The organism is Roseateles sp. GW821-FHT03B02, assembly GCF_059421025.1.
This window is the reverse complement of record NZ_JBWKUV010000002.1, coordinates 147,031-371,167: the sequence shown is the minus strand read 5'-3', so window position 1 is coordinate 371,167 and position 224,137 is coordinate 147,031. Positions and strand designations below refer to the sequence as shown.

Below are 224,137 nucleotides of genomic sequence, written 5' to 3'. Positions count from 1 at the left end.
GCGTCTACGAGCGTACGACGCGCGGCAGCCGCATCTATCTGGCCACGCCGCGGCTGCGCGGGCTGCTGGCGTTGAACCTGGCCATCGCGTCGGCGAGCGCCATGGTCATCGTCAACACCGTCGTGCTCGTGCAAAGCCAGCTGCAGCTCAGCCAGCGCTTCACGGCCGGCGCGCTGGCAGCTTTTGGCGCAGGGTCCATGCTGGTGGCCCTGGGGCTGCCCAAGCTGCTGGAGCGGCTGCCGGATCGAAGGGTCATGCTGTTCGGTGCCGGGTTGCTGGCAACCGGTCTCTTCCTCGGGCCACTGGCGGTCGGGCGATTCGAGATGCTGGTGGCGCTGTGGCTGTTGCTCGGCATCGGCTATTCGCTGGCACAGACACCGTCGGGCCGGCTGCTGCGGCGCTCCGCCAACGAAGAAGACCGACCTGCCCTCTTCGCCGCGCAGTTCGCCTTGTCGCATGCCTGCTGGCTCATCACTTACCCAATGGCCGGCTGGATGGGCGCGCGGGTAGGGCTCAATGCCAGCTTCCTCGCCCTCGGCACGCTGGCCGCGCTGACGACGATCATGGGCATGTGGCTGTGGCCCAGCGACGACCCGGCCGAAGTGCCACACACCCACCCTGACATGCCGGCAGAACATGCCCATCTCCACGCCCCGGCGGTCGATGACCAGGGGCGGCATAGCCACGCCTACGTCATCGATGACGAGCACCAGCGCTGGCCGAGAGACTGACCATGAGTGTCAAGACACGCTGCTAAGACTCCGTACGTCGTGGCAACCGCGTGGCGGTTCGCGTCGACGGTCGGCGCGGCTTGGACGCAATTCCTGATTCGGTTGTCTGAATCTGGTTGCGACCCGGATCGCACGGGCTGCCGTTGGACTGGCAGGGCCGTAGTGACGCAGGACGCTGCTCTTGGGGCCGGCGAACAGCGGTTTCTGGAGATCAACGGCTCGCCAATGATCCGCGCCACGTGCTACTGCTGGCCGGCCGGCGAAGTTGGCGGCGCGAAGCGACGCGCGATCCAGTCGAAGCTGAGTGCCGACATACCTGTCCGCCTCCTGAGGCGATATCGCGAGGCTTTGCTTGGCCTGAACAGCTTGGTCTGAAAGCCGGTCACCGTCTCCTCGACTGTTACCGTTTGCTTGCCACGGTTCTGCCAGTACCAGCCGTGGCTGCCATCGAAGGGCGCCGTGAACGACCCTGTTTCTTAGCGCTGGGCACCGTCCACGCAGTAGCTCGTGTCCTCCTCGTCGGCGTCGGGCCACTCGCCGTTCATGTCAACGAGTACTTCCGCACTGGCCGTCCACCGGAAGACTGTGGACGGCCCTCGGTCAACGCAGCCTTCACTTCAGCGCCCTTGCCGGGTGCAAAGGTCAGCGTCTCGGTCTTGGGCCACTCGTTGCTGGCCGTGAAGGCCCGAGCGTCAAAGCTGTGGCCGGGCTGCCGGCCCGCGACGGCCTCGGCCTCGGCGGGGAGAGCGATGTCAGCTGGGTTTTCAGCTTCGGTAGCCCGAGCCAGCGTCTGAGCTACGGAGAGGCTGAGCGCGAGCACGGGTGCGTTCGTCTGCGTCCGGAAGTCTCTTGACTTCACTCAGGGGGTTGTGTGCGCATGAATGTCGACAAGGCAATCGCTGTCGGCACCTCTGCCGTCCTCCCTCTTGATATGTCCCTCGCCGTGCGCTGCTTCGTACGGCGACATAGCCACGCAGTCGACGACGTACCGGAGTTCACAACTGCCATTCTTTTCTCCCTGGAGCTCGACGCTCTGTCTCGCCGTGCCCGCCGACTGCAACTTGGCGGGGGGGGCTGAAGTACGCCGAGACCGGCCGATTCAGCCCCCCCGAACGCAAATCCAACCCAAAAAACTCGTTTGGTGCTTTCGGGAGGGGGAGGTTTCGCCATCCGAATGAAGTTCGCCCCCTGAAACTTGCTGTCAGGCCAGGTTGAGGGGGCTGTTTAGGCTGAAACCAACCAAGGCCCACATGCCAGGTCCATCGACGATCCTTGCCTCAACTTCGGCCATCCGGCGAACCGTATTCACAACTCAAGTCAAAGAGGAGATCCCATGCTTGCTCAGTTCACCAAGATCATCAATGCATTCAGAGGGTTGCTCGAGAGCGCTGACCAGCACCGGGTAGGAGCATGCTTCATGCTCGCTACCGGCCTACTGATCGTTGCCGCGATCTACCTTATCCGTCATTGAGGGAGCTCGCCTACATGGGAAAGCGGCCCAGCGGCAAGTGCGCGGCGAGTTCCGCTGCTACCTTGGACATCCACTCGTCCCAATGGAGACCGCGATGACCAACTCCTCTGCCGGCCCAGCGCCCGCGCCTGGTGACCATCAGAAATCCCCCGTCCAGTTGCCGACCGAGCCGGACAAGCCGGTCGACGCGCCCATCACGCCGCAGCCGGAAGACAGCCCTGGACACGCCAATGCCAAGGCTCAGCCCGATCGGGTCGCGCAAAGCATTGAGGACGCCCATGCCGACGGGAGCGATCGGTCGAGCGAGACCGAATCGCCCCGAGGCTCAGGACCTTGAGTACACCGATCTCAGGCTTTCATCCGCCGCGGAGCACCATGTAGACGGTCGTGCCGCTGATCGCGGCGCCCAGAAGCGCGCCCACAACGGCTCCGATGATCACAGGTAGCCACCAGTTTTGCTTGAGGCGGTCCGCCTCGAGATTGACAGCAGACACAGCTGAGTTGGTTTCAGTCGTCAAGTTGGTCAGTGCCGTCTTGGCCTTGCCTTCCGCCTTGGTCAACTGCTGCCCGATGCGATCAGCTGCATCATCAACAGTGGTGTTGAACTTGCCTGCCACGACTTTTTCGATGTCGGCAGCCATCTGCTGTTGATTGGCGACCAACGTCTTCACGGTGCCAGCGACGAGCGCTGCGGCCGTGTTAACGCGCTGCACGGCGTCGCCTGCTGCTCCTTGCAGCGTCTGAGCGTGTTCGATGACGTCGGCAACGATGGGGACCAGCTCTTCGAGCGTCTCTGGTCGCTTCTTATCGGGATTGGATGACATGTGAGGTAGGTGATGAGGGCCTGCGGATGCTTGCAAATCTCCGCCCTGCGGTTGAAATGAGGTCAGAGGGATGGACCATGATCAAGCGTTTGCTGCTTCGGCTCGACTCCGTGTGCCAGCTCGCCAGACACCTCTCGGCGCTGCAGTTCCTGTCGCACAGCAGATGAAAACGCGCCGCGCGCGGCCTGACTTCGCGTGAACTCTTCCTCCCTGGCGCGCAGCCGGGCACGAAGCACACGAGAAGTCGCCTTCAGGTCTGTGATGTTCTCAAGCGGCAGGTATGACAAACCGCCATTGCTGCCGACGCCCACGAGTAGCCCAGAAGTTTCGTAACCGTCGAGGCAGCCGAAAAGCTTGATCAAGCGGAGGTACAGGTCCAGCTCTGCCTTATTCGGTGGGTCTTTGTGCGCATCCTCGGCAACCTGCTCGGCAAAGGCCTCAAGTGAGATCCCTCCGTGCTCCTCGAGCTCCAGGTAGGGCCGCACGTTCATTTGAAACGTCGAGTTGTCAAACTCGTCAATGATGTGCTGCCCGGTCTCGACAAACCAGTGAGCTCGCAAAGACGCTTTGCGAAGATCAACGTCTCGGCGCGTGGCGCCTCGGTACGTCGCCAGCTTGACGCGCTCCTTCTTCAGGTTGGCGCCAACGCGCTTGAACTCGATCAGCCGCCAAGCTCCAGGGAACTGCAGCATGACGTCACCCAGGACCTTGTCCAGTGGCGTCTGCTGCAGCAGATTCACGCATGAATCGATCTGCCTCGGGTTCTTGCCCATCACGAGCCCAAGCCCGTAGATGAAGTTCCCGATGATGACGTTCTCGTAAGGCGAAAGCATTCGTTCCTCCCCTGCCCTCTGGCTACGGGCCTCCTTGTTGATCCGGGGCTACCGCGGTCACGGCCGTACCGTGCCATCGCCGCACGACGCGCTGGAAGAACAGGCTGTTGGGCAGTTGCAGCGTTGTGCCGTTCTGCTGATCGCCGCTTTCGAGAAGCGTGGTGTAGACCGGATTGATTTCGACCACGCGTCCCTTCATCCCCGGCTTGTCACCCGCTTCTAGCAGTTCGACCGTGTCGCCAATCCGAAAGGACTTGGTGATGTAGATGAGCAGCGTGCAGAACAAGTTCGACAGCACGCTCCATGCTGCGAAGAACGCGACCGCGCCGACGGTTGCAAACCCCGTGAACGCCGTCCAGAGCACTGCGCCCGAGACACCCATGCGCTCCAACGCCCAGAGCAGCGCGCCGAGGTAGACCAGGGCGCCGACCACGCGAAGAAACAACGATGCCATGTTGACCGGCAGGCCGTACTTGGTCGTGACTCGGTCGATCAGCTTGTGGGCCAGCCGCATCAGCAGCCAGGCGCCCAAGACGATCATCACAACCTCCACCGCAGGAATGAGGATGTCGAGCCAGTCCGCTGCCCAGACGGGCAACTGGTCGTGTAGCGCTTGGATGAGCTTTCTCATGGAGGGAATGTCGTCGTCAGAAGTTTGAACGGATGTTCGCAGGCAGGAGTTTTACCTGCGCCGCCGCTTCGCGCCGGCAGTGTCGAGCTTGCGCTCAACAAGCTGTCTGCGAACCCTCCGCCGCCCCGCCCGGAAGCGCCATCGCCTCGTCCAGTTCGGCCTTCGCCATGCGCGCCCAGCGTCCCCCTCCACGAAGGACATCCAGTTCGTTAGAGCACGCCCTGGCAAAGAACATCGATTCGGCCAGACCATGAGCCTGTAGGACCTGCTTCAACCTCACCATGCGATGACGAAGATCGAAGTCCTGGAACTCTGCACCCCGTACGCCGCCGCCAGCGACTTGCGCCACGACGCGTCGCAGGTTGTGCTGGACTGACTCCGAGATGGCCGGCACCGCGCGCGGCGCGGAAAGCTTGGCATGGCGGATGAACGGATTGCGCCCCACGACGAGCCCCCACGGGCGCTGGCTGCCCACGAGGTCCACGGTCATCGCCTCGAGCTTGGTCAGCCCGAAATCCCTGGCCACCTGAAGCCGAAGTGCGAGCCCAGGACTGGACTGCTCAATCTCCTCCAGCGCGCGGGCTGCATCGACGTCACGGCTGTCCACGGGAAGAACGAAGGTGCACAGCAACCGGTGGGCGGCCTCATCGCCCGCTTGTGCCGCTTGGTACAGCCAGTGCATGCCTTGCTCGACATCGCGCAGCGAGCCTGATGCCCGCAGGATGGTTGCACCCAGCCGCCGCTGGGCAATCACTGCGCCGCTGGCCGCCGCCTTCTCCAGGCAGAACCGCGCCATAGGCGGGTTGGCAACCGATCCGTTGTGGTTCGAGTGAATCTCGTACAGCCGGCTCCATGCCTCGCCGTGGCCACCGTCAGCGGCGCGCATCAGGAGCGCTGAGGCCTTTCGGAAGTTTTGGCTCGTCACCAGCGATTCCCACGCCAGGGCACCGACATCCTGGCCGCTCAAGGCCAGTCCCAACATCAACGCCGCGCCGGTGTTGCCTCGTGCAACGCAGTCGTCGAGAAGGGCCTCAATCGCCCGACGATCAACAGCGGTATCCACGGGCTGCACCTTGCTGGCATAGCTGAGGGCTTCGAACACCTTGTCCGCCAAGCCAGCCTCAGGTGATCCATCCAACTCCAAGCTCACCGCCAGCGCCCGGAACAGGATCTGCGGCTCTTGACGCATCAACGCCCTGTCCATCGCAAACGTCAGCAAAGCGGCCCAGCCGATGCCCGGCACAGCCTTGAGGGAGCGAAGCCGCGCCACGACGCGTTCTTCGGACAAATCGTCCGGGGTATAGGCGGTCAGCACCTTCCTGGCAGCTGTCTCACCACCCGCCGCAGCGCTTCGGAACCAGCGCATCGCCTCTTCGGGATCGACGGCCGTCAATGAAAGCCAGATTGCCAGCTTCATCTGCGCGGCCGCTCTGCCGGCCTGCGCTGCTCGCTGCAGCGTGGCGACTCGCCCATGCGCAGCGATCTCGTAGAGGTCCAGCGACTCGACGATGAGCTGCAGCGTGTCGTCGGCTCGGGCGCGCTCAGCCTGCTGCAAGTACTCGAGCCCGAGCGTCACGTGGCGCGGGAATCCGCTCGTGCCTTGCAGGTATTTGCGGCCGGCCTCCAGGCAGGCCGCGATGTCTCCTCGTCGCGCCCTCGATATCAGTTGAGCATCGGGTCTTCTCATCCGCGCCTTCTTTGCAGTGGCCCTTGCCAAGCCGCCTGCGTCCGTAACGGCGTCGTGGACGCCAGTGCCAACGGGCAAGCGTAAGAAGGCGGCCATGACCGCTGCCCGTCCGGCGGATTACGGTTTTGTCAGGTTGGCGCGCCGATTCACGGGTTTGTCCAGCTATGACAAGGGTGTGAATCGAAATCGCTCATTTCGCGCAAGTGCCCCCTGTCGATTCGAAGGCACAGCAACCCTGCCTTTGCGGCACCGCGCACCAGCACGCGCCCACCCAAACGGTCGAGATCATGGATTTCCCTAGGCAGCTTCCCTAGCCTGCGTAGCGCTGGGGGCGATCCAGATCCCCCGGTACCTACTGAATAGGAGAAGTACATGAAGAAGCCAGTCCTCTTGGCCTTGGCATGCAGCGCGATGGCGAGCACCGCTTTCGCGCAAACCTCGTCGGTCACGCTGTTCGGTGTCGCCGATGCGGCCGTCCGCCAGGTGAAGAACGGCAGCGCAGGCACGGTCAAGGGCGTCACTTCGGGCGCCAACACGACCAGCCGCCTGGGCGTTCGTGGCGTTGAACAACTTGGCGGCGGCCTGTCTGCCGGCTTCCATCTGGAATCGGGTGTCGAGCTCGACACCGGCGCGGCCAACGCCAGCAAGTTCTGGAACCGCCGCTCCACCGTCAGCCTGATGGGCGAGTTTGGTGAGATCCGCCTCGGCCGCGATACCACCCCGACGTACAACAACGCGCTCAACGACGAGTTCGGCATCGTCGGCGTGGGTTCGCGCGGTGTTTTCGTCTACGGCTCCAGCGCAGTGCTGGGCAGCGGTGCGACCACCGCCCAACGAACCGACAACGGCGTCAGCTACTTCCTGCCCAAGAACCTGGGCGGCTGGTTTGGTCAGGTGCATGTCGCCGCCGGCGAAGGCGTCGTGGGCAACAAGTACACAGGCGGCCGTCTCGGCTTCGAGAACAACACGTTCCTGGTCGGCGGTGCCATTGGCCAGACCGACGTTGGCAGCACCCAGCCGAAGTTCAAGAACTACAACCTGCTCTTCAACTACAAGTCGCCCTGGGGCACGTTGCACACCCTCGTCGACGTGAAGAAGTGGGGCCCGCGCAAGGCTCAGGAACTGTCGATTGGCGCCACCGTCCCGGTGACCCAAGCAGGTTCGTTCCGGGTCGGCTACACCACCGTCAATCGCTCCGGTGGCCCGGTCGGCTCTGGCTATGCCGACGCCGACGACAGCACCCGCGTGGCGCTGGGCTACGTGCACGAGATGTCCAAGCGGACGGCGCTCTACGGCACCTACGCCAACATCAGCAACAAGGGTGCGGCGCGCAGCTCGGTTCTGTACACGACGCCGACCGGCATGCGCGGTGGCGAGAGCTCGTCCGGCTTGGAAGTCGGCATGCGCCACAGCTTCTGATCACCAAGGCAACTGCGAGGGGATGCGCTTCGGCGCTCCCCTTTTTCTCCGGTGGAGGTGTCCATGTCTAACGCACTCCGTCCCACGCCCAGCACAGGCACGCCTTCGGCGGCGCCGGATGACGACTGGAAGGCCACGGCTCTGGTCTTCAGGGGTCAGCGTCAGGCGCTGATCGCCAGCAACATCGCCAACGCGGATACGCCGCACTACCAGGCACGCGACATCAGCTTCTCGGCGGCGCTTGAAGAAGCCAGTCGACCCAAACCTGCGGCGCCGATGGCAACCTCATCGCCCGGCCACATCGCGCCCGACCTGGTGGCGCCCCGCAGCACCCTGCAGTTCGCGGAGCACGCCCTGCCGTCCCAGACCAACCTCGACGGCAACACGGTGGACATGGACAGGGAACGAGCGTCCTTCCTGCAGAACTCCATCCTCCACCAACTCGCCGTGGCCTCGCTGGATGACGAGCTGAAGGAGTTCAAGATGGCGGTCTCCGATCCGCGCCGCTGACCCCGGCGTCCGGGCTAGCCCCCAGGCGCGAGCGCGCCGGCGTCCACGAGAATCGTCTGCCAGCGATGCTCTCCATCCATGCCGCAGAACTCAGGCAAAACCCGTACACCGCGAACGAACCAACTGGTCGCCAAGGGCGGCGTTATCCAGCCGTCGGCACAAGTCATCCTGCTGAATCCCGATCAGTGGGAAGAGTTCATCCTGGCCGCCACGCGCCAGCGGCTGCTGCCCAGTGGTTCACCCTACGCGAACGTCAAGCGCCTCGGCGGCGCAGGCGACGGGGGCCGCGACATCGAAGCCCGGTATGGCCAGGCCCTCGTGCGCGACGGTTGGGATCTGTACCAGGGCAAGCACTACGCCTCCGGACTGAAGCCCAGCGAGGCCTTCCCCGAGATGGCCAAGTTCTTCAAGCAACTGGCCTTGAAGACCTACCCCCGCCCGAAGCACTACTACTTCTGCTGCCCGCACGCGGTCGGCAACCTGCTGCACAACATGATGGCCGCCGGTGCGGCTACCTTCAAGGCCAACTTCCTGGCCGCCTGGAAGGGCGAAAACACGGGCATGCAAGGCATGGCCGCCGAGCTGACCCAAGACGTCCAGGCCGCGATCGACGACTTCGATTTCGACGATTTCATCGAATGTCCGGTGCATGACCTGCTGGCCTGGCACGCGCTCGACCGGACGGCCCACCACGAGATGTTCGGCATCGTGCCGAAGCGCGGCGATGATGCGCCGATGCCCGCCCAACCGGCCAAGCACGAGACCGTCTACGTCGACCAGCTGCTTCGCGTGTATTCCGAAGACAAGACGTCTCCTGTCACCCTCGCCGATCTGGCCGGCAGCGAGTACGAAGAGCACTTCGATTCGCATCGCCAGCTCTTCTACTGTGCTGAGGGCCTGCAGCGGTTCAGCCGCGACATCTACCCCACTGAGCATGAGTTCGAGCGGCTGCTCGACATGGTTCATGCAGGCGTCCGGCCGACGGTGGCCCAGATCCGGCACAAAACGGGCATGGCGCGCGTCGACGCGGCCGTGGAGAAGGCATCCACCCTGCAGGTTTCGGAAAGCTGCCTGTCACCCCAGCTCCGGCCGGGTGACCTGCCCGGCACCTGCCATCACCTCGCCAATGGCGGTAGGCTCAAGTGGGTCAAATGACGAAACCCAAGCCCATCGCCGCCTTCAATTCGCCGTTCGAGCTGGGCGTGCGGATGGTGTATCTGCTGAATTCCCTGCAGCCGGCCGGTGCCGACCTCCAGAAGCTCGTCCTGCTCGACTACGCCGTCGTCTACTCGGACGATCTGGGGGGGCCTCCCAGCCTTCACACGCCGGTGCCGTACCGTGGCAGCGAATACCTCAGCCGCCGCGATCTCATTGCCCAAGGCCTGTACCTCATGAGCACCCGCGGCCTGGTCGCCGTTTCCATGGACGAATGCGGTATCACCTACTTCGCTGGCGACAGCGCACGGAGCATGGTTGGCGCGCTGACGTCGCCCTACCTGCGTGAGCTGGAAAACCGGTGCCGGTGGGCAGCCGCCACCTTCGCAGCGCTCAGCTCGCGCGACTTGACCGATAGATTCGCTCAGGAAGGGCGGCTGTGGGGCGCCGAGTTCGAAGGCGCCAACGCGCGGGGGCATCAATGGCAATAACGCTGAAGCGCCTGTCCGTCCACGGCCCTGGCTTGCTGCCGGCCGTGGTCGCGTTCGACGACCGTCGCACCCTCATCCGCGGCCCCAGCGACACCGGCAAGTCGCACATCTGGGACTGCATGTGGTTCCTGCTCGGCGGCACGGCGCAACCTGAGCAATTCCCAAAGTCGGCGGGCTATGACTCCCTCGAGCTCGCCTTTCTCCATGGCGAGCACGAGTACCTGGTGCGCAAAGCCGTGTCGGGCGGAGGCGCACGCGTCTTCGTGCGAATGGATGACCTGTGGGTCGAGGACGGCGCGCCGAACCCGCTCGAAGAGGTTGCACAGGAACTCGGCGATCTGCTCGTCAAGCTGTCCGGTGCTGAGGGGAAAAAAGTGCTCCATGCACGCAGCAAGAAGGGCGCCGTCACCGGCGACGACCTGCGGCATTGGGCGTTGCTGGCGCAGCCCAGCATGATTGCCAAGGATCCGACCAAAGGCAAGGGCCATGGGTCGGACAAGCGCGTCTCTTCCTATGCGCTGTTCCTGAGCGGCCTCGACGACTCCGCGGTCGAGCTGTACAAAAGTAGCGCGGTGAAGGACCAGGCCAAAGGCAAGCTGGCGGTAGCCCAAGCTGAGCTGGCGCGCGTGCAGAAGCTGATTCCGGCCGATACGGACCGTGCAGCTGCCGTCAAGGCTCTCGCCCGAGTCGACGAGCGACTGGACATGTTCTCCTCGCAACTTCAGGCGCGATCCTCCGTGCTCAAAGATGTCCGCCAGCAGATCGCTGCGGAAGGAGCGGCTCTTGCCGAGGCGTCAACTGAACTCGCCGGCGCCACATCGATGCGCGAGCGATTCGCGTTGCTCGACCTGAAATATTCCAGCGATCTTGCCCGGCTGGGAGCGACGGACGAGGGCATTGCCTTCTTCCAGGCCTTGCCCGAGACGCCCTGCCCGCTCTGCGGCACGCCGGTGGAACAGCACGCCGATCCCGACAGCCTGAAGCCCCGTGCGCCTTCGAAATATCGCCGCGCCATTGCCGCCGAGGCGGAGAAGATTCGCGACCTGCGCCGTGGATTGCAGCCGTCCCTTGCCCACCAGCAGGCACGCCTGGCGACGGCTGCCGCGGATGTGAGCCGTCTGACGGTGTCGTTGAAGACTCTTGAGGAGCAGGAAGCTCTCCTCCTGCGAACCGCCGGCGAGGAGTTCGATACCGACCCTCGCGAACTGGCTGCGTCCCATACCCGCTTTTCGTCCCTGATCGATGCCTTCGACGAGGCTAGCCGATTGCAGGGTGACATCGCGCGCCTCGAGCAGGAAACGAAGCAGAAGAGGACCGCGCTCGTGCGCAACATCGGGCAACACGGCGCCGAGGTCGGTGAGGTTGCTCGCCAGATGCTCAACGATTGGGGCTTCACCGGCATCAAGTCGGTCTACGTTGACGCTGCGGCGTGCGATCTGATGATCGATGGGCGCCGTCGCCTGAGCTATGGCGCCGGCAAGCGGGGCATCTTCCTGTCTGCGATGTTCATCGCGCTGATGCAGCACGCATTGAAGGAAGGTCACCCCCACTTGGGCACCGTAGTGCTGGATTCGCCGCTGAAGGCTTATGCACAGAAGCAGTCGACGGACACTGACCGCGACGTCGCGATTGCGACGGTGAACGACCGCTTCTATAGCTGGTTGTCGCGTTTCGAGGGCCCTGGCCAAGTGATCGTCCTGGAAAACGAGGAAGTGGATGCCGCCATGGCCGCCGCCTTGAATGCCATCGAGTTCACCGACGATTACGCGCAAGGGCGCCAGGGGTTCTACCCTCCCCGGCCCACGATCGCGGCAGCCCCGCCCCCTCCTGCGCCGCTCGACGATCTCGCTTAGCTTCTGGCAGCCCGCCGTGCATGCGGAAGTGGCTACCTCGAACTGCCCCGACGCTCCTTCATTCGGCGCAGGCTACGGTCGTCAGATCAGACCATCATCTCGATCATCAGGAGCGCCAGGAACCCGACGAAGAACATGGACGTCAGAACGGGTGTTTCGTCGACCTCATGAGCCTCCGTCAACAACTCCTCCGTGACTAGATAGAGCAGCGCAGCCACACCAAAAGACAGCACGCCGTCCAGCACGATAGGACTGGCGCTGGCCAGGAAGTAAGCCCCAATGCCTGCGCCGGCCATGAGCAGCACAGCAAAGGTGATGGTCGTGGCCAACACCAACCGACGCGCGTTTAGCCCTCGAACTGCAGCTGCGGTTGCCACGCCGAGGAATAGCACCTCGAGCGTCATCGCGATCGTGATCAGCAAGCCCTGCCGCTCCCCGGCAGCAAAGCTCACGCCAATCAACAGCCCATCCAGGGCGATATCGAGCGCTGAGGCCAGCAACAGGCTCGTGGGTAGCGCGGAAGGCGCGGTCTTCTCCTCGCGCTCCTCGAGCCGGCGCGCCAGCGCCTTGAGGAGGAGCATGGCAATCACACCCAGCGCGAAGCCACCCAGAGTCACCCACGGCAACCGACGGTGAACGACGTCGGGAAGAAGCTCAGTTGCCAACGCTGCGAAAAGCACGCCGGCGGCAACGTGCTGAACGGCGCTCTGCACCTTCGGGCCTGGCGTGCGCACTGCCGCCACGACACCGCCCACGATCACTGCCGCCGCAGGCACTGCGGCAAACATCATCACGCCGGCAAGCGATATCGGCTGGGCGCTCATGCGGACTGCTTTCGGTTCCAGGTCAGCGGCACCAGCAACCACATCAGGCCGATGAGCGTTCCGATGACGGCCGCTGCGACGTTGCCAACGGTGTGCCCCAGCACCTCAGACAGCACGAACTGCGTCGCCAGGACCAACGCGATCGCTAAAAGTGCTGCGCCGACCAGCATCTGCCTGCTCGCCCTCGCCTTGAAATCCGCCCGCCTTCGCAAGGGCCGCATCAGCCGGTGCTGGACAGCCGGCGCCGTGAACAGCACCAGGGCCGCCACCGAGAGCATGAACGTGGCCAGGAAGACGTTCTTCTCAGCCTGGACGATGCTCTTGAATCCCGGTGCGAACGGAACGGCGATCAGGAAGGCGGACAGCAGCTGGGCGGTGGGTAGCAGTACCCGCAGCTCTCCCAACATGTCTGTCAGGTCGCCGTCGTCATCGTCCATGGCCTGAACCGTCGGTGTCGGACGATTCTGTTGATCCTCGGGTCTCATGGCAGCCTCAGCCCTTCGCCTCGGCGGGCTTCCCAGCGTCAGCCGCCTTCGCGCTCTTGTCGAAGGGCTTGTAGGCCAGCAACCGCAATGCGTTGAACACCACGAGCAGCGTCGACCCCTCGTGGAAGATCACGGCGGTTCCGATGCTCAGGCCGAGGATGGTCGAAGGAATCAGCACCGCAACGACGCCCAGGCTCACCCACAGGTTCTGCTTGATCACGCGACTCGTGCTGCGAGACAGGCCTACCGCGAATGGAAGCTGCGCCAGGTCGTCTGCCATCAGCGCAACGTCGGCCGTTTCCAGCGCAACGTCGGAGCCGGCTGCACCCATGGCGATGCCCACGGTCGCGTTGGCCATGGCCGGTGCATCGTTGACGCCGTCTCCCACCATCGCGACCTTCCCGTGCTCGGTCCGGAGCTTCTTGATCTCCTCAACCTTCTGCTCTGGCATCAGGTCGCCCCGAGCCTCGGTCAGACCGACCGTCTGGGCTACTGCTTCGGCCACCTTCTGGTTGTCACCAGAGATCATGATCAAGCGCTCGATGCCCAGCTTGCGCAGCTCGGCCATGACCTCTCCCGCCACGGGCCGCGGCGTGTCCATCACTCCGATCACGCCCAGGAACTGGCTGCCCTTGCGAACGATCATGGTGGTCCGCCCGTCGGCCACGAGCTTCTTGTTCGCCTCGTCGACATCCGTGGGTACGTTGGAGTCGGGCAGCTCGGTGAACAACACCGGCTTACCGATGTGCACGGTCTCGCCGCTGAGCTGCGCCTGCACACCCCGTCCCGTGATGCTCTTGACCTCAGACGCCTGCAGCAAGTTGGCCTTGTCTCCCAGACGCTCCTTGGCACCCGTCACGATGGCGGCCGCGAGCGGGTGGTCGCTGTGCTCTTCCACCGCAAGCGCCACTGCCAGCAATTCCTCCTCAGGCACCCCCTGCGCAGGCACGACGTCGGTCAGCTTCGGCTTGCCCTCGGTCAGGGTGCCGGTCTTGTCGAAGGCGATGGACGTCAGCGTGCCCAGGTTCTCCAGCGGGCCGCCACCCTTGACCAGCACACCGCCGCGTGCCGCGCGCGCCACGCCGCTCAAAACGGCGCTGGGCACGGAGATCGCCAAAGCGCAGGGGCTTGCAGCCACCAGCACGGCCATTGCCCGATAGAACGTCTGCGAGAACGGCTCGTCGATGACGAAGCCTGCGCAGAGCAACAGGCCAACCAGCAACAGCACTGATGGCACAAAGATCCGCTCGAACTTCTCGGTGAACTGCTGAGTCGGTGACCGCTGTGCCTCCGCCTCTGTCACCATCTTGATGACGCGCGCCATCGTCGATTGGTCGGACTTGCGCGCCACCATCACGTCCATTGCGCCAGCGCCATTGATCGTGCCGGCGAAGACTCGGTTCTCCGCGGCGACTCGCTCGAAGTTGCCGATGGCCGTCTTGCCGTCTTCCACAGGTCGCTTGTCGACCGGCACGCTTTCACCGGTGACCGGCGCCTGGTTGACGCTCGAAGTTCCCACCACGACCACGCCGTCCGCGGGGAGGCGCTCGTTAGGCTTCACGACGACGACATCACCCACCTGCAGCTTGTCCAGAGCTACCACTTCGGTTCCGGAGTCGCGTCGGACTGTGGCCGTTTCCGGCGCGAGCTTGGCCAACGCCTCGATCGCGCGCCGCGCCCGTCCCATGGCGTAATGCTCCAACGAGTGACCCATGCTGAACAGGAACAGCAGCAGAGCGCCTTCAGCCCACGAACCCAGGGCGGCGGCGCCGGCCGCGGCGACAAGCATGAGGGTGTCGATCTCGAATCGCTTGGCGCGCAGGTTCTCGATCGCTTCCTTGACCGTGTAATACCCGCCGAAGAAATACGCGAGTACGTAGCACGCCGTCGGTAGCCAATCGGGTCCCGTGCCTGCGCGGCCGATCAGCCAGCCGGCCAAGAGGGCCATGCCCGACAAACTGGCAAAGATCAGCTCTGTCTTTTCACCGAACAGCCCGCCGTGTTCATGGCTGTGCTCGCCGCCCTCCCCCTCCTTGTCGTGGGAATGGCCGGCATGCCCTTTCTCATCGTGCTTGTGCGCAACCTTGCCCTTTTCCTCGCCGGCATGGTCATGGCTGGCCTTCGGGTCGTGGTCACGGTCGCTGTGGTCGTGTCCCGCGTGCTCATCGTTGGCAGCCTTGTCCGCAGATTCGCCCGGTTCTGGCGCGGCAGCGACGGGTTGGCTGGTCGTTTTGCGAACCGGGGCTTTCGATGCGCCTTTGTCGCCGTCGATCGTGATGTCAAGCGAAGTCAGACGCTGGTTCAGTTTGGCCTCGTCGATGCGCGTCCGATCAAACTCAATGCGCACCACGCCGCCGGGCGAAACGTCCGCCTCGATGACACCCTCCAAAGCCCGGAGCTGTTCAGCGAGCCGCTGGGCAAATCGCGCGTGCATGGGCAGGTTGACCCGTCCCAGAATATGCGCGAACCGATCCGTGAGTTCGAGCCCTTCAGACTCGACCAGCTCGCGAACGCGGCCTAGCGAGATCACGTTGGGGTCGTAGTGCACGCATAACTGGGGCTTGCCCTCGGCAACGCCAGTGACGTGGGCGGCATCGATGCCAGGTCGACCGGCCAGCTTGTCCTGCAGGCGCTTCACGCAGGGATCGTCGGTGCCGTGGATGTCCGGCAGCACCAACGGGAGATCCAGCCGCAGCTTCTGGTTCTTGCTCATGAACGGCGTCGCTTTCTTGGAAGGCGGCGGCCAGCAGTTGGGGTGAGGTTGTGCTGGCTGCCTGCTGATCGGACTCGCTTTGGCCAGCGGCCATGGAGTCCATCGGTATCGCCGGCTGAACGTTTCCGGCGGCCTACCCGTCGCTTGCGCGCCGGGCTCAGATCAAGTCAGCGATGCCCATTTGGGCCGGTCAATGGTGGGTACCAACAACCTGGAGTGCGCTCCCCGAACGGTCGTGACCGGCTGAGCGATCTGGTCGACCCTGGGAAGAGTCTGAGCGTCCGACATCACAGTGCCGCCACTCATGTGGCAAGCAATGCAGTCGGCGTCATCGGCGCCGCCCTGCTGGCTCTTGTCGGCCGAGGCGTCGGAGGTCTTGGCAAACTTGCCTGCGTGCTTGTGCGCGTGGTGTCCAAAATGGCTCACCTCCGTGCCCTGCTCGTGCTGACAGTATCCAGCGGCCGCCCCCCAGACGAACTGGAAAGGCAGCACTGCGAGCAAGAAGGTCAGGAGAGCTTTGCGCACCGAATGATCCTAGCAGTGGCCTGTGTAGGAGGTCACCGCTTTTGGCGTGCCCGACGGCGCTTGTCACGACGCTCCTCGCGCCGCTGTTCCTTCTTGGCGCGGTCCTGGCGAAGGAAGTAGATCAGCAGCAGCAAGGAAATGACGATGACCGCAACGGAGGTGCCGAAGATGTAGGTCGCCAACCCCGGATGCCGCTCACGCAAGTGCTCAAACAAGTTCAACATGGCGGCCTCCTTTCCAAGGTGTGTTTAAGGTCATGACGGCCTCCCCGACGCGGCAGGGGCCGCCACCGCCTTCGCGTCAGACGCACCAGGGTCCTCCAGCGTGAAGCGGATGTACGTACCTTGATCCGTTGACTCCGCGATGGCGGTCCCACCGTGCATGCGTGCAATGGCTGCGACGATGGACAGTCCCAAACCGTGGTTTCGGTCGGCATTTGTTCGTGACGGATCGACGCGGTAGAACCGGTCGAACAGACGCGGCAGATGCTCGGCCGGGATGACCGGCCCCTGGTTGTGCACCCCGATCGAAACGTGCCGAGGATCGACTCGCGCAATGCGCACCTCGATCAGGGAGCCACGGGTGGCATAGCGCGACGCATTGCTCAGCAGGTTGGACATCGCCCGCCGAACCAGGCCGGCGTCTACCGCTGCGCGTGCATCTCCACGCACCTCCACGCGCAGTTCGGCCTCTTCCAGGACGAACTCGTGAAAGTCCGCGACTTCCGCTGCGAGGTCGGCAATGCTCATTGGAAAGGATCGGCGCGCAGGTGTTCCGCGTTCAGCGCTCGATAGAAAGAGCATGTCCGCCACGATGGTCGCGATCCGTCGCAGCTCCTCAAGGTTGGAGGAGAGCGTGTCATGCAGTTCAGCCGCAGATCGAGGCCGCCTGAGGGCCACTTCGCAGCTGCCGATCAGGATTGAAAGCGGATTGTTCAGTTCGTGCGCGACGTCGGCATTGAATGCCCCCATCTGCTGGTACGCGACTTGTAGTCGGTCCAACAGCGCATTGAACTGCAGGAGCAGCGACTGGACTTCCTCAGGCTGGCCCGCCGCATCCAGCCGCTGATCAAGGCGGCTCGCATCGAGCTCGGAGGTCCGACGCGCCAACGCATTCAGTGGCGCCAGCCCTCTCTTCACCAGTACGAAGCCTGTCGCCGAGACCGCAAAAGTCCCCAGGATGGAGGCGGTCAGCAGCGTCCACCACAGGCGGCTCAGCAGTGATTCATCCTTACTGACGTCGTAGATGAGTTCCGCCTGCCCTGCCCCGCCCAGCTCCGTCGGTAGCTGAACCGGGAAGCTCAGCCGCTTGCTCATCGAATCAGGGCGCTTGGGATCGTCCTTCTCGAAGACAGCGGCACGGTTCTCCTGCCGAACCACCAGTGACAGATCGTCATGACCGGCCAGGAAATCACTCATCAGGTGCTTGATGCCCGGGATGTCATGGACTTCCTGCCCCTCCTTGAGAAGTCGCTGGACCGCGATCCGCTTCTTGACCAGGGTGTCGTCCTGGCGAGCGGACAGCGTGAGCGAGATCACCAGGTAGACCGCGCCGCAGACCAGGCTCAGGCCGACCATGGTTTGCAGGGCAAACTGGCGCGACAACCGCGCTCGAAGGCTCGGTGCTTGGATGCTCGACACATTCATGGCCGTTCCTCCAGCACGTACCCCACGCCGCGCACGGTGTGGAGCAGCGGTTTCTCGAAGGGCTGGTCCAACTTCGCCCGCAAGCGACGGATTGCCACCTCGACGACGTTGGTCTCGCTGTCGAAGTTCATGTCCCAGACCTGGGCCGCAATTTCCGTACGCGAGAGCACATGGGTCTTGCGCCGCAGCAGCAAGATCAGCAGGCTGAACTCCTTGGGTGTGAGCTCCAGGCGCTGACCTGCCCGGGTCGCCTTGCGGCGCACCGTGTCGACCTCGAGATCGGCCACCTTCATGACCAGCGTTTCCGTGTCATTCCGGTGCACGCTTCCCCGACGCAGGAGCACCTGGACGCGCGCGACCAGCTCCGAGAAGGCAAATGGCTTGATCAGGTAGTCGTCCGCCCCACTCTGCAGGCCGCGCACCCGATCCTCGATCTGGCCGCGCGCGGTCAGCATGAGGACCGGAACCGACCGCGTATGACGCAAAGCCGAGAGGACCGCCAGCCCATCGATGCCCGGAAGCATCCAATCCAGGATGACAAGGTCGTACTCGTTCACGGACGCCATGTGGAGTCCGTCGACGCCGGTGTGAGCTACCTCGACTTGGTAGCCCTCCTCGGTCAGTCCTTTGCGCAGGTAAGCGGCCGCCTTGACTTCGTCTTCGACGACCAGGATTTTCATGAGGCCCTGCGGCCTTGCGGCCGCCCTCCATGCCAGAGGCTCAGGTCCGCGAAACACCGGCCTTGCGGCCGGTGCGCCGCGCAATGCGGCAGTGCGTTCATGCAAGCACCTCCTGATCCGGCTTGGCGCGCGGCGCAGGCGCGTCTTCCTCGTCATCCTTGCGGTGGGCGATGCGATACAGCACCGGCAGCACCAACAAGGTCAGTGCCGTCGAAGACAAGATGCCGCCGATCACGACCGTGGCCAACGGACGCTGCACCTCGGCGCCCGTGCCGGTAGCGATCGCCATGGGCACGAAGCCCAGCGATGCGACCAGCGCGGTCATCAAGACCGGTCGCAACCGGGTGATGGCGCCTTCGAAGATGGCCTCGTCCAGGCTACGACCCGACTCCCGCAGGTTGCGGATGAAGGAGATCATCACCAGGCCGTTCAGCACCGCCACGCCGGATAGCGCGATGAAGCCGACTGCCGCGGAGATGGACATCGGAATGTCCCGCAACCACAGAGCCACGATGCCGCCCGTCAGCGCGAACGGGATGCCGGTGAACACCAGCAAGCCGTCCTTGGCATTGCCGAACATCACGAACAGCAGCGTGAAGACCAGCAGCAGGGACACCGGCACGACGATCTTCAGGCGATTCGTCGCCGACTGCAGGTTCTCGAACTGGCCGCCCCAGGTCATCCAGTAGCCCGTGGGCAGCTTGACCTGTTGCTGGATGGCCTGCTCGGCCTCAGCGACGAAGGTGCCGATGTCGCGGCCGCGCACGTTGGCGCTGACCACCACGCGGCGCTTGCCGTTCTCGCGGCTCACCTGGTTGGGACCAGGTGACAGCGACAGATCGGCCACCTCGCTCAGCGGGATGAACTTCCGGGCGCTGCTGGTGCCGCTCGCAGGCAGAGGCACCGGCAGGCGCTTGATGGCCTCCAGGTCCGAGCGCACGTTCTCGGGCACGCGAACGATGATGTCGAAGCGACGGTCACCCTCGAACATCGTGCCGCCTTCCTTGCCGCCGACGGCGGTGGCCAGCGTGTCCTGCACGTCCTGGACGTTCAGGCCATAGCGCGCCGTCTTCTCCCGGTCGATCTGCACGCTCAGCATCGGCAGGCCAGTGGTCTGCTCGATGTTGACCTCGGTCGCGCCGGAAATGCCCTTCAGCACCGCAGCGATACGGCCAGCGGCGTTGTTCATGACGTCCATGTCGTCACCGAACACCTTGACGGCCACGTCGGAGCGCACGCCGGAGATCAGCTCGTTGAACCGCAGCTGGATGGGCTGCGAGAACTCGTAGTTCTGGCCCGGCATCTTCTCTACCTCGGCCTTGACCAGAGCGGCCAGTTCGTCACGCGTCTTGCGCGGCTCCGGCCATTCGGACACGGGCTTCAGCATCACGTAGGCATCCGAGATGTTGGGCGGCATGGGGTCGGACGCGATTTCCGCGGTACCGGTACGGGCGAACACACGCTCGATTTCCGGGAACTTGGTCTTCAGCGTCGATTCCAGTTGCTGCTGCATCGCAACCGACTGCGACAGGCTGGTGCCCGGGATCCGCAAAGTCTGAATGGAGAAGTCGCCTTCATTCAAGCTCGGCACGAACTCGCTGCCCATGCGGGTTGCAAGCAGGCCGGACAGGAACACCGTGACCAGCGCGAAGGTGATGACCAGCGGCTTGGCGTTCATGACACGCTTCAGCGCCGGCTCATAGGCGCGGCGCGCCCAGCCCATCAGGAAGTTTTCCTTCTCGGCGACCTTCTCGCCGATGAACAGCGCGACGGCTGCCGGCACGAAGGTCATCGACAGGATCATGGCGCCCACCAGCGCGATCACGACCGTGAACGCCATCGGGTGGAACATCTTCCCTTCGACGCCAGCCAGCGCAAAGATCGGCAGGTAGACGATCATGATGATCAGCTGCCCGAACAGCAGCGGACGCCGGGCCTCCTGCGACGCCAGGAACACCTCGTGGAAGCGTTCTGAGCGCGTCAGCGACCTCCCCTTGTGCTCCTGTGCATGCGCCAGGCGGCGTACGCAGTTCTCGACGATCACGACCGCGCCGTCGATGATGATCCCGAAGTCCAAGGCTCCGAGGCTCATCAGGTTCGCACTGACCTTTTGGTTCACCATGCCCGTGAACGTGAAGAGCATGGACAGCGGGATCACCATCGCGGTCAGCAGCGCCGCACGGATGTTGCCGAGGAACAGGAAGAGGATGACGATCACCAGGATCGCGCCCTCCATCAGGTTCTTCTTGACCGTGCCGATGGCTTTGTCGACCAGGGTCGTGCGGTCGTAGACCGTGACGGCGTGGATGCCGGCCGGGAGGTTCTTGTTGATCTCAGCCATCTTCTTGTCGACGGCCTGGGAAACGGTGCGGCTGTTCTCGCCGATCAGCATGAAGACGGTGCCCAGCACCACTTCTTTGCCGTTGTCGGTCGCCGCACCCGTGCGCAGTTCGCGGCCGAGCTCGACGCTGGCCACATCCTTGATGCGGACCGGCACGCTGCCCTCGTTGCGCAGGACCACGTTGCCGATGTCGGCGATGGAGCGGACCTGGCCCGGGGCGCGGATCAGGTACTGCTCGCCGCGGCGCTCGATGTAGCCGGCGCCCACGTTGGCGTTGTTGCGTTCCAGCGCGTTGACGACGTCCGCCAGCGTGATGCCATAGGAAGCCAGACGGCTCGGATCGGGAGCAACGTGGTACTCCTTGGCATAGCCACCGATGGTGTTGATCTCGGTGACACCGGTCACGTTGCGCAACTGGGGCTTGATGACCCAGTCCTGGATCTCGCGCAGGTCGGTGGCCGTGTAAGGCTCGCCGTTGGGCTTCTTTGCCCCCGGCTGCGACTCGACCGTCCACAGGTAGATCTCACCGAGGCCGGTGGAGATGGGACCGATGTTCGGCTCCACACCGGCCGGCATCTGACCGCGAGCGCTTTGGATGCGCTCATTGACCAGCTGGCGGGCGAAGTAGATGTCGGTGCCTTCCTTGAAGATCACCGTGACCTGGGACAGGCCGTAGCGCGACAGCGAGCGGGTCTGTTCAAGGCCGGGCAAGCCCGCCATGACCGTTTCGATCGGGTAGGTCACGCGCTGCTCGGTTTCGAGCGGCGAGTAGCCGGGCGCCTTGGTATTGATCTGGACCTGGACGTTGGTGATGTCGGGGACCGCGTCGATGGGCAGCTTCTGGTAGCTGAAGACGCCCAGCGCGGCCATGCCGAGCACAGCCAACATGACGAGCCATCGATGCTCGATGGCAAAACGAATGATGCGTTCAAACATGTGGACGCCTCTTTCAGTGCTCGTGGCTGGCCGAGGCCTTGCCGGCTTCAGACTTGATGACGAAGCTACCCGACGTCGCGTACTGCGCGCCTGCCTTCAGGCCGGACGTCACCTCGGTGCGCTTGCCGTCGCTTCGACCCAGCTCGACCGGTACCGGCGCAAAGCCGCTCGGCGTACGGACGAACACGATGGACTTGCCCTCCATGGTCTGGATGGCGTCAGCAGTCACCGAGACCGGGACGCTGGATTCGCCAGCCGAGACCTCGACGTTCACGAACAGGCCGGGACGCCATGCGGTGTTGGGGTTGTCGACAACGACGCGCGCCTGGGCCGTGCGGGTTTGCTCGCCAATCAAGGCGCCGACATAGGCCACCTTGCCGACGGCCTTCTGCTCGAAGGCGGTGGACTTGATGACCACGTTCTCGCCGATGCGCACCTGCGGCAGGTCGCGCGCGGGCACATTGATCTGAGCCCAGACGGACTTCAGATCAGAGATGGTGAAGACGTTGGTGTCCTCACGCACCTGTTCACCCAGCGCGATGTGCTTCTCAACGATGATCCCGTTGAAGGGCGCGCGCAGCTCGAACCGGTTCAGGGCCGACGAGTCCGCCGACGCGCCAATTGCCTGCAACTTCTGGCGTGCGTTGGCGACGGCGATCTCGGCTTCGCGCATGGCCTGCTCAGCCTGCTGAACGTCCTGCTGGGGCGAGATTCGCTGTTCGAAGAGCTGCTTCTCACGTTCGTAGGTCGTGCGAGCCAGTTGGAGGCGCTTCTGGGAGTTCTGAAACTCGGCTCGCTGGTCGGAGACGCTGGAGCTGCTGATGACAGCCAGGACCTGGCCCTTCACGACCTGTTGACCCAGGGACACGGCGACCGATTCCACAACGCCACCAACACGCGGCACGACGTGAGCGGTCCGGTCTTCGTTGAAGGCGATCTCGCCGGGCAATTGGAGCGCCGAACGGATGGTTGAAGGCGCGGAGGTATCCAGCGAGATGCCCGCTGCCTTGATCTGGTCTGCGGTCATGGTGACGGCACCCTCATCCTTGACAAAGGGGAACTGGGCGACGCCACCGCCGGTCTGAACCTCAACGGTGCCCTTGAACAGGTGCGGCTCGCTGATGATCTGGGCGCTGACCAGGGCACCGCCTTCGAGTGCGAACGCGATCTTTTCGGGGTTCTGCCCGGGACGCTCCAGCGTCACAGCCACTTGCTGCTGGCTGAGCTGCAGCGGCTTGCCGCCCTTGGTCAGCCACAGCTTGATGCGAGGAGATCCGCCCTGGTCGGCCAGGAGAAGCTCAACGCTGACTTCCTTCTGCGTGCCGATGACGTCACCACCGTTGGCGCCCTTCTTGGCTTCTTCGTGGTGCTCGCCGTCACCGTGACCTTCGGCGTCCTTGTGACCCTTTTCGCCCTTGGCCTCGCCATGGTGCTCACCGTCGGCGTGCCCCTTTGCTTCATCGTGGCCGTGACCATGCTCTTCCTCGGCGGCAGGTGCACTGCCGCCCATGCGAAGGATGGACACCGTACCGACGGCGCCCAGCGCCAGCACGGCGGCAATGGCGATCAGTTGCTTCTTGCCCAGGCTGCCACGCAGGCGGTCGAGCGTGCTTTGCTTGTCGTTCATCGTGAATTTCATGTTGGGTGTGCCTCAGGGGCGATCAGTCGTGGTGCCGAGCTGGCGGTCGATCTCTGCAGCAGTGCGGTGAACTTGGGCCACCGCGGTGTAGTACTGGCTGCGGACCTGAAGCCAGGTGCGCTGGGCATCGAGGGCGTCCAGGAAGCTGAACTTGCCGAGCTCGAAGCCGGTCTTGGCCGCCTCGTAAGCACTCTGCGCACCAGGCAGCACCTCGCGGCGCAGCGCTTCGACCTCGTCCTTGCGCGCCTGCAGGAGGTCTGCCATCTGCAGCACTTCAGAGCGCAGGCGCAGCTCCTCGGCCTGGGCGTTGGCTTGCGCGGCGTCCCGGCGACGCAGAGCCTCCAACTGGGCGCCTTGGTTCCGGTCAAAGAACGGAAGCGGCACCGACACGCTGAACACAGCCTGCGTCCGACCCAGTTCCTGGGCGCGGCGGGCACCAACGCCCACAGTCACGTCCGGCACGCCTTTGGCACGAGCAAGGGTGTAGCCCGCATCGGCGCGCTGGACCTCAAGCAAAGCGCGGCGCACGGCCGGCGCATCGGGCAGCCGCGCCATGATGTCGGGCGCTGACGGGGCTACCGGCAACACGTCGACGCTGCCGTCCAGGCGCTGGATGGTGCCCTCAGGCACGCCCATAACGGCGGTCAGCGCACGCAGCGCGGCCGAACTCTCGGCTTGCGCTTGGCGCAGATCGATTCGAGCGGTTGAAGCAGCGACTCGAGCGCGCGTCTCCTCCGTGGGCGACACCTTCCCGGCGGTCACCCGACGTGCGGCGGCATCAACGCCACTGCCGGCGATCCGCAGCGATTCTTCAGCGACCTTGACGCGCTCTTGGGCCGTCAGTGCGTCAAAGAAGGCCTGGACGGCCGTGGCACGGATGTCAGCGCGGCGAGCGATCAGATCCAGCGCTGCAATGTCCTTGCCGCGCTGTGCCAGCTCAACCCGCGCCGCTCGCTTGCCGCCGGTCTCCAGCGTCTGGCTGAGTTGCATCGTCGTGACGCGGGTGCCGGACTTGAGGTCCTCTTGGTCCACGCCAAGCACCGGATTCGGGATGAGGCCGGCCTGGCGGACAGTGCCGTCATTGGCATCGAGCTCGGCTGCGGCGGCACGAAGCTGGGGGTTCTGTGCCAGCGCCGTGTCGACCGCCGTCCTCAAGGACAACGGCGTGGTTTGCGGGGCGACCGTCGGGGTGGCTGGTACTGTCGCCTGAGCGATCTGAACGTCAGCGGAAGCGGGAGGGATCCCAGACGACTGCGCCTGGGCAAGGGAGGAAATGAGTGCCGCGCATGCAAGCGGCACGAAGGTTCTGCGCATCGAAAACTCCAGGGTTGTAGGGACAACGCGAGGGTTTCGGCGAGTGCAGTGCTGCGGCTAGGGCCGCATCAAACGAGAGGGGTTGGAACGAAACTGCGCTCGCCGAATCAGGCGACGCGCCAGTTGGGGCGTTCGAGGAGGTCAGGCCCGCGCGAACGGAAGGCCTGGTTGGACGCAGGGTCCAGAGTGAATGCGACGTTGTTGTCGAATTGCAGCGCGACGGGCACCAGCGGCTTCGCGAAGCTCAATTGGCAATAGCCACAGTCGTTGTCCCCGAGCAGCTTGCCGCCCTTGGAAGGCGACTTGTCGTCGAGATGCTTGCCGGACACCTTGGATCCGGCATCACCGGGTACCCCATGCTCATGGGCATGGTGACCGATGTGCGCCTTGGCAGGGATCTGCTCGTGCTGGCAATAGGCTGCCGCTGCCGACCAGGCGAACTGGACGGGCAGGATGAACAGCAAAAGGATGGTCAGCCAGCGACGCATGGACCGGATTGTGTCTTGAAACGGTTAAACGAGGGTGAATTGGCCTTGGCTGTTCCAGTGAAATCGTTCGCAAAGCAGCGGTGCTTCGCCTTACTGGAAGCTGTTCGCCCAGACCCGCGGTTCGTTTCCGACCGCGGATCGCAGGGCTCGGAGGGTCATGCGCCTTCGCTATCGGCGCGGGACACGTAGACCATCAACTTCTTGTCGGTGAAGCCTTGGGGCGCGATGTCGCGGACGTCGAGTGCGCGATGGCTGGCGGAACTGAATTTCCACGTGAAGCTCTTGCCCGCGCTCTGGAACGTCACCACGTCGCCGCAGTTCACGTTGATGGCCTTGCCAGCATCGACCTTGACCACACGCGCGCCTTGGGTGGCGGTGACGGCCTCGCCGTGGACCGACTTGCCGTTGAACATGCGGTCGTTCCCAGCGGCAGTACCTGCCTGGGCAGCGCCCACGGCGAACACAAGGCTGGCGATCAGGGCGGAGGCGGAAATGGTGCGGTTCATGAGAGTTCCTACTTCGGCGGACGGGTGACTCGGGAGAGCCACCTGAGGCGTTCACCATGGAAGGAACTTTAGAAATCCGTCCCCAACGGGAAGCGTGGCCTTCGCATTACAAATCCGTCATGTTGGCGCCAGCGTGACCCGCGGCTACTGTCCTTTGCATTTGCCGCTGGCCACCGTGTGCAGGTAGATCGCGAGCTGGACCAGGTCTGCCTTCAGGTCCTTGCGCGGCCCCAGGCAATCGCGCTTCTCGGTCCGAGTGATTGCAAGCGCGATGCGTTCGTCCTTCGACAGCCCGCCGAGCTGGAGTGCGACGCCAGCGCTATCGGCCATCCTGCGGAACTCCGGGCGCGCGCCGGCCATGGCCACGCCAAGATCAAGACGGATCGGCGGTGGCACGGTGCCGGGTTCAAGCTGTTCTGGCTCACCTGGCTGCTTGTCGGCATTTACATCCTGACCAGCCATTGGAGCCGTGCCCGACGGCTGCGCGTTGCTCGCGGCGCCCCTATTCCATCCCGTCCGTGAGCTTGCCGCTTGAGGCCTTCTAGCAGGGACGGCCGCGACGACCTCAGGTGCCGCGCGGCGCAGGGGTACAAGTCTGACGCTGATCGATGGGCCAGGGGCAGCTCCAACTTGAGGAATCCAACGCAAGTGGCTGGCGCTGAGCACGTGGATAAACAGACCACAGATCAACACTGATGCGGCGGCCGCGGTGGCTCGAACACGCCAGCCGGGTCTCGCCACCGCGTTCCAGTTCTCGGTAGGCCTACCGGAACCAGTCGTCATCCAGCACGTCCTTGCCCAACGCAATTTCCCGCTCAGCCTCGAGCATCACCCGGGAGATCTCTGAGTCAGGCAGCGTGACACGCACAAGGTGGGAACTTGAGACCGTCACAACGGCGTCCGGATGCGCCTCATGAACGCGGGGTTCGGCCAGGATCCGGGTTGTCTCCTTGTCCAAAGGGCTGTACGGCTTCATTTCCTCCACAGCCTCCCGGAATTTCATGAGCTGGTATTCGAGTTGGCGGCGAAGGTCGAGATCGATGTCGGCCTGGCGCTCAGCAAGCATCTCCGCGAAGGCGCTCGACTCGCGACCGACCTGATCGGCCAGCTTCTTCTCCGCCGCTTCGGCGTCTCGCAGCGCCCTCACTGCCGTCGAGATGCCTACATACAGGGATGCATACATCTGCGTGACTGGCATGTTGTAGTCAGGGGTCCCAATGCCCTGACGAGGCTTCACTTGTGAGCTCGACACCTGGTGATAGAACGTACCTGCGCCATAGGCATCCCTTGCCCATTCAAACCGCTGTCGGACGGCATCCAGTATCTGTGGATAGACCGTGCTCCAGACCCCACTGACGGCAGGCCCGCGGTCTTCCGTGAAAAGCCTGTTGACGGGGAGAACCGTGCACCGCCCCTGATCCGCCATCGCCTTGATCTCCCGCTGGTACCGCTGCGCCACCTCCGCGCCCCGGGCGTCGACGATCAGAATGAAGTGGCACTTGTCGAGTCCAACCTCTTCGAAGGCCCTGAAGATTTCGCAGATAGCACGCCCTGATACGACCGTGTCCACGAAGATGAAGTTCTCGGTTGGGAGCTTGCTGGGCAGCGCTGCCAGCCAGTTCCTCTTGGCCAGGTTTTCGACCAGTACCTTGTAGAACGTGAGGTAGGGATCAGTCCCGTCACGTCGCACGATCCCAGCAAGAACGCGGCTCCAGTAGCGCCTGATCGCCGCCGTAGTCTGCGTTGCGTCCTGCGGGTCGGCGGAGAACGGCAGGATGAGCTTCTGATGGAACGGGGAGTAGGTCAGCTCACTCATTTCCTTCAAGCGCTCGTCATAGGTCGGCAGCGATCGGATATCGAGACGCCAGGCAGCCGCGGCAGCGCTGATGAACGGTACTGCGCCTCGGCTAGGCACGACCAAGTGCCGGTAGCCCTCCTTGACCAGCACGCGGATGTACTCCGACAAATCCTTCGACGCGCGTGCGTAGTCGATCAGGTTGTCGGCGTTGAACTCGTTCTGCCAAAGCGCCGTCAAAGGCAGCGCTGATTCATTCGTCACTTGGCACGTCCTCCTTGTCGGCACGTCCTTCGGGTCGATCAATCCCTTCTGCCAGCACGACGCGAACCTCGTCCGTTTCCGGCTTCCCGAGCTGAACCAGCCACGCAGAAATCGGATTGGCCGCCCCACGCGGCTCGTCATCCTTAGGATCGAACTCCAGACCAACCTTGGCATGCGTCCATAGCACGCTGGTCAGGTACAGAACGTCCTTGTAAAGCTGTTTCCTCGACGAGGTCACCAGTTGCTGGTGTTGTTCCAGAGAGACCTCGCCGAAGGGGTTGGGCACGTGAAGGTGCTCGCCGGCGCGCTCATAAATCTCGACGAAGCGCTCAAGGGTCTGCTTTTCCTTCCCCTCATTGAAGTGCCACAGGCCGTCGCCCATCACCTGGACGCTGCCAATAGGGATCGGCAGGAAGTGCGGCGTGATCTTCGAGAGTCGCTTCAGGATGTCTCCGACCTTCCAGTCACGGGTGTAGTCCGGGTTGTCCTTGGCCTCCATGCGCAATGCGGCATAGCGCGCCTCGTCCGATGAAATTCCCGCGAAGGCCACCAGTTCAATGACCTTGCGCACCTGGAGCCAGGAGAACTCGTTGTCCGTGTCCAGAGTGAGCGTGCGGGACTTCTTGGCGCCCAGGATGCGGTTGACGGCGCGCAGGCGGCGTTTCACTTCCACCATAGCAACGTGGTAACGCTCGTGGGCTTTTGCTCGGCCGTCGGTCATCGCAGTTCTCCTCCAACGCGATCGGTTCAGCTTCAGGGTGCAAGCAAGCAGCTCAGCAGGGAGGCGTTCCGGTACGCGACCATCAAGGCATTGCGAGTAATTCCGTCAGCGCGTCCGCCCACGACCTGCACGTTGGCAGTCTCGATCACCTGCTTGAGCTTGCGCGCTGAGTCATGAATTTCGGTCAGGTCATGCTCGAGAGAAATCGCCAGGCGCAGGATCTCAACGTGACGATCCGCGTCCTGGAGATGCATTCTCAGCTGGCGCTGCCAGGGCTTGGTCGGTGGCGTCCGCTCGAGGAGCCCTCGCACGATCACGTCAATGTCGCCGATGGCTTTGCCGATTGCCTCGAAGTGCGCCGCCGCTGATTCAGGAGGAAGGTCGGGAGCCATTTCCTCTTTCTCAATGTCCTGTCGCCTCTTGTCCATCATTCACTTCCAGCCACCTTAACGTCGGCCACCAGGCGACTCTTGATCGCCCTATCCCGGATAGAGGCATCAGCCATTTCCAGGCGGTACCACTCGTTCCAGAACCAAAGGCTGCCGATCAGCTCCACGAAGAGCACTTGGCCGGCGTCTCCACGAAGTTCAAGGTCGCCCTTGCCCTTCTTCCACTCATAGCCCAGCCGATGAGAACCCGGCGTCAGGATCAACCTGACGAATGACGCCGGCGTGGTTGCCACCAGAGCCCCGCCATCGACCCCGACGTTAACCACGTTCACCACATCACCCCACCGCCGGCGCACGAGGTAGACGACGAGGCTGCCTGGAACGGGCTCGAACTTCTTCGCCTGTGCGTCTGCCGCCAGATCTGGCACTGCTGCAGGCGTGCACGTCGGCTTCGATCCTGTCTTGGTCTTCACCCGGAAACAGTATCTGTCGTCGGGTGGTTTCAGAGGCCGCTCCGCGCAGCCAGACAAAAGCGGTCCCGCGATAGTCGCAAGGCACGCAATCACAGTACGTCGATTCATAGCTACTACGGCGCCGGCCTGCCACACTGGTTGCAGAACCGTGCGCCCGGGGCGAACGGCGTCCCACAGCCCTGGCAGGCGGCAGCCACCAGTTGGCCGCCGCAGCCGCTGCAAAACCGTGCACCGGACGCTCCTGGAGTGCCGCACTTGGCACAGATCAAGCCGCTGGACGCGGCCGTAGCTGGTTGGGGCGGTACGTTCTGCGCAGGCGGGTAGTAGCCGTCCCCGTGACCGCCATGGCTGCCGTGACCTCCATGTCCGCCCTCGCGCGAGCGTCCCCCTCCGTGGTACCCGCCGCCCCCGTGACCGCCCAGTCCGCTCTTCAGCAGTCGATCCAAAAATCCCATGTGTTGCTCCTTCGTAGGGCGCGGAGTTCCCGCGCCGGTTCAATGAATTTCGTGCGCGGCGTCGATCGTCGTGACGTAGACCCAGCCAGCCGTGCGCTGGCCCGTGCGCGCCGATCGTCGGATCGCCTTGACGATCTCATCGACGCAGTCGTCGTCGCAATGCAGCTCGAGCCGCACTTCGTTGACCACCGCGAGGCCGAGGTTGACGGAGAAGTGCTGTTCGGCGTCGTCGATCGGCGGAAGGGTTCCCTGCGAAGGCGTGGCGCTCAGGTGGTAGTGATGCGGGTCGCCGTCCAGGATCTCCCAGGCCTTCGTGGACTTGATGGCCTCGATGACGTCTGCTGCGCGATGGCTATGGATGTAGGCCTTGATCTGCTTCATGTCGACTCCTCGGGTGGTTCTGGGTGGTGCACGCCAATCTCGTTGGCGGCGTGCGACGCGGCCGGCTCCCTAGCGGCCTGACGTGCTGCCGCGCGGGACTCGGACCATTCGTAGATGAGCGGCAGCAGCAGCAGGGTGAGCGCCGTCGACGTGAAAAGGCCGCCGACCACCACCGTGGCAAGGGGCCTCTGCGTTTCCGCTCCGACTCCAGTCGAGATCAGCATCGGGATGAGACCCAGGATGGCCACCGAAGCCGTCATCAGCACCGGTCGCAGGCGCAGCGCTGCCCCGTGGCGCACCGCCTCGCGAATCGGCAAGCCTTGGCGCCTCAGGTCGTTCAGGAACGAGACCATCACGATACCGTTCAGCATGGCCACGCCGAATACCGCGATGAAGCCGATGGCTGACGGCACGGACAGGTACTGGCCACTGATGAAGAGCCCGACGATGCCGCCGATGATGGCGAAGGGCACGTTGGCGATGATGAGCGTCGCGTGCCGGACCGAGTTGAATGCCGTGTACAGCAGGATGAAGATCAAGCCGATGGTCAGCGGCACGATCACCGCCAGGCGCGCCATGGCGCGCTGTTGGTTCTCGAACGCCCCGCCCCACTCGACCCAGTAGCCGGGCGGCAACTTCACGTTAGCTGTCAGGCGAGTGCCGGCCTCCTTGACGAAACTGTCCACGTCCCGGCCTTTGACGTCCATCTGCAGGACGGAGTAGCGCTGCAACGATTCCCGGCGCACAAACGAGTAGCCCTCGGCCATCTCGATCTTGGCCACCTGCGAGAACGGCACGAGCGCACCCTCCCCTGTGCGGATCGGAATGGCCGCGATCGAAGCTGGGTCGGCGCGGAACTCGTCAGCGAGGCGTACCGCGATATCGAAACGTTTGGTTCCGTCGATCAGCGTGCTGACCGTGGCCCCGCCGATACCGGCCTGAACCACCTCCAGGATCTCGTCGGCATTGATCCCATACCGTGCTGCGGACTCCCGATCGACCTTGATGACCAATTGCGGCTTGCCCTTGTTGGCTTCGGCAGATAGGTCGGCCACGCCCGGCACCTTGTTCAGCACGTTTTTGATCTCACCAGTGAGTCGGTCCAGCGTGTTCAGATCCTCGCCATACAACTTCAGAGCCAACGTGGCGCGCACGCCAGAGATCAGTTCCTCCACCCGCATCTGAATCGGCTGCGTCGCGCCGAAGACGGCCGTCGGCACCTGCTTCTCCAGCGACTCTTGCATCTGGGACGCCAGGCCACCGTAGGAGATCTTGTCCGGCCACTCGGACTGCGGCTTGAGCTCCAGCAGCACCTCCATGTAGTTCACGTCCGCCGTCTCGCCCCGTTCGGCGCGCCCGATGGTTGCCAGCACGGTCTTCACCTGCGGAAAGTTCTTTCGCAGGTTGGCGTCCACCTCGTTCGAAACCCGAATCGATTCATCCAGCGATGTGGACGGGATCCCGGTGATCCGGAACATGATGGAACCTTCCTGCAGTTGGGGCATGAACTCCTTGCCCAGGAAGGGGAACAGGGCCAAAGAGCCGATCAGCAGCACGACCGCGATGCCTACGACCAGGCGCTTTCTGTCCAGCGCCCAGTCCAGCAGCGGCAGGTACACGCGCTTGGCGCGCGCCACGATGAAGGTGTCCTTCTCCTCTTTAGGCTTGAGAATCAAAGCGGCAAGCACCGGTACCAAGGTCAGCGATAGGAGCAGTGAGCCGGCCATCGCGAAGGTGATGGTCAGGGCCATCGGCTTGAACAGCTTCCCCTCCAAACCGCTGAGCGAAAACAGCGGCATGAAGACCACGATGATGATGAGGATGGCAAACGCGATCGGGTTGGCCACCTCGCGCGCAGCCTCGAGGATCAAGTGCGTCTTGTCGATCGGCCCGCCCGACTCCTTCGCGTGGGCCAGAAGCCGGAAGGCGTTCTCAACCATGACGACAGCCCCGTCGACCATCATTCCGGTCCCGATCGCCAACCCGGCCAGTGACATCAGGTTGGCGGAAAGACCAAACTGGTTCATCAGCAGGAAGGCGATGAGCATGGCCAGCGGGAGGGTCACGATGACCACCACGGCCGAGCGCACCTCGCCCAGGAACAGGAACAGGACGATCGCGACCAGCACCGAGCCTTCGACCAGGGCGCTCTCGGCCGTCTTCAACGCCTTGGCGACGATCTCCGTGCGGTCGTAGATCGCCTTGAGTTCTACACCCTTAGGCAACGCCGCCTGGGCGGTCGAGATCTTGGCCTTCACCGCGTCGACGACGCTTTTGGCGTTCTCGTTGACGCGCGCCAGGGCCATGCCCAGCACGGTCTCCTTGCCGTTGCGGGTCACGGCACCGAAGCGCAACGCCGGCGCTTCTTTCACCTCGGCTATGTCGCGAACGTAGATGGGCGCTCCATTGCGCTCCTCGACGACGATGGTTCCGATGTCAGCTGTGCCTGTGACGAGCCCAAGGCCTCGCACGAGGTACTGCTCCGCGCCGAGGTTGATGTACTGGCCGCCGACCTGCTTGTTGTTGGCTGCCAGGCGCTCCATCACCTGTTTAAAGCTCAGGCCGTACTTAATGAGCTTGCGCGGATCGATCTGGACCTGGAACTGTTTCTCGTGACCGCCCCAAGAGATGACATCGTCCACACCCGGTGCCGTGCGCAGGATGAGCCGAACTGTCCAGTCATGCAGCGTGCGCAGATCCATCGCGGTCAGCTTGCTGTCCGCCGACTCGATCGTGTACCAGAACACCTGCCCAAGGCCGGAGCTGTTCGGTCCGAGCACTGGCTCCCCGTAGCCTTGCGGCAGGCGCTCCTTGGCCTCCTGCAGCTTCTCGCCAACCAGGCGGCGCGCGAAGTAGATGTCGACGTTGTCCTTGAAGTAGACGCCAACATAGGACAGGCCAAAGAGGGAGACCGAACGCACCTCCTCCACGCCCGGCAGGCCAGCCATGGCGCCTTCGATGGGTGTGGTCAGCAGCTTCTCCACATCCTCCGCAGCGAGGCCAGGGGATTCGGTATAGATGTTCACCTGTATGGGCGTCACGTCCGGAAACGCGTCTACAGGCACTTCCCGGAAAGCCTGTACCCCCAGCCCCACCAGCACGGTGAAGGCGACGATGACAAGGACCTTGTAGCGCAGGGAGGCGTCGACGATGGCATTGAGCATGGTTGACTCCTGCTCAGTGTTCGTCGCCGATTTGCGACTTCAGCACGCGCGCCTTGAGCGCATAGGTGCCTGCGATCACGACCTGCTCGCCGACCACCAACCCCGACTTGACAACAGTACGTCCGGAGAGCTTGTCGCCGAGCTCAACGGCGCGCTGCTCGTACCCGCCCTTGGCGAACAAGAAGACGGTCGGCTGCCCCTGCATGAGGACGATGGCAGCATCTGGCACGCTGATGGCCGTAGACGTCGGTGCGTCGCCGCCCGTATCGATGATCGCTTTGGCGAACATCTCAGGCTTGAGTCTGCCGTCCCTGTTGGCCACCTCGATTCGTGCGGGAATGGTGCGGGTCTCCTTGTCCAGCAAACTCGCCACGTAGGTGACCTTCCCCTGAAAGGTCTGGTCTGGATAGGCCGCCACCACCACACCCGCCGCGACGCCGGGCCTCACCTTGCCCAGCTGGTTTTCGGTGAGATTGGCTTCCACCCAGACGGTCGACAAGTCAGCAACGGTGAAAAGCGGGTCACTGGGCGTTCCCAATTCGCCAACGGTGGCCTTCTTCTGCACCACGGTGCCAGTCAGCGGCGCCGTCAACGGGAACGTGGATTCGACGCGGCTCAGCCGCTTGGGATCCACGCCCAGCAACTTCAGCCGGTCCTCGGCGGCACGCAGGGCGACAGCGGCGCGCTCGCGCTCGGCCTTGAGCCTGAGGAAGTCCTTCTGCGCAATGATCTCCTCAGCGTTCAGCGCGGATGCGCGCTTGAAGTCCGCCTCAGCCGCACGATCGGTGGACTGCGCCTGAAGCAAGGCCACCGAAGCTTCACCGATGGCAAGGCTGTCCAGTGTGGCCAATGGTTGCCCCGCCTTCACCTGGTCTCCCAGATTGGCCGACACCCCGACGATGCGTCCTTCGACCCGCGGCGCGACGCGCGCGATACGGTCCTGGTTCACGCGGATGGTGGCCGTGACGCTGATGACGTCCGGTACCGGCTTGTTTTGCACGGTCTCGTACTGGATGCCGGCACGCTGTGCCTCGTCGGGCGCTAACTTGAGTCCTTCAGGACCACTGGCCTTTCCCGAGGGAGCCTCGGCAGACTTGGCGGGATCAGGCTTGTCGGACTTGCCGCATCCACTGAAAGCCAAGACAACGGCCATCGCTGCGACCGATGCCAAGATGGCGACTGGGCGGTTCTTCATGGTTGGGTTCCTTGATCCTCGGCGGGAACCCGCCCTGCGGCGTGTTCCAAGGCAATGCGGGTGGTCTGGAAATCGACCAGTGCGTCGATGAGGTCACGTCGCGCGTCCAGCGTCTGCCGGTTCACGACGATGAGTTCCAGGAGACCAATCTCTCCCGCGCGCTGCGACTTCAAAGACAACTGCTCGTTGTCCGCCAGCGTGGGCAGCACGGAGCCTTTAAGGCGCTGCACCCTCTGCTTGAGGCTCTGTAGGCGATACCAGAGCACCCGGACCTGGCTGTCGAGATCCCGCCGGGCCGCCTCGCGTTCGATCTGTGCCTGCGTCAGGTCCGTGGACGCTTGGCCGATGGCCGCGTCGTTGCGACGGAAGACCGGCAGGGGCAGGGACACCGACAGCGTGGTGAGGCGCTCACGCGCGTCCATGCTGCCTTCCCGACCGACGTTGACGCCAACTGTGACGTCCGGGTACCGCCCTGCCCGCTCGAGTCCAAGCTTGGAACGCGCGCTGTCGACGCGCGCCGTCAGCGACCGCAGTCGCGGCTGCGAGGACGCTGTCGCGAGCAGGTCGTCCACGTTCGGCAGACCTGCATCCAGACCTCGCTCCAGGTCCCCGGTAACCTTAGGCAGGATGCGGCTGGCAGCCTGCATCGCGACACCTAGCTCAGCCGCGGCGTCATCGCGCTGCTCTTGCAGCATGGCAAGTTGGTTATGCGCTCGCTCCGACTCGACGGCGGCTAAGTTGGCGTCGAGCTTGGTGTCCTCGCCGGCAGCCCTGCGCTTTTGAACGGCGTTGGCAGTCCCTTCAAACAGGCGCACCGCCTGTTCTTCGACGGTGATTCGCTGCTGCAGCCCGAGCACGCGGAAGAACTTCTGCGCCACCTCGGCGCGAACATCCCGCCGGGTGGCCTCGATGTCTTCTTGTACGGCCGTGAGTGACGCGCCGGCGATGTCACGGCGCAGGCCCTGCTGTCCGGCGATTTCCAAAGCCTGCGTGATGCCCGCACCCCACTCCCACCGGCGGTCAGTGGGCAAGCCTGCCTGCGGCACATCCCGCCGCGTGCGGTCGATCGACACCTGCGGGTTGTTGTAGAGCGGCGAACGAGCCTCCCGGCGCGCGCCGTGAGCGGCGTCAAGCTGAGCCTGCGTGGCCCGCAAGGTGGCGTTGTTGGACTCCGCGATCTGCAGAGCCAAAGCCAGGGTCAGGTCCGGCTCTTTACCGGCCGGCGCAGACGCCGGCTGTGCTGAAACCTCCACCCAACACATGGCGGCGGACATGAGCACAGCGCTGGCAAGTACCAGCGAACGTTTTCGCATCGAATTCTCCTAGTGGCATGAACCAACGGGGAATCCGACGAGACGTCGTCGAGGTCAGAGAGGGGATAGCGCGCGTCTCGCCGGATCAGGCGATGCGCAATCTGTCAGGTCGTTCTGGCAGCCCAGGGATATGGGACGCGTGCTCTAGCGGCTCCGCAAAGACATCCTGGTTGGGGGGTGAGTCGGCGGTGATCAGCACATCCACGCTCGGAACGCTGAAGCCGAAATGGCACATCTCGCAATCAGCATGCGACAGGCTGGCCGCCTTGGTTTCCTTGGTCTGCGCCTGGCCGGAATGCTTGTGCTCGTGATGGCCGAAGTGCTTCGCGGCAATGCCGCTTTCGTGGCCGCAAAACCCGGATGCCGCTGCCCAGGTGAACTGCACCGGCAGGACGATCATCAACAGGATGACGAAAAGGCGTCTCACGCGGTGCAGTGTATCCACGGCCAAGAGAATTGCCAGCGTCGACGTGAAGGACTGACGAGCACGCCCCCAAATTCGTCATCCGAGAGCGCTTCGAGAAGCGCTTCAATCTATCTGTCTAGACGACCAAGTACGTCCCGCTGCAGCTTTGACTCGAGCGCCAGGCACAGCTGAGGCGCCTGACTATCGTGGCGTCGGCACGATGACCCGCATGCCTTCCTGTTCATACGCAAGCTTTCGCTCGTCGACAAAGGCCCATTCCCGGTTCCAGTCGCGCGACGCGCAGATCCGGCGAATCGTCCGGAGCTCGCCATCGTCGAGGGCCTTGCGGGCGCCCTCGCTTGCTTCTTGGGTCTCTCTATTCAGCTCCCCACCCATGCCGTACAGCCTGAGTGCCCGCCCCTCATCTTGGCAGGCGGCGGCGAGCCGGTTCGCAATTCGGAACCCGCCGGCGTCGATGTCACACCAGTGCCTGACTTCAGCTGCATCAGGTAGCGCCTTCAGCATCAGACGGTAGATCCGCAGCCATGAGGGGCTGGGCATGCCCGCTGTGTAGATCAACGCGCAACCCCGGTCCGCCAAAGGAAGGCGTGCCAACTCATGGAAGGTGGATAGGTTCTCGACGGTCAGCAATGTGTCGACCTCGCCCATCGGCTCAACCCCGTCGATATGCGTGGGCGACAGGCCTAGATACGGCCGACAGACATCCAGGGCGTGCCCGTTATACATCACTCGGACGCTCACACTCAATGGTGAAGCTGTTCTCGGGATCCCTCCAGCCGCTCCAAGCCCGCCACGCCTCAAATCGCCGCCAGCCATAGACCCGGATCACATCCGTCGCACCTCTATGCCACTGCCAGTCTGACGACTTCGACAAACGGACCTTCGAAGCACCGTTCTCCTATCCGCCACGCGCTTACGGCAGCAACAACCAGCAGCGTATTCCCAGGAATATGCGCTCCCTCCTTTGGAGTGACGCGGCCGGTCCAGGTCATGTTGACGCGCTCGCACACCGGTACCTCCTCGGCCACCAGTGAGTCATCGATGCAGATGTTGAAACGGTCCTCCATGTACGCCCCGCCGATCGACGCAAGGACGTCAGGGTCTGCAAGCATCTGTTGTCCGACCATGCGCTTCAACGCCTCTTCGAAGATCTTGAAGTCGGTGTGCACTTCAGCCCATTTGCTTCGAGTAGAGAAAGCCACCGAAAGCAGTTCCTGCAGAGAGCCGGCCAGCGCGCTGTGCCCAAGTGCCAGCGCTCGGCACCGCGCCAAATCCAGATCGATGACCACGTGCCGCGCCTTATGGAAGTTCCTGAGCTCAGACCCCACTGCTTGGGCTGTCTGCAAAGCAGACAGCGAGGTGTAGCCCAGGCAAGCCGCGACCAGTTCCAGAGCATGGCCGAGCTTGATTGAAATGTCGTCTGCAGCGGCTTGCTTGCTCACGGCCCTCGCAATTGCAGAGATATCAATGGTCATAATTAGTTACTTTGGTTTTGGCGTGGTCGGCTGCCGGCGGCCGTCAACGCCAGATGCCACCCCTGGACGAAGATGGGCGACGCAGGGGCAACCTCTAGACACGGCGCTGGGATCTACAGGCCGGAATCCGGCCCAGGCCACGGTTGCTTATGGCTGTGACACCGCACCGAGCGGCGGGTCGCCAGGCAAAGACAGGGATGGCTTTCCCGCGGTCGTCGAGGTCACCAGACCCAGCGTCGAGGCGTCCTCTGGTGCTTCGATCAGCCAGTGCCTCCGGTAGCGCGAAGCCAGGCGATCCACCGTGTTCAAGTCCACATGGGTCCGAACTTCGAACTCGAGTCCGCCCGGCTCGGCTGTCGGGCGCAAGCGCCAGGGCAGCAGGAAAAGCGCCTGATCGGGCAACTCGGACCACGCCACCTGAACGCCGTACCGCAGCTTGCTCATCCGGATGAGGCTGCGAACGAACAATGCTTGCACCTGACGGGCAACCAGGAGACGCATCGCGCCCGTGTGCGATGGCAGCCAAGACCAAAAGGGTTGAGCCTTAGCTGCGGGTGGCGGCAATTCACCCAGAACGAAACGCTGCACTTCGAAGGCTGCTGCCGTTTGCCAAAACGCTGCAGCCACCGTCGACACACGCAAGTCCACGCGTGCCGCGCTATGCATCGCGTTCTCCACGCCTGGCGGCATCTCTTTCAATCTCACGTGCTTGGCGAGCCGCGTGGCCAACTCCTCAAAGGCCCCGATCACGGCACCACGGACCAACGCGAAGAACTTGGGGCGGTTCAGAGGGCCATCTTCTGCAGCGAGCATGAATGACTCCGTCCGGATTTTGAGGAGCCCGAGACCCATCGACGGATCTCCCCACAGGGCGTGTGCGTGGTGCAGTCGCACCAGCACTGGACTCGCGGCAACCTCCGCCAGCCTGTCGCACCGAAGCTCGCTGCGCGATTCGCCCGGCGCCGGCGGATCGGTCACCAACCGCCGTAGGGCGGCGAAACGCTCAACGGATGGATGGCCAACCGCGCAACCGACCGATGCCCGGCGACGCTCGCTTGCCATGTTGTGATCGCAGGCGCCGCAGTAGAAATGGTTGCGCGCCAGCGCCAGCGCGTTGGTCGGTATGGCGCGGCCGCAATGCGGGCAGCCCATCCGAAGCGGCTCCAGGTGGATCGGGCACAGAACCAGTTGAGGCAACTGGAACAGCGGGGAATGGTTGCCCACCTGCAAGCACGACCGGCAGTAACGCAAGTCACCGAGCAAGACGCGCCTGGGCGGGCGCCCCGCCAGCAAGTCCGCTCCGCGCGCCTGGGCCCACATCGCCGGATCGATCGCCATCGCCTCTGCCAGGTCCAGGGCGACTTCCTCTCCCAGATGAAAGATGGACGGCTTCATCTGCCACTTCTGCTTGGACAGCGTGGCGGCCTCACTGACGTCCAGCACCATGTCCGACGAAAATTCGACGAAGGCGATGAAGGCCGACTTCTCCAGTTTGAGGTCAAGGTACTGCTTGCCGTGACGGTTCCAGATGCGTGAGCTGTCTGTCATTGCGTCGCCTCCTGATGGTCGACCGCTGGCGCCTTGCCCTTGCAATAGGACAGCATGACCTTCTTGAAGCCGTTTCGGTCGAACGCATCGAGCACCGTGTGGTGAGTGACCTCCTTCTGATCGTTGTCCGGGTCGATCAGGAAGAAGAACAGATAGTTCAAGGTCTGCCTGAGGTAGGCCATCGGGAAGAACAGCTCCATGTTCATCTTGTCGACGTCGTGAACGGACCGGATTGCTTGCTCAATCGCTGGCACCAACCTGACGATCGACCAACCGCCCTGAGCGCGCTTTGGAAAATGCTTCCAAGTGAAGTGGTGATCCGCGCCATCCAGCGCCTGCAGGAACTCGGCGATCTGGTCGAACGACAAGCCACGAAACTCGCGCAGTTCCTGGAACTGCCGGCCCATGATGTGCAGGTTCTTGTCGACGTTGGCAATCGTGGACTGAAGTTCAGGCTGGCCAATGCATATGAGGCAAGGGATGTACTTCTTTTCTGAGATCGCCGCCTCCATCAAAGCGAATTCACCGTACAGGTCCGGTGCAACGTTCTGCAGTTCGTCGCCGATCACAACGACACGCCGCGTCTGTGGTGTGCATTTCAACCAGATTTCGTCCATCAACCGAATGCGCAACGATTCACGCTCGCGGGCTGTTGAGCGAACTCCCAAGTTGGTCAGGGCCCGCTTGAGCAGTTGCTCGGGCTTCTTGAACTGTTCTCCGCCGAACTGCAACCGGACGACGACGACCGTGCCACCGAACATCTCCAGGGCCACTTTCTCGAAGTACTTGGCAAACTCGGATTTCCCAACCCGTGGCAGTCCCCAGAAAGCGGCGCCGCATTGGTCGCAGTTGATCCACAGCGCCGCGGCCTGTGCGGCATCTTCGATCTGTGGCGTCCAGCTGATGCCTTCGAAGAAATAGAGCGATTCGACATTGCTCGGCAGAGGTCCTGCATCTTCCGGCGGTTCATTGACGCTATCGCTCATCGCATCCCCCTCGGCACATTGAAGCGGCGACCAGGCAGTCGGGGCGCCACGCTCGAGCGCGCCGGCGCGGGCATCGCTGGCCCTGTCGATGGGTCACGAGTGGCGGGCGCCCTCATCGGGGTCGGCGGCACGTAGCCATCGTTGTAGACCAGGGGCGCCTCTTCGCTGCCGTATTCGATCTGTGCTGCAGCCAACTCCTCCGGCGTCACCATGCGCTTCAGGTAGCTCATGAAATAGCAGAAATCCTGCCCGATGGACCAGTCGGTCTTGGCATCGTCGGCCAGGAACTGCAGCATCTGATAGACCGATATCTCCTTGGCTTGGGTCTTGAAGCGAGCAGCCTGCTTTCGTCTGCTGATGATCTGCTGGATGCGATGGTCGAAGGGCACGCGGCCCCAGTCCCCTTCGCACCTCAAGGTATCGACGTAGGCCATGTCGTCGTTGCAGATGATGGCTGTGCGCAAGTCGTCGTAATCCTGCAAGATCCAGTACTCTCGGACGCCATCGGGCGGATTGGCCTTCAGCCATTTGCTCGAATAGCGGCGATCCACGGGGCTGATCAGAATGAACGGAAGCCGCCCGCTGGTGGTGATCTCGCACTTCACCGGAAGCCGCTTGGGCGCACAGAAGTGGTAGCCCTCTCGCTGGTGCTCGGGCAAGTAGTTGGGCTCGAAAGTTCCGCGGGCCAACAGTTCCTTCATCCGCGTGAAGGAGTCAAGGTAGCCTGCTGACGCCGAGTCCGATACGTTCTCGTTGGCCAGCTGACAGTAGAGACCCTGCTCATAGTGGTTGAAGTGCACGAGCTTCTCGGTCGGACAATCGGCGATCTGGCGAAGCGGATCCTTCGGACCGCTGCCTAGTGCCCCGGGCAGTTGAAGGTCAAAGCACTTTCGGGTGCGATGGATGTTGGACTCGACTTCGGGTCGGCCTAAGGGCGTGCCTGGAGGGCCCAACACCACGCGCCCCCCGAACAGCCGCATGACCACCTCTTGCAGGTCGTTGAACAAGTGGGCTAGGGCGTTGTCCAGATAGATCACCACCGGCACAACGAACTTGAGCTTCTCGAAGATGTCCTGCGGGAAGCCTGCCCCTTCAACCGGCTTCATATTCGGATCCACCATCGGTGGAACCGGCTGGCCGAGCACTGCATTCTTGAGGAGCTTGATGACGTCCGCGCCCTTGGCCTGGCGCGTGAAGCAGACTTGGAAGGCGATGTTCATCGCGTAGTCGCCGAGGCTACGCAGGCGAAGGACAGGAAACCGGCGCACGCGGACGATGTCCCCACCCCAGCGCACGCTTGGGATGATCACCTTCGCTTCCAGGTTGGAATCGCACTCGTCGATCACCCAAGCCAGGTAGTCACAGAACGGCGTCCTGGCTTCGCCATCACCCGACAACGACGCGGCCGTCACGGCTGCGGCCTTGCCGCTGTTCTTCTTGATGTGTGCAAGCAGGTATTGAGGGATGTATTTCGTCTTGAACCAACGCAGCAGCGGTCTGAACCCCTTGGTCGCGCACCGAAGGGGATAGTCTTCGTCAGTCAGCCCCTCTTCCTTGCAGATCGCTTGAAACTTGGTGTGCAGCGTCTTGTCGCCGATCTTGTTCGGCCTTTGTTTACCGTTCAGGAACTCGACGAGCTTGGTTTCTATGGCGGGGCGGTCGGTAAAGAGCTTGCCAAACAGGCCACTGAAACCGGCGGTTGGAGCGTCCTGCGGATCCGACGGCTGGAGATCGGCAGTGCGCACGCGGTTGCTCTGCACTTTGAAGCGGACAAAGGCTCGCGTCCCCGTGATGCCGTTGCCTTCCTTCCAAGGCTCGATTGCCTTCTCGATGTAGTCCAAGACCCTGAAGGGCCGCATGCCGGCAGCCTTGGCAAGGTCGGCAACGCACTGCTTTTTGGTGAACAGCTCCGCCGCCTTGCACAGGCCGTCGTAGCGATCCAGTTCATCCTCCGGGATCGCTGACCTTGCCTCTCGTGGCCACGACTTGAATTCTTGAAAGTCCTTGGGCAGCTTGAGCAGCAGCGCCTTTCGACGCATCTCCGATTTCCGGGCGCTCATTCAGGCCACCTCTTGGGTTGAGGCCGAACCGAAGGTTGCGACAACCCTTCAGCCCACCGCGAGCGCGCCTGACGGCCAAGGCTCCTGGTGTTGAGCGGATAGTCGTCAGCTCCCAGGCCTTCGCACTTGCACGCCTGGACCAGCACTTGGTGCAGCTCGCGCAGCGTTAGCGAAACCGGCCGCGGCTTTTTGTTCAGATAGGCTGTGAGGGCCTGTGAGATACGCGGGTGCTGGGAAAGCAGTCGCCGAAAGGCTCCCCGGGGCACGCGATCCGCGCGCGAGCCGTCACCGGCCGGAACGCTCCGCCGGCCGTTTCTTGAAGAGGTGTCCATTCAATGGCCCTCCTCATCGGCGCTGACATTGCTCAGGTTCTGATTCGACTCGTTGGAGCAACGCGCGAACGGCATGCTCTGCGGCCCGGCTACGACGCTCCTGACCTCCGAGGAGGAGGACGTCGCGCGCAGCAAATCACATAGCTGCGCTAGCACCCGACGGGTGTGGCCTGCCTTGGCAATCGCCGTCAGATGGAGAAGCGATACGCCCTGACGAGATGGTGCGAGGATTGAAGTCATTGCATGCCTCCTGCAACCGCGGAGGTGTGCAACTCGCCGTCTTGACGATGGACAACTAGGTGACCGGCCACATGAAGCCGGGCCAGGCGTGCCCTGATCAGGTCACGTGGCGCGTCGATCTGCGAGCAGAGCTCGGCCAGCGTCCTGTTGCCAGTGGCCACCAACGCCACCAGCGCGTCGTCGTATTCGCTGCCCTTTCGTACCCACAGCACGGCCACTTGGCGGAGCTTTTCCCACCACCAGAACTCGTCAGCGCGAGTGCGGATTTCGGCGCGTGTACGGACAATGACTTGCGCGCCGTTGGCGGCCGCGATCTTGCCAAGGGCCCGCATCGCTGGGGTGGACGCATCGGTCTTGGCCACGAAGACATAGTCAACCGAGTCATCTCGCCGCGTCACGACAAAGGTAGCTTGGGCGCTGCGATCAGTGCCCGCGATGACGGCCTTCACGTCCGTTGGTTTGCGCGTCAACGACTTGGTCGTCGGCGAGAAGCGCTCCAGCACCCAGGCCTCGTAATGGAGGTCGGAGCCGAATTGCAGGGGTTGGACGCCGAAAGGGTCGTGAGCCCGGTTCTGGGTCCGCTTGAACTCGCGATAGCGTTCCTGACGGCCGCCCCAATGGGTCACGACCGAGTGGTGGTCTTGTTCTTTCATGAGAAGTGTCCAGGCATGAGCCACCATCCGGTCGGGGCACAGCCCGACCGCCAAGGCTCGATGGGATGGGTCCAAGTGCGGCTCGAAGGCCGCCCATGGCTGCGCTGGGACGGGCTGTCCTGGCCCGTCGTCTTTTCGCCGCTGGGCGCGGTGACCGAAAAGCTCAGCAGGCGCTTGACGCCTGCCCAAATCCGCCGGACACTTCCTATGTAGGTGTTAGGAAAAAGTCCCGACGCGTCAGTGGATCCCCATCCCTGACGCGTTTGGCGTTTTTGGGTCCCAGATTTCGGACGACTTGGTCCTTGCGTCTGGCACCACCTCCTGTTTTTTGCCTAGGTCCTAGGCGGATTCGAAATCGTCGACCGGCACTGATTTCATGCCCAGCGCGACGGCAATCTGAAAACTGCTTCCTCGGACAGCCTTGCGGGTCCCGGCGAGCACCTGGTAGACCAAAGCTGGGCTGAACCGCCGCTCAAGTGCCCACTCAGTGATCGTGATGCCGCGGTCGGCGAACCACTGCGCGGCTTCTTCCTTCGTCTTCAGCTTGACGGCCCTGCCTCGTCCGGTAGAAGCGGGGCCGTCAAGCTGACTTTCCTCAGCGGGCGCAATAGGCTGCATGTGTTCCACTTGCTGCGAAGCATTTCAAACTAAATAAATACTTTTGTACTTGTTTTGTTTGAAGCGCGAGTCTGCGCGCGGCGCGCCGGGTGTGTCAATCGCTGAAAATGGCCGGAAGACCTAGAAAAAACCCTGAGTTCCCTCTCCCTCCACCCGAAACCGCGGGCGAGCGGTTGGCTGCCGAACGTCGCCGCCTGGGACTTACGCAGGAGGAACTGGCAGGCATCTTGGACGTTGCTCACTCGGCTGTCCAAAAATGGGAGCAGGGCCGCAACTCCATTAAGACGCCTGTTCTTCATGCGATGCGCGAGGCGAAGATCGACGTCAATTTCGTCGTCTATGGGAAGGATCGCGAAGCACTTGAACCCCTCGATGCAGCCCTCTGGGAACGCGTGAAAGCCTGGGATGCCACCAATCCCAACGATGTCGACGGCAAGCCGCTGAATGAATACGCTCGATACCAGCGCATCACTCTCTTCTATCGATGGCTCAGGGACGGTCCGCGCAACGAAGCCGAAGTCGAAGAACGGTTGAGCCAGCTGTCGGGACGGAAGGCTGCATGAGCAGGCCGCGGCTGACCGCCGAGGGCATCACCCAGCGATCTCTGGAGCTGGCGATGGTGTTTTCGCAAAGGACTGTTGGCGGTGCCGACGTTCAGTGGCAGCAGATCGCCCAGGCAATCAACTGGCACCGCCTTTCATGCCGATCTCTTCGGATAGCCCTGCGCTGGTACCAGGCGCTGCTCAGCCGCCGGTTAACCAAGTGCTTTGCGCTAATTGCGGAGCAAAGGGCCATGCTGGAACTGGCTGCGGACGATAGCTCGAGCGATGAGGCACTCCTAGATGCACTGATCGCGCTTTCCAGGTCTCAGGTCGATTACGAGCTGGGGCCGAGCGCGACTCCGAAGCAACTTTTGGGTCTCGAGGTCTGCGAGATCCCTGAAGTCCGAGCCCGATACGCCCACCTGGTGCGAAACGGCGAGATTTCGAGCACCGCTGAAGGCCTGACGCTGACAAGAGCGAAGCGCCGAAGAATCGCCGGCTATTCACTCTTCGCCATGTTCGTGGCCTGGCTGGCATTCGTATTCGTGTGGATGGCCATCGATGGCAAGCTGAACATGACCCAGTTGATCGGCTATTTGGTCGGAAGCGTCGTAATGTCCGCTGTCTTGACTCGCGGCTTGTTTACCGAACTGACCTCCGATGAGCGCACCGTCCGAGACTTGAATCAGCGTCTGCGGCCGCGGCCGGTCGACGGAAAACCAACGGTCAAGTGATCGAACATCCTCTGGCTGTATTACCCAACGATGGTGACCAACTGGCTGCATTACCCAACGATCGCCTACAGTGGCTAGGTCGCCCAACGTTGGCGTCCACTTTCCGAGAGGTAAACGCTGGGCGTTCGAATCTGGAAGTCGTTCAAGATCAAGAACTTACTTGCAAACGCCCTGCCCAGCGTTCACGTCGTACGGCCACAGTGCACCTGAACGCCATGCGTCGCCGCTCTAAATCTTGCCCAGCGAAGGCATCTACACACGTTAGATCAACTCGACATGAGGCGGCGCACGCAAGATCGTTGACACATGACCAGCGCGCCGAGCGCGACGCCTGGGCGCATGGCGGCCAGACAACGTGATCTTCGTCCAGTGCACGTTGATGAGCTCCTCCGCATGCAGATGCATGACGAGGTCCCTCATCCGAGGAGCGAAGAACACATTCGCGTCAATCAAAACGACGCGAGGCGGCTGAGCCGCCCCGCCACTAGGCGTTTGCCGACGTTTGGCCATGCTCAGCGACCAGCGCGACGAGGAACGCCGGCGAGTTCATCGTCGTACAACCCCAGCTTCTGGCTGGCTTCCATCATTGCGTCTAGCCCCTTGGCTTGCCGCTCTTTGCTGCGAGCCTTGTAGTCGAGCAATGCAGTCCTAGAAATCCGGCGGTGATTGCCCGCTGTCCTGCGTATTTCCCCAAGAGCGCCCGAGTCTGCCAACGTGTTGAGATGGCTTCGGGAAACATGCAACAGCTTCGCTGCCGCCTCGCTGGTCAGCTCATCGTCCTCCAACGCCTCGCGAGCTCCAGCGGATGCGGCGCTATCCCGAGGGAGCGCCTTTCCCGTAAGGCCAAGGGATTGGATTTGAACAGTTGATAGCAAGTGGAGCAACACCGCACGTTGTTCCGCGGCCGCCTTGCTTACCAACAGGCCCGTGACAAACGCCTCTTCGAGCAATCCAGGAACCTTTTCGGCGACAACTTTCTCGACTGCCTTCGGAGAGGTCTTCTTGGCCGTCAGTTGAGCGTTAACCAAAGACGACAACTTGGCCGCAAGGCCTGCAGTGATGTCCGCGAGCACAAAGCTAAGCTCCTTCCGCCCTTGAGGGTCGAGGGAAGGCGCGGAGGCGGTACGTGCGAGTGTGGTCATGGCGAACTCCAGTTGACTGGTAGTGTAGCTAAAACCGTCAAAATCGTCAAAATCGGTGGCCGAGGACTCCTTGCCGTGTGGGCATGGAAGCGTGGCTTCCGGCCCGCCCTCAAGCTCCCACGGCCTCCCCCAACCCAAAGTTGCCCAGCAAGACGGTCGCAAGGCGGTCCTGCGCCGCCGGCTCCATGAGGCCGAGGCAGCCATTCGTTGCTACCAGATGGCCGCGGCGCTCGTCGGCAGTCCACAGCGATGACTCGTCGTCGATAGCAATCCATGCGGCGGGCCGCAGCCATTCGATGTGTCGACGCACGATGTCGCAGGTGATGTCCCAGCGCGTCGTGTAAGTCCACAGCCAGGACAGGCTGGGATGCGCGGGGTTACTCAGCGTGCCACTGCGGACAACCGAGTCGGGACAGTATCACTGAGGGTCTGCAGCCCCTCGAGCTGCATGTAGCGCCGGTTCAGACTCCACTCGTCGTTCTGCTCCAGCATCATGGCGCCGACCAGCCGAGTGATCGAGTTGTCGTTGGGGAAGATGCCCACGACATTGGTCCTGCGCTTGATCTCCGCGTTGAGCCGTTCCAGCGGGTTGGTGCTGTAGATCTGGGGCCAGTGCGCCCTGGGGAAGCCCATGAAGGCCAGCACGTCGTGCTCGGCGTCGTCCATCATGGCGCTGAGCTTGGGCAGCTTCTCGCGGAACTGGTCCGCCACGCCGCGCCACTGCGTCCTGGCCGCCTCGGCCGTCTGCCGCGATCGCTGTGGAAGATCAGCCCGGCCTTCCGTTCCAGCTCCGGCACAGCTTCACCGCGCCAGGCTAGCCGGAAGCACTGACAACCAGGGTGGAACGGCGGGAGGTGCCACTCATCAGGAACCACCGCTCTCATCGGCCCACTTCGCGCGCTCCCAGGCCATCTCGCGCTGAATGTGCTGCGCATGGACCCGCACCTCGTCGGGGACGACCTCGTACCTATGGCGGTACTCCATCAAGACCTTCCGGCTGGCAGTGGCGACCCGAGAGAGATTCAGGAGCCGATTGACCGCCTCGCCAACCACGGCCCGCACGTACACGGGTCGCTCCCAAGCGGCGACCTGCTCGGCGATGCGTCGTGCGACAACCTGAAAGTATTGGGGGTTCGGCCCCGGCGCGCTCTCTTCGCAAAAGCCCGTGGCCGCCGGCCAGCTCTTCGAGCGGCGGTTCTTGTTGCGCCTCAGCGCGTTGCCCGATGGGCTGATGGCTGGTTCTCGAGGCATGGCGGCAGCCCGGGCGAGGGAACAGCCATTGAAGGCCGCGTTCGCCGGCGCCGCCAGCTCCGGCCCCGTTGCCGAAACGACTCCCGGATGCACGCGGAGTGGGTTGCAGACGGGTCTGGACAGCTCTCCAGGGACTAAGACCCCGTGCCTAGACTGGAAAAACGCGCCACCCATTCCTGTGCAGATGCAGGGCGGCTCCGAACAAACGTTCGGGCTCTCAACGGGTTAGCGCTCTGTCTTCAACCATCCCGGTAGCGTCGTCGAACATTTGACCGTCCTCAAGGCACTGCCGCTTCCCGCTCCTTACGCTGCGACACCAGCAAGGAGCTTGCGTCATGCCCCACATGAAAGCCGCCGTCGTCCGGGCCTACGGCGAACCCCTCAGCCTTGAGGAATGGCCTGTCCCCGAGGCGCCGCCGGGCCAGATCCTCGTCAAGGTGGCGGCCTGCGGCGTCTGCCATACGGACCTGCATGCTGCCGATGGAGACTGGCCGGTCAAGCCGCCGCTGCCGTTCATCCCCGGCCACGAGGGCGTCGGCCATGTGGCGGCTGTCGGCGCGGGCGTCAAGGGCATACGCGAGGGTGACCGCGTGGGCGTGCCTTGGCTGCACACGGCCTGCGGCCACTGCGAACACTGCCTGACGGGCTGGGAGACGCTGTGCGATCACCAGCAGATGACCGGCTACACCGTCAATGGCGGTTTCGCGGAATACGTGCTGGCCGACCCGGCGTACGTGGGCCACCTCCCCGCCGGCCTGTCCTTTGAATCCCTCGCGCCCATCCTCTGCGCAGGGGTGACCGTCTATAAGGGGCTGAAGGTGCTCGACGCCCGCCCCGGCCAGTGGGTGGCCGTCGTCGGCGTGGGCGGGCTGGGACACCTGGCCGTGCAGTACGCGCGCGCCATGGGTTATCACGTCGTGGCCGTCGACATCGACAGCGCGCGCCTGCAGATGGCGCAGCGCCTGGGCGCCGAGCTCTGCGTGAACTCCGCCGAGCAGAACCCCGTGGACGTGTTGCAAAAGGAACTTGGAGGTGCCCACGGTGCTCTCGTCACCGCCGTGTCGCGCGAGTCCTTCGGCCAGGCGCTGGGCATGCTGCACAAGCGCGGCACCATGTCCATGGTGGGCCTGCCGCCGGGCGACTTCGCGCTGCCCATCTTCGACGTCGTCCTCAACGCCAAGACCGTGCGCGGCTCCATCGTCGGCTCGCGGCAGGATTTGAACGAGGCCCTGCAGTTCGCGGCCGATGGCGTCGTGCATGCCTGCACCACCACCCACCGCCTGGACGACATCAATCGCATCTTCGACAGCCTGCGCAACGGCCGCATCGACGGCCGCGCCGTGCTCAGCTTCAACTGAACCCCACCTCAAGTTCTTAAAGAGACCACTCGCCATGACATTCCGCAGCATCCTTGTCGCCCTCGACGCGACCCCTGCCAACTCGGCCCGCACCAGCATCGCCATTGCGCTGTCCCGGGCCTTCGACGCCCACCTCATGGGCCTGGCACCCGTCACCGGCACCGAAGTGCAGTCTTTCCAGACGGCCGCCGCCCTCGGCGGCTACGTGGCCGGTGCCAGCGCCGTCATCCTGGGCCGCGCGGAAGACCTCGCGCAGGAGTTCCATCACCGCTGCCAGACCGCCGCCCTCGCATCGTTCGAGGCACTGGCCGACAGGGAGCCCACGCCCGGCTCGCTGGCCCAGCATGCCCAGTGCGCCGACCTGCTCATCATGAGTCAGCCCGACCCGTCGCTGCCCGACTACCGCCAAAGCCTGGCCGATCTGGAGGAACTGCTGCTGGCCTCGGCGCGCCCGGTGCTGCTCGTCCCCTACACCCACCCCGACCCGGTGCATGTGCGCCGCGTGCTCGTCACCTGGGACGGCAGCCGCGAATGCGTGCGAGCGATGACCGACGCCCTGCCCCTGCTTCGCACCGCCGAAACCGTGACGCTGATGCACTGGCGCGCCGAGGCCGACGACGCCGGCCCTCAGGCACGCCTGGCCAGCCTGCGTCAATGGCTGGCCTTCCAGGGCGTCGAGGCCGAGGCGCGCGCCGAAGTGACGGCGCTGGCCATCGGCGACGCGCTGCTGAACGCGGCCTCCGACCTGGGAGCGGATCTGATCGTCATGGGGGCTTACGGCCACGCACGCTGGGCCGAGCGGCTGTTCGGCGGCGTGTCGAGGACGCTGCTGCAGTCCATGACCGTGCCAGTGTTCATGTCGCACTGAAAGCCGGCTTGCGCGCCGGTTGCGGCGCAGGCGCTTGACCACCATCAAGAGGCCCGGCCCGCCGAGGCGCTAGGGTATGGGCCATGCCCAAGCACTGCGTCGCCCGTGTCTCTGCCCTGCTCCTCGCCTGCCTGCTGGCCGCCCTCGGGCCGGCGGCGGCCTCTGCATCGGCCGAGATCCAGGCAGCGGCCAGATCCGCCCCCGCCAGTTTCGCGGACGCCTTCCAGCGCGGCTCGGCCTGGAGCGTGGGCATCTACATCTTCGTGCCCGGCGAGGACGAGCCGCGCGTCGGCGCGGGCTTCTTCGTCGACAGCCAGGGCGGCATCGCCACGGCCGCCCACCTGCTGGCCGAGGCGCAGAAGATCATCGTCGCCCTGCCCGACAAGCGCCTACTCGCCGCCGAACTGGAAGGGCGCGACGAGAGTTCCGACATCGCGCTGCTGCGCGTCGCCACGCCGCCACGCGTGCGGCCCGTGTTCGCACCGGCGGGCAGCCTGCGCGTGGGCGACTGGGTCATTGCCGTCGGGGAACCTTTCGGGCTGGAACGCTCGGTGTCGGCCGGCATCGTCAGTGGCAAGGACCGCCACTTCGGCGACGACGGTGAGCTGACGTTCATCCAGAGCGACGTGGCCCTGAATCCGGGCAACTCCGGCGGTCCGTTGCTGGACGCCAGCGGTGCCATCGTGGGCATGAATGCCCGCACCATCGTCGGGCCGGTGGGCACGCCAGGCGCGAGTCTGGCCATCCCCATCGACATCGTCACGCTCATCGTCAGCGAACTGCGCGCCCAGGAGCAACGCCCGCCGGCCCGGCCGCGCCTGGGCGCCCTGTTCGACGACGTGCCCCCGCTGACCGCCTGGGCCGCCGGGCGCAGCGAGACCACCGGCGCCCTGATGCTGTCCGTGCCACGCGGCAGCCTGGCCGAGAAGCTGCAACTGCGCGCCGGAGACGTCGTCACCTCGATGAACGGCCATGCCATCGGCGGCAGCGCCGACCTCGTCGGCGCCCTGCTGGCCTGGCGCTCGACGGGCGGCACGCGCTTCGTCGTGCTGCGCGCCGGCAAGGAACTGACGCTGACGCTGGACTGAGCTCAGCGCACCAGCAGCACCGGCACCTTGGTGTGCGACAGCAGCCGCCCGGCCACCGAGCCCAGCAGCGCACTGGTGAAGCTACCGTGCCCGTGCGAGCCCATCACGAGCAGGTCCGGCTTCTCCGCCTCGACGATCTGCGCCAGCGTTTCGCCCACCGGGCCGACGGCATGGCGCTCGCGCCAGCTCCAGCCCTGCATCTGCGCAAACTCCCGCACCGGTTTGAGCACCTTCTCGCCCTCGTCGGCGTAGTAGGCCTGCAGCGTGTCGTGCGGCAGATGACGCGCGGCATGCGGGGGCACCTCGGCCGTCACATGCACCGCGATGAACCCGTTGTCTCGCGCCACAAGTTCGTCATGCGCGGCGATGTAGCTCAGCATGCGCTTGGTGTAGGCACTGCCGTCCACCGCCAGAACGATCTTCATGGGTCTCTCCTTGCGCCCGCGGCGCGCAGCATCCGCATGCTGCTCCCGCCCGCCCTCGCCTGGCTTGCGCTGGGTCAAGCCAATCGCCCCGCCGGGCTCGATTGATATCGCGCAAGACAGCTGTCACCGCGCCCGGCGACGATGTCAGCCATGACCCAGCGCCATCTCGACCGTCTGCTCAGCCCCCAGTCCGTGGCCGTCTTCGGCGCCTCCGACAAGCCGGCCCGTGTTGGCACCACCGTCTGGCGCAACCTGCTGACCGGGGGCTTCAAGGGGCTGCTGGCGCCCGTCAACCCGCGGCTGCAGCTGCTGGACGGGCTGCCTTGCGTCGCCAGCGTCGACGCCCTCCCCTTCGCGCCCGACCTGGCCGTGCTGTGCACCCCGCCCAGCAGCATCGCCCCCCTCGTGGCCCAGTTGGGCGCCCGCGGCACGCGGGCCGTCATCATCGTGACCGCCGGCCTCACGCCCGAGCAGAAGCAGGCGGCGCTGGACGCCGCGCGCCCCCACACGCTGCGCCTGCTGGGCCCCAACTGCATCGGCCTGCTCAGCCCCCGCCTGGGGTTGAACGCCAGCTTCACCCAGGCCAACGCCCTGCCTGGCGGGCTGGCGCTGGTGTCGCAGTCCGGCGCGCTGCTGACGGCACTGCTGGACTGGGCCAATGGCGAACGCATCGGCTTCTCGCACCTCATTTCCCTCGGCGAGCACGTGGACGTGGACTTCGGCGATCTGCTGGACCACCTCGTCATGGACCGCCACACACGCGCCATCCTGCTCTACATCGAGTCCATCAGCTCGCCGCGCAAGTTCATGTCGGCCGCGCGCGCGGCAGCCCGTGTGAAGCCCGTCATCGTCGTCAAGGCCGGGCGGGCTGCGGCCGGCATGAAGGCGGCCGCCTCTCACACCGGCGCCCTGGCGGGCGAGGACATCGTCTTCGACGCCGCCATCCGCCGCGCCGGCATGCTGCGCGTGGACACGCTGAAGGAACTCTTCATCGCCGCACAGACGCTGGCGCGCTTCCGCGACAACGCGGCTGCCGAGCTGATGGTGATGACCAACGGCGGCGGTGCCGGCGTCATGGTGGCAGACGCCGCTTCCGCCCTGGGCGTGATCCTGGCCCAGCCGGGCGAGAGGCTGATGCAGCGTCTGGACGCCGTGCTGCCGGCCAACTGGTCCCACGGCAACCCCATCGATATCATCGGCGACGCGCCGCCGCAGCGCTACGTCGACACGCTCAAGGCCTTGTTCGACGCGCCCGAGGCCGGCGCGGTGCTGTTCGCGCATGCCCCCACAGCCATCGCGCCCAGCCTGGCCATCGCCGAGGCCTGTGCGCCGCTGATCGCCGCCAACCGCGGCCGCGTGCTGAGCTGCTGGATGGGCGGCGAAACGGTGGCGCCCGCGCGCAACGCCTTCGAGGCAGCGGGCATCGCCGGCTACGACACGCCGGAGGAAGCCGTTCGAGCCTTCTCGCTGATGCAGACCTACCGCCGCAACCAGGTGGCGCTGCGCGAGACGCCCACGGCCAGCGCCAATGCCGCGCCCGACCGCGCGCTGGCCCGCCGGATCGTCGACGCGGCGCTGGCCGCCGGCCACGAATGGCTGGACGAGATCACCGCCAAGGACCTGCTGGCCGCCTACGGCATCCCCGTCGTGGCCAGCTACCGCGTGGCACCCACACCCGAGGCCGCCGCCGAGGCCGCGCGCCGCATCGCCGGGCCGGTGGTGCTGAAGATCGTGTCGCCCGACATCCTGCATAAGTCGGATGCCGGCGGCGTGCGCCTGGGGCTGGACGGCGGCGAAGCCGTGCTCGCAGCTGCCCGGGACATGCTGGGCCGACTCGCGCAGGAACTCCCAGACGCCCGGCTGGAGGGCTTCAGCGTGCAAGCCCAGGTGCAGCGCCCGCACGCGCAAGAACTCATCGTCGGCGCCCATGTCGACCCCATCTTCGGCCCCGTGCTGATGTTCGGCCAGGGCGGCATCGCCGTCGAGGTGCTGGGCGACCGCGCCGTCGCACTGCCGCCGCTGAACCGCGCGCTGGCGCGCGACCTGATCGAGCGGACCCGCGTGTCGCGCCTGCTGGCAGGCTTCCGAGGCCGGCCGCCGGCGCAGATCGACGCCGTCTGCGACGTGCTCATCGCCGTCGCGCAGATGCTGGCCGACCTGCCCGAGCTGGCCGAACTCGACATCAATCCACTGTGGGCCGACGAGGCGGGCGTCATGGCGCTGGACGGCCGCGTGCGGCTGTCGGCCAGGCGGCCTGCCGGCGTGGCCAACTTCGCCGTGCGGCCCTACCCCGAGGAGCTGGTGCGCATGCTGGACTGGCAGGGCCGCCGCCTGCTGCTGCGGCCGATCCGGCCGGAGGACGAGGTCCAGCACCGCGCCTTCCTCGAAGCCGTCCACCCCGACGACCTGCGCATGCGCTTCTTCCAGGCGCCGCACCGCATGTCCCACGACGAGCTGGCCCGCCTCACGCAGATCGACTATGAACGCGAGATGGCCTTCATCGCCGTCGACGAGCAGGCACCCGGCGGTCCGCGCACGTTGGGCGTGGCGCGACTGGTGCGCGACCCCGACAACGTCGATGCCGAGTTCGCCATCATGGTGGGCAGCGACCTCAAGCGCCAGGGCCTGGGCCGGCTGCTGATGCAGGCCCTGCTGGATTACGCTGCCTCGCGTGGCACGCAGCGCGTCGTCGGCTATGTGCTGCGCGAGAACCACGCCATGCTGGCACTGATCAAGTCCATGGGCTTCGACGCCCGGCCCGACGCGCACGAGGCGGCCACGGTCGTGCGCGTGAGCCGCGCCGTTCAGCCGGCGGCCTGACCGGGCACGACCCCGTCCACCACCTCGATGGTGCGGTCGCAGCGCCCGGCCAGCGCCGGGTTGTGCGTGACGAAGAGCACCGCCGTTCCGTGCTTGCGGTTCACGTCGCGCAGCAGGCCGAACACGACCTCGGCGGACTTGGTGTCCAGGTTGCCGGTGGGCTCGTCGGCAAGCAGCACCACCGGCTGCATGGCCAGCGCGCGCGCGACGGCCACGCGCTGCTGCTCGCCACCGCTGAGGTGGGTCGCCAGGTTGTCGCAGCGGTGCGCCAGGCCCACGCTGCTCAGCAGCTCGCGAGCCCGCTCCTGCATCGCCCGGTTGGGAAAGCCAGCATCCCCCAGCATGGGCATCATGACGTTCTCTAGCGCAGTAAAGGCACCGATCAGGTGGTGGTACTGGAAGACGAAACCGATGCTGCGCCCGCGCAGACGCGTCAGCGCCGCGTCGTCCAGCGTCGTCGTCTCCTGGCCGCAGACGGCCAGTTGGCCCGAGGTGGGGCGGTCCAGCAGGCCGATGATGTTCAGCAGCGTGCTCTTGCCGGAGCCCGACGGGCCCACTACGGCACAGAACTCGCCGCGATGCAGTTGCAGGTCGATGCCGTGCAGCACCTCCACCTCGGCCGGCTGGCCTGCGTTGAAGGCCTTGCGCACGCCCACCAGGCGCACGACGACGTCGGTGGTGTCGGGTTCAACCACGGATGGCCACCACCGGATCGAGTCGAGCCGCACGCAGGGCCGGCGCCATCGCGGCCAGCACACCCGTCACGGTGGCCAGCAGCAGCGCAATCACGAACAAAGGCGCCTCCAGCGTCACCGGCACCAGCGGCAGGCCGTCTGCCCCGCGGGCCAGGTCGCGCCACAGCACCAGGGCCGCGGCGCCCACCGCCGAGCCCACCGCCGAGCCGGCCAGCCCCAGCAGCCCACCCTGCAGCAGGAACAGGCGCAGGATGCGCTGCCGCGTGACACCCATGGCGCGCAGGATTCCGATCTCGCGCGAACGCTGCACCACCGACACGAACAGCACGCTGGCGATGCCGAAAGCCACCGACAGCCCGACGAAGAAGCGGATCGCCCGGTTGGCGCTGACCTGGGCCTGCACGGCACTGAAGAACTGGGCGTTGGTCTTGATCCAGCTGTCCGCCTGCACGCCGGTGCGGGCGGTGATGCGCTGGGCCACGGTCTCGGCGGCGTAGATGTCGTTCACCGTCACGTCCAGGCTGGACACCCCGCCCTGCAGGCCCAGCAGGCTCTGTGCCGTGTGCAGCGCCACGTAGGTGGTGCGCTGGTTGGCGCCCTTGCTGCCGAGGTCGAAGATGCCGCTGATGGTGAACACCGTGTCGGCGCCCGAGCCGGCGGTGACGCGCAGCTTGTCGCCCACGGCCAGGCCCAGGTCGCCGGCCAGCTCGGTGCCGATGAGGATGTCGCCCGCGTTCAGCCGCGTGCCGCCCTGCACGATCTTGTCGGCCAGCGCGACGATGCGGAAATACAGCGCCGGCTCGATACCCACCAGCGAGATCGCGCGGCTGGCATCGCCGCGCACGACGAGGGCCGAGCCCGTCGCCGCCGGCGAGACGGTGACGACGTCCGGCATCTCGCGGATCTGTGCGGCGATGGCCTGCCACTGGTCGATGGACTTGAGCCGCTGCAGCGGTGCTTGCACGGTGGCGTCAACCACGACGCCCGGCGTGCCGGCGCGCAGCGGGCGCACGGTCTCCTTCGGCGGCAGCAGCTGGATATGGGCCTGGGCCGTCAGTACGCGGCGGATGAAATTAGCCTGCAGCCCGCTGAGCAGGGCCGACATGAAGACGATGACGGCCACGCCGATGGCCACGCCGCCGATGATGAAGGCCGTCTGCCAGCGCCCTTCACCCAGCAGCCGTGCCGCAACGATCCACTCGAAGGGCTGCCAGCTTTTCATGACCGGGCGCGGGCCGCCTTCACCAGCGCACCCTCATGCACCAGGCCCGGCAGTAGTTGGTCGCCCGCCTTCAATCCATCGACGATTTCCACGAGGCCGGCACCGCGCAGGCCCAGCTTCACGGGCTGCCGGCGGGCGCGCCCGTCCTCCAGCCGCATCACCCACGGGCTGCCGGTGTCGACGTCGTGCAGCAACTCCAGCGGCACGGCCAGCGTGCGGTCGCGGCGGGCCACCTCAACATCGACGGACACCGTCATGTTCTGGCGCAGATAGGCCGGCGGCGACGGCACTCGCAGCTTCACCTCGACCGAGCCGCGCTGCAGATCCACGCCCGGGCTGATGTAGACCACCTCGGCCGCGAAACGCAGGTCGGCGAAGGCATCGGCCGATGCCAGCGCCTTCTGCCCCACGGCCAGCAGGCCGAGGTTCTTCTCGTCGAACTGCACGACCAACTGGGTCTCGCCGGCCGGCGACAACACCATCAGCGTCTTGCCGGGCTGCACGACGTCGCCGCGCTCCACGTCGCGGCTGATGAGCACGCCGTCCACCGGCGCGGTGATGGTCGCGTGGCTCAGGCGCGCGCGCGCAGTCTGGGCATTGGCGCGAGCCTGGGCCAGTGCGGCTGCTGCGATGGCGTCGTCGCTGCCGCCGGCCAGCGTCGTGTCGAGCTGGCGGCGCGCCGTGCCCAGTTGGGCATCGGCCAGCTCCACGCTCTTGCGGGCATCGTCCAGTGCCGCCTGGCCTACGTAGCCCTGGCGGAACAAATCCTCCTGGCGCCTGAACTGTGCACGCGCGTTGTCCAGCGTCGCCTGGGCCTGGCGCAAGGCCTGGCCGGCCACGGGGCGCTGCACCTCCTGCAATTGCCGCACGTGCGCCTGGGCCTGCAGCACGGCCACGTCGGCCTCGCGCACGGCGGCACTCAGCTCGGCATCGTTCAGCTCGACGATAGGCTGCCCGGCCTTCACCGTCTGGCCTTCCGCGACGGGCACCTGGGCCACCGTGCCGACCATCTGCGAGCCGAGATCCACGCGATGCGGCGCCTCGACGCGGCCGGTGGCGACGACGCTGCGCACGAGGTCGCGCTGCGTGACCGTCACACTCTGGACACTGGACCCGATGAAGCGCGGCGCGGCCAGCAGGCCGGCCACCACCAGAACCGCCAGCCCCGCGCCGGCATGGGCCATGCGCACGCGTCAGCCTCCGCGCACGAGCAGCACGGGCACGGTGGCCGTGCGCAGGATCTGCTCGGCATCGCTGCCCACCAGCAGGCGCTGCACGCCGCGGCGGCCATGGGTGCCGATGACGATGAGCTCGGCCTGCCAGGCAGCGGCTTCCTCCTGCACGACGTCGCAGACCCGGCCCGCCACCACCTCGCGCAGCGTGGCGTCAACGCCCACGCCGGCCGCCGCGACGAGGCGGCGTGCCCGCTCCAGGATCTGCTGGCCGCCCTCGCGCAGCTGCGGCAACAGCTCGGCGGAGTAGGCGGCAAAGCCATCGGCGATGGCCGCCACCGCGAGCGCATCGACGATATGCAGCAGGCGGATGCTGCCGCCGCTGAGCCTGGCCAGGGCGATGGCCTCCGTCAGCGCCTTGTCTGACGTGGCGCTGCCGTCGGTGGGAACGAGGATGCGCTGATACATGGTCTTGCCTTGCCGTGAATGCCGCGAGCGGCGCTGGCGCCACCATAGGGCCGTGCAGACCCGAGGCTGTTGATCGCAGTCAAGCGGGGCTCAGTCCGCCCGCGCGCCGGCCTTGCGCATGCGGGCGAGCCACTTCGCCACGCCGGCTTCGTCCAGCGCCTCCACCATGCCGATCAGGGTTTCATACACGGGGGCGAAGCCGACGAAGCCGAGGATGTTGCGCTCCAGAGACTTGACGCTGTGGGCGCGGAAATACCAGCGATAGACCAGCGCCGGCATGCCCATGGTGACGACGACCCGGGCCGAACGGCCCTTGAGCAGCTTGGCCGTCAGCGGATTGCCATGGTCGGCGCCAATGGCAAAGCCCGGCCGGGCAACCTGTTCCAGGAAGGCCTTGAGCAGCGCCGGCATGTCGCCAAGCCACAACGGGAAGAACAGCACGACATGACCGGCCCACGCCAGGTCCTGCTGCACTGGCGCCAGGGCGGCGGGCACAGTTCCCTGCTCCCAGTCCTGCTTGCTGCGCAGCACGGGGAAGTCGAGTGTGGCGATGTCGACGAGGCGGACCTCATGGCCGCCCTCGCGGGCGCCATCGGCGTAGGCGTCGGCAAGCGCATGGCAGAGGTGGCGGCATGAGCCGTCGGGGTGGCCGATGACGAGCAGGACTTTCATGCGCGCAGCCTAGGCAGGCAGGACCGTGGCGCACTTGCGCTGGATCAATCCAGCCGCGCAGGCGGGCATGGCCCACAACCACTACGATGCCGGCCCTGTACTGAGTCGGGGGGGCGGCCATGCCGTGGATGGATTTCGCTGAGGTGAGCGCGTGGGCGTGAAGCTGCTGGTCGGCATCGTCTGGCTGCTGAGCTGGCTGCCTTTTCGCGCTCTCTCGGCCCTGGGCTGGCTGGTGGGCAGCCTGATCTACGCGCTGCCGACCTCGCGCCGCCACATCGGTGAGGTCAACCTGCGCCTGTGCCTGCCGGAACTCAGCGAGGCCGAGCGGCGCCGCCTGCTGCGCCGGCATTTCGTGGCCATGGTGCAGATGCTGCTGGAGTACGGCTACGGCTGGTTCGCCTCGAAGGAGAGGCTCAAGCGGTTGATGCGCATCGAGGGGCTGGAGCACCTGCGCGCGCTGGACGGGCGCAATGTCATCCTGATGATGCCCCACTTCACCGGCCTGGACCTGGCGGGTCTGCGCGTGTCGCTGGAGACGCCGCTGGTCAGCATCTACTCGGTGCAGAAAGACCCTTGGCTGGACGCCTTCTTCCGCGCCAAGCGGCTGCGCTTCGGTACCGGCATCATCTTCGCGCGCCAGCAGGGCACGCGGCCGACGCTTCGCGCGCTGAAGGAGGGCTACCGTCTCTACTACCTGCCCGACCAGGACTTCGGTCACCGCGACTCGGTCTTCGTGCCCTTCTTCGGCGTGCCGGCGGCCACCATCGGCGGGCTGTCGCGCATGGCGGCCGTCACCAAGGCCGCGGTGCTGCCCTGCTACCCCAGACGCGAGGCCAACGGCTACACCCTGGTCATCGAGCCGGCGCTGGAGAATTTCCCTTCCGACGACGTCGTCACCGACGCCACCCGCATGAACGCCGTCATCGAGGCCCAGGCGCGCCGACAATTGCACCAGTACTTCTGGCTGCACAAGCGCTTCAAGTCGCGGCCGCCCGGCGAGCCGGACTTCTACGCCAAATGAACGACATCCCCTACATCAAGCTCAGCATCGTCGCGATCTTCATCGCGAGCACGGTCTACGTTCACTTCCGTGGCCGGGTGCGGCTGCGCTTCTTCCGCCAGCTGATGGATCACTCGACCTTCATGGCGCCCATCAACTGTCTGATGTACCTGTTCTCGAAGCTGCCGGCGAAACCCTATCTGCCGGTGGCCGGCTTTCCGGAGCTGAAGCTGCTGCAGGACCACTGGCAGGACATCCGCGCCGAGGCCTTCAAGCTCGCCGACGCGGGCGAGATCAAGAAGAGCGACAAGTACAACGACGCCGGCTTCAACAGCTTCTTCAAGACCGGCTGGACGCGTTTTCACCTGAAGTGGTACGACGACGCCCATGCCTCGGCCAAGGACCTCTGCCCGGTGACGACCGGCCTGCTGCAGCGCATCCCGAGCGTGAAGGCGGCCATGTTCGCCGCCCTGCCGCCGGGCGGCCGGCTGGTGACGCACCGCGACCCCTTCGCCGGCTCGGTGCGCTACCACCTGGGGCTGGTCACGCCCAACGACGACCGCTGCTTCATCTCGGTGGACGGCGAGCGCTACAGCTGGCGCGACGGCGAGGGCGTCATATTCGACGAGACCTATCTGCACTACGCCGAGAACCAGTCGGACCAGATGCGCATCATCCTGTTCTGCGACGTCGAGCGGCCGCTGAACAACCCGGTGGCGCGATGGTTCAACCACTTCATCAGCAACACGCTGATCCGTGCGGCCTCGGCGCCCAACTCCGACACCGACCGCACCGGCGGCATCAACCGGCTGTTCGCCTACGTGCAGCAGGTGCGCTTGTTCGGCAAGCGCATCAAGGCGAAGAGCCGGTTCGCCTACTACGCCATCCAGTGGGTCGTCTTTGGCGGCCTGATCGTCTGGTGGCTCTGGCCCTGAGGCCGCGGCAGCGCCTCGGGCAAACCCGGGCGTGACGAACGGGCGGGTCGGCCGCCCTGGCTAGCATCGATGGTTTTGGTCAATCCCCAATACCGTCCATGCCCCGTCTGAACGCCGCCCCCGCCCTGCTGCTGGCCGCAGCCCTGGCCGCGAACGCCCAGGAAGCGCCCAAGCCAGCCGCCTGGAACGTCAACGCGCCGCCCGGCGTGGCCAGGACGATCAACATCGACGTCAAGACCGGCACCTGGATGAGCGTGGACGTCAGCCCCGACGGCAAGACCATCGTGTTCGACGTGCTGGGCGACCTCTACACCCTCCCCATCGCCGGCGGAGAGGCCAAGCCCCTGACCCACTCCATCGCCTGGGAGCAGCAGGCGCGCTTCTCGCCGGACGGCAAGCAGATCGCCTTCCTCAGCGATGCCGGCGGCGGCGACAACCTGTGGGTGATGAACGCCGACGGCAGCGGCGCCAAGGCCGTTACCAAGGAAGACTTCCGGCTGCTGAACAACCCGGTTTGGCACCCCAACGGCAAATACCTGCTGGCCCGCAAGCACTACACCGGGACGCGCAGCGCCGGCTCCGGCGAAATCTGGTTGTTCTCTACCGATGCCGAAGCGTCCAAGAACAAGGGCGTGCAGCTCAACGAGAAGCCCACCTGGCAGAAGGACCTGGGCGAGCCGGCTGTGTCTCCAGACGGTAAGTACCTCTACTACAGCCAGGACACCACGCCCGGCCGCGTCTTCGAATACAACAAGGACGGCACCGCCGGCATCTACACCATCTTCCGCCAGGACCTGGGCGACGGCTCGGTGGAGCCCTTTGTGCAAGGCCCCGGCGGCGCGGTGCGCCCCACGCCCTCGCCGGACGGCAAATACCTGGCCTTCGTGCGCCGCATCCGCAACCAGAGCACGCTGTTCCTGAAGGACCTGGCCACGGGCCGCGAGTTCGCCGCCTGGGGCGGCCTGTCGCGCGACCTGCAGGAGATCTGGGCCATGTGGGGCGTCTACCCCAGCTTCGCCTGGATGCCGGGCAGCAAGGAGCTGGTGGTGTGGGCCGAAGGCAGGATCTGGCGCGTGGACCCGTTCAAGGGCAGCGCGGCCGAGATCCCCTTCCACGTGAAGGACAGCCGCGAGCTGCGCGAGCCCATGCGCTACGCGCAGACGGTGGCGCCGGACAAGTTCGACGTGCACCAGCTGCGCGGCGTGCAGGCGTCGCCGGACGGCAAGCGCGTCGTCTACTCGGCGCTGGGCGCGCTCTACATCAAGGACCTGCCCGCCGGTGCTCCGAAGCGCCTGACCACGCAGACGGAGGCCTTCGAGTTCGCGCCGAGCTGGGCGCGCGACGGCAAGAGCCTGGTCTTCGCCACCTGGCGCGACGACACCCAGGGCAGCATCCGCCGCCTGGACCTCGCCACCGGCAAGGAGACGGTGCTCGTCAAGGAGCCCGGCAAGTACCTGGAGCCACGCCTGTCGCCGGACGGCAAGCAGCTGGTCTACCGCAAGGTCAAGGGCGGCGCGCTGACCAGCCCCTGGCACAGCCTAGACACCGGCCTTTACCTCGCCGCGGCCGACGGCTCGGGCAAGGCCGAACGCCTCAGCAAGGACGGCAGCGGCGCCCAGTTCGGCGCCCGTTCGGACGAGCTGTTCTTCACCCGCGTCAGCAGCACCAGCGAGGTCGAGCAGCGCTACGCGCTGTTCCGCGTCAACCTGCACGACCGCAGCGAAACGGAGGTGGCGCGCAGCGACTCGGCCAGCGAATACAGCGTGTCGCCCGACGGCCAGTGGCTTGGCTTCGTCGAGCGCTTCCATGCCTATGTGACGCCGCTGCCCAACGTGCAGGGCCAGTCCGGCAAGGCGCTGGCGGTGGGCAGCAAGATGGACGCCCTGCCCGTGCGCCAGCTGGACGTGAACGCCGGCCACGACCTGCACTGGAGCGGCGACAGCCAGCAGCTGCGCTTCTCGCTAGGCGACGAGCTGTTCACGGCCGCCGCCATCGGCAAGGACAAGGCCACGGCGCAGAAGATCGGCTTCCAGCAGGCCAGCGACAAGCCCGCCGGCAAGATCGCGCTGACCGGTGCCCGCATCGTGACGATGAAGGGCGACGAGGTGATCGAAGGCGGCACGGTGCTGGTGGACGGCAACCGCATCGCGGCCGTGGGCAAGGATGTGGCCATCCCGGCCGACGCCAAGCGCGTGGACGCCAGCGGCAAGACCATCGTGCCGGGCTTCATCGACGCCCACTGGCACGGCGCCATGGCCGACGGCGGGCTGATCCCGCAGCAGAGCTGGGTCAACCTGGCCTCGCTGGCCTTCGGCGTGACCACGCTGCACGACCCCAGCAACCAGAACTGGGCCATCTTCACGCAGGCCGAGATGCAGCGTGCTGGCGTCGTGGTGGGCCCGCGCATCTACTCCACCGGCAGCATCCTGTATGGCGCGCGCACGCCGTTCTCGTCCTACGTCAACAATCTGGACGACGCGCTCACCCACCTGAACCGCCAGAAGGCCGAGGGCGCAATCAGCGTCAAGAGCTACCAGCAGCCGCGCCGCGACCAGCGCCAGCAGGTGCTGGAGGCCGCACGCCAGACCGGCATGATGGTGGTGCCCGAGGGCGGCGCGCTGTTCCAGAACAACATGACCATGGTGGTGGACGGCCACACCACGGTGGAGCACGCCCTGCCCATCGCCGAGGTGTGGGACGACGTCAAGCAGCTCTGGGGCCAGAACGCCGTGGGCTACACGCCGACGCTGAACGTGGGCTACGGCGGCCTGGACGGCGAGCACTACTGGTACGCCCGCACCGACGTCTGGAAGCACCCGCTGCTGAGCCGCTATGTCCCGAAGGCCGTGCTGGAGCCGCGTTCCATCCGCCGCCTGACCGCGCCGGAGGAGGACTTCAACATCCTGCGCGTGGCCCGCACCGCCACCGAGCTGCAGCGTGCCGGTGTCAACACCATGATCGGCGCCCACGGCCAGCGCGAGGGCCTGGGTGCGCACTGGGAGATGTGGATGTTCGTCAAGGGCGGCATGACGCCGATGGAGGCGCTGCGCACCGCCACCATCAACCCTGCACGCAACTTCGGCATGGACCGCGACCTGGGCTCGCTGGAGCCAGGCAAGCTGGCCGACCTGGTGGTCATCGACGGCAACCCGCTGGCCGACATCCGCCAGAGCGACCGCATCGCCCAGGTGATGCAGAACGGCCGCCTGTTCGATGCCGCCACGATGAACCAGCTGGCGCCCGTGGCCAAGCCCCGCAAGCCGCTGTTCTTCGAGGGCGCCGGTGCCACCGGCATGCCCATCGACACCGAGGCGCTGGAAGCCGCGCACGGTCATGGCAATGGCGACTGAGTAGCCCCAACCCCGCCGGCTGCTCGGCCGGCGGGCGCGGCATGGCTAGAATGCCGCCCGTCAGGAGAGCGCCCCGTTGCCGTTGGGGGCCGCCGAAGGCGCAGGGTCACGCGATCCGAACGCTCAGGCAAAAGGACTGACAAAACGCCACCGGTGGCAGACACTGGCGGCGTTCCTCACTGGAGAGAGGCCGGCCCCTGAGTCGGCCCACTGAAGGGGCAAGCCCGGCGACGGGTCAATCTCTCAAGTACCAGGGACAGCGAGGACATCCAAACCCGAATTCCGTCGGAGCTCTTGATGTCCTCTTTGCTGAAAACTCCCCTTCACGCCCTGCACGTCGAACTCGGCGCCAAGATGGTGCCCTTCGCCGGCTACGACATGCCGGTGCAATACCCGACCGGCGTGATGGCCGAGCACAAGCACACGCGGGCTGCCGCTGGCCTGTTCGACGTGTCGCACATGGGCCAGGTGCGCCTGGTCGGCACCGATGCCGCCACTGGGCTGGAAACGCTGGTGCCCGTCGACATCGTCGATCTCGGCGTCTTCAAGCAGCGATACGCACTGTTCACGAACGAGCAAGGCGGCCTGCTGGACGATCTGATGGTTTGCAAGCGGCCCGACGACCTCTTCGTCGTCGTGAACGCCGGCTGCAAGGACCAGGACATTGCGCATATGCAAAAGCACCTGGCTGGCCGCTGCGAGGTGATCCCCGTGCCCGAGCGCGCGCTGCTGGCCTTGCAAGGCCCCGAGGCCGTGACGGTGCTGAGCCGCCTGAACCCCGAGGTCGCCAAGCTCACCTTCATGACCGGCGGCTTCTTTACCCTTGACGGTATCGACACCTTCCTGACCCGCTCGGGCTACACCGGCGAAGACGGCTACGAGATCTCCGTCCACGAGAACGACGCCGTCGCCCTGGCGCGCAAGCTGCTGGCCCATGCCGAAGTCAAGCCCATCGGCCTTGGGGCGCGAGACTCCCTGCGCCTGGAGGCCGGCCTGTGCCTGTACGGCCACGACATCAACGAAACGACCACGCCGGTCGAAGCCGCCATCACCTGGGCCATCCAGAAGGTGCGCCGCACTGGCGGCGCTCGTGCCGGTGGTTATCCCGGCGCCGCCGTCATCGACGAGCAACTCGCCAACGGTGCCGCCCGCAAACGCGTCGGTCTGGTCGGCAAGGAGCGCATGCCCGTGCGTGAAGGCGCCAAGATCGTGTCGGCCGACGGCACCGAGATCGGCACCGTCACCAGCGGCACGCTGGGTCCTACGGTCAACCAGCCGGTGGCCCTGGCCTATCTGGACAAGGCCCACACCGCCGTCGGCACCGAAGTCTTCGCCATCGTGCGCGACAAGCGCACCCCCATGGTCGTTTCCGCAACCCCCTTCACTCCCAACCGCTACTACCGAGGTTAAGCATGTCCATCAAGTACACCCCCGACCACGAATGGCTGGAAATCCACGGTGACGGCACCGCGACGGTCGGCATCACCGTGCACGCGCAGGACGCACTGGGCGACGTGGTCTTCGTGGACCTGCCCGAAGTGGGCAAGGCCTACGCCGAGAAGGAAGTCGCCGGCGTCGTCGAATCCGTCAAGGCCGCGGCCGATGTCTACATGCCCGTCGACGGCGAGATCACCGAAGTCAACGAAGCCCTGCGCGACGACCCCGCCCTGGCCAACTCTGATCCGCTCAAGGCCGGCTGGTTCTTCAAGGTCAAGCTGAGCAACCCCGCCCAGCTCGACGCGCTGATGGACTCGACCGCCTACGACGCCCTGCTGAAGACGCTCTGATCCTCACCCTGCAATTCTCCGAAGTGCCCGCCATGCCGACGCCGCTCTCCATCCTCGAAGACGCCACCGAATTCCATGCCCGCCACATCGGGCCGGATGCCGTCGATGAATCCCTGATGTGCGCCGCCGTCGGCGTGGCCAGCCGCGATGCGCTGATCAATGCGGTCGTGCCCGCGTCCATCCGCCGCTCCGCCGGCATGCAGCTACCCGCACCCATCACCGAGGCCGGCGCGCTGGCCGAGCTGAAGGCCATCGCCGGCAAGAACAAGGTCTACAAGAGCTTCATCGGCCAGGGCTACCACGGCACGCACACGCCGGGCGTCATCCTGCGCAACATCCTCGAGAACCCCGCCTGGTACACGGCCTACACGCCCTACCAGGCCGAGATCTCTCAGGGCCGCATGGAAGCGCTGGTGAACTTCCAGACCATGGTGACCGACCTCACCGGCATGGACATTGCCAACGGTTCCATGCTGGACGAAGCCACCTCAGCCGCCGAGGCCGTCACGCTGGCCAAGCGCTCGGTCAAGAGCAAGAGCAATACGCTCATCGTCGCCGGCGACGTGCATCCGCAGACCATCGAGGTCATCCAGACGCGCTGCAAGCCGCTGGGGATCGAAGTGCTGGTGGGCATGGCGCCCACGCTGATGAACGAGCATGACTACTTCGCCGTCGTCTGCCAGTACCCCAGCACAGCCGGCCTCATCCACGACCTGAAGGCATTCACCGAGCAAGCCCATGCCAAGCAGGCCGCCTTCATCGTCTGCGCTGACCTGCTGGCGCTGACGCTGCTGGTCTCGCCCGGCGAGTTCGGCGCCGACATCGTCGTGGGCAACACCCAGCGCTTCGGCATGCCCATGGGCGCCGGCGGCCCCCATGCTGCCTTCCTAGCCTGCAAGGACGCCTTCAAGCGCTCCATGCCCGGCCGCCTCGTCGGCGTCAGCAAGGACGCGCAAGGCCACCCCGCCTACCGCCTGGCCCTGCAGACCCGCGAACAGCACATCCGCCGCGAAAAGGCCACATCCAACATCTGCACGGCCCAGGTGCTGCCGGCCGTCGTGGCCAGCATGTACGCCGTCTACCACGGCCCGCAAGGCCTCAAGCGCATCGCCGAGCGCGTGGCCAGCTACACGGCCATCCTGCACGCCGGCCTGACGCGCATGGGCATCAAGGTCGTCACGCCGCATGTGTTCGACACGCTGCTGGTCGAGTGCGACGCCGCGGCCGTGATGGCCAAGGCCGTGGCGGCCCAGGCCAACCTGCGCAAGCTGAGCGACAAGCACGTCGGCATCGCGCTGGACGAGACGACGTCGCGCGCCGACGTCGAAGCAATCTGGGACTGGTTCGCCCCGGCCGGCGCAACCATTCCGACGATTGCGGAGTTCGCCGCCGGTGTGGAGATCCTCATCCCCGCGCACCTGCGCCGCACAAGCGCCTACCTGACCCACCCGGTCTTCAACACCCATCACAGCGAAACCGAGATGCTGCGCTACATCCGCAGCCTGTCGGACAAGGACCTGGCGCTGGACCGCAGCATGATCCCGCTGGGGTCCTGCACCATGAAGCTCAACGCCACGGCCGAGATGATCCCCATCACCTGGTCGGAGTTCGCAGGCGTGCACCCCTTCGCGCCGCAGGACCAGCTGGCCGGCTACGCCGAGCTGGACACGCTGCTGCAGCAGTGGCTGTGCCAGGCCACCGGCTATGCCGGCATCAGCCTGCAGCCCAACGCCGGCTCGCAAGGCGAGTACGCCGGCCTGCTGGCCATCAAGGCCTGGCACGAGTCGCGCGGCGACCACCAGCGCACCGTCTGCCTGATCCCCGAGAGCGCCCACGGCACCAACCCGGCCTCGGCCCAGATGTGCGGCATGAGCGTCGTCGTGACCAAGTGCGACAAGGAAGGCAACATCGACCTGGCCGACCTGAAGGCCAAGTGCGAGCAGCACGCCGACAAGCTGGCCGCCATCATGATCACCTACCCCTCCACGTACGGCGTGTTCGACACGCACGTGAAGGAGATCTGCGCGATGGTGAAGGCCCACGGCGGCCGCGTCTACGTGGACGGCGCCAACATGAACGCACTGGTGGGCGTGGCCGCGCCGGGCGAATTCGGTGGCGACGTGTCCCACCTGAACCTGCACAAGACCTTCTGCATCCCGCACGGCGGTGGCGGCCCGGGCGTCGGCCCCGTCTGCGTGGTCGAAGACCTCGTGCCCTTCCTGCCGGCGCACCGCACGGCCGGCCTGGGCCAGGCTACCAACATCGGCGCCGTGAGTGCCGCGCCGTTGGGCAATGCAGCCGTGCTGCCCATCTCGTGGATGTACATCCGCATGATGGGCGCCGAGGGGCTGAAGAAGGCCACCGAGGTGGCCATCCTGTCGGCCAACTACGTGGCGGCCCGGCTGTCGGACCACTACGACATCCACTTCAGCGGCGGCATCGCGGGCGTCAAGGGCGGAGGCGTGGCCCACGAGTGCATCCTGGACCTGCGCCCGCTGAAGGACAGCTCCGGCATCAGCGCCGAAGACGTCGCCAAGCGCCTCATCGACTACGGCTTCCACGCACCGACGCTGAGCTTCCCCGTGGCCGGCACGCTGATGGTCGAGCCGACCGAGAGCGAGTCGCGCGCCGAGCTGGACCGCTTCATCGACGCGATGATCCAGATCCGCCACGAGATCGCCGACGTCGAGGCCGGCAAGGTCAGCCGCGAGGACAACCCGCTGGTCAACGCGCCGCACACGGCCATGGTCGTCAGCGCCACCGAGTGGCCCCATGGCTACTCCCGCGAGGCCGCTGCCTTCCCGCTGCCCAGCCTGCGCCGCCAGAAGTACTGGTCGCCGGTGGGCCGCGTGGACAACGTCTATGGCGACCGGAACCTGTTCTGCTCCTGCGTGCCACTGAGCGAATACGAGGAGGCCTGATCCATGGCAGTGTCGGTCTTCGACCTCTTCAAGATCGGCATCGGCCCGAGCAGCTCGCACACGGTCGGCCCGATGCGGGCGGCGCGGCTGTTCGGCCTGCGCCTGCAGCACGATGGACTGCTCGACAAGGTCACTCGCGTGCAGGTCGTCCTGTACGGCAGCCTGGGCGCCACCGGCAAGGGCCACGGCAGCGACAAGGCGGTGCTGCTGGGGCTGGCCGGGCATGAGCCGGACACGGTGGACGTCGAGGCCATCCCGGCGCTGCTCGACGGCATCCGCGCCGGCGACCTGAACCTGGTCGGGCAGCACCGCATCGCCTTCGACGAGTCCAAGGACCTCGTCTTCAAGCGCCGCGAGACCTTGCCTTTCCACGCCAACGGCATGCGCTGCATCGCCTTTGACGCCGAGGGTCAAGAAACAGCCAACCGCGTCTACTACTCGGTCGGCGGCGGCTTCATCGTCAGCGACGAGGTGGCGGCGGACGGCAGCAAACAGAAGGTCATCGCACCCGACGTGACGGTGCTGCCCTACCCCTTCAAGACCGGCGACGAACTGCTGGCGCAGGCGAAGAAGTACGGCCTGTCGATCGCCGAAGTCATGCGCCGCAACGAGGGCCACTGGCGGCCCGACGCCGAGACCCGCGCCGGCCTGCTGAAGATCTGGGGCGTCATGCAGGCCTGCGTGCAGCGCGGCTGCAGGACCGAAGGCATCCTGCCTGGCGGCTTCAAGGTCAAGCGCCGCGCGCCCAGCCTGTTCAACAGCCTGATCTCCAACCCCGAGCAGGCCCTGCGCGACCCGCTGCAGGTGATGGACTGGGTCAACCTCTACGCGCTGGCCGTCAACGAGGAGAACGCCGCCGGCGGCCGCGTCGTCACGGCGCCCACCAACGGCGCGGCCGGCATCATCCCGGCCGTCCTGCACTACTACCACCGCTTCGTGCACGGCTCGAACGACGACGGCGTCATCGACTTCCTGCTGACCGCCGCCGCCATCGGCATCCTCTACAAGGAAAACGCCTCCATCAGCGGGGCCGAGGTGGGCTGCCAGGGAGAGGTCGGCGTGGCCTGCTCGATGGCCGCCGGCGCGCTCTGCGCCGTCATGGGAGGCACGCCGGAGCAGGTCGAGAACGCGGCCGAGATCGGCATGGAGCACCACCTGGGCCTGACCTGCGACCCAGTGGGCGGTCTGGTGCAGATACCCTGCATCGAGCGCAACGCCATCGCCTCAGTCAAGGCCATCAACGCCGCGCGCATGGCCCTGCGCGGGGACGGCACGCACTTCGTCAGCCTGGACAAGGTCATCAAGACCATGCGCGACACCGGCGCCGACATGATGACCAAGTACAAGGAAACGGCCCGCGGCGGCCTGGCGGTGAACATCGTCGAGTGCTGAACTCGCCCGCGAGAACGACTAGCATCCGCGCGACCTCTTCTCGGAGCCCCCATGAAACTCGTTCCCATGGCCTCGCTTTTCCTGCTGCTCACACTGGTTTCCGGACGAGAACTCCGCGTCGACAGCGGATCGTGGCTGCTGCTGTCCACCTTCGCGATGTCCTGCAGCGGGCTGGGTGTGCTGATGGGGCGGTTGGCGGAAAAACGGCGCCCCTCGGCCTGAGGCCGCACCTGAGGTAGTGCAGCTGGAAGGGCCCGCAGGCCTGCTGTTCCCTGAAATGCCCGGCCTATGTGCCTCGCCGCCTTCGCGCTCGACGCCCACCCCAACTTCCCGCTCGTCATCGCGGCCAACCGCGACGAGTTCTTCGCCAGGCCTGCCGCGCCCATGGCCTGGTGGCAGGCCGGCCAGGTCGAGCTGCTCGCCGGCCGGGACCTTGGCGCCGGCGGCACCTGGTTCGGTCTGACGCGTGCCGGCCGCCTGGCCTTGCTGACCAATGTGCGCGAGCCAGGCCGGCAGGTCGCAACGGCGCCCTCGCGCGGTGCACTGGTGGTGGACTGGCTGGCCAGCGCGCTGGATGGCCCCGCCTTCGCCGCGACGCTGGCGTCCGGCTACAACGGCTTCAACCTCGTCACGGCGGATCTGGCCCGGGACCGCTGGCACTGGATCAGCAACCGCACCGATGCGCCTCAGGCGCTCGCGCCCGGCATCCACGCACTGTCCAACGCGGCGCTGGACACGCCCTGGCCCAAGACGACCGGCCTGAAGACTGCCATCGCCGACGCGCTGGCACGGGCCAGGACGGCCGAGCAATTGGCCGAAGACCTCTTCGCTGCGCTGGCAGACACCACGCCCGCCGACGACGATGCCCTGCCCGACACCGGCGTCGGCCTGGCGCGCGAACGCCTGCTGTCGCCACGCTTCGTGCGCATGCCCGACCCGGCGCGGCCCGGCCTGGCTGCCTACGGCACGCGCTGTTCCACCGTGCTGATCCGCCAGGCCGACGGCCGCACGCGTGTCATCGAGCGCAGCGTCCGGTCCGAAGGCAGCTGGCTGGGGCCTGTCCTGCACACGCTGCCGGCCTGGCCCTGAGCCCCGGCCAGCCACAATCGCGGCGGTGAAAATGACGCCCCGCCTGCTCTGTGCCGCCGCCCTCGCCCTGGGCTTGGGCGCGCCCCTCGCCCAGCCATCGGTGCCGCCTGCACCGGCCTCCGCCGACAGCGCGGCAGTGGCGCATGCCGAGCACTCCCACCACCGCGCCATCGACATCCGCGCCGCCCGCGCCCGCGGTCTGGCGGAGCAGATGAACCAGCCGGCCGAGGCCGTCAGGCAGCGCTGCCGCTTCGAGTCCGACATCGCCACGCCACCGCCGCCCGGCGTCGTCAGCCTCAGCTTCGACGACGGCCCCGAGCCCGGCGCCACGGAGGCCATCCTGGCGCTGCTGGACAAGCACAAGATACCGGCCAGCTTCTTCCTCATCGCCGCCAAGGCCCAGCGCCACGCCGAGCTGGCGGCGCTCGTGAAGGCCCACCCGCTGGCGCTGGTGGGCAACCATTCCTGGTCTCATCCCAATTTCCACGACATCGCGCCGGACCGGCAGGCCAGCGAGCTGACGCGCAGCGACGCGGCGCTGGCCGCGTTGGAGGCGCCCAAGCTCTTCCGCTACCCCTACGGCAATGCCAGCTGCGAAGCCAACGCCCAGCTGCAGCAGTTGGGCTACCGCATCGTCGGCTGGCATGTGGACAGCTGCGACTGGGCCTTCGACAAGACCGGCAGCATCGACGCCCACGAGGCCAAGATCTGCGGCGTGGCCAAGTCCGACCGCGAGCACTTCGTGGACCATGTCGTCAGCGCCGTCAAGGCGCGCAACGGCGGCATCGTGCTGATGCACGAGATCCACCCCAACACGCTGGCCCAGCTGGACGCACTGATCCAGCGCCTGCGGGCCGAAGGCTTCGGCTTCGCGCCGCTGACCGACGCGGCGTTCCAGCCCTCGCTGCGTTGAGTGGGTGCCGGCCGCGCCGCGACACAATTCGCCCGCCGTGTCCGCCGCCCTCACCCTCCCCCGCCGACCGCCCCCCGACCCGCGCCAGCTGCAGCGCTGCCTGCTGTTGGCCGTGCTGCTGCATGTCTGGCTGGTGCTGGTCTTCGGCAATGCCACCGGCACGGCGGCGCCGGGCCAGGGCGTGTGGGGCAGCCTGACGGTGAAGCTGCTGGGTCGCAGCGGCGGCGAGCCCGGCGCGCCGCCGGGCGATCCGGCCGAGGCGTGGCGCGACAACGGGGCCCCCGGCAGCGGCGCCCGGCCACGCCAGGGCGGGCAGGTTCGCCCGGCCGACGCCGCGCCGCCAGCCACCGATCCCGGCGCTGCGGCACTCGGCCGCTGGAACCCGCGCGAGGTCGCACCCGAGGCATCCCGCACCGATGAGGTGTCGGCGGCGCCGCCCAGCACGGCAACGCTGGACTTGCCCGAGGGCTTCAAGCCCATCGAGCGGGAGCAGCTGACGACACCGATGCCGCGCAGCACGCCGCTGCCCACGCCGACCGCCGAGTTGCCCGCGCCTGTCGGCCGCCTGGAGGCGCGGCCCGAGGCGGCCGTCGCGGCCCTGCCGCCAGCCGCCAGCCTGCGCACAGCGGCCCGGCCTGCCGAGCTGCCGACGCTGCCCGCCGAACTGCCATCCGCCGTCAGCCGCCTGGACGCCGCGCCAGCGCCCGCCCGCGCGGCCACCCTGCCCCGCCCGGCGGAACTGCGCTCCGCCCCGGCGCCAGCTCCAGTGCCCACGCCCAGCACCGAGCTGCCGGCTGCGGTGCGGCGCCTCGAAAGCCCGGCCGAGACGGGCATCGCCACGGCCCTTCCGCGCCCGGCCGAGCTGCGTCCGGCGCCAGGCGCCGTCAGCAGCCAGCCCCTGCCCAGCAGCACGCCGCTGCCCGCCGCCGTGCAGCGGCTGGAAGCCACCACCGGCGCCGCTGCCGTCACGCCGCTGAGCCGGGCCGGCGAGCTGCGCACGCCGGCCACCACGGCCGCCACGACGAGCACGCCGCTGACGAACAGCCAGGACCTGCCCGCGCCGGTGCGCCGGCTGGAGTCGACCGACGGCGCCGACGGCGTCGCGCCCCTGCAACCGGCGTTGAACCCGCGCGCGGCCGCCCCATCGGCGGGCACGTCGACCCTGCCCGAGCTGTCCAACGCGCTGCCGGGCCAGGTCGGCGCGCCGGCCGGCCCCGCCAGGGGCGACCCGGGCGCCGATCCCTTTGCCGCGCCCAAGGCGTCGGCCGGCTCGCCGGACGCCGGCTCGCGCCTCGGTCCCGATCTGGCCGTGCCTCCTTCCGCCGCCGCCAGCGCACCGCGCGCGCCGTTGAACCTCTCCCTGCCGCGCGGCGGCGACATCGCCGCGCGCCGAGGCCCCGGCCTCATCGACATGCTGCCCCAGCCGCCCGAGCGCAAGTCCAGGCTGGAGCAGTCCATCGAAGACGCCGCCAACAAGGACTGCCGCAAGGCCTACAGCAATGCCGGCATCCTGGCCGCCGTGCCGCTGGCCATCGACGCAGCCCGTGGCAAGGGCTGCAAGTGGTGACCCGCAGCCTCAGAAGCCGCCGCTGAGCACCAGCTTGCCGCGCATGCGGCCTGACTCCACCAGCGCATGCGCGTGCCGCAGATTGGCCGCGTTGATGGGGCTCAGGCGCTCGCTGACCGTGCTGCGCAGCCGCCCCTGGTCCACCAGGGCCGCCATGCGCGCCAGCAGCCGGCCCTGCTCGGTGATGTCTGCCGTGCCGAACATCGAGCGGGTGAACATCATTTCCCAGTGCAGCGACAGCGCCTTGCGCTTGAGCAGCGTCACGTCCAGCGGCGTGGCGGGGTCGTCGATGAGGCCGATGCGGCCTTGCGGCGCGGCCGCATCGATCAGGGCTTCCCAATGCTGGTCGGTGTGCGTCAGGCTGGCCACGTATTCGACCTCCGCCACGCCGGCCACCACCAGTTGCGGGCGCAGCGGCTGGCCGTGGTCGATGACGGCGTGGGCGCCCAGATCCTTCACCCAGGCCTGGGTCTCGGGCCGGCTGGCCGTGCCGATGATGCGCAGCTGGGTCAGTTCGCGGGCCAGCTGCACGAGGACGGAGCCCACGCCGCCGGCGGCGCCGGTGACGAGCAGGCTCCGGCCCGCGCCGCCTCCCTCGGCCACGCCCAGGCGGTCGAACAGCAGCTCCCAGGCCGTGATGGCCGTCAGCGGCAGGGCCGCGGCCTCGGCGTCGCCCAGGGTGCGCGGCGCCAGCGCGGCGATGCGGTGGTCCACCAGTTGCAGCTCGGCATTCGAACCCGGGCGGTTGATGGCGCCGGCGTACCAGACGCGGTCCCCGACGGCAAAGCCCGCCACCGCCGGCCCCAGGGCTTCGACGGTGCCGACGGCGTCCCAGCCCAGCACTTCGGGGTGGTCAGGCTGCGGCGCGCGGCTGCGGCGCACCTTGGTGTCGACCGGGTTGACCGACACGGCCGACACGCGCACCAGCAGGTCGCGCGGGCCCTGCTCGGGGGCGGCCAGCGTCAGATCGACGAGCGATTCCGGGTGGTGGATGGGCAAGGATTGGCGATAGCCGACGGCTTTCATGGCGGGCGTCCTTTCGGGAGGCGTTCAACGATGGCCGTCATGGTGGCGCCCGGCATTCAATCCACAAAGACTAGGATTGGCGAATCAGTTTCATTGCAAACGTGAAGATGGATCGACTTGCGCCGCTGCAGCTCTTCGTCGCCGCCGCCGAGGCCGGCAGCTTCTCGGCCGCTGCGCGCCGGCTGGACCTCGGCCCGGTGCAGGCCAGCGCCACCGTCGCCCGGCTGGAACGCGAGCTGGGCGTGCGCCTGTTCGAACGCTCGACGCGCCGGCTGCGCCTGACCGACGCCGGCGAGCAATGGCTGCCCCATGCCCGCCAGCTGCTGGCGGCCTGGGAGGACGGCCAGGCCGCGCTGCTGGCCGCGGCCGGCGAGGCACGGCCGCTGAGCGGCCGGCTGCGCATCAGCCTGCCCAGCGACATCGGCCGCCAGCACCTGTGGCGCTGGATCGAGGACTTCGCGGCCGCCGAGGCCGATGCGGGGCTGCAGTTGGAACTGCGCATCAGCGACCGACTGACCGACCTCGTGCAGCAACCCGTGGACTACGCGGTGCGCTACGGCGAGCCGCCGGACTCCAGCCTCGTCGCGCTGCCGCTGGCACCGGCCAACCGGCGCGTGCTGTGCGCCAGCCCGGCCTACATCGCCCGGCACGGCCGCCCGCTGGCGCCGGCTGATCTGCGTGGCCACGACTGCCTGCGCTATGTGCTCGGCGACGCCTTGCATGGCCGCTGGCGTTTCTCCTCGGCGGGGGGCGAGACCCAGGCCGTCGAAGTGACGGGCCGGCGTATCGCCGACGACGGTGGCCTGGTGCGCGAATGGGCCTTGGCCGGGCTGGGCATCGCCTACAAGAGCGGGCTGGATATCGCCGCCGACCTCGCTGCCGGACGGCTGGTTCCCCTGCTGCCAGGCTGGCTGGGCGAAGCGGCGCCGCTGCACTGGATGGCCGTCGGCCGGCACCGGCTGACGCCTGCACTGCGGCGGCTGGCCGCCCAACTGCGCGAGCGCTGCGAGGCGCTGGCCTAAAGGCTGGGCTGGGGCCAGCCGGCGTCACCGGCCCTGGGCATGGCGGCCCCGTGGTGCCAGGCGTCCAACCAGTCGGACACCGACGTTTCGCCGCCCGGCGCCAGCCCCCGAACGACACAGCCGGCGCTGGCGCCGCTGGCCGCGATGCGGGCCAGTTGCCAGGTCTCCAGCACGCCGCCGATGCCGACGACCGGGGCCGGTGCCATTGCGGCCCACCAAGCCAGGTTGCCCAGGCCCTGTGGCCGCCAGGGCATGGCCTTGGTGAGCGTCGGCCAGACGGGTCCGCAGGCGATGTAGTCGGGCGCCCAGGCCGCGGCGCGGGCCAGTTCCCACAGGCTGTGCGAACTCAGGCCCAGGCGCAGGCCAGCATCGCGGGCGTCGGCGAGGTCTCGGCGGTCCGCGGGCGACAGCGCGAGCAGGTCCTCCTGGCCCAGATGGACGGCGTCGACGCCGAGCGCCAGCGCCTCGCGCCAATGGTCGTTGACAACGAGGGTGGCGCCCGCTGGGCGGCGGGCCGCCGCGATCTCGGTGCGCAGCCGCGCCTGCCAGGCCATGTCGTCCTCGGCCGCCGCGCGCTTGACGCGCAGTTGCACCGTCTGCAGGCCGGCTCCGAAAAGCCGGGCCGCGTGCGAGCCGCTGTCGGTGATGCCGTAGACGCCTTCGACCTGCGCCGGCCCGCGGCGAGGCGTGGGCCAGGCGGGCGGCGGCGTCCCGTCGTCGAACAGCGCGGGCAGCAGGCCGGGCTCGGCGATGAAGCCGGGCCGCGGGCGCACAGGCCCGGCACCGCCCCCGGGTGAGGGGTGCGGGTCGCCGAGGCCCGAGGTCGTCAGCATCTTGGCGATGACCGCCGCGTCCGCCGCGACGAAGCCATGCGCCAGCGCGCTGGCCAGGGCGGTCGCGAAGCAGCAGCCCGTGCCGTGGTTGTTCTGCGCCTCACGGCGCGGCAGGGCCAGCCAACCCCGGGCGTGCCCGGTGGCCAGCCAGTCCAGGGCCAGCGGCCCGGCGTCATCACCACCGGTAATGCAGGCGCCGGCCGCCCCCAGGGCCTGCAATGCGCGCGCCTGATCCGGCGCCGGCCCCACGCCCACCAGGCGCTCGGCCTCGCGGCGGTTGGGGGTCACGACAGTGGCGCGCGGCAGCAGCTCCTCCCGGTAGGCGCGCACGAGCGCCTCATCGGCCAGGCTGGCACCCGTGGAGGCCCGCAGCACGGGGTCGACGACCAGGGCCACCGGCGTCCGCTCGCGCAGGCGATCGACCCAGCGCGTGACGACGCGCAGCTGCTCGACGCCGCCGAGCAGGCCGGTCTTGACGGCCAGCGGCGGCAGATCGTCGGCTAGCGCCGCGAGCTGGGCGTCGAGCTGCCCGGCGGCCACCGGGAAGACGGCCTGCACGGCGACGCTGCTCTGCGCCGTCAGCGCCGCGGCGATGGGGCAGAGGTGCACGCCCGCGGCGTCGGCCGCGCGCTGGTCGGCCGACAGGCCGGCACCGCCGCCGCTGTCCAGGCCGGCGATGCTCCAGATGATGGGGGGCTTGCCGGAGTTCATGCGATGAGGAAGGGGCGTCCGCCCACCGGCGTGCTGGCCACGGCCATGTCTTGCCGGGCCATGACGCCGGCCTCGAAGCCGAGGCGCCCGGCCGTGACGGTCTGGCCGAAGGCGGCAGCCATGCGGATGGGATCGCCGGCATGGGCGACGGCGGAGTTCAGCAGCACGCCATCGAAGCCCAGCTCCATGGCCTGCGCCGCATGCGAGGGCGCGCCGATGCCGGCGTCCACGATCAGCGGCACGCCGGGCAGGCGCTCGCGCAGTGTGCGCAGCGCGAAGGGGTTCAGCAGGCCCTGGCCCGAGCCAATGGGTGCGCCCCAGGGCATCAGCAGCTCGCAGCCCGCGTCCAGCAGACGGCGGCAGGTGACGAGGTCGTCGGTGCAGTAGGGGAAGACCTGGAAGCCGTCCTTCACCAGCTGCTCGGCGGCCGCGACCAGCTCCCAGGGATCGGGCTGCAGCGTGTACTCGTCGCCGACGACTTCGAGCTTGACCCAGGGCGTGTCGTACAGCTCGCGGGCCATGTGCGCCAGCGTGATGGCCTCCTGCGCGGTGCGGCAGCCGGCGGTGTTGGGGAGCAGGTGGCCGCCGCCGAGCTTCAAGGTCTCGCGGATGGCGGCGACGAAGCCGTTGTCGCCAGCCGCCGCCAGCGTGCGCTTCAGGCCGACGGTCAGCACCTGGGCGCCGCTGGCGCGGGTGGCCTGGCGCAGCACCTCGGGTGAGGGATAGCCGGCGGTGCCGAGCAGGAAGCGGCTCGTGAGCGTTCGGCCGTAGAGGGTCCAGGTCATTCAGCCTCCTGTGATCGGTTGGATGAGCGTCAGTTCGTCGCCCGGCTGGATCAGCGTCGCCTCGCGCCGAGCGCGCGGTACGAAGACGCCGTTGAGGGCCGTGGCGACGTCATGCGGTGCCCGGCCCTGTTCGGCCAGCAGCAGGGCCACGCTCAGGCCCTCGCGCCAGGGCCGGGGTTGGTGGTTCAGCGTGAACTCAGACATGTCGAAGTGCCTTCTCTGCCAGCGCCGGCGCCAGCAGCCAGCCGTGGCGGAACAGCCCGTTGATGCGCAGCAGGCCGGGTTCGTGATGGACGCACGGCCGGTGGTCCGGCAGCGCCGGGCGCAGGTTGGTTTCCATGTGGACGATGCGCGCCTCGGCCAGACCGGGCAGCACGCTGTGAGCGGCGGCCATCAGCTCGACGGCGCTGCGCAGGCTGACGGGCGAGCGGTCCTCGCTCTCCACCTCCGACGCACCGACGACGATGACATCGCCCGGCCGCGGCACGAGGTAGACGCGGTGGCGCGGGTGCATCAGCCGCACCGGCCGGCCCAGCCCCACACCGGGCGCGTGCAGCCACAGGATCTCGCCGCGCACGCCGCGCAGCGCGGGCAGGTCGGGCTTGGCGCCGAGGCCACGGGTGTCGATGACGAGATCGGCGTCCAGCCACTGGCCGTCGTCCAGCGCCAGCCGGCACGGCTGCACGGCGACGGCGCTGCGGCCCCAGAACCAGTCGACGCCGGACGCGCTCTCGGCCAGCGCTGCCAGCAGTTCGCGCGGCAGCAGCTGGCCCTCGCCGGGCAGCAGCCAGGCCTTGAGGTCGGGGGCCAGATCGGGTTCCAGGGCCGCCAGCGCGGCGCGGTCCAGCGGCTGCGGGCCATCGGGCATGCGGGCCAGCACGCGCTGCGCAGCGCCCAGGTCGCTGCCGTGGGCCAGCAGCAGGCTGCCACACGTGCGCACGAGGTCGGGCCGGCCCAGCGCCTCGGCGATGGCGGGCCACAAGGCCAGTGACCGCCAGCCCAGGTCGGCGATCTCCGGCTCCGCATGCTCGCGCTCGGCCAGCGGGCTCAGCATGCCCGCCGCCGAGAAGCCGGCCGCGGCGGACTCGCGCGGCCCGGCGGCCGGGTCGGCCACCGTGACGCGATGCCCGGCCCGCGCCAGCTGCCAGGCCAGCAGCCGGCCCATGACGCCGGCGCCTGCAATGGCGATGTCCATCAGGCTTGAGGCTTGATGGGGATGTAGAACTCGCCGCCCGCGGCCTTGAACTCGGCAGACTTCTGCGCCATGCCGTCGGCCACGACATCGGCCGCCTCCAGGCCTTGCGAAGCCGCGTAGTCGCGCACGTCCTGCGTAATCTTCATGGAGCAGAACTTCGGGCCGCACATGGAGCAGAAGTGGGCCTCCTTGGACGAGTCCTTGGGCAGCGTCTCGTCGTGATAGTCGCGCGCGGTGTCGGGATCCAGACCGAGGGCGAACTGGTCGTTCCAGCGGAATTCGAAGCGCGCCTTGCTCATCGCGTCGTCGCGGGCACGCGCGCCGGGATGGCCCTTGGCGATGTCGGCCGCATGCGCCGCGATCTTGTAGGCGATCAGGCCCTGCTTCACGTCGTCGCGGTCGGGCAGGCCCAGGTGCTCCTTGGGCGTCACATAGCAGAGCATGGCCGTGCCCATCCAGCCGATCATGGCCGCGCCTATTGCAGAGGCGATGTGGTCGTAGCCGGGGGCGATGTCGATGGTCAGCGGCCCCAGCGTGTAGAACGGCGCCTCGTGGCAGTGCTTCAACTGCTCGGCCATATTGGCCTGGATCAAATGCATGGGCACGTGGCCCGGGCCTTCGATCATGGTCTGCACGTCGTGCTTCCACGCCACCTTGGTCAACTCGCCCAGGGTGCGCAGCTCGGCGAACTGGGCCTCGTCGTTGGCATCGGCGCCGCTCCCGGGGCGCAGGCCGTCGCCCAGCGAGAAGGTCACGTCGTAGGCCCTCATGATTTCGCAGATCTCTTCGAAGTGCGTGTACAGGAAGTTCTCGCGGTGGTGGGTGATACACCACTTGGCCAGGATCGAGCCGCCGCGCGACACGATGCCGGTGCGGCGCTTGGTGGTCAGGTGGATGAAGGGCAGGCGCAGGCCGGCGTGGATGGTGAAGTAGTCGATGCCCTGCTCGGCCTGCTCGATCAGCGTGTCGCGGAAGATGGCCCAGCTCAGGTCCTCGGCCACGCCACCGACTTTTTCGAGTGCCTGGTAGATAGGTACGGTGCCGATGGGCACGGGCGAGTTGCGCACGATCCAGTCGCGCGTGGTGTGGATGTTGCGGCCGGTGGAAAGGTCCATCACCGTGTCCGCGCCCCAGCGGATGGACCAGACCAGCTTCTCGACTTCCTCTTCGATGCTGGACGTGACGGCCGAGTTGCCGATGTTGGCGTTGACCTTAACGAGGAAGTTGCGGCCGATGATGGTCGGCTCCAGCTCCGTGTGGTTGATGTTGGCGGGGATGACCGCGCGGCCACGGGCGATCTCGTCGCGCACGAACTCTGGTGTGATGACATCGGGAATGGCGGCACCCAGAGAATCGCCGCGCAGGCGCTGCTCGCGCTCGGCGTCACCCAGGTAGTTGCGCATCCACTCGCGCTTGCCGTTCTCGCGCAGCGCAACGAACTCCATCTCCGGCGTGACGATGCCGCGGCGGGCGTAGTGCAGCTGGCTGACATTGGCACCATGCACTGCGCGGCGCGGTTGGCGCTGCAGGGCTGCGGCCTCGGCGCGGAGCTGGGCGATGCGCTCGTTGTCCTCCTTGCCGCCATCGTCCAGCGCGACGCGCGTGCGGCCGACATAGGCCTCGGTATCGGCGCGGTCTGTGACCCAGCCGGCGCGAATGGGCGGCAGGCCGCGGCGCACGTCGATCTGGGCGCCGGGGTCGGTGTAGGGGCCGGAGGTGTCGTGCACGACGACAGTTTCGCCATTCGTCAGCGCGATCTCGCGCATCGGCACGCGCACATCCGGCCGGCTGCCGGTGATGTAGGCCTTGGTCGACGCGGGAAAGGTTTCGCGCGTCAGCGACAGGCGCTCGTCGAGCGAGAAGTGTTTTTCGGGGGCGTTCAAGGCGGTCTCCTGGAGCAGTGGGTCGGTTGCTCCGTGGCCGCCTGTGTGGACGCAGGCGAGGGTGGCCCCTCGCCTGCATGCCTGAGGCATGCGCTCTCCTTACGCCGGTATTAGCCGGTTCAAGTTCACGGGTTCGGTCCTCTCTGACCGTCTCAGCGTCTGGGCTCGGCTTTTCAGCCAAGCCCGGGCACCCCGGAGCGGGGGCGATTGTGCGGGTCAACGCGCACGCTTGGCAAGCCCGATGGCGCAAGAAAGCAGAGCTGTCGCAATGGCGAAGCTCAGCCGCAGACCACCCGCGGTGAAGACGGCGGCCATCGCTGACGCGCCGCTGATGAGGCCGAGGTTGCGCGACAGCGTCAGCAGGCCGGACACGACGCCACGCTGCTCGGCCGCCACGCCCGCCATGACGGCCGTGTTGTTGGCGGCCTGGAAGAGCGCATAGCCGGGCGTGACGATGACCAGCGGCCCCACGTAAGCAATGGCGCCGAGCGATGCGGGCAACAGCGCGATCAGCCCGCAGCCGGCCACCATCGCCGCGAGGCCCAGCAAGGCCATGCGCCGCGGGCCGAAGCGGTCCACCAGCCGGCCCGCGGGCACGCCGCTGAAGGCCGACACGACGGGGCCGATGGACATCAGCGCGCCCACTGCCGCCGCGCCCAGGCCCAGCGCACCGCTGAGGTGGAAGGGGCCGACAACGAGGGTGGCCATCATGACGGCTGAGACGGCGGCGTTCATAGCCAGGGCGCCGCTCAGGGCCGGGTCGCGCAGGCGCTCCAGCCTCACCAGGGGCGATGCGGCCCGGGCTTCGGTGCGAAGGAATATCAGCAGCCCGACGGCGGCGGCAGCGAGCAGGCCGAGGTGGCGCGTCATCGCCAGGGCAAAGGCCGCCAGCGTCAGCGCGAGCCACAGCGTGCCGGGCAGATCGAAGCCCGCCGCCCTTCCCTGCCCCGGGTCGGCGGGCAGACGCCGCCAGGCCAGCGCGAGGGCGAGCAGGCCCAGCGGCAGGTTGACCGCAAAGACAGCCTGCCAACCCAGGGCGCCGATCAGCACGCCGCCCAACGACGGCCCCAGCGCCGTGCCAACCGCCGACATCGTGCCCAGCAGCCCCATCGCGCTGCCGGTGCGCGCCTTGGGCAGGGCCGCGCCCACCATGGCCATCGCCAGCGCCATCATGGCCGCCGCGCCCACGCCCTGCAGCACGCGGGCGGCGATCAGCCAGGGCAGCGTGGGCGCCAGCGCGCAGAGCGCCGACGCGACGGTGAACAGCGCGACGCCGGCCAGCAGCACCCGTCGCCTGCCGGCCAGATCGCCCAGCCGGCCCGCGCCGACGATGAGGGTGGTCGTCGCGAGCAGATAGGCCAGCACCACCCACTGCACCTCGGCGAAGCCGGCGCCGAAGGCGGCAGCCAGCGTCGGCAGGGCGATGTTGGCGCTGCTGACGGCCAGGGACGGCAGCAGCGTGCACAGGGCCAGGCTGGCGAGTGCGCCGAAAACCGGCGCGGCGGGGGATGGAGCAAGGGTCGTGGCCGTCATGCCGCAACCTTAGGCATTGGCCGGACATAGCGGAAGACGCATCATCTGCACTTCATCAATGCACCAAACGCCATGCCAGACCCCGACCTCAACCTGCTGCTGACGCTGGACGCCCTGCTCACCGAGGGCAGCGTGGCCGGCGCCGCCCGACGGCAGGGGCTGAGCCCGTCGGCGATGAGCCGGTCCCTGGCCCGCCTGCGCGAGACCACGGGCGACCCGCTGCTGGTGCGCGCCGGGCGAGGGTTGGTGCCCTCGCCGCGTGCGCTGGAACTGCGCGAGCGCATCGGCGCGCTGGTGCAGGAGGCAAGGGCCGCGCTGCGGCCGGCAGCGGCATTGCAGTTGGACCGGCTGGATCGCGAGTTCACGCTGCGCACGCGGGAAGGCTTTGTCGAGAACTTCGGTGCGGCGCTGCTGGCACGCGTAAACGCCGAGGCGCCCGGCGTGCGCCTGCGCTTCCTGTCCAAGCCGGACCGCGACAGCACGCCGCTGCGAGACGGCCGCGTGGATCTGGAGACCGGTGTCGTCGGCAGCACGACGGGGCCGGAGCTGCGCGCCCAGACGCTATTCCGCGAACGCTTCGTCGCCGTCGTGCGCCCCGGCCACTCCCTGGCCCGAGGCAAGCCCACGGCCGCGCGCTACGTGGCCGGCCGCCACATCGCCATCTCCCGAGGCACCACGGCGCCGGGCCCGGTCGAAACCGCGTTGGCGACCCTGGGCTTGAGCCGCGACATCGTCGTCACCGTGGCCGGCTTCGCCGAGGCGCTGGCTTTGGCGCGCGCCTCCGACCTGGTCGCCACCGTGCCCGAGCGCCACACCGCGCATCTGCGTGAGGGCATGCCGGCCCTGGACCTGCCGCTTGGTCTGCAGCCCTTCGCCGTCTCGTTGATCTGGCATCCGCGCCTGGACGGCGACGCCGCTCATCGCTGGCTGCGCGGCTGTGTGCGCGAGGTCTGCGCCGCCAGCTAAAAAAGGCCGGCCACTTGCGCGGCCGGCCCAGGGCGCTGGAGCGCGCTCGAGGGAGAACCTATTCCTTGTCAGCCGGCATCGCACCGGGCATGCCATGCAGCGGCAGCGCACTGGCGCCGCCCTGCTCTGCCACCTTCCTGGCGGGCCTCTTTTCCCGAGTGAGGTAGCTGTAGAGCACCGGCACCACCACCAGCGTCAGCAGCGTGGAGGTGATGACGCCGCCGATGATGGCGCGGCCCATCGGCGCCTGGATTTCGCCACCATCGTTCAGCGCGATGGCCATGGGCAGCATGCCGAAGACCATGGCGGCCGTCGTCATGATGATGGGGCGCATACGGATGAGACCCGCCTGCAGCAGCGCGTCGGCAATCGTCGCGCCGGCCTTGCGGGCGTGGTTGGCGAAGTCCACCAGAAGAATCGCATTCTTGGTCACCAGGCCCATCAGCATGACCAGGCCAATCATCGAGAAGACGTTCAGCGTCGACCTCCACAGCAGCAGGGCCAGCATCACGCCAATCAGCGCCAGCGGCAGCGAGGCCATGATGGCGATGGGCTGCAGGAAGCTGCCGAACTGGCTGGCCAGCACGATGTAGATGAAGATCACCGCCAGGCCCATGGCCGCGAGCAGGCCGTTGAAGGCCTCGGCCTGCTGCTTGCCGGCGCCGTCCACCTTGAAGCTGACACCAGGAGGCAGCTGGGTGCTCTTGATGAGTTTTTGCACGTCGGCGTTCACGTCGCCGCCCGGGCGGCCCTGGACGCCGGCGAACACGGCCTCGCGGCGTTGCAGGTTCTCACGGCGGATGACCTCGGGGTTGAACACGGGCTCGATGGTGGCGACCTGGTCCAGCGTGATGGGCGCACCGTCCTTGGAGAAGGCCACCGGCAGCTTGCTCATCTGCTCGATGCGCTCGCGCTGCTCGCGCGGCAGGCGCAGCAGCACCTCGACCTGGTTGCCGTCGGGCGTGGTCCAGTAGGTGGCGACCTCGCCGTTGACGTAGGCGCGCAAGCTGGATGCGATCTGCGGCGCGGTCAGACCCAGCTCGCGGATGGCCGAGTCCTTCAGGCGCACGGCGAAGGCCGGCAGGCCGGGCTTGACGGTGGTGTCCACGTCGACGGCGCCGGGGATCTTCTTGATCTTCTCGACCAGGTCCTTGGCGGTCTGCGTCAGCACCTCGGGATCGGTGCCCAGGATGGTGATCCAGATCGGGCGGTCGAAGCCCACGCTGACCTCGATGCCGGGGATCTTGGCGATGTCGGCGCGGATCGCATCCTCGACCTCCTTCTGCGAACGCTTGCGCTCGCTGCGGTCGGTCAGAGAGATGTTCAGCGCGGCCTGGTTGCGGCCCGTGGACAGGCCTTCGCCGGTGCTGCCGACCACGGTCGAAACGGTCTTGATCTCGGGGTAAGCCTTGAGGATCTCCTCGATCTGCGCGACCTTGGCGCTGCCACGCTCGACGCTGGAGGCCACCGGCATGCGCAGGTTGACCTGCGTGAAGCCGTTGTCGGTCTGCGGCACGAACTCGCTGCCCACCAGCGGCGCCAGCATCAGCGCGGCAACGAAGCTGGCGACGGCACCCCACATGACCAGCCCGCGTGGCGTCAGCGTCGCGAAGCGCAGCACGCGGCTGGCACTCTTGTCGCGCCTGCCATTGGCGTCGAACGGATGGCCGTAGGCCGGGATGGGCGGCACGAAGACGCGGTAACGGCGGCCGGAGAAGGCCCAGCGGATGAGTCGCTCGTAGACGTTGTGCAGGTGCTCCATGGCCCAGTCGGTCGCGCGGATGGCATGGCCGAGCACCGGCCAATGCTTGATGCGGTTGTTGACCGGGTCGTGCCAGACCGAGGACAGCATCGGGTCCAGCGTGAAGCTGACGAAGAGACTGACCAGCACGGCCACCGCGACGGTGATGCCGAAGGGGTAGAAGAACTTGCCGATGATGCCGCCCATGAAGGCGACGGGCACGAACACCGCACAGATGGCGAAGGTGGTGGCCATCACGGCCAGGCCGATCTCGTTGGTGCCATCGGCGGCCGCGGTGTGGTGGTCCTTGCCCATAGCCACGTGGCGCACGATGTTCTCGCGCACGACGATGGCGTCGTCGATCAGCAGGCCGATGCACAGGGAGAGCGCCATCATCGTCATGAAGTTCAGCGTGAAGCCGAAGGCCTGCACGGCGATGAAGCTGGAGATCACGGCGATGGGCAGCGTCAGGCCCGTAATGATGGTGGAGCGCCAGCTGTGCAGGAACAGGAAGACGATGGCCACCGTCAGCAGTGCGCCCTCGATCAGCGTGTGCTTGAGGCCGGTCAGCGAACCCTTCACGAAGTCGGAGTTGGCATAGATCAGGCGCAGCTCGACGTCCTTGGGCAGCACCTTGCGCAGCTCCTCCATCGCGTCCTTGATGGCGTCGCCGGTGGCGACGATGTTGGCGTCCTGCTGCTTGAAGACGTTGAAGCTCACGGCCGGCTGGCCGTTGATGCGGGCGATGCTGTCGATCTCGCGCTCGCGCTCGACCAGGGTGCCCAGGTCGTTCAGCGTCAGCGCCAGGTTGCCGCGGCGGGCGACCACCATCTGGCCGAACTGCTTGGGGTCCTTCACGCGGCCTTCGACGCGCAGGATGGCATCGGAGGTGGAGTCGGACAGCAGGCCCACGGGCTGGTCGCTGTTGGCCTCGGCCAGGGCCTTGGCGATCTCGGCCGGCGTCACGCCGTAGGCGCGCAGGCGCAGCGGGTCGAGGTCGATGCGCACCTCGCGGCTGACCATGCCACCCACGTCCACCTTGGCCACGCCTTCGACTCGGCCCAGGCGCTTGGAGACGATGAGGTCGGCCATCATGGACAGCTCGCGGGCGCCGCGGGTCTGACTCAGCAGCGCCATGACGACGACGGGCTGGGCGTTGTCGGCCTGAAAGCGCGACACCGTCGGCGGCTTCACGTCCTTGGGGAAGGCGGCTTGCGCTGCGGCGACGCGGTCGCGCAGATCCTGCATCGCGCGGCCCATGTCGGTGTTCAGGCCGAACTCGACGCTGGCCTGCACGCGGCCCTCGAAGCTGCGCGACTGGATACGGTCGACACCGGCGATGCTGTTGATGGCTTCTTCCAGCGGCTTGGCGATCTCACGCTCCACGGCCTCGGGCGAGGCGCCGGGGTAGCGGATGTCGATCCAGGCACCGGGCAGCGAGATGTCGGGCATCTGCTCGACGCCCAGCTTGGAGTAGGAGAACAGGCCCAGCACACACAGGGCCACCATCACCATGGTCGCGAAGACCGGGTTCTGGATGGAAACGCGGGTCATCCACATGGCGCGCTCCTTACTGCTGCACAGGCGCCGAAGCGGCGCTGGCCACCTTGGCCGACTTGGCGGCCACGATGCTGGCCTTGTCGCCCTCACGCAGGTTGTCGAAGCGCGCGGCCAGCACCTGCGCCTCGGGCTTGAGGCCGTTCAGGATCTCGACGCGGCCTTCGCGGGCGTCGCTCCGGCCGGTGGTCACGATGCGGCGCACCAGTGCGCCGCCCTCGATCATCCAGACCTGCTCCTGACCGGAGTTGCGGCTGATGGCGGCCATGGGCACGGTCAGGCGCTGGGTGTCGTCGGCCAGCACCACCTTGGCCACGGCGTACTGGCCTGCGCGGTAGAGCTCCCTGGGGTTGTCCAGCACCAGCGTCACACCGATGGAACGCGTGCCCGGCTCGGCGGACGGCGCGATGCGGGCGATCTTGGCCTCGACCGGCTGGTCCACGCCCTCGACCTTCACCTGCACGGCCATGCCCGGCTGCAGGCGGCTCACCTCGTGGGTACCGACGAGGCCGGCCAGCTCCAGCCTGGCCAGGTCGACGATGGTCAGGATCTGCTGTTCGGCGGCCAGCTTCTCGCCCGGCAGCGCATGGCGCTTGGCCACGACGCCATTGATGGGCGACACGAGGCCGGCCTGGCGCATAGTGACCTGGCTGGTGTCGAGCTGGGCCTTGGCGGCATTCCAGTTGGCGCGGGCCGACTCGTAGGCGGCGCGCGAGTTGTCCAGCGCAGTCTGGGCAATGAAGTTCTTCGCCGCCAATCCCTCGTTGGCCTTGTAGCTGCGCTCGGCCTGCTCCATCTGGGCCCGCATGGCCTCCACGCTGGCGCCGCGCTCGGCGATGCGGTAGCGCAGCTCTTCGAGGTCGACCTGACCCAGCGCCTGGCCTGCCTTCACACGACTGCCCTCGCCGACGGCAAGACTGAGCAGGGTGCCGTTGGACTTGGCGCGCACGACCACCGTGCCCGGCGCCACCAGCGGGCCGCTGAATTCGATCAGGGCCGGCATGGCCGCCAGCGTCGGCTTGACGACCTCGCTGGCAACGAACTCCAGCGCCGGCTTGGCCTTCTCGTCACCCGGCTTCTTGGGGCCGTCGCCCTTGCTGGCCATGACGGCCACGCCAGCGCCACCAATCAACAGCACCACAGCGGCAATGCCGCCCAGCTTCACAGACTTGCGCATGACTCCCCCAGACACCTTCAGTTTCGAGACCTTTGCAGTCTAGAAATCAAGGTCTGACGGCGCAGCGGGCTTGTGACGAAACGCGGTTTGCGGGGGCTGAGCTGCACCGGCTGGCGATCAGCCCGGCGCAGGTGGCGACGAACTGCCGCTCAGAGCGGACGAGCTGCAGCGATGGGGTCGGTGGGCAGGGCCACGTCGCCGCACTGCGCCCTATGACGAAGGGCATGGTCCATCAGCACCAGGGCCAGCATGGCCTCGGCGATGGGCGTGGCGCGGATGCCCACGCAGGGGTCGTGGCGGCCGAAGGTTTCCACCACCGACGGGTTGCCGGCACGGTCGATGCTGGCCTTGGGACTGCGGATGGAGCTGGTGGGCTTGATGGCGATGCTGGCCACTATGTCCTGGCCGGTGGAGATGCCACCCAGCATGCCGCCCGAGTTGTTGCTGGCGAAGCCCAGCGGCGTCAACTCGTCGCCATGCTCGGTGCCCTTCTGAGCGACGACGCCGAAACCGGCGCCGATCTCCACGCCCTTGACGGCGTTGATGCCCATCAGCGCGTAGGCGATGTCGGCATCGAGCTTGTCGAACAGCGGCTCGCCCAGACCCACCGGCACGCCGGTCGCCTCGACGCGGATGCGCGCACCGACCGAGTCACCGGCCTTGCGCAGCGCGTCCATGTAGTCCTCCAGCGCCGCGATCTTGCTGGCGTTGGCCGCAAAGAAGGGGTTCTGGCCGACATGCTCCCAGCCTTCGAACGGAATCTCGACCTCGCCAAGCTGGGTCATGCAGCCGCGGAACTCGGTGCCGAACTTCTCGCGCAGCCATTTGCGGGCCACCGCGCCGGCGCCGACCATGGGCGCCGTCAGTCGCGCCGACGAGCGGCCGCCGCCGCGCGGGTCGCGCACGCCGTACTTGCGCCAGTAGGTGTAGTCGGCGTGGCCGGGGCGGAAAGTGTCGAGGATGTTGCCGTAGTCCTTGCTGCGCTGGTCGGTGTTCTCGATCAGCAGGCAGATGGGCGTGCCGGTCGTGACGCCCTCGTAGACGCCGGACAGGATCCTGACCTGGTCCGGCTCGTTGCGCTGGGTCACATGCCGACTGGTGCCAGGGCGGCGGCGGTCCAGCTCGGGCTGGATGTCGGCCTCGCTGAGCTGCAGGCCCGGCGGGCAGCCGTCGATGACACAGCCGATGGCCGGGCCATGGCTTTCGCCGAAGTTGGTGACGCGGAAGAGTTCGCCGAAGGTGCTGCCTGACATATGGGCTGAATTTTAGGCGGCCATCAAAAGCAAAAGCGGCCTCGCAAGGCCGCCTTGTCGGGTTGCGAATCTCAGAGCTTCGGCTCGGCCTCGGCGGGGTTTTCCTCGACCGGCCAGTCGCGGATGTAGGCCTTGAGCATGCGGTTCTCGAAGTCCTGACTGTCGACGACGGCCTTGGCGACGTCGTAGAAGGAGATGACGCCCATCAGCGTGCGGCCGTTCATGACCGGCATGTAGCGCGCATGCCGCCCCAGCATCATGCGGCGCACCTCGTCGATCTCGGTCTCGGGCGTGCAGGTCAGCGGCGCGTCGTCCATGACGGTGCGCACGATGGTCGCGCCCACGGCGCCGCTGTTCTTGACGACGGCCTGGATGACCTCGCGGAAGGTCAGCATGCCGACCAGGTCGCCATGGTCCATGACCACCAGAGAGCCGATGTCGCGCTCGGCCATCACGTCGATGGCGTCCTTCAGCGGCTGGTCCGGCGACACGGTGAACAAGGTGCCGCCTTTGACACGCAGGATATCGACGACTTTCATGGGGACCTCCATGGGAAAACTGCCAGCCAACATAGCACACAATCCCCGCGACTCCACACCATGAAAAACACCATGCCGGGCTTCGACACCCTAGCTTTGCATGCCGGCGCCACGCCCGATCCGGGCACCGGCGCGCGGGCGACACCGCTGCATCTCAGCACCTCCTTCGTCTTCGAGAACTCGGAGCACGCGGCTTCGCTGTTCAACATGGAGCGCTCCGGCCATGTCTACAGCCGCCTGTCCAACCCGACGACGGCCGTCTTCGAGGAACGCATGGCGGCGCTTGACGCCGGCGTCGGTGCGATTGCCACGGCCAGCGGCCAGGCAGCCCTGCACCTGGCCATCTGCACGCTGATGGGCGCGGGCGGTCATGTCGTCGCCAGCACGGCGCTGTACGGCGGCAGCCACAACCTGTTGCACTACACGTTGAAGCGTTTCGGCATCGAGACGACATTCGTGAATCCGCGTGATCTGGATGCCTGGCGCGCGGCCATCCGACCCGAGACGCGGCTGCTGTTCGGCGAGTCGCTGGGCAATCCGGGGCTTGACGTGCTGGACATCCCGTCCGTCAGCTCGATCGCCCATGAGGCTGGCCTGCCGTTGCTGGTGGACGCCACCTTCACGACGCCCTATCTGCAGCGCCCGGCCGAGCTGGGTGCCGATCTGGTCTACCACTCGGCCACCAAGTTCCTCTGCGGCCACGGCACTGTCGTCGGCGGCGTGCTGGTGGACGCCGGCAGCTTCGACTGGGACGCGGCGCACGCCCAGAGCGGCCGCTTTGCGACCCTGTGCGAACCCTATGACGGCTTCCACGGCATGGTGTTCAGCGAGGAGAGCACCATTGGCGCCTTCCTGTTGCGCGCGCGCCGCGAGGGCTTGCGCGACTTCGGCGCCTGCATGAGCCCTCACACCGCCTGGCTGATGCTGCAGGGGCTGGAGACGCTGCCGCTGCGAATGCAAAGGCATGTCGCCAACGCCCAGGCCGTCGCCGAGTTCCTGGCAGCGCAGCCGCTGGTCCAGAAGGTCGGCTATCCCGGCCTCGCCACCCACCCCGACCACGCCCTCGCCCAGCAGTTGCTTCCCCGCGGCGCCGGTGCCGTGTTCTCCTTCGACCTCCAGGGCAGCCGCGAACAGGGCCGCACCTTCATTGAGTCGCTCAAGCTCTTCTCGCACCTGGCCAACGTCGGCGATGCCAAGTCCCTCGTCATCCACCCGGCCAGCACGACCCACTTCCGCATGGATGACGCGGCGCTGCGCCAAGCCGGCATCGGCCCCGGCACCATCCGCCTGTCCATCGGCCTGGAAGACCCGGCCGACCTCATCGAAGACCTCAAGCGCGCCTTGAAGACTGCGACGAAGTTGGGGGCTGGGGCATGAAGCTCATCGTCAACGGCCACGAGGCCTATGCCTACACCGGCGGCAAGCCCTTCGACGCCGCCCTGCCCTGCGTCGTCTTCATCCACGGCGCGCTGAACGACCACAGCGTCTGGACCCTGCTGGCGCGCTGGTGCGCCCACCACGGCTACAGCGTGCTGGCCGTGGATCTGCCCGGCCATGGCCGCAGCGGCGGCCTGCCGCTGGCCAGCGTCGAGGCCCTGGGCCAGTGGCTGCACCGGCTGCTGGACGCCGCCGGCGTGACCAAGGCCGCGCTGGTGGGCCACAGCATGGGATCGCTGATCGCGCTGGAAGCGGCCGAGCGCGCCACGACCCTCGTCATGGTCGGCACGGCCTACCCGATGAAGGTGTCCGACGCGCTGCTGACGACGGCGCGCGAGCGGCCGCAGCAGGCCATCGAGATGGTCACGGCCTTTTCGCATTCGCTGCCCAGCGCCAAGCCCAGCTACCCCGGCCCGGGCGCCTGGCTGCGCGGCGGCGCGACGGCGCTGAAGCGCCGCATCCAGGCGCGGCAGCCGGCGCTGAACCTCTTCGAGCACGACTTCAAGCTCTGCGACGCCTATGCCAACGCCGAGGCCGCCGCGGCCCGCGTGGCATGCCCGGTCACGCTTGTCCTCGGCGCGATGGACCAGATGACCTCGCCCAAGCAGACAGCGCTGCTGCAAGCCTGGCTGAAGCCACGCGTGCATCGCCTGCCGGCCGGCCACGAGATCATGGCCGAGGCGCCGGACGCGATGCTGGCCGCGCTGCGCAGCGCGTTTCAGCCCAGCTCGTAGGCCTCTGCATCGGGGGCGCTCACGGCCCGCTGGTACTCCGCCGTCATGCCCGGCCAGATCGCAAAGATGCGGCCGCGCTCGTCGCGATACCAGGAGCTGCAGTGGCTCCACACCGAGCCTGCCAGGCGCTTCTGCACGGCCGCATCCTGCGCAGCGGCGGCGTCGGCCCGCACGCCGATCCAGCGCCGCCCCTCGCGCCGCACGCGCCGCATGCAGGCCAGCACATGCGCCACCTGCGGCTCGATGAAGAGCAGCGTCGAGGTATGCCCCGTGCCGGTGTTGGGGCCTAGCGTCAGGAAGAAGTTGGGAAAGCCCGGCACCGTCAGGCCGAAATAGGCGCTCGGTCCGGCGCGCCAGGCCTCGTCCAGCGTCTGCTCGCCCAGGCCGGTGATGCGCAGGCCGGCCAAAGGTCTCGCGGTATCGAAGCCGGTCGCGCAGACCAGCGTGTCGAGCGCGTGCTCGCGCCCGTCCTCGGTCAGCACACCGGCGGCCGTAACGGTGCGGATGGGCACTGTCACCAGTTCGGACTGCGGCAGCGCCAGCGCGCGGAAGTAGTCGTTGGAATAGATGATGCGCTTGCAGCCCAGCGGATAGCCCGGCGTCAGCCGCGCACGCAGCGCCGGATCGGCCACCTGACGGCGCAGATGGCCGGTGGCGGCGCTCGTCATCAGGCGCCGGGCCAGCGTGCCGTCGTCAAACCCGCGTCGGCCCATTTCCAGCACCTGCGTCCAGGCGCGGCGGGTCAGCGCCGCGTAGCCCGGCAGCCGCATCAGCCAACGGTCGAGGGCGCCGTAGCGCCTGTCGATGCGCGGCAGGACCCAGTTTGGCGTGCGCTGGAACAGCGTCAGACGCGCCGCCACGGGCGCCATGGCGGGCACCAGTTGCGACGCGGTTGAACCCGTGCCGATGACGCCGATGCGCTGGCCGGCCAGATCGGCACCTGCAGGCCAGCGCGCCGTGTGCAGCAACTGGCCGCTGAAGTTCGCCAGGCCCGGGATGTCGGGCCAGCGCGGCCGGCTCAGCGGCCCCATGCTGCAGACGAAGAAGCGCGCACCGATGACGCTGCCGTCGTCCAGCGTCAGCCGCCAGCGGCCGGCCTCCGCGTCGAAGCTGGCATCGACGACGGCGTGGCCGAGCCGGATGCGCGGCGGCAGGCCGTGCTGCGCCACCAGGCGCTGCTGGTAGGCATGGATCTCGGGCGCGTCGGCGAAGCGGTGCGTCCAGTGCGGGTTGGGCGCGAAGCTGAAGCTGTAGGCCGGTGCCGGTACGTCCACCTGGGCGCCGGGGTAGCGGTTGTCCCACCAGGTGCCACCGATGCCGGCGGACTTCTCGACGATGACGAAATCCTGGACGCCGGCGCGCTGCAGCTGGATGGCCATGCACAGGCCGGACATGCCGGCGCCAAGGATGGCGACCTCGAATTCGGCGGCGGCAGCAGCGCTCATCGGTTCATTGTTGCCAGGGCAAGCCCGCTTGCCGCTCGGGCCCAACCCGCGCTTGAATCGGCGCATGAGCACCGACCGTTTTTCCAGCTTCGCCGACTTCTACCCCTTCTACCTCGGCGAGCACAGCAACACCGTCTGCCGCCGCCTGCACTTTGTCGGCTCGACGCTGGTGCTGGTCTGCCTGTGGCAGCTGTTCACAACGGGTGCGCTGGCGTGGCTGCTGTACGGTCTGCTGTGCGGCTACGGCTTCGCCTGGGTCGGGCACTTCTTCTTCGAAAAGAACCGGCCGGCCACCTTCAAGTACCCGCTTTACAGCTTCATCGGCGACTGGGTGATGTACGCCGACATCTGGCGCGGACGGGTCAAGCTCTAGTTGCGCCAGGCGATGCCGAAGTTGGCGTAGGTTCCGTTGCGCTGCTGCGTGAGCGGGCTGTCCGCGGCCGGACCGAGCAGCCGGCTGGCGCCGGCACCGCCGAAGGCGAACCAGTGCTTGGACAGCGGCCGCGTGAAGCTCACGCCGGCATGCATGTCACGCAGGCCCGCGCCCGGCTCGTAGGCTGGCTTGCCACTCGTGGCGACGGCTGATTCCGGCACCCCGAAGTAGCTGCGCAGGTTGGTGGCATTGCCCGCCGAGACGCCGACCCCGCTGGCCCATTCCAGCGTCGGGCTGCGGTAGAAGCGCCAGCCGAGATCGACCCCGGCCGTGAACCCGCCCTTGCGGCCGAGCAGGTCTTGCGAAAGGCTCGCGCCGAGGTTCCAGTCGGCGGCCAGGCTGTAGTTGGCATAAAGCCGCGCGCGCAGCGTGCGCTTAACGTCGGGCAGGCCCTGGGTGGTGGTGGAGTCGCCGCTGCTGCGGCCACTGTCCACACGCAGCGCCACGCCCAGGTGCAGCTTGTTGGTATCGATCAGCAAGGTGCTGGCGCCGGCGCCGCCGGCATCGCGGCCGAAGCCGAGGATGGCGCTGCCGCCAGAGGTGCTGATGCGCCAGCGCCCCCACTGGAAGGCCCAAAGCGGCTTGAGCTTGGTCTGGCGCGTGCTGGCGCCGTCGTACTCGGGCCGGCTGGCCACCGACACCCCGAGCAGGTAGCGCGCAGCCTGGCTTTCGGGCTCCGGCTCGATGGGCTGGGCGAACACGGGCAGGGCCAGGGCCCCGGCGGCGACAACTGCAACGACAGACTTCATGCCGCCAGCCTAGCAGCCCCGGCTGTCCGTCGACTTTCAGGCCGGCTTCAGCTCGCGGGTCAGATTCGACAGCATATCGTCGACCATGGCGTCCAGGTCGTACTGCAGCCGCCAACCCCAGTCGGCCTGGGCGTGGCTGTCGTCGATGCGTTGCGGCCAACTGGCGGCGATGGCCTGGCGGAAGTCGGGCACGCAGTCCATCGTGAAGCCGGGCAGGCGGCGGCGAATGGAAGCGGCAATGCACTGCGGCGTGAAGCTGACGCCGGCGAGGTTGTAGCTACCACGCTGCTTGACTACCTTGGCCGGCGCGTTCATCAGCTCGATGGTGGCGCGCAGCGCATCGGGCATGTACATCATCGGCAGGGCCTGGTCTTCCTGCAGGAAACAGGTGTAGCGGCCCTCCTTGATGGCGGCATGGAAGATCTCCACGGCGTAGTCCGTCGTGCCGCCCCCCGGCGGCGTCTTCCAGCTGATGAGGCCGGGGTAGCGCAGGCTGCGCACGTCCACGCCGTGCTTGGCGTGGTACCAGTCGCACCAGCGCTCGCCGGCGAGCTTGGAGATGCCGTAGACCGTCGTCGGGTCCATCACGGTCGTCTGCGGCGTGTCGACGGCCGGCGTGTTGGGGCCGAAGGCGGCAATCGAGCTGGGCCAGAAGATCTTGTCCAGCTTCTCGTGCCGGGCCAGCTCCAGCACGTTCAGCAGGCCCTTCATGTTCAGGTCCCAGGCCCACATCGGGTGCTTCTCGCCGTTGGCCGACAGCGCCGCGGCGAGGTGGTAGACCTGCGTGATCTTGTGGCGCTTGACGACCGTAGCCAGTGCGCCGGCATCGGTCACATCCAGGGCCTCGTGCTGAAGCGCGGGCACCCGGCCCTTGGGGGCGAGGTCGCTGGTGATGACGGCGTCGTTGCCATGCAGCCTGGCCAGCTCCGTCGCCAGCTCGGTGCCGATCTGGCCATTGGCGCCAATGATGAGGATCTTCATTTGACGATCCCCAGCTCGCGGCCGGCCTGGGCGAAGGCGGCGACGGCCTTCTCCAGATGGTCGCGCTCGTGCACGGCCGAGATCTGCACGCGGATGCGCGCCTGGCCCTTGGGCACGACAGGGAAGAAGAAGCCGACGGCGTAGATGCCCAGCTCCAGGATTCGCGCGCTGAGCTTCTGCGCCATCACCGCGTCGTAGACCATGATGGGCACGATGGGATGGGTACCGGGCTTGATCTCGAAGCCGGCGGCCTGGATGGCCGCGCGGAAATACGCAGTGTTGGCTTCGAGCTTGTCGCGCAGGGCCGTCGAGCCTTCCAGCAGGTCCAGCACGGCGAGCGACGCGCCGGCAATGGCCGGGGCCAGGGTGTTGCTGAACAGGTAGGGGCGCGAGCGCTGGCGCAGCAGTTCGACAACCTCCTTGCGCGCGGCTGTGAAGCCGCCCGACGCGCCGCCCAGGGCCTTGCCGAAAGTGCCGGTGATGATGTCGATCTTGCCGAACACGCCGCGGTACTCGGCGGTGCCGCGGCCGGTCTTGCCCATGAAGCCGCTGGCATGGCATTCGTCGATGCCCAGCAGCGCGTCGTAGCGGTCGCACAGAGCACGGATCTTGTCGAGCTGGGCGATGGTGCCGTCCATGCTGAACACGCCGTCGGTGAACACCAGAGTGAAGCGGGCCCCCTTGTCCTTGGCTTCCTTGAGGCAACGCTCGAGGTCGTCGAGGTTGTTGTGCTCGTAGCGCCAGCGCTGGGCCTTGCACAGGCGGATGCCGTCGATGATGGACGCGTGGTTGAGCGCGTCGCTGACGATGGCGTCCTGCTCGCCCAGCAGCGGCTCGAACAGGCCGCCGTTGGCATCGAAGGCCGCGGCGTAGAGGATGGCGTCCTCACAGCCGACGAAGCGGGCGATGCGCTGCTCCAGCTCCTTGTGCAGGTCCTGCGTGCCGCAGATGAAGCGCACCGACGACAGGCCGAAGCCATGCGTGCGCAGCGCCTCGTGGGCGGCCTCGATGACCTTGGGGTGCGACGACAGGCCCAGGTAGTTGTTGGCGCAAAGGTTGATGACCTCGCGGCCATCGGCCGTCTTGACGACGGCGCCCTGGGGGCTCGTGATGATGCGCTCGGACTTGAACAGGCCGGCGGCACGGATGCCGTCGAGTTCAGCTTGCAGATGTTGGTAGAAGGCTTGGCTCATGGCGCCGCTCCTGGTGCACAATTCGGTAAATTGAACCTGTTCGATATATCGAACTTTCGTGCAGTATCTGAAAAACGTCTATCCACGTCAAGCATGAGCATGGACACCGAACCGCCCCGCGTGGGCGCTGCCCTGCAGGCCCTGCGCAGCAGCCGGGGTCTGTCGCTGGATGATCTCTCCAAGCGCGCCGGCGTGAGCAAGTCGATGTTGTCGCAGATCGAGCGCAACCAGGCCAATCCCACTGTGGCCGTGGTCTGGCGGCTGGCGAATGCACTGGGTGTGGAGATGGGCGAGTTGCTGGGCGGCGAACGTGCCGCGACGCCGGCCATCGAGACGGTGCCCGCCCACGCCACGCCGGGGCTGACCAGCCCTGACGGACTGTGCAAGCTGCGCATCCTGGGGCCCATCGAGCTGGCCGGGCAGTTCGAGTGGTACGAGCTCAGCGTGCAGCCCGGCGGCGTACTGGATTCGCAAGCCCACGAGCCCGGCTCCCGCGAGCACCTGAGCGTGCTGACGGGCAGCCTGGAGGTCACCGCTCAAGGGCTGACGAGCAAGCTCAAGGCCGGCGAGACGGCGCGGTACGCGGTGGACGGGCCGCATGCCATCCGCAATGGCACGAAGTCGGCAGCGACGGCGCTGCTGGTGGTTCTTCATCCGTAGACTGCAGCCTCCGCTCAAGGAGGCATGCATGCAGATCAACCGTCGCGCGACCCTGGCCACGCTGGCCGCCCTGCCACTGTTCCCCCACGCCGCGCAGGCCCAGGACAAGCCCATCCGCCTGCTCGTCGGCTTCCCTGCCGGTGGCGGCACGGACGCGATTGCGCGGCTGCTGGGCGAGGCGCTTCAGGCCTCCCTCGGCACGACGGTCCTCGTCGAGAACAAGCCCGGCGCCGGCGGTCAGATCGCGGCCCAGGCGCTGAAGACGGCGACACCCGACGGGACGACCTTTTTCGTCAGCCACGACCACACCATCTCCATCCTGCCGCTGGTGCTGAAGAACCCCGGCTTCGACCCGGCCCGAGACTTCGTGCCGGTGGCGGGCTTCGCGACCTTTGCCAACGCCCTGGCTTTGTCCGGAGGTACACCCGCGGGCAGCCTGCCGGAGTACATGACCTGGATGAAGAAGCAGGGCGGCCAGGGCAATGTCGGCGTGCCGGCGCCGGCCTCGGTGCCGGAGTTCCTCGTCAAGCTGCTGGGCGAGAAGAATGGCCTGAACCTGCTGGCCGTGCCCTACCGCGGCAGCGCGCCCATGATGGCCGACATGCTGGGCAACCAGATCAGCGCGGGCGTGGGCTCGGTGCCTGACCTCATCGCCAATCACCAGCAGAAGAAGCTGAAGATCGTCGCCGTCATGGGCCAGCAGCGCCAGGCCGTGCTGCCCGAGGTGCCGACCTTCGCGGAACTGGGCATCGCGGGCTTCGAGGAACTGCCCTACTACGGCGTCTTCGCGCCGGCCGGCACGCCGCCCGCCGTCGTCGAGCGCTTCTCGAACGCGCTGGCCGGTGTCATCGGCCAGCCCGGCGTGAAGGCGCGGTTGGCGGAGCTGGGCCTGTCGGTGGGCATGATGAGCTCGGCCCAGCTGGCCGCGCGCGAGCGGGCCTACTCGGCCGTCTGGGCCCGCCTCATCAAGGCCGGGGGCTTCCAGCCTCAGTGAGAAGCAGCCGGTCCAGCGTCAGCTGGGCCCAGTCGCCCTGCACCCACAGATTGGCCAGCAAGCCCTGGCGCTGGGCCAGGAAGGCGGCGAGCAGCGGCTCGGCCTGTGCACGCTCGGGCGCGCACAGCAACACCAGGCGCTGGGCGCCATCCTCTTCCAGCAGGCCGATCCAGTCCATGGCCTGCAGCTTGTCGATGACCGGCGCCAGCTGCAGCGGATCGACGCGCAGCACGCGGGCCAGGGCCAGATGCGGCAGGCCGCGCTGCCCGGCCTCGCGCACCCGCCAGAGCTCGCGCAGCACCTCCAGCGCCAGCGCCATGGGCTGGCCGGGCACGTCCGGCCGCAGATGTAGCCGGCCCGTCAGTGCAGGCGTGTTGGCCGCCAGGATGGCGCCCAGCAGCACGATGACCCAGCCCAGGTAGACCCAGATCAGAAAGACCGGAACGGTCGCGAAGGCACCGTACAGCGTCGAATAGGTCGGTACCTGCTTGACGTACCAGGCCAGCAGCGACTTCGCCAGGCTGAAGCCGATGGAGACGAAGGTACCGCCCAGCAGCGCATGGCGCCAGCGCACATGGGTGTTGGGCACGTAGTGAAAGAGGCCCGAGATCGCCAGGCCCAGCAGTACGACGTCGGCGCTGCCCAGGGCCGTGGACATGCTGGCCGGCATGGCCGTCAGATAGCCCTGGCCGACGCTGATCGCGTAGCTCGTCAACGTCAGGCTGCCACCCAGCAGCAGCGGCCCCAGTGTCAGCGCGGCCCAGTAGACGAGCACGCGCTGGGCCATGGGCCGCGGACGCTGCACGCGCCAGATGGCGTTGAGCGTGCGATCGATGGTCAGCATCAGCGCCAGCGCCGTGATGCCGAGGAAGACCAGGCCCACCACGCCCAGCTTGTTGGCCTTGGCCGCGAACTGCGTCAGCGCGCCCAGCACCGGCTTGGCGATGTTGGCCGGGATGAGGCTCTTCAGGAAGTACTGCTCCAGCGAGGCCTGAAAGCTGGAGAACATCGGGAAGGCCGTGAAGATGGCCAGCATCACCGTCAGCAGCGGCACCAGCGAGATCAGCGTCGTGAAGGTCAGGCTGCCGGCGGTGAGGCCCAGCTTCTCCTCGCGGAAGCGCTGGCGGAAGGTGTGCAGCGTCTGCAGCCAGGGCCAGGCCAGCAGCTCGGTGACGAAGTCGCTCGCAAAGGCGATGGGGTTGCGGGCGAGCGGCGCGTCGGGGTTGTCGGGCGTGGGCGGCGTTAGGGACATGGCTTCTATGATGCCGCAGCTATGCCCACCGCCCCCGAAAGAACCGAACCGCGCGCCAACGAGCGCCTGTCACGCAACCTGGCGCTGGCCAGTGTCGTCGCGCTGATCCTGCTGTGCCTCGCGTGGGAGCTGTGGCTGGCGCCGACCGGGCGCGGCACGCTGGCGCTGAAGGTGCTGCCGCTGCTGCCGGCGCCGCTCGGGCTGTGGCGCTACCGGATGTACACCTACCGCTGGGTGGCGCTGGCCATCTGGCTCTATGTGCTGGAGGGCCTGGTGCGTTCGACCAGCGAGGGTGGCCTCGGGCAATGGCTGGCGTTGGGAGAAGTCATGTTGAGCTTGGTCGCCTTCACGGCCTGCACGGCGCAGATCCGGCTGCGGCTGGCGGCGGCTAAGGCGGCATGAACGTCTTCCTCGACGCCCTGCACGAACGGCTCGGTGACGCCGGGCTGCTGATCGGCGGCGGCCTCGCAGCCTACGAGAACGACTGGCGCAAGCGCTATCCGGGCAAGGCGCTTGCGGTCGCACGGCCGGCGTCGACCGACGAAGTGGCGGCGGTGCTGCGCCTCTGTCATGAACACCGCGTGGCCGTCGTGCCCCAGGGCGGCAACACCGGCCTCGTCGGCGGCTCCACGCCCGATGACAGCGGCGGCCAGCTGGTGCTGAGCCTGTCGCGCATGAAGCGCATCCGCGCCATCGACGTGGCCAATGCCAGTCTGACTGCCGAAGCCGGCTGCGTGCTGGCCGAGGTGCAGGCAGCCGCGGCCGGTGCGGGCCTGCTGTTCCCGCTAAGTCTCGCGGCCGAGGGCTCCTGCACGCTGGGCGGCAACCTGGCAACGAATGCCGGCGGCACCCAGGTGCTGCGCTACGGCAATGCGCGCGAGCTGTGCCTGGGGCTGGAGGTCGTGACTGCCAGCGGCGAGGTCTGGCAGGGCCTCTGCGGCCTGCGCAAGGACAACACCGGCTACGACCTGCGCGACCTCTTCATCGGCAGCGAGGGCACGCTGGGGGTCATCACCGCGGCGACGATGAAGCTCTATCCGCAGCCCAAGGACAGGCTGACCGCCCTCGCCGCCTGCGCCTCAATGGAGGACGCCGTCTCCTTGCTCGGCCTGGCGCGCGAGCGAGCCGGCGATGCACTGACGGGTTTCGAGGTCATGAACCAGGCCTCGCTGGCCCTCGTCGCGCGCGAACTGCCTCAACTCGCCCAGCCCCTGCCCGGCGCACCGTGGACGGTGCTGCTGGAACTCTCGGATGCCGAGAGCGCCGAGCATGCGCACGGTGTCTTCGAGGGCCTGCTGGAGGCCGCCGTCGAGCGCGGCTGCGTGCTGGACGCAGCCATTGCGCAGAACATCCAGCAGGCCAAGGCCTTCTGGCATCTGCGCGAATCCATCCCGCTGGCGCAGGCCCAGGCGGGGCTGAACATCAAGCACGACATCTCGCTGCCGGTGTCGGCTATTCCCGCCTTTGTCGCGCAGACGGACGCCCTGCTTTCAAGCTACTTGCCCGGCGTCGAGGTCATCGACTTCGGGCATCTTGGCGACGGCAATCTGCACTACAACGTGCAGGCGCCGGCCGGCGTGGCGCCGGCTGAGTTCCTGGCCGCGCACGAGACGGCGATCAACGAGAAGGTCTACGACGCCGTGCAACGCCTCGGCGGCTCGATCTCGGCCGAGCACGGCATCGGCCGGCTCAAGCGCGAGGAACTCGCTGAGCGCAAGGACCCCACGGCGCTTGCGCTGATGCGGGCGATCAAGCGGGCGCTGGACCCGCTCGACCTGCTCAACCCCGGGCGGGTGCTTTGAAGGCGAAACCCAGCGTCAGCCACTGAAGCAGCGTGGCCGGACGACGCACCACGCGCATCAGCATCCGGAACACGAAACGAACCATCACCAGCGCCAGCACGGCCTCGATCAGCGTCAGCACGAAGGCGCCGACCATCGTGAAGCGCGGTGTGCGGCGATGGAACTTGGCCAGCGCGTGGTCGCGCGCGATCTCGATGCTGTCGTAGAAGGTCGGCACGATCAGCAGCGTCAGCAGCGTCGACGTGATGGTGCCTCCGATGATGGCCACGGCCATCGGGCGGTAGAACTCGCCGCCCTCGCCCACTCCGATGGCCACCGGCATCATGCCGGCGATCAACGCCAGGGTCGTCATCAGGATGGGACGGAAGCGCTTGCGGCCAGCATGCATCAGCGCCTCCTCGCGGTCCACGCCGGCCGCCTCCTCCTGGCGCGTCGCGTCCAGCAGCAGAATGGCGTTCTTGGCCACCAGGCCCATCAGCATGATGACGCCGATCAGGCTCATCAGATTCAGCGTGCCCCCGGTGATGATGAGGGCCAGCACGACGCCGATCAGCGACAGCGGCAGCGACATCATCACGCCCAGCGGCGCGGTGAAGCTGTTGAACTGGATGACCAGCACGAAGTACATCAGCGCGATGCCGGACAGCAGCGCGGTGATCATGGCGGTGAACACCACCTGCTGGTCGCGCGCCGCGCCGGCCAGCTCGATGCCGAAGCCGGGCGGGAACTCGATCTTCTCGGCCAGCTTCTTGGCCTCGGACGTGATCTCGCCGGGCGAGCGGCCCTGGGCGTTGGCGCTGACCGTGATGGTGCGCTTGCCGTCGCCGTGCTGGATCTGGCCCGGGCCCTTGCCCATGGTGACGGTGGCGATCTGGTCCAGCGGCACCATGCGGTTGGTGCCCGCCACGGCGATGGGCAGGCGCTCGATGTTGGCGGCGTCCACGCGGTCGCTGGGGTGCAGGCGGATGGACACGTCGCGCGTCTCGCCGGTCGGGTCGACCCAGTCGCCGGCCTCGACGCCGGCAAAGGCCACGCGCAGCGCCTGGGCGGCATCGTTCACCGAGATGCCCATCTGGTTGGCCAGGCCCCGGTCCAGCTCGATCTGCAGTTCGTTCTGCGGGTCCTGCTCGGAGTAGCCGATGTCGACCGCGCCCTTGATGCCCGCCATGGTCTTCTGGAAGTCCTGCGTGATCTGCTGCAGCTTGCGCGTGTCGGTGCCGTAGAAGCGGATCTGAACGGGCTTTTGCGCGCCGTTGTTCAGGTCGTCGAGCACAACGTACTCGGCGCCGACGAGGCGGGACACCTTCTCGCGCAGTTCCTTGGCGATCTGGGCGGCGGACCGCTGGCGCTCGGTGCTCTTGCCGATGTCCACATAGATGCGGCCGCCGCTGGCGTTCGGGTAGGCCGTGGTGGCCTTGGTTTCCTTCATCGTCGAGGCCAGGGCCGCGGCGGCGTCGAGCTTGAGCTTGGAGTAGTCCAGGCTGCTGGACGCCGGACTGCGCACCTCGATGGCCAGGAAGCCGGCGTCGGCCTGCGGCAGGAAGCTGGAGCCCCCCACCGTGGCCTGCAGCGTGATGGCGCCGACGAAGCTCAGCACCGCGAAGGCGGCCATCCAGCGGCGATGGTGCAGCGCCCAGGCGATCACGTGGCCATAGCCGTTGGCGACGCCGTCGAACCAGTGGTTGAAGCGTTCCAGCAGCTTGGAAAAGCCCTTCTTGGGTTGCTCGTGGTAGCCCGGAGGATCACCCCAGTAGGCCGACAGCATCGGGTCCAACGTGAAGCTGATGATGAGGGACACGATGACCGAGGCCACGACCGTCAGCGCAAAGGGCTTGAACCACTGGCCGGGGCCATTGCCCATGAAGGCCACGGGCACGAAGACCGCCACGATGGCGAAGGTGGTCGCGGCGACGGCCAGGCCGATCTCGGCCGTGCCCTCGCGCGCCGCCGTCACGCGGTCGCTGCCGCGCTCCATGTGGCGCACGATGTTCTCTCGCACGACGATGGCGTCGTCGATGAGCACGCCGATCGCCAGGCTCAAACCCAGCAGGCTCATGAAATTCAGCGAGAAGCCCATCAGCCAGACGGCAATGAAGGCGGCCAGCACCGAGGTCGGCAGCGACAGCGCTGTGATCAGCGTCGAGCGCCAGCTGTTCAGGAAGGCGTAGACAACGAAGATGGTCAGCGCCGCGCCGAAGACCAGCGCATCGGTGACGTTGTGTAGGCTGTTCTCGGCGTCCTTGCCGCCGTCCTGCGTGATCTCCAGCGTCGTACCCTTGGGCAGTTCCTTCTCGATCTCCTTGACGAGCTTGCGCGAGTCGTTGGCGACGCTGACGGTGGACGCGTCGCGCGAGCGCGTGATGGAGATGCCGACGTTGGGCCGGCCGTTGCGCAGGCTGTAGCCGGTCATCTCGGCAAAGCCGTCCTGCACCTCGGCCACCTGGCCCAGGCGGATGACCTGGCCGGCGTTGCGCTTGATGATCATCTGCTCGAATTCGCTCGGCGACTCCAGCCGACCGAGCAGCCGGATGCTCTGGTCTTCCAGCGTGCCCCGCACCTTGCCGACCGGGGCCGTCGTATTCTGCGCGCGCACGGCGTTCAGCACCTCGGTGACGGACACACCGAACTCGCGCAGCTTCTCGGCTCGCAGCAGGATGGACAGCTCGCGCTTGAGCGCGCCGTTGACGCTGACGGTGGACACGCCGGCAATGCCGCGGAAGCGCTCGGCCAGCTTGTCTTCGGCCAGGCGGCTGAGCTGGGCATGGGTCAGCGTCGTGCTGGACAGCGACAGCTGCAGGATGGGCTGGGCGCCCGGATCTGCCCTCGTGATGATGGGCTCACGCATTTCGATGGGCAGCTTGTAGCGAACCGTGGCGATGGCATTGCGCACCTCATCGGCGGCCTCGATCATGTTCTTCGAAAAGTCGAAGACCAGCACGATGGTGGCGCCGCCCTCGCGCGACGTGGAGTTGGAGCGGTCCACGCCCGAGATGCTCTGCAGCGCCTTCTCGATGCGGTTGACGACCTCGCGCTCGGCCGTCTCGGGCGAGGCGCCGGGGTAGGTGATGTTGACGACGAGCACCGGTGGCTCGACCTCGGGAAACTGGTTGACCTTGAGCTTGGACAGCGCCAACAGGCCCACCAGCATCAGCCCGATGACCATGACGACGGTCGCGACGGGCCGGCTGATGCTGAAGTTGGACAGGAACATCGGGGACCTCCTGCTTATTTGCTGGCGGTGGGCGTGGGTGCCGCCGCGGCGACGGCAGACGCAGCGCCAGCCCCGGCTGCCACCCGCTGCACGGATGCGCCGTCGGTGAGGTTGCCGGTGGGGGCGCGCAGCACCTGGTCACCCAGGGCCAGTCCGGAGACGACGACGACCTCGCCGCGACGGTCGTCGCGCTCGCCCAGCGTCACGGCCACCTTCTTCAGCTGGTTGCCGGTGACCTTCCAGACGAAGGCGGCGTCGCCCTGACGCTGCACCGAGCCCTCGGCCAGCACCAGCGCCTTGCGATCAGTGCTTTCGACGCGGCCTTCGGCGTAGAGGCCGGCCACTTGCGGCGCCTTGGCGCGGTCGTTGAACTCGGCGATGACCTCGACCTGGCGCGTCGTCGCGTTGGCGGAGGCATCGACGCGCGCCAGCTTGCCGCGGAACTCGGCATCGCCGAAGCCGTTGATGCGAAAGGCCACCGGCTGGCCGAGCTTGAGCTCACCCAGGCGGTCGGCTGAGATCTGGCCCTCGAAGCGCATCGAAGCCGGGTCGATGACCTTGACCAGTTCGCGGCCGATCTGGACGGTGTCGCCGACGGAGGTCTTGCGCTCGCTGACCACGCCGTCGAACGGTGCCCTCACCTCGGTGCGCGAGACCTGCTGGCGGGCGGTCACGGCGCGCGCCTTGGCAGCAGCCAGCTCGCTCTGGGCGGCGTTGCGGCGCACCTCGGCGTCTTCAAGACCCTGCATGGAAATCATGCCCTGCTGGTTCAACGTGCGCTGGCGGGCCAGCACGCGCTCGGTCTGCTCAAAGCTCTGCTGGGCGGCGCGCAGCGCCTCCTCGGCGGAGGTCAGGCTGTCGCGGATGGCGGTGGGGTCCAAGCGGATGATGAGGTCGCCCGTGCGCACGCGCTCGCCATTGTCCTTGGCCACCTGCAGCACGACGGCCGCCACCTCGGCGCGCAGGTCGGCACGGCGCGCCGGCTGGATGGCGCCGGTGATGACGGGCGCGCCGATCAGGCCGCTCTGGCCGACCTCACGCAGGTCCTCGGGCGCCAGCAGCAGGGGAGCGGCCGTCTTTGCAGCGGCCTTGGCCTCGTCGGGCTTGCCGCCCTTGTTGCAGCCGGTGAGGATCAGGGCCAGCGTCAGGGCGGCGAGGAGGGGCGTTGCACGCGTCATGGCGAGGTTTTCTCTGGAGGACAGGGACGGGCGGATCAAACGGCCAAGCTTAACGGCGTGGCAATGCTTTGCCAGAGGTCATGCACGGGATGAAACACGGATGAAACCCGCCCCACCGGGGGCGCCCGCCGGGCTCAGGCGGGCTGCCAGTCCAGCGGCCAGCCGCCCTGCTGCCAGCGCTGCAGCCACAGCAGGCCGATGAGGGTCTTGGCGTCGGTGAGTTCGCCGCAGGCGGCGAGCTGGTCAAGCTCGGCGGCGCTGTGCGTGACGAGTTCGAGGAACTCGCCCGCGTCCAGCTTCTGCACGCCTTTCGAGAGGCCGCGAGCGAAGTAGATGTGGATGCCTTCGTCCGAATAGGCGATGGCGTTGTGCAGCACGCCGGCATAGGCCCACTCGGCGGCGCGGTAGCCGGTCTCCTCGGTCAGCTCGCGCTGGCCGCAGACGAGCGGGTCCTCGCCGGCGTCGAGCTTGCCGGCCGGGAACTCCAGCATCACCCGGCCCATGGGGTAACGGTACTGGCGCTCCATTAGCAGGCGGCCGTCGTCCAGCAGCGGAACGACCATGACGGCGCCGGGATGGCGGATGAATTCGCGGCTGGCGGTGCTGCCGTCGGGCAGCGTCACGCGGTCGCGGCGGACGTCCAGGAAATGGCCGCGGTAGACCTGGCTGGACTCGAGCTGGCGCTCGACGAGATGCTCGTCAGTCTCTGCCACGACGCAGATACCGCCAGACGAAGCCGGGGAAGCCCAGCGTGATGAAGAGGCAGGCTGCGGCGGCGTAGAACTCCCAGCCCTGCGGATGGCGCTGGCCGATGCGCGCCTCCAGCAGCGAGCCCAGGCCGAAGGTCAGCGCCGCCATCAGCACCAGCTCCAGCAGCCGCCACCACGCCGGCTTGGGCGAACGGCGCGGGCCGACGAGCAGGAGGCGCTCGTTGAAATAAGGCAGGTTGGCCGCCACCACGGCCGCGACGAGGACCAGCCAGACCGCTGCAGACTGGTCCATCGGCCGGATCAGGTCGCGAGGGCCTTGACGATGGCCTGGGCGCACAGGGCCATCAGGCCACCGGGCAACAGGCCGAACACCAGCATGGCGGCACCGTTGAGCGACATGACGAAGCGCACGTCGGCAGGCGCGGCGATGGGCGCGGTGTCGGTCGGCTCGTCGAAGAACATGACCTTGACGACACGCAGGTAGTAGAACGCGCCGATCAGCGACACGACGACCGCGAAGATGGCCAGGTAGAGGTAGGCATCCACATGCGTGGACACCAGCGCCTGCAGCACGGCCAGCTTGGCGTAGAAGCCGACGGTCGGCGGCACGCCGGCCAGCGAGAACATGAACAGCGTCATGACGAGCGCGAACCAGGGGCTGCGCTTGGCCAGGCCGGCCAGGTCCTTGATCTCTTCCGCTTCATGGCCCTGGCGCGACAGCAGGATGACCATGCCGAAAGTGCCTAGCGTCGTCAGCACGTAGGTGACGGCGTAGAACATGGCCGAGCTGTAGGCGTTGGCGGCCGACAGCGTGTTGTTGTTGACCACGCCCGCCGTCATGGCCAGCAGCATGAAGCCCATGTTGGCGATGGTGGAGTAGGCCAGCATGCGCTTGAGGTTGGTCTGTGCGATGGCGGCGAGGTTACCGACCAGCAGCGACATGACGGACAGCACGACCAGCATCTGCTGCCAGTCCACCGCCAGGCCGATCATGCCTTCCACCAACAGGCGGATGGTAATGGCGAAGGCGGCCAACTTGGGCGCGCCGCCGATCAGCAGCGTGACGGCGGTCGGTGCGCCCTGGTAGACGTCCGGCACCCACATGTGGAAGGGCGCGGCACCCAGCTTGAAGGCCAGGCCGGCCACGACGAAGACGACGCCGAACACGAGCACGGCGCGGTTGGGCGCGCCCTTGGAGATGACGTCGAAGACTTCGGGGATGCTCAGCGAGCCGGTGGCGCCGTACATCATCGACAGGCCGTACAGCAGGAAGCCGCTGGCCAGGGCGCCGAGGACGAAGTACTTCATCGCGGCTTCCGTCGACACGGCGTGGTCACGGCGCAGGGCCACCAGCGCGTAGAGCGACAGGCTCATCAGTTCCAGGCCGAGGTAGATGACCAGGAAGTTGTTGGCCGACAGCATGACGCTGATGCCCAGCAGCGAGAACAGGCTGAGAATGAATAGCTCGCCCTTGAGCATGTCGCGCGAGGCAGCATAGGGGCGTGCGTAGACCAGCGTGATCAGCGTGGCGACGCAGGCGAAGCCGGCGAGCAGATGCCCCATGGGATCGGCGACGACCATGCCCTGCATGGCGTAGGTGGTCAGGCCGGCATCGAAATAGCTGAAGTGCAGACCGGCCACTACGGCCAGCGTCAGCTGGGTCAGCCAGTAGGTCGGGCGGCGCTGTTCGTCGGTGACCCAGAGGTCCACCAGGGCGACGACGCAGCCCATCGCCAGCAGCAGGATTTCGGGATAGATCGCGAGCCAGTTCATGTCGTTCATTGTTTTGCCTCGGCTCCGGATCAGCCCGGGATCTTGCTGACCGCCACATGCTGCAGCAGCTCGGTGACCGAGTTGTGCATCACGTCGGTGAAGGGCTTGGGATAGAGGCCCATGTACAGCGTTGCCACGGCCAGCAGGGCCAGCATGATGAATTCGCGCTTGTTGATATCGGTCAGCGCACGGACATCGTCGTTGGCGATGTCGCCGAAGTAGACCCGCTTGATCATCCACAGCGTGTAGGCCGCACCGAACACCAGAGCCGTCGCGGCGATGCCGCCCAGCCAGAAGTTGGCCTTCACGGTGCCGAGGATGACCATCCACTCGCCGACGAAGCCGGCCGTGGCGGGCAGGCCGCAGTTGGCCATGCCGAAGAAGACGGCGAAGGCTGCGAACTTGGGCATGGTGTTGACGACACCGCCGTAGGACGCGATCTCACGCGAGTGCACGCGGTCGTAGAGCACGCCGATGCACAGGAACATGGCGCCCGACACGAAGCCGTGCGAGATCATCTGCACGATGGCGCCGGACACGCCCAGCTCGTTGAAGATGAAGAAGCCCAGCGTCACGAAACCCATGTGGGCGATGGACGAGTAGGCCACCAGCTTCTTCATGTCCTTCTGCACCAGCGCGACGAGGCCGATGTAGACGACGGCGATCAGCGACATCGCGATGATGAGCCAGGACCATTCACGGGCGGCGTCGGGCGCGATGGGCAGCGAGAAGCGCAGGAAGCCGTAGCAGCCCAGCTTCAGCATGATGGCGGCCAGCACGACGGAGCCACCGGTGGGCGCCTCGACGTGGGCGTCGGGCAGCCAGGTGTGCACCGGCCACATCGGCACCTTGACCGAGAACGCAGCCAGGAAGGCGAAGAACAACCAGGTCTGCGCGCCCCCCGCCAGCGGCAGCTTGTGCCAGGTCTGGATGTCGAAGCTGCCGGCCGACTGGTAGTACAGGTAGAGCAGCGCGACCAGCATCAGCAGCGAGCCTGCCAGCGTGTAGAGGAAGAACTTGAAGGCCGCGTAGACACGGTTCGGGCCACCCCAGACGCCGATGATGATGTACATCGGGATCAGTGTCGCCTCGAAGAACACGTAGAACAGCATGCCGTCCAGCGCGCTGAACACACCCACCATCAGGCCCGACAGGATCAGGAAGGCGCCCATGTACTGGTTCACGCGCGTCTCGATCACTTCCCAAGCCGAAATCACGACGATGACAGTGATGAAGGCCGTCAGCGGCACGAACCACATCGAGATGCCGTCCACGCCCAGGTGGTAGTGGATGTTGAAACGCTCGATCCAGGCCTGGTTTTCGACGAACTGCATCGCAGCGGTCGTCGTGTCAAAGCCGGTGATCAGCGGAATCGTGACGAGGAAGCTCGCCACCGCCGCTGCCAGCGCCATCCAGCGCGTGGCGTTCGCCTGTTCGTCGCGGCCGAGCGCCAGCAGCAAGGCGCCGCAGACGATGGGCAGAAAAATCGCAAGACTCAGCAACATTCTTGTTCTCCGCCTCTCGCTCAGAACCCGAACAGGGCGTTGAACTGGGGCTTGATATAGGGCCAGAGCTGCCAGGTCATCAGCCCCGTGACGCCAAGGATCATCACGAGGGCGTACCAGTACAGGTAACCCGTCTGCAGGCGGCGCACCAGGCCGGCGATGCCGCCCACGACCTTGGCCGAGCCGTTGATGATGAGGCCGTCGATGAGGCCGGCATCACCGCCCTTCCAGAGGCCGACGCCGATGGCACGAGCCAGCCGAGCCAGCACGTTCTCGTTGAACCAGTCCATGAAGTACTTGTTCTCGAGGATGACGATGACGGGGCGCAGCACCTTGGCCAGCGTCGCCGGGATGCTCGGCGCGACCATGTAGAAAACATAGGCCGTGACGACACCGGACAGGGCGAGCCAGAACGGCAGCGCCGTCAGGCCGTGCAGGGCCATTGCAGCGGCACCATGGAATTCTTCGGCCAGTTCCTCCATCGCCGGATGGGCGTGCAGGTTGACGAGGATCGCGTCCTTGAAGAAGTCGCCGAACAGCATCGGCTGGATGGTCATGAAGCCGATGACGACCGACGGGATGGCCAGCAGCACCAGCGGCACGGTGACGACCCAGGGCGACTCGTGCGGCGTATGCGCGTGGCCATGATCGCCATGGTCATCGTCGTGGTGGTCGTGCTCGCCCGGGAAGGGCTTGTGGTGGAAGTGCTCCTTGCCATGGAAGACCAGGAAGTACATCCGGAAGGAGTAGAAGGCGGTCACGAACACGCCGACGATGACGGCGAAGTACGCGAACTGTGCGCCTGGCAGATGGCTGGCGTGCACGGCCTCGATGATCGAGTCCTTCGAGTAGAAGCCCGAGAACAGCGGCGTGCCGATCAGGGCCAGCGAACCCAGCAGCGACGTGATCCAGGTGATGGGCATGTACTTGCGCAGACCGCCCATGTTGCGGATGTCCTGGTCATGGTGCATGCCCATGATGACGGAGCCAGCGCCGAGGAACAGCAAGGCCTTGAAGAACGCGTGCGTCATCAGGTGGAAGACCGCGACCGAGTAGGCCGAGGCCCCAAGGGCGACGGTCATGTAGCCCAACTGCGACAGCGTGGAGTACGCGACGACACGCTTGATGTCGTTCTGGATGATGCCGAGGAAGCCCATGAACAGGGCCGTGATGGCCCCGATGACCAGCACGAAGTTCAGCGCCGTGTCGCTCAGCTCGAACAGCGGCGACATGCGCGCCACCATGAAGATGCCGGCCGTCACCATCGTCGCGGCGTGGATCAGCGCGGAGATGGGCGTCGGGCCTTCCATGGAGTCAGGCAGCCAGACGTGCAGCGGGAACTGCGCCGACTTGCCCATGGCGCCGATGAACAGGCAGATGCAGGCGACGGTCAGCAGCGCCCAGTCCGTGCCCGGGAACAGCATCTGCGCCAGCAGGTCCTTCTTGGCGAAGGTCTCGGCGTAGCTCAGCGAGCCTCCATAGGCCACCAGCAGGCCGATGCCGAGGATGAAGCCGAAGTCGCCGACCCGGTTGACCAGGAAGGCCTTCATGTTGGCGAAGATGGCCGTCGGCTTCTTGTACCAGAAGCCGATCAGCAGATAGGACACCAGGCCCACCGCTTCCCAACCGAAGAACAGCTGCAGCATGTTGTTGCTCATGACGAGCATCAGCATGCTGAACGTGAACAGCGAGATGTAGGAGAAGAAGCGCTGGTAGCCGTCGTCCTCTTCCATGTAGCCGATGGTGTAGATGTGCACCATCAGCGACACGAAGGTCACCACCACCATCATCATGGCCGTCAGGCCATCGATGAGGAAGCCGACTTCCATCTTCAGGTCGCCGAGCGTCATCCACTCGTAGACCGTCTCGTTGAAGCGGGCACCGTCGACGGCGACGCTGTACAGCGTCATCGCCGAGATGATGAAGGCCACGAGCACACCGAGGATGGTGGCCATGTGCGAGCCACGGCGGCCGATGGTCTTGCCGAAGAAGCCGGCCAGGATGGCGCCCGCCAGCGGCGCCAGCGGCACCGTCAGCAGCAGGTTCTGGGAGAGTTGTGCAGACATCTTTTTCTCAACCCTTCAGCGCGTCGAGTTCCTCGACGTTGATGCTGGCCCGGTTGCGGAACAGCACGACCAGGATGGCCAGGCCGATGGCCGACTCGGCCGCCGCAACGGTCAGGATGAAGAACACGAAGACCTGGCCACCCATGTCGCCCAGGTAGTGCGAGAAGGCGACAAAGTTCAGGTTGACCGCCAGAAGCATCAGCTCGATGGCCATCAACAGCACGATCAGGTTCTTGCGGTTCAGGAAGATGCCGATCACCGACAGCGCGAACAGCATCGCGCCCAGCGTCAGGAAGTGGCCCAGGGTCAGTCCAGCGGCGCCGATCATGCCTGGCCTCCTTCGGTGGGTGCGGCGGGGGCGGCAGCCACGGTGGGCGCCATCTTCACGATCTTCAGGCGGTCGGCCTTGGTGACCTTGACCTGCTCGGACGGGTCCATGGCGCGCGAGTCCTTGCGGCGGCGCAGCGTGAGCGCGATGGCGGCGACGATGGCCACCAGCAGGAGCACGGCGGCGATCTGCAGCGGGTAGAGGTAGCTCGTGTAGATCTCGATGCCCAGCAGCTTGGTGTTGCCTTGGCTGATCTGGGCGGCGGTAGCCACCGGCGCGTCGGACAGCTGGAAGCCGCCCATCAGCACGATGCCCATCTCGAAGGCGATCAGCGCACCGATGACGGCCGCGACGGGCAGGTGTTTCCAGAAACCCTCACGCATGCTGTCCGTGTTCAGGTCCAGCATCATGACGACGAACAGGAACAGCACCATGACGGCGCCGATGTAGACGAGCACCAGCGCAATGGCCAGGAACTCGGCCTTCAGCAGCATCCAGATGCAGGACGCCGTGAAGAAGGAAAGGATCAGGAAGAGCGCCGCGTGCACGGTGCTGCGCGCCGTGATGACACGGAACGAACTCACCAGCAGGATGCCGGAGAAGACGTAGAAGAGGATGGTCGTGATGTCCATACGTATCCAGGCCAGCTGAGCTGGACCGCTGCGGCCGGTGGCCAGTCAGCGATCAGCGGTACTTGGCGTCCGCCTCCTTTTGCGCAGCAATTTGCGGCTCGTACTTGTCGCCAACGGCCAGCAGCATGTCTTTGGTGAAGTACAGGTCACCGCGCTTCTCGCCGTGGTATTCGAAGATGCTCGTCTCGACGATGGAGTCCACCGGGCAGCTCTCTTCACAGAAGCCACAGAAGATGCACTTGGTCAGGTCGATGTCGTAGCGAGTCGTGCGGCGACTGCCGTCGGCGCGCACGTCGCTCTCGATGGTGATGGCCATCGCGGGGCAGACGGCCTCGCAGAGCTTGCAGGCGATGCAGCGCTCTTCACCGTTCTCGTAGCGGCGCAGCGCGTGCAGGCCGCGGAAGCGCGGGCTCAGCGGCGTCTTCTCTTCCGGGAACTGGATCGTGATGTTGCGCGACAGGAAGTGCCGGCCGGTGAGCTTCATCCCCTTGAGCAGTTCCCAGAGGAAGAAGGTCTTCGCGAAATTCGTGATTGCAGTCATGGGCGCCGCCTCACTTCCAGATGTTGAACGGCGTCTGCATCCAGGCACCGACAACGACCAGCCAGATCAGCGTGATGGGAATGAAGATCTTCCAGCCCAGACGCATGATCTGGTCGTAGCGGAAGCGCGGGAACGTGGCGCGCACCCACAGGAACATCGTGACGACGAAGAAGGTCTTGCCGAACAGCCAGGCCCAGTTCCAGAACGCCATCGTGTGCTGGATGAAGTCCGGCGTCTGCATGCCGAACAGGCTCCAGGAGATCGGTGCGCTCCAGCCGCCCAGGAACATGACGACGGCCAGGGCCGACACCAGGATCATGTTGGCGTACTCGGCCAGGAAGAACATCGCGAACGACATGCCCGAGTACTCGATCATGTGGCCGGCGACGATTTCCGATTCGCCTTCGACGACGTCGAACGGGTGGCGGTTGGTTTCAGCCAGGCCCGAGATGAAGTAGACGATGAAGATGGGGAACAGCGGCAGCCAGTTCCAGGAGAGGATGTTCAGGCCCATGCTGGCAAAGTAGCCCTTCTCCTGCACCTGCACGACGGTGGTCATGTTCAGGCTGCCCGTTACCATCAGCACGACGACGAGGGCGAAGCCCATGGCGATCTCGTAGGAGACCATTTGGGCCGAGGCGCGCAGCGCCCCCAGGAAGGCGTACTTCGAGTTGGACGCCCAGCCGGCGATGATGACGCCGTAGACCTCCAGCGAGGTGATGGCCATCAGGAACAGCAGGCCGGCGTTGACGTTGGCCACGGCAGCATCCGGACCGAAGGGCACGACGGCCCAGGCGGCCAGGGCCGGCATGATGGTCATGACGGGACCGAGGAAGAACAGGCCCTTGCTGGCGGCGGCGGGCTTGATGATCTCCTTGAAGATCAGCTTGACCGCATCGGCGATGGGGGTCAGCAGGCCGTAGGGGCCGACGCGGTTCGGACCCGGACGGATTTGCGACCAGCCGATGGCCTTGCGTTCCCACAGCGTGAGGTAGGCGACGCAGATCATCAGCGGCGCGACGACCGCGATGATCTTCAGCAGGCTCCAGACCAGGGGCCACAGGCCACCCAGCAACGAGGCACCTTGTTGGTAGAGGGTGTCGATCATTCTTGTCTGCTCCCTCAGACCTTGCTGATGCTAAGCGTGCCGAAGGCGGCGCCCAGAGCGGCGGTTTGTGCGAGACCGGACGGCACGCGGGCCACGCCCGCAGGCAGGCCGGCTTCAAGGCGCGCCGGCAACTGGGCGGCGCCGCCGTCCTGCACGACGCGAACCTGGTCACCCTCGGCCAGGCCGAGCTGCGTCCACAGGCTGCTAGGCAGACCGACCGTAGCGGCTTCGCGGCCGTCAGTGGTCAGTTGCAGCGACGTGGAATTGCGCACCAGTGCGTCGGTCGCGTAGATGGGCAGGTTGGCGAAGCGCTCGACGCCCTCGCCCTTCGCAGCGACTTGCGCGGCGGCCGAGGCGGTGTTGGACAGACGGGCGGTGAAGTCGCCCCCCAGAGCCTGTTCACGCACCTGCTCGGAGCTGTCCTGGTCAAAGCCTGGCAGGCCCAGCAGATTGCCCAGCACGCGCAGCACCTTCCAGGCCGGACGTGTTTCGGCCAGCGGACGCACCACGCCGACGAAGCTCTGCAGTCGGCCCTCGGCGTTGACGAAGCTACCCGAGGTTTCGGTGAACGGTGCGATGGGCAGCAGCACATCGGCGTATTCGAGGCCGCTCTTGAACGGGCTCAGCACGACGACCATCTCGGCGGCGTCCAGCGCCTTGGCGGCGGCGGCGGCGTTGGCGGAGTCCAGCACCGGGTCGGTATTCAGCAGCACCACGGCCTTCAGCGAAGTGCCGTTGAGCATCTGGCCAGCGTTCAGGCCATCGACTTGCGGCTGGGCCTTCACCAGCTGGGCGCCAACCGTGTTGGCGGCGGCAGTCAGGTAGCCGACGCTGGCGCCGGTCTGCTGGCCGATCCACTGCGCCAACGCCAGCAGGCTGGTGGCCTGCGGGTGTTCAGCCGCTGCGTTGCCCAGCAGGATGGCCTTGCGCTGGCCCGACTGCAGGTTGGCGGCGACGGCCTTGGCTTCGTCGGTGGCCGTGCCGGCCAGCGGTGCCCCGCTGCCGATGGCGGCAGCGACGTCGGCCAGGGCTTGCACCCAGCTCGACGGGGCGACGGAGGTCGAGCCGGCGAGCGGCATCAGCCAGTCATCGTTGCTGACTCCGACACGATGCACGGCGGCACCGCGGCGCGCGGCGTGGCGCAGGCGGGCGGCGAACAGCGGGTGGTCCTTGCGCAGGTTGGAGCCTACGACGAGGGCGCGGTCCAGCTCGGACAGGCTGGCGATGCTGGTGCCCAGCCAACGAGCTTGACCAGCGGCTGCGACGTTGCCGAAGTCGCTGTGGCGCAGGCGATGGTCAATGTTGTCGCTGCCCAGGCCGCGCACGATCTGCGTGAGCAGGTGCAGCTCTTCGACCGTGCTGTGGGCCGAGCCCAGCGCGCCGATGGATTTGGCGCCGTGGTCGCCCTTGATGGTCTTCAGGCCGTTGGCGATGTATTCCAGCGCCACCGTCCAGTCGACCTGCTTCCAGGCGCCGCCCTGCTTGATCATGGGCGCCGTCAGACGCGCATCGCTGTTCAGCGCCTCATAGCTGAAGCGATCGCGGTCGGCGATCCAGCACTCGTTCACGTCCTCGTTCTCCAAAGGAACGACGCGCAGAACCTGGTGGTTCTTGACCTGGACGATCAGGTTGGCACCGGTTGAATCGTGGGGGCTGACGCTCTTGCGGCGCGACAGCTCCCAGGTCCGGGCGCTGTAGCGGAAGGGCTTGCTGGTCAGCGCGCCGACCGGGCAGATGTCGATCATGTTGCCCGACAGCTCCGAGTCCACCGTGCGGCCAACGAAGGTCTGGATCTCGCTGTGCTCGCCACGGTGAGCCATGCCCAGTTCCATCTGGCCGGCGATTTCCTGGCCGAAGCGCACGCAGCGGGTGCAGTGGATGCAGCGGCTCATCTCCTCCATGGAGATCAGCGGGCCGACGTTCTTGTGGAAGACGACGCGCTTCTCTTCGGAGTAGCGGCTTTTTCCCGCGCCGTAGCCCACGGCCAGGTCCTGCAGCTGGCACTCGCCGCCCTGGTCGCAAATGGGGCAGTCCAGCGGGTGGTTGATCAGCAGGAATTCCATGACGCCCTGCTGGGCCTTGATCGCCTTGTCACTCTTGGTGCGGACGATCATGCCCTGCGTGACCGGGGTCGCACAGGCGGGCATGGGCTTGGGCGCCTTTTCCACGTCCACCAGGCACATGCGGCAGTTGGCCGCGATGCTCAGCTTCTTGTGATAGCAGAAGTGCGGGATGTAGGTGCCGGCCTTCTCGGCGGCATGCATGACCATGCTGCCTTCCTGGACCGAGACCTTCTGACCGTCGAGTTCGATTTCAACCATGATGGGTGTTCCCTAGGCGCTCAGGTCGGAGCCACCAGGGGCTTCTTGTGTTCAATCAGGTGCACGAACTCGTGCTTGAAGTGCTTGATCATGGCGCGCACGGGCATCGCCGCGGCGTCGCCCAACGCGCAGATCGTGCGGCCCTGGATGTTGTCGGCCACCGAGTTCAGCAGGTCGATATCCTCTGCCCTGCCCTCGCCGTGGTAGATGCGCTCCAGCACGCGGTGCATCCAGCCCGTGCCTTCGCGGCAGGGCGTGCACTGGCCGCAGGACTCGTGGGCGTAGAAGTAGGACAGACGCAGCAGGCTCTGCACCGCGCAGCGCGAGTCGTCCATGACGATGACGGCGCCCGAGCCCAGCATCGAGCCGGCCTTGGCGATGGAGTCATAGTCCATCGTGCACTGCATCATCACTTCGGCCGGCAGCACCGGGGCGGACGAACCGCCGGGGATGACGGCCTTGAGCTTGCGGCCCTTGCGCACGCCACCGGCCATCTCGAGCAGCACCGAGAACGGCGTGCCCAGCGGAATCTCGAAGTTGCCGGGCTTCTCGACGTCGCCCGACACCGAGAACAGCTTGGTGCCGCCGTTGTTGGGCTTGCCGATCTCGAGGTAGGCCTGGCCGCCGTTGCGGATGATCCAGGGCACCGCCGCGAAGGTCTCGGTGTTGTTGATGGTGGTGGGCTTGCCGTACAGGCCGAAACTGGCCGGGAACGGCGGCTTGAAGCGCGGCTGGCCCTTCTTGCCTTCCAGCGATTCCAGCAGGGCCGTTTCCTCGCCGCAGATGTAGGCGCCGAAGCCGTGGTGGGCATGCAGCTGGAAGCTGTAGCTGCTGCCCATGATGTTGTCGCCGAGATAGCCCGCGGCACGGGCTTCTTCCAGCGCCGCCTCGAAGCGCTCGTAGACCTCGAAGATCTCGCCGTGGATGTAGTTGTAGCCAACCGTGATGCCCATCGCGTAGGCGGCGATGGCCATGCCCTCGATGACCTGATGCGGGTTGAACATCAGCAGGTCGCGGTCCTTGCAGGTGCCCGGCTCGCCTTCGTCCGAGTTGCAGACGAGGTACTTCTGGCCCGGGAACTGGCGGGGCATGAAGCTCCACTTCAGGCCCGTGGGGAAGCCGGCACCGCCGCGTCCCCGCAGCGCCGAGGTCTTGACTTCGGCGATGACCTGGTCAGGCGTCAGGCCTTCGCCGCCGTCCTTGCCCAGGATCTTGCGCAAGGCCGCATAGCCGCCACGGGCTTCGTAGTCCTTGATCGACCAGTTCTTGCCGTTCAGGTCCGCATAGATCTGCGGGCTGATGTGGCGGCCGTGGAAGCAGGTCTCTGCGCCGGTGCTTTGGAATTTGGTGAGGTCCAGCATCGTCTTCCTCAGGCCTTCGAGCTTTCAGCGCGCAGCACGTCGACGAGCTCGTCGAGACGCTCGATCGTCATGAAGCTGCACATCTGGCGGTCGTTGACCAGCATCACCGGCGAGTCGGCGCAGGCGCCCAGGCACTCGCTCTTCTGCACGGTGAACAGGCCGTCGGCCGTCGTGCCGCCCTGCTCGATGCCAAGCTTGCTGCACAGGTGGTCCAGCGCCTTCTGGCCGTCGCGCAGCTGGCAAGGCAGGTTGGCGCAAACGTTCAGCTTGAACTTGCCGACCGGCTTCTGGTTGTACATGTTGTAGAAGGTCGTCACCTCGTACACGGCGATGGGCGCCATGCCGAGGTGAGCCGCGATCGCGTCTTCCGCGGCGCGGGAGACATAGCCCTCTTCCTGCTGCACGATGGCCAGGCAGGCCATGACGGCCGACTGGCGCAGTTCGTAGGGGTACTTGGCGACCTCGCGGTCGAAGCGAGCGCGGGTGGCGTCGGAGAGTTGGTAGCTGCTCATCGGTCGATCTCACCGAAAACAATGTCCATCGTGCCGATGATGGCCACGGCATCGGCGATCATGTGGCCGCGACCCATCTCGTCCAGCGCTGCCAAGTGGGCGAAGCCTGGGGCACGGATCTTCAGGCGGTAGGGCTTGTTGGCGCCATCGCTGACCATGTAGATGCCGAACTCGCCCTTGGGGTGTTCAACAGCTGCATAGGCCTCGCCTTCCGGCACGTGGAAGCCTTCGGTGAAGAGCTTGAAGTGGTGGATCAGCTCTTCCATGTTGGACTTCATGTCCACGCGGGCTGGCGGCGCCACCTTGTGGTTGTCGGTGATGACCGGGCCGGGGTTGGCACGCAGCCATGCTGAACACTGTTGGATGATGCGGTTGGACTGGCGCATCTCTTCCACACGCACGACGTAGCGGTCGTAGGTGTCGCCATTGGTGCCGATGGGAATGTCGAAGTCCAGCTTGTCGTAGACGTCGTAGGGCTGGGTCTTGCGCAGGTCCCAGGCGATGCCCGAGCCGCGCAGCATGGCGCCGGTAAAGCCGAGGTTGAGCGCCCGCTCGGGCGACACAACGCCGATACCGACCGTGCGCTGCTTCCAGATGCGGTTGTCGGTCAGCAGCGTCTCGTAGTCGTCGACGTTCTTCGGGAAGCGCGCACAGAAGTCGTCGATGAAGTCCAGCATCGAGCCCTGGCGGTTCTCGTTGAGCTGGGCGATCGCCTTGGCATTGCGGATCTTGCTGACCTTGTACTGCGGCATCGTGTCCGGCAGGTCGCGGTACACGCCGCCCGGACGGAAGTAGGCGGCGTGCATGCGCGCACCCGACACCGCTTCGTACAGGTCGAACAGGTCCTCACGCTCGCGGAAGCAGTAGATGAGGATGTTCATCGCACCACAGTCCAGGCCGTGGCAACCCAGCCAGAGCAGGTGGTTCAGCAGGCGGGTGATTTCGGCGAACATCACGCGGATGTATTGCGCGCGGATCGGCACCTCGATGCCCAGCATCTTCTCGATGGCAAGGCAGTAGGCATGCTCGTTGGCCATCATCGACACGTAGTCGAGGCGGTCCATGTAGGGCAGCGACTGGATGTAGGTCTTCTGCTCGGCGAGCTTCTCGGTGGCGCGGTGCAGCAGGCCGATGTGGGGGTCTGCGCGCTGGATGACTTCGCCGTCCAGCTCCAGCACCAGGCGCAGCACGCCGTGAGCGGCCGGGTGCTGGGGACCGAAGTTCAGCGTGTAGTTCTTGATTTCGGCCATGGTTCAGAGCCCGCCGTACTTGTCTTCACGAATGATGCGCGGCGTGATTTCGCGCGGCTCGATCGTGACCGGTTGGTAGATCACGCGCTTCTGCTCGGCGTCGTAGCGCATCTCGACATGACCCGACACCGGGAAGTCCTTGCGCATCGGATGGCCGATGAAGCCGTAGTCCGTCAGGATGCGGCGCAGGTCGTTGTGGCCGTCGAAGATGACGCCGTACATGTCGAATGCCTCGCGCTCGAACCAGTTGGCCGAACTCCACACCTCGGTGACCGAAGCCACGCAGGGAAAGTCGTCATCGGTCGCGAAGACCTTCAGGCGCAGGCGCCAGTTCTTGCTGACCGACAGCAGATGGCTGACGACAGCGTAGCGTGGACCTTCCCAGGCACCGTCGCCGAAGCTGCTGTAGTCGACACCGCAAAGGTCGATCAACTGCTCAAGCTTGAGTTCAGGATGATCGCGAAGCGTCGTCGCAACGTCGAAATAGTCGGCCGCGCGCACGGTCAGCGTCAGTTCGCCCAAGGCGTTCTTCAACTCCACGACGCGCTCGCCGAGGACGGCCCCAATCTGCTGGGCCAGGGTTTCGAGATTCAGGCTCATACCTAGGCGCTCAGCGGGCAATGGTGTTTTCGCGGCGGATCTTGGCCTGCAACTGCAGGATGCCGTAGAGCAGCGCCTCGGCCGTCGGCGGGCAACCGGGCACGTAGACGTCCACCGGCACGATGCGGTCGCAGCCGCGCACGACGGAGTAGCTGTAGTGGTAATAGCCGCCGCCATTGGCGCAGGAGCCCATGGAGAGCACCCAGCGCGGCTCGGCCATCTGGTCGTAGACCTTGCGCAGGGCCGGCGCCATCTTGTTGCATAGCGTGCCGGCAACGATCATCAGGTCGGACTGGCGCGGGCTCGGACGGAACAGCATGCCGAAGCGGTCGATGTCGTAGCGGGCGGCGCCCGCATGCATCATCTCGACGGCACAGCAGGCCAAGCCGAAGGTCATCGGCCAGAGTGAGCCGGTCTTGGACCAGTTGATGAGCTTGTCGACCGACGTGGTGACAAAGCCCTCTTTCAAGACGCCTTCAATACCCATTTGGAATTCCCAGCTTGTGTCGGCGAACGCTTATTCCCAGTCCAGGGCGCCCTTTTTCCATTCGTAGGCGAAGCCGACGACCAGAATGCCGAGGAAGATCATCATCGCCCAGAAGCCTGTCGCACCGATTTCCTTGAGCGCAACAGCCCAAGGGAACAGGAAAGCAATTTCCAGGTCGAACAGAATGAACAGGATGGCAACGAGGTAGTAGCGCACATCGAATTTCATGCGCGCGTCTTCAAAGGCCTCGAAGCCGCATTCGTAGGGGGAGTTCTTGGCCTGATCCGGCCGATTCGGGCCCAGCAGCGCGCCGAGCACCTGGGGTGCGATCCCGACCACTGCGCCGACCAAGATGAAAAGGATGACGGGCAGGTATTGATCGAGATTCATTTGCGCCTTCTCTGGTCGACTGAAACGTCTTCGTCAACGCAGTCGCTCTACAAGCCGACCACAAAAGCAAACAGGCGCGCCACCAGCGAATCGAAAGATATCGCTCGCGGATCGCGCCCGCCTTGAACCTTGCATCAGCCACCCCAGATTCGTTCCGGGAGACCTAGCGACAGGCCGCTTTGGCCGACCTTCCGAATCAACGGAAGACCTGCCGATTGTCTGGTGCCGTCGGCGAGACTCGAACTCGCACAGCTTTCGCCACTACCCCCTCAAGATAGCGTGTCTACCAATTTCACCACGACGGCTGGTACTGAAATCTGCCCGGCAACTGGGGAGGGTTTTGCTTGCCAGACAGCCTCGCATTCTATACCGGAAATGACTGGCCTCCGATGAAGAGGCGAGGCTTTTAGTCAGGCTTCAGTTCGCAGCGGCCGAAGCTGCCGCGGAGGCCGGCGCAGCGGGCGCAACGATGGCGCCAGGGATGGCGGCAGCACCGGAGGCGGCAGGCGCCGGCGCAACGACGGCGGCGCGGTCCAGCACGTTGTCCGCGCCCGGCGCAGCGGTGCGCCCGTTGGACAGGAAGGCCAGACCCAGCGTGCAGCCGAAGAACAGCGTCGCCGCCACGGCAGTGCTGCGCGACAGGAAATTGGCGCTGCCGGTGGCACCGAACAGGCTGCCGGAAGCACCGCTGCCAAAGGACGCGCCCATGTCGGCGCCCTTGCCGTGCTGCACCAGCACCAGACCGATGATCGCCAGGGCCGACAGCAGCTGAACGATCAACACCAGATTTGCAAAGAACTGCATTCCAAACACTCCATCAAAACTCGGAGGCGCCCACGCCGGACGCCGGGAAAACTCAGTGGGCCGCGGCCCGGCAAATGGCGGCGAAGTCAGCCACCTTCAACGAGGCGCCACCGATCAGGCCGCCGTCGATGTCGGCCTGCGAGAACAGCTCGGCCGCGTTGTCGGCCTTGACGCTGCCGCCATAGAGGATGCGCATGGCGGCCGAACGGTCGGTCGCGGCATGCAGCTGGGCGCGCAGCACAGCATGCACGGCCTGCGCTTCGGCGGGCGTGGCCGTCAGGCCGGTACCGATGGCCCAGACAGGCTCATAGGCCACGACCATCTCGCCGCAGCAGTGGCCCAGCGTGTGGATGACGGCGGCGAGCTGGCGCTTGACGACAGCTTCAGTCTGGCCGGCTTCGCGCTCGGCGCGGGTTTCACCCACGCAAACGATGGGCGTCACGCCATGGGCCAACGCAGCCTTGGCCTTGTCGGCGACGAGCTGGTCGCTCTCCGCGTGGTAGGCGCGGCGCTCCGAGTGGCCGACGATGGCGTAGCGGCAGCCGACGTCGTGCAGCATGGCCGACGACACCTCGCCGGTGTAGGCGCCCTGCTCGTGCGAGGAGCAATCCTGGGCGCCATAGGCGATGGCCGTGCCGGTCAGAGCCAGAGCCGTCTCGGCAATGTAGAGGAACGGCACGCAGACGGCGACGTCGGCGTTCCAGGGGCCGGCTTCCTTGAGGCCGGCGAGCAGCTGGGCATTGGCAGCTCGGCTGCCATGCATCTTCCAGTTGCCCACGACAAGTTTCTTTCTCATGTCAGCTCCTCACCAGGTCAGCACGATCTTGCCGATGTGCTGGTTGGATTCCATCAATGCATGAGCCTCGGCCGCCCGCGCGGCGGGCAGCTCGCGGTACACCACGGGCTTGATGTGGCCCGCCTCGATCAGCGGCCAGACCCTGTCGCGCAAGGAGCGCGCGAGCTGGGCCTTGAAGGCCGCAGAACGCGGGCGCAGCGTCGAGCCGGTGATCGTCAGGCGCTTGCGCAGCACGAGTCCGGCATCGATCTCCGACTTCACGCCACCCTGCACGGCGATCAGCGCGAGGCGGCCGTCCTCGGCCAGCGCCTGCACGCCGCGGCCGATGTAGTCGCCCGCCACCATGTCCAGGATCACGTCGACGCCACGACCACCGGTGGCGGCCTTGGCTTCGGCAACGAAGTTCTGTTCACGGTAGTTGATTGCGACGTCGGCACCCAGGGCCTTGCAGGCCTCGGCCTTGTCGGCACTACCCACCGTCACCAGCACGCGGGCGCCGAGCGCCTTGGCCATCTGGATGGCCGTCACGCCTATGCCGCTGGAGCCGCCATGGATCAGCAGCGTCTCGCCGGCTTGCAGGCCGACGCGGTCGAACACATTGGCCCAGACAGTGAAGCAGGTTTCCGGAAGCGTGGCCGCTTCGGCCAGCGTCCATCCCTTGGGCACAGGCAAGCATTGGCCCACCGGCACCGCGCACAACTCAGCATAGCCGCCACCATTGACCAGAGCGCAGACCTTGTCGCCCAGCTTGAAGCCATGCGCAGCCAGAGCTGACGCGTCGCCGGCGACGATGTCGCCAGCAATCTCCAACCCAGGCAACTCGCTCGCACCCGGCGGCGGCGGATAGGCGCCCTTGCGCTGCAGCACGTCCGGGCGGTTGATACCCGAAGCTGCAACACGGATCAGGCACTCACCCAGGCCCGCGACAGGATCCGGCCGTTCGGCCAGTTCAAGCACCTCGGGCCCGCCGGGGCGGGTGATCGCGATGGCCCTCATCGCAGCCCTGATTACTCCGCTGCGGGCGACGTCGGCTCAGCGGCCGGCGCAGCTTCACGCTCCGGGCGGTCGATCAGCGCCTTCATGGACAGCTTGATGCGGCCCTTCTCGTCGGTCTCGAGCACCTTGACCTTGACGACTTGGCCTTCCTGCAGGAAGTCGGTCACCTTTTCGACGCGCTGGTGGGCGATCTGGCTGATGTGCAGCAGGCCGTCCTTGCCGGGCAGCAGGTTCACGAGGGCGCCGAAGTCCAGAATCTTGACGATCGGGCCTTCGTAGACCTTGCCCACTTCGACTTCGGCCGTGATCTCGGCGATGCGCTTCTTGGCCATCTCGGCCTTCTCGGCGTCCGTCGACGCGATCGTGATGGTGCCGTCTTCGCCGATGTCGATCGTCGTGCCGGTCTCTTCGGTCAGTGCACGGATGGTGGCGCCGCCCTTGCCGATAACGTCACGGATCTTCTCCGGGTTGATCTTCATCGTGTACAGGCGCGGGGCGAACTGCGACACCTCGGTGTTGGCGCTGCCCATGGCCTCGACCATCTTGCCCAGGATGTGCAGGCGGGCTTCCTTGGCCTGAGCCAGGGCGACCTGCATGATCTCCTTGGTGATGCCCTGGATCTTGATGTCCATCTGCAGGGCGGTGATGCCGGTCGTCGTGCCGGCCACCTTGAAGTCCATGTCACCCAGGTGATCTTCGTCACCCAGGATGTCGGTCAGCACGGCGAAGCGGTTGGCGTCCTTGATCAGACCCATGGCGATGCCGGCCACATGGGACTTCATCGGCACGCCGGCGTCCATCAGCGCCAGGCAGCCGCCGCAGACGGAGGCCATCGACGAGGAGCCGTTGGACTCGGTGATTTCCGAGACCACGCGCAGCGAATACGGGAAGTCTTCCTTGCTCGGCAGCGCGGCGATCAGCGCGCGCTTGGCCAGACGGCCGTGGCCGATTTCGCGGCGCTTCGGCGAGCCCACACGACCCGTCTCGCCGGTAGCGAAGGGGGGCATGTTGTAGTGCATCATGAAGCGGTCTTCGAACTCGCCGTCCAGCGCGTCGATGCGCTGGGCATCACGGTCCGTGCCCAGCGTGGCGACCACGAGAGCCTGCGTCTCTCCGCGCGTGAACAGCGCCGAGCCGTGGGTGCGCGGCAGGATGCCGTTGCTGATCTCGATGGGGCGCACGGTGCGGGTGTCGCGGCCGTCGATGCGCGGCTCACCCGCCAGGATCTGGCTGCGCACGATGCGGGCTTCGATCTCGAACAGCAGGCCTTCGACCTCGACCTTGTCGAACGACACGCCTTCGGCCGACAGCGCGGCGAACACGTTGGCCGTGGCGGCGCGGCAGGCTTGCGTGCGGGCCTGCTTGGAGCGGATCTGGTAGGCCTCGCGCAGCGGGCCTTCGGCCAGGGCGTTGACCTTGGCGATGAAGGCTTCGTCCTTGGCGGGCGCGGTCCAGTTCCAGGCCGGCTTGCCGGCTTCCTTGACCAGTTCGTTGATCGCGGCGATGGCGACATTGCCCTGCTCGTGGCCGAACACCACTGCGCCCAGCATGACTTCTTCCGACAGCCCGGAGGCCTCGGACTCGACCATCAGCACGGCGGCTTGCGTGCCGGCGACGACCAGGTCCATCTGGCTGTTCACCAGTTCAGACTTGCTCGGGTTCAGCGTGTACTCGCCGTTCACATAACCCACGCGGGCGGCGCCGATCGGGCCATTGAACGGGATGCCGGACACGGCCAGGGCGGCGGACGTGCCGATCATGGCGGCGATGTCGGCCTGCACTTCGGGGTTCAGGCTCACCACATGGATGACGACCTGGACTTCATTGAAGAAGCCTTCGGGGAACAGCGGGCGGATCGGGCGGTCGATCAGGCGGCTGGTCAGCGTCTCGTGCTCGGAGGGACGGCCCTCGCGCTTGAAGAAGCTGCCGGGGATCTTGCCGGCGGCATACGTCTTCTCGAGGTAGTCGACGGTCAGCGGGAAGAAGTCCTGGCCGGCCTTGGCCTCGGTCTTGGCGACCACGGTGGCCAACACGACGGTGCCTTCGATGTTGACGAGGACGGCGCCGGTGGACTGGCGGGCGATCTCGCCCGTTTCCAGAACGACTTGGTGGCGGCCCCACTGGAAGGACTTGGTGACCTTGTTGAACATGGACATGCTCATTGCTCCTGGTTGCGTTGGGCGCAAGTCATCGAACTTGGGCGCCCGGTGAACACCGGAAACGAGACTGGGTTTGGTCCAGATGCCATTCCAGGGCGGCTCGCGCGAAAGCCGTCTTGGAATGATCCGTGACCACGTCAGCTTGGTTCCGGCAGATGGACAAAGAGCCTGTGCTGGGCTTGATGGACCAGACAGGCTCCTTGCGGATTCGGGTGACTTACTTGCGCAGGCCCAGCTTGGCGATCAGCGCGGTGTAGCGGCTGGAATCGATGCGCTTCAGGTAGGCCAGCAGGCTCTTGCGGGTGTTGACCATCTTCAGCAGGCCGCGGCGGCCGTGGTGGTCCTTGGCGTGCAGCTTGAAGTGGGGCGTCAGCTCGTTGATGCGGGCGGTCAGCAGGGCGACTTGGACTTCGGGGCTGCCGGTGTCGTTGGCGCTGCGGGCGTTGGCCTTGACGATTTCGGCCTTGTTCAGATCGGCGACGGACATTTTGTTTTCCAAAAGGTTTCGGAAGTCCGGCCGGGCAGGCACATCACATGGCGCTGCCGCAGACGGTTTCCGGGGTTGACTTGCGGACACGGGGGAAACCACCCCGAGCCGTGCTGGCGCGCTCGACTTGCGACGAGCTTCTTGTTCTGCACCGGGAAGCGCAAAACCTTCGGATTCTAGCCCAAAGCCTGAAACAGCCCAAACAGCGGCAGACCAAGCAGTCGGACTTAGGGGCGCCCCAAGCCGGTTTCAAGAGCAAGGAATGCCCTGCCCCATGAATGCGTGACTTATCTGCTTCGGCGCGGGAACCACTCTTGAAGCGCTTCAGCACCGCCCTATCTCCGGGTCATCGGGTGCTGCTCCCGACTGGCTCAGCAGCGCAAACCAACGGAGTCGAATCGCCATGTTCTACCTCACCCAACCCCGCTACGTCGCCCGTGCCGTGCGTCCGTTCGATGCCGACACCATCCGCACGCCCGCCCTGGACGTCAGCGAGGACGACAAGGCCTACAGCGTCACCGTCGACATGCCCGGCGTCGCGAAGGAAGCCGTCAGGGTCCGGATTGAAGGTCGCCGCGTGCACATCGAGACCGCCACGGCGGAAGCCGCTGCATCGACCGACGGCTCCCGCGTGCTCTACCGCGAGCGTCGCGCAGCCAGCTATGCCCGCAGCTTCTCGCTGCCCGTCGAGATCGATCAAGCGCAATCGCAGGCCCGCTTCGAGAACGGCGTGCTGACCTTGAACCTGGTCAAGCGCATCGCCGAGAACGGCGGCCAGCTGACGATCAACTAAACGGCCGACAGATCCCAGCGCGGGCGGACTTCGAAGCCGCCGTCCCGTCTGGGCTGGGCCATGCCCCGCTGCACGCGCAGCGCAGCGGCCATCGCGATCATGGCGCCGTTGTCGGTGCAGAGCTGCAGTTCGGGGTAGTGCACGCGCACACCCCGCTTCGCGCAGACAGCATTCAGCTGCTCGCGCAGCTTGGCATTGGCACCCACGCCGCCAGCGACGACAAGGCGCTTCAACCCCGTTTCCTTCAGCGCCAGCAGCGACTTCTTCACCAGCACGTCGACGATGGCGGCCTGCGTCGATGCGGCCAAGTCGGCCTTGGTCTGCTCGCAGGGCACGGATCCGTCCAAGCCGATCTTCTTCACCTGCGTCAGCACCGCCGTCTTCAGGCCGGCGAAGCTGAAATCCGGCTTGCCGCTGTGCAGCAGCGGGCGCGGCAGGGCGAAGGCCTCCGGATTGCCGAACTCGGCCATGCGCGCCAGGTGCGGGCCGCCCGGGTAGGGCAGGCCCAGCAGCTTGGCACTCTTGTCGAAAGCCTCGCCAGCAGCGTCGTCGATGGTTTCGCCGAGCATCTCGTACGCCCCCACTTCGTCCACACGCATCAACTGCGTGTGGCCGCCGCTAACCAGCAGAGCGACGAAGGGGAACTCCGGCGGATCGGCCGACAGGAAGGGCGACAGCAGATGCCCTTCCAGGTGATGCACAGGCAGTGCCGGCACATCCAGGGCGGCGGCCAACGACACAGCGACGCCCGCGCCCACGAGCAAGGCGCCCGCAAGGCCGGGGCCTTGGGTGTAGGCCACCAGGCTCACGTCATGCAGCGCCAGTCCAGCCTGCGACAGCACCTCGCGCGTCAACGGCAGCACGCGCCGCACATGGTCGCGTGAGGCCAGTTCGGGCACGACGCCGCCGTAGGCCTGGTGCATCGAGATCTGGCTGTGCAGCGCCTGGGCCAGCAGCCGTGGCGGCCTGTCGCCCTCCACCTCGACGAGCGCAACCCCGGTCTCGTCGCAGGACGACTCGAAACCCAGGATGCGCTTCACCCCACTCACTTGCCTTCCTTGGCGTGGTTGACGGAGTACTTGGGGATCTCGACCGTGATGTCCTGCTGGCGCAGCAGCGCCTGGCAGGACAGGCGCGAATCAGGCTCCAGCCCCCAGGCGCGGTCCAGCATGTCCTCCTCGTCTTCTTCCATCTCGGAGAGGGACCGGCCGCCCTCGCGCACGATGACGTGGCAGGTCGTGCAGGCGCAGACCTGGTCGCAGGCATGCTCGATGTGGATGTCGTTGTCCAGCAGGGCTTCGCAGATCGACGTACCGGGGGCTGCCGTGATGCTGGCACCGTCGGGGCAGTACTCGGCGTGAGGGAGGATCTTGATGACGGGCATGGTGTGCTTTCAGAGAGCCGAGACGTTGCGGCCGGTCAGCGCGCGGGCGATGGAGCGGTTCATGCGCTCGGCGGCAAAACCCTCGGTCGCCTCGGCCAGCGCCTTCACGGCGGCATCGATGGCATCGGCATCGCCGTCCATGCGCGCCAGCTCCGCCAGCCTGGCCTCGAGCGCTTCACGCTCGGCCTGAGGCAGCAGATCGCCATCGACGGCCAGCGCGCTGCGCGTCGCGAGGATCATGCGTTCGGCTTCGACCCGGGCCTCGCGCAGCTTGCGTGCGGCCATGTCGCCCTCGGCACTGGCGAAGCCGTCCTTCAGCATGTTGGCGATCTCGTCGTCGCCGAGGCCGTAGCTGGGCTTGACGGTGATGGCGGCCTGCACGCCCGAGGTCAACTCCTCGGCAGAGACACTGAGCAGGCCGTCCGCATCAACCTGGAAGCTGACGCGGATGCGCGCCGCGCCGGCCACCATCGGCGGGATGCCGCGCAGCTCGAAACGAGCGAGCGACCGGCATTCGCTGACCAGTTCGCGCTCGCCCTGCACCACGTGGATGGCCATGGCCGTCTGGCCGTCCTTGAAGGTCGTGAAGTCCTGGGCCTTGGCCACGGGGATGGTCGAGTTGCGCTCGATGACGCGCTCGACGAGGCCGCCCATCGTTTCCAGGCCGAGAGACAGCGGGATCACATCCAGCAGCAGGATCTCGCCATCGGCGGCATTGCCGGCGAGCTGGTTGGCCTGGATGGCGGCGCCCAGGGCCACGACCTCGTCGGGGTTGAGGTTGGTCAACACCTCGCGGCCGAACAGCTCGCCAACAGCGCGGCGCACGACGGGCATGCGCGTGGAGCCGCCCACCATGACCGTGCCCTGCACGTCGACTGCCTTGACCTTGGCGTCGCGCAGCACGCGCTTCACGGACGACAGCGTCTTGGCGATCAGCGGCTGGACCAGATCTTCAAACTGCTGGCGCGTGACACTCGCGCGCAGTTCGCCAGTGTCCAGCGTCGCGACCAGTTCGGCCGACTCCGCTCCGGACAGGGCCTCCTTGGCCGCACGCGCTGCGACGAGGACCGCACGCTTGTCGTGCGCCGATTCGACAACACGACCGGCGAGCGCCCAATCGGCCAGCGCCCGATCGAAATCGTCACCGCCAAGGGCCGCATCGCCGCCCGTCGCAACGACCTCGAAAACGCCGCGCATCAGGCGCAGCAGCGAGATGTCGAAGGTGCCGCCACCGAGGTCGTAGACGGCATAAAGGCCTTCGCTGGCGTTGTCCAGGCCGTAGGCGATGGCCGCCGCCGTGGGTTCGTTGATGAGGCGCAGCACCTTGAGGCCAGCCAGCTCGGCGGCGTCCTTGGTGGCCTGGCGCTGGGCATCGTCGAAGTAGGCCGGCACCGTGATGACGGCGCCGAACAGGTCATCGAGGAAGCTGTCTTCGGCGCGGAAGCGCAGCGTGGCGAGGATCTCGGCGGACACCTCGACGGGGCTCTTCACGCCGTCGCGCGTGGCAATGGCCAGCATGCCGGGGCGATCCTCGAATTGGTAGGGCAGCTGCTCGCGATTGGCGATGTCGGCCACGGCCCGGCCCATGAAGCGCTTGACCGAGACGATGGTGTTCTCGGGGTCCTCGGCCTGGGCTGCGAGCGCGTCGGCGCCGATCTGGCGGCGGCCTTCGGGCAGATAGCGCACGGCCGACGGCAGGATGACGCGGCCCTGCTCGTCGGGCAGGCATTCGGCCACGCCGTGGCGCACGGCGGCGACGAGGGAATGGGTCGTACCCAGGTCGATGCCGACGGCGATGCGGCGCTGGTGCGGGTCCGGCGAGGCGCCGGGTTCGGAGATTTGAAGAAGGGCCATGAGTCAGGCATCCAACGCCGCGAGGCGCTGGTCGATGTCGGCGCGGAAACGCTGGATGAACATCAGCGCCCTCACCTGCGCGGCTGCCGCCGGCGCGTCGTTGTTGTCGTCGAGAAGCCTCTGCGCCTGGGCCAACGAGGCGGCTTCGGCTTGAGCCGCATCGTCATCGAGGGCTTCGAGGGCGGACTCGCTCCCCGCCTCATCCAGCGCCTCGCGCCACTCCATCTGCTGCATCAGGAAGGCGGCCGGCATCTGCGTGTTGTTCTCCGCCCCAACCGACGCACCGCGCAGCTCGCACAGGTAGGCCGCGCGCTTGAGCGGATCCTTCAGACGCTGGTAGGCCTCGTTCACGCGCATGGCCCATTGCATGGCCACGCGCTGGGCGGCAGCACCCTCAGACGCGAAACGGTCGGGGTGCACCTCGGCCTGCAACGCCTTCCAGCGCGCGTCGATGTCGGCGCGCGCCTGAGCCTGCGTCTCGGGCAGGCCGAAGAGCTGGAAGTCGTTGTCGGTCAGGCGCATGGTGCGGCGGTGAAAAAGCAAAAAGCGCGGCCGGTGCCGCGCTCAGCAAGAACTCGGGGCCGGTCAGACACGGAACGATTCGCCGCAGCCGCAGCGGTCCTTCTCGCGCGGGTTGCGGAACTTGAAGCCTTCGTTCAGGCCTTCGCGGACGAAGTCCAGCTCGGTGCCGTCCAGATAGGGCAGGCTCTTGGGGTCGATGAGGATCTTGACCTCATGCCCTTCGAAGATCACGTCTTCCGGCGCCACCTCGTCGGCGTATTCCAGCTTGTAGGCCAGGCCTGAGCAACCAGTGGTCTTCACGCCCAGGCGCACGCCCACGCCCTTGCCGCGCTTGGCGATGTAGCGCTTGACGTGGCGGGCCGCGGCTTCGGTCAGCGTGACGGACATATCAGCTGCTGTGCTTGGCGCGGTAGTCGTCCACGGCGGCCTTGATGGCGTCTTCGGCCAGGATAGAGCAGTGGATCTTGACCGGCGGCAGAGCCAGCTCTTCGGCGATCTGGGTGTTCTTGATCGTCAGCGCCTCGTCCAGGCTCTTGCCCTTGACCCATTCGGTCACGAGGGAGCTGGAGGCGATGGCCGAGCCGCAGCCGTAGGTCTTGAACTTCGCGTCCTCGATGAGGCCGGTTTGCGGATTGACCTTGATCTGCAGCTTCATCACGTCGCCGCAGGCGGGCGCGCCGACCATGCCGGTGCCGACGTCCTCGTCGCCGTTGTCGAACTTGCCGACGTTGCGGGGGTTCTCGTAGTGGTCAACGACCTTTTCGCTGTAAGCCATGTTGTTCTCCTCAGTGGGCGGCCCACTGGATGGTGCTCAGATCGACACCGTCCTTGTACATGTCCCAGAGCGGGGACAGTTCGCGCAGTTTCGCGACGCGGTCCGTCAACACGCTGACGGCGTAGTCGATCTCTTCCTCGGTCGTGAAGCGGCCGATGGTCATGCGCAGGGAGGAATGCGCCAGTTCATCGCTGCGGCCCAGCGCGCGCAGCACATAGCTGGGCTCCAGGCTGGCCGAGGTGCAGGCTGAGCCGGACGACACCGCCAGGCCCTTCACGCCCATGATCAGCGACTCGCCCTCGACGTAGTTGAAAGAGATGTTCAGGTTGTGAGGAACGCGCTTTTCCAGATCGCCATTGATGAAGGTCTGCTCGATGTCCGAGAGCCCCTTCACCAGACGCTCGTGAAGCGCGCGGATGCGATCACTCTCGATGCCCATCTCCTCGCGGGCGATGCGGAAGGCCTCGCCCATGCCGACGATCTGGTGCACCGGCAGCGTGCCCGAGCGCATGCCGCGCTCGTGGCCGCCACCATGCATCTGGGCCTCCAGACGCACGCGCGGCTTGCGGCGCACGTAGAGCGCACCGATGCCCTTGGGGCCGTAGGTCTTGTGCGAGGCCAGGCTCATCAGGTCGATAGGCAGCTTGGCCATGTCGATCTCGACCTTGCCGGTGGCCTGGGCTGCATCGACGTGGAAGATGATGCCGCGCTCGCGGCAGAGGTTGCCCAGCGCGACGACGTCCTGGATGACGCCGATCTCGTTGTTCACGTACATGACCGAGGCCAGGATGGTGTCCGGGCGCAGCGCGGCCTTGAAGGCTTCCAGGTCGACGAGGCCGTTCTCCAGCACGTCGAGATAGGTCACGTCGAAGCCCTGGCGCTCCAGCTCACGCATGGTGTCGAGCACGGCCTTGTGCTCGGTCTTCACGGTGATCAGGTGCTTGCCGCGGGTCTTGTAGAACTGCGCTGCACCCTTCAGCGCCAGGTTGTTGGACTCGGTCGCCCCCGAGGTCCAGACGATCTCGCGCGGGTCGGCGCCGATCAGCTCGGCCACCTGCACGCGGGCCTTCTCGACGGCCTCTTCAGCTTCCCAGCCCCAGGCGTGGCTGCGCGACGCCGGGTTGCCGAAATGCTCGCGCAACCAGGGAATCATCGCGTCCACCACGCGGGGGTCGCACGGCGTCGTGGCGCCGTAGTCGAGGTAGATCGGGAAGTGCGGGGTCATGTCCATGGAACGACTTCTTTTCGAGTTCTTCTGACTTACTTGCTGAACGCGCCGCCCAGGGCGAAGACGGAGTTCGGCGCCGTCACGCGGATGGGCTTGAGCACCGGCTGGCTGGAGATGGCGCGTTTGACCGGCGCCGCCTCGACCTCGAAGCCCTTGGCCAGTTGCTCGTCGGCGAGCTTGCGCAGGGAAACGGAATCGAGGTACTCGATCATCTTGGCGTTCAGATTGGTCCAGAGTTCATGGGTGATGCAGCGGCCGCTGTCTTCGCCCATGCAGTTTTCCTTGCCGCCGCAGCCGGTGGCGTCCAACGCCTCGTCCACGGCGACGATGATGTCGGCGACGGTGATGTCCTCGGCCTTGCGGCCCAGCGAATACCCGCCGCCCGGGCCACGCGTGCTTTCCACCAGTTCATGGCGGCGCAGCTTGCCGAAGAGCTGCTCCAGGTAGGACAGCGAAATCTGCTGCCGTTGGCTGATCGCCGCCAGAGCCACGGGGCCCGTATTCTCGCGCAGCGCCAAGTCCAACATCGCGGTGACTGCAAACCGGCCTTTGGTAGTGAGACGCATAAAAACTCCTTTGCGAGATGGCACGACCAGGATTTGTCCTGGACAAATGATTTCGGGTTAACCCGTGACGCCCGGGACAATAGCCGAGCGAATCATTTCCGATGATTTTACTCGACTAATCGGCCGCATCCCAGGGTTACTGGGTAGCCCTAGGATTCGACGGGTTTTTTGCTGCAACGCAGCAGTTCAACGTGGCAAGCCGGTCTTGCGAGCGCTGTCCAGCGGCACGATGTTGTCGTGCACGAGTGCGCCGAAGGCCTGCTCACGCAGTTGCGCAAGTTGGTCGCGCAGGCGGGCGGCCAGCTCGAACTCCAGGTTGCGGGCGTGCTCCAGCATCTGCTTTTCGAGCTGGGCCATGCGCTTGGCCAGGTCCTTCTCGGACAGGTCCTCCACCTTGGCGACCGCCAACAGCTTGGCCTCGTCGCGGCCGGCCTCTTCGGAGTAGACGCCGTCGATCAGGTCCTTGATGCGCTTTTGCACGCTGCGCGGCGTGATGCCGTGCTCCTCGTTGAAGGCGATCTGCTTGGCGCGACGGCGCTCTGTTTCGCCGATGGCCTTCTTCATGGACTCGGTGATGCGGTCCGCATAAAGAATGGCCTTGCCGTTGAGGTTGCGCGCCGCGCGGCCGATGGTCTGGATCAGGCTGCGCTCGGCGCGCAGGAAGCCTTCCTTGTCGGCATCCAGGATGGCCACGAGCGACACCTCGGGGATGTCCAGCCCCTCGCGCAGCAGGTTGATGCCCACCAGCACGTCGAAGGCGCCCAGCCGCAGGTCGCGCAGGATTTCCACGCGCTCCACCGTGTCCACGTCAGAGTGCAGATAGCGCACCTTGACGCCGTTGTCGCTGAGGTAGTCGGTCAGCTGCTCGGCCATGCGTTTGGTCAGCGTCGTGATCAGCACGCGCTCGTTGACCTCCACGCGCAGGCGGATTTCCTGCAGCACGTCGTCCACCTGATGCGTGGCCGGCCGCACCTCGACGATGGGGTCCACGAGGCCCGTCGGCCGCACGACCTGCTCGACCACCTGGCCCGCGTTGTCCTGCTCGTACTGCGCCGGCGTGGCCGACACGAAGATGGCCTGGCGCATCTTGCGCTCGAACTCGGCGAACTTCAGCGGTCGGTTGTCCAGGGCCGACGGCAGGCGAAAGCCATACTCGACCAGCGTCGTCTTGCGCGCCCGGTCGCCGTTGTACATGCCGCCGAACTGGCCGATCAGCACATGGCTTTCGTCGAGGAACATCAGCGCGTCGGGCGGCAGGTAGTCCACCAGCGTCGGCGGCGGGTCGCCGGGCTGGGCGCCGGACAGGTGCCGCGTGTAGTTCTCGATGCCCTTGCAGTGGCCCACCTCCTGCAGCATCTCCAGGTCGAAGCGCGTGCGCTGCTCGATGCGCTGGGCCTCGACCAGCTTGCCCTCCTTGACGAAGAAGCCGACGCGCTCGCGCAGTTCCTCCTTGATGGCGTCTGCCGCCGCCAGCACGCGCTCGCGCGGCGTCACGTAGTGGCTGCTGGGGTAGACGGTGAAGCGCGGGATCTTCTGGCGGATCTGTCCCGTCAGCGGATCGAACAGCGACAGGGCCTCGATCTCGTCGTCGAACAGCTCGATGCGGATGGCCAGCTCCGAATGCTCGGCCGGGAAGACGTCGATGGTGTCCCCGCGCACGCGGAAGTGGCCGCGCTGGAACTCCATCTCGTTGCGCGTGTACTGCATGCGGATCAGGTGGGCGATGACGTCACGCTGGCCCAGCTTGTCGCCCACCCGCAGCGTCATGACCATCTGGTGGTAATCAGCGGGCGAGCCGATGCCGTAGATGGCCGACACGGAGGCCACGATGATCACGTCGCGCCGCTCCAGCAGGCTCTTGGTGCACGACAGCCGCATCTGCTCGATGTGCTCGTTGATGGCGCTGTCCTTCTCGATGAAGAGATCGCGCTGCGGCACATAGGCCTCGGGCTGGTAGTAGTCGTAGTAGCTGACGAAGTACTCGACCGCGTTCTTCGGAAAGAAGTCCTTGAACTCGCTGTAGAGCTGGGCTGCCAGCGTCTTGTTGGGTGCGAAGACGATGGCCGGCCGGCCCAGCCGGGCGATGACGTTGGCCATCGTGAAGGTCTTGCCCGAGCCGGTCACGCCCAGCAGGGTCTGGTAGCTGAGGCCATCGTTGATCCCCTCCACCAACTGGGCGATGGCCGTCGGCTGATCCCCCGCCGGAGGGAAAGGCTGGAACAGCTGGAACGGGGAGCCTTCGAAGCTGACGAATTCGCCCTTGCGTTCCTCCGAGTCACTTTCGGGGCCGGGTTGGACGTTCAAAGCTTCTTGCATGGGGAATTCCCTGAATCACGGGGCAAAATTGGTTCGCTGCGAAACCGGGCAGGTTAGCGCAGACCCTGATCTTTCAACCCTCCCCTGCTGCCAACGTCCTTTCAGGAAACCCGTCATGTCCCTCTTCGCCGACGTCGCCCTTGCCCCCCGTGATCCCATCCTCGGCCTGAACGAGCAGTTCAACGCCGACACCCGCGCCGGCAAGGTCAACCTCGGCGTGGGCGTCTACTACGACGAAGCCGGCAAGCTGCCGCTGCTGAAGTGCGTCCGTGAAGCCGAGGCTGCCATGGCCGCCGCCCCCAAGCCGCGCGGCTACCTCCCTATCGACGGCATCGCCGCCTACGACAAGGCCGTGCAGAAGCTGGTCTTCGGCAGCGAGCTGAAAAACATCGCCACCGTGCAGGCCCTGGGCGGCACCGGCGCGCTGAAGATCGGCGCCGACTTCCTCAAGCAGCTCAACCCCGGCGCCAAGGTGCTGATTTCCGACCCGAGCTGGGAGAACCACCGCGCCCTGTTCACCCAGGCCGGCTTCACGGTCGAGACCTACCCCTACTACGACGCCGCCAGGAAGGGCATCAACTTCGACGGCATGCTGGCCGCATTGAACGCCGCGCCAGCGGGCACGGTCGTCGTGCTGCACGCCTGCTGCCACAACCCGACGGGTTACGACATCACGGCTGCCCAGTGGGCCGAGGTGGTCGCCGTCGTCAAGGCCAAGAGCCTGACGCCTTTCCTGGACATGGCCTACCAGGGCTTCGGTTTCGGCCTCAAGGAAGATGGCGAGGCGGTGCGCCAGTTCCAGGCCGCCGGTGTGGGCTTCTTCGTGTCCACCAGCTTCTCCAAGAGCTTCTCGCTGTACGGCGAGCGCGTCGGCGCGCTGAGCGTCGTCTGCAACAGCGACGAAGAGGCCGTGCGCGTGCTGTCGCAGTTGAAGATCATGATCCGCACCAACTACTCCAACCCGCCGACGCACGGCGCCCAGGTGGTGGCCGCCGTGCTGTCCGACGACAAGCTGCGCGGCCTGTGGGAAGAGGAACTGGGCGGCATGCGCGTGCGCATCAAGGCCATGCGCTCAGCGCTGGTCGCAGCGCTGAAGGCCGCCGGTGTCACGCAGGATCTGTCCTTCGTCACCGAGCAGCTGGGCATGTTCAGCTACTCCGGCCTCAACGCCGCCCAGATGCAGCGCCTGCGCAATGAGTTCGGCGTCTACGGTGTGGACTCCGGCCGCATCTGCGTGGCCGCGCTGAACGAAGGCAACCTGCCGACCGTCGCCGCGGCCATGGCCGCCGTGCTGAAGGGCTGAACGCACCGTTGAAGTGCGCAGGATTGGCGGTTTGACCGTCAATCCGATGTTGCAGCGCACAAAGCCGAAAGCGTTTTCTGGCACCATCGGGCCATTCCACGGCCCCTAGTTCAAGGTTTGCCATGCTGTATCAGCTCTTCGAAACCCAGCGCGCCCTGCTCAGCCCCTTCTCGGAGTTCGCCGCCGCATCGGCCAAGCTCTACAGCCACCCGCTGTCGCCGTTCGCGCACACGCCGATGGCTCAGCGCCTGTCGGCAGGCCTCGACCTGGCGCATCGTCTGGCCAAGGACTACGAGAAGCCCGAGTTCGACATCAAGACCGTCGAGGTCGATGGCGTCGAGGTCGCCGTGCAGGAGCTGGTGCCGCTGGAGAAGCCCTTCTGCCGGCTGCTGCGCTTCAAGCGCTACACGGACGACCCCAAGGTACTGGCCAAGATGAAGGACCAGCCCACGGTGCTGGTCGTGGCGCCGCTGTCCGGCCACCACAGCACGCTGCTGCGCGAAACCGTCAAGCAACTGCTGAAGGACCACAAGGTCTATATCACCGACTGGACCGACGCCCGCATGGTGCCGCTGGAAGTAGGCCCCTTCCACCTGGACGACTACATCCGCTACGTGCAGGAGTTCATCCGCCACGTCGGCGGCGCGGACTGCCATGTGATGTCCGTCTGCCAGCCCACGGTGCCCGTGCTGGCCGCCATCTCGCTGATGGCCAGCGCCGGTGAGCCCACGCCGCGCAGCATGACCATGATGGGCGGCCCCATCGACGCCCGCAAGAGCCCGACGGCCGTCAACAACCTGGCCATGAACCGCAGCTTCAGCTGGTTCGAGACCAACGTCATCTACCGCGTGCCCACCAACTTCCCCGGCGCCGGCCGCGAGGTCTACCCGGGCTTTCTGCAGCACACCGGCTTCGTTGCGATGAACCCGGACCGGCATCTGACCTCCCACTACGACTACTTCCTGGACCTGGTGCGCGGCGACGACGAGGGCGCAGAGGCCCACCGCCGCTTCTACGACGAGTACAACGCCGTGCTGGACATGCCGGCCGAGTACTACCTGGACACCATCAAGACCGTCTTCCAGGATTTCGCGCTGGTCAACGGGACCTGGCAGGTGGACGGCGCCTTCGTGCGCCCGCAGGACATCACGACGACGGCCCTGCTGACGGTCGAAGGCGAACTGGACGACATCTCCGGCGCCGGCCAGACCAAGGCCGCCCACGAGATCTGCTCCGGCGTGTCCAAGCAGCACCAATACCACTACGACGCCATCGGCGCCGGCCACTACGGCATCTTCTCGGGCCGCCGCTGGCGCGACAACGTCTATCCCGAAGTGCGCGAGTTCATCGCCAAGTACGAAGCTGCGCCGCTGAAGAAGACCGCCAAGGCGACCCCCGTCAAGGCCACGGCCAAGCCGGCACCGGCCCGCAGGCGAAAGGCTTGAATCCAGCGTGAGCCTCGCGTCCCTGATCGACGCCGCACTGCCGCAGACCCAATGCACCCGCTGCGGCTACCCGGACTGCCGCCGCTACGCCGACGCCGTCGCCGCGGGTGAGGCCGAGATCAATCAGTGCCCGCCCGGCGGCGCGGAAGGCGTGGCGAGGCTCTCAGTCATCACCGGCCGCCCTGCCCTGGCGCTGAATCCCGCCAACGGCATCGAAGCCACACGAGGCGTGGCCGTCATTGACGAGGCCTGGTGCATCGGCTGCACGCTGTGCATCAAGGCCTGCCCGGCCGACTGCATCGTCGGCGCGCCCAAGGCCATGCACGTCGTCGTCGCGGCCCAGTGCACAGGCTGTGAGCTCTGCGTGCCGGCCTGCCCGGTGGACTGCATCTCCATACCCGAAGTGACCACCACCACCGGCTGGGCCGCATGGAGCCAGCACCAGGCCGACGAGGCGCGCGAGCGCTACGCCTTCCGCCAGTTCCGCCGCCACCGCGAGGCCGAGGAGAACGAGGTGCGGCTCATGGCCAAGGCCGAGGCGAAGCTGGCCGACGTGGCGGCGGCATCGGTCATCACCGACCCGGCGCAGCTGGACCGCAAGCGCGCCGTCATCGAGGCAGCGCTTGCCCGCGCACGAGCCAAACGGGGCTGACAATCGCGGCATGAATGTCGCTCAGATCGAACGCTTCTTCGCCACGCTGCAACGCGCAAACCCTGCGCCGCAGACCGAGCTGGAATTCGCCAGCGTCTTCGAACTGCTCACGGCCGTGCTGCTGTCGGCCCAGGCCACCGACGTCGGCGTGAACAAGGCGACGAAACGCCTGTTTGCCGTCGCCAACACGCCGGCCCAGATCCTGGCGCTGGGCACCGAAGGACTGGAAAGCCACATCAAGACCATCGGCCTGTACCGCAGCAAGGCCAGGCACCTGCTGCAGACCTGCCGCATCCTGCTTGACCAGCATGGCGGCGAGGTGCCGCGCAGCCGCGAAGCGCTGGAGGCACTGCCCGGCGTGGGCCGCAAGACGGCCAACGTCGTGCTCAACGTGGCCTTCGGCGAGCCGACGATGGCCGTGGACACCCACATCTTCCGCGTCAGCAACCGCACTGGACTCGCACCGGGCAAGACGCCGCTGGCCGTCGAGCTCGGCCTGCTCAAGCGCGTGCCACCGGCCTACGGCGTGGATGCCCACCACTGGCTCATCCTGCACGGCCGCTACGTCTGCCAGGCGCGCAAGCCGCTGTGCAACGCCTGCGCCGTTGTCAACGAGTGCGACTTCGGACGGCAACTAAAATCGGCCGCCGCCTGACCCGAGCCCATCCATGGCCAGCCTGACCGACTTGACCGATCGCGTGGAGCGCCTGCTCCTTCGCCACGACGAAATCCTGCGCACCAACCTGCTGCTGCAGGTGCAGCTGACCGCCATCACGCAGGAGCGCGACAGCCTGCGCTCGCGCCTGAACGCGGCACGCGCCCGCGTGGACGCGCTGCTGGAGCGCCTGCCCGTCGAGGCCCCCAAGGAAGAGCAACAGCCATGAAGCAGATGGAAGTCACCATCATGGGCCAGAGCTATCTGCTCGGCTGCCCCGAGGGCGGCGAGGCCGCGCTGACCGCCGCCGTGGCCCAGGTGGACCGCGAGATGAGCGCCATCCGCGACGCCGGCAAGGTCAAGGCGCGCGAACGCATCGCCGTGCTGGCCGCGCTGAACCTGGCCTACCAGCTGGCCGAAACGCCCCGCGCCGCAGCCCCAGTGGCCCTGCCGGCTGCGAGCGTGTCAGCGCCGGAGCTGGATGCCCTCGTCAAGCGCCTGGACGAAGCGCTGGAACACGACGGGCAGCTCCTGTAGCGCCGTAGAATCCATCCCGTCCATCGCAGTCCCCGGGGCTTTTATTTCCTTCATCCGATGCTCTATGAGCAAGGGCTTGGAACATTCCGGACGGGCGTGATCGTCTCGCGTCAGATGAACCCGAAGTCCGGCTGACCTCGCCCACCTGTATACCCCAGGGTGTTCAGGATCTCGGCCCCCAGGATTCGCGGTGGACACCCTCATTCACAAGCCCACCCCCTACCGGCTTCGCCGGCCCCCTCAAGGGGGAGGACTCAGCGGCCTCGCAAAGCCGGTTCCGCGAGTTCCACGGGGCAAGGCACTACGTCTTGTCACTGCCGAGGTGCCATGCGCTACTGGCTGATGAAGTCCGAGCCCGACGAGGCCTCCATCCTCGACCTGCAACGGGCCGGCACCCTGCCCTGGACCGGCGTGCGCAACTATCAGGCGCGCAACTTCATGCGCGACGACATGCGGCTGGGCGATGGCGTGCTCTTCTATCACTCGTCCTGCCCCGAGCCCGGCATCGCGGGCCTGGCCGAGGTCGGCAGCGCGGCCTACCCGGACGCGACACAGTTCGACCCTTCCAGTCATTACTTCGACTCCAAGTCCAAGCTCGAGGCCCCACGCTGGGTGCATGTGGACGTGCGCTGGCGCGAGACGACGCGGCTGCTGAGCCTGAAGGAGATGCGCGAGGCGCCGGAGCTGGCCTCGATGCGCGTGCTCGAAAAAGGCAGCCGCCTGTCCATCACGCCGGTCACGCCGGCCGAGTGGGCGGCGGTGGTCAAGCGGTTGCACAGCGCATGACGGCGTCCCTAGTCATCGAACTGCTGGCACTGGGCCTGGCAGCGGGATTTCTCGCCGGGTTGCTGGGCATCGGCGGCGGCATGCTGATGGTGCCCTTCCTGACCTTCATCCTCGGCCAGCGCGGCGTCGAGGCGGGCCCGGCAGTCAAGATGGCCATCGCCACCTCGATGGCCACCATCATGTTCACGTCGCTGTCCAGCGTGCGTGCTCACCACAAGCGCGGCGCGGTGCGCTGGGATCTCGTCAAGGGTCTGGCGCCGGGCATCCTCGTCGGCGGCCTGCTGGCTGGTGCCGGCCTGTTCGCGCTGATCAAGGGTGCCTGGCTGGCGCTGGTGTTCGCGGCCTTCGTCAGTTTCTCGGGCTGGCAGATGCTGCGCAACAAGCGCCCCGCGCCCAGCCGGCAGATGCCCGGCACGGCTGGCCAGCTCGGCGCCGGCGCCGGCATCGGCCTGCTGTCGGGCCTGGTGGGCGCGGGCGGCGGCTTTGTCAGCGTGCCCTTCATGGTCTGGTGCAACGTGCCGGTGCACCTTGCAGTGGCCACCAGCGCGGCCCTCGGCTTCCCCATCGCCGTCGCCAACACGCTGGGCTATGTCATCGGCGGCTGGGGGCTTACGCCCGCGCTGCCGGGCGCCGTGGGCTACCTCTACCTGCCGGCGCTCGCGCTGATCGCCGCAGCCAGCGTGACGATGGCGCCGCTGGGCGCCCGCGCAGCCCATGCCATGGACGTGGCTCAGTTGAAGAAAGTGTTCGCGAGCCTGCTGTTCGTACTGGCGGCCTACATGCTGTGGAAGGGCCTGGCTGAGTTCTAGCGGCCACCGGCGGCGCTAAGCTCCGCGCCCATGAAACACAACGCCTCCGCCCTGGCCACGCTGGCCCTGGCCTGTCTGCTTTCCTCCGCCATGGCCGCGCCGCGCAGGGCACCGGCGCCCGTCAAGAAGCACTCCGCGCAGGAGATCCTCGCTGCGTCGCCCGGCAGCGACTGGCGCGCGCTGGACCCCGACAACACGCTGCTGATGGAGCTGGCCTCGGGCCAGGTCATCATCGAGCTGGCACCGCGCTTTGCGCCCGCCCACGCCGCCAACATCCGCGCGCTGGCCCATGGCGGCTATTGGGACGGCCTGGCCATCCTGCGCGTGCAGGACAACTTCGTCACCCAGTGGGGCGACCCCGACGGAGAGGACGCCACCAAGGCCAAGCCGCTTCCGGCCGGCGTGGCGCCGAAACTGCCCGCCGAGTTCTCGGTGCCGCTGGACCGCATCGGCAAGACCGCCGGCTTCGCCAGGCTGGCCGACGTGGACGGCTGGGCACCGCGCACCGGCTTTGCCCAGGGTTTCCCAGTCGCGGCCGACCCCAGGGCCGGCAAGGCCTGGCTGGCCCACTGCTACGGCATGGTCGGCGCGGGCCGTGGCGATGCCATCGATTCGAGCAACGGCACCGAGCTCTACGTCGTCATCGGCCAGGCCCCGCGCGGGCTGGACCTGAACATCACCGTCGTCGGTCGCGTACTCAAGGGCATGGAGCTGCTGTCTGCCCTCCCCCGCGGCACGGCGGCGATGGGCTTCTACGACAGGCCCGAGCAGCGCACCGGCATCCAGCGCATCCGGCTGCTGGCAGACGTGCCCGCCGAGGAGCGCCCCGCCTTGCAGGTGCTGAAGACCGAGTCCGCTACCTGGACCCAGCTGCTCGACGCGCGCCGCTACCGCAGCGGCTGGTTCGTGCACAGCCCGGGCCACATCGACATCTGCAGCGCCGGCGTGCCGACGCGGCCGACGCCCCAGTGAACGCTCAGCCCGCGCCTAGCGCCAGCGCCACGCGGTAGGTGATGAACGAAGCCAGGTAGGCCAGCCCGAACAGATAGCCCGTCATGATCAGCGGCAACTTGTAGCCGCCGGTCTCGCGCTTCACGGCGGCCAGCGTCGCGATGCACTGCGGCGCGAACACATACCAGGCCAGCAGCGACAGCGCCGTCGCCAGGCTCCAGCTCTGCGCGATCAGCGGCGCCAGGGCCTGCGCGGCGTCGTCGCCGGTGGCGGACAGCGCGTAGACCGTGCCCAGCGCACTGATGGCCACCTCGCGCGCGGCCAGCCCCGGCACCAGGGCCAGGCTGATCTGCCAGTTGAAACCGATGGGCGCGAAGACCTTGGCCAGGCCCGCGCCCAGCCAGCCGGCCACGCTGTACTGGATGGGTGCCCCGGTGGCGCCCTCCGGCGGCGCCGGGAAGCTGGCAAGCAGCCACAGCGCGATGGTCAGCACCATGATGATGCCGCCCACGCGCTTGACGAAGATCACCGCCCGCTGCCACAACCCGATGGCGATGGAGCGCGGGTGCGGCCAGTGATAGCTGGGCAGCTCCATCATCAGCGGGCGCACGAGACGGCCCGCGTTGGTGAAGCGCTTGAGCACCCAGGCCACAGCCAGCGCCCCGAGGATGCCGGCGAAGTACAGCCCGAACAGCACCAGCCCCTGCAACTCCAGGCCGGCCACTTCGCGCTGCGGCACGAACGCGCCGATCAGCAGCGCATAGACCGGCAGGCGCGCCGAGCAGGTCATCAGCGGTGCGATGAGGATGGTGACGAGGCGATCGCGCGGGTTGGAGATGGAGCGCGTGGCCATGATGCCGGGTATGGCGCAGGCAAAGCTCGACAGCAGCGGGATGAAGCTGCGCCCGGACAGGCCCACGCTGCCCATCAGGCGGTCCAGCAAGAGTGCTGCGCGCGGCAGATAACCCGACTCCTCCAGCACGAGGATGAAGAAGAACAGGATCAGGATCTGCGGCAGGAAGGCCAGCACGCCGCCGGCCCCAGCGATGACGCCATCGACGATGAGGCTGTGCAGCCAGCCATCCGGCAGCCAGTGGCCCACCTGGGCGCCGATCCAGGCCATGCCGGCCTCGATGGCGTCCTTGGGCGGCTCGGCCCAGGAGAACACTGCCTGGAACAGCAGGAAGAGCAGCACGGCCAGGATGACTGAGCCGGCCACCGGGTGCAGCAGCACGCGGTCGACACGGTCGCTGGGCAGCGTGGGCAACTCCTGGTCGAGCTGCAGCGCGCGCAGCATGGTCTTGACGGTCACATGGTCGTCGACCTGCTGCCCGGCCGCCGCCGCGATGGCAGAGCCCTCCCAGACCTCGGGCTTGTCGATCAGGGCACGCAACTCGTCCAGGCCTTCCTTGTGGATGGCGACGGTGCGCACGACGGGCAGGCCCAGCTGGGCGCCCAGTGCCGCAGCGTCGATCTTCAGGCCGCGGCGCGCCGCCAGATCGGCCATGTTCAGCGCGACGACGACGGGCAGACCCAGCCTGCGCACCGCCAGCAGCAGGCGCAGGTTGCGGCGCAGGTTGGTGGCATCAAGCACGCACACGACGAGGTCGGGCCGCTTCTCGCCCTTGGCGCGGCCGGCCAGCACGTCGCAGGTCACGCGCTCGTCGGGCGAGCGCGGGTGCAAGCTGTAGGTGCCGGGCAGGTCCAGCAGGCGCAGCGCCTTGCCGGCTGCCGTGACGAGGCGGCCTTCCTTGCGCTCCACCGTGACACCGGCGTAGTTGGCCACCTTCTGGTGGCTGCCGGTCAGACCGTTGAAGAGGGCCGTCTTGCCGCAGTTCGGATTGCCGACCAGCGCAACCAGCTTGCCGCCACGGTGAACATGGACGACGGCATCAGCCATGACGTGGCGTCACGGCGATGCATTCGGCTTCGGCGTGGCGCAGCGCAAACGTCGACTGCCCGACCCGCACCACCAGGTTGCCCGTGCGCTGGGCGCCGCGGCGCAGCACACGCACGGCCTCGCCCGGCAGGAAGCCCAGATCGGCCAGCCAGGCGGCCCACTCGGGCGAATGCTGGGGCGCGCTGACCTGATCGACGGTCAGCGCCTGCCCGGCAGGGGCGGCGGCGAGGCTGGAGGGCAGCAGCTCGGACATGGTCAGGTCGACAGGCGGTCGCTTCGATGAGAATGATTCTCATTGTACGCAAACCAGCGGCTGCCGGACGGCGGAAACGGCTTTTGCGCGACAGGAATTTCACGGCGCCGGTCAGCGCGGATTGAGCCGGTCCAGCAACAGGTCGCAGGCCTTCAGGGCCTTGGCAAAATCCAGCCGTGCCACGGCCGTCGACAGCTGGGTCATCTCGGCGCCCAGCGCCTCGCCATGGGCGGCACCGAGCTGCTCGCAGGCGGCCACCGAGCGCATGTTGCGCTCCACCAGCAGCAGGCGCAGCCGGCGCAGCCCGTCCAGCGGATCCCCCTCAGCCGTCGCGGCCGGCGGAACCACAGTGGGCCCGGGCGGCGACACCTGCACCGCCAATGCGGCCAGGCTGCTGTCGAGCAGGGCCTGCAGGGCGGCGACGTCGACCGCGTCCGTCGCACCGCCGTCGCGCAGCCCCGCCTCCTGCCGGGCTGCCGCGGCAGCCAGCGCGCTGGCCCCGACGGCACCGGCCAGGCCGCGCAGCGTGTGCAGGGCGCGCATAGCATCGGCCCGGCCGGGCTGCTGGAGATGGCGCCGCAAGGCCGCCATCTCCGCCGGCGCATCCTGGGCAAAAGACCTCACCAGCCGCTCATAGAGGGCTTGGCGTCCGCCCAGGCGCTGCAGGGCGGCCTTGGATTCGAGCAGCGGCAATTCGGCAGGTGCCGGCGCTGCACCCGCCGGCCGGGCCGCGACGGGCCCGACGCAGCGCAGCAGGCAGGCCACGAGCTGTTCGAGATCGATGGGCTTGGCCACATGCTCGCGCATGCCCGCGGCCAGGCAGGCCTGCCGGTCGGCCTCCATCGCATTGGCGGTCATCGCGATGATGAGGCTGTCGGGCCGGCGCGCCAGGATGCGCTGCGTGGCCTCGAAGCCATCGATGTCGGGCATCTGCAGGTCCATCAGGATGGCGTCGTAGGCGGGCTCGGCGACCAGCGCCAGATGAGCCCCCTCCACACCGCCGCCCACCAGGGTCACGCTGGCGCCTTCGTCCTCCAGCAGTTCCTGCGCCACCTGCTGGTTGAAGCCGTTGTCCTCGACGACGAGCAGCCGCATGCCGGTCAGCCGCGGCTCGCCGGACGCAGCGCGCGGCGGCTGGGCGGGCTGCCCACGCGTGGCTTCGGCGACGGCGTCATGCAGCATGGAGGCCGTGACCGGCTTGACGAGATAGCCGCCCAGGCTCTGGATGTCCTGCTCGCTGCGCTCGGCCAGCAGTTCGCGGCCGTGGGCGGTGACCATGATGATGACCGGCGCGTCGGACTCATGGCTGGCCCGGATGCGGCGTGAGGTTTCCCAGCCGTCCAGCCCCGGCATGCGCCAGTCCATCAGGATGAGGTCGTAATGGGGTTCGCCGTGCTGCGCGGCCTCGTGCACCAGCGCCAGCGCCTGCTCGCCGCTAGCCGCCATGTCGCAATCCCAGCCCAGGCTGGCGCCGATGCCCTGCAGCACCTCGCGGGCCATCGGGTTGTCGTCGACGATGAGCACCTTGAGCCCGCGCTGGGCCGGGTCGGCTTCGCCGCTGCCGGCCGGCGCGCTGTCCATCAGCAGCTCGAAGTGGAAGCGGCTGCCCTCGCCGACACGGCTGTCCACGCGCAGCTCGCCGCCCATCAGCGCGACGAGCCGGCGGCTGATGGCCAGGCCCAGACCGGTGCCGCCGTAGCGCCGGGAAGTGCTCTGCTCGGCCTGGCTGAAGCCGGCAAAGATGTGGTCGAGCTTGTCCGCCGGGATCCCGATGCCGGTGTCGCTGACCTCGAAGCGCAGCCGGGCCTTCTTGTCGGGTTCGACGCCCTCCTCGCCCAGCAGCTTCAGCCCAAGCACGACCTCGCCGCGCTCGGTGAACTTGAGCGCATTGCCGGCCAGGTTGAGCAGCACCTGGCGCAGCCGCGTCGCATCGCCGACCAGGGCCGACGGCAGGCGCGGATCGAGGCGGAACAGCACCTCGATGTCCTTGTTGCCGACATTGGCCGACAGGATGACGGCCAGCTCGCGCATGAAGTCGCTGAGCTCGAAGCGATGCGGGTCCAGCTCCATCTTGCCGGCTTCGACCTTGGAGAAGTCCAGCACATCGTTGATGACGGCCAGCAGCGCCTGGGCCGCCGTGCGGGCCTTGCTCGCGTAGTCGTGCTGGCGCGGTGAAAGCTCGGTACGCAGCAGCAGGTTGAGCATGCCCAGGGCGCCATTCATGGGCGTGCGGATCTCATGACTCATGTTGGCCAGGAAATCGCTCTTGGCCTGGCTGGCCGCCTCGGCCGCCACGCGGGCACGCACCAGCTCCACTTCGGCGCGGTGGCGCTCGGTCACGTCGATGAGCATCTGCACCACGTTGACGAGCCGGCCGCGCCGGTCGCGGATGGCGCTGGCGCTGCCGTCGGCGAACAGCTCGCCGCCGCCGGGCAGCGCGAAGCCGCGCTCGAAGCGCACGTGATCCAGCCGCGCACTGTCCAGCCGCGCCACTTCGCCGCCGAGCACGCGCCCGGGGCGGAAGTCCGGCAGGTCGGCCAGCTTGGCACCGCGCAGCTCGCCGGCCTCGCGGCACAGCATGGCCGTCAGCGCCTGGTTCACGTCCAGGATGACGCCCTGCGCATCGCACAGCGCGATGCCGACCTGGGCGCGCTCGAAGACGCCACGAAAGCGCTGCTCGCTGTCGTTCAGCGCCCGCGTGCGCTGCTCGACGCGTGCTTCGAGCAGTTGCCGTTCAACGATCAGCTGCTCGGTCATGCGGTTGAAGCCGCGCGCAAGTTCGCGGAACTCGACGAAACCGCACACCGGCGCCCGCTCGTCCAGCTTGCCGCCGGCGATGCGCGCGACGGCGCCGCTGAGCATCTCGACCGGCTCGACGATGCGCCGCCCCAGCAGCAGCCCCAGCGCCGGCGCCAGCACCAGCGCCAGGCCGAGGGCCAGGGCAAGGCGGTCGCGCAGCGCGCGTGCCGGCGCAAAGGCCTCGGCCGCGTCGAGGTTGACGGCAATGCCCCAGTCCAGCGCCGGCAGGTGGCGCCAGGACGAGACGGTCTCCACGCCCGCGTAGTCGCGCGTCAGCCCGCTGCCGCTCTCGCCGCGCAGGCCGCGCAGCGCCGGCGGAGCGTCGGGTGCGGCCAGCTCCATCAGCCCGCTCAGGCTGCGGCTGGGCGCGCGCTTGAGATCGTTGATGAAAGCGGCCTTGTCGCCGTCGCGGCGCACCAGCACGGTCTCGCCACCCAGCGCCAAGCCCGAGCGCTCGGTCGCGACGCGCAGCAGACGCTCGAGGTCCAGCTGCAGCACGACGCTGCCCAGCACGCGGTCGTCGACGACGACCGGATGGACGAGAAAGAGTGTGGCTGCCTCCTCACCGCGCAGGCGCTGCACGGAGGTCAGCTGCGGGTCGAGCTGGCCCGTGGCGCGGCGATGGGCGGCGAACAGCTCCGTGCCTTCGAAGGCGCCGCCGTCCAGCCGCGCCAGCTCCGGCGTGGATCCGGCCGGCGTCTTCATCGCGAAGCTGATGCGGCCATCGGGCTGGACCAGCAGCAGGTTGAGGTATTTGCCGGTGTCGTAGAGCCGCTCGAAAAAGGCCCGGCTGGCCGCGGGCACGCGCGTCGCCACGGCATCGCTGCGCTGCTGCAGCAGCGCGCTGCTGTCGCCGGCCTGGGCCACGACCCGGGCGTCGGTCCCGACCTCGTTGAGATACTCGTTGATCTCGTTGACCTTCTTGCGCGAGATGACGACCAGCCCCTCGGTCACCGTCTCGTGCAGGCGCTGCTCGAAGCTGGCGAGCTGCCATAGACCCACCAGCCCCAGCGGCAGCATGGACATCAGCATCATGCCCAACAACAGGGCCGGCCCGACGCGCCAGGCTCGGCGCGCCGACTCGACGGCGACGGGGGGCGTAGCGCTCAATGCCTCACCTCGGAACGCGCAATCAGCGCCATCCAATGCTCGGTGGAGCGGAAGGCCGGCCAAGGCTCTGGCCGGATGTAGCGCGGCAGCACGAAGACTTCGCCGAGCTGGCCGCCCGGCTTGACCTGCGCGATGCGCAACTGGCGCCACAGGTGCCGGCTGTGCCCGTCCACCGCCGCAAAGCCCTGCGGCGCCGGCACCGTCTGATGCAGCACGTTGGCATTGACAGCATCGGTCTGCGGGCTGCCGACCTCGCGCACCGCAGCGGCCCACAGCTGCACCCCCAGGTAGGCCGAAACCGCTGGGTCGCCAGCCTGAACGGCCTCGCCCTGGCTGCGCCGCAGCCGCGCCAGAAAGCCCTCGTTGGCCGGGCCGGGCTCGGACTGCAGATAGCTCCAGGCCGTGAAGTGGCGGTCGAGCCGCCCCCCGCCGAAGGCCGCCATCTCGGGCTCGGCAGCGCTGAAGGACAGCAGCGGCAGGTCGGTCAGCCCGGCCGCCACGAGAGCATCGAAAAAGGCCTGGTTGCTCTCGCCCGCAATCGCGCTGAGGACGATGTCGGGCTGCAGCTTCTGCAGGTCGGCCATGACGGCGCCCATGTCGCGCCCGCCCAGCGGCACATAGCGCTCGCCCAGCACCTCGCCGCCGCCCAGCGCGATGAAGTCACGCAGCACGGCCCCGAGTCGGCGCTGGTACAGGCCGTCGGTGCCGACCAGGTAGATGCGCCGTCCGAAGCCGTGCATGGCCCAGTCGGTCGCCGGCAGCGCCTGCTGGTTGGGCGTCGGGCCGGTGTAGAGGATATGGGCCGACTGCTCCATGCCCTCGTGCGCGGCCGGATAGAACAACAGGTGCCGGTGGGTCTCGACGACGGGCCTGACGGCCTGGCGGCAGGTGGAGGACCAGCAGCCGAACAGCGCCACCGCATGCTCCGTGCCGATGAGACGCTCCGCGGCAGCGGCCGCCACGCGCGGATCAGAGCGCGAGTCCTCGATCTTCAGTTCGACTCGACGCCCCACCAGCCCGCCGGCCGCATTGATCTCCTCCACCGCCAGCCGCGTGGCCGCCACCAGCGGCGCCTCGCTCGCGGCCATTGGGCCGCTGAGGGCATGCAGCAGACCGATGACGATGGGGCTGTGCGCGGCCTCGGCGGCCGGCCGGTGCATCAGCCAGCCCCCCAGTCCCAGCATCAACAACAGCAGCAGGCCGCCCAGCCACGCCAATCGGGCCCGCACCGCCAGCATGGCCTATCCCGCCGTGCGCCGCGCCTCGGGCGAAATCATCGGCAGCGTCAGCCGCACCGTCGTGCCGACGCCAGGCGTGGACTCGACCTGGATCTGGCCGCCCAGCGCGAAGGTGACGAGGTTGCGCACGATGTAGAGCCCCGGCTCCGTGCGGTTGAGGCCGAAGCGCGTCGAGAAGAACGGGTCGAAGACGCGCCCCAGCATGCCTGGCGGGATGCCGACGCCATGGTCCTGCACCGTGATGACGAGCTGGTCGGTGCCCAGCGGCCGCACGCGCAGGTGCACCTCGCCGCCGGCCTCGCGGTAGGCATGCTTGATGGCGTTCTGGATCAGCGTCGCCAGCACCTTGGCCAGCGCGCCGCGGAAGCTCAACAGATGCAGGTCGTCGCCGGCATCGAGCTCGCAGCGCACCTGGTGAGTCTCCAGCGCCGGCGCCAGGCCGGTGACGACCTCGTGGATCAGCTCCAGCAGCGAGAAGCTGCGGCGCTGGTCGCCGAAGTTGTCGGCCGTGGACTGCAGGAAGGAGTCGACGATGGACAGCGTGCGCTGCAGGTTGGACAGCACCAGGCCGACGCTCTCCTCGCTGACGCGCAGGTGCTTGTCCAGATCGCTGCGCTTGATGTTGCCGCCCTGGGACAGGCTACGCAGCTGGGCCAGGTCGTCCTGCAGCGTGCAGGCGGAGATTAGGGCATTGCCCAGCGGCGAGCTCAGCTCCTGGGCGATGCCGGAGATGGTGCGGCCCACCGAGGCCAGCTTGTCGCGCTGGAAGAGCTCGATCTGCGAGCGCGCGAAGCTCTCGGAGGCCAGCTTGAGCGCCAGCTGGGTGCGCACACGGGCCTTCACAACGACATCGACGAAGGGCTTGGGGATGTAGTCCACCGCGCCATGGGCAAAACCCTCGGCCTCGTCGGCGGCGCTGCCCTGCACGGTCACGAAGATGACGGGAATGCCGCGGGTGCGCGGATCGGCCTTCAGGCGGTCGCAGACCTCGTAGCCGCTCATCTCGGGCATCAGCACGTCGAGCAGGATCAGGTCCGGCAGCTGCTGGGCGCAATAGGCCAGGGCCTCGGCGCCGCTGGTGGCCATGGAGACTTCGCATTCGTCCACCAGCAGCTGGTACAGCGCGTGGATGTTGCTCGGCTGATCGTCGACGACAAGGATGAGCGGCATGGCGGCCCAGGATAACCGCAGCCCTAGCCACGGCGCCACAGGCCTGCCCTGGGCTTTCCCCAGGGCCGAGACCGGCCCGCATCGCAGGTTCGGTGCCTCTGCCGCTCCCATAATCGGCTCGTTTCACACGACCGTCCAATGCTTCAGCGCCCGCTCATGCTCGGTCTTCTCTGGCTTGCCATGGCGGCGCTGCTGGTGCTTTTCGCGTTGCTCTGGAGCCTGCGCGGGGCGGGTGGCGCCGTCGTCGATGCCGCCCTGGTGATTAATGCCCTCCTGCTCCCGCTGCCACCGCTGTGCCTGTTCGTGTTGCGCCGCTGTGTCGACGCGGCCGCGGCCCACCGGGCCACGGTCCAGTCCAAGGCCCGCTTCATCGCCCGGATCAGCCACGAAATCCGCACACCCATGAACACCGTCATGGGCATGACCCAGCTCGCCCTGCAGACCTCGCTCAGCGCCGAGCAACGCGAACTGCTGACCAAGGCCGACGCCGCCTCGCGCGCGCTGCTCGGCCTGGTCGGCGACGTGCTGGACGTGTCCAAGATCGAGGCCGGCCTGCTGCAGATCGACAACCAGCCGCTGCAGCTGGAGGACGTCGTCGCCCAGGCCATCGAGCTGGTGCGGCCCATGCACACCAACCCCGACGTGGCCCTCATCTGCGACTGGGCCGATGCCAGCCTGCTCGGTGCGCGTGGCCAGTTGTGCGGCGACGCGGCGCGCCTGCAGCAGGTGCTCGTCAACCTGCTGTCCAGCGCCCTCAAGCACACGTCGGCCGGCCAGGTGCTGCTGCGCCTGGCCGCCCATCCCGGCGACGAGCTGGGCCGTGTGCCGCTCAGCATCACCGTGCAGGACAGCGGCATCGGCATGAGCGCCGAGCAGCTCGGCAGCCTGCTCCGCCCGCCCGACCATGGCGACCCGGCCAGCCCGCAGCGCCACGGCGGCACCAACCTGAAGCTGGGCCTCACGCGCCGCCTCGTCGAGCTGATGGGCGGCACGCTGGACGTGCAGAGCCAGCTCGGCCGGGGCAGCAGCTTCGAGATCCATCTCGCGCTGCCGCAGGACCGTCAGGGCCGCCCACCAGTCCCGCCGCAAGCGCAGCGCCTGCTGCTTGCCATGGCCCGCACCGAGAGCCGCGAAGCCACGCTGACCCTGCTGCGCCACCTGGGGCTGGGCGCCGGCCTCGCGGCCTGCGGCGACGTGGCTGGGACGCTGGCCGCGCTGGCCGAAGCCCGCCAGGGCGGCCACCCCTTCGACTGGCTGCTGGTGGACTGGCTGCTGCCCGGCCCGGGCCCCACCGGCGCCGAGCTGCTGGCCCAGCTGCGCCGCGACCACCCCGCGCTGCGCATCGCCGTGCTGAGCCCGCCCGGCTCGGATGGCGAGCCGGGCCAGGCCCGCGCGTTCGGCGCTCGCGCCCTCTGCCCCACGCCGCTGCTGTCCGGCGACCTGCGCCGCCTGCTCGGCGACCTGGCCGCGGATCGGCCCGCCGTCCTGGACGGGCCATCGCTCGCCGGCCTGCGCGTGCTGCTCGTCGAGGACCACCCCGTCAACCAGGAGATCGCGCTGCGCCTGCTGACCAGCCGGGGCGCCCGGGTCGACGTCGCCGGCAACGGCCAGGAGGGCCTGGACCGGCTGCAGGCCCGGGGCCCCCAGGCCTATGACCTCGTGCTGATGGACCTGCAGATGCCGGTGCTCGACGGCCTCAGCGCCACCCGCCGGCTGCGCGAGCTGCCCGGCTTCGGGCACCTGCCCGTGCTCGCGATGACCGCCCACGCGCTGGCCGAGGAAAAGGCCCAGTGCCTGGCCGCCGGCATGCAGGGCCATATCGCCAAGCCGCTGGACGTGGCCCGCCTCGTGCGCGAGCTGCAACGCTACCGCCCGCCCGCCGCGCCGCCGCCGGCGCGCCCGACGCTGGACCTGCAGCTCGGCCTGCGCCAGTTCGACGGCCAGGCGGCCCTCTACCGCCGCACGCTGCAGGGCTTCGCTGATCAGTACGCCGACGGCCTGGCCGCCTGGCCCGGCTGGCTGAGTGCCGGCCACTGGACCGAACTGCGTCGGGCCGCCCACACGCTGCAGGGGCTGGCCGCCACGCTGGGCGCCCGGCCCCTGCACCATGCCGCCCTCGCGCTGGAGCGCAGCGCCGTGGCAGCCGATACAGCCCACGCAACCCTCCAGTTCGAGGAGGTGCGGACCGGCCTCGCCCAGCTGCAGGCCGAAATCCAGGCTGCCCTGGCCCGCCCCTGGGACAGCACTCCGACGCGCAGCGGCGCCCCCGGCAGCATCGACGAACTGCGCCAGCTGCTGGCCCAGAGCGACAGCCGAGCCCTGGACTGGTGGCAGGCCTACGGCGCCCACAGCGATCTTGCCCCCGCCCAGCGCCAGCAGTTGGAGCAGGCGCTGGCCGCGATGGATTTCGACGCCGCCGCGTCGGCCCTCGGCGCGCCGCGCGGGAACGGCGCGTGAGGCCCGCCGTCATCGTCGTCCTGGGCCCCGTCGGCACGCGCTGGCTGTTCGCCGTCATCGTCGCCTCGGCACTGTTCGCCTGGGGCAGCGAGACCACCCTGGGCGTCATCGAGCCCAGCGATCGCATCGCCTACCCGCTGATCGCCGCCACCTTCGCAGCCCTGGGCCTGCTCGCCTGGCGCCGGCCGCAGCGGCTGAGGCTGTGGCAGCGCGCCGGCGTCACGCTGCTGGCCCTGTACTTCAGCCTGACCATGCTGGCCTTCACGCTGCGCCCTCCACCCGGGCCCAGCCTCTACACGCTGGGCAGTTTCGCGCCCTGGGCCATGGGCGGCACGCTGCTGCTGTTCACGACCTGGCGCGCCCGTGAGGCCCTGCTCATCTCGCTCGGCCTGCTCGTCGTCATGCTGGCACCGCCGACGCTGCTGCGCTTCTACGGCACGCCGCCGCCCTGGCTGATCGACGGCTGGCCGCTGATCGCCAACCTCGCCCTGTGCCAGACGATGTTCTGCGTGGCGCTGTGGGGCCTGTCGCGCCAGCTCGCGCGGCTGACGCAGCTGGCCCCGGCGGCCGGCGGCCTGGCCACCCCGGACGACCTCGTCACCGCTCGCATGGCCGAGATGGAACGCTCCCGCGCCGCGGCCGAGGCGGCCTCGCGGGCCAAGTCCGATTTCCTCGCCAACATCGGCCACGAGATCCGCACGCCGATGAACACGGTGCTGGGCCTGACGCGTCTGATGCTGCAGGGCCGGCTGGCCACCGAGCAGCGCAGCCGGCTGCAGGAGGTGGCCAAGGCCGGGGAGTCCCTGGTCAGGCTCATCGACGGCCTGCTGGACTATGCCGATCTCGACGCCGGCCGCATGCAGCTGGCCGCGGACCCGCTGCACCTGGAGCAGTTGCTGGCCCACGCCTTCGACGCCGTGCGCCCGGCTGCCCAGGCCAAGCACCTGGAGCTGATCTGCGAGATCGCATCGCCCGAGCTGCTGGGCATGGCCGGGGCGCGCCGCGGCGACGCGGTGCGCCTGACCCAGCTCGTCACCGAACTGCTGGTCAATGCCGTCAAGTTCACGCCCGCCGGCCAGGTCAGGCTCAGCGTCAGCCTCGATGCGGCCGGCGGCTGGGTGCTGCGCGTACGCGACAGCGGCGTCGGGCTTGCTCCCGAGCAACTCTCGCGGCTGTTCACGCCTTTCGCCCAGGCCGAGGCCAGCGCCACGCGGCGCTTCGGCGGCACGGGCCTGGGCCTGGCCATCTGCCGGGCCCTGGCAGAACGCATGGGCGGCACGCTGACGGCGAGCAGCACCCCGGGCCGCGGTAGTGAATTCGAGCTGACGCTGCCGGCTTCGCCCTGCCCGGAATTCAAGCTGCCGGCGCCGCCCCCGCCGGGCCGAGTGCTGCTGGTGCAGACCGCGCACAGCGGCGGCCACGACAGCCTGATCGCGCTGCTCAAGGCGCTGGCGCCGTACACGCGCGTCGACCTGCTCGCCCAGGGGCGGCAGGCGCTGGCGCGGCTGGTGGCCTTGCCCGCCAGCCAGCCCTATGACCTGCTCATCATCGACTGGGTGCTGCCCGACATGGAGGGCGGCGAGCTGTTGACCCGCCTGGCCCAGAGCGGCCCGCCACGCGCGCGCCGCACCGTGCTGCTGAGCGCCTTCGACACGCCGGTGCTGCGCGAGCGCGCGCAGCGTCAGGGTGCCGAAACCCTGTGCGCCAAGCCGCTGCTGCCCCACCTGCTGCGCCGCCTGCTGGACCTGGACCGGCCGCTGCCGGTCGACCTGCCCCTGCCCGCGGCGCCGCCTCCCGCCATCGACGGCGCCGACCCGGCCACGCTGATCAGCGAGCTCGACACCCTGCTCGGCGAGGCCGACAGCAACGCGCTGACGCTGTGGGAGAAACACGAATCCACCCTCATCGAGGCCCTGCCCGTCGCCCAGGCCAAGGCCCTGGCCGGCGCCATGCAGCGCTTCGATTTCGACGAGGCCCAGGCCGCGCTGCGCGGAGAGATCAAGCCATGATGAGGACGCCGCCCGAGATCGCCGCTGCTGCCCAGGCCACCGTGCTCGTCGTCGACGACACGCCGGCCAACCTGACGCTGCTGGCCCAGGTGCTCAAGCCCGACTACCGCGTGCAGCTGGCCGTCAGCGGCGCCAAGGCGCTGGAAATCTGCCGCCGCCAGCCGCCCGACCTCATCGTGCTGGACGTGATGATGCCGGAGCTGGACGGCTACGAGGTATGCCGCCTCCTGAAGACCGACCCGGCCACCCGCCGTGTGCCGGTGATCTTCCTGACTGCGCTAACGCGGCCCGAGGACGAGAGCGCCGGCTTCGAGGCCGGTGGCGCCGACTTCATCCACAAGCCCTTCAACCCGGCCACCGTGCGGGCGCGCGTGCGCACCCATCTGCAGCTCAAGCTCGCCGAAGACCATCTGCTGCGCCACAACGCCCAGCTCAGCGACGAACTGGACGCGCGCCGCCGCGAGGTGGAGCGGCTGCGCGACACGACCCTGTTTGTCATGGTGGGCCTGGCCGAGTTCCGCGATGCCGACACCGGCAACCACATCCAGCGCACCCAGGAATACGTGCGCGCGCTGGCGCGCTGGATCGCGGCCCAGCCTGACGGTCCGGCCGACCTGACCGAGTTCGCCATCGACGAGCTGGCCAAGGCCGCGCCGCTGCACGACATCGGCAAGGTGGCCATCCCCGACGGCATCCTGCTCAAGCCCGGCAAGCTGTCGCCCGACGAATGGCAAGTCATGAAGACCCATGCCGAGCATGGCGCCGACCTGTTACAGCGCGCGGTCGACCGCCTCGGCGACGATGCCGGCCTGATGCTGACCTTCGGCCGCCAGATCGCCCGCCACCACCACGAAAAATGGGACGGCAGCGGCTACCCGGACGGCCTGGCCGGCGAGGCCATCCCGCTGGCGGCGCGGCTGATGGCCGTGGCCGACGTCTACGACGCGCTGATCAGCGAGCGCCCCTACAAGCAGGCCATGACGCACGACGAGGCGCTGGCCTACATCCGCAACGGCGCCGGCAGCCACTTCGATCCGCGCATCGTCGAGGCGCTCGATGCCTGCCTGGACGAGGTACGGGCCATCGCCTCGCGCTGGGCAGACTGAGCACGACCCGATAATCCGCGGCCTCATGCAGACCGGCCCCATCCTCAACATCTCCTGCTACCTCTTCGTCTCGCTGACCGACACGGCGGCGCTGCGCGACCGGCTCCATGCCCGTGCCGAGGCGCTGGCCCTCAAGGGCACGGTGCTGATCGCCGAGGAAGGCATCAACCTCTTCCTGGCCGGCTCCGCCGAGGCCGTGAACGCCTGGGTAGACGAGCTGCGCGCCGATGCCCGGTTCGCTGCGCTGACGCCCAAGGAGAGCTGGAGCGAGGCCCAGCCTTTCCAGCGGCTCAAGGTCAAGGTCAAGCCGGAAATCATCCGCATGAACCATCCCACGATCCGCCCCGATCAGGCGCCGCGGGCCCCCGCCCTGCCGCCGGCCACGCTGGCGCGCTGGCTGGACCAGGGCCACGACGATGCAGGCCGGGAGGTCGTCATGCTGGACACGCGCAACGGCTTCGAGGTCGACCACGGCGCCTTCGACGAAGCCATCGACTGGCGGCTGCACAAGTTCAGCGACTTCCCCGAGGCGCTGGCCGCGCACCGCGATGAGCTGGTCGGCAAGACCGTGGTGAGCTACTGCACCGGCGGCATCCGCTGCGAGAAGGCGGCCATGGTGCTGCAGGCCCAGGGCCTGACGGCCTGGCAGCTGGACGGCGGCATCCTGAAGTATTTCGAGGACACCGGCGGCAAGCATTACCACGGCGGCTGCTTCGTCTTCGACGACCGCGAATCGCTGGCCCCCGACCTGAGCCCGGTGCCGTGAAGGGCAGGCTCGGCGAACTGCTGCTGAAGGTCTTCGGCATCCTGCTGATGCTGGGCGCGCTGGGTTTTGCCGTCAGCAAGGCCCCGGACCGTTCGCTGGAGAGCCTGGTGCCGCGCTGGGCGCCGCCGCCGTCGGACTTCGTCGACATCGACGGCCTGCTCGTCCACTACCGCGACCAGGGCCCCAGCAGCGACCCGCTGCCCCTGGTGCTGATCCACGGCACCAGCGCCAGCCTGCACACCTGGGAGGGCTGGGTCGCCGGACTCGCGCCGACGCGCCGCGTCATCAGCTTCGACCTGCCCGGTTTCGGCCTGACCGGCCCGAACGCCGACAACGACTACAGCGACGCGCGCTACGTCGCCTTCGTGCGCCAGCTGCTGGCGCGGCTGGGCGTAGGCCGCGCCATCTTCGTCGGCAATTCGCTGGGCGGCGAGATTGCCTGGCAGCTGGCCCTGGCCGACCCGGCCCGCGTCGCCGGCCTCGTACTCGTTGACGCCGCCGGCTTCGACTTCCAGCCCGAGTCCCTGCCGCTGGGCTTTCGCATCGCCCGCATCCCTGTGCTGCGCGAGCCCATGCGCTGGGTGCTGCCGCGCCGCGCCATCGAGAACAGCGTGCTGGACGTCTACGGCGACCCGGGCCGCGTAACCGCCGCGCTGGTGGACCGCTACTACGAGCTCGCGTTGCGCGAAGGCAACCGTGTCGCGCTGATGCGGCGCATGGACCAGCTGGCACCCGGCCCCGTCGCGCGCCTGCCCGAGATCCAGGTGCCCACCCTCATCCTCTGGGGCGAACGCGACCGGCTGATCCCGCTGCGCTGGGGCCGCGAGTTCGAAAAAGGCATCCGGGGCAGCCGGCTGGTGGTTTTCCCGAAGCTGGGCCATGTGCCTCAGGAGGAAGACCCGGCTGCTACCCTTGCGGCCTTGCGCGACTGGCTACCCGACGTCGCCCGCTGAACACCGTCCAACCCAAGAGGTCCGACATGAAGAAAACCGTCCTGTTTGCCCTGACACTTGCCGCGTCGCTCGCCCAGGCGCAGGCGCCCGAGTGGAAGAAGCTGCGCATCGGCGTCGAGGGCGCCTACCCGCCCTTCTCCGAGATCGGTGCCGACGGCAAGCTCAAAGGCTTCGAGATCGAGCTGGTGCAGGCCTACTGCGCGGAGATGAAGGCGCAGTGCACGCTGGTGCAGCAGGACTTCGACGGTCTCATCCCGGCGCTGCAGTCGCGCAAGGTGGACGCCATCTTCGCCAGCGTCTCCATCACCGAGGAGCGCGCCAAGGTCATCGCCTTCTCCAAGCCCTACTACAACACCCCGGCGCGCCTCATCGCCAAGACCGGCGTGAAGCTGGACCCCACGGCCGCCGGCCTGAAGGGCAAGAAGATCGGCGTGCAGCGCGGCACCACGCATGAGACCTACGCGAGCAAGACCTTCACGCAGAGCGAGATCGTGCGCTACGGCAGCCAGGACCAGGTTTTCCTCGACCTCAAGAGCGGCCGCATCGACGCCACGCTGATGGACTCGCCCGCCGGCGACTTCGGCTTCCTGAAGAAGCCCGAAGGCAAGGGCTTTGCGTTCTCGGGCCCGGCCATCCTGGACGACAAGGTCTTCGGCGTCGGCACCGGCGTGGGCATGCGCCGCGCCGATGAAGCGACGCTGGGCAAGAAGTTCAATGCCGCCATCGATGCCGTGCAGGCCAACGGCACGTTCAAGAAGCTGGCCGACAAATACTTCGACTACGACATCGCGCCGCGTACTAAGCAGCCGTGATGCGACGACGCTCCGCCCTGGGCGCAGCGAGTCTGGCCCTGGCCGGCACGGCGCTGGCGCAGACCGCCCAGCGCCTGCGCGTCGGCTTCGCGGTCGGTTACGCGCCGTTCAGCGAGGTCGGTGCCGACGGCCAGCTCAAGGGCTTCGAAGTCGACCTGGCCCAGGCGCTGTGCGCCCGGCTGGCCCTGCCCTGCACGACGGTCATCCTCGACTTCGACGGCCTGATCCCGGCGCTGCAGTCGCGCAAGATCGACGCCATCATGGCCTCGATGTCCATCACACCCGAGCGCCAGCAGGTCATCGCCTTCACGCAGCCCTACTACTTCTCGCCGGCGCGCCTGGTGACGCGCAGCGACGCGAAGCTGGACATCACGCCGGCCGGGCTCAAGGGCAGGCGCATAGGCGTGGAGCGCGGCACCGCCCATGAGCGCTTCCTGGCCGAGCAGTTCCAGGACAGCCAGGTGCTGCGCTACGCGACGCAGGACCAGGTCTTCCTCGACCTGAAGTCCGGCCGCCTGGACGCCACGCTGGTGGACGCCGTCATCGCGCAGTTCGGCTTCCTCAACCAGGCCGATGGCCGCGGCTTCGGCTTCGTCGGGCCCGACTTCGGCAGGAACGAGCGCTACTACGGCCGCGGCATCGGCGTCGGCCTGCGCAAGGCGGATGCCGCCACGCTGGGCCGGCGCCTAGACGACGCCCTCGCAGCACTGCGCAGCGGTGGCGCACTCAAGGCCTTGAACGACCGCTACTTCAGCTTCGATCTCGTCAGCCCACGCTGAAAGACCAGTCTCCATGTTGTTGCACGGATTCCTCCCCAGCCTGCTCCAGGGCGCCGCCGTCACGCTGGGCGTGGCGCTGTCGTCGCTGGCCATCGCCGCGCTGCTCGGCCTGACCGGCGCCCTGGCCAAGCTGTCGCGCTCGCGTGTGGCTCAAGGCCTCGCCGGCACCTACACGACGCTGATCCGCGGCGTGCCCGACCTGGTGCTGATGCTGCTCGTCTTTTACGGCGGCCAGCTGGCCATCAACACGGTCGCGCCCATGCTCGGTCACGAGGACTACATCGACATCGACCCCTTCGTGGCCGGCGTGCTGACCATCGGCTTCATCTTCGGCGCCTACCTCACCGAGGCCTTCCGCGGCGCCTTCCTGGCCGTGCCGCCGGGCCAGCGCGAGGCGGGCCTGGCCTACGGCATGAGCCCGCGCCAGGTGCTGTGGCGCATCCTGCTGCCGCAGATGCTGCGCCACGCGCTGCCGGGCATCTCCAACAACTGGCTGGTGCTCATCAAGAGCACGGCCATCGTGTCCGTCATCGGCCTGTCCGACCTGATGACGCGCGGCCAGCAGGCCGCCGGCAACACGCGCGAGCCCTTCAGCTTCTACCTGGCCGTGGCGCTGATCTATCTCGTCTTCACGAGCCTGTCCGAGCTGGGCTTCAGCTGGGCACAAAGACGCCTGGCCATCGGCGCGAAGGAGGCGAAGCTGTGAACTTCGAATCCATCGCCGAGAACTTCCCGCTCTACCTCTCGGGCCTGGTCGTCACGCTGAAGCTGCTGGCGCTGTCGCTGGCCTGCGGCCTGCTGATGGCCGTGCCGCTGGCCATCGTGCGCACCGTCTTCAAGGGCTGGGCCTCGCGGGCGGTCTGGGTCTACACCTACACCTTCCGCGGCACGCCCATGCTGGTGCAGCTCTTCCTCTGCTACTACGGCCTGGCGCAGTTCGACGTGGTGCGCGAGAGCTGGGCCTGGCCATGGCTGTCGTCGGCCACCTTCTGCGCCTGGCTGACCTTCACGCTGAACACGGCCGCCTACACGACCGAGATCATCGCCGGCAGCATCCGCGCGCTGCCGGCCGGCGAGATCGAGGCCGCCAAGGCGCTGGGCATGGGCCGCGGCCTGATGCTGCGCCGCATCGTGCTGCCCGCCGCGTTGCGCCGCGCGCTGCCGGCCTACGGCAACGAGGCCATCTTCATGCTGCACGGCACCTCACTGGCCAGCGTCGTCACGCTGCTGGACGTGACCGGCGCGGCGCGCGAGGTCAACGCCAAGTACTACCTGCCCTTCGAAGCCTTCATCACCGCCGGCGCCTTCTACTTCGTGCTCACGCTGGGCCTGGTGGGCCTGTTCCGCTGGGCCGAAAACCGCTGGCTCAAACCCATGATGAGCCGCTAGAAATGGCCCACCCCCTACCGGCTTCGCCGGCCCCCTCAAGGGGGCGACACCAGCAGCCCGGCAAAGCCGGTCCTGCGGCGTCCGCTGGGTAAGACACTACGCCTATGCAAGTCGTTCGACATTCCCTGCTCTCCCCCGCCCCGGGCACGCAACGCGAACTCGTCTCGCTTCACTACGGCCAGCCCGGTGGGCAGAAGACCTACATCCAGGCCTCGCTGCACGCCGACGAGCTGCCCGGCATGCTGGTCGCGCACCATCTGCGCGGCATGCTGGATGCGCTGGATGCCGCCGGCCAGATCAGCGGCGAGATCATCCTCGTGCCGATGGCCAACCCCATCGGCTTGTCGCAGCACCTGCTGCACATGCACCAGGGCCGCTTCGAGCTGACCACCGGCGAGAACTTCAACCGGCACTACCCGGACCAGATCGAGGCCGTCGCCCAGGCGGTGGAGTCGCAGCTGGGCGCCGACGCCGCGAGCAATGTCGCCGTCCTGCGCCGTGCGCTCAGGGCCGCCGTGCTGGCCTCGCCCGTCGACACCGAGTTGCAGTCGCTGCGCCGCACGCTGCTCAGCCTGTCCTGCGATGCCGACGTCGTGCTGGACCTTCACTGCGACGCCCAGGCGCTGATGCACCTCTACACCGAGACGCCCTGCTGGCCCGACTGCGAGCCTCTGGCGCGCTTCCTGCGCTCGCGCGTGACGCTGCTGGCCCAGGACTCGGGCGACAACCCCTTCGACGAGGCCTGCTCCCAGGTCTGGTGGAAGTGGGCAAAGCATTTCGGCGGCCGCTTCCCCATCCCGCAGGCCTGCCTGAGCGTGACCGTCGAGCTGCGCGGCGCCGCCGACGTGACGCACGAACTGGCCGCCGCCGACGCGCGGAACATCGTCGACTACCTGCGCTGGCGCGGCCTGATCAGGGGCGACAGGCCGGCGCTGCCCTTGCCGCAAGGCGATGCCCGCCCGCTGGCCGGCAGCATGCCCATCAAGTCGCCGGTGGCCGGCGTGCTGACCTTCGTCAAGGACGTCGGCGCCGAGGTGAAGGCCGGCGAAGTGCTGGCCCATGTCATCGATCCGATCACGGCGGCGGTCACCGAGCTGAAGAGCCCCGTGGACGGCCTGTTCTTCGCGCGCGACTTCCTGCGCTTTGCCTTCGCCGGCATGCGTGTCGCCAAGGTCGCCGGCCGCGAGGCGCTGCGCACCGGCAAGCTGCTGGGGGCCTGAGCATGAGCCACGTTCAACTGCAGGCCACCAACATCCACAAGCGCTTCGGCGAGCGCGAGGTGCTCAAGGGCATCTCGTTCAGCGCCAGCAAGGGCGACGTCGTCACGCTGATCGGCTCCTCCGGCTCGGGTAAGAGCACCTTCCTGCGCTGCCTGAACCTGCTGGAACAGCCCAATGAAGGCGAGCTGGCGCTGGGCGGCGAGGCACTGAAACTGGTGCGCGACCGCGACGGCAGCCTGAAGGCCGCCGACGCCCACCAGCTGCAGCGCTGGCGCGCAAGGCTGGCAATGGTGTTCCAGAACTTCAACCTCTGGGCCCACATGACGGTGCTGGAGAACGTCATCGAGGCACCGGTGCATGTGCTCGGCAGGCCCAGGGCCGAGGCCGTCGAGCGTGCCCAGGCGCTGCTGGCCCGCGTGGGCGTGTCCCACCGCGCCAGCGTCTACCCGGCCCAGCTGTCGGGCGGCGAGCAGCAGCGCGTGGCCATCGCCCGCGCGCTGGCCGTCGACCCCGAGGTCATGCTGTTCGACGAACCCACTTCGGCGCTGGACCCCGAGCTGGTCGGCGAGGTGCTCAAGGTCATGCGCGATCTGGCCTCCGAGGGCCGCACGATGATCGTCGTGACCCACGAGATGGGTTTCGCGCGCGAGGTGTCCAACCATTGCCTGTTCCTTCACCAGGGCCGCGTCGAGGAGGAAGGCAACCCCAAGGAAATGCTGCTGCGCCCGCAATGCGAGCGCCTGCAGCAATTCCTCAGCGGTGGACTGAAGTAAGGGCCGTCATGCACCGGCTGCTGTGGCGCGCGCTGGCGCTGCTGAGTCTTGTGCTGGGCCTCGTTGGCGCGGTGCTGCCGGTGTTGCCCACCGTGCCCTTCCTGCTGCTGGCTGCCTGGGCCGCCGGCAAGGGCTGGCCGGCGCTGGAAGCCTGGCTGCTCAACCACGCGCATTTCGGCCCCCACATCCGCCGCTGGCGCGAGAGTGGCGCCGTGCCACGCCGCGCCAAATGGCTGGCCAGTCTGATGATGGCCGGCAGCGCCACGATGCTGGCGCTGACCACGCTGCCGCCGACGGTCAAGGTCGCGGTGCCCGCCGTGATGCTCGTCGTAGCGATCTGGCTCTGGCGCCGCCCCGAAAGCTAGGCCTGCCGCCAGTCGTGAACCAGCAGTGAATCGACGACGGCCTGCTGGGCTGCGCTCAGCGGCCGCTCCGACTGCACCAGCAGCTTGACCTCGCGCACGATGGGACAGTCGGCCGTGCTCACTTGCATCAGCCCCGCCGCGTCGGCGATGGACTGCGGCATGAAGGCGACGCCGAAGTTGGAACGCACGAAGGCCTGGATCCAGTCCTCGCGGTGCGACTGCTGCACCACCTCCAGCCGCACGCCGCGATCAATCAGCAGGCGCCCGATGTAGCTGGAGAACTCGCAGTAGATGCGCTCGCAGTAGCGCTCGCGGTCCAGCTCGGCCATGTCGATGGCCTGGCGGCCGCTGAAGCGGTGGTCCTCGCCGATGGCAACGACATAGTCCTCGCGGAACAGCAGTCGGGCGTCGAAGCGTCGTGGGGTCTCGTAGGGCGAGCACATGATGCCGATGTCGACGTCGCCGCGGTCCAGCTCGTCGGTCAGCGCCTCCAGGTTGCCCTCGCGGAAATGCAGCTCGATGTCGTGCTGATCCTGGCTCTGCACAAAACCAGGCAGCACCTGTTGGAAGTCGATGGTGCACATGACACCCACTCGCACCACCTCGCGCTTCTGGCGCGCGAAGCGCCGCGCCTGCTCGCGGGCGGCCTGGGCGGTATCGAAGATCTGGCGGAAGTTGGGCAGCATGGCCCGGCCCAGTTCGCTGAGCTGCACGGAGTTCTTGGTGCGGTCGAACAACCGCCCGCCGATGGTCTCCTCCAGCCGCTGGATGGCCTTGGTGAGCGCCGGCTGCGACACGAAGGACCGCTCCGACGCGCGTGTGAAGTTCAGCGTTTCAGCCACGGCCAGGAAGTAGCGGATCTGGTAGAGCTCCATGCGCGGGGGTCGCGCGGGGCCGCGGCTTCCTTACACCCCCCACGATAACCAGCGCGCATGGCGCCATGAATTGATGCCAATTCACGGCTTGCGCCCCGATCCGGACACTGGCGGCCTTCAATGCCCTAACCGCCGTGTCCAGCGCCATGTCCACCGCCAAGCCCACTCCCTCAGCCCGCACCGTCGCCATCGTCGGCGGCGGCTTTGCCGGCACCACGCTGGCCCGCTCCCTGCACGGCCGCCTGCCCGCCGGCTGGGAGTTGCTGCTGGTCAGCGAGGAGAGCTACACCACCTTCAACCCCATGCTGCCCGAGGTCGTCGGCGCCGGCGTCTTCCCCGAGCACGTGGTGGCGCCCATCCGCGAAATGCTGCCCGGCGTGCGCTTCGTCATGGGCCGCGTCGGCGGCATCGACCTGCAGTCCCGGCGCATCGGCTGCCACACGCTGGCCGGGCCGCGCGAGTTCGCCTTCGACCATCTCGTGCTGGCCCTGGGCCAGCGCGCCCGCCTGGACCTGCTGCCCGGCATGGCCGAGCATGCGCTGCCGCTGAAGCTGGTGGGCGACGCGCTGCACATCCGCAACCGGGTGCTGCAGGCACTGGCCCGCCGCGAGCTAGGCGACGATCCGGCGCTAGGACACTTCGTCGTCATCGGCGGCGGCTTCTCCGGCGTCGAGGTGGCCGGCGCGCTGGCCGACTTCATCCGCAGCGCCAGCCGCCACTACCCCCGCACCCGTGCCAACGGCTTCGGTATCAGCCTGCTGCACGACGGCGAGCGCCTGCTGCCCGAACTGCCACGCACATTGGGCGAGGCGGCCGAGCGCTCGCTGAAGCGGCGTGGTGTGCAGGTGCGCTGCGGCACGCGCGCCGCGCGCATACATGCCTATGAGGTCGAGCTGGCCGACGGCCGGGCCCTGCCCAGTGCCACGGTCATCTGCACCGTCGGCACGCAGCCCAACCCGCTGGCCGAGGCCCTGGCCCTGCCGATGACGCGCGGCCGCATCGCGACGCTGTCCGACGGCCGCGTGCCCCTCGAGCCGGGCGCGCCGGTGCTGTGGGCACTGGGCGACTGCGCCGCGCAGCTCAACGCCGACGACGGCCGAGTCTGCCCGCCGACGGCGCAGTTCGCCGTCGCGCAGGCCCGGACCCTGGCCGAGAACCTGCTGCGCCATCTCGACGGCAGGCCGACGCGGCCGTTCGCCTACCAAGCCCGCGGAATGATGGCCACCACCGGCCACCTCAAGGGCGTGGCCACCCTGTTCGGCCTGCTTCTCACGGGCCTGCCGGCCTGGCTGTTGTGGCGCGGCTACTACCTGCTGCGCATGCCCACGCTGGGCCGCAAGGCGCGCATCTGGGTCGAATGGACCTGGGGCCTGTTCTTCCCGCTCGACATCACCCACCTGCGCTTCACGCGCACGGCCGAGGTCGACCGCGACCCGCCTCCCTCCCGCTTTCACTAGGAGAACCACATGTTTATCGGCAAGACCGCCCTCGTCACGGGCTCCACCTCCGGCATCGGCCTCGGCATCGCCCGTTCGCTGGCCGCCCAGGGCGCCAACGTCGTGCTCAACGGCTTCGGCGACGTGCACGACATCGAAAGGCTGCGCCTGGACCTCATCGAGCAGCACGACGTGCAGGTGCGCCACGACCCAGCCGACATGAGCCAGCCGGAGCAGATCGAACGCATGATGGGCCGCGCCATCGCCGAGTTCGGCGCCATCGATCTGCTCATCAACAACGCCGGCATCCAGCATGTCGCGCCGGTGGAGGAGTTCCCGGTCGACAAGTGGTACGCCATCCTGGCCATCAACCTCAGCGCCAGCTTCCACACGACTCGCCTGGCCGTGCCGGCGATGAGGAAGAAGGGCTGGGGCCGCATCATCAACGTGGCCTCGGCGCATGCGCTGGTGGCCAGCAAGTACAAGTCGGCCTACGTCGCCGCCAAGCATGGCGTCGCCGGCTTCACCAAGACCGTCGCGCTGGAGCTCGCCGAGGCCGGCATCACTGTCAACGCGGTCTGCCCCGGCTACGTGCTGACGCCGCTGGTGGAGCAGCAGATCCCCGACACCGCCCGTGCCCGCGGCATCAGCGAGCAGGCCGTAATCCGCGACGTACTGCTCGCCGCCCAGCCCACCAAACAGTTCGTCACCGTCGAGCAGGTCGCTGCCCTGGCCTGCTTCCTCTGCTCCGACGATGCCGCCCCCATCACCGGCGCCGTGCTGCCCATAGAGGGCGGCTGGACGGCCCAGTGAAACCCCGCCACCCCGCAAACCAAACCCAAGGGAGAAACCCATGAAGACTTCGATCATCCGCACCCGCACGTCCCGCCTGAGCCAACTGCTGGCCGCCACGGCGGCCCTCGTCACCAGCCTCGCCGGCAGTAGCGCCCATGCCGGCGAATGCCCGGCCGACAAGGTCATGGCCAACGCGCTGGCCGATGCCGCCACCGCCCCCGTCGGCGTGACCGATACCGAGCTCTCGTCCATCGACCTGGCCAAGGAGAACGTGCACCTGGCCAACCGCCGCCTGCGCCTGCGCCACATGACGATCGCCCCTGGCGGCGTCGTGCCCTTCCACAGCCACGAGGACCGCCCCGCGCTGATCATGGTCAACAGCGGCGAGATCCACGAGCACTCCAGCAAGTGCGCGGTGCCCATCCTGCACAAGGCCGGCGAGATCTCGCGCGAGTTCCTCGGCACCAGGCACTGGTGGAAGAACAGCACCGCCGCCCCGGTGGAGCTGACCATCGCCGACATCGTCAACGACGGCAAGCCGGCCACGATGAAGGAACACATGTAAGCCCGAGGGGCCGCGCGCCGACCGACCCAGCTACCTGCAGCGGAGACAGACATGCCCACCAAGAAGCCCCACCCCACCCCAAACACGGCACGCCCCCAGGTCGTGCTCGTCCTGCAAGGAGGCGGGGCGCTGGGCGCCTATCAGGTAGGCGTCTACCAGGCTCTGCACGAGGCCGGCATAGCGCCGGACTGGGTCATCGGCACCTCCATCGGCGCCATCAACGCCGCACTGATAGCCGGCAACCCGCCCGAGCGGCGCATGGAGCGGCTCAACGCCTTCTGGCGCCATGTGGAGCAGCAGAACCGCATGGCCGGCCCGCTGGACTGGCTGGGCATGGGCAATCTGCTGGCCAACATGACGACGGTGATGCGCGGCATCCCGGCCTTTTTCGAACCCAACCTCGCAGCACTGCGCGGCACCCAGGCCGCGCTGGGTGTCGACAAGGCGGCCTACTACAGCACCGAGCCGCTGCGCGAGACGCTGCGCGGCCTGGTCGACTTCGAGGAGCTGCAGCACGGCGGCACCCGCCTCACGGTGGGCGCCGTCAATGTACGCAGCGGCCAGATGCGCTATTTCGACAGCCGCGAGGAGCCGGTCGGCCTGGAGCACGTCATGGCCTCCGGCGCCCTGCCGCCGGCCTTCCCGGCCGTCTGCATCGATGGCGAGGCCTACTGGGACGGCGGCCTCTACTCCAACACGCCCATCGAGGCCGTGCTGGACGACAACCCGCGCCGCGACGCGCTGATCTTCGCCGTCAACGTTTGGCACCAGACAGCGCCGCAGCCCGAGTCAATCTGGCAGGTCATGGGCCGGCAGAAGGACATCCAGTACGCCAGCCGGGCGGACAGCCACATCGCCCGCCAGAAGCAGATCCACCGGCTGCGCCACGTCATCCGTGAGCTCAACCGCCTGCTGCCGCCGGCGCAGCAGCGCGCCGCCAGGGAGCTGGCCGCCTGGGGCTGCGGCACCACCATGCACGTGGCCCATTTGCTGGCGCCGCGCATCGAGGGCGAGGACCACACCAAAGACATCGACTTCACGCCCGCCGGCGTCAAGGCGCGCCGCGATGCGGGCCTAGCCGACGCACGCCGCATGATCGAGCGCGCGCCCTGGCAGGCACCCGTGGACCCGATCGAGGGCGTCATCGAGCACCTGCTGGAGCCGGCGTGAGCGCCGCGCCGGGCCGGCACAACCAAGCTCGCTCCCGCTTGGCGGGACGGGCCGCACGCCCAGGGGTGCACCAATGAACGCGCTGGCCTTCGCAGGCGCCGCGGCCTGCGCGCTGCTGATGGGCGCGGCCATCCAGCGCGGCGCGACCTGCACGGTGGCCGCCGTCGGCGAGCTCATGGCGCAGCGCCGCGCCACCCGGCTGCGCAGCCTGCTGGAGGCCTCGCTGTGGGTGGCCGGCGGGCTGTTGCTGGCACGGGCGCTGCACCTCGCCCCGCCCGTCCTGCCGGCGCCTTTCGCGCTGACGGGCTGGACGCTGCTGGGCGCCGGGCTGCTGGGCCTGGGGGCCTTCATCAACCAGGCCTGCGTGTTCGGTGCCATCGCGCGGCTGGGCAACGGTGAATGGGCCTTTGTCGCCACGCCGCTGGGCTTTTTCCTCGGCTGCCTGAGCCTGGGGCGCCTGTTCGGCCCGGTGCAGCCGCAGCCGCTGCCGATGGGCTCGCCGTTGTGGCTGGCACCGGCAGCGCTGGGCCTGCTCTTCGCTGCCTGGGCACTGTGGCGCGCGGCGACACGCTGGCGCGAGGGCGGCTGGTGGTCACCGCACGCGGCCACCGTCTCCATCGGCCTGGCCTTTCTCGTGCTGCTGCTGCTCGAAGGCCCCTGGGCCTACACCGACGCGCTGGCCGAACTGGCCCATGGCATGCGCAGGGACAGCGCGACCCGCCTCGCGCTATTCGCCTGCCTGCTGGCCGGCGCGATGGCCGGCGGCTGGCGCGCCGGGCTGTGGCGGCGACGCCTGCCCAATGCCGCCGGGCTGGCGCGCTGCGGGGCCGGCGGTCTGCTGATGGGCTGGGGCAGCCTGCTCATTCCCGGCAGCAACGACGGGCTGATCCTGCTCGGCCTGCCGCTGCTGTGGCCGCACGCGTGGGTGGCCTTCGCGACGATGTGCGCCGTCGTCGCGCTGGCGCAATGGGCCGCCTTGCGGCCCGCCCTCAGGCCGGCAGCAAACCCCGGTCCTTGAGCATGGGCTCAACCACCGGGTCACGGCCGCGAAAGGCGCGGAAGGCCTCGCCCGGCTCGCGGCTGTTGCCGGCCGCGTAGATGCACTCGCGCAGCCGGGCGGCCACCGCCGCGTCGAAGACGCTACCTGCCTCGACGAAGGCGTCGAAGGCATCGCAGTCCAGCACCTCGGCCCACAGGTAGACGTAGTAGCCGGCGGCGTAGCCGGCGCTGCTGAACAGATGCTGGAAATGCGTCAGCCGGTGGTTCATGCCGACCTCGGCCGGCAGGCCCCGCTGCGCCAGCGTGTCGCGCTCGAAGGCGACGACGTCGGCCGGCGCAGCGGGCAGTGCGTGCGCAGCCATGTCGACGAGGGCGCTAGCCGTGTAGCGCAGCGTCTCGTAGCCCTGGCCGAACTGGCGCGCAGCCTGCAGCTTGGCCAGCAGCGCATCGGGCAGGGGCTCGTCGGTCTGCCAGTGGCGGGCGAACTTCTTCAGCACCTCGGGCTCGGCCATCCAGTGCTCGTAGAGCTGCGAGGGCAGCTCTACGAAATCGCGCAACACCTGGGTGCCGGCCAGGCGCTCGTGCTCGACGTTGGACAGCAGGCCATGCAGCCCGTGGCCGAACTCGTGGAAGAGCGTGCGCACGTCGTCGAAGCTCAGCAGCGTCGGCTCGCCGGCCGCGCCGCGGGCGAAGTTGTTGTTGTTCAGGATGACGGGCGTGGCACCCAGCGCGCGGCTCTGGTTGCGCAGCGCGTTCATCCAGGCGCCGCTGCGCTTGGTCGGGCGGGCGAAGTTGTCCTGCAGGAACAGGCCGCGCAGCGAGCCGTCGGCGTCGAAGACCTCATAGGCGCGCACGTCGGCGTGGTAGCCGGCGATGTCGGGCCGGGCCTTGAACTGCAGGCCAAAGAGATGGCTGGCGCAGTCGAACATGGCCGCCACCATGCGGTCCAGCGAGAAATAGGGCTTGACCTCGGCCTCGTCCAGTTCGAAGCGGGCACGCTTGGCTTGCTCGGCGTAGAAGCGCCAGTCCCAGGCTTCGAGGGCATGCGTCGCACCGGCAGCGGCCATCGCGGCCAGCACGGCCTCGCGCTCGCGTGCCTGGGCGGCCAACGCCGGGTGCCAGACCCGCTCCAGCAGACCCATGACGGCGCCCTGGCTGCGCGCCATCGTGTCCTCCAGCGCGTAGTCGGCATAGCAGGTGTGGCCGTGCAGCCGGGCCTGTTCGGAGCGCAGTTCCAGGATCTCGCGGCAGATGGCGCGGTTGTCGGTGTCACCGGTGTCATCACCACGCCCGACCCAGGCGCGCCAGGCCTGCTCGCGCAGATCGCGCCGCGCGCTGAAAGCGAGGAAGGGCACGATCAGCGAGCGCGACAGCGTGATGACGTGGGTGCCGTCGCCCAAGCCGCGGTCCAGCGCCGCCTGGCGGGCGGCCGCGCGCACGAAGCCGGGCAGGCCGGCCAGTTCGGCTTCGGTGGTCAGGCGCAGCTGGTAGCCGTTCTCGGCGCCCAGCACGTTCTGCGCGAAGCGCGTGTTCAGCTCGGCCAGGCGGGCCATGACGGCGGCATAGCGCACCCGGGCCTCGGGCGCGAGGCGGGCGCCGGCGCGCAGGAAGTCCAGGTGCACGCGCTCCAGCAGGCGGCGCTGTTCGGGCGTGATGCCCAGGCGCTCGCGCTGCTCGAACAGCGCCTCGACGCGCGCGAACAGCCCCTGGTGCATGTAGACCCAGCTGCCATGCTCGGCCAGCGGCGCGGCGAGGGCACGCTGCTGGGCCTGCAGTTCGGGCGAGGTGGCCGAGGCAGCCAGCGTATAGAAGAGGTGCTCGAGCCGGGCGAGCTGACGGCCGCTGGCGTCGAAGGCAGCCAGCGTGTTGGCGAAGGCCGGCGGCTCGGCCTGGCCGGCGATGGCCTCGATCTCGGTGCGGTGCGCGGCGAGCGCGGCGTCGAAGGCGGGCTGGAAATGCGCCGGGGCGATGTCGGCGAAGGGCGGCAGGCCGTGTGGGCCGGCCCAGTCCTGCAGCAGCGGATTGCTCATGCGGGTTGTCCTGGCAGAAAACAAAAAGGGCCGCTCCCTGGTGGGGAGGCGGCCCGGTAGCGGTCTTCAGTGGCCGGCGGGAATCACTTGCCCGCGGCCGCCTTTTCCTTGCGGATGGCCTTCTCGTCGTTCTCGTCGTAGGCCTTGTTCTGGCACTCGGCCTTCCACTTGTCGTTGGCGTCGAAGTGCTTCTCGGTGCGGTCCTCGATACCCTTGAACTGGGCGTCCAGCGCGTCGACCTTGTCGGAGAAGGCCTTGCGCTTGGCGCCCTGCTCGGCATCGGCCACCTTCAGCGCATCGACCATCGGGCCGAAGGCATTGGCGCGAGCCTGGTAGGCCTCGTTGCGGGCCTTGAGCTCGGCCTTTTCCAGCTTGGGCGCCTCAGCGGTCAGCGTCTCGTGGGCCTTGAGGATGCCGTCGCGCTCGGCCTTGACCTCGGCGACCTTCTTGGCCAGCTCGGCCTCGCCGGCTTCGATGTTGGCCTTCTCGGCCTTGAGCTTGTCGGCATTGGCCTTGTAGGACGCCTGTTCGGCCTTGATGGCCTCGGCCTCCTTGCCGTTGGCGTCCTGCTGGTCGATGCAGGCGCGCAGCTCGTCGCGCGACATCAGCTTGGGCTTGGGTTTCTCCACGACCGGGTTGCTGACCTTGTTGTTCTTCGGGTCGACCTTGGCCTTGGTGTTGTTGGTGATCTGTGCCTGGGCGGAGACGGCGATGACCAGGGCCAGCGGGAGAAGGATGCGTTTCATGTCGAGCGCGCAACGCGAGGTTGCGAAGGTTCCAAACGGGAAACGGAATCATGCCACGAGGCTTCGCCCCGATAATGGCGGGCTGCCCTTAGTAACCACCGTTTCATGGCGCTCAAAGCCACCATCTACAAAGCCCAGCTCCAGATCGCCGACATGGACCGCCATGTCTACGGCGACCACAACCTCACCCTCGCCTGTCACCCCAGCGAGACCGAGGAGCGGCTGATGATCCGCGTGCTGGCCTTCGCGCTGAACGTTCCGGCCGACGAGCTGCGCGGTCGGCTGGAGTTCACCAAGGGCCTGTCCGATGTCGACGAGCCCGACCTCTGGCAGATCGACCTGACGGGCGACATCGTCCACTGGATCGACCTCGGCCAGCCCGATGACCGCCGTCTGATGAAGGCGCACGGCCGCAGCGAGCGCGTCAGCGTCTACAGCTTCGCGTCCAGCACCGAGGTGTGGTGGCGCAACCTGGAGAGCAAGCTCACGCGCACGCCCAAGCTCACCGTCTGGCAGATTCCGGCCGAGCAGTCGCAGGCGCTTGCCAAGCTGGCCGAGCGCAGCATGCAGTTGCAGATCAGCATCCAGGACGGCAGCGTCTACGTCTCCACGGCCAGCGCCAACGTCGAGGTGCACCCCGTCGTGCTGAAGGCTGCCTCCGCATGACCCCGCAGCACGAGCCCGAGCGCCAGCGCTTCACGCTGCCCACCGCGCCGGCCAGCGTGCTCGACTACGAGCTGGGCGCCGGCCGCATCGTCTTCACGCACACCGGCGTGCCCGACGCCCACCGTGGCCAGGGCCTCGCGGCCCGGCTTGTCGAGGCCGGCCTGCAATGGGCGCAGGAGCAGGGCCTGAAGGTCGTGCCCGCCTGCAGCTACGTCCAGCTTTACATCCAGCGCCACCCCGAGTGGCAACCCCTCGTCGCCTGAAGAAGAGACCCGCACCATGTCCACCATCCTGCAATCCGTTCCTGTCGGCCAGAAGGTCGGCATTGCCTTCTCCGGCGGTCTCGACACCTCGGCCGCCCTGCACTGGATGAAGCTCAAGGGCGCCCTGCCCTACGCCTACACGGCCAACCTGGGCCAGCCCGACGAGCCCGACTACGACGAGATCCCGCGCAAGGCCATGCTGTACGGCGCCGAGAAGGCCGTCCTCGTGGACTGCCGCGCACAGCTGGTCGCCGAGGGCATTGCAGCGCTGCAGGCCGGCGCCTTTCACATCAGCACGGCCGGCGTCACCTACTTCAACACCACGCCCATCGGCCGCGCCGTGACCGGCACGATGCTCGTGGCCGCCATGCAGGCCGACGGCGTCAACATCTGGGGCGACGGCTCGACCTTCAAGGGCAACGATATCGAGCGCTTCTACCGCTACGGCCTGCTGACCAACCCGGCGCTGAAGATCTACAAGCCCTGGCTGGACCAGACCTTCATCGACGAACTGGGCGGCCGCGCCGAGATGTCGGCCTTCATGACGGCCAAGGGCTTCGCCTACAAGATGAGCGCGGAGAAGGCCTACTCGACCGACTCCAACATGCTGGGCGCCACACACGAGGCCAAGGACCTGGAGCACCTGAACAGCGGCATCAAGATCGTCAACCCCATCATGGGCGTGGCGTTCTGGCGCGAGGACGTGGCCATCAAGGCTGAAGAGGTGACGGTGCGCTTCGAGGAAGGCGTGCCGGTCGCGCTGAACGGTGTGGAGTACCGCGATCCGGTGGCCCTGCTGGCCGAGGCCAACAAGATCGGCGGCCGCCACGGCCTGGGCATGAGCGACCAGATCGAGAACCGCATCATCGAGGCCAAGAGCCGTGGCATCTACGAGGCCCCGGGCCTGGCCCTGCTGCACATCACCTACGAGCGCCTGGTGACCGGCATCCACAACGAGGACACCATCGAGCAGTACCGTGTCAACGGCATGAAGCTGGGCCGCCTGCTCTACCAGGGCCGCTGGTTCGACCCGCAGGCCATCATGCTGCGCGAGGCCGCCCAGCGCTGGGTAGCGCGCGCCGTGACCGGCGAGGTGGCGCTCGAACTGCGCCGCGGCAACGACTACTCGCTGCTGGACACGCGCAGCCCCAACCTGACCTACGCGCCCGAGCGGCTGTCGATGGAAAAGGTGGAGGACGCGCCGTTCAGCCCGGCCGACCGCATCGGCCAGCTGACCATGCGCAACCTCGACATCACCGACACGCGCAGCAAGCTGGGCATCTACACCGGCACCGGCCTGCTGGCCGGCGGTGGACTGCCGCGTCTGGAATAAGCCTGGGCGGCACTGGTCAGACCTTGACGAATACTGTATAAATAAACAGTATTTGTTGAGGAGCCCATCCATGCACAGCCAGTACCGCCAGAACTACACGCCCAGCCGCCCCCTGCCCAACTGGCTAGAAACCCTGCTGCGCTGGCTTTGAGCCATGCGGTGGCAGGCTTCTCAGAAATCGTCCGCCACGCGCAGGAAGCTGGCAAAGCACGACTTGCCCCCGGGTGTCAGATCCCGGTAGCGGTAGGTCACCCTGGCGCCGATGGGCGGGGATTGCTGCGCTGCTCTTCATTGAAGCCCGTGCCCAGCTTGAAGCGGATGCCCTCCGGCGTCTGCAGTTCCAGCGCGCCGAGCCGGCCCGCGAAGCGCCCCTTGCCCGGCTCGTGGCCGGCCACGACGGCCTCCGCGTCGGCCTGCGTCTTGGGCTTGAGCAACAGATCGCTGCGCCCCGAGGCCGGGGGGCGCATCGGCGCGGTGCAGCATCAGGCCCTCCCCGCCCGCGGCCACCACCTCCTGCAGCTTCGCGCGCAGGGCGGCGTTGGACGGAAGTCGCCACTGCTCGACGGGCTCGACGACACCGCCCGCCAAGGCCTTAAGCCTGCTGGCACGCCGTTCGAAGTCGCCCTCGCCCGCAGGCAATTCAAAGACGCGGTAGCGCACGCGGCGCCATTCGGCGTCGACCGGCTCGCTGCGCCGCACGGTGCCGGACAGCGCGTCGAAACTGCGCCGCGCGATCCACAGCTCGCCGTCCAGCGCCTCGCGCGGCAGCTGAGCCAGGAACCAGGCCGGCGCGGCCGCCCGTCCCACAGCGCACGCACGCCGTCGAGTTTTTCGCTGACGAGATAGGGCGCGGGTCGATCCCGGCCGGCACGCTGCGCGCCAGCAGCGGCTCCAGCGCCCGTGCCGGGACGCTGGCGACGCCGAGCCGGGCCAGCAGCGCGCGTCGCATCAGGATCACACCACCACCGGTTCCGGCTCCAGCCGGATGCCGAAGCGCCCGTAAACGCTCTCCTGGATGGCCCGCGCCAGCGTCACCACCTCGGCACCACGCGCGTCCGCCTTGTTCACCAGCACCAGGGCCTGCTTCTCGTAGACCGCTGCTCCGCCCACCGTCTTCCCCTTCCAGCCGCAGGCATCGATCATCCACCCGGCGGCCAGCTTCACGCTTCCGTCGGGCATGGGATAGTGAACGATGCCGGGGTCGCGGCCGATGATGTCGCGGCACTGCTCGGCCGTGACGACCGGGTTCTTGAAAAAGCTGCCGGCGTTGCCGATGACGGCCGGGTCGGGCAGCTTGGCGCGCCGCACCGCCACGATCCAGTCGAAGATCTGGCGCGCATCCGGCGCGGCGATGCCGGTCTCGGCCATCTTGCGCTCGATCTCGAGGTAACCCAGCACCGGATGCCAGGGCCGCGGCAGGCGAAATCGCACGCGCGTGATGACGCTCTTGCCCGCCAGCCCGCCGAAATCGCTGTGCTTGAAGACGCTGTCCCGGTAGCCGAAGCGGCAGACCTCCGCCGGCAGCAGGGCCGGCCGGCCCGTGACCAGGTCCATGACCTCGACGGCCTCCAGCCTGTCCTTGACCTCGATGCCATAGGCGCCGATGTTCTGCACCGGCGCGGCACCCACCGTGCCCGGGATCAGGGCCATGTTCTCCAGGCCGGGATAGCCATGTTCCAGCGTCCAGCTGACCAACTCGTGCCAGACGACACCGGCGCCGGCTTCGACGATCCATGCATCGTCGCGCGCCTCCAACAGCCGGATGCCGGGAATTTCCACCTTCAGCACGACGGCATCGACGTCCTTGGTCAGCACAAGATTGCTGCCGCCGCCCAGCACGAACTTCGGAGCTCGCCCCAGGTCGGGGTGGTCGACCACGCGGCGCACGTCGGCCGCCTCGCGGATGCGCACGAGTCGGCGCGCAACGGCCGGCAGGCCGAAGGTGTTGTAGGGCTTGAGATTGACGTCGTTCTCTATGGCGAGACCGGCGGGCACTTCGTTCGAGGGGGTCTGGGTCGGCGCGGACATGGGAAAATTTTCGCAGACGACAACCTGACGACCATTCACATGCCCAGTTTCGACACCGTTCTCGAGCCCGACCACGTCAAGATCCGCAATGGCGTGGACAACAGCATCAAGGAGATTGGCACCCGTTTCGACTTCAAGGGCACGGGTGCGAAGGTCGAGCTCAAGGACAAGGAAATCCACAGTACCGGGGACAGCGAGTTCCAGCTGGAGCAGATCGAAGCCGTGCTGTACGCCAAGCTGACCAAGCAGGACGTGGTCATCAGCTTCCTGGACAAGCAGGACAAGATTGAGAAGCTGGGCGGCGACAAGGTGCGCCAGGTCTACAAGATCAAGGAAGGCATCGAGGCGACGCTGGCCAAGAAGATCGTCGGCTCGCTCAAGGAGAGCAAGCTCAAGGTGCAGGCCAGCATCCAGGGCGACGCCGTCCGCGTGACAGGCAAGAACCGCGACGACCTGCAGACGGCCATCGCCCATCTCAAGAAGAGCTTCAGCGACACCCCCCTGACCTACAACAACTTCCGCGACTGAGCATGGGCCGTCTTGCGTTGCTGCCGTTGCTGCTGACTTGCGGACTGGCCTCAGCGCAGGTCCAGCCGCCAAGCCAGGTGCAGCTCAACGGCATGCTCGGCTCGCGCTCGGCCTTGCTGATCATCGATGGCGAACCCCGCACGGTCGAGGTGGGCGGCACGGCCAAAGGCGTCAAGCTCGTGGCGCTGGAGGATGGTCGGGCCATCGTCGAGTTCGGCGGCAGGCGCCAGACCCTGGCCCTCGGTGCCGCGCCGGGGCGCGTCGTCGCCCCCGCCGGCGCACCGCCGCGCCAGATCATCCTGCCCATGGGCGCTGGCGGCCATTACACGACCATCGGCATGATCAACGGCCAGGTCACGAGCTTTCTTGTCGACACCGGCGCCACCAGCGTTTCCATCAGCCAGATAGAAGCCGAGAAGCTGGGGCTGCGCTACATGTACGGCAAGCGCATCGTCACGCAGACGGCCAACGGCATCGTGCCGGCCTACCAGTTCCAGCTCGCCAGCGTGCGCATCGGCGATGTCGAAGTGCGCGATGTCGATGCCATCGTCATCCCCGGTCTGATGAGCCATGTGCTTCTGGGCAACAGCTTCCTCAACCGCTTCCAGATGCGGCGCGAGAGCGACGTCATGACTTTGGAGCTGCGCTACTGAAAGCACCAGACAGCTTCTGCAAGAATCCGGCGCCCACCCCAGCCGGCCCGCCTCGATGACCCGTCAATCCGCCTCGCTTCACGGCCTGCTCGCCGCCCTGCTGATCGCCGGCGCCCCCGTCGCCATGGCCCAGGATGCGGCCAAAGCCTCCCGCTTTTACGAAGACGCTTTGCAGCGCTACGAGAAGCGCGACATCCCCGGGGCCATCATCCAGCTCAAGAACGCGCTGCAGGCCGACAAGCGCCAGTTGCCCGTGCACGTGCTGCTGGGCAAGGCGCTGCTGGCCAATAGCGAACCGGCGGCAGCCGAGGTCGAGCTGGGCGAAGCTATCCGCCTGGGCGTCAATCGCGCCGAGGTCGTCGTCGCCCTGGCGATGGCGATGAACGCACAGGGCAAGCAGCCACAGATGCTGGACGACCCGCGCCTGCAGACCGCCGGCCTGCCGCCCGGCATCCAGCAGCAGTTGCTGCTGGAGCGGGCCGCCGCGCAGTCCGACCTGGGCGACAGCAAGGGCGCACTGGCCACCGTGCTGGGTGCGCGTGCACTGAACAGCAACGAGGTCAACAGCTGGATCGCCGAAGTGCCGCTGCGCGTGCGCAATCGACAGTTCACGGAGGCGCATGCCGCGGCCGACCAGGCCCTCAAGCTCGCGCCGGACAGCGCCGAGGCGCTCTACCAGAAGGCTGCCGTTCACCACGCCTCAGGCCAGATTACACAGGCACTGGCCGGCTACGAGCACGCCATCAAGGCCGAACCCAAGCACGCCGAAGCGCATCTGGCGCGGGCCGGTCTGCTGCTCGACCTGAACCGTGACGCGGATGCGCTGGCCGAGATCAATGAACTGCAGTCCATCAAGCCCAATGATCCGCGCGGCACCTACCTGCGGGCCGTGCTGGCCGATCGCGCCAACGACCGGCCGACTTCGCGGGCAGCGCTGAAGCGGATCACCGACCTGCTCGACCCCGTTCCCATCGAATACATCCGCTACCGCACCCAGTTGCTGATGCTCAACGGCCTGGCGCACTACAGCCTCGATGAGATGGAGAAGGCCAAGCCCTTCCTGGAGCTGGCCTCACGCCAGCAGCCGGGCAGCCCCCTGATCAAGCTGCTTGCCCAGGCGGCACTGAGCGAGCCCAACGCCAACCGCGCCGTCGAATTGCTCGAGCCCTATGTAAAAGCCCGGCCGGGTGATGGCCAGGCCCTGCTGATGCTCGCCTCGGCCCACATGGCCCAGGGCCGGCATGCCCGCGCCGTTGCGCTGATGCAGGAAGCCATCAAGGCCAAGGACTCCCCGGAATACCGGACCGCGCTGGGCCTGTCGCTGCTCCATAGCGGCAAGTCTGCACCGGCGGCCGACGAACTGGCCAAGGCCTACAAAGCGGATCCCAAGCAGACCTATGCCGGGCTGGCGCTGATCACGCTGCATCTGCGCGAAGGCGCGGCGCCCAAGGCCCTGGCCGTTGCCGACAACCTGGCGCGCGCGAATCCGAACAATGCCACCGTCCTCATGGTGCAGGCCTACGCCAAGTCCCAGGCGGGCGACTACCCGGGCGCCCGCGCCGGCTACGAGAAGGCGCTGAAGCTCGATCCCAAGCTGACGGAGGCCCGCCTCGGCCTGGCGCGCATCGACACCGTGACGGGCAATTTCGACGCCGCCAACAAGCGGCTGCGCGAAGTTCTGAAGGGTGATGAGCGCAACAACAGCGTGCTGTTCGAACTCGCGCTGCTGCACGAGCGCTGGGGCAAGGACGACGAGGCCCAGAAATGGCTGGAAAGTGCCGCCGACGCGAGCGGTGCGCGCGAGACGCGTGCCAACTTCGCGCTTGTTGCCTGGCATCTGCGCAAGGGCCAGCCAGCACGCGCCGTCGATGCGGCCAAGGTCTTGCTGGCCAAGCTGCCCGAGGACGTGGAGGCACTGCAGGCCTATGCCGGCGCCCAGGCCGCCAACGGCGACACGCCCGGCGCCAAGACCACGCTGACCAATGCCGCCCGCCGAGCCGCCTTCGATGCCTCTCGCCTGCTGGAGGTCGCCCGCCAGCAGATCGGCATCAAGGACTACAGCGGTGCCGCCTACAGCCTGGACAAGGCGCTCAGCGGCAATCCCGACTTCATGCCCGCCATGGCCATGCTATCCAGCATCGAGCTGACCCAGGGTGACGCGACAAAGGCCGAGCAGCGCGCCAGGCAGGTCATCCAGGCCGCGCCCAAGGCGGCCATCGGCTACAACCTGCTGGCCGAAGTGGCGACCCACCGCGGCCAGGCCATGGCGGCCATCGACGCGCTGCGCAAGGCGCACGACATCGAGAAGTCGCAGGCCAGCCTGACACGGCTGATGCGCGCCGTCGGCAACCAGAGCGGCCCCAAGGCCGCCATCGAACTCGGCGATGCCTGGCTCAAGCGCAACCCCAGCGACCTGGCCGTGCGCAACGCCGTCGCCGAACAGAACCTGCGCACCCGCGATTTCGCGTCGGCCCGCAAGCAATACGAAGCGATCCTGAAACTCCGGCCCAATCACGCCGAGACGTTGAACAACCTGGCCAACATCCTGATGGAAACCAGGGACCCCGGTGCGGTGGCCATGGCCGAACGCGCCTACAAGGTCGACACCCGCAACCCGAAACTCATGGACACCGCCGGCTGGGCCAACCACCTGGCCGGCAACGGCGAGCGCGCCCTGCAGTTGCTGCGCGAAGCGCGGCTGCGTGCGCCCGACGTGCCAGAGATCCGCTACCACCTGGCCGCCGTCCTCGCGAAAGCCGGGCGCAAGGCAGAGGCGCGCGAGGAATTGAACGCCGCGCTAAGGACGAATGTGGGTTTTGCCTCGGCCGACGAAGCGAAGAAATTGCTGACCACCCTCAACTGAGGGGCCCAAACCCCTGGCGCCGTTGTCGGTTGTCCTTACAATTTTTATCAGAGCCAAGGAGCTAGATCCGCAAGCCGTTGAGCGGCAACGAGATTTTTGTGCTGGCATTGAATTTGCTGACATATCAATTGAAATTTGACCGCCGTCTGGCGACAACCAAGGAAAACTAAATGAAAGTCCGCGCCATCCGCATGACCGCCCTGACCGCGCTCATCGCTGGTCTCGCCTGGAGCGGCACCGCGCAAGCCTACTGGGCCCTGGACACCGCCGCGGCAGGCACTACCACGACCACCAGCACGGCCACCAAGTACGGCGACAGCGGCAACGCCGCCTACACCGTTCAAATGTCTGGCTTTTACGTTGCCAACACTCTGAACGCGTCCAACAAGCTGTCTGGCAGTTGGGCTGCCAGCACGCTGTATGACTACGGCGGCGGCGGGCAGGGCATGACAACGGGCACCGACAGTGGGTCGCCGTATCACGCCCTCGACAACAACCTCAACACGGAAGGCGTGCTGCTGAGTTTCAGCGCGTCTACGGTCCTTAGCAGCATCGGCCTGGGTTTCGTCGACAGCACGGCCACCTCCCCCGAGCTGGCATGCAAGAACAACACGACCGGCGCCATGACGTACGGTACGAGTTGCGGCGGCGGCACCACCTCGCTCGGCAAAACTGTTGACGTTTCCGTGTTTCGCTGGACTGGTGCCAGCGCCCCGACCTTGTCCGGCACGGTAGCCGGCACGATGACCGGGTGGGAGTTGGTGGGCAACTATGGTGACTTTATCCAGGACACCAGCAACCCCTACAACTCGGTGAACAAGGACGGCAAGACCTCTACCTGGTGGTTGATCACGGCCTACAACTCAGGATTTACTCAGAGTACCGGCGTCGACAACCGCGGCTCACTGACTGTCGGCGACGACTACTTCAAGCTTTATGCCGCAGCAGGCGCCAAGTGCACCGGCTCCATCTCCAGCAGTGGCGTCTGCAGTGGCACGACGGTCACGGTTCCGGAGCCTGCCACGCTCGCGCTGACCAGCGTCGCCCTGCTCGGCGTCGCCGGCCTGCGCCGTCGCCAAGCCAAGGCGGCCTGAACCGGTTTCCGGCCGAGTTGAAAAGGCGCTCTTAGGAGCGCCTTTTTGTTTTTCAGGCCCAGCTCGCGGCCCTGTCCCTGGCCGGACAGCCAGGATGCGAACGACCGTGCTAAAAAGACCGGCATTCCCATCACGACAACGCAGCGAGACATGGACCTCAACTTCACCGATGCGGAGCTGGCCTTTCGCGCCGAGGTGCGCGACTGGGTGCGCGCCAATCTGCCGGCCGAGATCGCCCACAAGGTGCGCAACGCGCTGCGCCTGAACAAGGACGATCTCCAGCGCTGGGCCAAGATCCTCGGGGCCAAGGGCTGGCATGGCTGGGCCTGGCCCAAGCAGTTCGGCGGCCCGGGCTGGAACGCCGTGCAGCGCCATCTGTTCGAGGAGGAATGCGCCCTTGCCTGCGCGCCGCGCATCGTGCCCTTCGGTCCGGTGATGGTTGCGCCGGTCATCATGGCCTTCGGCTCGCCGGAGCAGCAGCAGCGCTTCCTGCCGGGCATCATGAGCGGCGAGGTCTGGTGGAGCCAGGGCTACAGCGAACCCGGCTCGGGCTCCGACCTGGCCTCGCTGAAATGCCGCGCCGAGCGCAAAGACGACAAATACATCGTCAACGGCCAGAAGACCTGGACGACCCTGGGCCAGTACGGCGACTGGATCTTCTGCCTGGTGCGCACGTCCAGCGAAGGCAAGCCGCAGACCGGCATCTCGTTCCTGCTGATCGACATGAAGTCGCCCGGCGTGAGCGTCAAGCCCATCATCATGCTGGACGGCGAGCATGAGGTGAACGAAGTCTGGTTCGACAACGTGGAGGTGCCGGCCGAGAACCTGATCGGCGAGGAGAACAAGGGCTGGACTTATGCCAAGCACCTGCTCTCCCACGAGCGCACCAACATCGCCGATGTGAACCGTGCCAAGCGCGAGCTGGAGCGCCTGAAGCGCATCGCCAAGGCCGAAGGCCTGATGGACGACGCGCGCTTTCGCGACCAGATCGCGCTGTGCGAGGTTGATGTCGTGGCGTTGGAGATGATGGTGCTGCGCGTGCTGTCCGGCGAGCGCACCGGCAAGCAGCCGCTGGACGTCGCCGGCCTGCTGAAGATCCGCGGCAGCGAGCTGCAGCAGCGCTACACCGAGCTGATGATGCTGGCCGGCGGCCCGCTGGCCCTGCCGCATGTGCACGAGGCCATGGAGGGCGGCTGGCAGGGTGATCAGTGGCTGGGTGGCGCGTGGATTGGCGGTGCCTCGCACGCCATCCCGCTGACCGGCAACTACCTGAACGTCCGCAAGACGACGATTTACGGCGGTTCCAACGAAGTGCAGCGCAACATCGTCGCGCAGACGGTGCTCGGCTAAGGGAGGCAAGACAAATGGATTTCGATTTCTCTGATGACCAAGAAGCCCTGCGTGATGCCGTGCGCCGCTTTGTCGACAAGGACTACGCCTTCGAGCGCCGCACGCAGATCGAACGCGCTGGCGGTTTCGACCGCGCTGTCTGGGAAGGCCTCGCCGGGCTGGGCCTGACCGCGCTGGCCGTGCCCGAGGCTCATGGCGGCCTGGGCTTCGGCGCCGTCGAGGCGATGGTGGTCATGGAAGAACTTGGCCGCGGTCTCGTCATGGAGCCGGTGGCCCAGGGCGCGCTGATCGCGCCGGCCCTGTTGAGCAAGGCCCCTGAAGCGCTGCAGACCGAATGGCTACCTCGCATCGCCGGTGGCGACGCCCTCGTGGTGCTGGCCCACCAGGAAGCCAAATCGCGTTACCGCCTGAACCGCGTCACCACCCGTGCCGTCGACGGCAAGCTGACCGGGGTGAAGAGCCTGGTGCCAGCCGGCGACCTGGCCGACGCCTTCATCGTGCCGGCCCGCGTCGCTGGTGCCGATGACGCCACCGAAGGCATCGCCCTCTACCTCGTCGAGCGTTCCGCGACCGGCGTGCATACCCGCCCCTACTCGCTCTTCGACGGCTCGCGAGCCGCCGAGGTCCACCTCGACAACACGCCGGCCCAGCTCATTGCCGGCCCCGACCAGGGCCTGGCCCTGCTGGAGCTCGCCGCCGACATCGGCATCGCGGCCCAGGCGGCCGAGGCCATCGGCGTCATGGAGAAATACCTCGCGCTGACCGTTGACTATCTGAACACCCGCAAGCAGTTCGGTGTCGCCATCGCCAGCTTCCAGGCCCTGCGCCACCGCACGGCCGATGTGAAGATGCAGCTCGAACTCGCCCGCTCGATGAGCTACTACGCCACGCTGCGCCTGGGCGACGCGCCTTTGGTGCGCCGCCGCGCCCTGTCGCAGGCCAAGGTGCAGCTCGGCAATTCGATGCGCTTCGTCGGTCAGCAGTGCACCCAGATGCACGGCGGCATCGGCGTCACCGACGAGTACGCCGGCAGCCACTACTTCAAGCGCCTGACCGTCATGGAGATGCAATGGGGCGACACGATGCATCACCTGGGTGAAGTCAGTGCCCGGATGCAGGACACTGCGGGGGTGTTTGCCTGACCCTGGAGGTCACCCGATGAAGTTCGCCCACGCCATTTTGCTCGCTGGTCTGCTGGCCGGCAGTGCCCACGCCCAGACGATGAAGCCTGGGCTGTGGGAGTTCAAGCAGACACCGCAGCTCGACCCGGCCCGCCAGGCCCAGATGGCCCAGGGCCAGAAGGCCATGGAGTCCATGCCTCCCGAGCAACGCCGCATGATGGAACAGATGATGGCCCAGCGCGGCGTCAGCATGAACATGGCCGGCGGCGCCATCACCATCAAGACCTGCATCACCAAGGAGCAGGCCGAGCGCAACATGGCGCCCGTGAACCACCACGGCAACTGCACCCAGGACATCAAGCGCAGCGGCAGCACCATCCAGACCCATTTCGTCTGCACCGACCCCGCTTCCGAGGGCGATGCGACGGTGACGCTGCGCGGCAATGAAGGATTCGCGAACGATGTGACCATCCGCCGTCAGCGCCAGGGCAAGACGGAAACCACCAAGGTGAGCGGTGAAGGGCGTTGGCTCGGTGCCGACTGCGGCGACGTGCAGCCGATGAAGTCCTCCCAGGCCAGGCCTTGAAGCAAAAGCTTTCGCAGATCCTGTTCAGCCAGGGTTTCGGGACGCGCCGCCTGTGCGCGGGGCTGGTGTGGCACGGTGAGGTCAGCGTCAACGGCGAAGTCGTCGAAGAGCCCGATACCGAGTTCGAGACGGCGGGGCTTCGCTTCTCCGTCAATGGCCAGGAATGGCCCTGCTTCGACAAGGCGCTGGTGCTGCTCAACAAGCCGGCCGGCTATGAATGCTCGCAAAAGCCCAAGCACCATCCCAGCGTGCTGAGCCTGCTGCCGGCGCCACTGCGCGAGCGCGGCGTGCAGCCCATCGGTCGCCTGGACGAGGACACGACCGGCTTGCTGCTGCTGACCGACGACGGCACGCTCATCCACAAGCTCACATCGCCCAAGCACCATGTGCCCAAGGTCTATGAGGCGCGCTGCAAGCATCCGCTGACGGCGGCGATGGTCGAGCAGTTGCTGGCCGGCGTCGAGCTGAAGGAGCCTGAGGGCAAGGTCGCCGGCAAGTTCCAGCGCCCCCCCGAGATCAGCAAGGCCGAAGGCGCGGAAATCGTCGACGACACCCTGCTGCGGCTGACTCTCATCGAAGGAAAGTACCACCAGGTCAAGCGCATGGTCGCCGCCGTCGGCAACCGCGTGGAGGCGTTGCACCGTCCGCAGTTCGGTGCGCTGAGCCTGCCGGCCGACCTGAAGCCGGGGGAATGGCGCTGGGTCGCCAGCCCGGCCGAGGTCTGGGGACAATAGGCGCGATGCGAGTTTTCAGAGGCTTCCACCACCCCGGCATCGCACCCGCCTGCGCGCTGACCATCGGCAACTTCGACGGCGTGCACCGCGGCCACCAGGCCATGCTGGCCTTGCTGCAGTCGGAGGCCCGACATCGCGGCCTGCCGACATGCGTGATGAGCTTCGAGCCGCATCCGCGCGACTTCTTCGCCGCCAAGGCCGGCAAACCGGAACTCGCCCCCGCCCGCATTGCGCCGCTGCGCGACAAACTGGGCGAGCTGGAGCGCTGTGGCATCGACCAGGTCGTCATCCTGCGCTTCGACGAGGCCCTGGCCTCGCTGCCCGCTCAGGACTTCATCCGCCAGGTGCTCGTCGACGGACTGGGCGCGCGCTACGTCCTCGTCGGCGACGACTTCCGCTTCGGCGCCAAGCGCCAGGGCGATTACGCCACGCTGGACGCCGCCGGCCAGGCCCGCGGTTTCGACGTCGCCCGCATGATGAGCTACGAGGTGCACGGCCTGCGCGTCAGCAGCTCGGCCGTGCGCGAGGCCCTGGCCGCCGGCGACATGACCAAGGCCGCAGCCCTGCTGGGCCGGCCCTATGCAATCTCCGGTCACGTCGCTCATGGCCGCAAGCTCGGCCGCCAGCTGGGCGAGACCACCCCCGGCGCTGCCGACGGCTTTCGCACCCTCAACCTGCGCTTTCCGCACGACAAGCCGGCCGCCCACGGCATCTTCGCCGTTCTCGTCCATGGCCTGACGCCCGAGCCCCTGCCCGGCGTGGCCAGCCTGGGCAACCGGCCCACGGTCGAAGACGCCGGCCGCGTGCTGCTCGAAGTCCATTGCCTGGACTGGCCCCTGGCCGCCGAGGGGGGCTACGGTAAACTTGCCCGCGTGGAACTGCTGCTCAAACTTCGCGACGAAGCCAGGTACGACGGGCTGGAAGCGCTCACGGCCGCCATCCGCGCCGACACGGCTGCAGCGCGCGCCTTCCTGGCCACCCACGCCGCCCAGCGCCGCCAGACCACGCGCGACCGAATTTGAAGCGGCTCTCCGCCGCTCCTCGCTCGCCCTCCCGAATTCCGAATCGCCAGGCCCGCCCGCCTGGCCGCATGCCATGACCACCCCGGACTACCGCTCCACGCTCAACCTGCCCGACACGCCCTTCCCCATGCGCGGCGACCTGCCCAAGCGCGAACCGGGCTGGGTCAAGGCCTGGGACGAGCAAGGCCTGTACAAGCGGCTGCGCGATGCCCGCTGCGGCGCTCCGAAGTTCGTGCTGCACGACGGCCCGCCCTATGCCAACGGCCAGATCCACATCGGCCACGCCGCCAACAAGATCCTCAAGGACATGATCGTCAAGGCGCGCCAGCTGGCGGGCTTCGACGCGGCCTACATCCCCGGCTGGGACTGCCACGGCCTGCCCATCGAGAACCAGATCGAAAAGACCTTCGGCCGCGGCCTGCCGCGCGATGAGGTGCAGGCCAAGAGTCGCACCTACGCCACCGAGCAGATCGACGGCCAGCGCAGCGACTTCAAGCGCCTGGGCGTGCTGGGCGAGTGGGACAACCCGTACAAGACGATGAACTTCGCCAACGAGGCTGGCGAGATCCGCGTCCTCAAGCGGCTGTTCGAACGCGGCTTCGTCTACCGCGGCCTGAAGCCGGTCTACTGGTGCTTCGACTGCGGCTCGTCGCTGGCCGAGTTCGAGATCGAGTACGCCGACAAGCAGTCGCCCGCGGTCGACGTGGCCTTCCTGTCCGCCGAGCCCGAGAAGCTGGCCGCGGCATTTGGTGTCGCGCCGCTGACCAAGGACGCCTTCACCGTCATCTGGACGACCACTCCCTGGACCATCCCGGCCAACCAGGCGCTCAACCTCAACCCCGAGCTGCCCTACGCGTTGGTCGACACGCCCAAAGGCTACTTCGTCGTCGCCGAGGCGCTGGTGGAGAAGTGCCTGGCGCGCTGGCAACTCGAGGGCACGGCCGTGGCGACGGTGCCCGGCCGCAAGCTGGAACTGCTGAAGTTCAAGCATCCGCTGAGCGCAGTCCACCCCGGCTATGACCGCGAAAGCCCGGTCTACCTGGCCGACTACGCCACCGCTGAGGACGGCACCGGCGTCGTCCATTCCGCGCCCGCCTATGGCCTGGACGACTTCCAGAGCTGCGTCGCCCATGGCCTGGCCTTCGATGACATCCTGAACCCCGTGCAGGGCAACGGCGCCTATGCGGCCGACCTGCCGCTGTTCGGTGGCCAGCACATCTGGAAGGCCAATGCGGTCGTCGCCCAGACGCTGCTGGACAACGGCCGGTTGATGGCCCAGTCCAAGCTGACCCACAGCTACCCGCACTGCTGGCGTCACAAGACGCCCGTCATCTACCGCGCCGCCGCGCAGTGGTTCGTGCGCATGGACGAGGGCGACGGCCTGTTCACGACCGACAAGGCTCCCAAGAGCCTGCGCGAAACGGCCCTGGCCGCCATCGAGGCGACGAGCTTCTATCCCGAGAACGGCCGCGCCCGCCTGCACGACATGATCGCCGGCCGACCCGACTGGTGCATCTCGCGCCAGCGCAGCTGGGGCGTGCCCCTGCCCATCTTCCTGCACAAGGACACGGGCGAGGCGCATCCCAAGACGCTGGAGTTCATCGAGTGCGCCGCCCAGCTCGTCGAGCAGAACGGCATCGAAGCATGGTCCAAGCTCGACGCCGCCGAATGGCTGGGCGCCGAAGCAGCCCAGTACACCAAGGGCAACGACATCCTGGACGTCTGGTTCGACTCCGGCTCCACCTTCGAGCATGTGCTCAAGGGCAGCCACAAGGGCGCCGGCCACGACAGCGGCCCCGAGGCTGACCTCTACCTCGAAGGTCACGACCAGCACCGCGGCTGGTTCCACTCGTCGCTGCTGATCGCCTGCGCCCTCTACGGTCGCGCGCCCTACAAGGGCCTGCTGACCCATGGCTTCGTCGTCGACGGCCAGGGCCGCAAGATGAGCAAGTCCATGGGCAATGTCGTCGCCCCGCAAGCCGTGTCGGACAAGTTCGGCGCCGAGATCCTGCGCTTGTGGACGGCCGCGACCGACTACTCGGGCGACCTGGGCCTGGACGAGAAGATCCTCGCACGCGTGGTGGACAGCTACCGCCGCATCCGCAACACGCTGCGCTTCCTGCTCGCCAACGTCAGCGACTTCGATCCGGCGACGGACATGGTCGCTGCCCAAGACCTGCTGGAAGTCGACCGCTACGCCCTGGCCCGTGCGGCCGAACTGCAGGCCGACATCCTCGGCCACTTCGAGCGCTACGAGTTCCACCCGGTCGTCGCGAAGCTGCAGGTCTACTGCTCCGAAGACCTCGGCGCCTTCTACCTCGACGTGCTGAAGGACCGCCTCTACACGACGGCACCCAAGAGCCTGGCCCGCCGCTCGGCCCAGACGGCGCTGTGGCAGATCACGCACGCCATGCTGCGCTGGATGGCGCCCTTCCTCAGCTTCACCGCTGAAGAGGCGTGGCAGGTTTTTACCAAGGGCGACAGCATCTTCACCGAGACCTACTGGAACTTCGGCGCGACCGACGCAGGCCTGCTGGCCAAATGGACCCGCATCCACGAGATCCGCGACGAAGTCAACAAGGCCATCGAGGCGGTGCGCGTGACCGGTGCCGTCGGCGCCTCGTTGCAGGCCGAGCTGGTGCTGCAGGTCAACGAGCAGGACGAAGCGCTGTTGCGTAGTCTGGGCGCGGACCTTCGCTTCGTGTTCATCACGTCGGCGGTCAAGCTGGTGTCGGCCGCGCAGCTCGGCGTGGTCGTGACGCCCAGTGCCCATGCCAAGTGCGAGCGCTGCTGGCACTACCGCGCCGATGTGGGCAGCAACCCGGCCCACCCGACGCTGTGCGGGCGTTGCGACAGCAATCTGCACGGCGCGGGCGAGACCCGCACCGTGGCCTGATCCCCGTCAGGGGAAGGCGGGCACGTTCGGCTCCATCCCCTCGAAGTGCGCTTCGGGGTGGGTGCGTTCAAGCAGGCGCTCGATCTCGATAACGCGCGTGCGCGGCACATCGACGATGAGCAGGTATTGCCCGTCGGCGAGGGCTTCCTCAAAGCGTTTCAGGCGCCGGCTCGGCGTGGAGCTGCCGATCATGCTGGACGACCATGTGCCCAGCATGGCGCCCAGGGCCGCAAGGCCGATGACGACGGCCGCCGGCGAGGCCGCACTGATGGCCAGCGCCGCCGCCACGCCACCTGCCGCTCCCAGGCCTGAGCCGATCAGCGCTCCGCTCTGGGCCGCCTCGACGAGATCCGAGGTCTGCAGCACATTCGCCGCATGGAGGCCGTCCATGGGAGCCCCCTCGGTGGCAACGAAGTGGATGTGAGGCTCGGTGATGCGGGCGAGCAGCAGCTCGTCCATCGTGCGCCGCGCGCTGCCCAGATCGGGCAGCAGCCAGTAGATGCGTTTGCGCATGGTGTCCTCCAGGGACAAAGGGAGAACTCCGCTTCTACGCCGCTTCTCCTTCGCCTACAAGCCCGCCGCCGCGGGCAAGTTACATTGACGCCCCTCGCATCGCACTGCTGCCCATGGCTTCCCGCTCCTCTGCTCCCGCCGGCCTGACCCAATGGCTGCTAATCGCCGCCGTCATCATCCTGGCCGACCAGTTCACCAAGATCCTGATCCTGGGTGCCTTCCAGCTGGGTGACGTCCATCCAGTCACCCGCTTCTTCAACCTCGTGCGCGCTCACAACTACGGCGCCGCCTTCAGCTTCCTGCACGGCGCCTCGGGCTGGCAGCGCTGGTTCTTCCTCGGTCTGGGCCTCGCGGCTGCCGGTTTCATCACCTGGATGCTGCGCCGCCACGGCCACCAGAAGCTGTTCGCCTGGGCGCTGACCCTCATCCTCGGCGGCGCCTTGGGCAATGTCATCGACCGCGCCATCCACGGCTACGTCGTCGACTTCATCCAGGTCCACGCGGGCGGCTGGTATTTCCCCGCCTTCAACGTTGCGGACAGTGCGATCACCATCGGTGCCATCCTGTTGATCCTGGATGAACTGCGCCGTGTCCGACGCACCTGAACCCAATCCCCCCGGCTACGTCCCCTACGTCCCCGAGCCCGCCGTCGAGCTCGGCCCCAAGCTGCAGCACCTGCCACTGCTGGCACCGATCAGCTGGCTGAGGCTGGGCTGGGCCGACCTGCGCCGCGCCCCGGCCATCGGCGGCTTCTTCGGTGCCTGCTTCGCGCTGATGGGCCTGGCGGTGCTGATGGTGTTCCGCCACGCCCCCATCTACACGTTGGCCCTGTGCGCCGGCTTCGTGCTTCTGGGGCCGCTGCTGTGCCTGGGGCTCTACCAGGTCAGCCTGCGCCTGGAGCGCGGCGAGAAGCCCAGCATCGAGGACGCCCTCGGCGCCTGGATGACCAACGTCAGGCAGATCGCTATCTTCGGCTTCGTGCTGCTCATCCTGGAGATGCTCTGGGGCCGGGCGGCGCTGGTCGTCTTCGCGGTCAGCTTCAACGGCATGCCCGATTTCGCAGGCTCCCTGCACAAGCTGCTGAGCGCCGACACGCTGGGCTTCGTCACTGCCTACCTCGCCGTGGGTGCCGTCTTCGCCGGGCTGATCTTCGCGGTCAGCGTCATCGCCATGCCGCTGCTGCTGGACCGCGACACAGATGCCGTCACCGCCGGCCTGGCCAGCCTCAAGCTCTGCCTCACCCAGCCCGCCGTCATGCTGCTGTGGGGCGCCATCGTGGCGACGCTGACCGTGCTGGCCATGCTGCCCTGCTTTGCCGGCCTGCTCGTCGTCGGGCCCTGGCTGGGGCACGCCAGCTGGCACGCCTACCGGGCTGCGCTGGGTCAAGGGCAAGCCGTATAGCGCAGTAGTTCACGGCAACCCGCTGTGACATGCGGTGACAATCGCGCGCCGATTGCCGCCCCCATGCTCCTCGACTTCGCCAGCCTCAGCCATTACGACTGGCTCGACGTCCCCTTGTGGGTCTTCGATCCTGACCAGCAGCGCAACCTCTGGGCCAATGCCGCGGCCCTGCGCTTCTGGCATGCCGACAGCGCCGAGGAATTCCTGTCGCGCGACTTTTCCGAGCATGGCGACGCCGTGCGCGAGCGCCTGGCCGTCACGGCGGCCGATCACGCCCAGGGCAAGATCGTGCGCGAGCAGTGGACGCTATACCCCAAGGGCGAACCGACGACGGTGATGCTGGTCTCGCGCGGCATGCGCACGCCCGACCGCCGCCAGGTCATGCTGTTCGCCGCCGACTCGCTGGGCGGCGGCGCCGACCTGGCCATGCTGCGCGGCGTCGAGGCTCTGCAGCACACCTCGGTGCGCATCGCCGTCTTCGGCTTGCACGGTTCCGGCTCCGGCGAGCTGCTGATGCGCAACCCCGCCGCGGCGCTCACCTTCGGCGACACGCCGCCGCCGGTCGGTGGCAGCGAGTTCAGCCGCCTGTTCGCCTACCCCCTGGACGCCGACAGCATCCACAACCGCGTGCTGCGCGGCGAGGCCTGCCGCCAGGACGTCGAACTGCAAACACTGGACGGCGTGCGCTGGCATGCGCTGGACGCGCGGCCGATGCGCGACCCGGTCACCGGCGACACGGTGCTGCTGCTGAACGCCCGCGACATCGCCGACCTCAAGGCCAGCCAGGCCGCCCTTGTCGCCGCGCGCGAGGCCGCCGAGGCGGCCAGCCAGGCCAAGAGTTCCTTTCTGGCCAACATGAGCCACGAGATCCGCACACCGATGAACGGCGTGCTGGGGCTGACGGAGCTCGTGCTGCAGACCGACCTCGACGAACGCCAGCGCCGCTTCATCAGCATGGCCCACCAGTCCGCCAAGGGGCTGATGACCATCATCAACGACCTGCTGGACGTAGCCAAGATCGAGGCCGGCCGCATCATCATCGAGGAGGCCCCCTTCAGCCTGCACGACTGCCTGGGCGAAGCCCTGCAGCCGCTGCTGCTGCAGGCCCACGAAAAGCGCATCCAGCTGCACACGCGGGTGCAGCCCGGCGTGCCGTCCTGGCTGGTGGGCGACGCGCTGCGCCTGCGCCAGGTGCTCATCAACCTCGTCGGCAACGCCCTCAAGTTCACCGAGCACGGCGAGGTGCGCATCGAGATCGCGCTGGCCGAGGCACAAGAAGATGACCCGCCCGCCCGCCTGCGCCTGCGCGGCGCCGTGACGGACACCGGCATCGGCATGACGCGCGAGCAGATCGGCCTGATCTTCGACCCCTTCATCCAGGCCGACGGCAGCATCACGCGCCGCTACGGCGGCACGGGCCTGGGCCTGACCATCGTGCAGCGCCTGGTGGCCCTGATGGGCGGCGCCGTGAGCGTCGAAAGCACCCCCGGCCTCGGTTCCTGCTTCAGCTTCGAGATCGCGCTGCGGCGCATCATGTGAGCCGCAGCCGGCGCGCTCAGGGCAGCAACACCGCGCTGCCGGTCAGGCGGCGCGCTTCGAGGTCTCGATGGGCTTCGGCCACGTCGGCCAGTGCATAGCGCCGGTCGATGTGGATCTTGACCCGGCCGCCGGCCACCATGGCGAACAAGTCGTCGCCCATGGCCTGCGTGGCCTCGCGGGTGGCGATATGCGTGAACAGCGTCGGCCTAGTCACGTAAACCGAGCCCTTGGCCGCCAGCGTGCCCACGCTGAAGGGCGGCACCGGGCCTGAGGCCGCGCCGAAGCTGGCCAGCAGGCCGAAGGGCGCCAGGCTGTTCAGCGAGCCCTCCCAGGTGTCCGCGCCGACGGAGTCATAGACCACCTTGACGCCGCGGCCGCCGGTGATGTCCTTCACCCGTGCGGCGAAGTCCTCGCTGCGATAGTTGATTGCATGCGTCGCGCCGCTCTCCAGCACCAGCCGGCATTTGTCGTCGCTGCCGGCCGTGCCGATTAGCTGCAGGCCCAGCGCCCGCGCCCACTGGCAAGCGATCAGGCCCACGCCACCCGCCGCGGCATGGAAGAGCACGAAGTCGCCCGCCTGCAGCCCGCCCTGGGGCAGGGTCTTGCGCAGCAGGTACTGCACCGTCAGGCCCTTGAGCATCATGGCCGCACCGGTCTCGAAGCTGATCGCGTCGGGCAGCTTCAGAACGCACTTGGCCGGCATCACGCGGACCGTCGCGTACGCACCCGGCGGCTGGCTGGCATAGGCGGCACGGTCGCCGGCCTTCAGATGCGTGACGCCCTCGCCCACCGCCTCGACGACGCCCGCGCCCTCCATTCCTAAGCGCGCCGGCAGGGCCAGCGGGTAGGTGCCGTTGCGGTGGTAGACGTCGATGTAGTTCAGCCCGCAGGCCTGGTGTCGGATGCGGATCTCGCCGGGACCGGGGGCGCCCACGTCGACGTCCACCAGCTTCAGTTGTTCCGGACCGCCCGGGGCGTCGATGACCACGGCCTTTTCACTCATCACAGCTCTCCTTGTTGCGTTGTCGGCTATCGTGCCAGCCCTTTGCCGCGCGCGCAGCCGCCCGATGAAACTGACCCCACGCCTTGCCCTGCTGTTGACGCTGCCGCCGCTGCTGTGGGCCGGCAACGCGGTCGTCGGCCGGCTGGTGCGCAACGATATCCCGCCGATGACGCTGAACGGCCTGCGCTGGCTGCTCGCCCTGGTGCTGCTCGCGCCGCTGGCGCGCCGGCTGCTGGCGGACCCGCGCGAGGCGCTGGCGCGCTGGCGCGGCCTGGCCTGGCTGGGCTTTCTCGGCATGGGCTGCTACAACTCGCTGCAGTACCTGGCGCTGCACACCTCGTCGCCGCTGAACGTCACGCTCATCACCGCCAGCATGCCGGTATGGATGCTTGGCGTGGGGGCCTTGTTCTACGGCGTGCGGACCAAGCGCCGCCAGTTGACCGGCGCGGTGCTGTCGCTGCTGGGGGTGGCCGTCGTCATCGCGCGCGGCGACCCGGCCGCGCTGCTGGCCGTGCACTTCGTGCCGGGCGACCTGCTGATGCTGGTGGCCATCTTCACCTGGGCCGTCTACTCGTGGATGCTGGCACGGCCGGCGCCGGGACTGCGGCCGGGCGAGAAGCCGGACTGGAACTGGGCGGAGGCGCTGATGGCGCAGTTGATGTTCGGCGTCGTCTTCTCGGGTGTTGCGGCCGGCGTGGAGCAGGTCGTGGCGCCTGCCCCCATTCACTGGAGCCCCACCCTGCTGGCCGTGCTGGCCTATGTCGCCATCGGCCCGTCACTGATCGCCTACCGCTGCTGGGGTATCGGCGTGGCCGAGGCCGGGCCAGCGCTGGCGGGGTTCTTCGTCAACCTGACGCCCGTTTTCGCCGCCGTCATCTCGGCGGCGTTGCTGGGCGTGGCACCTGCCTGGTATCACGGGCTGGCCTTCGCGCTGATCGCGGCGGGCATCGTCGTGTCTTCCCGCTGATGCACGTCATTCATGCCGACGACCGACTGGTCGTCATCGACAAGCCTGCCGGCCTGCTCAGCGTGCCCGGCCGCATCGAGCCCGACTGCGCGAGCGCCCGAGTGCAGGCGCTCTTCCCTGATGCCCTCGTGGTGCATCGGCTCGACCAAGCCACCTCGGGCCTGCTGCTGTTCGCCCGCGGCGCGGATGCCCAGCGCGAGCTCAGTGCCGACTTCGCCGCGCGGCGCGTCGGCAAGCGCTACGTTGCCGTCGTCGCCGGGATGCTTGAAGGCGACGGGCTGATCGACCTGCCGCTGGCCGCCGACTGGCCCAACCGGCCACGCCAGCAGGTCGACCTCGCCCGAGGCAAGCCGTCGCAGACGCGCTGGCGCGTGCTGGCCCGCGAGGGCCCACACACCCGCGTCTCGCTGGAGCCCCTGACGGGCCGCAGCCACCAGTTGCGCGTCCACCTCGCACACCTGGGCCATGCCATCCTCGGCGACGCACTCTACGCAGCGCCGGACATCGCCGCCGCCAGCTCGCGCCTGCTCCTGCATGCCAGCGAGCTGCAGGTCGCCGGCCACCACTTCATCTGCCCCCCGGAGTTCTGAATGCACCTCTACATCGTCACCGGCAGCTCCCGCGGCCTGGGCGCGGCTCTCGTGCAGCAGCTCGCTGCGCCCGACCACCGCGTCATCGGCATCGCACGCCGCGCCAACCCGGCCCTGCAGGCCGAGCAGTGGACGCTGGACCTCGCCGACCCGCTGCCTGCCGCCGAGCGCCTGCAGGCCTGGCTGCGCACCCACGGCGGCTGGCAGAGCGCCACGCTGGTCAACAACGCCGCCCTGCTCAGCCAGCCTGGCCCGTTGGCGGAAACGGGGCTGGCCGAGCTGTCGGCGGCGCTGCGCGTGGGGCTGGAGGCGCCGGCGCTGCTGAGCCGCGTCTTCCTCGCCGAGACGACGGGCGTGCCGGTGCGCCGCATCCTCAACGTCTCCTCGGGCCTGGGCCGCCGCGCAATGGCCGGCAGCGCCGCCTACTGCGCCGTCAAGGCAGGGCTCGACCACCTCAGCCGCGCGCTGGCGCTGGAGGAGCCCGGCATCGGCGTCGTCTCCCTGGCACCGGGCGTCATCGACACCGACATGCAGGTCCAGCTGCGCGGCGCCGACCCCGCCCGCTTCACCGAGCAGGCCCGCTTCCAGGGCCTCAAGGATGGCGGCCAGCTGCAGACGGCCGACACGACGGCGACCTCGATCATCAGCTTTCTCATGCGGCCAGACTTCGGAAAAACCGTCGTCGCAGACATCCGGGACGCTTGAAAATGCTGAATAGAGCCTGCAGCTTGCAGCTCGCTTCCCAGCTTTCCGGAGACTCCTCTTGAACCGCATCTTCGCCGTAACCCTGGCCGCCCTGCTGGCCGTCGCCCTGCCCGCCCACGATGCCGAGGCGAAGCGCCTCTCCGGCGGCGGCATGAAGCGCAGCGTGCCCACGCAGACGGCGCCACAGACGCCGCCCACCCAGCAACCCGCCGCACCGCAGCAGGCCGCCCCGGCCAAGCAGGCAGCCGCAACACCCGCTGCTGCGCCCGCGGCTCCCAAGCGCTCCTGGCTGGGCCCCATCGCCGGCCTGGCCGCGGGCCTGGGCCTGGCCGCACTGGCCAGCCACTTCGGCTTCGGCGGCGAGCTGGCCAACCTGATGACGATGGTGCTGCTGGCCCTGGTGGCGGTCTTCGTCATCCGCTTCCTGGTGCGTCGCTTCGCCGCACCCAAGCCGCAGCTCGCCGGCGCCAACGGCGTGAACCTGCGCTCGACCGAGCCGGCGTGGAATGCGGCGCCCGCGGCTGCTGCCGGCACGACCGCGCCGATCACCGCGGCCCCCGCCGACTTCGACGCCGCCAGCTTCGAGAAGATCGCCAAGCAGGTCTTCATCCGCCTGCAGGCCGCCAACGACGCCAGCGACCAGGCCGACCTGCGCCGCTTCACGACGCCGCAGATGTACGCCAGCATCCAGCAGGAGCTACTGGCGCGCGGTAGCCAGGCCCAGCACACTGAGGTGCTGCAGCTCGACGCCCGCGTCGTCGACGTCGCCACCGAGGAAGGCCAGCAGGTCGTCTCCGTGCGTTTCTGGGGCTTGGTGCGCGAGCAGAGCGAGCAGGCAGCCCAGGACTTCGACGAAGTCTGGCATCTGGTCGAGTCGGGCGGGGGCTGGCTGATCGCCGGCATCCAGCAGACGGCCTGATGTGGACATGACGCCCGTCACAGCGGGTTAGCCCCGAGTCAAACCCCGTCGAGAATGGGCGCTTCGAGCGCCCATTCCCATTTTGAGGCCCCCATGAATCGCCTGCGTCTTTCCATCTACGCCCTCGGCACGGCATTGCTGGCCGCCTGCGCCTCCACGCCCCCCCCGGCCCCCGTCGTCACGCCGAACACCAACCTGGTCGTCCAGGGCATCCCGCCAGTGCCGCAGAGCCTGGCCGACGCCATCGGCCGCTACAACGACTTCCGCGGCCACGCCTTCTCCGACTGGCATCCGACCCAGCGCGAGATGCTGGTCAGCCACCGCAAGGCCGGCGCCAACACCGCCCAGATCTTCCGCGTGACGACGCCCGGGAGCGAGGGCGAGCAGCTGACCGATGGCATCGACCCCGTCACCCGCGCCACCTACGAGCCCCGCACGGGCCAGTACATCGTCTTCGAGCGCGCCACCGGCGGCAACGAGGTCGGCCAGATCTATCGCCTGCCGCTGACCCCGGCCGGCGCGCAGCCGGTGCTGCTGACCAGCCCCGACGAGCGCCATGCCATCAACACCTGGCTGCGCAAGAGCGGCCAGCTGATCTACTCCTCCGTGCCCATCGACCGCACCGCCCAGGGCGGCACGCGCGCCAAGATCACGACGACGCTGTGGCTGATGGACCCGCTCAAGCCGGAAGGCCGCCGCAAGCTGGCCGAGCTGGACGGTGGCGGCTGGGCCGCGAGCCGCCCCTCGCCCGACGAGCGCATGGTTTCGCTGACGCGCTATCTGTCGGCCAATGAATCGCAGATCTGGATGCTGGACCTGACCAGCGGCGTGGCCAGGCAGGTCGCGCCCGCCATCGTTAGCCAAGAGGCCAAGGCCACCTACTCGCCGGCCGGCTGGGCGCCTGACGGCCGCTCCCTGTGGATTGCCAGCGACCGCGCCGGCGAGTTCCGCGAGCTGATGAAGCTGGACCTGAACAGCGGCCGCATCGACCGCGTCAGCAACCACATCCCCTGGGACGTCAGCGGCGTCACGCTGACCGACGACGGTGCCAGGCTGGCCGCCCAGTTCAACGTCGACGGCCGCGACGAGCTGCATTTCTTCGACGCCGCCACGGCCAAGGAAGTGCCGCCACCCGCCACCCTGCCCAACGGCAACATCGGTGCGGCGTCCTACCACCATGGCCGCGGCGAGCTGGCCTTCTCGATCAGCAATGCCCAGGGCCCCAGCCAGATCTACTCGCTGGGCACGGACGGCAGGGTCCAGCAATGGACGCACGCCTCGGCCGCGCCCGGCCTCGACACCTCGGGTTTCAGCGAGCAGAAGATCGTGCGCTGGAAGAGCTTCGACGGCACGACGATCTCGGGACTGCTGACGGAGCCGCCCAAGAAGTTCTCCGGCAAGCGTCCGGTGCTGATCAGCATCCATGGTGGCCCCGAGTCGCAGGCCAGCTTCGGCTTCCTGGGCCGCAACGCCTACTACGTGCAGGAACTGGGCATGGCGCTGATCCAGCCCAACGTGCGCGGCTCCAGCGGCTACGGCAAGAGCTTCCTGGCCATGGACAACGGCTTCAAGCGCGAGGACTCGGTCAAGGACATCGGTGCCCTGCTCGACTGGATCGCCACCCAGCCCGACCTCGACGCCTCGCGCGTGCTCGTCACCGGCGGCAGCTACGGCGGCTACATGACGCTGGCCGTGTCGACCCACTACGCCGACCGCATCGCCGGCTCCATCGACGTCGTCGGCATCTCGCACTTCGTGACCTTCCTGAACAACACCGAGAGCTACCGCCGCGACCTGCGCCGCGTCGAATACGGCGACGAGCGCGACCCGGCCATGAAGGCCCATCTCGAGAAGATCTCGCCGCTGACCAACGCCGCCCGGATCAGGAAGCCACTCTTCGTCATTCAGGGCAAGAACGACCCGCGCGTGCCCTACACCGAGGCCGAGCAGATCGTGGCCACCGTGCGCCAGAGCGGCACGCCGGTCTGGTATCTGCGCGCCGAAAACGAAGGCCACGGCTTCCAGAAGAAGGACAACCAGGACTTCCAGTTCTACGCCACCGTGCTGTTCATGCAGCAGACAGTCTTGAAGTAGGCCGAATTGGACTTGCTCGGCCCGGTCAGCCCGCTGCCGGCGGTCGCCGGACTGCTGTTGGCCTTCGCCACGGCGGCCCTGCTGAACCGGCATGTCGACGCGCCGCCCGCGGCGGGCCGCTTCGCGAGCATCGACGGGCTGCGTGGCTACCTGGCCCTGGGCGTCTTCCTGCACCACGGCTGCATCTGGTACTTCTATGCCCACAGCGGCCAGTGGCAGCTTCCGCCATCGCAGCTTTACACCCATCTGGGCCACGGGAGCGTCGCGCTGTTCTTCATGATCACGGGGCTGCTGTTCTTCTCCAAGCTCCTGGACGCCCGCCGCAGGCCGCTGGACTGGCTGCGACTGCTGGTATCGCGGCTGCTGCGCCTGGTGCCGCTGTACCTCTTCGTCATGCTGCTGCTTTTTGCGACGGTCGCCGTGCTGTCCGGCGGCGAACTGCACGAGCCTGCACGCACCGTCGCCAAGCAGGCCCTGCGCTGGCTGGGCTTCACGATCTACGGCAACCCGCCCATCAACCTGGTCGAGGCGACCAAGATCGTCGTTGCCGGCGTGACCTGGTCGCTTCCCTATGAATGGTTCTTCTACGGCCTCCTGCCGCTGCTGGCACTGACGGTGGGCGTGCTACCACGCTGGCCCTACCTGCTGTTGGGCCTGGTGTCGCTGACGGCACTGCTGGCCTGGCATGCCCTGCCGGTGCATCTGTGGGCCTTCGCGGGCGGCATCGCCGCGGCGCTCGGCCGGCGCTCGCCGGCGCTGTGCCGCTGGGCTGCAGGCCGCATGGCCAGCCTGATGATCCTGGCCTGCCTGGGCGCCGCGGTGGCACTGTTCCCGCAGGCTACCGACTACGGCTCGCTGGCCCTGGTCGCATTCGCTTTCGTGCTGATCGCCTGCGGCAACGACCTCTTCGGCCTGCTGTGCCACCCGGCCTCCCGGCTGCTTGGCGAGGCGGCGTACAGCATCTATCTGCTGCATGGCCTCCTGCTGTTCGGCCTGCTGCACTTCGTGCTCGGCACGGATGCCCCCGGCGGCGCCCTGCCGGCCGCCGTGCACTGGGCCTGGGTGCTCGCGCTGGCGCCCCTCCTGGTGCTGGCCAGCCATGCGAGCTATCGCATCATCGAGGCGCCAGCAATGCGGGCCACCTCCAGCGTCACGCAAGCCCTGCGCCGTCGGATTCAGCGTTCCACAGGCACACAGACCGTATAGGCCGGCGGCTGTGGCCAGGCCGCCGGCGTGGGCGCGTCGCCGCGCCAGAGCCGGGCGTTGATCCACCCGCCATGCCCCACAACCAGCGCACAGGGCGGCCTCCAGGCCGCGGCGCGGGCCAGCAACACGTTCAGCGTCTCGCCCCCACCGAAATCAAAGCCACAGAAATCGGACATCCAGCGCTCGAACTCCGCGGGTGCGATGTCGCGCCAGGAGCGGCCATCCCAATGTCCGAAGTCCATTTCAGTCAGGTCGGCATCAACTCGCCAGCCAAAGCCCCAGCGCTTCAGCCATCGCCCCACGCTGGCCGCGCGCTGCAGCGGCGAGGTGACGACCTCGCGCGGCAGCCCACGTCGACGCGCATGCGTGCGGATGCGGTGCGCTAGCCGCTTGGCCTTGCGAGGGTCCACCGCCAGGTCCGTGCGACCGCCGATGCAGCGCCCCTCGGCCCCGCGCGGCCTTGGGTGGCGCCAGATCGTGAACGCCAGCATCAGACCGAAGCTGCGAAGGCCAGCAGCACGGCGATCTCGGCCAACTGCTCGGTGGCACCAAGGCCGTCTCCCGTGTAGCCTCCCAGGCGGCGCCGCAGCCAATGGCGCATCAGCAGTGCGGTGCCGGCCGCGGCAACCGCAGCTGCCAGCAATCGCATCGGCGGCACCCCCTGCCCGGACAGCGCCAGCGCCAGCAGGCCACACCAGCCCAGTGCGATCGCCAGGTTGCGCGGCGCGACTGCCAGGGCCAGCGGCTTGGCCTTGGCATGCTCGACGTCGCCTCCATAGGGCAAGCTGACCATGACGCCGACTGCCGCTGCGCGCGCAAAGGCATGGCTGACCAGCAGGGCCGCGACAACGCCCAACGCGGGCCGCGTCGCCAGCACAGCCAGCAAGGCGGCGCGCAGCAACAGCGACAGGACCAGGACCAGCGCGCCATAGCTGCCGATGCGCGAGTCCTTCATGATGGCCAGCGCCCTCTCGCGCGGCACGATGCCGCCGAGGGCATCGAAGGTGTCGGCAAGGCCGTCCTCGTGGAAACCACCGGTCAGCGCTACGGTCGCCACGAGCGCTAGTACCGCGGCCACCCAGGCTGGCCAGAACCGGGCGGCGCCCAGCAGCACGATCGCACCGGCGCCGCCTACCAGCGCACCAACCAGTGGGAAGTGCCGCACGCAGTCGTTCAGCCATGCCGGCTCGAAGCGGCCCAGCCGCACCGGCAGGCGGGTCAGGAACTGCAACGCGACGAGGAAGAGCCGCACCGGGCTATTCGCGGTTGCTGACGCCGGCGCTCTCGAAGCTGGCCATGTCCGCCAGCAAGGCGCAGGCGGCCGTCAGCAGCGGCCAGGCCAGGGCGGCGCCGCTGCCTTCGCCCAGGCGCAGGTCCAGGTCCAGCAGCGGGCGGGCGCCCAATTGCTGCAGCCAGCGCGCGTGGGGCCCTTCGGCAGAACGGTGGGCGAACACGCAGGCCGCCAGCACGCCCGGGCACAAAGCCTCAGCAAGCGCGACGGCGGCTGTCGTGATGAAGCCGTCGACGAGGACGACACGCCGCTGGGCGGCCGCGGCGATGACGCTGCCGGTCATCGTGACAATCTCGAATCCGCCCAGGGCGGCCGCGATCTCCATCGGCGTCTGCGCTGCGGCATTCACGGCCAGCGCCTCGTTCAGCACGGCGAGTTTGCGCGCCAGGCCGGCATCGTCCAGACCCGTGCCACGGCCGACGCAATCGGTCAACGGCAAGCCGGTCAGGCGCTGCATCAACAGGCTGGCCGAAGAGGTGTTGCCTATGCCCATCTCGCCCAGCAGCAACGCGTTGCCGGGCAGGCGCTCCGCCAGGGCCATGCCGTTGCGCAACGCGCGCTCGGCCTGTTCGGCCGACATCGCCGCACCGACACTCGCGTCGGCCGTGCCCGGCGCGATGCGAAGGTCGATGGCCCCCTCGGCCAGCGGCGCGTCGACGCCGCAGTCGGCGATGTTCAGCGCCAGGCCCTGCTGGCGCGCCAGCACCGAGACCGCCGCGCCACCGGCCAGCATATTGGCCACCATCTGCGGCGTGACCTCGCGCGGATAGGCCGATACGCCACGCTTTGACAGCCCATGGTCGGCCGCGTACACGACGAGCTGGGGCTGCCGCAGCACCGGCTTCCCGGCGCCCTGGATCAACGCCAGCTGCAACGCCAGCGCCTCGACGTGCCCGAGAGCGCCAAGCGGCTTGGTCTTGTGGTCGATAGCGTGCTGGACGCGCGCGGCGAGTCCGGGCTCGGCCAGAGCCGGCAACTCAGGAAAGTTCATGGAATCAGCCGACGAGGTTGGCGAGAGTCAGCAACGCCAGCAGCAGCATCCACAACACGACCGAACGCCAGACCAGGCCGACGACGCTCTGCAGATGGCCGAGCTGAGGCGGTGCCCCGGCCGTGGAGCCGGCAGCGCCGGTGGCGCCGGGTTCGGAGCCGGCATCGAAGGTCTTGCTGCGGTCAGGCGTGATGCCGGGCGCGGCCGCGCCACCCAGCTGCAGGCCGACGGCGCCGGCCGCCGACGCGAGGATGATGCCCTCGTTGGCGTGCAACCAAAGGGCGGCATCACGGCGCCAGCCGTTCACGGCTTCCTCGAAGTTGCCGACGATGGCAAAGCCCGTCGCCGTCAGCCGGGCGGGCAGGTGGTCGATCAAGCTGAAGGCCTGGCGCGACAGGGCCAGCAGCCGCGTGTTGGTGGGTGCATCGAGCGTGCGGCTCTTGAAGGCCCAGTATCGGCCGGCGAACTCGGCCATGCGGTAGAGCACCGCGCCGGCCGGGCCCAGGCCGATGGTGGAGCAGACGACGAACCAGAAGAACACGCCGAAGACGTGGCGGTGCGCAGCAAGCAGGGAATGCTCGATGACGTGGCGGATCAGCTCGGTGCGCGGCAGCTCGCTCGCGTCCAGGTGGCGCCACTCGGCCAGCAGCTGGCGCGCGGTCGCGTCGTCGCCGCGCTCCAGCGCGTCGCGGATGTCGGTGAAGTAATGGCTGAACTGGCGAAAGCCCAGCGTGAGGTAGAGGATGAGCACATCCAGACCCAGGGCCAGCAGCAGGCTGAAGTGGCGCAGGGTCAGGTAGACGGCAGTAACGGCCAGGCCGGGAACCAGCACCGTGATGGCCCAGACGATGGCGGCATGGTGCTCGTCGCCGGCGTCGAAGTTGCGTCCCGTCCAGCGCACCCAGGCGATGACGGACTGGTGCACCCGGTTGCCATGCCTCAGGGGCTTGAGTTGCTCACAGAGCAGAGCCAGCAGCACCGCGAAGAAATTCATGGGCCGGGATGATAGTGGCGCCCGGGGCGGGATCAGGTCGTCACGAGCAGTCGGTAGAGGTTGCGCAACATCGCGGCCGTCGCGCCCCAGATGAAGTATTCGCGCTCAGGCCCCTGCCAGGGCATGGACAGGAAGCGCCGAGCGGCCCCGGCGAACTCGAAACTGTGGTGCCGGTGATGGGCCGGGTTCATCAGGAAGGCCAGCGGTACCTCGAAGGCCTCGGCCACCTCGAAGGCGTCGAGCGTCAGCGTGAAGCCCGGCTCGACGAGGCCGACGACGGGCGTCACCTGAAAGGCCGTCACCGTCGAATAGATCGGCAACTGGCCGATGACCTCGATGTGGCGGCGCGACAGGCCGATCTCCTCCTCGGTTTCGCGCAGCGCCGTGGCGATGGGGTCATCGTCCTCGGGTTCGACACGGCCGCCGGGGAAGCTGATCTGGCCGGCATGGTCGCGCAGATGGTCGGTGCGCCGCGTCAGCAGCAGGTTCAGGCCGGCGTCACGCTGCACGAGAGGCACCAGCACCGCGGCGCCGGCTGGCTCGCGGCCGGCGAACAGGCCGCCATCGCCGGCGAACTCGGGCGTCCATGCCGAGGCGGCTTCCAGCCGCGTCCGGATGGACTCGGCGGTCAACGCCTCGGCAGGAACGGCCGGCAGGTGCGCGTCGACTCCCGTGACCGGCACGAGCTGGGGTTGGGTGATGGCAGGTCGGGTCATGCTTCAGAAAGACAAAAGCCGCCGAGAGCGTAGCTCCGGGCGGCTTTGGCGGTGTGAACCGGCCGATTAAGCCAGCTTCTCCTTGATACGAGCCGACTTGCCAGAACGCTCGCGGAGGTAGTACAGCTTGGCACGACGGACATCGCCGCGGCGCTTGACTTCGATCGAGGCGATCAGGGGGCTGTACAGCTGGAACGTGCGCTCCACGCCTTCGCCGCTGGAGATCTTGCGGACGATGAAGCTGCTGTTCAGGCCACGGTTGCGCTTGGCGATGACGACGCCTTCGTAGGCCTGCACGCGCTTGCGGCTGCCTTCAACGACGTTGACGCTGACAATCACGGTGTCGCCAGGGGCGAAGGACGGGATGGTCTTGTTCAGGCGAGCAATTTCTTCTTGCTCAAGGGTTTGGATCAGGTCCATCTGTACTCCTAAGGATCTTGGCGGCTCGCTATTTATCGGTTGGGTTTGCAGCCGAAAGCCTTTCGAAGTGATTCAAGGCTTTCAGTCCACTCGACCCGCCAGAGGATCGGACAGCCTACAAGTATAGCCCGGGCTTGTGGGTTTTGCCTAGATCTTGGCCAGGAAGGCCTCGTCGGCCTTGCTGAGCCGGCCGGCGGCTCGGGCCGCTTCGATCAACTCCGGCCGGCGCGCTGCCGTGATCGCCAGCGACTGCTCGCGGCGCCAGCGCCGGATGTCGGCATGGTGCCCGGACAGGAGTACGGCCGGCACTTCGCGGCCGTCGGTCAGGACTTCGGGCCGGCTGTAGTGCGGGCAATCCAGCAGACCATCGGAAAAGCTGTCCTGCTGGTGGGACTGGGCGTCGCCCAGCACGCCGTCCTGCAGGCGCGCCACGGCGTCCAGCAGCGCCAGTGCGGGCAGTTCGCCGCCAGACAGCACGAAGTCGCCCAGGCTGAGTTCCAGCGTCACATGGCGATCAAGCACGCGCTGGTCGATGCCCTCGTAGCGGCCGCACAGCAGGACAGCGCCGGGGCCGGCTGCGAGGGCCTGCACGCGCGCCTGGTCAATGCGGGCGCCCGTGGGCGTGAAGTGGATGACGGCCGGCGCTGTTTCGCCCCGGTCGGCCTTGACGGCGCTCAGCGCCTTTTCCAGCGGCTCGGCCAGCATGACCATGCCGGGGCCACCACCGTAGGTACGGTCGTCGACGCGGCGGTAGTTGTCCTCCGCGAAATCGCGCAGCGGCCACAGGCGCACGTCGACCTGGCGGCTCTCGAAGGCACGCCGCGTGACCCCATGCGTCAGATGCGGCGCGAACAGCTCCGGGAAGATTGTCAGGACGTCGAAGCGCATTGCGCCCGCCTTCAGAAGTCCACGCCCCAGTCGACGCGGATCTGCCGGGCTTGCAGGCTGACGTCGTCGACGAAGGCCTCGACGAAGGGGATCAGGCGCTCCTGATCCGGCTTGGCCGGCTCCTCGATGCCCGGCGGCAGGATGCGCAGCACCGCGTGCGGGCCAGTGTCGATAAGACCGATGACGCGCCCCAGAGCCTGGCCCTCGCGGTTGACGACGTCCAGGCCGATAAGGTCGATCCAGTAATACTCGTCGTCGCCGGTGCGGGGAAAGTCGGCGCGAGAAACCCACAGCTCCCAGCCACGCAGCGCCTCGGCGCCGTTGCGGTCGGTGATGCCGTCGGCGCTGGCGACGATGCCCTCGCCGTGCTCGCGCACGGACAGGACCTTCAGCGCCTGCCGCCCGGGCTTGGGGCCGTCGCTCTTCAGGAACCAGTGCTTGGCGTTGAAGAGGGCGTCGCCCTGGTTGGAGTAGGCCTGCACCTTGAACCAGCCCTTGACGCCCCAGGCGTCGAGGATGCGGCCAACCTGGATCAGGTCTTCCGGCCAACTGGCGTCAGAAGCAAAAGACGGCGCCGAAGCGCCGTCTTTCTGAGGCTTGTTGCCTGCCACGCCAGCTTAGGCGGCAGCGGCGGGGGCCACGGCAGCCGTCTTGGCCTCGCCCACCAGGCGGGCGACGGTAGGCGACAGCTGGGCGCCGACGCCGATCCAGTAGCTCACGCGATCCTGCTCGACGCGCAGCTTCTCGGCAGCGCCAGAAGCGACGGGGTTGTAGAAGCCGACGCGCTCGATGAAGCGGCCGTCACGGCGCTGGCGGCTGTTGGCGACGACGATGTTGTAGAAGGGGCGCTTCTTGGAGCCGCCGCGAGCCAGACGAATCACAACCATGATGTTTCCTAAAAATTGGGCGACCACCGCACGAGGAGACACTCAAGTAGCGACAAGTCGAAGAGCAGGAACCCCTGCCGGGGGAGGCACTGTAGATACGCCGCAGCCATCTGCGACCAGCGCCAAACCCAGCATTATAAACTCGACAAAGCCCATTTCCAGCAGTTCCTGAAACCGACAGATGTCACAGCCCTCCCCCGCCGCTCAGCCGCTGACGATTCGCCCCAGCACCGACGCCGACTTGCCCGCCATCCAGGCCATCTACGCCCAGGCCGTGCTGGAAGGCACCGGCACCTTCGAGACCGAGGTTCCCGGCGTTGACGAGATGGGACAGCGCCGCGCCGAAGTGCTCGGCCGCTCCCTGCCCTGGCTGGTGGCCGAGCGTGGCGGTCAGGTGCTTGGCTATGCGTATGCCAACTACTTCCGCCCTCGCCTCGCCTATCGCTTCTGTTTGGAAGACTCCATCTACCTGTCTCCCGCCGCCCAGGGCCAGGGCGTCGGCAGACTGCTGCTGGCCGAATTGATCGCCCGCTGCGAAGCCGCTGGCGCACGGCAGATGCTGGCCGTCATCGGCGACGCGAACAACGCAGGCTCGGTCGGCGTGCACACGGCATTGGGTTTTGAGCACACCGGCGTGCTCAAGAGTGCCGGCTGGAAGTTCGGCCGCTGGCTGGATGTCGTGCTGATGCAGCGCGCGCTGGGCCAGGGCGACAGCGCGGCTGCCGAATGAGCGGCGTCAAGCACAAGGCCGCAGCGACCTGGCTGGCGCTGCTGGTCGGCGCCTTCGGCCTGCACCGCTTCTACCTGCACGGCCTGAAGGATCGCTGGGCCTGGGCCTTCCCGTTGCCGACGCTGCTGGGCCTCGTCGGCGTGCAGCGGATGAACCACCTCGGGCAGGACGACCGGCTGGCCTGGGTGCTGATTCCGCTGCTGGGCGTCAGTCTCGTCGCCGCGCTGCTGGGCGGCATCGTCTATGGCCTGACGCCGGACGAGCGCTGGAACGAGCGCTTCAATGCGGGCAAGCCCGCATCGGCCGGAGGCTGGGCGGCCATCATTGGCGTCGTGCTCTGCCTGCTCATCGGCGGCACGACGTTAATGGCCACCATCGCCTTCAGCGCCCAGCGGTATTTCGAGTCGCAGGCCGGTCAGTAGATCGCGAAGCTGACCCAGTAGCAGACGCCGGCCATCAGCGCCGCGGCCGGGATCGTGAAGATCCAGGCCCAGACGATGCTGCCGGCCACGCCCCAGCGCACCGCCGAGGCACGCTGCACCGAGCCCACGCCGACGATGGCGCCGGTGATGGTGTGCGTCGTCGACACCGGGATGCCCAGCGCCGTGGCCAGGAACAGCGTGATGGCGCCGCCCGTCTCGGCGCAGAAGCCCCCGACCGGCTTGAGCTTGGTGATGCGCTGACCCATGGTCTGCACGATGCGCCAGCCACCGAACATCGTGCCCAGGCCGATGGCGATGTAGCAGGCCACGATGACCCAGCTGGGCGGCGCCTTCTCGCCCGCGCTGACCATGCCGGCCGCGATGAGCAGCATCCAGATCAGGCCGATGGTCTTTTGCGCGTCATTGCCGCCGTGGCCCAGGCTGTAGAGCCCGGCCGAGACCAGTTGCAGCCGGCGGAACCAGCGGTCGATGCGCAGCGGCGATTTGTGGCGACAGGCCCAGGCGACGATGACCATCATCAGCGAGCCGAGCAGAAAGCCCAGCAGCGGCGACACGATGATGAAGGCCACGGTCTTCCAGATGCCCGCGCCCACCAGCGACTGCGCGCCGGCTTTGGCAACGACGGCGCCGACGATGCCACCGATCAGCGCATGCGATGAAGACGACGGGATGCCCCACCACCAGGTGATGAAGTTCCAGGCAATGGCCCCGATCAGCGCGCCGAACACGACGTGGTGATCCACGACGCCCGGCTCGACGATGCCTTTGCCGATCGTGGCCGCCACCTTGAGCTGGAAGAAGGCGATGGCGACGACATTGAAGAAGGCGGCGAACAGCACGGCCTGCTGGGGTTTCAGCACGCCGGTGGAGACGACGGTGGCGATGGAGTTGGCCGCGTCGTGGAAGCCGTTCATGAAGTCGAACAGCAGGGCCAGCACGACGAGCAGGGCCACCACCCAGAAGGCGATCTCAGCGGATGCCATGGACGGGCCTGATCAGGAGTTCTCGAGGACGATGCCCTCGATCAGATTGGCCACGTCCTCGCAGCGGTCTGAGATGGATTCCAGCTGCTCGTAGATCGCCTTGAGCTTGATGAGCTCGCGCACGTCGGCCTCCTCGCGGAACAGGCGCGACATCGCCTCGCGCATGACGCGGTCGGCATCGGATTCCAGGCGGTCGATTTCCTCGCAGGTCTTGAGTGCCGCCTCGGTGGTGGCCGGCTTGCTGAGATGGGGCAGCAGCGTGACGGCATGCTGCACGCGCTCGCAGCAGCGCACGCTGAGCGTGGCCAGTTGCAGTACCTGCTCGGGCACCGTGCGCACGTCGTACAGCGACAGCGTTTCCGACGAGTCCTGCAACAGGTCGAGGATGTCGTCCATCGCGTTGATCAGGCTGTGGATCTGCTCGCGGTCGATGGGCGTGATGAAGGTGCGGTGCAGCAGCCGGTTCACCTCGGCAGTGACGCGGTCGGCGGCGTGCTCGGCCTTGTCGACCTCATCGGCGTACTGCTGGCGCAGCGCCGGGTCGGCATACTTTTCGATCATCTTCAGGAAGGCTCGCGCACCTTCCGCAATGAAACCGCCATGCTCATTGAAGAGCTCAAAAAAATTGCCCTCGCGGGGCAGCAGCTTGCCAAACAACATGGCCATCCTTGGATTTCTTGAAGGCGCGCAGTTTAGCGGGCACCGTCACGAAATCGTCATCAAGCCGACCGGAAGATGAAGTAGACGGCCCCCATCAGGCACAGCCCGGCCCACAGGAAATCCAGCTTCAGCGGCTCGCCCATGTAGTAAAGGCTGAAGGGCACGAAGACGGCCAGCGTGATGACCTCCTGCGTGATCTTCAGCTGCGCCAGCGTGAAGCCCGCGCCGTGGCCGATGCGATTGGCAGGCACCTGCAGCAGGTATTCGAACAGGGCGATGCCCCAGCTGATGAGCGCGGCGACGAACCATGGCTTGGTGGCCAGCCCCTTGAGATGGCCATACCAGGCCAGGGTCATGAAGACGTTGGACAGCAGCAGCAGCCCCACGGTCTGCCAACCAGCAAGCGTCGAGAACATCGTCCTGTGTCCGGGTGGTGTCGGGTCAGAGGGAGAGCGGTCCGAGCCGCTCGATGCGCTGGGTCTGCCAGTCTTGCCCAGCAGCCAGAGGCAGAAGTTTCGGCGCGATCTCCAGCAGCGGACGCAGCACGAAGGCACGCTCGCCGAGTCGCGGATGGGGCAGCGTCAGCCGCGGCGTATCGAGCGCCAAGTCGCCGTAGAGCAGCAGGTCCAGGTCCAGCGTGCGCGGCGCGTTGCGATAGGGGCGCTCGCGCCCGTGGGCGAGCTCGATGGCTTGCAGCGCATCCAGCAGCTCCAGCGGCTGCAGGCTGGTGTCCAGCGCCACGACGGCGTTCAGGAAGTCCGGCCCGCCGGCATCCACCGGCGCGCTGCGCCAGACGCTGGAGAGCGCCGCGACATGGGTTCCCGGCAGGGCCGCAAGGCGCAATGCCGCCTGGGTCAACGTGGCCGGCAGGTCGGCGCCAAGGTTGGCGCCGAGGCCGACGTAGGCGCGCGAGCTCACTCGCCCGCGGGCGCCGGCGCGGCGGCGCCCTCCCCGCCGCCGGCGGGCTTGCGACGGCGGCGGCGGCGCTTCTTGGCCGGCGCGTCGGTGGCGGGGTCCGACTCCTCGCTGGCGGGCACTTCGGCGCGGGGCGCGCGGACGACGCGGGGCTGCTTGAGCTGCGCTGAACGGGCGTCGGCCAGCAGGGCTTGCCGGTCGTCGTCGCTACCCAGAGCGAAGTCCTCCCACCAGTCGGCCAGCGCCGGGTCGATCTCGCCGACATCGGCACGCAGGCGCAGGAAGTCGAAGCCGGCGCGGTAGCGCGGCTGCTCGATGAGGCTGAACACGCCCGAGCCGCTGCGGCGCTCGAAGCGGGTCTGCATCATCCAGATCTCGCGCATGTCGGCGGCCAGTTTGCCGCGGCCGGAGATGTCACCAATGCGGGCGTCGAAGACGGCGTCGATGGCTTGCGCCAGGGCCGGCACCGGCGGCTCGCCAGCGGCCCGTGTCTTGTTCCAGCGGTCCAGCACCTCGTGCCACAGCATGCAGGCCAGCATGAAGCTGGGGCTGACGCCACGACCTTCGTTGACGCGGCGGTCGGTGTCCTCGAAGGCCTGGCGCACGAAGTCGCCACGCACGCCCTCGGGCAGGTCGCCGGTCTCGGTCAGCATAGCGTCCAGCACGGCGAAGACCTTGCCGCCCTGCCCCACCAGGCCAAGCTTCTTCAGCTGCACCAGGCTGGCCAGGGCATGGCCGGTCTGCAGCAGCTTGATCATCTCGTCAAAGATACGCGAGGCCGGCACGTTGGCCAGCAGCGGGGTGCAGGCCGCCACAGGCGCGAGCGTCTTCTTCTCGAGATGGAAGTCCAGCTTGGCCGCGAAGCGCACGGCGCGGATGATGCGGACCGGGTCCTCGCGGTAGCGCGTCTCGGGGTCGCCAATCATGCGCAGCACCTTGGCCTTGGCGTCGGCCAGGCCGCCGTGATAGTCCACAACGAGGCGGCGCTGCGGGTCGTAGTACATCGCGTTGACGGTGTAGTCGCGACGCGCGGCATCCTCGATCTGCGGGCCCCAGACGTTGTCGCGCAGGACGCGGCCGCTGGCGTCCACGGCGTGGGACTTGCCGTCCAGTTCGCCCTTGGCCGTCTTCTCGTTGCCGTTGACGGCCTCGGATTCGGTGGGCAGCGCGCGGAAGGTCGAGACCTCGATGACCTCATGCTCGCGGCCCCGCCCGTAGACAACGTGCACGATACGGAAACGCCGGCCGATGATGAAGGCACGGCGGAACAGCCCCTTGACCTGCTCCGGTGTCGCGTTGGTGGCGACGTCGAAGTCCTTGGGACGCATGCCCAGCAGCAGGTCGCGCACGGCGCCGCCGACGATGTAGGCCTCGAAGCCGGCATCGGTCAGCGTCTTGACGACCTTGACGGCGCGCTCGTCGAGCAGGTCGGGGTTGATGCCATGGACCTCGGCGGGAACCTCGACCCGCTTGCCGAGCGGGCTGATCTTCCTGGCGCTGGCCGCGGTGGGCTTGCCGAGCAGTTTGTCGATGAACTTCTTGATCATGCGAAGAGGTGCAACTGGGGCCAGCCGCGCTCGGCGGCGATGGCCGCAAGCGTCGGACTGGGATTGGTCGCCACCGGGTGGCTAACGCGTTCGAGCAGGGGCAGGTCGTTGGTCGAGTCGCTGTAGAAGCTCACGCGCTCGAAATCGCGCCATTGTGCCCCCAGGCCTTGCAGCCAGTTATCGACGCGCGCGATCTTGCCCTCGCGGAAGCTCGGGATGCCGTCGATGCCGCCGTCGTAGCGGCCCTCGGCATCGCGCTTGAGGTCGACGGCGATCAGGTGCTCGACGCCAAAGGCCTGGGCAATGGGCTCGGTGACGAAGACGTTGGTGGCGGTGACGATGGCGATGAGGTCGCCGGCCGCACGGTGCTTGTCGATCAGCGCCACGGCCTCGGGCCGCAGCGCCGGGCGCATGACCTCGGCCATGAAGCGCTCGCGCATGGCCAGCGCCTCGGCCAGCGGCCGGGCCCGCCAGGCGGAGGTGGCGAAGTCGATGTATTCGGCCAGGTCCAGCGTACCGGCGTTGTACTGGGCAAAAAACGCGTCGTTCCGCGCGCCCCAGACCGCGCCGTCAACCCAGCCCACCTCCACCATGAAGCCACCGAAGGCATGGTCGGAGTCCATCGGGATCAGCGTCCCGTCCAGGTCAAACAGCGTCAGATTCATAAAGTGGGGTCGGAGTCGATTTTCTTTTCGCCGCTTTCGTCGGCCAACATGGCCTTCAGCAGCGGCAGTGTCAGCGCCCTTTTGCTGGCCAGGGCGAATTCGTCCAGCCGTTCGAGCAAGGTCATCAAGCCCTTGAGGTTGCGCTCGAAGCGCGTCAGCAGGTAGGACAGCACCTCATCGCCCAGCAGCAGGCCGCGGCGGTCGGCCTCGCGGCGCAGCACGGCGCGCATCTCGGCTTCGCGCAGGGGCTCGAGTGCAAAGCTCGGCCCCCAACCCAGGCGGGTGCGCAGGTCCTCGCGCAGCGGCAGGTCGACGGCCGGAGCATCGGCGGTGGCGACGACGGTATAGCCCTGCCCTGCCGAGGCGACGAAGAGCGCGAATGCCGCGTGCTGCTGGCCGGCGTCGAAGCGCTGGCAGTCATCCAGCAGCAGCAGGCTTTCGTGGGCCGGCAGCTCCCAGGGCAAGGCGGTGTCGGCGTCATACCAGGCCACGCGCTGGCCGGCGGCCTGCCAGCGCTCGGCCAGGCCTTGCAGGAGATGGGTCTTGCCCGAGCCCGCAGGTCCCCACAGCAACACGGGCGGGTCGCCCGGCATCAGACCCATCAGGTAGGCCAGGGCTTCGGCATTGGCGCCGGGCAGGAAGTTGTCGAAGCTATGTGCCGGCGGGGCCAGCAGCGCCAAAGGGATCTGTCTCATTGAAGGGGTCAACGGAACAGCGAACTCGCAAGATAGGCCTTGTGCAGGCGCCGCGCCGCGACGGCCGCAACGGCCGACAGCGGCAGCGCGATCAGCACGCCGACGAAGCCCAGCAGATGGCCGAATGCCAGCAGCGCGAAGATGACCATCAGCGGACTCATGCCGATACGCTCGCCGACGAAACGAGGCGTCAGCACGAAGCTCTCCAGCAATTGACCGATGCCGAAGACGACAGCGACGGCCGCCACGCCGTAAAAGCTGGCGAACTGCAGCAGCCCGGCCAGCAGCGCCAGCAACAGGCCCAGGCCGAAGCCCAGGTAGGGAATGAAGACGGCCAGGCCGGTGAACACGCCGATGGGCAGGGCCAGATCGAAGCGCGCGAGGGCAAGGCCGACGCTGTAGAAGATGGCGAGCACACCCATGACCAGCAGTTGGCCCCGCAGATACTGGCCCAGCGTCGCATCGCACTCCTGCAGAAAGCTGCCCACCGTCCCGCGCGCCGCCGGTGGCACCAGGGCGTTCACGCGCTCGATCAGGCGCGGCCAGTCGTCCAGCAGATAGAAGAGCACGACAGGCAGCAGCACCGCGTTGCCGATGACGGCGAGCAGGAAGCTGCCGCCGATGCGGGCGGAGCTCAGCACGGTGGCCAGCCATTCCTCCAGATTGGCGTCCAGATACTTCAGCACGAAGGCCTTGATGCTGGCCGGGTCGAGCTGCATGTAGATGCCATGCTCGGCCAGCCAGGGCGAGGCCTGGTCGTTGGCCAGCTTGGCCAGGGCTGGGATCTGCTCGCGCAGCGCCGGCAGTTCCCTGCTTAGGATGGGCAGCACGAGCAGCAGCAGCGCCAGCAGGGCCAGCACGAAGATGAGCTCCACCATCAGCACGGCCAGCGATCGCGGCACGCGTCGGTTCACCAGGGCCTGCACGGCCGGCGCGAGCGCGTAGGCCAGCACCAGGGCTGCGATGAAGGGCGCCAGCACCGGCGACAGCAGCCACAGCAGCAGCATGAGGGCGCAGGCAACGCCACCCCAGGCCAGGGCGGTGCGTTGGTACTTGCTGAGCGTCATCATGGTGGGCGGGGCGGGAGGGCGCGGATTGTCACTGAAGCGGCGGCGACCGCCGCTCGAGCAGCGCGGCCAGCCGCACGCGCAGTTCGGCGGCATCCGGCGCGTCGCCCTGTTCGGCAAGGTAGAAGGCCAGGTCTTCCGCTGCCGCCGCCGAGGCACCGAGGGCATCGAACACCAGCCCGCGGTCGCGCCGTTCCGCAGCGTCATCCGGCAGCAGCACGACCAGGCGCTGCTGCACGGCCAGCAACCGCGACCAGTCGCGGCCGGCGCGATGCACCTCCTTCAGGTTGCGCAGCATGCGTGCCAGGATCTGGCGTGGCGTGGCGGCCCGCAGGAAGAATTCCAGCGGCAGCTCCAGGTCGGCCGGCAGGCCGCTGCCGTGGCGGTAGACGGCCAGGCGCTCGTCCAGCCGGGTGGCTGTCAGCAGCTCGCCGGTGAACGGGTCGACGACGACCTCGCCCAATCCCATCTTGAACTTGACCAGGAAATGCCCCGGAAAGGCCACACCCGCAGCGCGCAAGCCGGCATGCTCGGCCAGTTCCAGCAGCAGCACGGCCAGCGTGATGGGGATGCCGCGGCGCGTCTCCAGCACGCGATGGACATGGCTGTTCTCGGCCGCGTAGTAGTTGTTCAGATTGCCGGCGAAGCCCAGCTCACCGTGGAAAAAGCGCGTCAGGTGGTGCAGCCGCTCGGCCTGCACTGTCTCCGGCGTGAGGCGCTCGCGCAGCCGGCGCGCGAGGCCGTCCACCTGGGCCAGCACGGCCTGCACATCGAGACGGGGATGCTCATCCTGCGCTAGGCTGATGGCGGCTTCGAGCAGGTTCAGGCTGTCGTCCTCGGCCACCAGGGTGGCGAAGTAGTCCAGCGGGGTCGGCGCCGCGTATTGCATCAGCTCGGGCGCCCCAGGGCCCGGGGCCGCATGCCGGCCAGCAGCAGCACGGCGAAGTAGACGATGGCGCTGCCCGCCAGGCTCGCGGCCATGGCGAGGCAGCGCTGGAACTCCTGCGCGCCGAGTGCGATCCAGTCCAGCCGCGTGGCGAGCTGCCACTGCAGCAGGCCCATGGCGGCGCAGCCCAGCGCAACGCGCAGACCGAATCCCAGCCAGCCGGGCTCGGGGCGGTAGCTGCCCAGCTTCTTGAGCCCCCACAGCAGCCAGCCGGCATTGACCAGCGCCCCCAGACCGATGGACAGTGCCAGGCCGGCGACGCCGACCCAGGGCACGAAGACGAGGTTGAAGGCCTGGGTCAGCACCAGCACAGCCACGGCGATCTTGGCCGGCGTGCCGGTGTCCTGGCGCGCATAGAAGCCAGGTGCGAGCACCTTGACGGCGATCAGCCCCAGCAGGCCGACGCCCCAGCCCATCACCGACTGGGCGGTATGCGCCACGTCGGTGGCCGTGAACGCACCCCGGTGATAGAGCACGGCGGTCAGCGGCACGGAGAACACCAGCAACGCGACCGCGCAGGGCAAGGCCAGCAGCATCACCATGCGCAAGCCCCAATCGAGCAGGCGGCTGTAGCGCTCGGCCTGGCCCGAGGCCTGCGCAGCCGACAGCTGGGGCGTCAGCACCGCGCTCAACGCCACACCCAGCAGGCCGATGGGGAACTCCATCAGCCGGTCCGCGTAGTTCAGCCAGGAGGTCGCCCCCTCGGCCAGGTGGCTGGAGATCTGCGTGTTGATCATCAGCGACAGCTGGGACACGCCCACGCCGAGCAATGCCGGCCCCATGGCGACCAGCATGCGCCTCACGCCGGGGTGCGACTGCGACTCGCGCAAGCCGCGCCAGCTCCAGCTCATCCGGGGTCGCATGCCGATGCGGCTCAGCGCCGGCCATTGCACGGCCAGCTGCAGCACGCCCCCGAGCATCACACCTGCGGCCATGCCGTAGATGCCGGGATGACCGGCACGCTCCAGCGGCCCGACCAGCGCCCAGCCGCAGGCGATCATGCTCAGGTTCAGCAGCACCGGCGACGCAGCCGGCACGACGAAGCGCCGCCAAGTGTTCAGGATGCCGGCGGACAGGGCGACCAACGACATGCAGCCGATGTAGGGAAACATGAAGCGCGTCATGACCACCGACGCATCGAAGGCCGGCGCCGACAGCCCCGATCCAAGCAGCCAGACCAGCAGTGGGGCGGCAACGATGCCCAGCACGGACGTGGCGATCAGCGCCCACAGCAGCACGGTGGCCACTGCATCGACGAGATCATGTGTGGCCTCGTCCCCGTCGGTCGCCCGGGATGCGGCCAGCAAAGGCACGAAGGCCTGCGAGAAGGCGCCCTCGGCAAACAGGCGGCGCAGCAGATTAGGAATCCGGAAGGCAACGAGAAACGCATCCGTCATGCCGGTGGCGCCGAAAAGCCCGGCCGTCATCTGCTCGCGGACGAGGCCGGTGATGCGCGAGGTCAGGGTCAGCAGGGAAATGGTCGACGCAGCGCGCAGCAGATTCATGGCGGCGGATTATCTGTGTCGCCATCCAGGGTTCTTTTGAAACTCCGCTCGGGCACTTGGCTGAAACCCTGATCCCATGCTATACTCGTCGTCTTTGCACCAACTGGGTATAGATACAGCATGGCAACCAGCTCCAAAGCCAAGAAGAAGACGGTTCGCCTGGCGTCGGGTCGCAAGCGCGCCCGCCAGGACGTCAAGCTCAACGCAGCGAACACCGCACTGCGCTCCCATTTCCGCACGGTCGTCAAGAACGTGCAAAAGGCCGTGACGGCCGGCGACAAGTCCAAGGCCGCCGACCTGTTCAAGGCCGCCCAGGCTGTCATCGACTCGGTCGCAGACAAGGGCATCTTCCACAAGAACAAGGCTGCTCGCCACAAGAGCCGCCTGTCCGCCAAGATCAAGGCGCTCGCCGCCTGACAACCAATCCAGCTCTGGTGCAAGCAGAAGGCCCGCGAAAGCGGGCCTTCTGCATTTCCAGGGAACACGGAGCACCTTTCAGTGCCACTCGCCGGGAACGACCCCCTGGATGCTGCGATCCCGCAGCCACTCCGCGACGGCACGCGCCACCCACTGCGGGTCGTCCAGCGGCAGATCGTGCCCCGCCTTCGTGTGCAGGCGCAGCGGCGCACCCCAGGCACGGCTGATGGCCTGCGAGCAGCGCCAGTCCACCAGGCCGTCCGCCTTGCTGCACAGCAGCAGCATCGGCGCCGCCGGCCGCGTGCGGCTGGCGCGATAGCGCACGCTCGCCAGCAACTGGCGCGCCGTATTGCGCACGCCTAACGGGTACTGGCGCTGCAGTTCCACCCAGCGGTCGATGACGGCCTGGGCCGGCGTCAGACGAGTCGTCAGGCTGAGCACGCGTTCCTCGCGCATGCGCGCACTGAAACGGCTCAGCGACAGCAACAGCAGGCCCAGATAGTTCAGCGGCCGCGGCTTGCGGAACAACTCGCTGAAAGGCCGCAGGCTGGGATTGATCAGCACACCGGCTTCGACTTCCGCAGGGTAGCGGTTCGCCCAGTCGCTCAGCACGGCCGCGCCCAGAGACATGCCGATCAACGACACCGGGCCGCGGACGCCCTGGCGTTCCAGTTCCGCACGGCAGGCATCGACGATGGCCGACACCTGCGTGGGGCTGGCCTGGCGACGCAACGCGCCAGTACCGGGAAGGTCCAGCAACTGCAGCCGCGAGGCCGGCTGCAGCGCACGCAGTTCGCGCAGCAAATGCTCCGGAAACACGCCCCAATGTCCGCTCGCACGCGACAGGCCGCGCAGCAGCACCCAGACCGGAGTCGGCTCGCGCTCCGCCTGCGCCAGGGCAGGCGCGGCAGCGCGCGGATCGACGGAAAGCGGTGTGGTGTTGGAATTTATCGGCATGTTTCCAAACATTGCCGGTGAGGATAACGGCGGCCCGCCCCGGCGCGCCTTGGGAATCTCGCTAGGAGATAGGAGATCAAGCGCCCGTCTTGCCGCCCGGCCGGTCCGGCAGCAGGCAGGCGTCGGCCACCTGGAGGTTGTTGTCACGCGCGAAGTTCATGACGAAGTCCCAGGCCATGGGTTCGAGGCGCCTGAGTTCCTCATTGACGATGACGCATTTCACCCCGTTGATGACGGTGGGCACGCACAGCGGGGAGTAACCGATGTGGGCGCCAATGCCGGCACGCGCGCCACCCGGGCGGAAGCATGACATCGCACCGGCCAGTCGCTCGGCCCAGTCGCTCGGGCGGAAGGTTTTGCCATCCAGGGTGACACCTTGGATGAAGACTTCGCGCGGCGGTGGGGCAACGGTCATGGACGGGGCTTCGCTGTACAGCGGGGCACCGCTGCCAAAGACCGGTATTGTGCCTCGACACAGCCTCATCTGCTGCGGCGCAGCATTTCCAGCGTTCTCGACCCTAGAATCAAAAGCCCACTTTTCCTCAACCCCCTTCTGGAATTTTCTGGAGACCCGATGAACGCTGTCCCCCCCTCGTCCGAGCCCCATGTCATGCCGACCTACGGCCGCCTGCCCGTTGCGCTCTCGCACGGCCAGGGCTGCTGGGTCTGGGACACGGAAGGCCGACGACTGCTGGACGGCCTCGGTGGCATCGCGGTCAACACGCTGGGTCACAACCATCCGCGCCTGGTGCCGGCGCTGCAGGATCAGGTCGCCAAGCTGATCCACACCAGCAACTACTACCGCGTGCCGCTGCAGGAGCAGCTCGCGGCCAAGCTCTGCGAGCTCTCCGGGCTGGCCAACGTCTTCTTCTGCAACAGCGGACTGGAAGCCAACGAGGCGGCGCTGAAGATCGCCCGCAAGTTCGGCCATGACCGTGGCAACACCTCGCCGGAGATCCTCGTCTTCGAGGGCGCCTTCCACGGCCGCTCCATCGCCACGCTGTCGGCCACGGCCAACCCCAAGATCCAGGCCGGCTTCGGTCCGCTCGTGCCGGGCTTCGTGCGCGTGCCGCTGAACGACATCCCGGCCGTCGAGGCCGCGCTCGCCGCGCATCCCAACATCACGGCCATCTTCCTGGAAACCATCCAGGGCGAAGGCGGCATCAACCCGGCCCGCATCGAGTTCCTGCAGGCGCTGCGCCGCGTCTGCGACGAGCGCGACCTGCTGCTGATGCTGGACGAGGTGCAGTGCGGCATCGGCCGCACCGGCAAGTGGTTTGCCCACCAATGGGCAGGCATCCAGCCGGACGTGATGCCGCTGGCCAAGGGCCTGGGCTCGGGCGTGCCCATCGGCGCCGTCGTCTGCGGCCCGCGCGCGGCCGGCGTGCTGACGGCTGGCAACCACGGCACCACCTTCGGCGGCAACCCGCTGGCCATGCGCGCCGGCGTCGAGACGCTGAAGATCATGCAGGAGGACGGCCTGCTGGCCAATGCCGAGGCCGTCGGCGCCACGCTGCGCGGTGCCTTGGCCGAGGGCCTGGCGGGCGTTCCAGGCGTCGTCGAAATCCGAGGCCAGGGCCTGATGCTGGGCATCGAGCTGGACCGCCCGGCCGGCCCGCTGCTCGGCCAGGCGCTCGATGCCGGCCTGCTCATCAGCGTGACGGCCGACCGCGTCGTGCGCCTGCTGCCGCCGCTGATCCTGACGGCCGACGAGGCCCGCCAGATCGCGGCCATCCTGGTGCCGCTGATCAAGTCGCTGCTCGCGCAGCCCACGCCATGAAGCCGGGGGACACGCTGATGCGCCACTACCTCCAGTTCAAGGACCTGCGGGCCGAGGAATACGCCCACCTGTTCGACCGCGCCGCCATCATCAAGCGCCGCTTCAAGAACTACGAGAAATACCAGCCGCTGCAGGACCGCACGCTGGCCATGATCTTCGAGAAGGCCAGCACGCGCACCCGCGTGAGCTTCGAGGCGGGCATGTACCAGATGGGCGGCTCGGTCGTGCACCTGACGACCGGTGACAGCCAGCTGGGCCGCGCCGAGCCGGTGGAAGACTCGGCGCGCGTCATCAGCCGCATGGTCGACATCGTCATGATCCGCACCTTCGAGCAGAGCAAGATCGAGCGCTTCGCGGCGCACTCGCGCGTGCCGGTCATCAACGGCCTGACCAACGAGTACCACCCCTGCCAGATCCTGGCCGACCTGTTCACCTTCATCGAGAACCGCGGCATGGACCGCCGCGGCGCCATCGACATGGACTGCCTCAAGGGCCGCGTCGTGGCCTGGGTGGGCGACGGCAACAACATGGCCAACACCTGGCTGCAGGCGGCGGAGATCCTCGGCTTCAAGGTGCATGTCAGCACGCCCAGCGGCTACGGCGTGGACCCGGCGGTCGCCGGCGTGAAGGACGCGAGCTGCTACCGCGTCTTCAAGGACCCGCGCGAAGCCTGCGAGGGCGCCGACCTGGTGACGACCGACGTCTGGACCAGCATGGGCTACGAGGCCGAGAACGAAGCCCGCAAGGCCGCATTCGCGGACTGGTGCGTCGACGCCGGCATGATGGCCCGCGCCAAGCCGGACGCCCTCTTCATGCACTGCCTGCCTGCACATCGAGGCGAGGAGGTGGCGGCCGACGTCATCGACGGACCGCAGTCGGTGGTCTGGGACGAAGCTGAGAACCGCATGCACGTGCAGAAGGCCCTGATGGAGTACCTGCTGCTCGGCCGCATCGGCTGACCGCCCACCGTCCCGCCACAGGGCCCGCCTTTTCAGTCGGGCCCTTTTTCATCGCGTCAGGCAATGATCGCGAACGCCCGCGACCAGGACCAGTACGCCGCTGCGGTGCCGATGGCATAGAGCAGCGCAGTCCGCAGCCGGGCCATGGCGGGCCATCGCCTCGTCAGCCGCCACAGCAGCCAGGCGATGCCGACGGTGAACAGCTGTCCGAGTTCGACACCGACGTTGAAGCTGAGCAGCGCGGCCGCGAGGTGCTGCTGGGGCAGACCGATTTCCTTGAGCGCACCGGCAAAGCCCAGGCCGTGCATCAGCCCGAACAGGAAGGCCACCAGCGCCGGCCAGCGTTTGGACCAGGTCTCGCGCGGGCTCAAGCCCTCGCCGGCCACCAGCACGATGGACAGCGCGATGGTGGCCTCCACCGGCGGCGGGCGCAGCGTCAGCAGCCCGAGGGCACTGAGCGCGAGCGTCAGGCTGTGGGCGGCCGTGAAGGCCGTGATCGTCCACAACAGCCGCCGCCCGAAGCCCACCAGCAGCAGCAGCGAGATGACGAACAGCAGGTGGTCGATGCCACTCAGGATGTGCTCGAAGCCCAGCACCGTGTAGGCCGACGCCACTTCGCCCAGGCCGCGGCCATCCTGCGCCGCGCCGAAGAGCTGCACGGTCGGCTGCCCCGGCGTCAGCGTGTAGACGCGCGTCTGCCCGTCGCGCCAGTAAATCTTGACGAGCACTGCCGAGAAGCGCTCGCCGATACCCTTCATGCCCATCGTGCCCTTCAGCCCGGCCTCGCCGCAGTGCAGCGCAGTGCCCTCGGCGTTGCAGTGCTCGGGCCATTGCGGGACGAGGCTGTCGGTCGGCGCGCTCTTCTCGCCCGCGCCCCAGGCAGCGATGAATTCACCGCCCGACAGCTCGCGCAGTTGCAGTTCAGCCATGCTGAGCTCGTGGGCGCCGGCCGGCAGCAGCCAGGCGGCCAGCCAGACCAGCAGCAGGCGGCGCATCAGAACGACCATTCCTGCCCCGACTCGGTACGAAAACGATATTTGCTCGCCAGCTCCCGCACGGCAGCCGTGCGCTGCGCAGCCAGCGTGTCGTCGGTCCAGTCCTGCAGCACGACATTGCGCACCGCCTCAAAGGCGGCGAGGCGCCCGGGGGTGACGGCGTCGAGCCGGATTGCGCGCCAGCCTTCCTTGGTGTGCAGGGCCTGCCAGGCACCGCCCGGCGGGCTGGCATCCAGCGCCTTGGCAAAGTCGGGGCCGTAGCTGGGCGCCAGGCTGGCGTGCGGCCGACCCTTGAAGACCCGCAGCCCGGCCTTGGCCTCGCCGGGCGTGCCGCCGTTCAGATCCTTCACGAAGGCCCGCACGGCCGCCTCGCTGCCGTCGCCAGACAGGATGGCCTCCTGGAAGTCGTAGCGGCCGGGCTCGTCGTACTTGTCGCGGTGGGCCTCGAACCAGGTGCGCAGCTGACGGTCATCGACCGGCGGCAGCTTGAGGCCGGCGTCGACGATGCTGAGCGCCTTGAAGATGACGCGCTCCCGGATGGCCGTGTCGCCCAGGTCCACGCGCAGGGCCATGCCTTCGCGGTAGAGCACTTCGTTGTGCACCCAGGTGCGGCGCAGCGCGGCCAGCTCCTTGTCGGTCGGGTCCTGGCCGCGCGCGGACTTGAAGACCTCGCGGGCCTCCTTGTCGACCTCGGCCCCCACGACGATGGTGCGCGGGTCGTCGTTTCGCGACACCAGCCAGTGATCGGCGGCGAACAGCAGGGCGCCGAGCAGCGCGAAATGCAGCAGCGGTTCGCGCAGCACGGCGGGCAGCCGGCGCGCGGGCGCGGCGGCGCCGGATGCGGGTTGGCCCATGGAGGAAGTCATCGACGGGGAATTCATGGAAGGGTCGCAAGAAAAGGCAAAAGCGCCCGGGCTCGTGAAGAGGCCCGGGCGCACCACAGAAGGGTGAGCGCAGGGATGGAATCAGCCAAAGCGAGGGAAGTCGATGCTCAAGCTGGCGTTCAGCACGCCGCCCTTTTCGAAAATGAGTTGCATGGGATAGGCGCGCGCCACCTGAAGCTGCCATTGCAGATCAGTCAGCAGCAGATGGACTCCCTGCTCGCTGAGCAGCGAGGTGCGGCCGCGCGGGATGGCGAAGTCCACGCCGTCGCCGGCCACGCCCGGGCCAGCCAGCGTGGCGCCGCCAGCCACCATGGTCTTCACGCCGATGAGGCGGTCGTCCTCGGTCACCTCGTCGAAGCGCATGAACACGCGGGCGCTGTCCTCGGACTCCAAGGTTGCGCGCGCCCAGGGATGGGTCACGCGCAGCGTGGCGGAGAAGAACTCGCAGGCCCGGGCCTGCGGCGCCCACAGTGGCAGCCCCGCGGCGAGGCCGGCGCCGAGCAGGGCCCGGCGCCGCAGCGGGCGGGCAGCAGCGATGCGGCTCACGCCCACGCCCCTCAGCGGCCGGCCACCAGGCGGGCCTTGGACGCCGTGGCGGGGGCCACGCCGGCGGAGCCCGCCACCTGCACGTAGATCGGGTTGCTGTAGAACCACAGGTCCGACCAGGCCGCCACGTCGTAGGCCGAGTACTTCACGCCGTTGACGACCGGCAGGTGCGT

Annotated in this window: 218 protein-coding genes, 1 tRNA gene, 2 pseudogenes and 3 riboswitches (2 of these 224 running past the window's edge); of the genes and pseudogenes, 89 read left to right on the top strand and 132 right to left on the bottom strand. The window is 67.5% G+C overall.

Annotated elements, in window-relative coordinates; genetic code table 11:
- Window positions 1-731, top strand: the 3' portion of a protein-coding gene (locus AC07VX_RS08005; RefSeq protein ID WP_088481172.1) for an MFS transporter. The gene continues 589 nt to the left of window position 1, outside the view; 731 of the gene's 1,320 nt are visible here — the last part of the coding sequence; its start codon lies beyond the left edge, outside the window; its stop codon occupies window positions 729-731.
- A 541-nt stretch (window positions 732-1,272) separates the two neighbouring features.
- Here the strand turns inward: AC07VX_RS08005 and AC07VX_RS08000 are convergent.
- The gene (locus tag AC07VX_RS08000) at window positions 1,273-1,551 is read right to left on the bottom strand and encodes a hypothetical protein (protein WP_268149227.1); all 279 of its coding nucleotides are present in this window, start codon (window positions 1,549-1,551) and stop codon (window positions 1,273-1,275) included.
- 513 nt (window positions 1,552-2,064) lie between these two features.
- On the opposite strand from AC07VX_RS08000, the gene AC07VX_RS07995 reads away from it, so the two are divergent.
- On the top strand, window positions 2,065-2,202 hold the full coding sequence (locus AC07VX_RS07995) for a hypothetical protein (RefSeq protein WP_163334438.1): 138 nt from the start codon (window positions 2,065-2,067) through the stop codon (window positions 2,200-2,202).
- Between the two features lie 94 nt (window positions 2,203-2,296).
- Entirely contained in the window at window positions 2,297-2,539 is a 243-nt protein-coding gene (locus AC07VX_RS07990) for a hypothetical protein (RefSeq protein ID WP_144397093.1), read from the top strand.
- Window positions 2,540-2,558: 19 nt separating this feature from the next.
- Here the strand turns inward: AC07VX_RS07990 and AC07VX_RS07985 are convergent, their stop codons facing one another.
- From AC07VX_RS07985 to AC07VX_RS07970, 4 genes are all read right to left on the bottom strand, one after another.
- Window positions 2,559-3,026, bottom strand: a complete 468-nt coding sequence (locus AC07VX_RS07985) for a hypothetical protein (RefSeq protein WP_088481175.1) — start codon at window positions 3,024-3,026, stop codon at window positions 2,559-2,561.
- A gap of 62 nt (window positions 3,027-3,088) precedes the next feature.
- The gene (locus tag AC07VX_RS07980) at window positions 3,089-3,859 is read right to left on the bottom strand and encodes a hypothetical protein (RefSeq protein WP_088481176.1); all 771 of its coding nucleotides are present in this window, start codon (window positions 3,857-3,859) and stop codon (window positions 3,089-3,091) included.
- Window positions 3,860-3,881: 22 nt separating this feature from the next.
- On the bottom strand, window positions 3,882-4,490 hold the full coding sequence (locus AC07VX_RS07975; RefSeq protein WP_193466476.1) for a mechanosensitive ion channel family protein: 609 nt from the start codon (window positions 4,488-4,490) through the stop codon (window positions 3,882-3,884).
- A 94-nt stretch (window positions 4,491-4,584) separates the two neighbouring features.
- On the bottom strand, window positions 4,585-6,177 hold the full coding sequence (locus tag AC07VX_RS07970) for a tetratricopeptide repeat protein (protein ID WP_158218118.1): 1,593 nt from the start codon (window positions 6,175-6,177) through the stop codon (window positions 4,585-4,587).
- Between the two features lie 372 nt (window positions 6,178-6,549).
- On the opposite strand from AC07VX_RS07970, the gene AC07VX_RS07965 reads away from it, so the two are divergent.
- The 5 genes from AC07VX_RS07965 to AC07VX_RS07945 all read left to right on the top strand — a co-directional run bounded on the left by AC07VX_RS07965 (window position 6,550) and on the right by AC07VX_RS07945 (window position 11,605).
- Window positions 6,550-7,596, top strand: coding sequence for a porin (locus AC07VX_RS07965; RefSeq protein ID WP_088481178.1), 1,047 nt, complete (start codon window positions 6,550-6,552; stop codon window positions 7,594-7,596).
- Between the two features lie 63 nt (window positions 7,597-7,659).
- Window positions 7,660-8,106, top strand: coding sequence for a flagellar basal body rod protein FlgB (flgB, locus tag AC07VX_RS07960; RefSeq protein ID WP_088481179.1), 447 nt, complete (start codon window positions 7,660-7,662; stop codon window positions 8,104-8,106).
- 78 nt (window positions 8,107-8,184) lie between these two features.
- Window positions 8,185-9,261, top strand: a complete 1,077-nt coding sequence (locus AC07VX_RS07955) for an ABC-three component system protein (protein ID WP_088481180.1) — start codon at window positions 8,185-8,187, stop codon at window positions 9,259-9,261.
- Window positions 9,258-9,752 carry an ABC-three component system middle component 2 gene (locus AC07VX_RS07950; RefSeq protein WP_088481181.1) on the top strand — a complete coding sequence of 165 codons (495 nt, stop codon included), beginning with the start codon at window positions 9,258-9,260 and terminating at the stop codon, window positions 9,750-9,752. The genes AC07VX_RS07955 and AC07VX_RS07950 overlap by 4 nt, the downstream gene beginning before the upstream one ends.
- Window positions 9,743-11,605, top strand: a complete 1,863-nt coding sequence (locus tag AC07VX_RS07945) for a hypothetical protein (RefSeq protein WP_158218119.1) — start codon at window positions 9,743-9,745, stop codon at window positions 11,603-11,605. The genes AC07VX_RS07950 and AC07VX_RS07945 overlap by 10 nt, the downstream gene beginning before the upstream one ends.
- Before the next feature lie 86 nt (window positions 11,606-11,691).
- Here the strand turns inward: AC07VX_RS07945 and AC07VX_RS07940 are convergent, their stop codons facing one another.
- From AC07VX_RS07940 to AC07VX_RS07790, 31 genes are all read right to left on the bottom strand, one after another.
- The gene (locus tag AC07VX_RS07940; protein ID WP_088481183.1) at window positions 11,692-12,429 is read right to left on the bottom strand and encodes a ZIP family metal transporter; all 738 of its coding nucleotides are present in this window, start codon (window positions 12,427-12,429) and stop codon (window positions 11,692-11,694) included.
- Entirely contained in the window at window positions 12,426-12,866 is a 441-nt protein-coding gene (locus AC07VX_RS07935; RefSeq protein ID WP_241516792.1) for a DUF6328 family protein, read from the bottom strand. The genes AC07VX_RS07940 and AC07VX_RS07935 overlap by 4 nt, the downstream gene beginning before the upstream one ends.
- A 55-nt stretch (window positions 12,867-12,921) precedes the next feature.
- The gene (locus AC07VX_RS07930) at window positions 12,922-15,627 is read right to left on the bottom strand and encodes a heavy metal translocating P-type ATPase (RefSeq protein WP_493164211.1); all 2,706 of its coding nucleotides are present in this window, start codon (window positions 15,625-15,627) and stop codon (window positions 12,922-12,924) included.
- A gap of 162 nt (window positions 15,628-15,789) precedes the next feature.
- Complete coding sequence (gene czcI / locus AC07VX_RS07925) at window positions 15,790-16,152, bottom strand: cation efflux protein, CzcI family (RefSeq protein WP_088481186.1); 363 nt, start codon at window positions 16,150-16,152, stop codon at window positions 15,790-15,792.
- Between the two features lie 32 nt (window positions 16,153-16,184).
- A complete protein-coding gene (locus AC07VX_RS07920; RefSeq protein ID WP_088481187.1) occupies window positions 16,185-16,376 on the bottom strand; it encodes a hypothetical protein in 192 nt (63 codons plus the stop codon).
- A gap of 30 nt (window positions 16,377-16,406) precedes the next feature.
- Entirely contained in the window at window positions 16,407-17,798 is a 1,392-nt protein-coding gene (locus tag AC07VX_RS07915; protein ID WP_088481188.1) for a heavy metal sensor histidine kinase, read from the bottom strand.
- Window positions 17,795-18,478: a heavy metal response regulator transcription factor gene (locus AC07VX_RS07910; protein ID WP_088481189.1), complete on the bottom strand. Its 684-nt coding sequence runs from the start codon at window positions 18,476-18,478 to the stop codon at window positions 17,795-17,797. Before AC07VX_RS07910 ends, AC07VX_RS07915 begins: the two co-directional genes overlap by 4 nt.
- Before the next feature lie 97 nt (window positions 18,479-18,575).
- Window positions 18,576-21,755: a CusA/CzcA family heavy metal efflux RND transporter gene (locus tag AC07VX_RS07905; RefSeq protein ID WP_088481190.1), complete on the bottom strand. Its 3,180-nt coding sequence runs from the start codon at window positions 21,753-21,755 to the stop codon at window positions 18,576-18,578.
- 13 nt (window positions 21,756-21,768) lie between these two features.
- A complete protein-coding gene (locus AC07VX_RS07900; protein ID WP_493164207.1) occupies window positions 21,769-23,307 on the bottom strand; it encodes an efflux RND transporter periplasmic adaptor subunit in 1,539 nt (512 codons plus the stop codon).
- Window positions 23,308-23,406: 99 nt separating this feature from the next.
- The gene (locus tag AC07VX_RS07895) at window positions 23,407-24,708 is read right to left on the bottom strand and encodes a TolC family protein (protein WP_088481192.1); all 1,302 of its coding nucleotides are present in this window, start codon (window positions 24,706-24,708) and stop codon (window positions 23,407-23,409) included.
- Between the two features lie 107 nt (window positions 24,709-24,815).
- Window positions 24,816-25,196 (bottom strand): DUF2946 family protein, encoded by a 381-nt coding sequence (locus AC07VX_RS07890; RefSeq protein ID WP_088481193.1) that lies wholly within the window; start codon window positions 25,194-25,196, stop codon window positions 24,816-24,818.
- A gap of 155 nt (window positions 25,197-25,351) precedes the next feature.
- Window positions 25,352-25,702, bottom strand: coding sequence for a CzcE family metal-binding protein (locus tag AC07VX_RS07885; RefSeq protein WP_144397095.1), 351 nt, complete (start codon window positions 25,700-25,702; stop codon window positions 25,352-25,354).
- A gap of 144 nt (window positions 25,703-25,846) precedes the next feature.
- Window positions 25,847-26,164, bottom strand: coding sequence for a hypothetical protein (locus AC07VX_RS07880; RefSeq protein ID WP_144397096.1), 318 nt, complete (start codon window positions 26,162-26,164; stop codon window positions 25,847-25,849).
- Window positions 26,165-26,465: 301 nt separating this feature from the next.
- Window positions 26,466-27,761, bottom strand: coding sequence for a hypothetical protein (locus AC07VX_RS07875; RefSeq protein ID WP_158218120.1), 1,296 nt, complete (start codon window positions 27,759-27,761; stop codon window positions 26,466-26,468).
- Window positions 27,751-28,482, bottom strand: a complete 732-nt coding sequence (locus AC07VX_RS07870) for a hypothetical protein (protein ID WP_268149247.1) — start codon at window positions 28,480-28,482, stop codon at window positions 27,751-27,753. Before AC07VX_RS07870 ends, AC07VX_RS07875 begins: the two co-directional genes overlap by 11 nt.
- A 32-nt stretch (window positions 28,483-28,514) precedes the next feature.
- Window positions 28,515-28,910, bottom strand: a complete 396-nt coding sequence (locus AC07VX_RS07865) for a hypothetical protein (protein WP_268149249.1) — start codon at window positions 28,908-28,910, stop codon at window positions 28,515-28,517.
- The gene (locus AC07VX_RS07860) at window positions 28,910-29,344 is read right to left on the bottom strand and encodes a hypothetical protein (protein ID WP_268149251.1); all 435 of its coding nucleotides are present in this window, start codon (window positions 29,342-29,344) and stop codon (window positions 28,910-28,912) included. Before AC07VX_RS07860 ends, AC07VX_RS07865 begins: the two co-directional genes overlap by 1 nt.
- Window positions 29,345-29,457: 113 nt before the next feature.
- A complete protein-coding gene (locus tag AC07VX_RS07855; protein WP_378990667.1) occupies window positions 29,458-29,799 on the bottom strand; it encodes a zinc ribbon domain-containing protein in 342 nt (113 codons plus the stop codon).
- 39 nt (window positions 29,800-29,838) lie between these two features.
- Window positions 29,839-30,180 carry a P-II family nitrogen regulator gene (locus tag AC07VX_RS07850; protein WP_268149253.1) on the bottom strand — a complete coding sequence of 114 codons (342 nt, stop codon included), beginning with the start codon at window positions 30,178-30,180 and terminating at the stop codon, window positions 29,839-29,841.
- On the bottom strand, window positions 30,177-33,344 hold the full coding sequence (locus AC07VX_RS07845) for an efflux RND transporter permease subunit (protein ID WP_088481196.1): 3,168 nt from the start codon (window positions 33,342-33,344) through the stop codon (window positions 30,177-30,179). Before AC07VX_RS07845 ends, AC07VX_RS07850 begins: the two co-directional genes overlap by 4 nt.
- A gap of 13 nt (window positions 33,345-33,357) precedes the next feature.
- A complete protein-coding gene (locus AC07VX_RS07840) occupies window positions 33,358-34,539 on the bottom strand; it encodes an efflux RND transporter periplasmic adaptor subunit (protein ID WP_088481197.1) in 1,182 nt (393 codons plus the stop codon).
- Window positions 34,536-35,852, bottom strand: a complete 1,317-nt coding sequence (locus AC07VX_RS07835) for a TolC family protein (protein WP_088481198.1) — start codon at window positions 35,850-35,852, stop codon at window positions 34,536-34,538. Before AC07VX_RS07835 ends, AC07VX_RS07840 begins: the two co-directional genes overlap by 4 nt.
- A gap of 85 nt (window positions 35,853-35,937) precedes the next feature.
- Entirely contained in the window at window positions 35,938-36,252 is a 315-nt protein-coding gene (locus AC07VX_RS07830) for a cobalt-zinc-cadmium resistance protein (protein WP_088481199.1), read from the bottom strand.
- A gap of 207 nt (window positions 36,253-36,459) precedes the next feature.
- Window positions 36,460-36,927 carry a Wadjet anti-phage system protein JetD domain-containing protein gene (locus tag AC07VX_RS07825; protein ID WP_158218121.1) on the bottom strand — a complete coding sequence of 156 codons (468 nt, stop codon included), beginning with the start codon at window positions 36,925-36,927 and terminating at the stop codon, window positions 36,460-36,462.
- Window positions 36,928-37,121: 194 nt separating this feature from the next.
- Window positions 37,122-37,721 carry a hypothetical protein gene (locus AC07VX_RS07820; RefSeq protein WP_144397099.1) on the bottom strand — a complete coding sequence of 200 codons (600 nt, stop codon included), beginning with the start codon at window positions 37,719-37,721 and terminating at the stop codon, window positions 37,122-37,124.
- Window positions 37,722-37,901: 180 nt separating this feature from the next.
- Entirely contained in the window at window positions 37,902-39,302 is a 1,401-nt protein-coding gene (locus AC07VX_RS07815) for a hypothetical protein (RefSeq protein ID WP_268149261.1), read from the bottom strand.
- Window positions 39,299-40,288 (bottom strand): AAA family ATPase, encoded by a 990-nt coding sequence (locus AC07VX_RS07810; protein WP_268149263.1) that lies wholly within the window; start codon window positions 40,286-40,288, stop codon window positions 39,299-39,301. Before AC07VX_RS07810 ends, AC07VX_RS07815 begins: the two co-directional genes overlap by 4 nt.
- On the bottom strand, window positions 40,285-42,348 hold the full coding sequence (locus AC07VX_RS07805) for a hypothetical protein (RefSeq protein ID WP_493164197.1): 2,064 nt from the start codon (window positions 42,346-42,348) through the stop codon (window positions 40,285-40,287). The genes AC07VX_RS07810 and AC07VX_RS07805 overlap by 4 nt, the downstream gene beginning before the upstream one ends.
- Window positions 42,349-42,680: 332 nt before the next feature.
- The gene (locus AC07VX_RS07800; protein WP_493164195.1) at window positions 42,681-42,920 is read right to left on the bottom strand and encodes a hypothetical protein; all 240 of its coding nucleotides are present in this window, start codon (window positions 42,918-42,920) and stop codon (window positions 42,681-42,683) included.
- Window positions 42,917-43,573, bottom strand: coding sequence for a hypothetical protein (locus AC07VX_RS07795; RefSeq protein ID WP_493164193.1), 657 nt, complete (start codon window positions 43,571-43,573; stop codon window positions 42,917-42,919). The genes AC07VX_RS07800 and AC07VX_RS07795 overlap by 4 nt, the downstream gene beginning before the upstream one ends.
- 339 nt (window positions 43,574-43,912) lie before the next feature.
- Window positions 43,913-44,191: a DNA-binding protein gene (locus AC07VX_RS07790; RefSeq protein WP_088481203.1), complete on the bottom strand. Its 279-nt coding sequence runs from the start codon at window positions 44,189-44,191 to the stop codon at window positions 43,913-43,915.
- Window positions 44,192-44,364: 173 nt separating this feature from the next.
- Here AC07VX_RS07790 and AC07VX_RS07785 point away from each other — a divergent pair, with 173 nt between their 5' ends.
- Window positions 44,365-44,754, top strand: coding sequence for a helix-turn-helix domain-containing protein (locus AC07VX_RS07785; protein ID WP_158218122.1), 390 nt, complete (start codon window positions 44,365-44,367; stop codon window positions 44,752-44,754).
- Complete coding sequence (locus AC07VX_RS07780) at window positions 44,751-45,467, top strand: hypothetical protein (RefSeq protein ID WP_493164191.1); 717 nt, start codon at window positions 44,751-44,753, stop codon at window positions 45,465-45,467. Before AC07VX_RS07785 ends, AC07VX_RS07780 begins: the two co-directional genes overlap by 4 nt.
- A 512-nt stretch (window positions 45,468-45,979) precedes the next feature.
- Here AC07VX_RS07780 and AC07VX_RS07775 read toward each other — a convergent pair.
- The 4 genes and pseudogenes from AC07VX_RS07775 to AC07VX_RS07760 form a co-directional block, all read right to left on the bottom strand.
- On the bottom strand, window positions 45,980-46,609 hold the full coding sequence (locus AC07VX_RS07775; protein WP_493164189.1) for a helix-turn-helix domain-containing protein: 630 nt from the start codon (window positions 46,607-46,609) through the stop codon (window positions 45,980-45,982).
- Between the two features lie 109 nt (window positions 46,610-46,718).
- The gene (locus AC07VX_RS07770) at window positions 46,719-46,934 is read right to left on the bottom strand and encodes an HAD domain-containing protein (protein WP_493164508.1); all 216 of its coding nucleotides are present in this window, start codon (window positions 46,932-46,934) and stop codon (window positions 46,719-46,721) included.
- 56 nt (window positions 46,935-46,990) lie between these two features.
- Window positions 46,991-47,362, bottom strand: a pseudogene (locus tag AC07VX_RS07765) (transposase); the annotation flags it as partial.
- A 111-nt stretch (window positions 47,363-47,473) separates the two neighbouring features.
- Window positions 47,474-47,953 carry a hypothetical protein gene (locus tag AC07VX_RS07760; protein WP_493164187.1) on the bottom strand — a complete coding sequence of 160 codons (480 nt, stop codon included), beginning with the start codon at window positions 47,951-47,953 and terminating at the stop codon, window positions 47,474-47,476.
- A gap of 242 nt (window positions 47,954-48,195) precedes the next feature.
- Here AC07VX_RS07760 and adhP point away from each other — a divergent pair, with 242 nt between their 5' ends.
- The 3 genes from adhP (at window position 48,196) to AC07VX_RS07745 (ending at window position 51,174) form a co-directional block, all read left to right on the top strand.
- Window positions 48,196-49,218: an alcohol dehydrogenase AdhP gene (gene adhP / locus AC07VX_RS07755; protein WP_493164185.1), complete on the top strand. Its 1,023-nt coding sequence runs from the start codon at window positions 48,196-48,198 to the stop codon at window positions 49,216-49,218.
- Between the two features lie 34 nt (window positions 49,219-49,252).
- On the top strand, window positions 49,253-50,086 hold the full coding sequence (locus AC07VX_RS07750) for a universal stress protein (protein WP_493164183.1): 834 nt from the start codon (window positions 49,253-49,255) through the stop codon (window positions 50,084-50,086).
- Window positions 50,087-50,169: 83 nt separating this feature from the next.
- On the top strand, window positions 50,170-51,174 hold the full coding sequence (locus AC07VX_RS07745) for a S1C family serine protease (protein ID WP_493164181.1): 1,005 nt from the start codon (window positions 50,170-50,172) through the stop codon (window positions 51,172-51,174).
- A gap of 2 nt (window positions 51,175-51,176) precedes the next feature.
- Here the strand turns inward: AC07VX_RS07745 and AC07VX_RS07740 are convergent, their stop codons facing one another.
- A complete protein-coding gene (locus AC07VX_RS07740; protein ID WP_493164179.1) occupies window positions 51,177-51,599 on the bottom strand; it encodes a universal stress protein in 423 nt (140 codons plus the stop codon).
- Between the two features lie 150 nt (window positions 51,600-51,749).
- On the opposite strand from AC07VX_RS07740, the gene AC07VX_RS07735 reads away from it, so the two are divergent.
- Window positions 51,750-54,419, top strand: coding sequence for a bifunctional acetate--CoA ligase family protein/GNAT family N-acetyltransferase (locus AC07VX_RS07735; RefSeq protein ID WP_493164177.1), 2,670 nt, complete (start codon window positions 51,750-51,752; stop codon window positions 54,417-54,419).
- Here AC07VX_RS07735 and AC07VX_RS07730 read toward each other — a convergent pair.
- The 5 genes from AC07VX_RS07730 to AC07VX_RS07710 form a co-directional block, all read right to left on the bottom strand.
- Complete coding sequence (locus AC07VX_RS07730) at window positions 54,404-55,114, bottom strand: ABC transporter ATP-binding protein (protein WP_493164175.1); 711 nt, start codon at window positions 55,112-55,114, stop codon at window positions 54,404-54,406. The two genes, AC07VX_RS07735 and AC07VX_RS07730, sit on opposite strands and share 16 nt — an antisense overlap.
- Window positions 55,107-56,336 (bottom strand): ABC transporter permease, encoded by a 1,230-nt coding sequence (locus AC07VX_RS07725; protein ID WP_493164174.1) that lies wholly within the window; start codon window positions 56,334-56,336, stop codon window positions 55,107-55,109. Before AC07VX_RS07725 ends, AC07VX_RS07730 begins: the two co-directional genes overlap by 8 nt.
- Window positions 56,333-57,520: an efflux RND transporter periplasmic adaptor subunit gene (locus AC07VX_RS07720; RefSeq protein ID WP_493164507.1), complete on the bottom strand. Its 1,188-nt coding sequence runs from the start codon at window positions 57,518-57,520 to the stop codon at window positions 56,333-56,335. The genes AC07VX_RS07725 and AC07VX_RS07720 overlap by 4 nt, the downstream gene beginning before the upstream one ends.
- Before the next feature lie 9 nt (window positions 57,521-57,529).
- Window positions 57,530-57,976, bottom strand: a complete 447-nt coding sequence (locus AC07VX_RS07715) for a universal stress protein (RefSeq protein ID WP_493164173.1) — start codon at window positions 57,974-57,976, stop codon at window positions 57,530-57,532.
- Window positions 57,977-58,066: 90 nt separating this feature from the next.
- A complete protein-coding gene (locus AC07VX_RS07710; RefSeq protein ID WP_493164171.1) occupies window positions 58,067-58,648 on the bottom strand; it encodes an NAD(P)H-dependent oxidoreductase in 582 nt (193 codons plus the stop codon).
- A gap of 157 nt (window positions 58,649-58,805) precedes the next feature.
- Between AC07VX_RS07710 and AC07VX_RS07705 the strand changes: the two genes are divergently transcribed.
- From AC07VX_RS07705 to AC07VX_RS07655, 11 genes are all read left to right on the top strand, one after another.
- Window positions 58,806-59,669, top strand: coding sequence for a lysophospholipid acyltransferase family protein (locus AC07VX_RS07705; RefSeq protein WP_493164170.1), 864 nt, complete (start codon window positions 58,806-58,808; stop codon window positions 59,667-59,669).
- Between the two features lie 14 nt (window positions 59,670-59,683).
- The gene (locus tag AC07VX_RS07700; protein ID WP_493164506.1) at window positions 59,684-60,583 is read left to right on the top strand and encodes an aspartyl/asparaginyl beta-hydroxylase domain-containing protein; all 900 of its coding nucleotides are present in this window, start codon (window positions 59,684-59,686) and stop codon (window positions 60,581-60,583) included.
- A gap of 98 nt (window positions 60,584-60,681) precedes the next feature.
- Complete coding sequence (locus AC07VX_RS07695) at window positions 60,682-63,933, top strand: amidohydrolase family protein (protein ID WP_493164169.1); 3,252 nt, start codon at window positions 60,682-60,684, stop codon at window positions 63,931-63,933.
- Window positions 63,934-63,984: 51 nt separating this feature from the next.
- Window positions 63,985-64,082: riboswitch (glycine riboswitch) on the top strand.
- 20 nt (window positions 64,083-64,102) lie between these two features.
- Window positions 64,103-64,203: riboswitch (glycine riboswitch) on the top strand.
- A gap of 27 nt (window positions 64,204-64,230) precedes the next feature.
- Window positions 64,231-65,343 (top strand): glycine cleavage system aminomethyltransferase GcvT, encoded by a 1,113-nt coding sequence (gene gcvT, locus AC07VX_RS07690; RefSeq protein ID WP_493164167.1) that lies wholly within the window; start codon window positions 64,231-64,233, stop codon window positions 65,341-65,343.
- A gap of 2 nt (window positions 65,344-65,345) precedes the next feature.
- Window positions 65,346-65,720, top strand: coding sequence for a glycine cleavage system protein GcvH (gene gcvH / locus AC07VX_RS07685; protein WP_493164165.1), 375 nt, complete (start codon window positions 65,346-65,348; stop codon window positions 65,718-65,720).
- Between the two features lie 32 nt (window positions 65,721-65,752).
- Window positions 65,753-68,641, top strand: a complete 2,889-nt coding sequence (gene gcvP / locus AC07VX_RS07680) for an aminomethyl-transferring glycine dehydrogenase (RefSeq protein ID WP_493164163.1) — start codon at window positions 65,753-65,755, stop codon at window positions 68,639-68,641.
- 3 nt (window positions 68,642-68,644) lie between these two features.
- Window positions 68,645-70,033, top strand: a complete 1,389-nt coding sequence (locus AC07VX_RS07675) for an L-serine ammonia-lyase (protein ID WP_493164161.1) — start codon at window positions 68,645-68,647, stop codon at window positions 70,031-70,033.
- Window positions 70,034-70,084: 51 nt separating this feature from the next.
- A complete protein-coding gene (locus tag AC07VX_RS07670; protein WP_493164159.1) occupies window positions 70,085-70,255 on the top strand; it encodes a hypothetical protein in 171 nt (56 codons plus the stop codon).
- A gap of 66 nt (window positions 70,256-70,321) precedes the next feature.
- Window positions 70,322-71,122: an NRDE family protein gene (locus tag AC07VX_RS07665; protein ID WP_493164157.1), complete on the top strand. Its 801-nt coding sequence runs from the start codon at window positions 70,322-70,324 to the stop codon at window positions 71,120-71,122.
- A 31-nt stretch (window positions 71,123-71,153) separates the two neighbouring features.
- Complete coding sequence (locus AC07VX_RS07660; protein ID WP_493164505.1) at window positions 71,154-72,035, top strand: polysaccharide deacetylase family protein; 882 nt, start codon at window positions 71,154-71,156, stop codon at window positions 72,033-72,035.
- A 37-nt stretch (window positions 72,036-72,072) separates the two neighbouring features.
- A complete protein-coding gene (locus tag AC07VX_RS07655; protein WP_493164156.1) occupies window positions 72,073-73,602 on the top strand; it encodes a hypothetical protein in 1,530 nt (509 codons plus the stop codon).
- A gap of 9 nt (window positions 73,603-73,611) precedes the next feature.
- Here AC07VX_RS07655 and AC07VX_RS07650 read toward each other — a convergent pair whose 3' ends face one another.
- Window positions 73,612-74,628, bottom strand: a complete 1,017-nt coding sequence (locus AC07VX_RS07650) for a zinc-binding alcohol dehydrogenase family protein (RefSeq protein WP_493164155.1) — start codon at window positions 74,626-74,628, stop codon at window positions 73,612-73,614.
- 107 nt (window positions 74,629-74,735) lie between these two features.
- Between AC07VX_RS07650 and AC07VX_RS07645 the strand changes: the two genes are divergently transcribed.
- Window positions 74,736-75,650 carry a LysR family transcriptional regulator gene (locus AC07VX_RS07645; protein WP_493164504.1) on the top strand — a complete coding sequence of 305 codons (915 nt, stop codon included), beginning with the start codon at window positions 74,736-74,738 and terminating at the stop codon, window positions 75,648-75,650.
- Here the strand turns inward: AC07VX_RS07645 and AC07VX_RS07640 are convergent.
- The 6 genes from AC07VX_RS07640 to AC07VX_RS07615 all read right to left on the bottom strand — a co-directional run bounded on the left by AC07VX_RS07640 (window position 75,647) and on the right by AC07VX_RS07615 (window position 82,590).
- The gene (locus AC07VX_RS07640; protein ID WP_493164154.1) at window positions 75,647-77,194 is read right to left on the bottom strand and encodes a bifunctional hydroxymethylpyrimidine kinase/phosphomethylpyrimidine kinase; all 1,548 of its coding nucleotides are present in this window, start codon (window positions 77,192-77,194) and stop codon (window positions 75,647-75,649) included. The two genes, AC07VX_RS07645 and AC07VX_RS07640, sit on opposite strands and share 4 nt — an antisense overlap.
- Window positions 77,191-77,979 (bottom strand): thiazole synthase, encoded by a 789-nt coding sequence (locus AC07VX_RS07635; protein ID WP_493164152.1) that lies wholly within the window; start codon window positions 77,977-77,979, stop codon window positions 77,191-77,193. Before AC07VX_RS07635 ends, AC07VX_RS07640 begins: the two co-directional genes overlap by 4 nt.
- Window positions 77,980-78,183 carry a sulfur carrier protein ThiS gene (gene thiS, locus AC07VX_RS07630; protein ID WP_493164151.1) on the bottom strand — a complete coding sequence of 68 codons (204 nt, stop codon included), beginning with the start codon at window positions 78,181-78,183 and terminating at the stop codon, window positions 77,980-77,982.
- Window positions 78,176-79,174, bottom strand: a complete 999-nt coding sequence (locus AC07VX_RS07625) for an FAD-dependent oxidoreductase (RefSeq protein ID WP_493164150.1) — start codon at window positions 79,172-79,174, stop codon at window positions 78,176-78,178. Before AC07VX_RS07625 ends, thiS begins: the two co-directional genes overlap by 8 nt.
- Entirely contained in the window at window positions 79,174-81,057 is a 1,884-nt protein-coding gene (gene thiC, locus AC07VX_RS07620; RefSeq protein ID WP_493164148.1) for a phosphomethylpyrimidine synthase ThiC, read from the bottom strand. The genes AC07VX_RS07625 and thiC overlap by 1 nt, the downstream gene beginning before the upstream one ends.
- Window positions 81,058-81,136: 79 nt before the next feature.
- A riboswitch (TPP riboswitch) is annotated at window positions 81,137-81,262 on the bottom strand.
- Window positions 81,263-81,273: 11 nt separating this feature from the next.
- The gene (locus AC07VX_RS07615) at window positions 81,274-82,590 is read right to left on the bottom strand and encodes an MFS transporter (protein WP_493164146.1); all 1,317 of its coding nucleotides are present in this window, start codon (window positions 82,588-82,590) and stop codon (window positions 81,274-81,276) included.
- Window positions 82,591-82,662: 72 nt separating this feature from the next.
- Here AC07VX_RS07615 and AC07VX_RS07610 point away from each other — a divergent pair, with 72 nt between their 5' ends.
- Window positions 82,663-83,556, top strand: coding sequence for a LysR family transcriptional regulator (locus tag AC07VX_RS07610; RefSeq protein ID WP_493164145.1), 894 nt, complete (start codon window positions 82,663-82,665; stop codon window positions 83,554-83,556).
- A gap of 58 nt (window positions 83,557-83,614) precedes the next feature.
- Here AC07VX_RS07610 and AC07VX_RS07605 read toward each other — a convergent pair whose 3' ends face one another.
- The 4 genes from AC07VX_RS07605 to AC07VX_RS07590 all read right to left on the bottom strand — a co-directional run bounded on the left by AC07VX_RS07605 (window position 83,615) and on the right by AC07VX_RS07590 (window position 89,823).
- The gene (locus tag AC07VX_RS07605) at window positions 83,615-86,857 is read right to left on the bottom strand and encodes an efflux RND transporter permease subunit (protein ID WP_493164144.1); all 3,243 of its coding nucleotides are present in this window, start codon (window positions 86,855-86,857) and stop codon (window positions 83,615-83,617) included.
- A gap of 10 nt (window positions 86,858-86,867) precedes the next feature.
- Window positions 86,868-88,031 (bottom strand): efflux RND transporter periplasmic adaptor subunit, encoded by a 1,164-nt coding sequence (locus tag AC07VX_RS07600; RefSeq protein ID WP_493164143.1) that lies wholly within the window; start codon window positions 88,029-88,031, stop codon window positions 86,868-86,870.
- Between the two features lie 149 nt (window positions 88,032-88,180).
- Window positions 88,181-89,284 (bottom strand): chorismate synthase, encoded by a 1,104-nt coding sequence (gene aroC, locus AC07VX_RS07595; RefSeq protein WP_493164142.1) that lies wholly within the window; start codon window positions 89,282-89,284, stop codon window positions 88,181-88,183.
- A gap of 71 nt (window positions 89,285-89,355) precedes the next feature.
- Window positions 89,356-89,823: a CBS domain-containing protein gene (locus AC07VX_RS07590; protein WP_493164141.1), complete on the bottom strand. Its 468-nt coding sequence runs from the start codon at window positions 89,821-89,823 to the stop codon at window positions 89,356-89,358.
- A gap of 60 nt (window positions 89,824-89,883) precedes the next feature.
- Between AC07VX_RS07590 and AC07VX_RS07585 the strand changes: the two genes are divergently transcribed.
- Window positions 89,884-91,200, top strand: coding sequence for an O-acetylhomoserine aminocarboxypropyltransferase (locus tag AC07VX_RS07585; RefSeq protein ID WP_493164140.1), 1,317 nt, complete (start codon window positions 89,884-89,886; stop codon window positions 91,198-91,200).
- The gene (locus AC07VX_RS07580; RefSeq protein WP_493164139.1) at window positions 91,197-91,994 is read left to right on the top strand and encodes an alpha/beta fold hydrolase; all 798 of its coding nucleotides are present in this window, start codon (window positions 91,197-91,199) and stop codon (window positions 91,992-91,994) included. Before AC07VX_RS07585 ends, AC07VX_RS07580 begins: the two co-directional genes overlap by 4 nt.
- On the opposite strand, the gene AC07VX_RS07575 is transcribed toward AC07VX_RS07580, so the two are convergent.
- Window positions 91,979-93,439 carry a flavin-containing monooxygenase gene (locus tag AC07VX_RS07575; protein ID WP_493164138.1) on the bottom strand — a complete coding sequence of 487 codons (1,461 nt, stop codon included), beginning with the start codon at window positions 93,437-93,439 and terminating at the stop codon, window positions 91,979-91,981. The two genes, AC07VX_RS07580 and AC07VX_RS07575, sit on opposite strands and share 16 nt — an antisense overlap.
- Window positions 93,440-93,503: 64 nt before the next feature.
- Here AC07VX_RS07575 and AC07VX_RS07570 point away from each other — a divergent pair, with 64 nt between their 5' ends.
- Window positions 93,504-93,812, top strand: coding sequence for an Mpo1-like protein (locus AC07VX_RS07570; RefSeq protein ID WP_493164137.1), 309 nt, complete (start codon window positions 93,504-93,506; stop codon window positions 93,810-93,812).
- Here the strand turns inward: AC07VX_RS07570 and AC07VX_RS07565 are convergent.
- The 3 genes from AC07VX_RS07565 to kbl are packed head-to-tail and all read right to left on the bottom strand — an operon-like array spanning window position 93,809 to window position 96,795.
- Entirely contained in the window at window positions 93,809-94,621 is an 813-nt protein-coding gene (locus AC07VX_RS07565; RefSeq protein ID WP_493164136.1) for a MipA/OmpV family protein, read from the bottom strand. The two genes, AC07VX_RS07570 and AC07VX_RS07565, sit on opposite strands and share 4 nt — an antisense overlap.
- Before the next feature lie 36 nt (window positions 94,622-94,657).
- Window positions 94,658-95,602: an NAD-dependent epimerase/dehydratase family protein gene (locus tag AC07VX_RS07560; protein WP_493164135.1), complete on the bottom strand. Its 945-nt coding sequence runs from the start codon at window positions 95,600-95,602 to the stop codon at window positions 94,658-94,660.
- On the bottom strand, window positions 95,599-96,795 hold the full coding sequence (gene kbl / locus AC07VX_RS07555) for a glycine C-acetyltransferase (protein ID WP_493164134.1): 1,197 nt from the start codon (window positions 96,793-96,795) through the stop codon (window positions 95,599-95,601). Before kbl ends, AC07VX_RS07560 begins: the two co-directional genes overlap by 4 nt.
- 99 nt (window positions 96,796-96,894) lie before the next feature.
- Here kbl and AC07VX_RS07550 point away from each other — a divergent pair, with 99 nt between their 5' ends.
- Both AC07VX_RS07550 and AC07VX_RS07545 read left to right on the top strand, forming a co-directional pair.
- The gene (locus AC07VX_RS07550; RefSeq protein ID WP_493183877.1) at window positions 96,895-97,455 is read left to right on the top strand and encodes a helix-turn-helix domain-containing protein; all 561 of its coding nucleotides are present in this window, start codon (window positions 96,895-96,897) and stop codon (window positions 97,453-97,455) included.
- Window positions 97,456-97,483: 28 nt separating this feature from the next.
- The gene (locus AC07VX_RS07545; protein ID WP_493164132.1) at window positions 97,484-98,449 is read left to right on the top strand and encodes a Bug family tripartite tricarboxylate transporter substrate binding protein; all 966 of its coding nucleotides are present in this window, start codon (window positions 97,484-97,486) and stop codon (window positions 98,447-98,449) included.
- Here the strand turns inward: AC07VX_RS07545 and AC07VX_RS07540 are convergent.
- A complete protein-coding gene (locus tag AC07VX_RS07540; protein ID WP_493164131.1) occupies window positions 98,421-99,701 on the bottom strand; it encodes a YihY family inner membrane protein in 1,281 nt (426 codons plus the stop codon). The two genes, AC07VX_RS07545 and AC07VX_RS07540, sit on opposite strands and share 29 nt — an antisense overlap.
- A 21-nt stretch (window positions 99,702-99,722) precedes the next feature.
- On the opposite strand from AC07VX_RS07540, the gene AC07VX_RS07535 reads away from it, so the two are divergent.
- Window positions 99,723-100,103 (top strand): DUF2069 domain-containing protein, encoded by a 381-nt coding sequence (locus tag AC07VX_RS07535; protein ID WP_493164130.1) that lies wholly within the window; start codon window positions 99,723-99,725, stop codon window positions 100,101-100,103.
- The gene (locus tag AC07VX_RS07530; RefSeq protein ID WP_493164129.1) at window positions 100,100-101,503 is read left to right on the top strand and encodes an FAD-binding oxidoreductase; all 1,404 of its coding nucleotides are present in this window, start codon (window positions 100,100-100,102) and stop codon (window positions 101,501-101,503) included. The genes AC07VX_RS07535 and AC07VX_RS07530 overlap by 4 nt, the downstream gene beginning before the upstream one ends.
- On the opposite strand, the gene AC07VX_RS07525 is transcribed toward AC07VX_RS07530, so the two are convergent.
- The 24 genes from AC07VX_RS07525 to rpsO form a co-directional block, all read right to left on the bottom strand.
- Window positions 101,481-104,714, bottom strand: coding sequence for an efflux RND transporter permease subunit (locus tag AC07VX_RS07525; protein ID WP_493164128.1), 3,234 nt, complete (start codon window positions 104,712-104,714; stop codon window positions 101,481-101,483). The two genes, AC07VX_RS07530 and AC07VX_RS07525, sit on opposite strands and share 23 nt — an antisense overlap.
- Window positions 104,715-104,728: 14 nt before the next feature.
- Window positions 104,729-105,892 (bottom strand): efflux RND transporter periplasmic adaptor subunit, encoded by a 1,164-nt coding sequence (locus tag AC07VX_RS07520; protein WP_493164127.1) that lies wholly within the window; start codon window positions 105,890-105,892, stop codon window positions 104,729-104,731.
- 134 nt (window positions 105,893-106,026) lie between these two features.
- On the bottom strand, window positions 106,027-106,605 hold the full coding sequence (locus AC07VX_RS07515) for an NUDIX domain-containing protein (RefSeq protein WP_493164126.1): 579 nt from the start codon (window positions 106,603-106,605) through the stop codon (window positions 106,027-106,029).
- Window positions 106,592-106,894, bottom strand: a complete 303-nt coding sequence (locus tag AC07VX_RS07510; protein WP_493164125.1) for a DUF2818 family protein — start codon at window positions 106,892-106,894, stop codon at window positions 106,592-106,594. The genes AC07VX_RS07515 and AC07VX_RS07510 overlap by 14 nt, the downstream gene beginning before the upstream one ends.
- Window positions 106,895-106,902: 8 nt before the next feature.
- Window positions 106,903-108,384, bottom strand: a complete 1,482-nt coding sequence (gene nuoN, locus AC07VX_RS07505; RefSeq protein ID WP_493164124.1) for an NADH-quinone oxidoreductase subunit NuoN — start codon at window positions 108,382-108,384, stop codon at window positions 106,903-106,905.
- 20 nt (window positions 108,385-108,404) lie between these two features.
- Complete coding sequence (locus AC07VX_RS07500; protein WP_493164123.1) at window positions 108,405-109,880, bottom strand: NADH-quinone oxidoreductase subunit M; 1,476 nt, start codon at window positions 109,878-109,880, stop codon at window positions 108,405-108,407.
- Window positions 109,881-109,900: 20 nt separating this feature from the next.
- Window positions 109,901-111,946, bottom strand: a complete 2,046-nt coding sequence (gene nuoL / locus AC07VX_RS07495; RefSeq protein ID WP_493164122.1) for an NADH-quinone oxidoreductase subunit L — start codon at window positions 111,944-111,946, stop codon at window positions 109,901-109,903.
- A 7-nt stretch (window positions 111,947-111,953) separates the two neighbouring features.
- Complete coding sequence (gene nuoK, locus AC07VX_RS07490; protein WP_088481271.1) at window positions 111,954-112,274, bottom strand: NADH-quinone oxidoreductase subunit NuoK; 321 nt, start codon at window positions 112,272-112,274, stop codon at window positions 111,954-111,956.
- Window positions 112,271-112,906, bottom strand: a complete 636-nt coding sequence (locus AC07VX_RS07485) for an NADH-quinone oxidoreductase subunit J (RefSeq protein ID WP_493164121.1) — start codon at window positions 112,904-112,906, stop codon at window positions 112,271-112,273. Before AC07VX_RS07485 ends, nuoK begins: the two co-directional genes overlap by 4 nt.
- A gap of 52 nt (window positions 112,907-112,958) precedes the next feature.
- Window positions 112,959-113,447 (bottom strand): NADH-quinone oxidoreductase subunit NuoI, encoded by a 489-nt coding sequence (gene nuoI, locus AC07VX_RS07480; RefSeq protein ID WP_119046407.1) that lies wholly within the window; start codon window positions 113,445-113,447, stop codon window positions 112,959-112,961.
- A gap of 10 nt (window positions 113,448-113,457) precedes the next feature.
- Window positions 113,458-114,555, bottom strand: coding sequence for an NADH-quinone oxidoreductase subunit NuoH (nuoH, locus tag AC07VX_RS07475; RefSeq protein ID WP_493164120.1), 1,098 nt, complete (start codon window positions 114,553-114,555; stop codon window positions 113,458-113,460).
- A 14-nt stretch (window positions 114,556-114,569) separates the two neighbouring features.
- Window positions 114,570-116,876 (bottom strand): NADH-quinone oxidoreductase subunit NuoG, encoded by a 2,307-nt coding sequence (gene nuoG / locus AC07VX_RS07470; protein ID WP_493164119.1) that lies wholly within the window; start codon window positions 116,874-116,876, stop codon window positions 114,570-114,572.
- A 20-nt stretch (window positions 116,877-116,896) separates the two neighbouring features.
- Window positions 116,897-118,237 (bottom strand): NADH-quinone oxidoreductase subunit NuoF, encoded by a 1,341-nt coding sequence (nuoF, locus tag AC07VX_RS07465; protein ID WP_493164118.1) that lies wholly within the window; start codon window positions 118,235-118,237, stop codon window positions 116,897-116,899.
- Between the two features lie 8 nt (window positions 118,238-118,245).
- Window positions 118,246-118,749, bottom strand: a complete 504-nt coding sequence (locus AC07VX_RS07460) for an NADH-quinone oxidoreductase subunit NuoE family protein (protein WP_493164117.1) — start codon at window positions 118,747-118,749, stop codon at window positions 118,246-118,248.
- A complete protein-coding gene (locus tag AC07VX_RS07455; RefSeq protein ID WP_493164116.1) occupies window positions 118,746-119,999 on the bottom strand; it encodes an NADH-quinone oxidoreductase subunit D in 1,254 nt (417 codons plus the stop codon). The genes AC07VX_RS07460 and AC07VX_RS07455 overlap by 4 nt, the downstream gene beginning before the upstream one ends.
- A gap of 3 nt (window positions 120,000-120,002) precedes the next feature.
- On the bottom strand, window positions 120,003-120,599 hold the full coding sequence (locus tag AC07VX_RS07450; RefSeq protein ID WP_493164115.1) for an NADH-quinone oxidoreductase subunit C: 597 nt from the start codon (window positions 120,597-120,599) through the stop codon (window positions 120,003-120,005).
- 10 nt (window positions 120,600-120,609) lie between these two features.
- Window positions 120,610-121,086 (bottom strand): NuoB/complex I 20 kDa subunit family protein, encoded by a 477-nt coding sequence (locus tag AC07VX_RS07445; protein ID WP_046113908.1) that lies wholly within the window; start codon window positions 121,084-121,086, stop codon window positions 120,610-120,612.
- 30 nt (window positions 121,087-121,116) lie between these two features.
- Window positions 121,117-121,476 (bottom strand): NADH-quinone oxidoreductase subunit A, encoded by a 360-nt coding sequence (locus AC07VX_RS07440; protein ID WP_268150751.1) that lies wholly within the window; start codon window positions 121,474-121,476, stop codon window positions 121,117-121,119.
- A gap of 220 nt (window positions 121,477-121,696) precedes the next feature.
- Window positions 121,697-121,781: transfer RNA gene (locus AC07VX_RS07435), tRNA-Leu, on the bottom strand.
- A 112-nt stretch (window positions 121,782-121,893) separates the two neighbouring features.
- Entirely contained in the window at window positions 121,894-122,280 is a 387-nt protein-coding gene (secG, locus tag AC07VX_RS07430; RefSeq protein WP_493164114.1) for a preprotein translocase subunit SecG, read from the bottom strand.
- Between the two features lie 52 nt (window positions 122,281-122,332).
- Complete coding sequence (gene tpiA, locus AC07VX_RS07425; RefSeq protein ID WP_493164113.1) at window positions 122,333-123,076, bottom strand: triose-phosphate isomerase; 744 nt, start codon at window positions 123,074-123,076, stop codon at window positions 122,333-122,335.
- 9 nt (window positions 123,077-123,085) lie between these two features.
- Window positions 123,086-124,072 (bottom strand): NAD(P)H-quinone oxidoreductase, encoded by a 987-nt coding sequence (locus AC07VX_RS07420; RefSeq protein ID WP_493164112.1) that lies wholly within the window; start codon window positions 124,070-124,072, stop codon window positions 123,086-123,088.
- An 11-nt stretch (window positions 124,073-124,083) separates the two neighbouring features.
- A complete protein-coding gene (gene pnp / locus AC07VX_RS07415) occupies window positions 124,084-126,228 on the bottom strand; it encodes a polyribonucleotide nucleotidyltransferase (protein WP_493164111.1) in 2,145 nt (714 codons plus the stop codon).
- 220 nt (window positions 126,229-126,448) lie between these two features.
- Complete coding sequence (rpsO, locus tag AC07VX_RS07410; protein WP_493164110.1) at window positions 126,449-126,718, bottom strand: 30S ribosomal protein S15; 270 nt, start codon at window positions 126,716-126,718, stop codon at window positions 126,449-126,451.
- 403 nt (window positions 126,719-127,121) lie between these two features.
- On the opposite strand from rpsO, the gene AC07VX_RS07405 reads away from it, so the two are divergent.
- Window positions 127,122-127,511, top strand: coding sequence for an Hsp20/alpha crystallin family protein (locus AC07VX_RS07405; protein WP_493164109.1), 390 nt, complete (start codon window positions 127,122-127,124; stop codon window positions 127,509-127,511).
- Here the strand turns inward: AC07VX_RS07405 and tsaD are convergent.
- The 9 genes from tsaD to uvrB form a co-directional block, all read right to left on the bottom strand.
- On the bottom strand, window positions 127,508-128,551 hold the full coding sequence (gene tsaD, locus AC07VX_RS07400; protein WP_493164108.1) for a tRNA (adenosine(37)-N6)-threonylcarbamoyltransferase complex transferase subunit TsaD: 1,044 nt from the start codon (window positions 128,549-128,551) through the stop codon (window positions 127,508-127,510). The genes AC07VX_RS07405 and tsaD overlap by 4 nt on opposite strands.
- Window positions 128,552-128,556: 5 nt before the next feature.
- The gene (gene fdx, locus AC07VX_RS07395) at window positions 128,557-128,895 is read right to left on the bottom strand and encodes an ISC system 2Fe-2S type ferredoxin (protein WP_493164107.1); all 339 of its coding nucleotides are present in this window, start codon (window positions 128,893-128,895) and stop codon (window positions 128,557-128,559) included.
- Window positions 128,896-128,904: 9 nt separating this feature from the next.
- Window positions 128,905-130,749, bottom strand: a complete 1,845-nt coding sequence (gene hscA, locus AC07VX_RS07390) for a Fe-S protein assembly chaperone HscA (RefSeq protein WP_493164106.1) — start codon at window positions 130,747-130,749, stop codon at window positions 128,905-128,907.
- Between the two features lie 3 nt (window positions 130,750-130,752).
- Window positions 130,753-131,271 (bottom strand): Fe-S protein assembly co-chaperone HscB, encoded by a 519-nt coding sequence (hscB, locus tag AC07VX_RS07385; RefSeq protein ID WP_493164105.1) that lies wholly within the window; start codon window positions 131,269-131,271, stop codon window positions 130,753-130,755.
- Between the two features lie 63 nt (window positions 131,272-131,334).
- Window positions 131,335-131,658, bottom strand: coding sequence for an iron-sulfur cluster assembly protein IscA (iscA, locus tag AC07VX_RS07380; RefSeq protein ID WP_310270377.1), 324 nt, complete (start codon window positions 131,656-131,658; stop codon window positions 131,335-131,337).
- A gap of 1 nt (window position 131,659) precedes the next feature.
- Window positions 131,660-132,046 (bottom strand): Fe-S cluster assembly scaffold IscU, encoded by a 387-nt coding sequence (iscU, locus tag AC07VX_RS07375; RefSeq protein WP_493164104.1) that lies wholly within the window; start codon window positions 132,044-132,046, stop codon window positions 131,660-131,662.
- Between the two features lie 10 nt (window positions 132,047-132,056).
- A complete protein-coding gene (locus AC07VX_RS07370; RefSeq protein WP_493164103.1) occupies window positions 132,057-133,277 on the bottom strand; it encodes an IscS subfamily cysteine desulfurase in 1,221 nt (406 codons plus the stop codon).
- 29 nt (window positions 133,278-133,306) lie between these two features.
- Window positions 133,307-133,840, bottom strand: a complete 534-nt coding sequence (gene iscR, locus AC07VX_RS07365; RefSeq protein WP_025563988.1) for a Fe-S cluster assembly transcriptional regulator IscR — start codon at window positions 133,838-133,840, stop codon at window positions 133,307-133,309.
- A gap of 186 nt (window positions 133,841-134,026) precedes the next feature.
- Complete coding sequence (gene uvrB / locus AC07VX_RS07360; RefSeq protein WP_493164102.1) at window positions 134,027-136,156, bottom strand: excinuclease ABC subunit UvrB; 2,130 nt, start codon at window positions 136,154-136,156, stop codon at window positions 134,027-134,029.
- A gap of 115 nt (window positions 136,157-136,271) precedes the next feature.
- Between uvrB and AC07VX_RS07355 the strand changes: the two genes are divergently transcribed.
- The 9 genes from AC07VX_RS07355 to AC07VX_RS07315 all read left to right on the top strand — a co-directional run bounded on the left by AC07VX_RS07355 (window position 136,272) and on the right by AC07VX_RS07315 (window position 143,315).
- The gene (locus AC07VX_RS07355) at window positions 136,272-137,459 is read left to right on the top strand and encodes an amino acid aminotransferase (protein ID WP_493164101.1); all 1,188 of its coding nucleotides are present in this window, start codon (window positions 136,272-136,274) and stop codon (window positions 137,457-137,459) included.
- A gap of 122 nt (window positions 137,460-137,581) precedes the next feature.
- Window positions 137,582-138,904 (top strand): polyhydroxyalkanoate depolymerase, encoded by a 1,323-nt coding sequence (locus AC07VX_RS07350; RefSeq protein ID WP_493164100.1) that lies wholly within the window; start codon window positions 137,582-137,584, stop codon window positions 138,902-138,904.
- A gap of 7 nt (window positions 138,905-138,911) precedes the next feature.
- Window positions 138,912-139,556 (top strand): electron transport complex subunit RsxB, encoded by a 645-nt coding sequence (gene rsxB, locus AC07VX_RS07345; RefSeq protein WP_493164099.1) that lies wholly within the window; start codon window positions 138,912-138,914, stop codon window positions 139,554-139,556.
- A gap of 10 nt (window positions 139,557-139,566) precedes the next feature.
- Window positions 139,567-140,211, top strand: coding sequence for an endonuclease III (gene nth, locus AC07VX_RS07340; RefSeq protein WP_493164098.1), 645 nt, complete (start codon window positions 139,567-139,569; stop codon window positions 140,209-140,211).
- Window positions 140,212-140,224: 13 nt separating this feature from the next.
- Complete coding sequence (locus tag AC07VX_RS07335) at window positions 140,225-140,440, top strand: DUF904 domain-containing protein (protein ID WP_493164096.1); 216 nt, start codon at window positions 140,225-140,227, stop codon at window positions 140,438-140,440.
- Entirely contained in the window at window positions 140,437-140,748 is a 312-nt protein-coding gene (locus AC07VX_RS07330; RefSeq protein ID WP_493164095.1) for a cell division protein ZapA, read from the top strand. The genes AC07VX_RS07335 and AC07VX_RS07330 overlap by 4 nt, the downstream gene beginning before the upstream one ends.
- Before the next feature lie 327 nt (window positions 140,749-141,075).
- Complete coding sequence (locus tag AC07VX_RS07325; RefSeq protein ID WP_493164094.1) at window positions 141,076-141,534, top strand: EVE domain-containing protein; 459 nt, start codon at window positions 141,076-141,078, stop codon at window positions 141,532-141,534.
- Complete coding sequence (locus tag AC07VX_RS07320) at window positions 141,531-142,343, top strand: sulfite exporter TauE/SafE family protein (protein ID WP_493164093.1); 813 nt, start codon at window positions 141,531-141,533, stop codon at window positions 142,341-142,343. Before AC07VX_RS07325 ends, AC07VX_RS07320 begins: the two co-directional genes overlap by 4 nt.
- Before the next feature lie 30 nt (window positions 142,344-142,373).
- Window positions 142,374-143,315 (top strand): peptidylprolyl isomerase, encoded by a 942-nt coding sequence (locus AC07VX_RS07315; RefSeq protein ID WP_493164092.1) that lies wholly within the window; start codon window positions 142,374-142,376, stop codon window positions 143,313-143,315.
- A gap of 4 nt (window positions 143,316-143,319) precedes the next feature.
- Here AC07VX_RS07315 and feoB read toward each other — a convergent pair whose 3' ends face one another.
- The 5 genes from feoB to AC07VX_RS07290 all read right to left on the bottom strand — a co-directional run bounded on the left by feoB (window position 143,320) and on the right by AC07VX_RS07290 (window position 151,764).
- Window positions 143,320-145,194 (bottom strand): ferrous iron transporter B, encoded by a 1,875-nt coding sequence (gene feoB / locus AC07VX_RS07310; RefSeq protein WP_493164091.1) that lies wholly within the window; start codon window positions 145,192-145,194, stop codon window positions 143,320-143,322.
- Complete coding sequence (locus AC07VX_RS07305) at window positions 145,187-145,447, bottom strand: FeoA family protein (RefSeq protein ID WP_493164090.1); 261 nt, start codon at window positions 145,445-145,447, stop codon at window positions 145,187-145,189. Before AC07VX_RS07305 ends, feoB begins: the two co-directional genes overlap by 8 nt.
- A gap of 111 nt (window positions 145,448-145,558) precedes the next feature.
- Window positions 145,559-149,356 carry a response regulator gene (locus AC07VX_RS07300; RefSeq protein WP_493164089.1) on the bottom strand — a complete coding sequence of 1,266 codons (3,798 nt, stop codon included), beginning with the start codon at window positions 149,354-149,356 and terminating at the stop codon, window positions 145,559-145,561.
- Complete coding sequence (locus tag AC07VX_RS07295; RefSeq protein WP_493164088.1) at window positions 149,353-150,594, bottom strand: urea ABC transporter substrate-binding protein; 1,242 nt, start codon at window positions 150,592-150,594, stop codon at window positions 149,353-149,355. Before AC07VX_RS07295 ends, AC07VX_RS07300 begins: the two co-directional genes overlap by 4 nt.
- A 3-nt stretch (window positions 150,595-150,597) precedes the next feature.
- Window positions 150,598-151,764, bottom strand: a complete 1,167-nt coding sequence (locus AC07VX_RS07290; RefSeq protein WP_493164087.1) for a response regulator — start codon at window positions 151,762-151,764, stop codon at window positions 150,598-150,600.
- 156 nt (window positions 151,765-151,920) lie between these two features.
- On the opposite strand from AC07VX_RS07290, the gene AC07VX_RS07285 reads away from it, so the two are divergent.
- From AC07VX_RS07285 to AC07VX_RS07230, 12 genes are all read left to right on the top strand, one after another.
- On the top strand, window positions 151,921-154,221 hold the full coding sequence (locus AC07VX_RS07285) for a hybrid sensor histidine kinase/response regulator (protein WP_493164086.1): 2,301 nt from the start codon (window positions 151,921-151,923) through the stop codon (window positions 154,219-154,221).
- Entirely contained in the window at window positions 154,218-156,230 is a 2,013-nt protein-coding gene (locus AC07VX_RS07280) for an ATP-binding response regulator (RefSeq protein WP_493164085.1), read from the top strand. Before AC07VX_RS07285 ends, AC07VX_RS07280 begins: the two co-directional genes overlap by 4 nt.
- Window positions 156,227-157,336, top strand: coding sequence for an HD-GYP domain-containing protein (locus AC07VX_RS07275; protein WP_493164084.1), 1,110 nt, complete (start codon window positions 156,227-156,229; stop codon window positions 157,334-157,336). Before AC07VX_RS07280 ends, AC07VX_RS07275 begins: the two co-directional genes overlap by 4 nt.
- Window positions 157,337-157,361: 25 nt before the next feature.
- Window positions 157,362-158,102: a sulfurtransferase gene (locus AC07VX_RS07270; protein WP_493164083.1), complete on the top strand. Its 741-nt coding sequence runs from the start codon at window positions 157,362-157,364 to the stop codon at window positions 158,100-158,102.
- Window positions 158,099-159,055: an alpha/beta fold hydrolase gene (locus tag AC07VX_RS07265; RefSeq protein ID WP_493164082.1), complete on the top strand. Its 957-nt coding sequence runs from the start codon at window positions 158,099-158,101 to the stop codon at window positions 159,053-159,055. The genes AC07VX_RS07270 and AC07VX_RS07265 overlap by 4 nt, the downstream gene beginning before the upstream one ends.
- A gap of 26 nt (window positions 159,056-159,081) precedes the next feature.
- On the top strand, window positions 159,082-159,867 hold the full coding sequence (locus AC07VX_RS07260; RefSeq protein ID WP_493164081.1) for an ABC transporter substrate-binding protein: 786 nt from the start codon (window positions 159,082-159,084) through the stop codon (window positions 159,865-159,867).
- A complete protein-coding gene (locus AC07VX_RS07255; protein ID WP_493164080.1) occupies window positions 159,867-160,646 on the top strand; it encodes a transporter substrate-binding domain-containing protein in 780 nt (259 codons plus the stop codon). Before AC07VX_RS07260 ends, AC07VX_RS07255 begins: the two co-directional genes overlap by 1 nt.
- A gap of 13 nt (window positions 160,647-160,659) precedes the next feature.
- On the top strand, window positions 160,660-161,352 hold the full coding sequence (locus AC07VX_RS07250) for an ABC transporter permease (RefSeq protein ID WP_493164079.1): 693 nt from the start codon (window positions 160,660-160,662) through the stop codon (window positions 161,350-161,352).
- Complete coding sequence (locus tag AC07VX_RS07245) at window positions 161,349-162,035, top strand: ABC transporter permease (protein ID WP_493164078.1); 687 nt, start codon at window positions 161,349-161,351, stop codon at window positions 162,033-162,035. The genes AC07VX_RS07250 and AC07VX_RS07245 overlap by 4 nt, the downstream gene beginning before the upstream one ends.
- A gap of 104 nt (window positions 162,036-162,139) precedes the next feature.
- Window positions 162,140-163,255: a succinylglutamate desuccinylase/aspartoacylase family protein gene (locus AC07VX_RS07240; RefSeq protein WP_493164077.1), complete on the top strand. Its 1,116-nt coding sequence runs from the start codon at window positions 162,140-162,142 to the stop codon at window positions 163,253-163,255.
- A 2-nt stretch (window positions 163,256-163,257) separates the two neighbouring features.
- Window positions 163,258-164,028 (top strand): ABC transporter ATP-binding protein, encoded by a 771-nt coding sequence (locus AC07VX_RS07235; protein WP_493164076.1) that lies wholly within the window; start codon window positions 163,258-163,260, stop codon window positions 164,026-164,028.
- Between the two features lie 8 nt (window positions 164,029-164,036).
- The gene (locus tag AC07VX_RS07230) at window positions 164,037-164,393 is read left to right on the top strand and encodes a YbaN family protein (RefSeq protein WP_493164075.1); all 357 of its coding nucleotides are present in this window, start codon (window positions 164,037-164,039) and stop codon (window positions 164,391-164,393) included.
- On the opposite strand, the gene AC07VX_RS07225 is transcribed toward AC07VX_RS07230, so the two are convergent.
- Window positions 164,390-165,268: a LysR family transcriptional regulator gene (locus AC07VX_RS07225; protein WP_493164074.1), complete on the bottom strand. Its 879-nt coding sequence runs from the start codon at window positions 165,266-165,268 to the stop codon at window positions 164,390-164,392. The genes AC07VX_RS07230 and AC07VX_RS07225 overlap by 4 nt on opposite strands.
- 146 nt (window positions 165,269-165,414) lie before the next feature.
- On the opposite strand from AC07VX_RS07225, the gene AC07VX_RS07220 reads away from it, so the two are divergent.
- The 5 genes from AC07VX_RS07220 (at window position 165,415) to AC07VX_RS07200 (ending at window position 170,252) form a co-directional block, all read left to right on the top strand.
- Window positions 165,415-166,725 (top strand): NAD(P)/FAD-dependent oxidoreductase, encoded by a 1,311-nt coding sequence (locus AC07VX_RS07220; RefSeq protein WP_493164073.1) that lies wholly within the window; start codon window positions 165,415-165,417, stop codon window positions 166,723-166,725.
- A gap of 9 nt (window positions 166,726-166,734) precedes the next feature.
- Window positions 166,735-167,517, top strand: coding sequence for a 3-hydroxybutyrate dehydrogenase (locus AC07VX_RS07215; RefSeq protein WP_493164072.1), 783 nt, complete (start codon window positions 166,735-166,737; stop codon window positions 167,515-167,517).
- A 40-nt stretch (window positions 167,518-167,557) separates the two neighbouring features.
- A complete protein-coding gene (locus tag AC07VX_RS07210) occupies window positions 167,558-168,064 on the top strand; it encodes a cupin domain-containing protein (protein ID WP_493164070.1) in 507 nt (168 codons plus the stop codon).
- Window positions 168,065-168,115: 51 nt separating this feature from the next.
- Complete coding sequence (locus AC07VX_RS07205) at window positions 168,116-169,234, top strand: patatin-like phospholipase family protein (protein ID WP_493164069.1); 1,119 nt, start codon at window positions 168,116-168,118, stop codon at window positions 169,232-169,234.
- Between the two features lie 73 nt (window positions 169,235-169,307).
- On the top strand, window positions 169,308-170,252 hold the full coding sequence (locus tag AC07VX_RS07200; protein ID WP_493164068.1) for a YeeE/YedE thiosulfate transporter family protein: 945 nt from the start codon (window positions 169,308-169,310) through the stop codon (window positions 170,250-170,252).
- Here the strand turns inward: AC07VX_RS07200 and AC07VX_RS07195 are convergent.
- Window positions 170,224-172,263: a M3 family metallopeptidase gene (locus AC07VX_RS07195; protein ID WP_493164066.1), complete on the bottom strand. Its 2,040-nt coding sequence runs from the start codon at window positions 172,261-172,263 to the stop codon at window positions 170,224-170,226. The genes AC07VX_RS07200 and AC07VX_RS07195 overlap by 29 nt on opposite strands.
- An 83-nt stretch (window positions 172,264-172,346) precedes the next feature.
- Window positions 172,347-173,009 carry a hypothetical protein gene (locus tag AC07VX_RS07190; RefSeq protein ID WP_493164065.1) on the bottom strand — a complete coding sequence of 221 codons (663 nt, stop codon included), beginning with the start codon at window positions 173,007-173,009 and terminating at the stop codon, window positions 172,347-172,349.
- 105 nt (window positions 173,010-173,114) lie between these two features.
- Here AC07VX_RS07190 and AC07VX_RS07185 point away from each other — a divergent pair, with 105 nt between their 5' ends.
- Genes AC07VX_RS07185 through argG form a run of 3 tightly spaced genes read left to right on the top strand, consistent with a single transcriptional unit; the run spans window position 173,115 to window position 175,271 of the window.
- Window positions 173,115-173,675, top strand: a complete 561-nt coding sequence (locus AC07VX_RS07185) for a YaeQ family protein (protein ID WP_493164064.1) — start codon at window positions 173,115-173,117, stop codon at window positions 173,673-173,675.
- On the top strand, window positions 173,672-173,938 hold the full coding sequence (locus AC07VX_RS07180) for a GNAT family N-acetyltransferase (RefSeq protein WP_493164063.1): 267 nt from the start codon (window positions 173,672-173,674) through the stop codon (window positions 173,936-173,938). The genes AC07VX_RS07185 and AC07VX_RS07180 overlap by 4 nt, the downstream gene beginning before the upstream one ends.
- Before the next feature lie 16 nt (window positions 173,939-173,954).
- A complete protein-coding gene (gene argG / locus AC07VX_RS07175; RefSeq protein ID WP_493164062.1) occupies window positions 173,955-175,271 on the top strand; it encodes an argininosuccinate synthase in 1,317 nt (438 codons plus the stop codon).
- 171 nt (window positions 175,272-175,442) lie between these two features.
- Here the strand turns inward: argG and AC07VX_RS07170 are convergent.
- A pseudogene (locus AC07VX_RS07170) lies at window positions 175,443-175,738 on the bottom strand (hypothetical protein).
- Between AC07VX_RS07170 and AC07VX_RS07165 the strand changes: the two are divergent.
- Window positions 175,698-176,117 carry a hypothetical protein gene (locus AC07VX_RS07165; RefSeq protein WP_493164516.1) on the top strand — a complete coding sequence of 140 codons (420 nt, stop codon included), beginning with the start codon at window positions 175,698-175,700 and terminating at the stop codon, window positions 176,115-176,117. The pseudogene AC07VX_RS07170 and the gene AC07VX_RS07165 sit on opposite strands and share 41 nt — an antisense overlap.
- Window positions 176,118-176,225: 108 nt before the next feature.
- On the opposite strand, the gene murB is transcribed toward AC07VX_RS07165, so the two are convergent.
- Window positions 176,226-177,299 carry a UDP-N-acetylmuramate dehydrogenase gene (gene murB, locus AC07VX_RS07160; RefSeq protein ID WP_493164061.1) on the bottom strand — a complete coding sequence of 358 codons (1,074 nt, stop codon included), beginning with the start codon at window positions 177,297-177,299 and terminating at the stop codon, window positions 176,226-176,228.
- A 39-nt stretch (window positions 177,300-177,338) separates the two neighbouring features.
- Here murB and AC07VX_RS07155 point away from each other — a divergent pair, with 39 nt between their 5' ends.
- The 10 genes from AC07VX_RS07155 to ileS all read left to right on the top strand — a co-directional run bounded on the left by AC07VX_RS07155 (window position 177,339) and on the right by ileS (window position 190,146).
- Window positions 177,339-177,827, top strand: a complete 489-nt coding sequence (locus tag AC07VX_RS07155; protein WP_493164060.1) for a YajQ family cyclic di-GMP-binding protein — start codon at window positions 177,339-177,341, stop codon at window positions 177,825-177,827.
- A gap of 2 nt (window positions 177,828-177,829) precedes the next feature.
- A complete protein-coding gene (locus tag AC07VX_RS07150) occupies window positions 177,830-178,480 on the top strand; it encodes a retropepsin-like aspartic protease family protein (protein ID WP_493164059.1) in 651 nt (216 codons plus the stop codon).
- A gap of 55 nt (window positions 178,481-178,535) precedes the next feature.
- Window positions 178,536-181,343, top strand: a complete 2,808-nt coding sequence (gene prsT / locus AC07VX_RS07145; RefSeq protein WP_493164058.1) for an XrtA/PEP-CTERM system TPR-repeat protein PrsT — start codon at window positions 178,536-178,538, stop codon at window positions 181,341-181,343.
- A gap of 170 nt (window positions 181,344-181,513) precedes the next feature.
- Window positions 181,514-182,437, top strand: coding sequence for a PEP-CTERM sorting domain-containing protein (locus AC07VX_RS07140; protein ID WP_493164057.1), 924 nt, complete (start codon window positions 181,514-181,516; stop codon window positions 182,435-182,437).
- A gap of 150 nt (window positions 182,438-182,587) precedes the next feature.
- Entirely contained in the window at window positions 182,588-183,787 is a 1,200-nt protein-coding gene (locus tag AC07VX_RS07135) for an acyl-CoA dehydrogenase family protein (protein WP_493164056.1), read from the top strand.
- A gap of 14 nt (window positions 183,788-183,801) precedes the next feature.
- On the top strand, window positions 183,802-184,929 hold the full coding sequence (locus AC07VX_RS07130; protein ID WP_493164055.1) for an acyl-CoA dehydrogenase family protein: 1,128 nt from the start codon (window positions 183,802-183,804) through the stop codon (window positions 184,927-184,929).
- Between the two features lie 16 nt (window positions 184,930-184,945).
- A complete protein-coding gene (locus tag AC07VX_RS07125; protein ID WP_493164054.1) occupies window positions 184,946-185,494 on the top strand; it encodes a DUF3617 domain-containing protein in 549 nt (182 codons plus the stop codon).
- Window positions 185,491-186,228, top strand: coding sequence for a pseudouridine synthase (locus AC07VX_RS07120; RefSeq protein WP_493164053.1), 738 nt, complete (start codon window positions 185,491-185,493; stop codon window positions 186,226-186,228). The genes AC07VX_RS07125 and AC07VX_RS07120 overlap by 4 nt, the downstream gene beginning before the upstream one ends.
- A gap of 5 nt (window positions 186,229-186,233) precedes the next feature.
- Window positions 186,234-187,250: a bifunctional riboflavin kinase/FAD synthetase gene (locus AC07VX_RS07115; RefSeq protein WP_493164052.1), complete on the top strand. Its 1,017-nt coding sequence runs from the start codon at window positions 186,234-186,236 to the stop codon at window positions 187,248-187,250.
- A gap of 73 nt (window positions 187,251-187,323) precedes the next feature.
- Window positions 187,324-190,146, top strand: a complete 2,823-nt coding sequence (gene ileS, locus AC07VX_RS07110; RefSeq protein WP_493164051.1) for an isoleucine--tRNA ligase — start codon at window positions 187,324-187,326, stop codon at window positions 190,144-190,146.
- 6 nt (window positions 190,147-190,152) lie between these two features.
- Here the strand turns inward: ileS and AC07VX_RS07105 are convergent, their stop codons facing one another.
- Window positions 190,153-190,659, bottom strand: coding sequence for a DUF1269 domain-containing protein (locus AC07VX_RS07105; RefSeq protein WP_493164049.1), 507 nt, complete (start codon window positions 190,657-190,659; stop codon window positions 190,153-190,155).
- Between the two features lie 113 nt (window positions 190,660-190,772).
- Here AC07VX_RS07105 and lspA point away from each other — a divergent pair, with 113 nt between their 5' ends.
- The 3 genes from lspA (at window position 190,773) to AC07VX_RS07090 (ending at window position 193,599) form a co-directional block, all read left to right on the top strand.
- The gene (gene lspA / locus AC07VX_RS07100) at window positions 190,773-191,264 is read left to right on the top strand and encodes a signal peptidase II (protein ID WP_493164047.1); all 492 of its coding nucleotides are present in this window, start codon (window positions 190,773-190,775) and stop codon (window positions 191,262-191,264) included.
- Window positions 191,248-192,060: a DUF2189 domain-containing protein gene (locus AC07VX_RS07095; RefSeq protein WP_493164045.1), complete on the top strand. Its 813-nt coding sequence runs from the start codon at window positions 191,248-191,250 to the stop codon at window positions 192,058-192,060. Before lspA ends, AC07VX_RS07095 begins: the two co-directional genes overlap by 17 nt.
- Window positions 192,061-192,123: 63 nt before the next feature.
- Window positions 192,124-193,599, top strand: coding sequence for a sensor histidine kinase (locus tag AC07VX_RS07090; protein WP_493164043.1), 1,476 nt, complete (start codon window positions 192,124-192,126; stop codon window positions 193,597-193,599).
- Window positions 193,600-193,615: 16 nt separating this feature from the next.
- Here AC07VX_RS07090 and AC07VX_RS07085 read toward each other — a convergent pair whose 3' ends face one another.
- Window positions 193,616-194,602: a quinone oxidoreductase family protein gene (locus AC07VX_RS07085; RefSeq protein ID WP_493164041.1), complete on the bottom strand. Its 987-nt coding sequence runs from the start codon at window positions 194,600-194,602 to the stop codon at window positions 193,616-193,618.
- Window positions 194,603-194,666: 64 nt separating this feature from the next.
- Between AC07VX_RS07085 and AC07VX_RS07080 the strand changes: the two genes are divergently transcribed.
- The 6 genes from AC07VX_RS07080 to AC07VX_RS07055 all read left to right on the top strand — a co-directional run bounded on the left by AC07VX_RS07080 (window position 194,667) and on the right by AC07VX_RS07055 (window position 201,083).
- Window positions 194,667-195,569, top strand: coding sequence for a DMT family transporter (locus tag AC07VX_RS07080; RefSeq protein WP_493164039.1), 903 nt, complete (start codon window positions 194,667-194,669; stop codon window positions 195,567-195,569).
- The gene (locus AC07VX_RS07075) at window positions 195,569-196,159 is read left to right on the top strand and encodes an RluA family pseudouridine synthase (RefSeq protein ID WP_493164037.1); all 591 of its coding nucleotides are present in this window, start codon (window positions 195,569-195,571) and stop codon (window positions 196,157-196,159) included. Before AC07VX_RS07080 ends, AC07VX_RS07075 begins: the two co-directional genes overlap by 1 nt.
- A complete protein-coding gene (locus AC07VX_RS07070; RefSeq protein ID WP_493164035.1) occupies window positions 196,160-196,864 on the top strand; it encodes an SDR family NAD(P)-dependent oxidoreductase in 705 nt (234 codons plus the stop codon).
- 58 nt (window positions 196,865-196,922) lie between these two features.
- Window positions 196,923-197,783: a Tim44 domain-containing protein gene (locus AC07VX_RS07065; RefSeq protein ID WP_493164033.1), complete on the top strand. Its 861-nt coding sequence runs from the start codon at window positions 196,923-196,925 to the stop codon at window positions 197,781-197,783.
- 93 nt (window positions 197,784-197,876) lie between these two features.
- Window positions 197,877-199,877: a S9 family peptidase gene (locus AC07VX_RS07060; protein ID WP_493164031.1), complete on the top strand. Its 2,001-nt coding sequence runs from the start codon at window positions 197,877-197,879 to the stop codon at window positions 199,875-199,877.
- A gap of 6 nt (window positions 199,878-199,883) precedes the next feature.
- Window positions 199,884-201,083 carry an acyltransferase family protein gene (locus tag AC07VX_RS07055; RefSeq protein ID WP_493164029.1) on the top strand — a complete coding sequence of 400 codons (1,200 nt, stop codon included), beginning with the start codon at window positions 199,884-199,886 and terminating at the stop codon, window positions 201,081-201,083.
- Here AC07VX_RS07055 and AC07VX_RS07050 read toward each other — a convergent pair.
- From AC07VX_RS07050 to rpsP, 9 genes are all read right to left on the bottom strand, one after another.
- Window positions 201,053-201,574, bottom strand: coding sequence for a histidine phosphatase family protein (locus AC07VX_RS07050; RefSeq protein WP_493164027.1), 522 nt, complete (start codon window positions 201,572-201,574; stop codon window positions 201,053-201,055). The genes AC07VX_RS07055 and AC07VX_RS07050 overlap by 31 nt on opposite strands.
- Window positions 201,574-202,335 (bottom strand): adenosylcobinamide-GDP ribazoletransferase, encoded by a 762-nt coding sequence (cobS, locus tag AC07VX_RS07045; RefSeq protein WP_493164025.1) that lies wholly within the window; start codon window positions 202,333-202,335, stop codon window positions 201,574-201,576. The genes AC07VX_RS07050 and cobS overlap by 1 nt, the downstream gene beginning before the upstream one ends.
- 4 nt (window positions 202,336-202,339) lie before the next feature.
- A complete protein-coding gene (gene cobT, locus AC07VX_RS07040) occupies window positions 202,340-203,365 on the bottom strand; it encodes a nicotinate-nucleotide--dimethylbenzimidazole phosphoribosyltransferase (protein WP_493164023.1) in 1,026 nt (341 codons plus the stop codon).
- Window positions 203,366-203,369: 4 nt separating this feature from the next.
- Window positions 203,370-204,359: a CobD/CbiB family protein gene (locus AC07VX_RS07035; protein WP_493164021.1), complete on the bottom strand. Its 990-nt coding sequence runs from the start codon at window positions 204,357-204,359 to the stop codon at window positions 203,370-203,372.
- A 32-nt stretch (window positions 204,360-204,391) separates the two neighbouring features.
- Window positions 204,392-205,075 carry a CoA pyrophosphatase gene (locus AC07VX_RS07030; protein ID WP_493164020.1) on the bottom strand — a complete coding sequence of 228 codons (684 nt, stop codon included), beginning with the start codon at window positions 205,073-205,075 and terminating at the stop codon, window positions 204,392-204,394.
- 66 nt (window positions 205,076-205,141) lie between these two features.
- Complete coding sequence (gene rplS, locus AC07VX_RS07025) at window positions 205,142-205,495, bottom strand: 50S ribosomal protein L19 (RefSeq protein ID WP_493164018.1); 354 nt, start codon at window positions 205,493-205,495, stop codon at window positions 205,142-205,144.
- A 147-nt stretch (window positions 205,496-205,642) separates the two neighbouring features.
- Entirely contained in the window at window positions 205,643-206,383 is a 741-nt protein-coding gene (trmD, locus tag AC07VX_RS07020) for a tRNA (guanosine(37)-N1)-methyltransferase TrmD (RefSeq protein WP_493164017.1), read from the bottom strand.
- Between the two features lie 11 nt (window positions 206,384-206,394).
- Window positions 206,395-206,994 carry a ribosome maturation factor RimM gene (gene rimM / locus AC07VX_RS07015; protein WP_493164016.1) on the bottom strand — a complete coding sequence of 200 codons (600 nt, stop codon included), beginning with the start codon at window positions 206,992-206,994 and terminating at the stop codon, window positions 206,395-206,397.
- Between the two features lie 6 nt (window positions 206,995-207,000).
- Window positions 207,001-207,270, bottom strand: coding sequence for a 30S ribosomal protein S16 (rpsP, locus tag AC07VX_RS07010; RefSeq protein ID WP_268152360.1), 270 nt, complete (start codon window positions 207,268-207,270; stop codon window positions 207,001-207,003).
- A gap of 181 nt (window positions 207,271-207,451) precedes the next feature.
- Here rpsP and AC07VX_RS07005 point away from each other — a divergent pair, with 181 nt between their 5' ends.
- Complete coding sequence (locus tag AC07VX_RS07005; protein ID WP_493164014.1) at window positions 207,452-208,000, top strand: GNAT family N-acetyltransferase; 549 nt, start codon at window positions 207,452-207,454, stop codon at window positions 207,998-208,000.
- Window positions 207,997-208,422, top strand: coding sequence for a TM2 domain-containing protein (locus tag AC07VX_RS07000; RefSeq protein WP_493164013.1), 426 nt, complete (start codon window positions 207,997-207,999; stop codon window positions 208,420-208,422). Before AC07VX_RS07005 ends, AC07VX_RS07000 begins: the two co-directional genes overlap by 4 nt.
- Here AC07VX_RS07000 and AC07VX_RS06995 read toward each other — a convergent pair.
- From AC07VX_RS06995 to murJ, 10 genes are read right to left on the bottom strand one after another with little or no spacing between them, the layout of a single operon-like run.
- Window positions 208,416-209,426, bottom strand: coding sequence for an inorganic phosphate transporter (locus AC07VX_RS06995; protein ID WP_493164012.1), 1,011 nt, complete (start codon window positions 209,424-209,426; stop codon window positions 208,416-208,418). The genes AC07VX_RS07000 and AC07VX_RS06995 overlap by 7 nt on opposite strands.
- 12 nt (window positions 209,427-209,438) lie before the next feature.
- Window positions 209,439-210,086, bottom strand: a complete 648-nt coding sequence (locus tag AC07VX_RS06990; protein ID WP_493164503.1) for a DUF47 domain-containing protein — start codon at window positions 210,084-210,086, stop codon at window positions 209,439-209,441.
- Window positions 210,087-210,145: 59 nt separating this feature from the next.
- Entirely contained in the window at window positions 210,146-210,502 is a 357-nt protein-coding gene (locus tag AC07VX_RS06985; protein ID WP_493164011.1) for a DMT family protein, read from the bottom strand.
- A 25-nt stretch (window positions 210,503-210,527) separates the two neighbouring features.
- Window positions 210,528-211,004 (bottom strand): 2-amino-4-hydroxy-6-hydroxymethyldihydropteridine diphosphokinase, encoded by a 477-nt coding sequence (gene folK / locus AC07VX_RS06980; protein ID WP_493164010.1) that lies wholly within the window; start codon window positions 211,002-211,004, stop codon window positions 210,528-210,530.
- Window positions 211,001-212,548: a polynucleotide adenylyltransferase PcnB gene (gene pcnB, locus AC07VX_RS06975; RefSeq protein WP_493164009.1), complete on the bottom strand. Its 1,548-nt coding sequence runs from the start codon at window positions 212,546-212,548 to the stop codon at window positions 211,001-211,003. Before pcnB ends, folK begins: the two co-directional genes overlap by 4 nt.
- Window positions 212,545-213,213, bottom strand: coding sequence for a histidinol-phosphatase (locus tag AC07VX_RS06970; RefSeq protein WP_493164008.1), 669 nt, complete (start codon window positions 213,211-213,213; stop codon window positions 212,545-212,547). Before AC07VX_RS06970 ends, pcnB begins: the two co-directional genes overlap by 4 nt.
- The gene (locus AC07VX_RS06965) at window positions 213,210-213,908 is read right to left on the bottom strand and encodes an HdaA/DnaA family protein (protein ID WP_493164007.1); all 699 of its coding nucleotides are present in this window, start codon (window positions 213,906-213,908) and stop codon (window positions 213,210-213,212) included. The genes AC07VX_RS06970 and AC07VX_RS06965 overlap by 4 nt, the downstream gene beginning before the upstream one ends.
- 8 nt (window positions 213,909-213,916) lie before the next feature.
- Window positions 213,917-214,978 carry an AI-2E family transporter gene (locus AC07VX_RS06960; protein ID WP_493164006.1) on the bottom strand — a complete coding sequence of 354 codons (1,062 nt, stop codon included), beginning with the start codon at window positions 214,976-214,978 and terminating at the stop codon, window positions 213,917-213,919.
- Between the two features lie 28 nt (window positions 214,979-215,006).
- Complete coding sequence (locus tag AC07VX_RS06955; RefSeq protein WP_493164005.1) at window positions 215,007-215,864, bottom strand: SirB1 family protein; 858 nt, start codon at window positions 215,862-215,864, stop codon at window positions 215,007-215,009.
- Complete coding sequence (murJ, locus tag AC07VX_RS06950; protein WP_493164004.1) at window positions 215,864-217,426, bottom strand: murein biosynthesis integral membrane protein MurJ; 1,563 nt, start codon at window positions 217,424-217,426, stop codon at window positions 215,864-215,866. The genes AC07VX_RS06955 and murJ overlap by 1 nt, the downstream gene beginning before the upstream one ends.
- A 120-nt stretch (window positions 217,427-217,546) precedes the next feature.
- Here murJ and rpsT point away from each other — a divergent pair, with 120 nt between their 5' ends.
- A complete protein-coding gene (gene rpsT, locus AC07VX_RS06945; RefSeq protein WP_493164003.1) occupies window positions 217,547-217,843 on the top strand; it encodes a 30S ribosomal protein S20 in 297 nt (98 codons plus the stop codon).
- Window positions 217,844-217,921: 78 nt separating this feature from the next.
- Here rpsT and AC07VX_RS06940 read toward each other — a convergent pair whose 3' ends face one another.
- Together AC07VX_RS06940 and AC07VX_RS06935 are read right to left on the bottom strand one after the other, a co-directional pair.
- Window positions 217,922-218,800, bottom strand: a complete 879-nt coding sequence (locus AC07VX_RS06940) for an alpha/beta fold hydrolase (protein ID WP_493164002.1) — start codon at window positions 218,798-218,800, stop codon at window positions 217,922-217,924.
- Between the two features lie 76 nt (window positions 218,801-218,876).
- Window positions 218,877-219,215, bottom strand: coding sequence for a DUF3579 domain-containing protein (locus AC07VX_RS06935; protein WP_493164001.1), 339 nt, complete (start codon window positions 219,213-219,215; stop codon window positions 218,877-218,879).
- 159 nt (window positions 219,216-219,374) lie between these two features.
- Between AC07VX_RS06935 and AC07VX_RS06930 the strand changes: the two genes are divergently transcribed.
- Together AC07VX_RS06930 and argF are read left to right on the top strand one after the other, a co-directional pair.
- Entirely contained in the window at window positions 219,375-220,580 is a 1,206-nt protein-coding gene (locus AC07VX_RS06930; protein ID WP_493164000.1) for an aspartate aminotransferase family protein, read from the top strand.
- A complete protein-coding gene (gene argF / locus AC07VX_RS06925; protein WP_493163999.1) occupies window positions 220,577-221,539 on the top strand; it encodes an ornithine carbamoyltransferase in 963 nt (320 codons plus the stop codon). Before AC07VX_RS06930 ends, argF begins: the two co-directional genes overlap by 4 nt.
- 56 nt (window positions 221,540-221,595) lie before the next feature.
- Here argF and AC07VX_RS06920 read toward each other — a convergent pair whose 3' ends face one another.
- The 4 genes from AC07VX_RS06920 to AC07VX_RS06905 form a co-directional block, all read right to left on the bottom strand.
- Complete coding sequence (locus AC07VX_RS06920) at window positions 221,596-222,534, bottom strand: HupE/UreJ family protein (RefSeq protein ID WP_493163998.1); 939 nt, start codon at window positions 222,532-222,534, stop codon at window positions 221,596-221,598.
- A complete protein-coding gene (locus AC07VX_RS06915) occupies window positions 222,534-223,388 on the bottom strand; it encodes a peptidyl-prolyl cis-trans isomerase (protein WP_493163997.1) in 855 nt (284 codons plus the stop codon). Before AC07VX_RS06915 ends, AC07VX_RS06920 begins: the two co-directional genes overlap by 1 nt.
- A 111-nt stretch (window positions 223,389-223,499) precedes the next feature.
- Complete coding sequence (locus tag AC07VX_RS06910) at window positions 223,500-223,964, bottom strand: copper chaperone PCu(A)C (protein WP_493163996.1); 465 nt, start codon at window positions 223,962-223,964, stop codon at window positions 223,500-223,502.
- 11 nt (window positions 223,965-223,975) lie between these two features.
- On the bottom strand, window positions 223,976-224,137 hold the end of the coding sequence (locus AC07VX_RS06905) for a CehA/McbA family metallohydrolase domain-containing protein (RefSeq protein ID WP_493164515.1). It continues 2,073 nt past the right edge of the window; the window shows 162 of its 2,235 coding nt (coding positions 2,074-2,235); its start codon lies beyond the right edge, outside the window; the stop codon is at window positions 223,976-223,978.

Coding starts and splice junctions, on each gene's coding strand:
- fdx (WP_493164107.1), bottom strand. CDS start 128,895: ATGCCCGTCATCAAGATCCTCCCTCACGCCGAGTACTGCCCCGACGGT.
- AC07VX_RS07585 (WP_493164140.1), top strand. CDS start 89,884: ATGAAAAACACCATGCCGGGCTTCGACACCCTAGCTTTGCATGCCGGC.
- AC07VX_RS07825 (WP_158218121.1), bottom strand. CDS start 36,927: ATGGGCGAGGTCGACACATTGCTGACCGTCGAGAACCTATCCACCTTC.
- AC07VX_RS07955 (WP_088481180.1), top strand. CDS start 8,185: ATGCCGCAGAACTCAGGCAAAACCCGTACACCGCGAACGAACCAACTG.
- uvrB (WP_493164102.1), bottom strand. CDS start 136,156: ATGCAAGAAGCTTTGAACGTCCAACCCGGCCCCGAAAGTGACTCGGAG.
- AC07VX_RS07210 (WP_493164070.1), top strand. CDS start 167,558: ATGAAGACTTCGATCATCCGCACCCGCACGTCCCGCCTGAGCCAACTG.
- argG (WP_493164062.1), top strand. CDS start 173,955: ATGTCCACCATCCTGCAATCCGTTCCTGTCGGCCAGAAGGTCGGCATT.
- AC07VX_RS07880 (WP_144397096.1), bottom strand. CDS start 26,164: ATGGCTGGTCAGGATGTAAATGCCGACAAGCAGCCAGGTGAGCCAGAA.
- AC07VX_RS07665 (WP_493164157.1), top strand. CDS start 70,322: ATGTGCCTCGCCGCCTTCGCGCTCGACGCCCACCCCAACTTCCCGCTC.
- AC07VX_RS07135 (WP_493164056.1), top strand. CDS start 182,588: ATGGACCTCAACTTCACCGATGCGGAGCTGGCCTTTCGCGCCGAGGTG.
- AC07VX_RS07060 (WP_493164031.1), top strand. CDS start 197,877: ATGAATCGCCTGCGTCTTTCCATCTACGCCCTCGGCACGGCATTGCTG.
- AC07VX_RS07150 (WP_493164059.1), top strand. CDS start 177,830: ATGGGCCGTCTTGCGTTGCTGCCGTTGCTGCTGACTTGCGGACTGGCC.
- AC07VX_RS07420 (WP_493164112.1), bottom strand. CDS start 124,072: ATGAGGGCCATCGCGATCACCCGCCCCGGCGGGCCCGAGGTGCTTGAA.
- AC07VX_RS07450 (WP_493164115.1), bottom strand. CDS start 120,599: ATGAGCCTGAATCTCGAAACCCTGGCCCAGCAGATTGGGGCCGTCCTC.
- adhP (WP_493164185.1), top strand. CDS start 48,196: ATGCCCCACATGAAAGCCGCCGTCGTCCGGGCCTACGGCGAACCCCTC.
- AC07VX_RS07510 (WP_493164125.1), bottom strand. CDS start 106,894: ATGGACCAGTCTGCAGCGGTCTGGCTGGTCCTCGTCGCGGCCGTGGTG.
- AC07VX_RS07240 (WP_493164077.1), top strand. CDS start 162,140: ATGCAAGTCGTTCGACATTCCCTGCTCTCCCCCGCCCCGGGCACGCAA.
- AC07VX_RS07675 (WP_493164161.1), top strand. CDS start 68,645: ATGGCAGTGTCGGTCTTCGACCTCTTCAAGATCGGCATCGGCCCGAGC.
- AC07VX_RS07250 (WP_493164079.1), top strand. CDS start 160,660: ATGTTGTTGCACGGATTCCTCCCCAGCCTGCTCCAGGGCGCCGCCGTC.
- AC07VX_RS07225 (WP_493164074.1), bottom strand. CDS start 165,268: ATGGAGCTCTACCAGATCCGCTACTTCCTGGCCGTGGCTGAAACGCTG.
- AC07VX_RS06930 (WP_493164000.1), top strand. CDS start 219,375: ATGAACGCTGTCCCCCCCTCGTCCGAGCCCCATGTCATGCCGACCTAC.
- ileS (WP_493164051.1), top strand. CDS start 187,324: ATGACCACCCCGGACTACCGCTCCACGCTCAACCTGCCCGACACGCCC.
- AC07VX_RS07455 (WP_493164116.1), bottom strand. CDS start 119,999: ATGGCCGAAATCAAGAACTACACGCTGAACTTCGGTCCCCAGCACCCG.
- AC07VX_RS07205 (WP_493164069.1), top strand. CDS start 168,116: ATGCCCACCAAGAAGCCCCACCCCACCCCAAACACGGCACGCCCCCAG.
- AC07VX_RS07260 (WP_493164081.1), top strand. CDS start 159,082: ATGAAGAAAACCGTCCTGTTTGCCCTGACACTTGCCGCGTCGCTCGCC.
- AC07VX_RS07005 (WP_493164014.1), top strand. CDS start 207,452: ATGTCACAGCCCTCCCCCGCCGCTCAGCCGCTGACGATTCGCCCCAGC.
- AC07VX_RS07180 (WP_493164063.1), top strand. CDS start 173,672: ATGACCCCGCAGCACGAGCCCGAGCGCCAGCGCTTCACGCTGCCCACC.
- aroC (WP_493164142.1), bottom strand. CDS start 89,284: ATGTCAGGCAGCACCTTCGGCGAACTCTTCCGCGTCACCAACTTCGGC.
- AC07VX_RS07950 (WP_088481181.1), top strand. CDS start 9,258: ATGACGAAACCCAAGCCCATCGCCGCCTTCAATTCGCCGTTCGAGCTG.
- nuoK (WP_088481271.1), bottom strand. CDS start 112,274: ATGATCGGCGCCGCTGGACTGACCCTGGGCCACTTCCTGACGCTGGGC.
- argF (WP_493163999.1), top strand. CDS start 220,577: ATGAAGCCGGGGGACACGCTGATGCGCCACTACCTCCAGTTCAAGGAC.
- AC07VX_RS07695 (WP_493164169.1), top strand. CDS start 60,682: ATGCCCCGTCTGAACGCCGCCCCCGCCCTGCTGCTGGCCGCAGCCCTG.
- AC07VX_RS06960 (WP_493164006.1), bottom strand. CDS start 214,978: ATGATGACGCTCAGCAAGTACCAACGCACCGCCCTGGCCTGGGGTGGC.
- AC07VX_RS07570 (WP_493164137.1), top strand. CDS start 93,504: ATGAGCACCGACCGTTTTTCCAGCTTCGCCGACTTCTACCCCTTCTAC.
- hscA (WP_493164106.1), bottom strand. CDS start 130,749: ATGGCCCTTCTTCAAATCTCCGAACCCGGCGCCTCGCCGGACCCGCAC.
- AC07VX_RS07035 (WP_493164021.1), bottom strand. CDS start 204,359: ATGAATTTCTTCGCGGTGCTGCTGGCTCTGCTCTGTGAGCAACTCAAG.
- AC07VX_RS07115 (WP_493164052.1), top strand. CDS start 186,234: ATGCGAGTTTTCAGAGGCTTCCACCACCCCGGCATCGCACCCGCCTGC.
- AC07VX_RS07815 (WP_268149261.1), bottom strand. CDS start 39,302: ATGACAGACAGCTCACGCATCTGGAACCGTCACGGCAAGCAGTACCTT.
- AC07VX_RS07990 (WP_144397093.1), top strand. CDS start 2,297: ATGACCAACTCCTCTGCCGGCCCAGCGCCCGCGCCTGGTGACCATCAG.
- AC07VX_RS07710 (WP_493164171.1), bottom strand. CDS start 58,648: ATGAAAGTCCTGCTCGTCATCGGCCACCCCGACGGCTCATGCCGCCAC.
- AC07VX_RS07915 (WP_088481188.1), bottom strand. CDS start 17,798: ATGAATGTGTCGAGCATCCAAGCACCGAGCCTTCGAGCGCGGTTGTCG.
- AC07VX_RS07190 (WP_493164065.1), bottom strand. CDS start 173,009: ATGAAACGCATCCTTCTCCCGCTGGCCCTGGTCATCGCCGTCTCCGCC.
- prsT (WP_493164058.1), top strand. CDS start 178,536: ATGACCCGTCAATCCGCCTCGCTTCACGGCCTGCTCGCCGCCCTGCTG.
- AC07VX_RS07535 (WP_493164130.1), top strand. CDS start 99,723: ATGCCCACCGCCCCCGAAAGAACCGAACCGCGCGCCAACGAGCGCCTG.
- AC07VX_RS07885 (WP_144397095.1), bottom strand. CDS start 25,702: ATGAACCGCACCATTTCCGCCTCCGCCCTGATCGCCAGCCTTGTGTTC.
- AC07VX_RS07085 (WP_493164041.1), bottom strand. CDS start 194,602: ATGAGTGAAAAGGCCGTGGTCATCGACGCCCCGGGCGGTCCGGAACAA.
- AC07VX_RS07835 (WP_088481198.1), bottom strand. CDS start 35,852: ATGCGAAAACGTTCGCTGGTACTTGCCAGCGCTGTGCTCATGTCCGCC.
- AC07VX_RS07625 (WP_493164150.1), bottom strand. CDS start 79,174: ATGGACATCGCCATTGCAGGCGCCGGCGTCATGGGCCGGCTGCTGGCC.
- AC07VX_RS07800 (WP_493164195.1), bottom strand. CDS start 42,920: ATGACTTCAATCCTCGCACCATCTCGTCAGGGCGTATCGCTTCTCCAT.
- lspA (WP_493164047.1), top strand. CDS start 190,773: ATGGCTTCCCGCTCCTCTGCTCCCGCCGGCCTGACCCAATGGCTGCTA.
- trmD (WP_493164017.1), bottom strand. CDS start 206,383: ATGCGCTTCGACGTCCTGACAATCTTCCCGGAGCTGTTCGCGCCGCAT.
- AC07VX_RS07590 (WP_493164141.1), bottom strand. CDS start 89,823: ATGAAAGTCGTCGATATCCTGCGTGTCAAAGGCGGCACCTTGTTCACC.
- nuoI (WP_119046407.1), bottom strand. CDS start 113,447: ATGACTGCAATCACGAATTTCGCGAAGACCTTCTTCCTCTGGGAACTG.
- gcvT (WP_493164167.1), top strand. CDS start 64,231: ATGTCCTCTTTGCTGAAAACTCCCCTTCACGCCCTGCACGTCGAACTC.
- AC07VX_RS07870 (WP_268149247.1), bottom strand. CDS start 28,482: ATGACCGACGGCCGAGCAAAAGCCCACGAGCGTTACCACGTTGCTATG.
- AC07VX_RS06920 (WP_493163998.1), bottom strand. CDS start 222,534: ATGCGCCGCCTGCTGCTGGTCTGGCTGGCCGCCTGGCTGCTGCCGGCC.
- pcnB (WP_493164009.1), bottom strand. CDS start 212,548: ATGATCAAGAAGTTCATCGACAAACTGCTCGGCAAGCCCACCGCGGCC.
- AC07VX_RS07980 (WP_088481176.1), bottom strand. CDS start 3,859: ATGCTTTCGCCTTACGAGAACGTCATCATCGGGAACTTCATCTACGGG.
- AC07VX_RS07740 (WP_493164179.1), bottom strand. CDS start 51,599: ATGAAGATCGTTCTGGCGGTGGACGGCAGTGCCTACACCAAGCGCATG.
- AC07VX_RS07670 (WP_493164159.1), top strand. CDS start 70,085: ATGAAACTCGTTCCCATGGCCTCGCTTTTCCTGCTGCTCACACTGGTT.
- AC07VX_RS07605 (WP_493164144.1), bottom strand. CDS start 86,857: ATGTGGATGACCCGCGTTTCCATCCAGAACCCGGTCTTCGCGACCATG.
- AC07VX_RS07790 (WP_088481203.1), bottom strand. CDS start 44,191: ATGCAGCCTATTGCGCCCGCTGAGGAAAGTCAGCTTGACGGCCCCGCT.
- AC07VX_RS07550 (WP_493183877.1), top strand. CDS start 96,895: ATGGACACCGAACCGCCCCGCGTGGGCGCTGCCCTGCAGGCCCTGCGC.
- AC07VX_RS07840 (WP_088481197.1), bottom strand. CDS start 34,539: ATGAAGAACCGCCCAGTCGCCATCTTGGCATCGGTCGCAGCGATGGCC.
- AC07VX_RS07855 (WP_378990667.1), bottom strand. CDS start 29,799: ATGGGATTTTTGGATCGACTGCTGAAGAGCGGACTGGGCGGTCACGGG.
- nuoL (WP_493164122.1), bottom strand. CDS start 111,946: ATGTCTGCACAACTCTCCCAGAACCTGCTGCTGACGGTGCCGCTGGCG.
- AC07VX_RS07720 (WP_493164507.1), bottom strand. CDS start 57,520: ATGGCCCATGCCGGCGCGGGGCTGGCGGTTCTGGTGGTGGCCGGCCTG.
- AC07VX_RS07940 (WP_088481183.1), bottom strand. CDS start 12,429: ATGAGCGCCCAGCCGATATCGCTTGCCGGCGTGATGATGTTTGCCGCA.
- AC07VX_RS07305 (WP_493164090.1), bottom strand. CDS start 145,447: ATGTCCGAGCTGCTGCCCTCCAGCCTCGCCGCCGCCCCTGCCGGGCAG.
- AC07VX_RS07500 (WP_493164123.1), bottom strand. CDS start 109,880: ATGTTGCTGAGTCTTGCGATTTTTCTGCCCATCGTCTGCGGCGCCTTG.
- AC07VX_RS07735 (WP_493164177.1), top strand. CDS start 51,750: ATGACCCAGCGCCATCTCGACCGTCTGCTCAGCCCCCAGTCCGTGGCC.
- flgB (WP_088481179.1), top strand. CDS start 7,660: ATGTCTAACGCACTCCGTCCCACGCCCAGCACAGGCACGCCTTCGGCG.
- AC07VX_RS07335 (WP_493164096.1), top strand. CDS start 140,225: ATGGCCAGCCTGACCGACTTGACCGATCGCGTGGAGCGCCTGCTCCTT.
- rplS (WP_493164018.1), bottom strand. CDS start 205,495: ATGGACCTGATCCAAACCCTTGAGCAAGAAGAAATTGCTCGCCTGAAC.
- AC07VX_RS07895 (WP_088481192.1), bottom strand. CDS start 24,708: ATGCGCAGAACCTTCGTGCCGCTTGCATGCGCGGCACTCATTTCCTCC.
- AC07VX_RS07560 (WP_493164135.1), bottom strand. CDS start 95,602: ATGAAGATCCTCATCATTGGCGCCAATGGCCAGATCGGCACCGAGCTG.
- AC07VX_RS07530 (WP_493164129.1), top strand. CDS start 100,100: ATGAACGTCTTCCTCGACGCCCTGCACGAACGGCTCGGTGACGCCGGG.
- hscB (WP_493164105.1), bottom strand. CDS start 131,271: ATGCGCCTGACCGACAACGACTTCCAGCTCTTCGGCCTGCCCGAGACG.
- AC07VX_RS06970 (WP_493164008.1), bottom strand. CDS start 213,213: ATGAATCTGACGCTGTTTGACCTGGACGGGACGCTGATCCCGATGGAC.
- nuoH (WP_493164120.1), bottom strand. CDS start 114,555: ATGATCGACACCCTCTACCAACAAGGTGCCTCGTTGCTGGGTGGCCTG.
- AC07VX_RS07350 (WP_493164100.1), top strand. CDS start 137,582: ATGCTGTATCAGCTCTTCGAAACCCAGCGCGCCCTGCTCAGCCCCTTC.
- AC07VX_RS07995 (WP_163334438.1), top strand. CDS start 2,065: ATGCTTGCTCAGTTCACCAAGATCATCAATGCATTCAGAGGGTTGCTC.
- AC07VX_RS07930 (WP_493164211.1), bottom strand. CDS start 15,627: ATGAGCAAGAACCAGAAGCTGCGGCTGGATCTCCCGTTGGTGCTGCCG.
- AC07VX_RS07970 (WP_158218118.1), bottom strand. CDS start 6,177: ATGAGAAGACCCGATGCTCAACTGATATCGAGGGCGCGACGAGGAGAC.
- nuoN (WP_493164124.1), bottom strand. CDS start 108,384: ATGAACGACATGAACTGGCTCGCGATCTATCCCGAAATCCTGCTGCTG.
- AC07VX_RS07140 (WP_493164057.1), top strand. CDS start 181,514: ATGAAAGTCCGCGCCATCCGCATGACCGCCCTGACCGCGCTCATCGCT.
- AC07VX_RS07325 (WP_493164094.1), top strand. CDS start 141,076: ATGCGCTACTGGCTGATGAAGTCCGAGCCCGACGAGGCCTCCATCCTC.
- AC07VX_RS07805 (WP_493164197.1), bottom strand. CDS start 42,348: ATGAGCGCCCGGAAATCGGAGATGCGTCGAAAGGCGCTGCTGCTCAAG.
- AC07VX_RS07105 (WP_493164049.1), bottom strand. CDS start 190,659: ATGCGCAAACGCATCTACTGGCTGCTGCCCGATCTGGGCAGCGCGCGG.
- AC07VX_RS07865 (WP_268149249.1), bottom strand. CDS start 28,910: ATGGACAAGAGGCGACAGGACATTGAGAAAGAGGAAATGGCTCCCGAC.
- AC07VX_RS07745 (WP_493164181.1), top strand. CDS start 50,170: ATGCCCAAGCACTGCGTCGCCCGTGTCTCTGCCCTGCTCCTCGCCTGC.
- rpsP (WP_268152360.1), bottom strand. CDS start 207,270: ATGGTTGTGATTCGTCTGGCTCGCGGCGGCTCCAAGAAGCGCCCCTTC.
- AC07VX_RS07850 (WP_268149253.1), bottom strand. CDS start 30,180: ATGAAGCAGATCAAGGCCTACATCCATAGCCATCGCGCAGCAGACGTC.
- AC07VX_RS07600 (WP_493164143.1), bottom strand. CDS start 88,031: ATGCGCAAGTCTGTGAAGCTGGGCGGCATTGCCGCTGTGGTGCTGTTG.
- AC07VX_RS07845 (WP_088481196.1), bottom strand. CDS start 33,344: ATGCTCAATGCCATCGTCGACGCCTCCCTGCGCTACAAGGTCCTTGTC.
- AC07VX_RS07275 (WP_493164084.1), top strand. CDS start 156,227: ATGATGAGGACGCCGCCCGAGATCGCCGCTGCTGCCCAGGCCACCGTG.
- AC07VX_RS07270 (WP_493164083.1), top strand. CDS start 157,362: ATGCAGACCGGCCCCATCCTCAACATCTCCTGCTACCTCTTCGTCTCG.
- AC07VX_RS07070 (WP_493164035.1), top strand. CDS start 196,160: ATGCACCTCTACATCGTCACCGGCAGCTCCCGCGGCCTGGGCGCGGCT.
- AC07VX_RS07580 (WP_493164139.1), top strand. CDS start 91,197: ATGAAGCTCATCGTCAACGGCCACGAGGCCTATGCCTACACCGGCGGC.
- AC07VX_RS07195 (WP_493164066.1), bottom strand. CDS start 172,263: ATGAGCAATCCGCTGCTGCAGGACTGGGCCGGCCCACACGGCCTGCCG.
- AC07VX_RS07080 (WP_493164039.1), top strand. CDS start 194,667: ATGAAACTGACCCCACGCCTTGCCCTGCTGTTGACGCTGCCGCCGCTG.
- AC07VX_RS07155 (WP_493164060.1), top strand. CDS start 177,339: ATGCCCAGTTTCGACACCGTTCTCGAGCCCGACCACGTCAAGATCCGC.
- AC07VX_RS06990 (WP_493164503.1), bottom strand. CDS start 210,086: ATGTTGTTTGGCAAGCTGCTGCCCCGCGAGGGCAATTTTTTTGAGCTC.
- gcvH (WP_493164165.1), top strand. CDS start 65,346: ATGTCCATCAAGTACACCCCCGACCACGAATGGCTGGAAATCCACGGT.
- AC07VX_RS07440 (WP_268150751.1), bottom strand. CDS start 121,476: ATGAATCTCGATCAATACCTGCCCGTCATCCTTTTCATCTTGGTCGGC.
- nuoF (WP_493164118.1), bottom strand. CDS start 118,237: ATGCTGGACCTCACCAAATTCCAAAGCACCGGCGCAGAGACCTGCTTC.
- AC07VX_RS07215 (WP_493164072.1), top strand. CDS start 166,735: ATGTTTATCGGCAAGACCGCCCTCGTCACGGGCTCCACCTCCGGCATC.
- tpiA (WP_493164113.1), bottom strand. CDS start 123,076: ATGAGAAAGAAACTTGTCGTGGGCAACTGGAAGATGCATGGCAGCCGA.
- AC07VX_RS06985 (WP_493164011.1), bottom strand. CDS start 210,502: ATGTTCTCGACGCTTGCTGGTTGGCAGACCGTGGGGCTGCTGCTGCTG.
- rpsO (WP_493164110.1), bottom strand. CDS start 126,718: ATGTCCGTCGCCGATCTGAACAAGGCCGAAATCGTCAAGGCCAACGCC.
- AC07VX_RS07725 (WP_493164174.1), bottom strand. CDS start 56,336: ATGAAAAGCTGGCAGCCCTTCGAGTGGATCGTTGCGGCACGGCTGCTG.
- AC07VX_RS07985 (WP_088481175.1), bottom strand. CDS start 3,026: ATGTCATCCAATCCCGATAAGAAGCGACCAGAGACGCTCGAAGAGCTG.
- AC07VX_RS07575 (WP_493164138.1), bottom strand. CDS start 93,439: ATGAGCGCTGCTGCCGCCGCCGAATTCGAGGTCGCCATCCTTGGCGCC.
- AC07VX_RS06935 (WP_493164001.1), bottom strand. CDS start 219,215: ATGACCGTTGCCCCACCGCCGCGCGAAGTCTTCATCCAAGGTGTCACC.
- AC07VX_RS07795 (WP_493164193.1), bottom strand. CDS start 43,573: ATGAAAGAACAAGACCACCACTCGGTCGTGACCCATTGGGGCGGCCGT.
- rpsT (WP_493164003.1), top strand. CDS start 217,547: ATGGCAACCAGCTCCAAAGCCAAGAAGAAGACGGTTCGCCTGGCGTCG.
- AC07VX_RS07935 (WP_241516792.1), bottom strand. CDS start 12,866: ATGGACGATGACGACGGCGACCTGACAGACATGTTGGGAGAGCTGCGG.
- AC07VX_RS07090 (WP_493164043.1), top strand. CDS start 192,124: ATGCTCCTCGACTTCGCCAGCCTCAGCCATTACGACTGGCTCGACGTC.
- AC07VX_RS07075 (WP_493164037.1), top strand. CDS start 195,569: ATGCACGTCATTCATGCCGACGACCGACTGGTCGTCATCGACAAGCCT.
- AC07VX_RS06940 (WP_493164002.1), bottom strand. CDS start 218,800: ATGCCGATAAATTCCAACACCACACCGCTTTCCGTCGATCCGCGCGCT.
- AC07VX_RS07285 (WP_493164086.1), top strand. CDS start 151,921: ATGCTCGGTCTTCTCTGGCTTGCCATGGCGGCGCTGCTGGTGCTTTTC.
- AC07VX_RS07255 (WP_493164080.1), top strand. CDS start 159,867: ATGCGACGACGCTCCGCCCTGGGCGCAGCGAGTCTGGCCCTGGCCGGC.
- AC07VX_RS07545 (WP_493164132.1), top strand. CDS start 97,484: ATGCAGATCAACCGTCGCGCGACCCTGGCCACGCTGGCCGCCCTGCCA.
- AC07VX_RS07460 (WP_493164117.1), bottom strand. CDS start 118,749: ATGAGCAGCTACCAACTCTCCGACGCCACCCGCGCTCGCTTCGACCGC.
- thiS (WP_493164151.1), bottom strand. CDS start 78,183: ATGTCTGAGTTCACGCTGAACCACCAACCCCGGCCCTGGCGCGAGGGC.
- AC07VX_RS06955 (WP_493164005.1), bottom strand. CDS start 215,864: ATGCAATACGCGGCGCCGACCCCGCTGGACTACTTCGCCACCCTGGTG.
- AC07VX_RS07715 (WP_493164173.1), bottom strand. CDS start 57,976: ATGTATCAGCGCATCCTCGTTCCCACCGACGGCAGCGCCACGTCAGAC.
- AC07VX_RS07635 (WP_493164152.1), bottom strand. CDS start 77,979: ATGACCTGGACCCTCTACGGCCGAACGCTCACGAGCCGCTTCCTGCTC.
- AC07VX_RS07320 (WP_493164093.1), top strand. CDS start 141,531: ATGACGGCGTCCCTAGTCATCGAACTGCTGGCACTGGGCCTGGCAGCG.
- AC07VX_RS07610 (WP_493164145.1), top strand. CDS start 82,663: ATGCCAGACCCCGACCTCAACCTGCTGCTGACGCTGGACGCCCTGCTC.
- kbl (WP_493164134.1), bottom strand. CDS start 96,795: ATGAGCCAAGCCTTCTACCAACATCTGCAAGCTGAACTCGACGGCATC.
- AC07VX_RS07315 (WP_493164092.1), top strand. CDS start 142,374: ATGAAACACAACGCCTCCGCCCTGGCCACGCTGGCCCTGGCCTGTCTG.
- AC07VX_RS07640 (WP_493164154.1), bottom strand. CDS start 77,194: ATGAACTCCGGCAAGCCCCCCATCATCTGGAGCATCGCCGGCCTGGAC.
- AC07VX_RS07200 (WP_493164068.1), top strand. CDS start 169,308: ATGAACGCGCTGGCCTTCGCAGGCGCCGCGGCCTGCGCGCTGCTGATG.
- AC07VX_RS07775 (WP_493164189.1), bottom strand. CDS start 46,609: ATGACCACACTCGCACGTACCGCCTCCGCGCCTTCCCTCGACCCTCAA.
- AC07VX_RS07330 (WP_493164095.1), top strand. CDS start 140,437: ATGAAGCAGATGGAAGTCACCATCATGGGCCAGAGCTATCTGCTCGGC.
- cobT (WP_493164023.1), bottom strand. CDS start 203,365: ATGAACTTTCCTGAGTTGCCGGCTCTGGCCGAGCCCGGACTCGCCGCG.
- AC07VX_RS07650 (WP_493164155.1), bottom strand. CDS start 74,628: ATGAAAGCCGTCGGCTATCGCCAATCCTTGCCCATCCACCACCCGGAA.
- AC07VX_RS07050 (WP_493164027.1), bottom strand. CDS start 201,574: ATGCTGGCGTTCACGATCTGGCGCCACCCAAGGCCGCGCGGGGCCGAG.
- AC07VX_RS07750 (WP_493164183.1), top strand. CDS start 49,253: ATGACATTCCGCAGCATCCTTGTCGCCCTCGACGCGACCCCTGCCAAC.
- iscU (WP_493164104.1), bottom strand. CDS start 132,046: ATGGCTTACAGCGAAAAGGTCGTTGACCACTACGAGAACCCCCGCAAC.
- AC07VX_RS07890 (WP_088481193.1), bottom strand. CDS start 25,196: ATGCGTCGCTGGCTGACCATCCTTTTGCTGTTCATCCTGCCCGTCCAG.
- AC07VX_RS07525 (WP_493164128.1), bottom strand. CDS start 104,714: ATGTTCCTGTCCAACTTCAGCATCAGCCGGCCCGTCGCGACCGTCGTC.
- AC07VX_RS07235 (WP_493164076.1), top strand. CDS start 163,258: ATGAGCCACGTTCAACTGCAGGCCACCAACATCCACAAGCGCTTCGGC.
- AC07VX_RS06965 (WP_493164007.1), bottom strand. CDS start 213,908: ATGAGACAGATCCCTTTGGCGCTGCTGGCCCCGCCGGCACATAGCTTC.
- feoB (WP_493164091.1), bottom strand. CDS start 145,194: ATGGCTGATGCCGTCGTCCATGTTCACCGTGGCGGCAAGCTGGTTGCG.
- AC07VX_RS07975 (WP_193466476.1), bottom strand. CDS start 4,490: ATGAGAAAGCTCATCCAAGCGCTACACGACCAGTTGCCCGTCTGGGCA.
- AC07VX_RS07030 (WP_493164020.1), bottom strand. CDS start 205,075: ATGACCCGACCTGCCATCACCCAACCCCAGCTCGTGCCGGTCACGGGA.
- AC07VX_RS07905 (WP_088481190.1), bottom strand. CDS start 21,755: ATGTTTGAACGCATCATTCGTTTTGCCATCGAGCATCGATGGCTCGTC.
- AC07VX_RS07130 (WP_493164055.1), top strand. CDS start 183,802: ATGGATTTCGATTTCTCTGATGACCAAGAAGCCCTGCGTGATGCCGTG.
- AC07VX_RS07660 (WP_493164505.1), top strand. CDS start 71,154: ATGACGCCCCGCCTGCTCTGTGCCGCCGCCCTCGCCCTGGGCTTGGGC.
- AC07VX_RS07290 (WP_493164087.1), bottom strand. CDS start 151,764: ATGCCGCTCATCCTTGTCGTCGACGATCAGCCGAGCAACATCCACGCG.
- nuoG (WP_493164119.1), bottom strand. CDS start 116,876: ATGGTTGAAATCGAACTCGACGGTCAGAAGGTCTCGGTCCAGGAAGGC.
- AC07VX_RS07520 (WP_493164127.1), bottom strand. CDS start 105,892: ATGACGCGTGCAACGCCCCTCCTCGCCGCCCTGACGCTGGCCCTGATC.
- AC07VX_RS06915 (WP_493163997.1), bottom strand. CDS start 223,388: ATGGGCCAACCCGCATCCGGCGCCGCCGCGCCCGCGCGCCGGCTGCCC.
- AC07VX_RS07445 (WP_046113908.1), bottom strand. CDS start 121,086: ATGGGTATTGAAGGCGTCTTGAAAGAGGGCTTTGTCACCACGTCGGTC.
- AC07VX_RS07920 (WP_088481187.1), bottom strand. CDS start 16,376: ATGTTGAACTTGTTTGAGCACTTGCGTGAGCGGCATCCGGGGTTGGCG.
- AC07VX_RS07780 (WP_493164191.1), top strand. CDS start 44,751: ATGAGCAGGCCGCGGCTGACCGCCGAGGGCATCACCCAGCGATCTCTG.
- AC07VX_RS07615 (WP_493164146.1), bottom strand. CDS start 82,590: ATGACGGCCACGACCCTTGCTCCATCCCCCGCCGCGCCGGTTTTCGGC.
- AC07VX_RS07000 (WP_493164013.1), top strand. CDS start 207,997: ATGAGCGGCGTCAAGCACAAGGCCGCAGCGACCTGGCTGGCGCTGCTG.
- AC07VX_RS07125 (WP_493164054.1), top strand. CDS start 184,946: ATGAAGTTCGCCCACGCCATTTTGCTCGCTGGTCTGCTGGCCGGCAGT.
- murJ (WP_493164004.1), bottom strand. CDS start 217,426: ATGAATCTGCTGCGCGCTGCGTCGACCATTTCCCTGCTGACCCTGACC.
- gcvP (WP_493164163.1), top strand. CDS start 65,753: ATGCCGACGCCGCTCTCCATCCTCGAAGACGCCACCGAATTCCATGCC.
- AC07VX_RS07295 (WP_493164088.1), bottom strand. CDS start 150,594: ATGCTGGCGGTGCGGGCCCGATTGGCGTGGCTGGGCGGCCTGCTGCTG.
- pnp (WP_493164111.1), bottom strand. CDS start 126,228: ATGTCCATGTTCAACAAGGTCACCAAGTCCTTCCAGTGGGGCCGCCAC.
- AC07VX_RS07965 (WP_088481178.1), top strand. CDS start 6,550: ATGAAGAAGCCAGTCCTCTTGGCCTTGGCATGCAGCGCGATGGCGAGC.
- iscR (WP_025563988.1), bottom strand. CDS start 133,840: ATGCGTCTCACTACCAAAGGCCGGTTTGCAGTCACCGCGATGTTGGAC.
- AC07VX_RS07565 (WP_493164136.1), bottom strand. CDS start 94,621: ATGAAGTCTGTCGTTGCAGTTGTCGCCGCCGGGGCCCTGGCCCTGCCC.
- AC07VX_RS07355 (WP_493164101.1), top strand. CDS start 136,272: ATGTCCCTCTTCGCCGACGTCGCCCTTGCCCCCCGTGATCCCATCCTC.
- AC07VX_RS07185 (WP_493164064.1), top strand. CDS start 173,115: ATGGCGCTCAAAGCCACCATCTACAAAGCCCAGCTCCAGATCGCCGAC.
- AC07VX_RS07485 (WP_493164121.1), bottom strand. CDS start 112,906: ATGGACATCACGACCATCCTCTTCTACGTCTTCTCCGGCATCCTGCTG.
- AC07VX_RS07220 (WP_493164073.1), top strand. CDS start 165,415: ATGTCCACCGCCAAGCCCACTCCCTCAGCCCGCACCGTCGCCATCGTC.
- AC07VX_RS07645 (WP_493164504.1), top strand. CDS start 74,736: ATGGATCGACTTGCGCCGCTGCAGCTCTTCGTCGCCGCCGCCGAGGCC.
- murB (WP_493164061.1), bottom strand. CDS start 177,299: ATGTCCGCGCCGACCCAGACCCCCTCGAACGAAGTGCCCGCCGGTCTC.
- AC07VX_RS07230 (WP_493164075.1), top strand. CDS start 164,037: ATGCACCGGCTGCTGTGGCGCGCGCTGGCGCTGCTGAGTCTTGTGCTG.
- AC07VX_RS07830 (WP_088481199.1), bottom strand. CDS start 36,252: ATGATCGTCCTGCCGGTGCAGTTCACCTGGGCAGCGGCATCCGGGTTT.
- AC07VX_RS07810 (WP_268149263.1), bottom strand. CDS start 40,288: ATGAGCGATAGCGTCAATGAACCGCCGGAAGATGCAGGACCTCTGCCG.
- AC07VX_RS07910 (WP_088481189.1), bottom strand. CDS start 18,478: ATGAAAATCCTGGTCGTCGAAGACGAAGTCAAGGCGGCCGCTTACCTG.
- AC07VX_RS06995 (WP_493164012.1), bottom strand. CDS start 209,426: ATGGCATCCGCTGAGATCGCCTTCTGGGTGGTGGCCCTGCTCGTCGTG.
- AC07VX_RS07540 (WP_493164131.1), bottom strand. CDS start 99,701: ATGTCCCTAACGCCGCCCACGCCCGACAACCCCGACGCGCCGCTCGCC.
- AC07VX_RS07370 (WP_493164103.1), bottom strand. CDS start 133,277: ATGGACATGACCCCGCACTTCCCGATCTACCTCGACTACGGCGCCACG.
- nth (WP_493164098.1), top strand. CDS start 139,567: ATGAATGTCGCTCAGATCGAACGCTTCTTCGCCACGCTGCAACGCGCA.
- AC07VX_RS07405 (WP_493164109.1), top strand. CDS start 127,122: ATGTTCTACCTCACCCAACCCCGCTACGTCGCCCGTGCCGTGCGTCCG.
- secG (WP_493164114.1), bottom strand. CDS start 122,280: ATGCAGTTCTTTGCAAATCTGGTGTTGATCGTTCAGCTGCTGTCGGCC.
- AC07VX_RS07945 (WP_158218119.1), top strand. CDS start 9,743: ATGGCAATAACGCTGAAGCGCCTGTCCGTCCACGGCCCTGGCTTGCTG.
- iscA (WP_310270377.1), bottom strand. CDS start 131,658: ATGTCCGTCACGCTGACCGAAGCCGCGGCCCGCCACGTCAAGCGCTAC.